The organism is Virgibacillus profundi, from assembly GCF_002287375.1.
Taxonomy (GTDB): Bacteria; Bacillota; Bacilli; order Bacillales; family Amphibacillaceae; genus Virgibacillus_K; species Virgibacillus_K profundi.
Window position 1 is genome coordinate 1 of sequence record NZ_NPOA01000002.1, and the last position, 230,686, is coordinate 230,686.

The window sequence follows — 230,686 nt, forward strand, 5'->3', positions numbered from 1 at the left end:
ATATTGGGTAATATTACAGAAATCCATAGAAAATCAAACAATTAATAATTGAACTCATTTTTTTTACTCCATTTTCACTCCTCTTTATATATACGTAACAAAAACCCCTACTTTTTCACTGGTCTCGAACCGTCCCCATGTTTCTTGTAAAGTTGTCCTTGTGTCAGTATAATTAAAATAGTTAGAAAAATATATGTTCCAGCAGATCACTTTTAAAAAGGAGATGACCCAAATGAAAATTCTTGTGACGGAATTAATGTGGGAAGACGGGATGGAGGAGTTAAAAAGAAAAGGATATACGGTTGATTATGATATGGAGCTGAGCCGGAAGCGGAAGGAATTGCTTGAACTGGTGCCGGGCTATGATGCACTTATCGTCCGGAATGAAACACGGGTTGATACCGAGTTACTTGATGCAGCGAAGAATACCAGGGTTATCGGCCGTCTTGGTGTCGGGCTTGATAACATCGATCTGAATGCATGCAAAGCACGCGGCATACCTGTTATCCCCGCTAGAAATGCAAATGCGACTTCCGTTGCGGAATATGTGATGGCAGCCATGCTTGACGCTTCCCGGCCTTTGTCTGCCGCTGATGCGGATGTGCGCCGGGGAAATTGGGATCGCAAATTTTTCACAGGTTCTGAGTTGAATAATCGGACACTTGGACTTATCGGGATGGGTGAGATTGCAAACCGTGTTGCAAGAAGGGCAAATGTTTTCGGGATGAATGTGATCGGCTATGACCCATTTGTTGCTCCATTTGATCATGTGATTCAGGAAACGCATGTCCGCCCTGTTGAGACGCTTGATGAACTGCTAAGCGAGTCGGATTTCGTTTCCATTCATGTACCACTAACCAATGCGACAAGGTATTTGCTTAACCACGAAAATTTCCCGCTGATGAAGCCGCATGCCCATGTGATCAACTCAGCCAGGGGCGGTATCATCCATGAAGAGGACCTAATTGAGGCAGTTCAATTAAAACAAATCGCTGGTGCGTATCTTGATGTGCTCGAAAAGGAACCTGTTCAGAAAGATTCACTGCTTACAAAGGTTGAATCGATCCGGCTGTCCCCGCATATTGCTGGCCTGACGGTTGAAGCCCAGTCACGTACTGCAATGCTGATTGCGCGTGAAGTTGACAAGGTGCTGGGTGGCGGGGAGTCTATTTGTGCGGTAGTGTGATGAGGATGTGTGGCTGGGCGATTTCTTTGGAGCCTGAGTGAATTGTTGGAAGTTGTGAGGCTCCGGCCAGAAGACGTGCATCCCTCCGGAAAAGTTGTGCGCCCCCTGGCCAGAAGCTGTGCACCTCTGGTCAGAAGTCGTACACCCCCGGCTGGAAGACGTGCACCCCTCCGGAAAAATCGTGCGCCTCTGGCCAGAAGCTGTGCACCTCTGGTCAGAAGTCGTGCATCCCCTGCCACAAGTCGCGCACCTCCTGGCCGGAAACATAAAAGTTTGTCATGATATACATCATATTCTCCGCTTTACCCACTCAACCTATCAACAACCCTATCCCCCCGAAAATACACAACTTTAATATCCTTCACATCTGTAATCTCCAACCCCGGAACCCCAGTCGTCACTACAAAGTTCGCATCCATTCCTTGTTGCAATTTACCAAACTGATCTTCTTTTCCTAAAATAGCGGCTGGATTTGCGGTTAGCAAAGCAAGTGTCTCGTTTTCATCAAACCCATTTTCTTGTAAAAGCATCATTCCAGGATGAGCGATTTTCATGAAAACATCCGGTCCCTGTAAGGATTGTTCTTTAAACGGTAGCCAATCCACATTCGGATATGGTGGTAAATAGGCATCGGTTGCTATGGAGACATCAATTTTATTTTCAACCAATTCCAGGATGTTCTCAGGAGAATTTGGTTCCAAATGGGTCCCGCCCATCGGTGTTGCAACTATCCTTGCTCCTTGCAGATTTGCTTTTTTAATCTGTTCATCCGTGATTCCATGTGCATGATGAAGAACATCAAAACCAGCCTCCAATGTCATTTCAATCGCTTCCTCACCGGCAACGTGTAGGCCAATTTGTTTGCCGTATTGGTGGTAGATTTTTACAATGCTTTTTAATTCCTCAAGTGTATAAATGATTTCCCCAGCACATGGGACTTCTTCAGGTGTAAAGTTTGCTGGTGTAGCATTAATAAATAGGTTTTCACCTGGGTAATCATTTTGTCCAGCAATCTCTTTCACTATTCCTGGGTCAGAAAGGTCCGCTTGTCGAACTGCTTTCGATTTCGTTACCGCCGTAAAATGTACCAATTCACTAAATCCAATCGAGATACTTGTGGCAGCGAATGAAATATCAAGTGGAAGATCTTTCACGGCTTGACGATAATCAGTGATAGAAAAGTCACTATTTGGGTGACCGCACACCTGTTCGCCAAGTGCTGTGATACCTGATCTTAATGCATGTAGTAGGATTGATTTTCCTGTCAGTAGATGGGTTGTTGGTGTAACTGGATATAAGGATGACGGAGCGAATTCCAACAGGTGCGTATGACAGTCTACCAAAGAAGGTGTAATGACATAATTGGAATAATCGGTGACAGATAGGGATGGGAACTGGCTTCGTAACGTATTCCAATTCCCAACTTTAGCTATTTTACCATCTTTAATAATCATTGCTCCGTCGTAAATGGTACCTAAACTGCTTACAGTAACTATTTTTCCAGCATGAACTATATAATTGTTAGTCATTTACGTCACCAAAAACGGTGTTAAGACATATGCAAGAATGCACGCTGTTGCAATCCGGATAATCATGCCAATTAAAGCCGCAGTAATGACTTCTTTTTCGCGTAAGTCAGTTGATTCAGCCCAGATGGCTGGAATCTGACCGACAATAACATATATAGGAAGACCTGAGTTTGCTAGTACAAAGGATCCAACAATTAAACGTGGATCAATGGTAGCGGCTACATCAGCAAGTTGCGCTACAGCGAGGGTAGGTGCAACGAGAAAAGAAACGATTCCGGTGCCAGGTTCAATGCTGATTAATGTAAGGATAGAAGCCATACTTGCTTCAATTGAATCCCATATACCAGCGAATTTTAATATCCCTATTAAAATAAATACAACTGTTACAGCTGGAATTATGACTAAAAGTAGTAATTCCGTACCTTCTTTAGCAGAAGAAAAAATCGTTTTTAATAATGTTGTTTTAGGTGTGAATCGTGGTAATTCATCAAGGGTAACTTTTTTGGTATCACGATAAATTGTCTTAGATAAGATGAAAGGGACAACGATTAATGGTGCAAATATCGATAACAGAATAAGTGGAAATGCATTTATACCAAAGATTGTTAAGGCAATTAGACCAAGAACAAATGTGGCGAAAGACTGTGGTGATTGAATCATGGTAGCCACTGCTATCTTTTGTTCCGCCTTTGTTGCTTTTGCTTTTACAAGGATGGGACCTGCAATTTTCCCGGCAGCATTAATATCCCCCAGTATGTTGTATGCACTAGGAATAATGACAGATGGATTGATTTTAAACCAACGCATGATTGGGACAAAAAGACGGATTAAGCCATCCGTAAACCCGAAGCGCTCCAGAATCCGACCAACGATTACACTGACAATGACAGCAATACCAACTTCGCTTGTTAAAAAGGTGTCAACAACTACTGGTTTTACTTCTTTGATAATGGTATCAAATAGTTGTGATAAAGAATCAGGGGCAAGAAAAAGTACGGTGAGTGAAACAATAACAATCAAGACACCAATGACTTCAAACAAGTTCCATTTAGATCGGTTACGTGGAACTTGTGAACCTGGTTTTTTTTCTTTATCCATAAGCTCCCCTCCAGACATTTTATATAGAATATGACGGAAATTAAAAATGTGTGTATGCCTAGGTTTTGATTTGTGCAGGGGGAGATAAAGATGGTATTAGACCTGGATTGTTCTCCTGTTTATTAAAAAAAGTATAAGTTTTTAAAAAATGGTTAACTTCACCGGCAACGTATGGATGGTTTGAAGTCGATCCAGTGAATAAGAAAATTTATTACTGGGATATTCCCGAGGATGTATAAATTGAGAGGGAGAGACCTATTAAAGGTGGGATAGATGAGTTGAATGCATTGTACCCTATAGTGATGACGACTTAATTTCCAAGATACTATGGTGCTAGGGAACTTTGGTGAAATAGATTGTTAGAATTTTAGAGTCTGCTGGAATTAATGCATTGGGTACTAATCCAATGTTAATTCCAGCAGTTTTTTATAAAAACAGATATCCTAAATATAGTGGGTTGAGTCATTACTATTCTCATGGAATCTTGCAAGAAAAATCTAAAATACACAAGTAACAAAACTGGCATTAAAGCAAAACACAAGAAGCATGAAACTCCTCCCCATGCTCCTAAAAAGACCCTAACATCTCCCCAAGCGGTCCATCTTCATCAATAATGTCACTAATCGCATAGACACTTATTGGAAAATAGGAGATTCCAAAATAATATGGAGCCAGATCATAAAGCTGATAATAGAGTACAAGGCTTTTGTCTGCAATGTAAAAATTTTCATTGCCAGGTAAAACAATTGGCTCATTGATGACAGGAATATCTCTTTCCTTCACCTGTGATTTAATCATGTCCAGTAATACTTGCTGGTAATTGGAATCAGGCTTGAAAAGCTCATCTAATGTATAACGTTTTCCTGTAGTTACATCAAAGGTAAGTGTGTCAATGACTGTCATACCATGCGCTCCACCTGAGAATGAATAAACGTACAGCGCAAGGCTTAAAATGCCGCGTTCATTCGTTTTTATCTCAAACCAGCTCTGCATTTCTACAAGTGTTGGTTCATAAAAATTCCACTCTGTCAGCAGTTGATTTAAGTGTGCCATAATGGTTTGGTTAATATGATGTTGAATGCTTGGGTTATTCAATCCTGTCACTACTGGATAATAAACCTGGATGTTTCGCTGGTTGTCGATATAGGAGCGTGGTTGTATAATGGCAGGCTGTTGTAACATGTAAATCCCCCCTTTAGACGAATATCATTATAGGTTATGCAGAATTATGTAATGGGTGAAGGGGGAAGGGTGTTGGAGAGTTGCAGATGCAAAGTATTTTCATAGATTACCTGAGCGTATGTCCTTTCAGGAAGGGGCACTATGTAGAACCAACAGCAGTTGCTTTCCATGCAGTAAGAAAAAGTAAAAGAACTGGGTGCGACGCATACTATTAATCCAATGGAAGAGGACGCAGTAGAAAAAATTATGGCTGTAACAGGAAAAGGTGTTGAGGTAGCCTTTGAATCCGCTGGAGCACAAACTGCAGTTACAAGTGCATTGACAGCTCTTAAAAAGAAAGGCACGCTTTTAGTAGTTGCTGGATTTTCACAGGAAGTTTCTATTGATCCAAATGCAATGTTGTTTAAAGAAGCAAATATCCAATTCAGCCCTGCATATGCAAATGATTTTCCATCAGTTATCATATCAATTGCTGAGGGCTAGCTTGATGTAAAAAATGTAATTACTAAAACGTGAAAATGTGTATATTAAATACAGATAAATATTAATAGTATTTATTTTATAATTGAAGTCTAAAAGAGAAGTGTTTGCAGCATTTCTCTTTTCATATTTGGGATGTCAGCCCGCAACCAAGGTTTTATTTCGTGTAGTTAATTCAGATTGAAGGAATTACTTTGTTAAGACTTGTAACATATTTTAAAGCATCGCACCCGGGGAAATTTAGAGTGTGCTGCGGTTATGCAATGGGTTCCCCCTTGGAGTAGTCTGTAATACGGTTCAGTTGTCACTTTCCAATCAATCCTCATAAAAATCAGTTCTGGTTTATTCTACCTTTATTTGGATAGAATAAACACCTACAACCGGAAACTGAGGAAGTGACAGTGTGGATTTTTTTATTGGACAAGAAACGCTTACTGCAGTGCAGTGGATATTGAGAGCAATTGTAGCTTTTTTCTTTTTACTTTTTGCAGCTAAAATAATGGGACAACGATCTATCTCCCAATTAAGGTTGCTTGACTTTACAATGGCAATATTAATCGGAAACATCATTGCGCATCCATTATCTGATGAGCAATTAGGAATGAAAGGCTCCATGATTACGATAATAGTATTGGTTATTTTATATGTTCTAAGTCTTTTTCTAGGTTTAAAGTGGAATGGGGTAAAACGATTTCTTGAGCCGGGACCATATCCGCTTGTGAAAAACGGGGAAATTATATACAAAGGATTAACGAAGGCTAGAATATCTCTCGATCATCTGTTAACAGAATTAAGAAAAGAAAAAGTTTATGATGTTGAAAAGGTATCCTTGGCATTATGGGAACCGGGCGGATCTCTTTCTGTTTTTCTAAAATCGGAACATCAAACAGTAACTCCATCAGATTTACAAATGCTAACAAAACCATTCTCATTTCCTTTACCAATCATTAAAGAAGGAAACATTGATTTTAACGTACTGAAGCAAGCTGGAAAAGATGAAACCTGGCTTAGGGAAAGAATTGGTATAATATCTGCTGCAGATATTACTGATATCTTGTTAGCAACAATTGATGATAATGATAATTTGAAAATTTATTTATAGGGGGGTCACTTCCTGGGTTTTGTCGAATAAAAATATTAGAAAAAAATAAGGTTGTTAGTTCTCATGATTCAATGCATGGAAACTGGCAGCTTTTTATTTTGAGCAAAAAACACAGCGCCTATCAAAAAAACATGGCAGATACTATTGCTAAATAAGTTTCACAAGTCAAAGCCGGATCCATCGCCTGATGATCGTGGCTTTATTAGTAGCTATTCCTCAATATCAATATACTTCCTATTGGAATTCTTTTTCGGTATGAAAATTTTCAATATACCATCTTGAAATGAAGCGCTTGTTTCTTCTTCCGGGATTATAAATGGTACGGTTACAACCTTTTCTTTTTGTTCAAAGGATTGCCTTTTACTGTTAGAATATTTCTCATTATCCATTCCCTTCACACTAATCCGTAATCTGTTTCCAATGATTTCTATATGAATCTGATCACGTTTATATCCAGGCAATTCTGCTTTAACAATGATATCTGAATCCGTTTCCTCTACATCAACCCAAATAGATTTTAAATGGAATTGAGAATTCATCTGCTTAAATGATTCATTGAAAAAAGAATCCATTTTTTTCACAAAATCATGAAGCGGCCGCATATCAATATCAAATCCATCAGGAAATTTCCCTTTATTTTTGCTCAAAATGCTCACTCCTTCATAGTCATCTATAATGATAAAATATGCATGGAAGCGGAAAAAGTTTGGGTGCTTTCATGGACTTGTTAGAGAATACCTGCCACTTTACTAAGGAAAATCGCATTAGTTGTTGCCTGGACATACAATTACAGGGTCTTTTGAGTCGCTACTAATCTCTTGTTTTTAATTACATATCTTTCATTTACTATTAACATTCATTTAATAGACTTCCTCTATAATTATAGATAAATACGATAGAGGGAGAGATGAAGATGATGAAACGCAAATTTACTATCATGTCACTAGCAACAATTTTCTTTATGTCCATGTTTTCCGCACCTGTATTCGCAGCCGATGGTGAAAGTCAGACAATGCAGCAACAACAAAAGATGGTTAACATTGCACACCGTGGTGCTTCAGGGCATGCTCCTGAAAACACAATGTCTGCTTTTGAAAAGGCGCTTGAAATGAAAGCTGATTTTATTGAGATTGATGTACAAATGACACGAGATGGAAAATTAGTTGCTATCCATGATACAACCGTTGATCGTACAACAAATGGAACGGGATCTGTTGGGGACTACACACTTGAGGAACTTCAGCAATTGGATGCCGGAAGCTGGTTCGGTGAAGAATTTGCGGGTGAACAAATTCCAACTTTTGAGGAAATCATCGATAGATATCGTGGAAAGATAGGGATATTAATAGAATTAAAATCACCTGGATTGTATCCGGGTGTTGAAGAGAACGCTGCTGAAGCCTTAATTCAGCGTAATATGCATCAGCCTAATAACGGTAAAATTATTATCCAGTCATTTAATCATGAATCTGTTCAATTATCAAAGGGATTTCTGCCAAATATTCCCCATGGTGTCCTTGCCGGATTAACTTGGGCAGATGTTACAGATGAAGAACTGGAACAATTTGCAGCATATGCTGATTTCTTCAATCCGAATATGAATATAGTTACAGATGAGCTTGTTGATCGTACGCATACTGCTGGGATGCAGATGTACCCTTATACTGTACGAACGCAGGAGCAAGCAGATAACTTATTCGAACTTGGTGTTGATGGTATAATTACTGATTTTCCTGAGTATGTTTATGGACATCCTGTGAAAAATTGAGGACCTTAGAAAAGGTTGGTAGTCTAGTAATTGGATTTACAAGAATTCCAGTACTGTATTATTACCGCTATAAAATAGGAGGATATTAAATTGCTTGACCAATGTTATGCAAATGAGCATTGGTCAAGCAACTTATTTCATGTCATGGGAAACTGTGAAAATATAGCAATCCATTAGCCGGATTTTCCTTAACTAACCCTACCAGCCTCTCACCGGTATCCTCTGGCAAATTAATACCAAGGGTAATAAGGATAGTAAGGGTAATAATATGGAAAAAGGAATAATCTTCTAAATAAACGGAATGGGAAACGGCGCCGACGGAAACGACGAAACCTCCTTCTGCGGGGGCGACCGTATTCATCATAATCATCAAAATCAAAGTCAAATTGTCTGGCTGCCCCTTCTTCATTAGCCGGTCTCATTTGATCTGCATCAATCTCTTCAGGAATATACATGGTTACACCATCATCGTCCATACTTTCGATAATACCATTAAATTCTGATCCATCATTCATTTGTGCTACCACATGATAGTTCATATACCGCTGACAAAATGCTTTTACATCGTCATCCATAGGTTGATGTTGATGAGTTCCTGGAAATTGCTGATGCATTGGATTGTTATTATTCATTAGAACATCTCTCCTTTCTTTACATCATTAGGGTATTCACCTAGCTTGGGCTATGGGTGGGCTATGTTGTTAGGCACTAATTTGAATACGTAATCATACCTATAAGGATGAAAGTTTTTAAGAAAGGAGATGATTTCTTGTATCCGTATGATTACTACAGAGTCAACAACTGGTCGCATGTTTTAAATTTGTTACAACAGAGCTTGTATGCGGAAGAAATGGTTTGTGCTATGAGCAGTGAACTTTTCCATATACCAGAAACCGAGGATTTAGAAGGAAACATTGCAATGCATAGCCATCTAGTACCTGCTTCATATCATCGTGTAACCGCAGTGGGTTCAGCCCGGAGATTGAAAAATGGTGAAGAGCGGCAAACCGTTATAGAAACGATGGTAGCCTGTATAATAAATGCTGAAACCCAAGATATAAAAGTGCGTGAAGGATTAGATACGATGGTGGAAAATGCAAGTCCTGAATATAAATCGCTTATTAATGTAATTATCACTTGGCAAGAACAAACTGAATTGAATTTAAATCAAGCAAAAGAAGCTTTACAATCTATGGGGGTTTTGGCCGAATGAAATGATTTTTAAAACCATTAGAATCAACTTCGAAACACACTAGAACCTAACTGATACTTATAACATAAACTAAAATTATCACAACCCACTTGGCTAAAATTATCATGAATAGTCGATGAACAAAGTTTCGAGGTCAGATTAAAAAAGTATAGTGCTTATAAGAGAAGGTCTATGTAACGAAATGTCTGAAAAGGAAAAAAGAACTCTTATACAAAAAAGAGTTCTAATTACCTGGAGGCGTCAAATACGGGGATTTCTAAATAGTAACGGTTTTAGTAGCTATCTTTGACGAAAGAAACACCTACAATAATTAACAAGATAAACAGAACAACGATTAAGGCAAAATTGTTGTCTTTTTTCCTGTCGAAACCGCCTTGATAGTCATTATAATTACTCATTTAGTATACCTCCCTTCATGATAGTAAGTTATGTGGAAGTGCGTGAGGTTGTTTGTACATATATCCCAGGACATTACATAAAAAGGTTATTGTTAGTAATCATTCACCTTCTGCTTTTAGTGCTTGCAATTTTAGCTTTCTTCAATACATGAGAACAATAGCTTTACTCTTTTATAAGGCACTCGTCCATATTTAAAAAAAGAATAAAGATGATAACAAGACAAAGGAAACGATCGCAAAGAAAGGAATGAAGAATCCAGAATTCCCTGTATCAAGGTAAACTCCTCTGGGTGTAACGTCGGTTATAACGCCTCTGTGCCGTTTTCCATAATAATCTACTACCTCAACAGGCTTTCTATAACATTCACAGGCTTTATGATATAAATTTTTAGAAGACATCCTTACCCTCCTTCTATTAAAAATAGTAGTCAGAAAAGATATTCGTCATTGTTTGCATTATTTGTTTAAGCGTTGACGAATGCGATTCCAATAATAATTAACAATACAAAGATTAATGAAATACCTTTAGTGCTGTACCCACCGCGAGAAATAGCTCTTTCCTTTCTTAAGGAGCTTAATAGTAAACTATGTATGAACTATTGAATTTGACTGGGACATTGGTAAGAATAGGTGAAAGTTTAACTGAAAATTGCGTGGTCTAACTCCAGCTCCTTTAGAAGGTGTCAGCTTTTAGACTTTCCTTACGATGTCCATATTAAATGTGAGGTATACACGGTTATAGAAAAAGTAGTTATGCAGCTTATGATATAAAGTATCATGTGATACGGGTGACTAATATAGATATATGGATTGAGAGGGCAAATTGCACGCATAACAGGAGAATTGATTAGGTGAGGTTGTGAAACAAGAAACATAACAATTCTTCAAGGAAGGAAAATACAGGCACTGACGCCCGACACGTTGGAATGTTCTAAAAGCCACAAGCAATTAAAAAAACGGCATGGCGTTGAAGCAAAACACTGGAAGTATGAGAACCCCCCCATGCTCCTAAAAAGACCCTAACATCTCCCCAAGCGGTCCATCTTCATCAATAATGTCACTAATCGCATATACATTGATTGGAAAATAGGAGATTCCAAAATAATATGGAGCCAGATCATAAAGCTGATAATAGAGTACAAGGCTCTTGTCTGCAATGTAAAAATTTTCATTGCCAGGTAAAACAATTGGCTCATTGATGACAGGAATATCTCTTTCCTTCACCTGCGATTTGATCATGTCCAGTAATACTTGCTGGTAATTGGAATCGGGCTTAAACAGCTCATTTAATGTATAACATTTTCCTGTAGTTACATCAAAGGTTAGTGTATCAATGACTGTCATGCCATGCGCTCCGCCCGAGAAAGAATAAACGTACAGCGCAAGGCTTAAAATTGCACGTTCATTCGTTTTTACCTCAAACCAGCTCTGCATTTCCACAAGTGTTGGTTCATAAAAATTCCACTCTGTCAGCAGTTGATTCAGGTGTGCCATAATGGTTTGGTTAATATGCTGTTGAACATTTGGATTGTCCAGCCCTGTCACTACTGGATAATAAATCTGGATGTTTCGCTGATTGTCAATATAGGAGCGTGGTTGAATAATAGCAGGCTGTTGTAACATGTAAATCCCTCCTTTAGACAAATGTCATTATAGGTTATGCAGAATTAGTTAATGGGTGAAGGGGGAGGGATGTTGGATTTTGGGGTTGGATACCATATGTTCTTGCGAGAAGTTCTGAAGGAGATTGTACGTGAAGCAAGTGCTTTTCTTTCGGAAAAACATACTGGAAAATAAGAAAACCTCATCAACGCCGTCACAAGCAAAAGGGTGGTTCTTATAAAAAATAATAAATATGACAACCACTGTGTGAATGACAAGAATCTTGGAGGCATTTCGTTACTGGTGTAAAATGTCCATTCACTATGGTCCGATAGAGATACCTGTAGTGGGAATGAGAACGAGCTTCGTAATACTCTGGAATTAGCAATTGCCTTTAATCAAGAGGAACAAGCCTTATCGATGGAGCATTATATGACGAAATAGGTATAATCCTTTTCCGATCTTTACCACTAAATTTTCCGTAAATTAACTGTTTTTGTATTTGAGAGAATGGTTAATTGCTCCATCATATAGTCTTTAGAGTATATAAATTTGCTCTTTATCCAATAAATAATTAATCCCAGGGTTGCATTTGTTTGATAATGAATAAACATCTCATAATTAACTTCACCTAACTTTGATGTCGTTTCAATATAAATATTCTTAGTGAAAATATGATGAAAAAGTTTTTCTAAATGCTTAGCAAAATCAGAATGACTAAGAGATAGTGCATGAAATATATTCTTATTCTCTTCAATATACTTGAAAATACTTTCGGTTGTTGGCGTTAATTTATTGATAGTGATCTTACTTTTATTTTCAAATGGTTGCATTATTGCATCTTCAAATCCAGCTAAAAGTTCGTAAAGCATTTCATCTATAAAATCCTGTTTATTTGAGAAATGAGCATAAAAAGTTGCCCGATTCACATCAGCAACTTGAGTAATCATTGATACGGTAATATCGGATTCGGATTATTCCTCCATTAATTTTATATATGCATCCCTTAAGGCAATCCTTGTTTTCTTAATCCTTCTATCCATATTCGTCATCTTCATAAGCACTCCTTAATAATACTAAACAATTCTATTATAACTGTTGCTTAAGCTACATAGAAACTTTTTGTGTTTACCGTTTTTTCGAAGCGTCATGTTATGGTAGAAATGTGAACTTAGAAATAGATTTCTCAATAATGTAATTACAGGAGGGGCTATATATGACAGAAAAAATGAAAGCAGCAGTCTGGTATGGTAATAAGGATGTAAGAGTAGAAGATAGAGAGATTAAATCGGTAAAAGATAATGACGTAAAAGTAAAAGTTAGTTGGTCTGGAATTTGCGGTACTGACTTACATGAATATGAAATTGGACCGTTATTAGTCCAAGTTGATACACCGAATAAATTAACTGGTGAAAAAGCTCCACTCGTATTAGGTCATGAGTTCTCTGGAGTTGTTGAACAAACTGGTAAGAATGTAACGGAATTGAAAAAAGGCGATCGCGTTGTTGTAAACCCAGTTGTTACTTCAGGACAGCATTCACCTGAAACAGACAGATATTATGAATTCTATTCAGCTGGATTGCATACAGATGGGTCATTTGCAGAATATGTCGTTTCAAATGAAGCAAATGTTGTTCCAATACCTAATGAATTACCGCTCGATAAAGCAGCACTTGTAGAACCTTTATCAGTAGCTGCTCAAGCAGTGAAAGAAGCGGAAGTCAAAGAAGGAGATGCTGTAGCAGTCTTTGGAGCTGGTCCAATCGGATTGTTTACTATTGTAGCAGCAAAAGCAGCTGGGGCAAAAGAAATTTTTTCATTCGATTTATCTGATGAACGTCTTGCAAAAGCGAAAGAAGTTGGAGCAACAGTTACACTTAACACAAAGGATAATGATGCGGTTGCACGTATTAAGGAAAAATATCCTGAAGGCATAGATGCAAGCCTTGAAGTGGCTGGGGTGAAACCAACGTTTGATTCTGCTATTCAAGCTACGAAGCCAAAAGGGAATGTAGTTGTTGTTGCAATCCATGCCAGAGATTTTGAATTTAATCCAATTGCCTTAATGACTTCAGGAGTTAAATTATCTTCATCTCTTGGCTATGAGCATGAAACATTTAAAAAATCCATCGATATTTTAATGGATGAAACTATTAATGTTGACCCAATCATGACGAAGAAAATAAAACTGGATGATATTGTTGAAGAAGGATTTCATTCTTTGTCGAGTGATTTATCTCAGGCGAAGGTTTTGGTTGAGTTGAGTGGGGATATGTAGTAGTAATGAGTGATGAGACAGGTGGTTTGCCTGTCTTGTTTTTTGTTTGAATAGGGGAGTGTTGCGTGGTTAATAATTTAGAGGCAAAGGTAATAGGCACTATACATTTAATTCTCCATCCGGAAAGTCAACAGTTAAACCTACTCTTAGATATACACCTGATTTGATTGAATAATTTTAAAAGTTCTCCAGTGAAACACCCCAAATTACTTCTTTTCAATTACGACACTTCTGTAACTGTTAAAGTAAATAGTTTGAGCTTAATATAAGGTAATTTAATTCATCACAAAATAGTACTAAAAAATCTTTTCAAAAAGACTTAAACATTTTTTAATTCTGCCGATATAAAGAATACATCATCATGATGAATAAATGTTATGGCCAAACATTAGTAAGACCAAGTTTTTGTAATAACTCCGAATAAAAGTTGTTACACATGCGGGACATAAGGATGTGACTCGCATAAAATAAAATACACTTACATGGAGGTAAGGAAAAATGATTATTAATCACAATATTGCGGCGCTAAATACGCATCGCCAACTATCAAATAACACTGGTGCAGTACAAAACTCATTGGAGAAACTTTCTTCAGGACTTGGAATCAACAAAGCTGGGGATGATGCTGCAGGTCTAGCGATTTCTGAAAAAATGCGTGGGCAAATTCGTGGTTTGGAACAAGCATCTACAAATGCTCAAGACGGTAGACTAGAAATGCCGCTCTAAGTAGTAATACTTAGATGAAAACTCCGTGAATTCGGTGGAACCCCAAACCAAACATGCAGTTGTGGATGGTGGGCAATACCGAGCCAAGCCTAGTGAACTGTAAGGGAAATTGTAGCTAGGAAGGTGTAACGATCAGGTAGTGAGGAAGCAGACCAATAAACTACCCACGAGCGCGGGGCATCCTAAAGGGATGAAGATATGATCTGAACTTTATGGAAACATAAAGAAGTAATGGATTAAATGCCATTGCGATAACAAATTTGATTTCTCTAATCCAAACTGCAGAAGGCGCTTTGAGCGAAACACATGCTATTTTACAAAGACAAAGAGAATTAGTAGTACAAGCTGGTAACGAAGGAACACTTGGTGCTGATGAATTAGCTGCTATAAACGATGAAATTGGAGAATTAAATAAGGAATTAACGGCAATTGCAGACCGAACAGAATTTAACGGTAAAAAGTTACTAGATGGTAATTTTGATGCTCAATTCCAAATTGGTGCAAATGAAGGACAGAATTTGGAACTTCAAATCGAAACTGAAGCAGGTACTGGTTTCAGCGCTGACGATTTAGGTGTAAGTGGAATCACAGCCACTGGGGAATCTTTTGATGCTGATGTGAAATTAGTCGATGATGCTATTAAAACTGTATCTGCTGCTCGTTCACATCTTGGTGCCAATCAAAACCGTCTTGATCATACAATTAACAACCTAGACAATGCCCAAGAAAACCTAACTGCTGCAGAATCTCGTATTAGGGACGTTGATTATTCCGAAGCTGCTTAAAGCAGAATGAGGTACAGTCGTCCTAACTGGTAACGGTTAGCGATAACGACCGGGTGAATTGCTGGAAAACCCTTAGAGCTTGTCTTACTACAACGCAACTGGAAACAGTAAACGTGAAGGTTTGAAAAAAGACAAGATTGGGCAATCAGCAGCCGAGCTCCTGTGAGGAAACTCTGGAGAAGGTTCAACGACTAGAATAAACCACCTAATGCAAAAGCAATGGTGATGAGATTCGTAGGTGAATGATAGAGCCGCTAAATCTATCAGAATCCGAAGTTCCCGGCCCCTACTAGTAACTAGAGGGTGAAGATATAGTCTAGTCATTTATGAAAGTAAATGTTCGCACGATGGCGAAAGAAATGATGGAATTCACTAAGAACAATATCCTTTCACAAGCGGCACAAGCAATGTTAGCTCAAGCAAATCAACAACCGCAGGGAGTATTACAACTATTACGTTAAAAGTGAAATAAATTGAGACTCTAGTCGTAAAGATTAGAGTCTTTTTTAAAGTAAAAGGAGTGTGTGGTATGAATAATAAGTATGCTATGGAATTTAAACAGAAAATTGACAGAGTTGAAGGATTAACAGCTTCTAATGTTTATCTTCTAGAAATTGAGTCTGGTAAAGGTAGAAATAGAGTTATAAATAGAATTGACCTAGGTGTTGCATTTACCGAAGAAGAAGCTAATAAAAAAGTTGATGATTATTTACAAAGCAAAAAGTAGTAGCTGATTCTCATTGAAATCACAACAAGTTGGATAATCAGTAGCCAAGTGCTTGTCATGAAAGATGGCGAATGTCCTGAAAATAGAATGTACTGTCTACAACTTCATATCAACTATGGCAATAAGATTCGTAGGGTCATGATAATATAATTCGAACTGCTAGCCTCTATTAGAATAAATAAGGTGGATACTTAGTCTTTTCTATTATCGAAAGAAATAGCAGCAAAGCAAGTTAACCAACAACTACAGAGGGTATTGCAGTTACTTGGTTAATTTGTAGAAGCAATACAATTTAAAAATCCTCTCTGACTTCAGAGAGGATTTTTAAATCAATAATTTTATTTAACTCATTTATTATTTTTTTGATATTAGGAGACTTTTAATATACCTAAATACTATTTTATATCATAGACGTTTTGGCCTAAACTCATCTTTATTATTATATTTCTAGGGGCTATGATTACTGATTACTCCCACTCCAATAATTGATCATGTGAATTAAGGTAATTTCCATCCCCCAGTTTTTTTCTTAGAAGGGCTTCAATCTCGGCAAAAACAACAATTTGAGGTTCTATAGACTGATAAACATTAGGGCTCCATGGGTATGTGTTAATGTTATTAAGAACAGTAGAATTTGCAATTGCTTCTCTTACTATTTCAGCATTATTAAAAGTGATATCAGTTGTGTTACCTTCAGTAGTAAAAATGCTACTAATTTTAATGAAATTTCCCATGTGTTTCTCCTCCTTTCTAATTGGATTTCTTATTAACAACTTTAGAGTAGTAATGCATTACATTCAACTGGAATTTAGATTAAAATTATGTATATTGGATTTTACGTAGAATATAATTTTCTGCAATAGTCATAAATATCATTAAAGTTAAGAAAATGACTCCTGTATAATACAGAATTCATCTTCTAAATGTTGTATGGTTCTTTTTTGCCAGATATTTTTATAACTATCCTCTACCATTTGTCTACTTTAATTTAGTCATTTTGGGATTTTTACTTTTTTCAAAGAATACAATGAATCGGTAAATCCCATCACATTTTCTGCATATTTAATGCCATTATACACTGTACTAGGACCATTCGGATTTACTTCAATTAAACTAAATTGCTGATTTCCGTCTATCCCTAACTCAACAGCCGCCTCAGAAATTACATCACCAAAAATACCTTGAAGTGCCAATGCAATCTCTTTAGATACATCTTTTATTTTGCTCTCCAGATAAGCAACTTCTTTTTCACCATAGATACCTAGAAGAAATTCAGCAAATTCTTCAGTATGATTTTTAGCAGCATTCTCACCTAATGTAGCCTCGATATCTGCATACAGGCTTACAAATTCCCATTTCCCTTCTTTGTCGAGCATAAGGTGGGTACAAATGGAAAAAGGTTGTCCATTTCCATCCAATAATCTGGAATCCTTCTGAACAATAAAGCTGTTCTCTTTTATCAATTCCTTTAACTTATTTAGCAATGGAAATTCATTATACCCTTTTACCAATTTGCCATTTGCGAATGCATATTTCCCATCTACAAGTCTTTCAATGTACTGATTTCCAAAATCATTTCCGATTTCCGGTTTTATCACAACCTTATCGTATTTCTCAATAAACCGAAATATATCACGTGTTTTAGTAACTTTTTGATAAGGTGCAAGAATATCATTCATTTCTTTACTGACTTGTAGCTTCTCATAAATTTCGGAACGTTTATATTGTCTGCCTGGCCATTCATTTGTAAATGGAATTTCCCCCAGTTCTTCATAAATCCATTCTGCATCTTTATCGCCCCGAAGCTTTAGACGATCGAATATTACATCAGGATATTCCACTACTTTTGTCACCCATTCATCATTTTCGTAAAAGTGCCCTTTTATAAGCATTTCATCATAGTCCACATCTTTCGGCGTAAAGGAGAAAAGATGCATATTTTCCTTTTCAGCTGTTTCTTCAAGAGCAATTGCTAATGGATCACTTACCACTTTCCCAATTAGTACACCTAAAGTTGTGCTGTTATCCAATTCTGCAAACGCAAGTTTAGTTGTTCTTGCTTGGAACATTCCACTCCCGGATTTTCGCATACTATCAGAATGGACAATGCCATTTTTGGCAATATATTTGGCATAGGCAATGGTATTAACCGCTCTTTTTTCTTCGTGATAAGCTGTTTGTGGACCATTGTTAGCTTCGTGCATCCAGTACCTACCATTTTCATCAATTGCAAAATCAATTCCTAGCTCATCAAGGGAAAGACCGTATAGTTTATCTAAATGGTGGGCTATTTCTAAGGAAAGGCTCAGAATATCCGCTTCGTATTTTTCACCTTTTTCACCATATTCCCTTATAAGGAAATCATGGAAATTATCGACACGACCATCAGTAGCAACGTTACTCAAGTTACTTTTTTTGCTGCCAACACGTGGATAGATATGGGTTAATCCCCACTTGCCATCTCCATCTTTTTGTACATGAGCTCTGAAGTGATAAGGTTCATCTTCTTTTGTTCGGGTATGTATATATCGTTGAACGATAAAACTTCCCTTTTCTCTTAAAATAACTGTCTGCATCCAATTATCAAAAGCATCTTGACTTAAAATCCGTTCTTTCTTATGTTCCTGTAGTACAAAACGAGTTCCTTTTTTCGTAACAAAGTAGATGTTTTCCCCACGGTTACTTAGAAGATATTTAAATACAACTTTATTATTCTTTTCAAGGAAATCATGAATTCCAGCATCTTCACGGCATAAACGAAAAGGAACAAGCAGTTCTGCATATTTTCTATACTTAACCATTTGCATTGGCAATGAAAGCTTATTTCCAACATGGAAGCTGGTAAACGGGATGACTCTGCGAAGTTTTCTTTCAACATGCGAACGTTTTCCGCCACCAACATTGTTTATTACATCAGGAAAAGGTGCTTTAACGCGTTTCCACTTTCCGCCTGTACATACATCTGCCGTAACTATTTCATTTTCAAAATCAGCATCCGCTGAAGTAAAGAAAAGCAGCTTAGTGTTTTGTCTTTCGCTTTCCTGGACTAAGGCATTTACTCGTGCTTCTGGGTAAAATGCACGCGGATTATTAAATGAATGAAATACTCCAATCGTATACATTTTATTCTGAGCTTGCTCGTCAGTATTTGTTGCAATATTATTAGTAATCTTTTTTAGAAGGGGCAGAAGGGAAAATTGCAAAATCTCACTAATTTTGATGAACTTACCCTTTTCCAGTAGCTGTGCAATCTCTAAAAAATATTTTTCTGTTTTACTTTTTTGTACAGCCCATTCTTCTATTTTCGATATAGCATTAATTTGGCTCACTGCATTAAACCCATCAACAATGGAGCTAAAGATAAAGATGCTTTGGTTTAATTCTTTCTCTTTCATAAGCTTATGAAAATGCTCTGTGGCTTCAATTAATGTTTGAAATATATTATTGACTTGTTGAAGTTGCTTATCCGTTGATGTTGACATATATGACACTCCTAAATAAAATAACTATATTTGTTAATGTGTTCATAACTATTATCGGTACAAAAGGTTGCTGATTAAAGTGGAAAGATAAAATACATTATGTGGAATATGATCTATTAAGAGTTTCATGCAAACAAGAAGGTCATATTTCATATTATTGATCTCCCTGTTTATTACCTAAAAGAAGATAACTTAATTTTTCTTCCGGAATATTGTTATATTCCTTCCGTTTAAACAGATAAAAAACAATACCAATCAGAGACCATGTTAGTAATGCAATTTTGGATTCTATCCCTAGAAAGGCAGGTGAACCCGGAATCAAAAGTAATAAAATAAAAACAAGACTCGAAACTACTCCGAATAATGCGATTATCTTTTTAACAGGTGCAAAGACATTTTTACTATCATTCACGCTATCCTGACGCCATTTAAAAAGTCTAAAGGCAGTAAAGCATGTGTAAAAGTATGCAATGGATACACCGATGGAAGACATATCAACAATCCATAGTAAGACCTCTCGACCAAACCAGGGTGCCAGCATGGCGATAATCACTGTAAAAATAATTCCAGCGTATGGAGTATGATACTTAGGATGCAATTTTGAAAAAAGTCCAGGCAAAACTTTAGCTCGTGACATGGCAAATAGTAAACGACTTGATGATACGATAAATCCATTAATACCAGTAAAAATACCCATACTTAGAGTAATTACCAGTAGACCAAGTCCAAAGTTACCTAATACGTTTTGGATAGCAGCACCTGTACCCCATAGGTGGTTCTGTTTAACTAATCCAGTCCACGGTTCAGCCATAGCAGTTGCCATAATCATTAAACTATATAGTAAAGCACTCGCAATAAGGGCGAAAATAATCAGACTAAACGCTTTCTTTGAAGAAAAGTTAAATTCTTCAGCAGCCTGTGGAACATTATCGAATCCAACATATGCCCATGGAGCGATTGCAACAATTGCTATGATAGATGCAAAGGTTGTAGATTCCGGATTGAACAAAGGTTTCATATTTTCAAGTCCTGATCCAGGAGACATTCCTACCAAAAAGGTTAGAATTATTATGCTAGCGATCATTACCATACAAAATATAAATTGGATGCTTCCAGAAAAGCCAGTACCCTTAATATTGAAATATGTAAATAAAATAAGAACAAATGAAGCAATAAGTATTTCGGTAAAATAAATGTCCCAGCCCGCTAATTGATAAATATGTATGTTTTCTACAAATCTTGGATACACAAATTTAATCATTAAAGCAAATGCAGATGCATTCAATGCAACGATACAAATATACCCAAGTGTCAAGAACCACCCACAAATGAAAGCATGCGTCCTACCCAAGCCAATAAACGCATAAGCGAATTCTCCGCCAGAAACTGGGAACTTTTTAATCAGGAAACCGTAGCTAACAGCTATGACCATCATTAGAATAGCACCTATTGAAAATCCTATGATAACTCCCATCGGACCAGCTGTCTCCATCCAGTTGGTTGGTTGTACAAAAGCTCCCCAGCCGATAGAAGACCCTAAAGCAATCGCCCAGACCCAGTGGGGTTTCAATGTCTTTTTTAAACTTGCTCTTTCTTCCATAGTTTACCTCCGAATATGAACTTGATTATCTACTGTTTAATAGTAACAGAATATATTGATTTTGGAATGGAATAGTTTAGATATACGAAGGTATTTTTATAGATTAATAGTATGACTATACTATCTTATTCTAGGAAGAGAAGGTAGAGCTAGGGGATTATAGGGTGGGCCGGAAGAACCTTCATTTATCAGCCCTATTAGAAACTCAATACGTTACGGTATGGTTTTGACAATAGAATCTCAAGAGGGTTAGTCCGAGCTTTTTAACTAATTCTGGAGATCAGAATATATAAAAACGGAGATATACAGTGGTGTGCTTTTAGAATTTATTCAGTATTTAATATAAATTAAACCTATTTCACTTTAATAATAGTAATTAATACCGATATAATATATAGGCAATAATAACTATTTTAAGAAATGGGGTAAAATAATGAGTTTTTTAAAAGGATTAGGTTCCGTTATAGGGGAAGTTACAGGTACTGTAATAGGTGGAACAATAAAAGCAACAGGACAAATTACTAATATTGAATTTGTTGAAGAAATAGGTGATGGAGTGAAAAAGGCTTCCTCATTCGCGGGCGATAAATTAGGCGAAGTTGCAAGTGGTACTTGGGACGCCGCTTCTGGTATTGTTACTCAAAATGAAGACAAGTTGGACACAGGATTAAATGATATGGGAAAAGCAATTGGTGACACTGCTAAAGCGGCTGGTCATACAATTTGCCATGTTGTTGATAATGGAAAAGATGTTGTAGAAGGGTTAAAGGATGGAGATGATCACCAGCTAAAAAATGGGGCTAAAGGTTTAATAAAAGTCGGCGCCTTTGGAGCATTGTCCCTTGGAATTATCGATCTTGTTGATGGGGCAGATGCCACCGATCATAATGTTGCTTCGAGTGCATCTACTGATTCAGTGAATATTACAAGTGAAACGACTTTACCAGCAGCTGAAGAAAATGTGAATCTTGTGGAGAATCCAAATCATCATCATGTTGAACCACACTTCCGAACTTTGGCGGATGGAACTACAATTTGGGTGGATGGCGATGGTGATACATCTACAGATACTTATGAGGGATGGACACAATCCAATCCGGATTATCGTGTAAAGGGGTAGACGAGAATTGATTATATTAAAATTGGAACCGCAAAAACCTAGGGTCAGGCCCATAGTTTAAAGTGCTTAATTACTCATATTTTGGGACAGTGTTCCTGTCCCTTGTTCGTCCCGTGCGAATGAAGTTGATTTGAACCACGATCATACTGACTAAATAAAACGCTGGCATTGCATAATAATATACTAGGAAAATATAATATTGATTATATGATTGATTTACATCATCAAGGTGCCCAAAGAGGAAGGGAACTTGTGTCCTGATCGATTTTTATTCTTCGACTGGAAATGTGTTTGAAGAACTTAAAAGAAGTGCCAGTCCTCCCTGAACCACTTTAAAGCGGTAAAGTGATATCTAGAAGGAGCAAGAATAGATGAAAGTTAATCCCATTGATTCTTACAGCTTTTTTTAAAAAAATTGTTGTTTATGTGATCGCTTGCCGCATCTTCTGCAAGGTTACACATTGTTTAGAGTTTTTCTTCCAGGACATCAAGATATTTGATTCTTTCTTTTGTCCATTGGAGCTGGTGGAGTTCGTCGTGTGAATTATTCATTTAGTCTCTCTAACTTCTATTTATACATTCGATACATCAGGGTTTTTTTGGCAACCCCTTACTGCTTTTATCGATACAGAAACTCAAAGAAGACAACTAAACAAGGAATTCCAACTAGTCCAAGAAGAAGTAAATAACATGGTGCAAGAATGGAAATATAAAGGGAATTAATCGTATGCATAATTTATTGCAGAGGGAGAACGTAATAGAAAAACAAATCCACTTAATGAAGTAAGCGAGTGAATGGCTGGAAACAGTAGAAGAAGATTTAATACATACAAAACAATTATTGAATGAACAATCAACATCCTTATATAGTGATGTTAAAAAGGAAATAAATGACCCACATTTTAGAGAATACACCAAGTCAGGAGATGAAGAAATTGAATTCTGGTCCGGTTGAATTATCTTGGTTTACCATTGCAAAAATTATTCTTGGAAGTAGTTTATTAAGTAGCTTTTTTAGTATAGTTGTTACAAGATTGTTTGATAAGAATCGGTTAAGCAAGGAGAAAGATCATAAACTATTCTGTAACCTTGACTATTTAACAAGGACTTTTATAAATGATTTAAAAGAGGGCTATTCAGGAAGACTGGATAGTGTAGGTAGATATCAAGCAAGACTGCAGTTACTAACTTCTCACTATAATGAAATGACAGATTTTATTAACCAAGAGGGGCGGTTGCTTGCTATAAAACTTGTTGATTCACTTTTTGCTTATGCTAATGAGGTTGACCAATACTATGATTCTCACCATCCACGTACAAAAGAACTAGTATCACCGAAAGAAGTAATCAATAATTATGATAATTTCAGAAAATATATGTTAAGGCGAGCTCCCACAACAGATTACCGGGTAGAACAATCACTCAGCAAGTACGTCAATGATTGGGCTGAGCCATTAGACTTAGAAACATAAAATCACTTGCACACCAACGGATTAAAAAATAGAGTATCCCATGGATGGAGTAATTATCCATAAAATGTAGACTTGTTGATTACTGGATGATAATAATTTCCTGCAAAATAAGTACAATGTTATCATCACAATTCGGGGAGATCGGGTGCTGTCCCCCACCGCTTTATATTTTATGTTATATTATAATAAATATGAATGGAGGTTTTATTTTGATTAAAGCTACCGCAATTAAAATGAAAGCAGGTAAAGAGAAATCTGATTTATTAACTGAAATCGATTCAATCTTTTTAAAAGGTGTAAAAGAAGACAATTTCTATAAAAAAGAAAACGTTCATGATTTTATAATAGACTATCCTGAAAGTCCAATCGAAGTAGACATTCACCCCTATCCGAAACTAATCCCAGTAGTTAGTAACGGTCAAAAATATGTTCGTTCCGAGGCAAATGAAACACCAAATGATAATTTACTCAAATTACCACGCCAATAATTGAAAAGTTGCTAGTGAATCATTGGGATTAATCCTCTACTAAATTAAAACTTTAATGTAGCAGGGGACTGAACCTATTATTCCAGAGTAACAACAATCCACGAAAAATATTTCAAAAGAATAATTTGTGTAGCGGGTTCTCTAGATGAACCCGTTATTTTCATGGGATAAAATCAATCCCTTACTTTACTTGAAATAATGAGACTAAAGCAAAGACCTTAACAAATTGTAACTGCTATAATAAAATGAACAAAGAATGGACAGATGAAGCTAGAAGGACTATACTCAGAATAAAAAAATCAGTTTATTAAACAAAGTTAATGTGGATTCATTTCCTTTAGCTTGGTTAATATCATTATTCTAAACTAATGACCGAGTTGGAAACATATGATTAAGAAAGGAATCAATCAGGCTTCGGTATGAAATTAAGGAATGAGAGCAAATTAAAAAGAAGCAGTCAATACCGCTTCTCCGCATGTAAGACTTTATTTTGCATCATTGCTCGCATAGCCCTTTGTGTATAAGTGTATTCTTCCTGACGATGATTTTGGTGGAAACTTACAAGATTTTTTTCGAATTCTGTTTGTTTACGTTCATATTTACTTGTAGAATTCTCAATATTTCTCATTAATTGGCTTCCAATAGGCATAAAAATCATCTCCCTTTGCTTATATTATACCCGAAACCTGGGGAAAAATCACTTTTTTCTTTGTTTAGCTAAGAATTCATGGTACAACTCTTCCTCAAAAACCTTCTCACCTTTATCCTGTGTCTTTTGAGCAACCAATAAGGTATACCATTTCTAGTATCATACAAAAAATACTCGTCCACCAAATCCTTTAGCTTGAGAAATGAGTGGGGAATAGCTCGGTGTGTCTCATCAACAATATTCTCTAGAACCGCTCTTCCTGTGGCTACAAATCTAGCTTTATTCCTCTTATGGGCTATATTCAATGGTACATCAACAATAACAATCGTGATAAAATAATTTTTATCCCGTAGCACTTCAATAATCTCTTTATATTTAGGCACAGTTTTCATTGTTCCGTCATAGATAAAAGGATATTCAAGATCAATAGACTCAGTAAGTATAGTGTCACCAATATCTGAACTTTCATCATGAACATAAAACGCAGCGAATTTTGGATATTTTTCTTTGTAATCATTATATTCGGGTATTTTTTATTTAATCTCATCGGAGTCAATAGTTAGGGGTGCCTGTCACTTCACGAATTTTGCCGAAAAGTAAACCAGAAAAAAGCCCCTGCATTGGGTAGACTATGATTAATTAGATTAATTCGGAAAATAAAATTTACGTTTGAACATACAAATTATTATTACCACCATCTAATGTTCCATCAATAATAAATGGTGTTTCTAATGCTTTAGATATTTTCAGTAATGTTTCTACTTTAGGACTGGTTAATCCCGCTTCAATTCTGCCAATCGTAGACTTGGGTACACCGGCTAAATCAGCCAACTTTTGCTGAGACATTTTTAATGTTTGCCGCTTTGTCTTGATTTGTGCAGCTATTTGTCCCTCGAGCTGAAGACTTTGAACATGGTCAGCCCCACGGATTTTGGAGTATCTCTTTAAAAAATCACTCATCATTATCATCTCCTTCTATCTTAATAAAGATTAGGATTATTACTACAATAATCTTCATAATTCAACTCAGCTGGGATTAGATCATCACGTTTAATTAAACCATTGTATCCTTTATCAAAATGGTATAGCAAAATTACTTTATAAAAGTTATGGATTGCGTAAATGATACGATGATTTCCAGTTCTGCCACCCTGAAAACCCCACCTATAAAAGTTTTTATGAGACGTGTTCTTATCTATATGCTTTATAGATGGTGGGGTTTCATCAACTACCCATTTGTCACCCTCAATTTCTTCAGGGTAAGGATTGATGCTTATGATAGTAAGTTGCCGAGCATATTCATCTGCTAATTTACACCATTTTCCCGGTTTTCCACTCCTGACTTCCTGATGAGATTTTTTTAAAATTTGCTCTTCAAATTCTTCAACATTTCCTTGATATATTATTTTAAATTTATTTGATTCGGACATTTTCTTTATCCTTTTCTATATATAGTATTACCAATATGGTAGCATTTATGCTACCGAAGTTCAATGTGAAAACCGGTATCTGCTAATTCAATTTGGTAATTTGTTGGTTATAACGTTAACAGTGGTTGTAACCATCATTACAGTAGTCATCAAAAGAAAAAAGAAGTAAAGTCTCCAGGAGAATCCATCGTTGGAAAGGTTTATAGAGATAAAAAGCCATTCCAAAACACGATAGGCACTCCAAACTGAAAAACAAAAGCGCCAGACACCGCTTCTATTCATCAATTTTCCAATGAATTAGGATGTCTAGCACCTTTTAAGTCTTTACTTATTGAACCTCATACTGCCCCATCATACCTGCATCCTCATGTTCGAGAATATGGCAGTGGTACATGAAAACTCCTTTGTTTTTAAAAGTAGTGATGAGTCTGATTGTTTCTCCTGGCTGAAGCAATACCGTATCTTTCCAACCCGATTCATTGGCAGGTGGTGGATTTCCGTCTCGATCAAGTACTTGGAATTGTACACCATGTATATGGAATGGATGTGCCATACCACCATTTTTTCCAGCACCCTGGTTGGAAACTTCCCATATTTCAGTGGCATTCAAATCTACCTCTTCATCGATACGGCTCATATCCATTGTTTTATCATTGATGGTAAGGGACGTCCCCATACCTTCCATAATAAATTTTCTCGTTTTTACTGCACTACTGGGATCAATCGGTTCAATTTCAGTTAATTGTTTTGGTATCTCATTCACACCTGATTCTTTATCAGTAACAACGAACTCCATTAATTCTTTTATTTCCGCATCATCATCAGAATCAGAAGCAGAATCCACAAGATTTGAAGCCGTATTGATTAGTGATATTTTTTCACCAGTCTCCAGCTGAGAGAAATCAACCAAAATTTCTGCACGTTCGGCTGGACTAAGTCGAATCGTGGCCATTTCTATTGGTTGTTCCGAAAATCCACCATCACTTGCAATCTGGTAAAACTTTTGGCTATTATCTAAAGAGAAATTATACGTCCTACCGTTCGATCCATTTAAAATACGCAAACGAACCATACCTTTAGGAACTTCAAGATAAGGCGAAATGGCTCCATTTACGAGAAATGCATTGCCATAAAGTCCCCTCATCATGTCCGTCATGTTAGGGCTATATTCCATATTGCCGCTAGCATCCATTTTTCGATCTTGAATAACTAAAGGAAAATCATTCACACCATATTCTTTAGGTATCGCAAGACTTTCGGATACTTCATCTTCAATATAAAATAAGCCAGCAAGTCCTTCATACACTTGTTTTGCTGTCTTTTCCATCATGTGCGGGTGATACCAAAGTGTTGCAGCTGGCTGCTCAATCGTAAACTCAGGCTCCCAAGTTTCGCCAGGCATAATTCCTGAGTGTGGTCCACCATCATTCTCACCATCTACACGGAGTCCGTGCCAATGGAGCGTAGTCGCTTCTTCAAGGTTGTTTTTCATTTTCACCTTAACCTTTTCACCCTCATGAACCCGAATAACTGGACCAAGTATATTCCCGTTATAACCCAATGTCTCCGATTCAACTCCATCTAAAATTTCACTTGTCCCTTGCTGTGCAGTCAAATGAAATTCTGACTTGTTTGGATCTGGATCCAAGTCCTCTAATAAAGGAGGAATTGGCAAAGGTTTTGATTCTACTAATTCGGATAAATCACCGGATTCAGCTGATGATTCATCATCTGAAAATACATATTTTATTAGCAGGAAAACAGAGGCTAATACAATTGCAATTATGGATAAATAAATGTAGCGTTTTTTCATAAGTAGGATTCTCCAATCTAAAGGTATCTATTATTATTTTACCTTTAAATGAGGAATTTTTAGTGGATAAATTCCAAACACTTTTTAACAATTTACTATCAATCAATTTTTCACAAGTAATGTTAGTTCAATTTGTAGTATGCGAAGGTAGGGTAGTAATTTAAAGATAATCATTTTTTGTAAGGGTTTACAAAATGGGATTATTAGACTACTATTCTTACTAAGACCATTAGAGAAAGTAACTACGGAAATTCAAAGACTTTAAATGCTCAACGGTAATACTATCTATAAAACTGCCTATTTGCGCAGAATAAAGTCGAATTCCCTGCACCTGAGGCATTTTTGGTTAAACTTAATAAAGTCGTTGGAGAAAGAAAGCAAAAGAATAGTGAGGCCAGCATTATGCGAAAACAAAGAACCGGAGATTTAAAGCTAATCCAGGAATTAAATCGTTCAATCATTCTGGATGCTATACGAAAGAAGGGGCCTATTTCCAGAAGCGGAATAGCAAAATCAATAAATATCAGCCCTACCACAGTTACTTCAGCTGTTTCCGATTTAATCAACGAAGGACTTGTTTACGAGGATGGTGTAGGAACCTCTAGTGGTGGGAGGAAACCGGTGTTGATCCGGTTCAATCCAGATTCCCATTCTATTATCGGAGTATCCCTTTCAAACTCTTACATCAGAATTGCCGACATGAATCTGGAAGGAAAGATTTTGCGTAAAGAAATTCATCAAACCAATCAATTAAAAGGGCAAGAGATTATTCAATTTATTCTTGAAGTGGTTGATCGGTTCCTAGTACAAAAACAGGATATAGAATATTGCCAAGGGATTTCTATCATTTCCCCAGGTATTGTGAATGCAGAAAAAGGAATAATCTCATATAATAGCAAACTCAATTTATATGGTGTGCCTTTAAAGGAATTAATAGAGGAAAGAACGAATCTTCCTGCATTCCTAGACAATGATGCAAATGCATTTGTTTTGGCAGAAAATTACTTCGGCTTATTCAGTAAATATAAAGATCTCCTTTATATAACTATTGGTGATGGTGTGGGCTCCGGGATGATGGTAAATGGTTCTATTTACAGAGGATACCTTGGCAGTTCCGGGGAGGTGGGCCATACGACTGTGGTCGAATGCGGAATAAAATGCAGTTGCGGGAACAGGGGCTGTCTGGAGAATTACGTAAACTGGCCTGCCATTTACTCCAAGATTGTAACCGCTATCGTTACGCGGAGCAGGGATACGATTATAAAAGAAATGGTATTAGGTGATTTGAACAGGATAAACCCGGATATCTTTGTGGAGGCAATCAATGAGGGGGATAAATTAGCTCAGGAAATCATGGAAGATACTATGAATTATTTATCTATTGCAATTACAAATACAATTCACTTTTTTAATCCAGAAGTAATTATTTTAAGTGGAGGGATTATAAAGAATAATCCCTTATTTTTGGAAGGCATTAATAAACAAGTGGAGGCTAAAGTGATACCTACACTCAAGGAAGAAGTCAATATCCAGGGTACATCGCTTGGATCTGAATTTGAACCGCTTGGTGCTGCGGCAGTAATACTTCATGGGAATTTCAAATTTCAAATGATATAGCACGCTGTAAAAATAATTAGGAATGCTGGGAGTTTTTCTGGTGGATGAACTGGCTGGTGAGGACTTGGACTTATTTTCTGCCTCCGTAAAATGCTTGATGCTAGTGAAAATGCAATTATTGCTTTGATGAGCTCATCTTTGTAAAACAGTTCCCGCTGTTCTCGTCTTAAGCAATTTGAAGGGGATGGTTGTTTTGAATATAGATACATTCAAGATTTATTGTCTTGTGGTTGATGTAGGTAGTATTAATCAGGCAGCAAAATTATCATTTGTCTCCCAGCCTGCTGTGAGTAAGCAAATTCAGCAGCTTGAATCAACATATGACACATTGTTATTTGAAAGGAAAAATGGTAGATTGTCCTTGACGAAAAGCGGAGAAATTCTTTATCCGTATGCCAAATCAATCGTTGAAGAGTTTAAAAGATCAAAAGAATCAATCCGGGAAAGTCTTCAAGGCGAAAACACAACGCTTACTGTTGGCGCAAGTTTCACAATCGGCGAATATCTCTTGCCAAGTTTACTGGGAAGATTTAAGAAAAACAATCCTGAAACAAAATTATCTCTCAGTATAAACAACACGCCCAGAATACTCGATGAGCTGTCAAATGAAGTTTTAGATCTTGCATTGGTTGAAGGGGTCATTCAAAATGATGATTTTCTTGTGGAAAGTTTTGCAGATGATGAACTGGTTCTTATTCATCCTGTGAATCATCCTTGGAGTGAACGCGAGGAAATTGCCATTGAGGAAATAACCAAGGAAAGAATGCTTTGGAGAGAAACGACATCTGGCACAAGACTGATTATTGAAAATTTCCTCAGGGAAAACAATGTTCTTGACAAGATAGAAAATTATATGGAATTGGGAACAACCCAGGCAATAAAAAGTGCTGTGGCAGCAGGACTTGGGGTCAGTATTGTTTCAAGGCTTACGGTGGCCCAGGAACTTAAACAAGGGACACTAAGTGAAATCAAAATCAGAAATTCCGAATTGAAACGGGAATTGTGGCTTGTTAAGAATGACTACCGGTTCCATAAAAAAATTGCGGAATCCTTTGTTGACTTCATCAGGCATTAAATAAGTTCTATTACCTATTTTTGCATACCATCAGAACAGCCTATATTCTGTTTGGTTATAACCTATGATTTTATTTGAATGTACTCTTCCTGTCTACTCTGTTAAATTAATTACTAGAATTCAACAGGAGTGGAGAGAGGTATATGGATTTAGTTACGGGAATAAGCCTCTTTATTGCAGGTCTATTGGCTGGAGGCTATGGAACAATCGTCGGAGCAGGAGGAGGTTTTATATTTGTTCCTGCTCTTTTGATTCTTTTTAATGTAGATCCTGTTCTTGCTGCAGGTTCAGGTCTGGTAATTGTACTTATCAATTCATTATCAGGCGTGACTGGATATGCAAGGCAAAAAAGAATTGATTATAAAGCGGGAATCCGGATTGGATCTGGTGCGATTCCGGGTTCATTTGCTGGTGTTTGGCTTCTCCAGTTCCAATCTGATTCTCGTGTCTTCTTTTGGGTGTTTGCTACTGTTCTTGTAGGATTAGGGATTTTTCTTTTTATTAAGAATTTCTCATCGAAATACAACCAGGAAACTGCGGCCGTGCATGAAGGAGAAATTGAAAATTCACCATTGGAATACAAATGGTTTCTGCCAATCGGACTTTTTATGGGGATCCTTTCCAGTTTTCTAGGAATAGGAGGAGGCTGGCTGCTTGTTCCGATCCTGATCTATTTATTCCGGTTTCCGGTACATACTGCCACAGCAACATCAATTTTTTCACTTTGTCTTTATACCTCAACAGGAGTGCTGATGCAAGTCTTTTACCAAAATATTGACTGGGCTATCGTTTTATGGGGTGGATTTGGGATAGTTTTTGGTGCCCAGTTAGGGGTTATGCTTTCTAAGAAAGTATCAAGCCGGATGATAGTCCAGATGCTGTCCGTTGTATTGATTGTCATGGGAGTGAGGATGTATTTCGGGTGATCCGCAAAAAACTATCTGATAGTCCTATAATTATTAGTTATAACCTATAAGATTTAAGAACTTCTAAATATATGCAAGTCTTGATATACTCACGTATAAGAGAAAAGGCTTACAAGTACTAAACACTACTGCGAGCTGAATATTTCCAAAATTGGCATTAATTAAATATATTCTTTATCTATTATTGTGAATGGAAAAACCAGTTCAATTAGAATAGAAAACGCTTGCACATTTGTAGTGACATCTTAGTGCAACTGTAGATAATGATGCTGATTAGCTGTTGAAATAAGGAATGAAGTGTCTACTTATCTATCAAAAGGCTTGATTGCCTAATTCATTTATTTAAAGCTTCAAATACTTATTAAAGGTGGTGAGAAGATCTATCAGAATCAGTATTTTATAGATTTGAATAATAAAAAGGTACAAGAGGGGGACTTAGATGTTCTTAAATAAAGGGATTTAAATGCAGCCCAATTCCTTGTCGTTGAGTATAAAATGATTGGTGCATCACTGTTTTTTATAAAATTCACTTTAATTTTTATATTTGGTACGTAGTGGGATGCAGAGAGAAAGTTGTTGACTTATTAAAATAATTTATTGCAATTAGCCGATAAAATTCAAAAACAAAGAGGAGGAACATGTAATGAAATCTGTAAGAAATTTTACCTTATTACTGATAGCTGTGCTTGGACTATTTATAGTTACAGCATGTGGTGGATCAGATGGCGATAGCTCAAGTGAAGGCGAAAAAGATAAATTGACTTATGCGTATTATTCTTCAGATATCAATCAGGATCCGGCATTTGAAAAAGCGAAAGAAATCTTTGAAGAAAAATATCCGAATACAACATTGGAACGGCAGGTTATTCCAAATGAGAATTATTGGACCAAACTAAAGACCAGTGTGGGTGGCGGTTCCGGTCCAGACGTATTCTTGATGAATGGAGTTAACTTCGAACAATTCAGAACCCTGGGCTTAATCAAAAATATCCAGCCTTTTATAGACGAAAGCGGTTTTGATATGAATGTTTATCCTAAAGGTACGCGAGATCTTTATAAGGCTGATGATGAACTATATGGTATTCCATATAACGAGGGACTGCTTGCTCTTTACTATAACAAGGAAATGTTTGATGAAGCAGGAATTGACTATCCAGATGAGACATGGACATGGGAAGATGTTAAAGAAGCAGGAAAAAAGTTAACTGATGAAGAAAATGATATTTACGGAGTTACCTACCAACCATTCCTGGGTCAAGAAGGACTATACCCATTGATTAAGCAGGCAGGCGGAGAAGTAATCAGTGAGGATAAATCAAAATCAGGATTTGGAACAGCTGAAACCACTGCAGCTATTCAATTTATGCAGGACTTAATCGAAGAAAATATTATGCCTTCTGCGGAAGTTTTGCTTGAAACTGAACCGCAGCAATTATTCACATCAAGCCGTTCAGCAATGTTTCCTAGTGGTTCCTGGAATGTTAATCTGTTCAGTGAGTCCCTCGGAGATAAAGTTGGTGTTGCAGTATTGCCACATAATGAAGAGAGAGGATATTTAATGCATGGCTCAGCCTATGTAATTAATTCTGAAACTGACAATGAAGAAAAAGCATTTGAATTATTGAAAATCTTAGGCGGTACTGAAGTGCAGAAAGAAATGGCAGTGGGTGGAGCCAATGTACCGTCCCATGTAGATGCAGTTGATACATGGATGGATTCATTTGAAGGTATAGATTTGACTGCATTTAAAAAAGGTCTTGAACATACGGAGCCCTACCCTGTATCTCTAAAAACAGCAGAATGGCAGGAAGTGATGGATAGAGAGGTAACAAGGGCATTAATGATGGAAATAAGTGCAGAAGAAGCATCTAAAAATATAGAAGAGGGTATGAACAAAATACTGGAAAGTGAAGATAAATAATAGTTTCAGTTAAGTGATGACAAGAAATATGCAGTGTGCATATTTGATTGAAGTATGTACACTGCAATTAACAATAGCAAGAAAGCTTTCTTATCTGTACATATCTAAGAAATTGAGGTGATTTTATGAAAGCAGGATATAATAATCAAAAAAAACCCTTAAAATTGAATGATAAAAAAAGTGAAATAATATGGGGCTATATCCTTATTGCTCCCGCATTTGCTATTTTGCTGATCTTCCATATCCTGCCGGCATTATCTTCCTTCTGGTTTGCATTGACAGAATGGAATGGGATGACAGCACCAAGCTTTATTGGCTTGGAAAATTATATAAATATGTTTAAAGATGAGCAGTTTATGCAATCTGTTGTGAACACAACTATTTTCACAGCTGGTTCAGTGTCTCTATCTGTTATTGTGGCTGTGTTTTTTGCTGTCCAACTGAATAAAAAGATCCGGGCAAGAGCCTTTTACAGATCAGTATATTTTCTCCCATTTGTCATAATGCTGGTCGCAGTTGGTACTACATTTAGCTGGGTCTTTAATTCACAGTTTGGACTTGTCAATCAGATACTCGGTTTTTTTGGCTTGCCAACACCTTCCTGGATAACGAATCCGGAATTGCTGATGACAACCATGATCTTAGCGGATGTATGGCATAAACTGGGTTATAACCTGGTTATTTTACTTGCAGGTCTGCAATCGATTCCGAGAACCTTCTATGAGGCTGCCGATATTGATGGGGCGAACAGTTTCCAGAAGTTTTGGACGGTGACATTGCCGTTGCTTTCTCCAAGTCTTTTCTTTGTCATTATCATTTCATTAATAAATTCATTCAAAATGTTTGATTTAGTATTTATTATGACGGGTGGTAACCCAATATTATTAGAAGGTACATCGACAATGGTATACAACATTTATGAACAAGCATTCACATATTCCTATATGGGTTATGCATCTGCACAATCAATTCTGTTATTCTTTATCATCATGATTGCAACATTGATTCAATTTTATCTGCAGAAAAAATGGGTACATTATTAAGAAAGGGAGGAGAACAATGAAGAAAAAAATACAATGGAACAAGATAGCTGTGCACATTACATTGATCATTGGCGCATTGATTGTCATCCTTCCTTTTTACTGGATGGTAGTTACATCATTAAAAACGAATGCTGAAACCATGATGATCCCTCCGACATTAATACCGGAGAATTGGCAATTTAGCAATTATATTGATGTAATGAAGCAATTTGATTTTGGGACTGCCTACTTAAATACTGCTATTGTTACGGTGGCACGGACATTGGGGCAGCTGCTGTTCTGTTCGATGGCAGCCTTTGCGATTGCGACAATGCGTTTCCCTGGGAGGAACGTCATCTTTATCATGATGATTTCAGTCCTGATGTTTCCGCCTGAAATGTTTATGATTCCTGTCTATAATTTAATGAATACCATTAACTGGCTAGATACGTATTATGTGCTGACTGTGCCGATTATGGCAAGCGGATTTGGTATCTTTCTTCTACGGCAGTTCTTTATGTCCCTGCCAAGGGATTTATTTGAAGCAGCAAGAATGGATGGATGCTCTTATTTCAGAATCTATTGGAGCATCTATATGCCATTGACAATACCTGGTCTGGTTTCACTGGGAATTTTCGTGGCAGTTGCATCCTGGAATGACTTCCTGTGGCCATTGATCATGACCAGTTCACAGGACTTGCAGGTTGTTTCCATCGCGATCGCAAGCTTTGTCGGGGAACATAATACAAATTACGCACTAATGATGGCAGGATCAGTAATTTCTATATTGCCTTTAGTTTTATTGTACTTATTCCTGCAGCGTTACTTTATCGAAGGAATCGCGTTGACAGGTGTGAAAGGTTAATCGAAAGGAGAAATGATGGTGGAACAAATGAATGTTATGTTAATCATGACAGACCAGCAAAGATGGGATGCGCTGGGCTGTTATGGCAATGATGTAATCGAAACACCAAATCTGGATTACTTGGCTTCTCGGGGAACTGTTTTTGAAAATGCTTATACACCTAGCCCCTCCTGCGTTCCAGCCAGGGCTTCCCTATTAACCGGGATGGATCCATGGAGTACAGGGATACTTGGTATGGGAAGTGCACAAGGTCCGATGGGTATTGGCTTCGACAATACATTGCCTGGTGAATTGGCTGAAGCAGGCTATCACACACAGGGGATTGGAAAAATGCATTTTTATCCGCAGCAGGCTTTAAATGGATATCATAACACAGTTCTTGATGAATCTGGCAGGGAATATGATCCTGGTTTCAAGTCGGATTATAAACAATGGTTCGAAAAAAATAAAAGTGGTGATTATGGTATTACCGATCATGGAATCGGCTGGAATTCGTGGATGGCTCGGCCTTATCATGCACCCGAATTTCTTCATCCAAGCAACTGGACAATAAATGAATCGATTGATTTTCTGGAGCAGCGCCGGGATCCAAGCAAGCCGTTTTTCCTGAAAACATCTTTTGCAAGGCCACATTCGCCATATGATGCACCAGAGTTTTATTTTAATTTGTATTTAAATGATCCTGAAATCCCTAAAGCAGAGATTGGTGAATGGGCACATATTCATGATGTAGAAGTGGACGCAAAGGCACCGGATGCCTGGAGAGGTGTCCGAAGCAAGAAAGAGATACATCGTGCTAGGGCTGGATATTATGGTTCTATTCATCATATCGATCAGCAGATTGGCAGACTAATAAACTATCTGCAGCTAAATGGTCTCTTTGATAATACGATGATCGTATTTCTATCAGATCATGGAGATATGCTAGGCGATCATAATTTATGGCGAAAAACATATGCCTATGAAGGTTCTGCTCATATACCATTATTGATCAAAATGCCAGATGCTTTTGGAACAGTCAAAGGGTTTGTCGAGGAACCTGTTCTGATTCAGGACATCATGCCAACCATACTTGAAGCGATGTCGCTGGATGTGCCGGAAAGTGTTGATGGAACAAGTCTCCTTCCTTTAATAAGAGGTGAAGACGCAGCTTGGCGCGAATATTTGCATGGTGAGCATAGCACTTGTTATGCAGAAGAACAGGAAATGCAGTATCTGACAGATGGGAAATTCAAGTATATCTGGTTTCCGCGCACTGGAATGGAACAGCTTTTTCATCTTACAGAGGATCCATATGAAAATAAGGAGTTATCTGGAGAGGAAGCATATCAGGATACACTTCTAAAATGGCGTACAAGAATGGTGGAAGTTCTTGAAAAGCGGGATGCCGGTCTGACGGAAAAAGGGCAGCTTATATGCCAAAAAGATAAACCTTTTTTAACGTCACCACATTATAACGAACGATTGGAAAAAGTAACCTTATACAGAAACAAAAAGTAATCAGAATTACCAATTAATAAAGGTGGCTGAACGATATGATTATCGAAGGCTGGGCAGGAATTGTCTATCGAATTACTGAAAAGATAATGAAAATCGCTTATTTAAACTTGCTCTGGTTCCTGTTTTTATTCCCAGGTCTTGTTTTGTTAGGCCTTTTTCCTTCAACAATCGCTTTGTTCACGACAGTCAGAAAAATGATTTTAGAACCAGATGTCAAGATATTTCCATTATTCTGGAGTACCTATAAATCTGAATTCATAAAAGGGAACTTGATTGGCTATATTCTTCTGATGATAGGTATTGTCATTGCACTTGATGTAAGGTTCATGAGCTATCAGACAAGTCCACTGTTTGTAGTGTTATTCTATGTTTTGGCAGCTTTTATGCTCATTTACCTTATTCTTTTGATTAATTTCTTTCCAGTATACGTTCATTATGATTTGAACATGTTTAAACAATTGAAGCAATCTTTATTTATTGGCATACTGCGGCCATTGGCTTCTGTAATCATGGCAGTTTCTTTACTGGCAATCTGGGTAATTATGTATTTTTCTCCAGGTTTGATTGTCTTTTTTGGGGCAAGTGGTTCAGCATATATTTTAATGTTTATAGCAACCCGGAATTTTGTAGCACTTGAACAAAAGGTGAGTAAAGGCACTTAATATAAAAACATGCTCTTACACGGATTGAAACAGTTTACTGAATGAGTTCAGAAATCAGATAAGAATAGATTAGGATTTCATGGAGCAGGGGGGAATCGTTTTGCTTAAATAATAGCTGCGATTTTCTGAAATACCGCGAACAGACAAATAGTTTTTAAGGAAAGTGATATTTAAATGAAACCGAATATTTTATTGATTACAAGCGACCAGCAGCATTGGGATACTATAGGTGCATTCAATGATGAAATCTCTACCCCAAATATTGACCGATTGGTAAAAGAAGGAACTACATTCAAAAGAGCATATTGTCCAAATCCCACTTGTACACCAACAAGGGCCTCCATTATTACAGGGATGTACCCGAGCCAACATGGGGCATGGACGCTGGGAACCAAGCTTTCAGAAGATATCCGAACAGTGGGTGACGAAATGCAGGAAACGGGATATAGAACCGCTTTGATAGGAAAGGCACATTTTCAGCCAACTGCGTCTACGGATGAATATGAATCAATTGAATCGATGCCATTGCTGCAGGATCAGGAATACTGGAAAAAGTTTACCGGACCATATTACGGCTTTGAACGTGTGGAAATGCTTAGGAATCATGCACATGAACACCTTGTTGGCCAGCATTACGTGAATTGGCTGGAGGAAAAAAAATGCACGAACTGGCGTGATTATTTTGCAGCTCCAACTGGAAAAATGACATATGAGGATAAATATAAATGGAAGCTGCCTGAAAAATACCATTACAATTCATGGATTGCTGAGCGGACCAACTCACTAATGGAAACCTATCAGCAAAATGGAGAACCATTTTTCATATGGGCAAGTTTTCCAGATCCCCACCCGCCATACCTGGTTTCTGAACCATGGGATGAGATGTATGATCCAGAAAGGCTGAAGTATCTTGAAGGCGAAAGAGGAGAGCATGAACATAATCCTGAGCACTTTCAGTTGACACAGGATGAGGATCCGGATTTTTCTAAATATAAAGAATCGGGATATGCAGTTCATGGCCTGCACTCACATAAACTAGATGTGGCTAAGATCAGGAAAAATAAAGCCGTCTATTATGGAATGATCAGTTTCATGGATAAGTATGTTGGTAGAATACTGGACCAGCTGGAAAAGATTGGAATAGCAGAAAATACGATAGTGATCTTCACATCGGACCATGGTCATTTGTTCGGGCAGCATGACATGCATTATAAAGGGCCGTTCCATTATGAGGACTTGCTGAAGGTTCCATTTGTTATTAGATATCCAGGGGAGGTTCCGGCAGGATCATCTTCTGATGCGATGCAATCACTTGTTGACCTGGCACCGACTTTATTAGAGCTGATCGGGGAAGAGATACCTGACAGAATGACTGGTGAAAGTCAGACAAAAGTATGGCTTAATCAGGTAGAAAGTGCAAGGGATCACGTGATTTGTGAGAATCATCATGAGCCTTCAAGTGTTCATTTAAAAACATATGTGAACGAGAGATATAAAATTACCGTTTACTATAATCAGATATATGGAGAACTGTTTGACCTGAAAAAGGATCCGGGAGAATATTATAATTTGTGGAATGTTCAGGAGTACGCAGAACTCAAACAGGAACTGCTTTTAAAATTAGTTTGGGCAGAATTGGGAAAAGAGCCGATGTGGATGCCGCGGATCAGTGGGGCATAGCATGCATGAGCTGATTTAGTGAGCGGCTCTCTTTTTTGAGTTAAAACTTGTATTCTCGATCGAAATACTTAGTAATGGTTATGTTTCAGATTAAATTCCTAGGATTTTCAAAATAAAATGGGGGAAAAGCATGGAAATAAATGATTTGTTAAATCGGAATTATTTTAAGGGATGCTTGGATGAAGTAAAGACGGAAAGAGGAATTATGCCAGTACGATTTACAGAGCAGCAATTTACGGAGTTTGAAAAAGTGGATTTTTATCATCCAAGGATTCGCTGTTTAGCCGGGGTTACCTTGGAATGCAATACTTCTTCTGAGTTTATCAAATTTATTTTCATTGTAAATGGCCGTATACGTGATTGGTTTAATTTTGATATTTACCTCAATGGTTCATTTTTTAAAAGCATGAAATACGATCCGATCATTGGAGAAGAACATGAATTTTTCTTAGAAATGCCTGCAGAAGCTGGAAAGTTGAAAAATGTTAAAGTTTATTTCCCGCAAAACCTTGAAATGGTTATAAACCAATTTGAAGTTTCAGACCAGGCTATATGCAATCCAGTAGAAAGTTCCCTCAGAAGTCTTCTGTGCTATGGTGATTCGATAACACAAGGAATGGATGCATTGCACCCATCGTTAACATATCCTGCTATTCTTGCGCGGTCTCTTGGAATGAATTTATTAAATCAAGGTGTAGGAAGGCATTTGTTTGATGCAAAAGTTCTTGATGATGCTTTGCCATACAAACCTGACGTGATAACAGTTGCTTATGGAACGAATGACTGGGGCAGGTGCGGCAATATAGAACAGCTTCGTAAAAATTGTGATGAATTTTACAAAAATCTGTCAAGTTATTTCCCTGAAGCACAGATCTTTGCGCTTACGCCTTTGTGGCGAAAGAATTGGAAAGAAATGAAAGCAACTGGTTCGTTTCAGGATGTAGCGGAAGTTATTAAAGACGTTTGCAGTAATTTTCAGGGAATAACAGTTATTGACGGTCTGGATCTTATACCACATCAGCTGCATTACTTTAATGATGGAGTACATCCAAATGATGAAGGTTTTTCGAAGATGGCTGAAAATCTTAGTGAAAGAATATTAAAAGCGGATTGATAACGGCAAAGCTAAAATGGAGCGGTTGGCACTCCCTGCAAGAAAAGGGTGTTTCATATGGTGACTTACGAAGCAATGAACATGCTATTTCAATTTGGCATTTTGTTAGTTACAACATTAACAGCAGTTGTAACTATTATCGCTGTTGTCACCAACAGAAAAAAGAAGTAATCGCCCACCGCTCCGATCAAAGTGTTGGGTAATTACTTCTTTTTAAGGAACATCAGATTCACTTGGTCAGCCGCTCATCATGCGGCATGTATGTTGCCAGGCCGAGTGTTAACATCACTCGGTCATTTTTATTATACGGATATCTTAATGTAAGTATACCTTTATTTGAAGTTAATTTCAAGAAAGTAATATGACATGCGTACTATCTCCCACTAACCCTCAAAGGCTCTAAAACAAGTTCCTCAATCGCATACGCCACGCCGCCTTCATTATTACTTCGGGTTTGGAAATCAGCAGCTGCTTTGATTTCCGGAATGGCGTTACTCATTGCCACGCCACATCCTGCGTACTTGATCATGGATAAATCATTTCCATTATCACCAATACTCATTACTTCCTCTTGCTTAATCCCAAGATGCTCTGCCAGCATTTTCACTGCGTTTCCTTTGCTCGCATCAGGATGAACAAATTCGAGGAAATATGGTGAACTTTGCACAATTGTGTACTGTTTATTTAGGTTCTCCGGAAGTGCTTGAACTGTTTGGTTTAAGTTGACAGGCTCATCAATAAACATGATTTTGGGTATTGATTGATTTGTTGGTACATCAACCACCTGGCGATAGCTTAATGGAATTTTATTTAAATAAGATTCTAATACCGTATATTCACTAATATCGGCGTTCGGTGTATAAAGGCCGTCCACATCAAAGAAATGCATTGGCGTTTTCAATTCGATACTAAGATCGTACAGTTTTACTAAATCATCATGTCCAAGTGATAATTCAGCCACGACCTCATTTGTGTTTGTGTTTTGCACAAATGCACCGTTATATGCAATGACATAATCGCCATCTTCATCTAGGTTAAGGGCCTCAATGTAGCTCCGCATGCCACCAATCGGGCGCCCGGAACAGAGGACAATTTTAATTCCCTGCCGTTTCGCTTCTTCTAACGTATTTTTCACATCTTCAGGTACTTCATGACGGTCGTTCAAAAGCGTTCCGTCCATGTCAATCGCAATTAATTTATACAAATTTCATTCTCCATTCTTCTGTCTGATAAGTCTATTATACGACAATAAGGGTTATTTGGCATGTGATGATGACTACATTTCATTTCCTAGTTATTTAATAGAATTTTTTCGGTTAATGCTAGGACATAATAGCATCTACCTAAAGTGGATAGGCGGTTTTGCACTCCCTGTAAGAAAAGGGGGGTCCATATAGTGACTTAAGGAGCAATGAACATGCTATTTGTGGAGATGGAATTTATTCTATTTTTGAAATCGAAGGATTTTAAAAAAATGGTTTTTTATTCATCTCTGTCCACATTTATTGTATACTATTAATATAGTATGAGGTGATTATGATGAATGAAGAATTCGAACAAAATCTATTAACATTCAAACGGAAAACTATTACAATCGATGAGCTGGAAAAACTTATCCCAGCGACCATAACTTATGAGGAATTTTCCGCACTAATACTACAACTCGAACAGGAATATGTCCTCCAAATAATCAAATCGAAAGGACGTAACCAGCGTACACCTTCCCTCGCGTATCACTACAGAATAAATAAACATCAATTGAATCGTGCCTACCACCAACAACTACAAGCTTATCGTTTAAAATTTAATGATGCGATTGATCTAGATGCTTATTTTCATCTGAATCATACAACATGGGTGGCAGATCTGCCATATTTGGAAAAGGTCAATACATATATTGAGAAAAATGGATTTCCAATAGAAAATATCCCAGCACCTGAACGAAGTTATGAACTCGTTTATGATGAAAAATGGATCGAACAAAAGGGGAGCGAAGTTTTAAAGCGTATAAACCTCTGGAATACGATGAAGATTTTACCTGTCTCAGATCCGCTTATGCTTGCAATTAATCCAAATACAATAACTGAGGAAAACCATCTCCATATTATTGTTGAAAATAAAACGACATACCAGGCACTTCTCCCTGTACTTCCAAGCTCGTCATTTTCGACATTAATTTACGGATCAGGAAATAAAATACCAAAAAGTATTGAAAATTTCTCAAATCAATATCCAGTCGAAGGTAATCATCGCTTTTTCTACTTTGGAGATATTGATCAATCAGGAATTACCATTTGGCATTCGTTACATCGTCGTGAACCTGCAACGCCCGCACTCCCATTTTACCAGGCCTGTTTACATAAAACCGGAGCACACGGAAAAACGAATCAGCGTCCGAACGATAAAGCGCTCACAGCATTTCTCGATCACTTTCCAAAAAAGCAACGGCATATAATTCTCGATTTACTCGACAGAGGAGCATATTACCCGCAAGAAGTGCTCAAGACAAAAGAGCTTCAGACAATTTGTCTCGAGACAGACTGGAGACATGTGAAGGCATGAAAAAATGTCTTCAAGCAGCCTGGAAATGATGTGCTTTTTATTTCAATTATAAAACCAAATTCAACATATAACGACCAATAATAATCAACAGGAGGTGCATAACTCAACATGGAATCCATTAACTTAGAAGATTTAACCAGTGGGTATAAGGACAGGATGAGACGGCTTGCACTTCTCGATCCACTCGTTGAACTGGAAAGAAAGCGCTTGACGGATGGAGGTGGAAAGCTGATTGACATGCGTGGAATTGGGATGCTCACACTGCTATTCTTTTTTGAACGCAGACTTACTAGAAAATACAAAACTGGTGTCATTCATCTCACTAAGTTTCTCCAAGAAATTACCCGTGATACATACAAAATTGAACGTCCTGCGATGGAGAGAATTGCCCGTACGATGATTACAACTTTTCGCCCGTCAACAGGAAAAAAACGGCAGTTTACCTTCTTTAATTGGGAAACGAAACAAGAAGGCAAAATAGAATATTCGATTTTAAAAGATAATGATTTTGATGCAAAAACACAAACCCAGTACTACGCATTAGATGAAGATGGACTTGAACTACTTTTCGCAACAAAGGAATTTTATAGTGAATTTCAAATTTCCATCAATCAATTGCTGCTCAAACAACAAATAAAAAAAGGTGAATTTCATGGTGCACTCAGGCAGATTCGGGAAATGGAACTTGATGTAGACACATTACGAGAAAATATGGAGAAAATGAAGCTCGAAATCTTACGAAGTATTGTCTCGGAAGAAACATTCGAACGATATAAAAAGTTACTGGCAGACACGTATCTAAGATTTGAACGGGAAGATGAAGAATTTAAAGCGTTAAATCAATTCATAAAAGAAACACGTGATACCCTGTACACGAAAGATATAAAACAGAAAGAACAAACATCGTATCAGTTAATTATTAAAATTGCCAAAGAACTAGAATCTGTCCATTATGAACATGCGAGATTACTGGAATTGACAGCAGAACTGCAGAGGACAGCTCTTGCAACGGCGCAAGAATCACTCTATTACACAGGAATCCAGTCATTCAACTTCGACCAAGATATTGTTTCAATGATTTTGTCAAAGCCGCTCCCTCCAGGTAAAATGAAAGGGATCATTCATCCGTTTCTAAGGGTTGAAGAAAACAGAATGTGGTCACCGCTTTCCGTGTTTGCTGAACAGAATATAGTCGAGGAACGCCCCGAACGAGAAGCAGAAACGTTTGCAGAAATTAGTGAAGACAATGAAGAAGCGACGTATCGTAAATGGATTGCTGTAAAATATGCTGAACTTATGAAGAAATTTATCTACTCCTATGAAAATAATCAAGCAAATACATTGAAACAGTGGATGGATCTTTTGGAAAAAACAGATCCCGAAATACTAAAAATGCGTTATTTTTATAGTTTTTGGCTGATGATGCATCAATATTCACCGTTAACCTATAGCGAGCTTGAAGAACATGACGGTCAAACAATTTTAAAAAATGCACTCCACCAAATTGGCAGTAAACAAATTATTATTGAAGAAACAGCCGAAATTTTAGACTATGACCCAAAGTATTCTATTCAAAATATGAAAATTACATTAGAGGAGCATATCAATGAATTATCCTGAGGAAAAAGTGATGCAAGCTTTTTCTAAATATACGATACTTGCCCGTGATGGTGTAGCAGATAAAGAAGTGGTACAACTTTATACAGCAGATGATGATATTCGTAGTTTACTGGATCGTTTTGCAAATGAAGTAAATTGTGTCCTTATTCGAACGACTGATAATCTGTACATGGTTCCGGAAACAAGACTTAGTCCTTTTCACGTTAGCAATGACTGGATAAAACGTAATTATCTACGGTCTGACGCTGTTAATGCCGATATCTATTTGCTGTATTTTGCAACAATCGTTTTATTTGGTTCCTTTTTTGATCGCTATAACAGTCAGGAACAGACATTACAATTTATAACGCTCGCTGATTGGGTGACAGCAATGAATGAACGTATTCATCATTTACAGTCTCATGATGAGGAAGTATTAGTCGACCTTGAGAAAGAATTCTCTTACAATTGGCGTGCGATAATTGATAAATGGGAAGATATGGATGACATAAAGGAAACAGCTAAACGCCAATCAGGAAATACAATAAGCAGGTTAAGCTTCATCGATACTGCGAAACGATTTTTAATCATGGAAGGACTCTTAAAGGAAATTGGAAACCATGAAGTGACAATTACGGAAAAGGCGAAAATAATTATTCAACGATTTTTCATGGATGCAAGCTATAACAATAATATCTTTGAATTTATTTATGCGGAAGAGGAAGGTGAGCAGAATGCCAGCGATTAGTAAAATCCGCCTAACAAATATCGTTTATGAAGGGGGAGAAAAGCGCTTCAATGATGAAACATTTTTGCTTGATGGGAATAATGGGGCAATCTTATTGGAAAATGGCGGTGGGAAAACCGTCTTTATCCATACATTATTACAAGCTATTTTACCACATACTCCCCTAGGGGACAGAAAAATTAAAGAAACATTGCAACTTGAAAATGCTCCAGCCCATATCGGAATCGAATGGATCATAAATGAACGCCCACGCCGGTATATGACTACAGCTGTCTCTCTCTTTTTATATAATAATAAGCTCGATTCCTACAGATATGTGTTTGAATATGAAGCGAATAACCCCAACAGTCTAGAGCAAATGCCGTTTGTTAAAGACACGACTGATGGCAACAAACGCCCTGCTTATAAAGAGGAAGTTGTTGAATATTATAGTGCTATGAAAAGTAAAACCCATAATGCACGCACATTTGACACGATTGGGACTTTTAATACTTACATTGAGGAGCAATATCAGATCATTACGAATGAATGGGAAAGTATCGTGAAAATAAACCGTGATGAAGGTGGGATTGAGAAGTTTTTTGAAAATTGCCGGACGACGACAGATTTATATGACCGTCTTCTGATCCCGACAGTAGAAGATTCAATAGCAGGACATGAACAAGGGATGTTTGCCGACATGTTTGAAAAACAGCGGGAAGGATTTCAAACATACCGGAATTTACAAAAGAGCATGAAAGAGCATAAAGCGATTCAAACTGAACTTGAAAAGTATGTTGCTGAATTTGAGGAGTTTTCCAATAAACAAATAGTATATGAAACCACAAAACAACGTGCAAAAGGGTTAGCGCAGGAGATTAATAATCAGCGATCCGAAATGGACAAAGCGTATGCTGAAAACGAGATGGATTGGAAGCGATGGCGTGATGAGGATCTTGAGTACAATATAAAAACAGCCTCTTATGAAATTTCACAAGAACAAGAGAAAGCACGTACACTGGAAGCAGAGCATATGAAAAAGCTAGCCGCTTATGAGGAGGAAACTGAACATTTACGTGAAAACCAGCGATTATCTAATTCATTAGAACATGCCAAATATAAACAGGAACTACAATCATATGAACAATTACTAGCCCAGTACAAAGCTGAACTGGAACAACATGATCAACAAGGCGAGGTGCTTGACTATGAAACAGAATTAGAAATTGAAAATGCAAAATTACATGGTTACTTTAGCAGTATGCTTGAACAAATTGAGGGAGTAATCGAACAACTTGAAACCGAGCGACGACCAACAATAGAAGCAATCGAAGAACTTAACATAAGTGCAGCTAAGCAATCTAAACAGCTTGAGGAAGTGAAGCAAGAAGACAACCATACACAGGGCCAACTGTCGACAAAACAGGATCAACTTGAAAAGTTAAAGCAACAAATTTTAGCAAATCCTGATCAAGAAAGTGTGCAAGCTGAATATGAAAATTGGAACGAACGCCACCAATGGTTAGATGAAGAAATTATCCGTTTAAAGCAATTTAAAAAAGCATCCGAGCAAAAAGTAACGGAACTTGATCAACAGCGTGAAGCACTTAATGAACAACTGAATGATAAGAAAATGAGTCTGCGGGATAAAAAGTATGATGAACAAACGATGCAGAAAGCACATGATGCGTTAATCGACAAGTTAGGTGAAATAAGACCAAGCTGGAAGGCAATCACCAATCTTCATTTAAAAGAAAATAGTGTATATAGCCCGCTCATTGATTTGCAGGGTAAATTAACACGTGAAAGAGAAGACATTATGTACAAAGAGCGTCTTGCACGTTATTTTGTTGATAACTATGATGAGCAAAAGACTTTCTTTACAGATACCTTTTTAGCAGAGAAGTTAGCTGAATGGCAAAATCAATTTTACGTTGTAACAGGGCCAGAGTTTTTTGCAGATCTAAATGATGATCAAAAGACTGCATTTGCAGAGTATCCTTTATGGCCGCTCACACTCATTTCGACAGAAGCAGATCAGGAAAAAGTGATTACAAAATTAACTGAAATAAAAGCACGCCTTCAATATCCAATTTCCGTACTAACATTAGAAGAGGTAAAGCGAATTGGAATTGGAAATAGCTCGGTTAAAGAGAAGTGGGTTGCACCAACACATTGGCAGACAAATTTAGATGAAGAATATTTTATGACATGGAAAAAGGATGTCCGTAAAGTTGCGGAAGAGCTAACTGCATTAAGAGAACAAAAGGAAGCAGAACTGAACAACTGCCAAGCAATTATTGGTGAATTCGAAAGTTTTTTTCATACATATCCAGTTTCGTTCAAGGAACTGTTAATGGAGAACATCCGCAACATAGAAGCAGAAATAGAATCAAATGGGCGAGAAATTAATAAATTGCGAATCTTATTAAATCAAGTCAAGGATGAAATAAAAGTATCAGAAACACATGTAAATAAGTATACCGATGAAAAAGATGGATTAGGAAGACGACTGGAAAAGGCAGTAGAACTTTTCCAAGTAGAAAGAGAAATAACAGAATTAAAGGAAGCACTTCGACGAACCAGAGAAAAGATTGCTCAGCTTGAAAAAGAAGAACGTCAATTAAAACGTGAACTTTCCAGCTATGAAGCTGATAAGCGAACAATAAATGAGCTGATTTCAGGAAATCAGGATGAAATTCGGATTACGAAAGCAGATAGTGTATATAACGAAGTGAAGGGTTTTCAGCCACAATATACTGATGACGCAAAATCAGTCATCATGGAACGAAGGAAATCACTCCAGTTAAAAATACACGGCATTCAGCAATCGTATGGGGAGATTGTCGAGAAACATAAGCAAACTGAAAAAGATATTGTCAGAGTGAAAGCGGAGATAAAAGACATTTTAAATGAGCATGAAGAGATAGATGCAGGAATGGTATTTCCAGCAGATGGAAAAAGGCTTCTGGAGCGAATCCGTACCAATGTAAAAACGGGGGAAGCAAAAACAAAAGAACTCTCCGAAATTTTAACGAAAGCGAAAGAATCAGTTGCTGGCCAAAATTCACGTGTCGATACGAAGCTTGAACAGTTCCAGGTTACATTTTCAAATATACCCTTATTTAAATTCGACATGGAGCTTGAAACAATCGCAGCCTATTTAGAAAAGACGCAGCAAAATTTAATGGAGCGGAAAATATACTTACAAGCAGAGAAAGAACGAATTGAAAAACAGCTCAGTAACATTGAAAAAGCACATCATAATTTAGACCGTTTTGCTGAAGCGCACCATTTTAATCGTACAAACATAACTGCTTTTGCTTTAACAGCAAAGGAAATTACTGAATTTTCGTATGAGCGGTTGAAATTTGTAACAGAAATTACGAACGTGCTGCGAAGCGCAAATGAGACGTTGGAGGTAGCAAAGGATAAAATTGATAGAGCAAAAGGTCATTTCAGAAGGTTCTGCCGTGACAACATTACAGAAAGGAAACTTCGTGAAATGGCAACTGAAGGCATAGAAATCAAAAAGACGTTGGAAGACGTGTTGGGATTCCAGCAAAATATGCTCACTACCGTTGAACGTGCGGATCAATATGCACGCAATTATATTAGCGAAAAAGATAAAGAGGTCCAAGCATTTATTAATAGTATTCATAATCATCTATTGAATGTGACAGAACAACTCCGTGTCATTCCGAAAAAAACGAAAGTGAAAATCGGTGAAAAATGGAGGGAGATCTTCCAATTTTCGATTCCTGAGTGGGTGGAAGAAGACGGGAAAAGTCGTATTCGTGATCATATGGACTGGATCTTAGAACAGCTTGAATCTGATCATTTTAAAAATGACCAAGGTATAGAGGATAACGGGAAAGTGCGTAAAGAAGTTGAAACATGGCTTCATACAAAGCAGTTACTTCAAGTCGTCATGGATCACAAAGGGATGAAAGTGGCGTGCAGAAAAGTCACGAATGATAACCAAGTGACACAGAAGCTTACCTCCTGGGAACAGAGCAATAAATGGTCAGGCGGGGAAAAATGGAGTAAAAATATGACATTGTTTCTCGGTATATTAAATTTCGTCGCTGAGAAAAAACAGCATATTGAAACGAAAATGAAGCGGCATCGTGCTGTTATTTTAGATAACCCATTTGGAAAAGCATCGAGTGATCATGTATTAAGTCCAGTATTTTTTGTAGCAGAACAACTTGGCTTTCAAATTATCGCGTTAACTGCTCATGCAGATGGAAAGTATTTACAAGATTATTTTCCGATTATTTATAGTTTGAAATTAAGAGCTACGGCAAATAAAACAAAGCAAATTATGACAAAAGAAAAATCACTCCATCATGCGTACTTCCAAGATCATGAACCAGAGGAAATGAAGCGGTTGGAAGAGCGGGAGCAGTTGGAATTATTTTAAAATTATATATGCACTAAAATATGTAGTTTATTATCAAACCTGACGAAACCGATATACCCCAAACCAATTAAAATAAAGCTGTTTTTTCCTCATTGGAGAGGAGAAAACAGCTTTCCTATTTTCCTTAAAACTCATGTCCTGCCAAAGCCGTTGCTATTGCATCCTCTATTGCCTGCATATTAGACCTTGAACCAAGGAAATTGTTAATCATTACAGAGAAAATTAAGTCCTCTCCATCTGCTGTTTTAACATAGCCTGAAAGTGCGGATACTCCTGTAAGCGAGCCTGTTTTTGCTGTGACATTGCTTTTGGCGGGTCCTGAAGTCATACGATATCGCAATGTTCCACCGACAAGTCGTTCTGATTCACCTGCAACAGGCAAGGAGTGTTCAAATGCAGGAAACCAGCTCTTTTCCTGGGCTTCATATAGCAGCTGTGCAAGATCGTTTGCTGGAATCATATTTTTATGGGACATTCCGGAACCATCCCGAAGCAAGATTGTATCTGGATTTACCCCAAGTTCGGTTATTGCTTCTTCCATAACTTCAAGCCCTTTATCCCAGCTTCCTTCATTGTGAACGACTTTTCCCATTTCCTTGGTCAAAACTTCACCATGGCCATTGTTGCTTAATTTCATAAATGGGATTAGCAATTCCTGTAGTGGCATGGATTCTTTGGAAGTGAGTATTCTTGTGTCATCAGGGGTTTCAGAAAACTTCACCTTAGAATTCCCGATGAAATTAATCCCATGTTCATTCAGTGATTTGCGAAATACATCCACAGCATATCCGGTTGGTTCCCATACGGATACCCAGGAGCGTGAATTGGAGCCATCAACTGGCATGGTTCCTTCTACTACAATTTTGTTGGATCCATGTTCCCGCTCGATAGAAATGCTTTTACTTTCACCTGAAGCGACCATTTCTGTTTTATTTTCAATTGTGACATAGTCCGTTTCCGGAGTTAATGTCACCTCTGCTTCTCCATCAGCTTCCTCAGCAGGGGTAACCTGGACAATGACTGTTCCCGCATCGTAATCTTCATTTGGTGAAAGATTCAGTGCTGAAATTTGCGCACCAGTGTAGAATGGTTCATCTGACCAATTTAGATCCTGGGAAAGTCGCACATCATCATACCAGGTGTCATCCCCGACGAGGTCGCCTTTAATTTTGTTTATGCCCTGGGCTTTCAAGTGTTTTGCAAATTGATCCAAGTCTTTTTTCAATAATGTTGGATCACCTTTCCCTTTTAAGTAAAGATCCCCATGTAGAACTTTCCCTCTTAATGTACCGTCTGTTAAAACCTCTGTACTAAAACGATAATCCGTTCCCAGTGTTTCAAGTGCTGCTGTAGCTGTAAGTAATTTCATGTTGGATGCCGGGTGCAGGCGAATGTCTCCATCCTGTGAAAAGAGTAATTCACCAGTATCCTTATTTTTTACACTGACGCCTGTCACTGTACCTTCCAGATGTTCATTATCAAGAATGGCTGCCAGTTTTTCTTCTAATGCCGCATTTTCCTCGAATTCGGTTTCTGCAACTTCTTCAGATGCCTTTACAAATAGCGATTCATTCTGACCCATGATAGGGATTGCTGCAAGTACTGCAATTACAATTAACAGCAAACCCTGCTTCAAGTAACTCTTCCATTTCATAAATATCCACACCCCTTATAGTTTGAATATTTTAAGTATAATGTATAATGCGAATAAATCTAGCGCTTTTACTAGAAAGGCATCCATGGACCCATGTAAATTTATAGATGCGGTACTTTTACCTTGGTTAGGTTTGATTCCTTTTAACCAGATGCGGAGGGGGAGGGGAGTTGAGAGAAGGCTTATGAAAGTTGAGAAATAAACCTGTAAGTTGAGAGATAACTTAATAAAGTTGAGAGATAATTGTATAAATCCCTATTCTCTCTCAACTCTGCAACGGTGTCTCTCAACTGCTCTCTCTCAACTTCAGCCGACACTCTCTCAACTCCCGGTACAAGTAGTTCAGGGCCTCTCACTTTCCAAATTTAAGAGGAGTGTTACTGGTCATTCTCATAAAAAACAAAAAAGTCCTGATCAATTGTGATTTCCATTACGTCTTTAAGAAGGTATTACCTTCTTAAAGCACTGGTTCATATAGAAGGTTTTATCTACCATTTACATATTCCTCCATATTCACACAAAATGTTCGGTAATTTTTAACATTTACCAACAAAAAGAAATCGAATTTTGTAAAATACTGTTTGACTGTAAGTGAAAAGTAAATTATAATACCATAAAGTGTTCAGATAATTTCCAATTGACTTCTATTTCTAGAAAGCAAAAAGATCTTCTGAATTACATATTTAAATTACTAAAATAGTAGTTGGTGGTTAAAAAGGAGGAGTTATATAAATGAGGAAAAAGAGAATGCGTTTGGTCGTTGGGTTTCTTTTGATTACTTCTATAGTAATGGTGCTTGCAGCCTGTGGGGCGGAAGAAGAATCTGCTGAAAATTATCCTGATCGTGAGATAGAGATGGTAATTCCGTGGGATCCGGGTGGTGGCAGTGATATCGAAGGAAGAGTAGTTGTCGATCATGTATCTGAAGCTATGGATGAATCTATGGTTGTTGTGAACATACCTGGTGTTGGTGGTACGATTGGAGCAGAAGAGTTATTGCAAGAAGAAGCGAATGGATATCATCTTGGTCAAATCCATGAAGGGCATCTTGTAGCCCATCATTCTGGAATTACCGATGTAAATTATGATGACTTTGTGCCGATTGCTTCGATGTCTTCATCTGATCAAATTCTTACAGTGTCGAGTGAACTAGGTGTTGATTCATTGGAAGAGTTTGTCGAATATGGGCAAGAGAATCAAATTAATTTTGGGGGAACAGTTAGTGGTATACCACGTGTCTGGGTAGAACAGATTGGTAAGGCATTGGATATCAATTATAACCTCGTTGGTTATGAGGGACTTGGCGAAGCAGTTCAGGCACTAGCTGGCGGGCATGTGGATGCTGTCATTGCAGATTACCCATCAGCTGCAGAATTTGTTGAAGCAGGTCATATGAAGTTCTTGGCCATCGGGACAAAAGAACGAACTGATTCATTACCAGATATTCCGACTTTTGTTGAATCAGGATATGACATAACAATGGGGATAAATCGTGGTTATGTGGCTCCGGCTGGTACTGACCAGAAAATTATTGATCTTTTAAGTGAAAAATTTGAAGAGGTTGCTAAAAGTGATGCATTTATTGAAGAAATTGAAGTACTTGGTGCAGGTGTAAACTTTATGGATCATGAGGAATATTCAGCATATCTGGATGAACAGAATAAAATAATAGAGGAAACTATTGCTGAGATAGAAGAATAGATATACGAAGGAAGTTAAATACGGAGGGCGAACAGTTAGCCCTCCAGTTCATCATATATTATACGAATCTAGGAGGTTAACATGGGTGAGATAGTGATTGGAATTCTATTAATTCTTTTAAGTGCATTAATATATTTTAACTCAGGGGATTTCCCGCAGCTAAATGAAACCCATTTGGATCCGGGTTCCTATCCAAAATTGCTTGCCTTGCTATTATTTTTATTATCACTGATCCTAGTAATAAAATCGTCAGTAAATTTATTGAAATCGAAGACTAGCCTTTTTGATTCGGGGATCAAGGACTTTCTGAAAAAACAATGGAAAGAATACAAGTTGGTTGTTTATAGTTTGGTTATATTGGGTTTATATATCCTTTTACTAAATGTGCTTGGATTCATTATTTCCAGTATTGCTTTTATTATTGCGGCAGGTTTATTAATTGGTCCAAAGAAGAAAAAAGACTTGATTACCATCAGTATTGTTTCTTTTGTAGTTACATTTGGGGTATATTTCTTTTTTGAGAATGTATTGTACGTCAGATTTCCTAATGGCATATTCTTTTAATTACTAGGGAAGGGATGGTGTAAAATGCTTGATTTAATGTTACTTGGAATAAGCGAGATTTTCCAAATACATATTTTAATAGTCATCTTTTTGGGGGTCATCGCTGGTATTCTAGCTGGGTTAATCCCGGGTTTTACTGTGACAATGGCAATCGTATTAACATTGCCTTTAACATTTGGGATGGAGCCAGTTACTGGTGTGGCAACAATGATTGGCGTTCTTGTTGGTGGTATGTCAGGTGGGCTTATTACAGCGACTTTGCTTGGAATTCCAGGTACACCATCTGCGGTAGCAACCACTTTTGATGCTTTTCCTATGGCTCGTAAAGGAAAGGCAGGGAAGGCATTATCTATTGGTATTTGGGCATCTTTTTTAAGCTCAATTATCAGTTTTTTTATACTTATTTCTATTGCGCCCCAAATTGCAAATCTGGCTCTTGAGTTTGGACCATGGGAGATGTTTTCCTTAATTGTAGCTGCGCTGACAATCATCGCGAGTGTGACAGGGGAATCCATTCTTAAAGGGTTGATCGGTGGAGTGTTTGGCTTGTTGATCGCAACAGTCGGCGCAGACCCGATTTCTGGAATCACTCGCTTTACTTTTGATTTAGATGTACTTCGGGCTGGGATTCCATTCTTGGTGGTGTTAATAGGTATGTTTGCAATCTCAAGACTGTTTGATTCAGTGGAACGCACAGAGTTGGATAGGGATATCAAACAAAAACAAGAAGATAAAATTCAAGGTATAAAATTTGTGTTAAAGCCGAAAGAGACACTCATTTCAGTTATACGAAAACCAGTCAATCTTATTCGCTCTTCTGTTATTGGAGCCATTATAGGTGCCATACCGGGTGCTGGAGGCAGTATTGCAAATTTAATTGCATACGACCAAGCAAAGAAATGGTCGAAGGAGTCGGATAAATTTGGTACTGGTCATGAAGAAGGGGTAGTCGCTTCAGAAGCTGGAAACAACTCTACTGTCGGTGGAGATTTAATTCCAACAATTGCTCTAGGTATTCCTGGTTCAGCTGTAACAGCAGTATTATTATCTGCTTTGATGGTACATGGATTAAACCCTGGACCATTGCTAATTACAAATGAGCCAAATATCGTTGGGGGTATTTTTATAGCATTTTTAGTTGCATCATTTTTTATGCTAATTTCACAATTTTTGGGTATTCGATACTTTGTTAAAGTCACGGAAATACAAACCCATATATTGTTCCCACTGATTATGTTGTTATGTGTAGTAGGTACGTTTGTATTAAATAATCGTATAACAGACATCTATTTATTGTTTATCATAGGAATTGTTGGTTACTTGTTCACAAAATATAAAATCGCACTGGCTCCAATCATTATTGGGGTTATCCTTGGGCCGATTGCTGAAGTGAACCTGCGCCGGGCATTTATGTCAGATCCTGAATGGACGCTATTTCTAACACGCCCAATTTCAGTGACTTTCCTGATACTTGCAGTAGTATCCATTCTCTTTACCATATGGCAAAGCAGAAAGTCCAGTTCAAGATAGAAGGGTGTTCTAATTAAAATCGCTGTCCGTTTTGAGAAGCATAGATAAATTATGCAGACAAAACAGGCAGCTTTTATTGCAACAAGATTAGTTGGGGGAGAATTATGAGTCAGACTAAACTTTCAAAAAAGAATAAAAAGAAGCGTGAGTTTCCGCATGTTTTTGTTCTTTTATTTATTATTGTTTTAATTGCTGTGGCATTAACCTATATTATTCCTGCTGGGGAATTTGAACGAATAGAAGATCCTGAGACTGGTAGAATGATTGCTAAAGATAATTCATATCATCTTGTGGAACAACAGCCGGTTAGTATTGTGGAGATACCGGGTTTATTTATAACGGGGTTAAATGAAGCAAGTGATATCATTTTATTCATATTTGTTGTAGGTGGGGCTTTTCAAATTATTACGGCAACAGGAATCTTTGATTTGGTTGTCAGAAAAGTTGCTCACTTTTTAGGAAATAGACAGATACTTATTATTCCAATTTTCTTAACGCTCTTTTCAGTCGGTGGTTTTACTATTGGTATGACTGTGGAAGGATTGGCATTAATTCCGCTTGCCATAGCCCTTGCAAGGTCTCTAGGCTATGATGCCATAACTGGCTTGTCAATGGTTTTTATAGGAATGTATTCCGGATTTATATCTGGATTGATGAATCCTTTCAATGTTGGAGTTGCGCAACAGATATCTGAAGTTCCTATATATTCGGGGATGTGGCTACGAGCCATTCTTCTTGTTGTATTGTTGATTACGGCAAGTATATATATCATTCGATATGCAATTAAAGTTAAGAAAGATCCAACAAAAAGTATCGTTTTTGATATGGAACAGCGTGCTAAAAAAGAAGATAAAGTCATTGAGAATTTGCGTTTTCAAACAAAACATTATTTCGTTTTTCTAACAATTCTCTTAGGACTTGGATTATTAGTATGGGGAGTAATCAATAAAGGCTGGTATATTAATGATATCGCAGCACTCTTCTTAGCGATGGGGATTATTGCAGGGCTTTGTGCGAAATTCACCCCAAGCCATATTGCGGAAGAGTTCATTGTTGGAGTAAAAGCATTTGCTTTAGGGGCACTAATTGTAGGTGTTGCCAGGGCAATTCCTGTAGCATTAGAAGAAGCTCTGATTATAGATACGGTTATTAATGGATTGGCTAACTTGGTTGTTGTTTTACCCGATGCCATTCAAGTTTTAGGTATATATTTTGTTCAATCTATTATTAATTTCTTTATAAATTCCGGTTCCGGACAAGCTGCTGCAACAATGCCAATAATCGCTCCATTAGGTGATTTGATAGGTATCACGAGACAAACAGGTGTATTAACTTTTCAGTTAGGAGATGGATTTACCAACTTGATTTTTCCAACTGGAACTACACTAATGGCTTATTTAGCAGCTTCTGGAGTGCCGTATGAAAAATGGGTGAAATTCATTTGGCCCTTAGTTCTTATATTCATTGCAATAGGCGGTATTTTTATTGTTGTTGCTAATGTGATTGGATATTAGGTATCGGCTCTGGGTTCTAATTTGTAAGTGAATTTTAGCTGTTAGTTTTGATATTTAATGCAGATAAATTAGAGAGGAGAAAACAGCTTTCCTATTACCCTTAAAACTCATGTCCTGCTATCCCAAGAGTTGAGAGAGAATCGGCCGAAGTTGAGAGACAGCACCGCAGAGTTGAGAGAGGATAGGGAATTATACAGTTATCTCTCAACTTTCAGGAATTGTTTCTCAACTATTTATAAGGATCTCTCAACTACCCTCCTCCTCCTCATTCTGTACTCCAAAGAATCAGATTAAACTAATAGAATCCTTTAAAAGCCTTAATCCAAATTTACACATTTAACCATATTTGCACAAAATATTCGGTCATTTATAATAATTACCTACAAAAAGAAACATAATTTCGTTAAAACCTGCTTAAATGTAAGTGAAGATTAAATTATAACACCATAAAGTGTTCAGATGATTTTTGATTGGCCTCTAACTCGGAATAGGTAAAATTGTATTTCTATATACTACGAACCTAGCTACCCTCTTATTGTTAAATACAAAATGAATGCAAATTTATATTAATAGTGCAATAAATGAAAGCTATTTAATAAAAAACCTTATTTTTGAATGGAATTACTGTTGACAAATGTATATTTAGATAGTACTATAAAACATAATTTAAAAAATTAGAAAATTACATATAAAGGGGGGGCGAAAAATGATTGGGTTAATTGTTAGAAGGTTTATTCAGTTGCTATTATTGTTATTGGGTATTTCATTTTTAGTATTTATGAGCATGCATCTTGCCCCTGGGGATCCAGCTACTGTTATTGGTGGTCCTACTGCTACTGCTTCTGATTTGGAAGCTATTAGAAAAGACTTAGGTTTAGATAGACCGGTACTAGTGCAGTATGTGGATTATTTAGGAGGAATTCTTCATGGTGACTTTGGATATTCTTTTCAAACAAATCAATCAGTCAGCGATGCAATAATAACTCGATTTCCCAATACGCTAAAACTAGCAACTGCAAGTATGGTTGTTGCTGTGATTATTGGAATAATAGCTGGAATATTGTCGGCAATGAAACAAAATTCATGGATCGACATATCGAGTACAACATTTGCGTTAGCGGGAGTATCAATCCCTAACTTTTGGTTGGGTACCATGTTAATCCTTATCTTTGCTGTGAATTTGCAATGGTTGCCTGTTGGGGGATTAAGTTCACCAATATATACTATAGAAGGAATGAAGCAGTTGATTTTACCCGCTATTACGCTGGGGACTGCCTCCGCTGCGTTAATTGCCAGAATGTGTCGATCTGCAATGTTAGAGGTTATTAAGTCAGATTATATTCGTACAGCTCGTGCAAAAGGAGTCAAACAAAAATCTGTAATATGGATACATGCACTTAGAAATGCAATGATCCCTGTTGTAACAGTTATAGGTATCAATTTTGGTGGTTTACTGGGAGGTACCATCATTACGGAACAGGTATTTGCTATTAATGGTGTTGGTAGACTGATGATTGACGCTATTGCAGCAAGAGACTTTCCAGTTGTACAAGGTACAGTTCTTCTAGTTGCTGCTATCTTTGTTATAGTCAATTTAATTGTAGATATAATATATGCATTTATTGATCCTAGAATAAGTTATGACTGATAGCAGAAGGGAGGTTAACTTTAGTGTCAGCAGATATTGCTTTAAATGAAAATAAAACAAAACCGCCTAAAAAGGAAAAATATTATGTTCAAACAATTAGACGGGTTCTCAAGAATAAGTTGGCGGTATTCGGTATTATCATCATATTTATTCAAGTTATTTTGGCTATTTTTGCTCCTTTGCTTGTAAATTATGGTCCGTATGTTCAGGATTTGTCTCAAACAAAGCTCGGTATTGGTGCAGAAGGACACTTTCTTGGAACTGACAACTATGGAAGGGACATGTGGTCGAGGCTGGTATATGGTGCCAGAATTTCACTCATAGTAGGTTTGGCTGCAGTTGGTATTGGTTTGATTGGTGGTATAGCATTAGGACTTATCAGTGGTTATTATAAAAAATTAGATGGAATAATCATGCGTATTGTCGATCTTCTATTTGCATTTCCTGGTATTTTACTTGCAATGTTAATTATTGCAATGCTGGGAACCAGTTTAGTGAATGTTGTTATTGCAATCAGTATCTGGTCCATTCCTGGATGCGCCAGAATAGTGCGTGGCAGTGTGTTATCCGTGAAAAAGCAAGAATATATCTTAGCCATGAAGTCAGTAGGGGCAAGTGATATCAGAATTATTTTTAAACATATTTTACCTAATTGCACCGCTCCTATAATTGTATTTGCAACAATGAGAATGGCAACAGCAATACTATCTACAGCAGCATTAAGTTTCCTGGGATTGGGAGCCCAACCTCCAACACCTGAATGGGGAGCCATGATTGCTGCAGGACAGGATTTTATGTGGGATGCCCCGCATATGTCAATTATTCCAGGAATAGCAATTATGTTGACTGTTTTTGCATTTAATGTAGTCGGTGATGGATTAAGGGATGCCTTAGATCCGAATATGAATTTAGATATGTAAAAGAGGGGGAAAGGTCAATGAAAAATAATAAAGTTCTATTTCTTGCATCGTTTTTATTGATAATAATCGTATTTGTAGCTGGATGTAGTGAAGAAAGTAGCGGTGGTGATGCTGAAAGTAATACCACACAGGAGATTACTTATGCCTCTACTTCGGATGTGGTTGGTTTATCGCCGATAGATACGAATGATTCAGTTTCTTCTAATGCGACATTCCAAATATATGAAACTTTATTTATAAAAGACCCGGAGACAATGGAAATTCAACCATTGCTAGCAGAATCCTATGAGACTCCTGATGATAATACATGGGAAATAAAATTAAAGGAAGATATTACCTTCCATGATGGTACTCCATTTAATGCGGAAGCTGTAAAGTATACGTTTGAACAAATTAAAGATCCAGAAAGAGCTGCACCAAGAGCATCCTTACTGGCACCTATAGATACAATCGAAGTAAAAGATGAATATACTGTAGTTCTTAAAACAAAAGAGCCGTATGGCCCGATGTTGTCAGCTTTAAGTCATACAAATGCTGCAATTGTCAGTCCTACTGCTGATAAAGAAGGCGATATTAATAAAGAACCTGTTGGTACTGGACCATTTACTTTTGTGGAATGGGCAGAAGGAGCTCATGTAACGTTAGAAAAAAATGAGGATTATTGGCGCGAACCAGCCCAATTAGATAAAGTAACTTTCAAAGTAGTGCCAGAGAGTTCTACAGCTATTTCAATGCTAGAAACAGGAGAAGTTCAGTTTTTAGATGCATTACCTTCTGATCAACTTCCCAGAATTGAATCTCTAAATGATGTGGAAGTACAAAAATCTGAAGGTACTCGTGTTTCCTATTTAGGATTTAATATGGAGAAGGAACCTTTTAACGAATTAGAATTCAGACAAGCTATCGCTTATGGTGTTAATCAGGAAGCCTATGTCGAGCAGTTAAATGGGTTGGGAATTTTTAATGAAAGTATTATTGGCCCGAAAGTGTTCGGTTATAATGAGGAAGCTAGTGAAGCTACTTATTCATATGATAAAGAGAAAGCTGAACAAATGATCGAAGAAAATGGATATAGTGGTCAATCGATTACACTTTTGGCTGCAAATCGCGATAATTATATGAAAATGGCTGAAATCGTCCAATCCCAATTAACAGAAATTGGACTTGATGTACAAATTGAAACGATGGAATGGGGAACTTTCCTGGATACTACAAGAAAAGGTAACTATGAAATGACTTTCTTAGGATGGTCAAATAGTACCGCTGATGGAAGTGAATTACTATATCCTAACTTGCATACAGACAATATAAATGCTTCAAATTACAGTCGTTACAATAATGAGGAATTTGATAAGCTGGTTGAAGAATCTAGAATGTCAGTGGATCAGGATTACAGAAAAGAAAAACTGCATGAAGCAAATTTAATGGCGATAGAAGATGCACCTTGGATTGTAATGGAACATGGTATGGTAACAGCTGCTTATCATACGTCAGTTGAAGGCCTGATTGTAGATCCAACCGGTTCTTGGTCGCTTTATAATGTTAGTAGAAAGTAGGGATTTAATGGAACAGTTACTTCAAGTCGATAATCTTGTTACCCAATTTCGAACAGCCAAAGGTAAGTTAAAGGCTGTTCGGGGTATCTCCTTTTCTGTGAAAGCAGAGGAAACATTATGTATTGTAGGTGAATCTGGATGTGGGAAAAGTATAACATCCTTATCTATAATGGGTCTGTTACCATCGAATGGGGAAATTTCACAGGGTTCTATCCGTTTGGGAAATGAAGAACTGGTTGGGAAGTCAGATGAGAGATTACGAGAATTTAGAGGTAATAAAATGTCGATGATCTTTCAGGAACCGATGACTGCATTAAATCCAGTGTTTACTATCGGCTTTCAGTTGCGTGAGCCATTAAGAATTCATAAAAACATGACAAAAAAGGAAGCTACTGCTAAAAGTATAGATATCCTTACGAAAGTAGGAATATCAAGTCCAGAAAAAATGCTTAATCAGTATCCGCATGAGCTTAGTGGTGGTATGAGACAAAGAGTCATGATCGGAATGGCTCTGGCTTGTGAACCATCACTATTAATTGCGGATGAGCCAACAACGGCTTTAGACGTGACAATCCAGGCTCAGATTCTTGATTTGATTGATACATTGAAAAGTGAGATGGGAATGGGAGTTGTGTTTGTAACCCATGATATGGGAGTTGTTGCAGAAGTAGCTGATCGTGTAATGGTTATGTATGCTGGAGAAGTCGTTGAAGTAGGTACAGTAGATGAGCTTTTCTCTAATCCCGGGCATCCATATACGAAAGGGTTATTAGCCGCAGTGCCGAATGTTGATGATGTAGATCAGGATTTATCGATCATTCCCGGTTCTATGCCGAGCTTGGATGATCAAATAACAGGATGTCGTTTTCATTCTCGATGTCCATATGCTATGGATGTTTGTAAGGAAAAAACACCTCCATCATTCAAGGTATCAGGTACACAAGAAGTAAAATGCTGGCTTCAGGAGGTCGACAATAATGGTAAATCAACCACCTCTTCTGGAAGTGGAGAAATTAAAGAAATATTATCCAATTAAGGGCGGGATTATCCAACGGACGATATCAAATGTAAAAGCAGTTCATGATGTTAGTTTAGAAGTTCATGAAGGCGAAACTCTTGGTATTGTGGGTGAATCCGGATGTGGTAAGTCAACATTAGGTAGAACAGTTCTTGGATTAGAAAATCTAACAGAAGGTTCGATTCGTTTTCGTGGAGATAATATTGGTGGTCTATCAGATCGAAAACTTAAAAAGTATAAAAAAGACATGCAAATGATATTTCAAGATCCATATGCTTCATTGAACCCGCGACAAAGAATTGGTGATGCATTAGAAGAAATATTAATCATTCATACCAAATTATCAAAAAAGGAAAGAAGAAATCGTGTTCAGGAGCTTTTAGTAGAGGTTGGATTAAAAGATGAACATTTTGATAGATATCCCCATGAATTTAGTGGGGGACAACGGCAAAGAGTAGGAATTGCGCGAGCGCTTGCAGTAAATCCCTCATTAATAGTATGTGATGAAGCCGTTTCTGCATTGGACGTTTCCGTTCAAGCACAAATCATAAAGCTTTTAAAAGAGTTGCAATCAACTCACAATTTGACTTACATGTTTATTTCGCATGATTTAGCTGTTGTTCGACACATGAGCGATAGGGTCTTAGTTATGTATCTTGGAGCAACGGCAGAATTAGGAAATTCAGACCAAATTTATAACAATCCGCTACATCCTTATACAAAAGCTTTACTGTCTTCTATTCCACGTCCAATCCCGGGCAAAAAGAAAGAACGGATTCAGTTAGTAGGGGATCTGCCAAGTGCATCTGATTATCCAAGTGGATGCCCATTTCATACCAGGTGTCCCATTGCAAAGTCGCATTGTGCAGAAGTTCGGCCAGAATGGCGTGAAGTGGAAGAAGGGCATTTTGTGGCTTGTCATGAGGTTTAGTACGGATCAGGTGCCTCGAAAAGACCATACAACAATTATAGATGTTGAAAAAAAGCTGTTTTTTCCTCAAAGGGAGAGGAGAAAACAGCTGTATTATTTTTTTTAAAACTCATGTTCTGCCATAGCTGTTGCTACTGCATCCTCTATTGCCTGCATATTAGATATTGAACCAGCATTCTACCCATTGCCATTTTCAGTTATAATGATACGAAAAGTTGAGAGATCCTCGTGGATAGTTGAGAGACATCTTATGAAAGTTGAGAGATAACTGTATAAATACTGATTTTCTCTCAACATTGCGACGCTTTCTCTCAACTTTGACCCATTCTCTCTCAACTCTGCGACATCGTCTCTCAACTCCGGCCGTCTATCTCTCAACTTCTGAAGATACCCCACGTTCCTTAGGGGGTTGTTCAAAGTCACTTTCAGAGTAAGAATAAAACAGTAAACCTGTCCCTGTATCCCAAATAACATTATTTTATGAAAAAACTAAAAATTCTATATTGACAAATAAGTCATTACCTTTTACAATATATTGTAATCGATTACAAAGTAAAAAATGAAAGTAGGAATCATCATGGCAAATATTCAGCAGATTGCTCAAGAAGCAGGTGTTTCCGTTGCAACGGTATCGAGAGTATTAAATAACGCTACCTCTGTAACACAAAAGACGAGGCTTAAAGTAAAAAGGGCGATAAATGAGCTGAATTATGAACCAAGCATGCTTGGGCGAAATTTACGAAAGTCAGAAAGTCGTCTTATTCTTGTACTACTTCCTAGCATTTCCAATCCTTTTTACAATGAAATTATCAATGGGATCCAAAATTCTTCAATTGCGAATAACTACAATATCCTTCTTTGCGAGACAGACTCCAAACCTGAGAGAGAAAATATTTATTTCAACATGGTCAAGAACAAACTGGCTGACGGTGTTATTTCGATGGATCCAACCGTCAATATGCAAAAACTGAACGAACTAGCCAAAAATCATCCGGTTATTCTCTGCAGTGAGTATGAGGAGGGGGGGACTATTCCATATGTCACCATTGATAGTGAGCTGGCTGCGTACCAGGCGGTTAAGCATTTGATTAGACTGGGGAATGAAAAAATTGCACTTATTAGTTCTGATGAAAAATTCCTTTATGCGAGGCTTCGCAGGGCTGGATATGAACGAGCATTGAAAGAGTTCCAACTGCCCATTCGAGATGAGTGGATTTATCATACAAAGGAATTGGAATTTCAGAATGGTGTTCAAGCAATGAGAATGTTGCTTCAGTTAGAGGAAAAGCCTACAGCGGTGTTTGCCGTCTCTGATACGTTAGCAATAGGTGCATTAAAGGCATTGAAGGCAGAATCAGAGCTTCCTAATCCGATTGCGGTTGTAGGCTTTGATAATATTAGCTTTTCCAATATGACATACCCTACTCTTACGACCATTTCGCAGCCGATGTACAAAATGGGTTATCTTGCAGTCGATATGCTGATGAATAGTATGAAGGATGAAAAAGTAGAAAGCATTGTCTTAGATCATGAACTGATTATTCGAGACTCTACCATGTGGTAGGAAGGGTGAATGATTTATATACCGAGGAGAAGTATAATTTTTTGACAGTAAAGCATTTCATATTTCTTTCTGTATAAGTAAGCAATACTTCGAAGTCTTTACATCGCAGACAAAAAGTATTTTTCGTTGAATTAAGGCTTGGCGATAAGTCAGGTTTTCTAAGAGGGGGAGGTTTTTATTATGAGGTTTAATGTAGGAATTATTGGTTGTGGATCGATTGCTCGATTCCGTCATGCGCCTGAGTACAAAGCCAATCCTTTTGTCGGTGAAATCATCTTTTATGATCGGAATATGGAGAGGGCAGAAAGCTTAGCTAAAAGATTTGGCGGGCGAGTCGCTGGGACGCTTGAAGACTTATTAGCGGATCCGACCATTGTTGCAATTAGTGATTGTTCCTCAAATGAAGCTCATCATATCCATACATCGAAAGCGCTATTAAGCGGCAAGCATGTTTTATGTGAAAAGCCATTAGCGATCAGTGTGAAACATGCGGAGGAAATTATCGAGGCAGAACGTAAATCGGGGAAAAAATTAATGGTTGACCATAATCAACGATTTACAAAAGCACACCAAAAAGCTAAGGAAATTTTGGAAAAGAAAGAACTGGGAGATGTGCTCACTTTTAGGACAACATTTGGTCATCAAGGCCCGGAAAGCTGGGGAGTTACGAAATCAAATGCTACCTGGTTTTTTAAAAAGGGGCGCTCACACTCGGGTGTTGCCGGTGATTTAGGAATTCATAAAATTGATTTAATCCATTACTTATTGGATGACGAAATTGAGGAGGTGCATGCCTTTTATGGTGCTCTTGATAAGATAAATGAACAAGGACAACCGATTGAAGTTTGCGATAATATCGTTTCTGCATTAAAAACGAGGAAAGGTCGATTGGGAACAGCATCCTTCTCCTGGACCTATTACGGAAGAGAAGATAACACTACGACAATTTACTGTCAAAAGGGTGTTATGAAAATCTATCATCATGATGATGCGCAGCTTATCATTGAACAAAACGATGGATCTGTAATCAAATACGAGCTGGAGCCAATCCAAACGAATGATAATCAAACAAGTACAGGTGTTATCGATGCTTTTATTGATTGCATAGTAAACGACAAGGTTCCTCCTGTAACAAGTCGTGAAGCCTTAGCTTCTCTGAAAGTGATCGAAAAGATGCTTGGATCTGAATAAATGGGAATAAACTGGCGGAAAAATATTCAAAATAGTCTAATTTAATTTTAGATACTTGTAACGGATTACATCTATCTATAACCGTAGACAATTATTGAAGAATCTTTAAAAACGGGACATGAGGTTCAGGTGGTGAAATTACTTTTAAATAATTGAAAGCGCATTCACATATTGACTGTAGAGATTTCTTACTATTGGTTTCACAAACTATTAATATATATTTTAAAAATAAGGAGGTTTTTTAATTGAAAAAGCTAGTTAGGCTGTTTGTTCTACTTGTATTGGTTATGGTACCAGTGTTGACTGCCTGTGGTTCAAATGACGCATCTGGAACGGGGGATGAAGGTGGAGACAGTGATTCGGCTGAGAAGTACAAAGTAGGTATTCTAGCGCCAGCTGTTACACATGGTTGGGTTGCTGCGGTTGCATATCATGCGGAATCACGTGCCGAAGAATTATCCGATGAAATTGATTACCAAATTCATACAAGCAGCAATGCTTCTGAAATGACTTCACAGCTGGATGATTTGATAACCTGGGGTGCAGAAGCGATTGTAGCATTCCCGCAATGGGAAGGGATGGAAGTTCCTATTCAACGTGCGTTGGATGAAGGGATTGAAGTTGTCAACTTTGATATCGCTATTGATGTAGAGGGCGTGCATCGAGTTGCAGGTGACAACTACGATATGGGTGTCCAAGGAGCTAATTATGTGGTAGATAAGATTGGTACGGAAGGTGAGGTAGTTATCTTAGAGGTGCCTTCAGCTGGTTCGGTTTCTGAATTAAGAAATGCTGGATTTGTTGAAAAAATGGAAGAAATTGCTCCTGATATGAATCTTCACACATATGCGACACAGTTTACGAGAGAAGATGGATTGAAGGATTTTGCTGATATTTTAACAAGTATGGATCATATTGACGCTGTGTACTCCATGGATGATGAAACGTCAATTGGTGTTTTGCAAGCAATCAGTGAAACGGGAAGAACGGACATTCAAGTCGTAACCGGCGGTGGTGGTATGCAGGAATACTTCGAAATGATGCCAGAAAATGAAGATATCTGGATACAATCTGCACTATACAGCCCGGCTATGGTTAAAGATGCTGTTGATATCGCAGTTGATTTACTGGATGGCGAAACAGTTGAAGCGGAAACTGTCATCCCAACAACAGTAGTAGACCGGGACAACTATGAAGAATTCCTTGACGAAGGATCCCCGTACTAAACTGGAACGTTTGGTGACGGCTTCCTCGTCCTTGAAAGAAAATTAAGGGGGGTTATGGCTTGGCTATAGCCTTTCTTTTCTTTCTTACATACAAGCATGGAGGTGATTATGTGAAAATTGAGATGAAAAACATTCAGAAGTCTTTTGGGAATAACGATGTCATCAAGGATGTGTCCTTTTCTGTGCAAGGTGGTGAGATCTGTGCATTGCTCGGAGAAAATGGGGCGGGTAAATCCACTTTAATGAATATTCTTGGTGGCGTTCTTCAAATGGATTCCGGTTCAATTTTAGTAGATGGAAAAAAAATAAACTTTGAAACACCCGGGGACTCACTAGAAGCGGGAATCGCCTTTATTCATCAAGAGCTGAATTTAATCAATGATCTGCCTATTTATGAAAATATGTTTATGGGGCGGGAGATTAAAACGAAACGAGGAAGCCTTAATTTAAAGGAAATGTATGATAAAACGGCAAAAATGTTTGAACGAATGAATGTGGATTTGGATCCTGGAAAAATGGTTCGTGACCTGGATGCATCTTATAAACAAATTGTTGAAATCTGTCGTGCGATGATGACGAATGCATCAATTATTATCATGGATGAGCCAACCACATCTCTAACCGATTCCGAAATTAAACGGGTTTTTAAGATGATGGAAACGATGAAGGAGCAAAACGTTGGTCTCATTTTTATATCCCATAAATTAAATGAAGTTATGCAGATTTGTAATCGATATCTCGTGCTTCGGGATGGAAATTTGGCGGCAGAAGGTAGTGTGAGCGATGTAACGACAAAGGATTTGGCCAGTTACATGGTAGGCTATGATGTGAGAACGGAGTCATTGCGTAGAGAAAAAGAGAATGATGAAAAATTAGGTGATGAGGTTTTAAGAGTGGAAGGGCTGACAGATCACCAGTTTTTTCGAGATATCAGCTTTTCTATTAATGTTGGGGAAATTGTTGGTGTGACAGGCCTTCTCGGAGATGGCCGAAGTGAGCTTTTTCAAGCAATCTTTGGTGCAGAGAAATTTTTATCAGGAAAAATTTACTTAAATGCTACAGAAGTCAAAATCAAAAGTACGTACCAGGCCATTAAAGAAGGAATTGCGTATCTTCCTCGTAACCGTAAAGAGAATGGAATTATTAAGGATATGAATATTATCGAAAATGCCTCGATTGCCACATGGCCGATGTTTTCAAGGCATGGTGTTATTAACACTGATAAGCATTGGCAGAACTTCCAGAAGCAGCGTGAAACATTAAGGTTGAAGATGGGTGAGCATTCAGACAGCATTAACAGTCTTTCCGGTGGAAACCAGCAAAAGGTTGTTCTGTCGAAATGGTTGGCGGCGAATCCAAGAATACTGATTTTGGATAATCCTACACAGGGTGTCGATGTAGGTGCAAAAGAAGATATTTACGATATTATTTTAAAGCTTGCGGAAGAGAACATTGCCATTATTGTACTTTCCAGTGAAGCGCAAGAAATTATCCGCGTATGTGATCGGGCATTTGTCATGTATCACGGCGTTATCCAGGGTGAAGTTCGTGATGAAATGATGAACGAGCATACGATTATGAGACTAGCAACTGGTGGGGAGCTAGAATTAGAGAGGAGCGAACAGCCATTATGATGCCGGAGTTGAAAAACACGCCCCCTGAAAAAAAGAAAAGGACTTTTTTTGATTGGTTTAAATATAAATGGTCGAATGATCCATTGTTCAGTATTTTAATTGCCCTTATTATTATGGTTATTCTACAAACCTTAACATTGGGGTTTGATTATAATTCAGTTGGCGAATGGTTCCAGACCTGGATAAATAACTGGATTAATATTCTACGTAATAACGCTGGTATAGGAATTGTTGCGCTTGGGATGACCTTTGTCATTATGACAGGAGGAATTGACCTGGCTGTCGGTTCCACTTTAGTAATTACTGGCGCATTTTCGATGTATCTCCTGGATACGGGAAGTCAGGGAATCCTGGGTGCAATTGGTGTAACAGGACTGCCCGCTATCATTCTTACTATTATTATGGTGTTGGGTTTTGGATATCTATTAGGTGCTCTTATTGGTGTGACCGTCACAAAGGGGATGGTTCCCCCATTTATCGCGACTTTAGGAGCGATGATGATTTTCAGAAGTGTAACCCAGCATTTTGCACAAGGGTACAACACAACTGTACCAATGGAATTTTTACAGATATCAAGCTTTAAAATGGGAAATTTAATGATTATGCCAATCATTTATTGGGCTGTCATTGCTGCAATTCTCTATTATGTGTCGAAGCGAACCACCTTTGGCAGACAAATTATTGCGGTTGGATCGAATGAGAGGGCCGCAATGCTCTCCGGGATTAATGTAAATAAAGTTAAGCTTCGTGTATATGCATTGATGGGGCTTCTTGTTTCGATTGCGGCGATTATTCAAGTATCACGTATCGGCTCCATGGACTTTTCCAACGCTGGACGCGGAATGGAAATGGATGCCATTGCAGCAGCGGTTGTCGGTGGAACCAATATGCTTGGAGGACGCGGGTTTATCCTCGGTACCGTATATGGAATGCTCATCATTGCAGTAATGAATAACCTGCTAAATCTATTTGGAGTACCACCATTCTTAAGAGAAGCATTTAAAGGGCTTATTGTAATTGTAGCGGTATTATTGCAGAGGAAGGAGAAGGGGGCCTAACCCATCGGAGGGAGTGTGGTGGAACATGGGGAACACTCCACCACTACGTTCATTCCTTAATTCTTTTTTATCAGCAGTAGAGGATAAAGGGACAAAAAAATGAACTGCGCCTCCAACTGTTATGTTTGTCTAACAATTAGGTGCAGTTCAAATCTGTCCACTTTATTTTGTCACTTTTTTCGTTTAAATGGCTTTGAATCAAAATAAAAGCAACGCCTACCGCAAGATTTTATTAAGTTATTCCTCAATATCAATATACTTCCTATTGGAATTCTTTTTCGGAATGGTAATTTTCAGTATACCGTCTTGAAAAGAAGCACTTGTTTCTTCTTCAGGGATTATAAATGGAACGGTTACAATCTTTTCCTTCCCCTCCACACTAATCCGTAATCTGTTTCCGATGATTTCGATATGAATCTGATCACGTTTATAGCCAGGCAATTCTGCTTTTACAATTATATCCGAATCCGTTTCCTGTACATCAACCCAAATAGATTTTAAATGTAATTGAGAATTAATTTGCTTAAATGATTCATTGAAAAAAGAATCCATTTTTTTCATAAAATCATGAAGCGGCCTCATATCAATATCAAATCCATCAGGAAATTTCCCTTTATTTGCGCCCAAAATGTCCACTCCTTCATAGTCATCTGTAATGATAAAATATGCATAGGAGGGGAAAAAGTTTGGGTGTTTTCGTAATCTTGCATTCAATATAGGTTCTATTAAAAACAAAAGTTGAATGTAATCAAAAGGTGCTGATCCCATTGCGATCAGCACCTTCATTACTCTGTCTGTTCTTCCTACTAGTAAAATCACTACAATAAGACAGGAAACTTTTACATTCCCCCCACACTCACTATTTCAATTTCATTGTTTCTGCAATCATTTTTGGCAGATCCGTATTATCATGGAAACCTGCAAATTTATCAGATTGTGGCCCATAAACATAAAGTGGGATATCTGCACCAGTGTGATTTGTACTTGTCCAGCCAACACTTGCACGTTCACTTATCACTGTATTTATTGCAAGAGACGCATTGTCAGCTGCTTGGATGACTTGAACTTCTTTTTCTGTCAAAGTAAGTCCAGTAGATGCTTCAACAACTTCTCCAATATTGGAGCGGTCATCATTTAACTGTGCTGCCATATGGTCTCCGGTTGCTGTCACATTTTTTAATACATCAGCATTTAATTCCATTGAGCCGTATCCACCCGTAGTCATACCACCAGTATCATGATCACCTGCAACAACTACTAATGTCTTCCCATCTTCTTTGGCAAATTCAATTGCTTCCTCTACTGCTTTTTCAAAAGCTGCTGTATCTGACATTGCCCAAGCAGCATCATTATCATGTCCTGCCCAGTCAATCTGGCTGCCTTCTACAACAAGAAAAAATCCATCTTTATCTTCTTCCAACACGTCAATTGCAGTCTTAGTCATCTCAGCAATACTTGGTTCCGCTGTGTCACCTCTGTGCAGTTCAGGAGAAAGTGCATCATCTGCGAATAGACCAAGCAATCTATCTCCATTTTCAACATCCAATTCTTCGATATCTGTTAATTCATCACGCGTTTCTACAAATTCGAATCCTTGATCTTCGGCTTGTTTAATTAAATTTAGTTCTTCTTGATTTCCATCTTGAGAGGCCGATAGAAAGTTATTTTTTCCCCCACCAAGCATGACATCTACGTCACTCGTAACGAGTTGTCTCGCAATTTCTGTTTCATTGTTTCTGTCAACCACATGTGCAGCGAAAGAAGCAGGTGTAGCATGTGTAATGGTTGAAGTGGCTACAAGTCCTGAAGATCTGCCATCTTTTTCAGCTGCTTCAAGAATTGTTTCCAGCTCATTTCCCTCTGGATCGAGTCCGATCACACCATTATTAGTTTTATTACCAGTGGCCATTGCCGTTCCAGCAGCGGCAGAATCGGTTATGTCAGAGTTTGCTGAATGCGTTGTGTACATGCCTTTTAAATGTTTATCCCAAATAGCTTCTTCCCCTTTATATACACGGTAATTCGCAGCATAATCGGGACTAAATCCATCAGGAATCATATAAATGACATTTTCCACTTTTCCATTATTTCCATTCCCTTTTCCTTTACCAGGATTGTCCGGCTTTGCAGCATCCGCCGCACCTAAACTTAATCCGGAAAATACAAGAGCTCCACTTAATGCAACCACACCTAGTTTTTTAAACATCAAAACGCTCCTCTCAATTTTTACTACACTGCTAGTTTAATAGATAGATATTGAAAGGGTGTTAATTGCCAGTAAACATTCAGTAAAGAAAATACGGTCAAACTTACCATTACTTTTGACGTGGGAAGTTGAGAGATCCTTGTGAATAGTTGAGAGATATTTAAAAAAGTTGAGAGATAGCTTAAAAAAGTTGAGAGGTTCTGGTGAAAAGTTGAGAGATAACTTAAGAAGTTGAGAGATAACTGTAAAATACTGATTCTCTCTCAACTTTGCGACACTGTCTCTCAACTTCGGTCGCTTTTCTCTCAACTCTACGCCGCCGTCTCTCAACTCCGGCTGATTCTCTCTCAACTCTACTACGCTGTCTCTCAACTTCGGCCTACTCTCTCTCTCAAATTCCGACGACGCTCCACCTGTCCCCACATCTCAGAAAACACAACTAAAGTCGGTTATGATAGTTTGGTGCTTCTATATAATATTTTATATATAGAGAGAGGAGAATGAAGTTGGAAAGTAAAAAAAATTATCGTTTCATTTACATAATCAGTCTTATTCTATTACTTTTTATGGCAGCATTTTTAATTATGATCTGCACTTTTAATTAATAACTGTCAGCAGAAGTTTGAAACTTCTGGTGGCGTTTTTTTTTAGTTGATTCTAAATGATCAGCCCCTGCTGCCTAAGGAAAGCATGAACTCATCAGAAACTTAAATATGTCTTGCGACTATAGGTAATGTGATGTATACTAATATTTATATAATTCCAAATTCCCATTTTAATACATAAATGTAAGCGATTACATAAAACCGGAGTACTACCAACCTTCCATAAACCTGAAAGGGGTGGACGGGCTTTCACTAACCACACAAACACTTCTGCTATATTACTTCGTTGTACCAATTTAGATTAAACCAATCATTACGGAAAAATTGAAGGATTTAAGCAAGGTATTCTTAATTATCCCGAAAGATTCTGCTTTGCTTATCAATTAAATAAAACACTTTCATCCCATAATTTTTTTATGAAGTGAGAGGTTTTTGTAAATGAAAAAATGTTGAAAAGGAGGCTGTCCGAATATTATTATCGAATCCGCTTATTAAAAATAAGTGGAAAATAATAAAATAGGGGAGGAAAACAAATGATTCCAGAAAGCAATTCAACAATCGAATCAGAAAGCAGGTTTAAGGTACCGCATGTTTATGTTATTATCTTCAGTTTAATTGTCATTGCTACCATTGCTACATACCTTGTTCCTGCAGGGGAATACGAGCGCATTATAGACGGTGATGGGAGAGAAGTCGTTGTTGAAGGTACATTTACACAGATTGAATCAAGTCCAGTTGGTTTTTTAGGTATTTTTCAATCCCTTCACCAGGGAATGGTTGATGGTGCAAGTATTATCTTCTTTATTTTTATCATCGGCGGTGCTTTCGGGGTTTTCCGGGCCACAGGGGCCTTGGATGGTGCCATTAACAGTATCTCTACTAAAATGAATGGGAAGGAAATATATCTGATTCCCGTATTAATGATATTTTTTGCTTTAGGTGGAGCCGTATTCGGATTGGCTGAAGAAACGATTCCATACATCATGATTATCACGCCACTCGCGCTAATGCTTGGGTATGATTCCATTACTGGTGCGGCGATTGTATTAGGTGGTGCATCCGCCGGTTTTTCTGCAGCATTTATGAACCCTTTTACCGTTGGTGTAGCACAGGGAATTGCTGAGCTGCCTATATACTCCGGTTTTGTGCCCCGGGTTGTTTTCTGGTTAATATTTGTCAGTGTAAGTATTACGTACGTCATGTTGTATGCGAGAAAGATTAAAAAAGATCCGACAAAGAGTATTATGTACGAAGAAGATCAAAAAAGAAATGATAACTTTAATCAGGATGGGCAAAAGATAACTGCGCGTCAAGGTATAATATTAGGAATTCTAATATTGACCGTTGTTGTTTTGGCGTTTGGGGTAATGGAATATGGATGGTATATTACAGAAATTGCCGGATTATTTTTTCTCATGGGTATCATTATGGGGATAGTTGCAAAAATGCATGTAAATGAAATAGCCGAAGCATTTGTTAAAGGCTGTGAGGTACTGGTGCTTGGGGCCTTGGTTGTTGGATTCGCTTATGCTATTTTGGTTGTGCTGCAAGACGGGAAAATCATGGACACCATATTGCATGGATTAGCTAGTGCTGTTAGCTCATTACCAGCTGGGTTAACTGCAGTGGGAATGTATATTTCCCAGGCGATTTTAAACTTTATCGTCCCATCTGGAAGCGGACAGGCAGCACTAACTATGCCGATTATGGCTCCACTATCAGACTTAGTAGGGGTAAGCAGACAAACAGCGGTATTGGCTTTCCAGTTTGGTGACGGTATCTCCAATATTTTTACGCCAACATCCGGCTACTTTATGGCTGGACTGGCTGCGGCAGGGATAACCTGGACAAAGTGGGTACGCTGGGTATGGCCATTAATTTTAATTCAGTACGTACTGGGGGCAATTTTTATAACAATTGCACATTTATTTATTTTTTAAGCGGCACTGAGTTGTGAAGGGTGGAGACTTTTTGAGTGAAAAAACAATGCATCAATTGGTGGAACAGGCAATAAATGATAGAAGATATTTACATCAGCATCCTGAATTGTCTGGGAAAGAATTCGAAACGTCGAAATTTATCCAGAAGCGGCTGGATGACTTGGGGATAGAAACGTTGAATTATGAGCCCCCAAGTGTCATTGGATTCTTAAAAGGCACAAAAGGGGATAAAACGATAGCATTAAGAGCTGATATTGATGCACTTCCAATAACGGAAGAGGGGGATAAAAGTTATATTTCGCAAATTTCTGGTGTAGCACATGCATGTGGACATGATGGTCACACGGCAATTTTACTTGCTGTTGCAAAATGGATGTCAGAAAACCAAAACGAAATGGAACCCAATGTTATGTTTATTTTTCAAACATCAGAAGAAGTAATTCCAAGTGGTGCTGAACACTTAGTTAAACTTGGTGTTATAGACCAGGTAGACGCGGTGTTCGGGCTTCATCTATGGCAGGGGATGGAAAAAGGTAAAATTGGTTTGGCACATGGCCCGATGATGGCATCAACTGATGACTTTGAGATTATTATTGAAGGTGCGGGTGGACATGGGTCTATGCCGCATGAAACCGTTGATCCCATTTATGTTGCATCACATATTGTCCAAGGACTGCAATCCATTGTCAGCCGTAAAACGGATCCGATGCAGGCCAAAGTAATTACGGTTAGTCAAATTGAATCCGGATCGGGCTATAATATTATTCCAAGCTCAGCAAAACTGCAGGGGACGGTAAGAGCATTTAATTTAGAGACAACGGAATTGATACGTTCTAAAATGCAGCAGATTGTAGAAGGAATCTGCGGAAGCTTTGATGCAATAGGAAAGCTTAATTATATGAAAGGCACTCCTCCATTGATCAATGATTCTGAGCAAAGTCATTTTGTGGAAAATGTTATTCGGACTTCATTTGGTGACGATGTTTTCGAACTTGTTGATCCTGTAATGAGCGGTGAAGACTTTTCAAATTATTTACTAAAAAAACCGGGTGCCTTTATTTTTGTTGGTATGAATGGAGAAAAAAGTTCCTACCCACATCATCATCCACGATTTGATATTGATGAGGATGTTTTTGCATCATCCATTGAGTTGTTTATAAACGTTATAAGGAATTTTAATTAATATAAAATACTTTCAAAGCAGAAAAATTGGTTGATGCGGAATTAGGCAAGGTGATGTAGACCTTGTACGAAATATTGTTATAAAGAAGAGGGAAAAATTCTTGCTTCTCTCTTCCATAGTGGGAGGTTTTTCTATGAATATTAAAAGAGTGGAAGTCTTTGGAATACGGCTAGCTTTAAAAAAGCCGTTTATCGTTTCGTATGACCGCTATGATGATATGCCTACAATCATAACGAGACTGGAAACAGAAAATGGTACGGTTGGCTGGGGAGAGGCAGTGCCAGATCAGCATGTTACTGGTGAGACGTGGGAAAGTACATTTCAAATTATCAAACATGAGTTGGCTCCCCTAGTGATTAATGAAAATCCATTCAATATTAATCTTATTCATAAGAAAATGAATGATAAAATAAAAGATGTACCGTCAGCAAAGGCTGCAATTGATATTGCGTTCTACGACCTTATGGGGAAATTGTCAAATCAGCCTGTATATCGGCTAATCGGTGGACGAGCTCATAAGAAATTAGATATTCCGCAGGTTATTAGTATCTTGCCACCTGAAGAAATGGCATTACAAGCTAAACAAATTGTTGAGGAAGGGTTCAACAATATTAAAATTAAAGTTGGCACAGATCCCAGGACAGACATCGGACGAATTCGTGCAGTACGAGATGCTATTCCTAATAGTATGAAGCTCCGGGTGGATGCCAATCAGGGTTGGAACACAAGTGGTGCTATTCATGTAATTGAAAATACGAAGGACTGTAATGTGGAATGGTATGAGCAGCCTATAAAAGCTGGAAATCACGAGTCCATGGCAGAAATCAGAATGGCAACACATGTAAATATTATGGCGGATGAAAGTATTCACTCTGCACAAGATTTGTTAAGTCTCATTCAGCTTAGAGGAGCGGATTTGGTAAACATTAAGCTGATGAAAGCTGGTGGAATCTATCCAGCTATTGCGCTCGCAAATTTAGCTGAAACTGCCGGAATGCAGTGCCAGGTTGGTTCCATGGTTGAATCCGCCATAGCTACAATGGCAGGTGCCCATTTATCATTGTCGCAATCCATTATTAAGTCAAATGAGATGGTTGGTCCATTAATGTTTAAAGAAGATTTAGCAGAAACTCATTACCATAATGGATTAATTGAGGTCAGTGATTCTCCTGGTCTGGGAGTGAACGTGAATGAGGATTTAGTGAGAGAAAAAGCTGTACTTTATTGTTCTGTTTGATTGGATATATTTGGTTAGCTATTAGGTGTGAAAAATCATAAATTATGCCTTTTAAATCAAGGAGATTCCACTGCAATCATGGATGCCTTCCACTTTGATTTTTCATTCTTCTTGAAATTCTGGTTTTTTGAAAGCTAGGATTAGGATATTTGTAGAACCCTCTCTAACTGAAGTTTCACTTTAAATCAAAACACCCAAGAATAAGCGCCCGGACTACTAATCCAGGCGCTTATAAACTTATCTCCATCTCAACCCCAAACCTGCTTCACCTTCCAAATATCTGTCGCATATTCGCGGATTGTTCGGTCACTGGAAAATTTCCCGGAATGGGCAATGTTTGTTACGCTCATATTAAGCCATGTTAATCGATCACGGTAGGTTCGTTCGACAATTTCATGTGTTTCAATATAAGGTTCGAAGTCCTTTAACACAAAATAGGGATCGTTATGGTAAAGGATATTGTAATAAATATCTTTAAACTCAATATCATGTGAGCCGAATTCACCTTGATTTAATTGATCCAAAATCCTTTTCACCCGATCATCCGTGTTATAAATGGCTGTTGCATCAAAACCTCCATGCTGATAATAATCCATTACTTCGTCTGCTGTCAGGCCAAATATAAACATATTCTGATTACCTACTAGATCATTTATTTCAATATTGGCACCATCCAATGTACCAACTGTCAACGCACCGTTCATCATCAATTTCATATTTCCTGTCCCCGACGCTTCCTTGCTGGCGGTCGAAATTTGTTCACTGATATCTGCTGCGGGAATAATTTTTTCGGCAAGACTGACATTGTAGTTCTCTAAAAAGATAACCTTCAGTTTGCCACGAATATCCGGATCGTAATTTACAATGGATGCCACGGTATTGATCAGTTTAATGACTTCCTTTGCCAAATGATAGCTTGGCGCTGCCTTTGCTCCAAAAATAAATGTCCGTGGTGTGATATCCTGATTCGGATTTACCTTTAACTCATTGTACAGATAAATGATATGAAAAATGTTGAGCAGCTGCCGTTTGTATTCATGAAGCCGTTTAATCTGCACATCAAAAATCGATTGATCATCGACTAGAATTCCCGTCCGTTCATAGATATGATTTGCCAGGATCTTTTTATTTTCATGTTTTACCTGATCAAATTTTTCCAAAAGGGAACTGTCTTTTGAATACTTCAATAAACTGATCAACTGTTTTGGGCGCTTGATCCACTGCGGACCGATTACATCTGTAATGAGTGATGCCAAGTTGGGATTTGCCTGCAGCAGCCAGCGCCGGTGCGTAATTCCGTTTGTTTTATTATTAAAACGGTCAGGGAAAAGATTGTAGAAATGCTTCATTTCCTGTTTCTTTAATATTTCAGTATGGATGCGGGCGACGCCATTTACACTAAAACTGCCGACGATTGCCAGCCGCGCCATATGGACTTGGTCATCAGCAATAATCGCTAGGCTTGGAATAGTATCTCTAAGAGCTTCATGGTCATACCAAATACCTTTGCAAAAGCGTTCATTAATCTCGTCAATAATCATATAAATACGTGGCAGCAGGTGCTCGAGCATCCCTTTCGGCCATGTTTCAAGTGCTTCACTAAGTGTCGTGTGATTCGTGTAGGCGATGACTTTCGTTGTCACTTCCCAGGCAGCATTCCAGCTGAAATTCTCTTCATCCATTAATATCCGCATTAATTCCGGGATTGCCAGGCTTGGATGGGTATCGTTTATTTGAATGACTACTTTTTCAGGTAATCTTCGTAATGATGTGTGATTGTTTTTCTTAAAATTTTTAATGATATGTTGAATGCTGGATGAGACAAGGAAATATTGCTGTTTTAGGCGCAGTTCCTTTCCTTCATGGTTTGAATCATCTGGATACAAAAATCCGGAAATCTGTTCAATGGAATGCTTGTGGTCAAGATCATGATAAAATTCATTGTTCTCGGTTGCCAGGGTTTCCTGTTCATCATACACCGCTTCAGCACTCCAAAGACGCAGGGTATTAATCACTTTATTCTCATAGCCGATAATGGGGATATCATAAGGAATCGCCATCACTTTATCGGTATTTTCATAGTTGAATTCGAGGGTTCCATCGTTCTTTTTAAACATATGTACATCTCCGTGAAAATGAATGCAAACAGCTTCATCTTCCTTCTTTGTTTCCCATGGATAATCATTCTTCAGCCAATAATCAGGCAGTTCCACCTGGTTGCCGTTGATAATCCGCTGTTCAAATAATCCATAGCGATATCTAATCCCATACCCATGTCCTGCGTAGTTTAGGGATGCCAAGGAATCCAGGAAGCATGCAGCTAACCGGCCCAGGCCGCCATTCCCCAGAGCTGCATCATGTTCCTTGGCGTATATATTTTCCGGATCTAAACCAAGCTCCTTCAGTGCCTGATTGGAAACGTCCAGCATGCCACAATTAAGCAGGTTGCTTTGTAGCAGGTTTCCAACGAGAAATTCCATCGATAAATAGAAAATCTGTTTATTATTCTTTTCTTCGTATTTTTTTTGGGTGTCATACCACTGGGGCATAATTTCTTCATTAACAATGGCGGCAATTACATAATAAATGTCTTTATCGGATGCATCGCCTATTTCGATTCCTCTATCTGTTTTTAGCTTATTGGTAATCTTTTCTTTGAAAGCTTCTGCAGTTAATTCGAGCAAGGGAAATCCCCCCTAACGATATATTGGTGTTAATTGTTTTATTAAGGCTCTTTTTCTTAAGTTTTGGGACTGCATTTCGTTTGCACCGCCAAAATACTGGGGCTACGCACTGCACGCCCCATCGTAACCATTTGTTGCTTTTTAATCCTCGCATTAGATATAAACTGTGAAGTATGCGCTTGGTTATTTTCCGCTGCGGACCGTTGCTTTCCGCGGGCACGGCTTCAGTCTCCTCGAGAAAACCACTCTGCGGGGTCTTCAGACACGTGCTTTTCCCGCATTTTTAAAAAACTTTAAAGCACAATTCTAGCGGAGGAAACACATTGAAGACTCCTGCGGGAGGAAAGGCATAGGTGAGACCCCGGAGTGCGTAGCACGAGGAGGCTCACCAGCCGCCCGCGGAAAGCGAAATGTGTTTCCGTAGCGAATCTCTGCTCTCAACCGGCGTTTGTAAAAATGAATTTTCACTACGTCGCCTTTTCTATCGACTACGTAGCAGATACAACATTTTTTACGATGGGACGATCCTATATAAGACCTTGTCAAACAAGTGCTTCCGCTTTAATTTGTCCATACAATTTTGCATATTCACCAGCTGATTCTTTCCAGCTGAATTGGCTTTTGTTCACATTTTTCATTAGTTTCGCCCAGTTTTCCGGATGATGATAGGTTGCTAGAGCGAGATGCAGGACGGATAAAAGGTCATGTGCATTATAGCTTTGGAAGCTGAATCCATTTCCTTCGCTGGTAAATTCATTATAGGACTGGACGGTATCTTTTAGTCCGCCGGTTTCCCTGACGATTGGTACGGTTTTATATTGCAGGGAAATTAATTGGGCCAGTCCACATGGTTCGAACTTGGAAGGCATTACAAAGAAATCAGCGCTTGCATATAATTGCCTTGCAAGCCCCTCATCAAATGTTAATAAGGTGACTAATTTGTCCGGATAGCGATGGGCAGCATCAGCAAAATAAGCTTCGAATTCCGGATCACCGGTTCCGAGTACAACAAATTGTACTTCCGCCTCCATAAATTCATCTAAAATATGCTGAACGAGATGGAGTCCTTTTTGCTCCACCAGACGGGTAATAATTGTGAACATTGGTATATCTCCGTCTTTTGGCAGGCCAAGCTTTTCCTGAAGCAGAACTTTATTTTCTTTCTTCCTTGCCCTTGATGAACGATATCGAATCGGCACCTGAGGATCTGTTAATGGATTGTATTCTTTCATATCAATGCCATTCAGTATGCCGATTAAATCGTTTGACTTTTCTTCAAGAATTGGATGAAGTCCTTCACTATAGTAGGGATCTTTTATTTCTTCTGCATAGGTTGGGCTGACCGTGGTAATTTTATCGGCATGGAATAGCCCGCTCTTCAGGCAATTCAGCATGCCATTCCATTCCATCCCGCCGATATGCTCCCTGGAAAATTGAAAGAAATCATCAAAGGTTTCAAGTGGCATGATCCCTTGGTATTTAATATTATGAATCGTAAATATTGTTTTCATATTTTCAATCGGTTGTTTGATATTGGCAAGTGCTACAGCCATTCCGGCCTGCCAATCATGTGCATGGAGGATTTCCGGTTTAAAATCAAGATGTGCCAATGCCTCAATCACAGCCTGGCTAAAGAACACAAAACGCTCACCATCGTCATAATATCCATAGATCCCTTTACGGGTAAAATAATACGTATTTGCAATGAAATAATACATAATCCGGTTATATTTTAAAGTATAAATGCTTGCTTCCTGACTGCGCCAACCGACTTGAACGTCAAATGACATGTGGTATTCCATTTGATTTTTCCATGCTTCATCTATTTCGTCATAAAGCGGCAGGATAACTCGTGCGTCTATTTTTTCATTTTGTTTCAGTGCTTGAGGAAGAGATCCAATTACATCCGCTAATCCGCCTGTTTTAATAAAGGGGGTACATTCTGAAGCAACAAATAACACGTTTTTCATCAAGATCTCTCCTTTTCATTAGTTTGTGACAACTTGCCTCTTTGCAACGACATATGGTTTCTTTTTGGATCCGATTAGCTTCTGATTTGCCGTCACATGAACATCTTTATCTAAAATTACATTCTCCAGATGTACCCCGGCTTCAATCGTGCATCGCTGCATAATGATGGAATCCTTAATTGTAGCGCCTTCTTCCACTGTTACACCCCGAAACAATATACTGCTGTCCACATCGCCATTAATCACACCACCATCTGCGATAATCGAATTGCTGACAAATGCTTTATCCCGATATTTCACTGGCGGATGATTGGAGACCTTTGTTCGAATAAAAGGTTTTTTATAAAATAACTGCCGATAGTTTTCTTCCGTCAATAGATTCATATTATGTCGATAGAAGCTTTCAATCGAATTAATGAATGCACTATAGCCATCGTTTTGGTATGTCTGGACATTTAGCTTCGAAAGATTTCCGATAATCCCATCGGCAAAAAAATTGCCTTTATAATGGGCGATACAGTGATCAACTATATCCATGAGTACATCTTTGTTAATGATATAAACACCGGTAAATAATTGGGGATTGCTTTTATCATTCGTTATCCCTTGTACCCAACCTGCGTCATCCGATGCAATCCGGTAATACGACCCATGCTCCGGAAGAGGTGTTTCAGCAGTTGTAGAAATAAGCGTGACGTCAGCACCACGATCAAGATGAAAATCAAAAGCTTTTTTATAATCTGTATTGCTTATAAATTGGCTGCCACTAATGAGTACATAGGAAGATTTCCCCCGCTTGAAATAATCACGATTGTTATGGAAAAACTGTAAATCCCCTTTTGAAATATCAGATGGATCATTCCAATCAGGTGGCAGGATAAATAGCCCGCCATTTCGACGATCCAGTTCCCAGTGCTCACCTGTGCCAAGATGGTCCATTAACGAACGGTATTTATTTCGGGCAAAAACAGCTACCTCTTTTATATTGGAATTCGTCATATTGGAAAGTGTAAAGTCGATCATCCGATAACGTCCCGCAAAGGGGATGGAGGCTCCATTACGAAAATAGGTTAATTCATGTAAATAATGATGCTCATGTTCCAGGTTTATCAGGCCCATTAGTGTTTTCATACAACCTCTCCTCCAGTTACCGATAACTTTTCCTCTAATACCTTTTGATCAATCACAAGCGGATCCTCATCTTTGTTAGTTCGAATTATAGTTCCTGCCGGTATTACGGTGTTCTCCATAACGATGACACGTTCCAGGATACAATTTTTTCCGACCCCAACTCCAGGATGCAGGATGGACTTGATAACCATACTGTCTCGCTCAATCAATACATTTTTAAAAATGACAGAACTATAAACCTTCCCACTGATCCAGCACCCGGACTTAACGAGTGAATGTTTAACAATGGCATCCTCACCAAAATATTGTGGAGGGAAGTTCGAGTCATTCGTTGATATATGCCACTTTTTATTATTTAAGGAAAGGCTCCAATCCTCATCCAAAAGATCCATATTGGCCTCCCAATAGCTTTGAACCGTTCCGACATCTTTCCAATAGCCTTCGAATTGATAGGCAAATAAACGACGATTATCCTGTAACATCGCCGGGATAATATCTTTACCAAAATCATGGCTCGATGCATTCAGTTTCCTATCTTCCATAAGATAAGCTTTCAATATGTCCCAAGAAAAGATATAAATCCCCATCGATGCCAGATTACTTTTAGGGTTTTCAGGCTTTTCATCGAATTCATAGATTCTTAATTCATCCGTCGCATTCAGAATGCCGAAGCGAGATGCCTCTTCCCATGGCACGGGAATAACTGAAATCGTTGCATCTGCCTTACTTTCTTTGTGCTGGTTCAATAGATTCTGATAATCCATTTGATAAATATGATCACCGGAAATCACCAGGACATAATCAGGATCATACTGGTCGATAAAATTAATATTTTGATAGATAGCATCTGCTGTACCGGAATACCAGTCAGCCCCATGTTTTGCTGTATATGGTGGCAGTGTGGTTACCCCGCCATATTGCTGATCCATATCCCAGGGCTTCCCACTGCCAACATGCTTATTAAGTTCGAGTGGGGAGTACTGGGTAAGGACACCCAATGTATCAATGCCGGAATTGGCGCAATTACTTAATGTGAAATCAATAATCCGATATTTACCTCCAAATGGTACTGCCGGTTTTGCCAAATGGTGTGTCAAAGCTCCCAAACGCTTTCCTTCTCCACCAGCGAGCAGCATACCTACACATTCTTTCATTTTGCATCCTCCTTGTGATTTTTATTGAGATTGACTGTTTTGTAAACTTTGGGACTGCACTTTGTTCCAACATCAAAATACTGGGACTACGCACTGCTCGCCCCATCGAAACCATTTGTTGCTTTTTTAACTTTCATAGTTTCTATAAAATGCGACGTAACTTTAGTGTGATTTCCTCTCACCCTTTAGAAGATGAGTGCTAATTCAGCGCTGCGGAAATACACTACGCTTTCCGCGGGCGGCTGATGAGCCTCCTCGAGCTGTCGCTCTCCGGGGTCTCATCTAGGCCTCTGCTCCCGCAGGAGTCTCCGTGTATTTTCTCCGCTGGTATTTCGTTTACCGCCGATGAACTGAATTAGTAATCAATAAACGAAACATCGAACCACCTCACCAGTTCTCACCAGTTCGGGTGAGCGAAGGGCGGTGACTCCTGCGGGAATAGCACGTGTCCGAAGACCCCGCAGAGTGGTTTTCTCGAGGAGGCTAAGGCCGTGCCCTAAGGTCCGCATCCGCCCGGAGCGATCCCGAACGGCGATTATAGAAGTTCTATAGCAAACAGTAATTACGTCATCTTTTAGATCAACTTTGGTGCAGATACAATAAATCACTTCGGTGGGACAAGCCGTGCGCAGTCCCAATCTATGCGAAAACAGCCTTGAGTTTAAAAACTGTAACAGCCAATGGCGGTACTTTTATCTTTATATGCTGTGGCAATGTATGCCAATTTTCGGGAAAACTAAAATGTTCTGCATCAGTTACTTGCCCCGATCCGCCGTATTCTTTTGCATCGGAATTAAAGATTTCCATATAGGTTCCAGGGGCAGGGACTCCAATTTTATAGTCAAAATAGACGTTTGGTGTGAAATTACAAACAACTATCAGTTCACTGTCAGGGCATGTACTTTTTCTCCTAAAAGCAATGACACTTTGCGCAATATTATGGGGATCAATCCATTCGAATCCCTCAGGATTATGATCCAATTCATATAATTCCGGGTTCTCTTTGTATAGGTGGTTTAATGCTTTCACATACTGGAACATTGCGCGATGTAGCGGGTACTCCAGCAAATGCCAATCCAATTCCTCTTTATCTTTCCATTCTGCATATTGGCCTAATTCACTACCCATGAATAATAGTTTTTTCCCGGGATGACCCATCATATAGCCGTATAATAATCGCAAATTCGCAAATTGCTGCCATTGATCTCCAGGCATTTTATCAAGCAAGGATTTTTTCCCATGAACCACTTCATCATGTGAAAGCGGAAGTAGGAAGTTTTCCGTATGGGTGTACATGAATGAAAATGTAAGTAAATTGTGATGCCATTTCCGGTGGACCGGATCTTTCTCCATATATTTCAGCATGTCATTCATCCAGCCCATGTTCCATTTAAAGTTAAAACCGAGACCGCCAGAATAGGTAGGTGCAGTAACGAGCGGCAAATCAGAACTGTCTTCAGCCATCATCAATGTGTTAGGCTCGTATGAAAAAACAACCTTGTTAAGTTTACGTATAAATGCAAACGCCTCAAGGTTTTCCTCACCACCAAATGAATTGTAAATTTTTGATTCCCCATCACTTCTCTCAAAGTTGAGGTAGAGCATACTTGCCACTGCATCGACACGAATTCCGTCCAGATGGTATTCCTGCAGCCAGAAAAGTGCATTAGAAATTAAAAAACTTTGTACTTCAGGTCGTCCAAAGTCAAAGGTTAACGTTCCCCATGTATGCTTTTCAGCTTTAAGCGGGTTGGCGTATTCATATAAAGGCTCTCCATCAAACATGCGAAGTGCAAAGTCATCCTTGCAAAAATGCCCTGGCACCCAGTCCATAATCACACCAATATTATGTCTATGACACTCGTTCACAAAATATTTGAAGTCCTCACGAGAACCATACCTTGATGTAACAGCATAATAGCCGGTTATTTGGTATCCCCAGGAAAGGTCGAAGGGATGTTCGGCGAGTGGAAGCAACTCGATATGGGTATAGCCTAACGATTGAACATATGGAATTAAGCGACCCGCAAGCTCGCGGTATGTATAAAACTCACCAGATTCCTTTGTATTCCATGACCCCAGATGTACTTCATAGATAGAAATAGGGGAAGCATGTGAATCAAAGGATTGCTTCTTTTCCTGCCAGTCTTGATCTGTCCACATAAAGGTTGAAGGGTCCGGTGTTAATGATGCAGTGGCCGGGCGCAGTTCTGCCTGAAGTGCATAAGGATCTGCTTTCATCAGCACTTCACCATTTAAAGCGACAATTTCATATTTATACGGAATGCCTGCGGGGATATCGGTAAAGAAAGCGATCCATAGTCCCTCGTCCGTAACTTTTTCCAACGGGTAGTCAACGCCACTCCATTGATTAAAATCACCAACAACCGAAATTCTTTCAGCATGGGGAGCCCAAACTGAAAAACGGTAGCCGGATTCACCCTTCCACCGGGTGGTATGACATCCCAGCAGCTGATGGCTATGATAATTTGTACCTTGATGAAATAAATAAATATCCTGTTCTGAAATGTTGTAGTACACTAGGTTGACCCCCTTCATAAGCTGTATTTATCAAGGAAATGAGCAATTACTACTAGTCTTATTGTAATTAATTATAGAAGCTATAGTAAGCTAATTCAAGAGATATACGCTCATTTTTCTGAAAATTCTTTCGACATTAAATTTACAATAATGCGTATTTAGTCGATATTAGTCAGAGGTTGTATGAACATTTGCCGAAGGGAGTTCTAGTACTCAAGCCCTATTGGAATGTAAGGAAGTGTCACGTGAGAGAAGTGATTTTTTGGCAGCTAAGGCATTCACCCAACCTAAAGAGAATGCCAAGTTTTCTAAAATATGGACTAAAGGTTCTTTGTTTAAATTAATGAAAAATTGGCTATCATCTTTTGTTAAGCAGAACTTTCCATCAATTGTAAAACTGACTAGGTAAACTTGTTTCAAAAATAAAAATAGGAACATATACTAAATAACAGGTAAGCAGATAGAGAGGGAGTTGCATTCGTGGTGGCTCAAGTGGCATGGATTGATGATGTACATGTGTTAACTGCTTTTATAAACAATCATTCGTTATTGCAGGCTAAAGAAAATGATCCCGTCATTTATTGGAAATCAAAAGAGAAGTATTTCGAGGCAAAAGTGGAAAAGGTTATAAATGATGCGACTGTTACAATTACTTTTACTGAAGACCTTCCGATGGGGGAGGAGCTTACTCTTCTTTGGGGTGAGGAAAGGATACCGGTGTATCCGGGGGCAGTCGTTCGTACGAGTTGGTTTGATAATCACTATGCTGCTTTACATACTACTTTTGGAGCGAGTTACGAAAAGAAAGCAACAACCTTTACCATCTGGGCACCAACGGCTAATTCTGTAAAGGTATCAATAGGTAAGAATTTACTTTTACTCGATAAACAAAAAAATGGTGTCTGGAAATTAAAGGTAAACGGTGATTGGCATGGGTGTGCCTATGAATACGAAGTTACTATTAACGGCAAAACGGAACGTGTTAATGATCCGTATGCAAAATCAATGCTTGCCAACAGTGAGAAAAGTGTGGTCATTGACTTTTCCAGAACAGACCAGTCAGGTGAAGCTTCAGCGAGGCCAAGGCTCACTAATTTGCAGGATGCAATCATTTATGAACTGCATGTAAGAGATGCTACGATCAAAAAAGATAGCGGGGTCAAAAATAGGGGGAAGTTTTTAGGCTTGACTGAAACAGGAACGACCACTCCAAATGGATTTTCGACAGCCCTTTCCTATATAAAGGAACTAGGCTGTACGCATGTACAACTTTTGCCGATCAATGATTTTGCTAGGGTAAACGAGCTCCATCCAGAAAATGATTATAATTGGGGGTATGATCCATTATATTTTCAGGTTCCAGAGGGCAGTTATTCTACTGCAGCTGAAGATCCATTAGCACGAATAAACGAATGCAAGCAGATGATCGGAAATTTTCACCGGGAAGGGATCTCCGTCATACTCGACGTTGTTTATAATCACGTGTTTATCATGGAAGAATCCCCATTTGAAAAAATTGTCCCCGGCTATTATTTCCGCTACCATACAGACGGCAATCTCAGCAATGGTACAGGAGTGGGAAATGATCTGGCAACAGAACGAAAGATGGTGCGGAAATTCATCTTGGATACGATTGATCTTTGGCTGAAAGAGTACAACGTAGATGGGTTTCGCTTTGACCTAATGGGAATCATGGATGTCCGTACAATGCAGGAAATTCAAGAACGGTGTAAAAAAGAAGCGGTTCCAATCATGCTGCTTGGTGAAGGATGGGATCTCCCTACAGCATTAGCATCAGATAAGAAGGCCACTTCCAGCCAGTCCCATCAACTGCCGGGCATTCGATTTTTCAATGATTATTTCCGTAATTCACTAAAGGGGGATCAATTCGCTAATGGTGTCGGGTATGTAAATGGGAAAGGGCATTTTATTGAAAGACTTCCAAGCCTTGTGTCTGGATCCGCGCTCGAAGAATATGGTGAACCTTTTGTCTCAGATGTGAATCAAACGATAAATTATGTAGAGTGTCATGATAACCACACACTCTGGGATCGACTTCTTCTTACAAACCGGGAGGAAAAAGAAACGAACAGAAAAAAGATGCATCAGCTTGCTACAGGAATAACGTTATTAAGCCAGGGCGTTCCATTTATCCATGCAGGCCAGGAATGGTTTAGAAGCAAACAAGGTGATGAAAACAGCTATCTATCCGGTGATCAAATCAATCAATTGGATTGGCAAAAGCGGGAACTGGAAAATGATCCTATCGAATTTATCAAAGAACTCATCGCATTGAGAAAAAAATACGACGTTTTTCGACTTTCATCCAAACAGGAAATCAGAAAAAGACTTCACATTTTGGACACAATCGACCCTGTGTTTGGATTTGTGTTGTTAGGAGATAAGGTAGATTTCGCGATTTATACGAATCCAACCCACAAACAAGTTTCACTGCAATTACCATCTACAGGCAAATGGCAGGTTATTGCAAGAAATACGGTTGTTTCAGGGAATACAGTTCAGCAGGAAGTAAATGGGGAATTTACTTTAATTGAAGGGTATGAGTTGGTTGTATTTCGGAAAAATCGTTGGTGAAGGTATTGTTGTGGATCAATGGTCAGCGCCCTGCTATGTTAAACACTTTTGATACCCGAATAAATTCCCATTCATGACTTATTTTGGGATTTATGACAGCACGCTGAATTATAAAAACTACCAAAAAAGAGGTCTATCACCATCCAACCCTGTGAATACTGGAGTTGGGAGGTGATGGAAGTGATTTTGGATTACCAACTGATTTTTGGTGTGGACAAGCAAATGCATGTGTTATTATTTACGATAATATCCGTTGTAGCAGGTACCGTAATTATTCTTTTGTCAGCCAGGGGAGTAGCCCTCCGGAACTTAAGTTATCTTTGGATTACTTTGGTGACTAGTGGGATTGCAGAAGAGTATCGACAATATATGCTTCCCACAAGAAGTGCTGAGTTTTTGGATGCGATTGCCAATATGATTGGGGTAACTATAGGAATCTTTATTCCATGGCTGATTGCGTATGGTATGAAACACAAAACCCATTCCTTTTTCAAGCATTTTCGTTTATATACACTTTTCTTATTCCCACTATTTCTTGTACTCATCTATTTTAATGAAATTCCCTTTGTCACTTTCGAAAAGCCGCTTCAGCAAAAAGTTGATAATATATTCGTCAGCATCGGGTTGATGAAGGAATGAGGTGTTATAGAAAAATGAAAAATGGCAGGAGTCAGCAAATAGCCGTTTTGACCAATTGGATGATGGTCTGGAGGAGCTGAAAGGTATTATTAGACACAATACTACATTAATGACAGAAAACTTTACTGATATCCAAAAAGACATGCGCATAACGAATCAAGATACCCGATCAGACATTGACCTTCTATTTAAAGAAGTAGAAGTTGTAAAAAGGAAGACAAATAAGATCGAGCAAAGTATAAAAAAATAGAGGGAGCAGTTTGAGCCTTATTAGCCTGATGCTGCCGTTTCTAAATTGTGTCGAAACACAATATTGTTGGTGGAACAGCATGAAATTCAACCGTTCCACCAAATAATTATATGATTTTTTCGTCTATTATTATTCGATACTCAACATTTACCTCTGCAGAACCAACTTCTCCTCAGGCTCTTTACTCAATTCCTTCGACCTTAAAGCTGCACTTTTCACAGCTTCTTTAATTGCTATTCCGCCTCCATGCGCATTTAATGCGGCCAATCCGGCTGCGGTGGTCCCATTGGGAGACGTAATATTTTTCCTAAGCTCTGTTGGTGTTTCTTCTTGTTTTATGATCATTTTTGCAGCACCAAGCAGTGTTTGTGCGCCAATCTCACGTACCAGTTCCCGGCCAAGTCCAGCTTGTTGGCCAACTTCTTCAATATGCTCCATTAAGTTGTAAAAATATGCCGGACCACTACCTGCAATGCCGGTGTAAATATCCATCATATCTTCGTCAATGATATACGCTTCGCCAATGCATTTCATCAGTTCCTTCGTAAGCATTACCTGATCCATTGTTACATGCTTACCAGGCGAAACGGCGGTTGCTGATTCCTGAATCATGCTGGAAGTGTTAGGCATTACCCGGATTACTTGCTGACGATCGCTTGAATTTTCTTCCATATAAGAAGTAGAAATACCAGCCAACACAGAAATGAGTAATTGATCTGCAGTGATTTTCTCGCATAGGTCTTCCAAAATACCATCAATATCTTTCGGTTTCATTGCTAAAATAAAAATATCAATCGTTCTATAATCCAACTGATCTTTCGTTACAGTTTCAATGCCATATTTTCTATTTAATTCGTTCAAACGCTCTTGATTGCTTCGGTTTGTAACGATGATTTGCTCTTTTTCTAATTTCCCGGAATTTATAAATCCCGAAATAATTGCTTCAGCCATATTACCTGCACCTATAAATGCAATTCGTTTATTCCTCAAAATTAATACGCTCCCGTTGACTTATTCTTTAACGTTTAATAGCGTAACATATACAATTCATACTTCAAGGGTTTCAGCGCAAGTCGGGTGTATATTGACGATAAAGTGATAGTAAGCGGTAACATTTGGAGCTATATTAGCTATAGCCTTTATGAAGCGGTTAAATTCCTGTTGTTGCTTTATTTTGGGGTGGAAAGGGTTCGCATTTTTAAATGAAAAAGCTGTATTGTCCTTTGATGAATGTCTATTTCATCAGAACAAACAGCTCTCCAATTGTATATATTACAACAGTATCCCGCAAAGGCAATCCCAATTAATGACAGCCTCACATCACTATAGTAGAGTGATAGAATAAGAACTTTGGGGCTGGGAGAGTAAATGAATGGTTAAAATTTATATTCTGTTGCTGCTTGTCATGGTAATGTGGGGGTTAAATTTATCTGCGTTAAAGGTGTTGGTTGATGCCATTGATCCTGTGCTGCTTACGTCATTTCGAATCATGTTGGCAGGCATTACCGTTTTAATCATTTGCTATGTGATGGGGATATTGAGGCTGCCCTATAAGCATGAGTGGCTCGTTATTTTTTACATAGCTGTGTTTAACGTGATTTTACACCATTCGTTTGTCGCGGTTGGTCTGGAAATGACAACAGGTATAAATGGCGGATTAATACTGGGAATGATGCCGCTGGTCACAGTAATGATGGCATTAATCATTTTACGTGAGCGCGTTTCATGGATAAAAATTTCCGGCTTTGTATTAGGGTTTATCGGTATTGTCGTGACGACATTGACAGGTGAGGATGGAATAGCGGCCGTTTCGTTAGGGGACTTCATCGTATTTTTAGCCGTTGTTGTACAAGGATTTAGCTTTGTATTGATAAGTAAATTAAAACCGACATTTGATCCGAGGCTGGCAACTGGTTATATGCTGGTGATTGGTGCTATTTTTATCTTTTTGTTTAGCCAAATATTCAATCCGGGGATTCAGGAGATCACCAATTTGATAGACTGGAAATTGGGATCGGTTTTCTTATTCAGTGCAGTATTAGCAACAGGATTTGGGCATTTGACTTATAATTATGCGATTAAAAAAGTAGGTCCGGCGGAAGCAGCAATTTTCATAAACTTGAACACACTTTTTGCGATCATCGGCGCATCAGTATTTTTAAATGAAGTTATTACGAAAAATCATGTCGCCGGATTTGTATTGATTTTGAGTGGTGTTTTTATAGGGACGGGTGCGTTGGAGCATTTGTTTTTGAGGAAGAGGGAGAGGGGATAGGTGGGATGCCTGGCTACTCCTCGAAATTTCCTAAAGCCTGCACTGCTCGCGTGACTAGTCATCGTAAACCAATGAAAAAAATAAGCAACAAGGTCAAAAGTCAAAAAGAGTCAGCCAAACTGTGGCCGACTCTCTCATCTATGCATATCTTTATATAACTTTATCCGGAACCGGAATGGCCAGTAACTCATTAAGATGCTTGTCGATTTGGTCATGGTAGTAGGAACCTTCCCCACCAAATAAACCAAAGTGTCCGGCAATACTATGGACGACCTTGAGCTCACTGCCTGGAATCATTTTTTGTTCCGCTTCACAGTCTCTTGGTGGGAAGAACATATCTTCATCAATCGGCATGATAAACATTTTAGCTTTGATTCTTCCAAGTGCCTCTTCAAGATTACCATTTGTATTCCTGCTGACATCCCCTCTTTGCCATTTCCAAGCCATTGTCAGTAAAGCATTTGGATCCATCATTTGGAAGAAAGGTTGGAGAAAACCGGTAATGAATTCATCTAAGGTATCTACTCCAAATAGCTCCCATTTTTCCTGCTTGTAAAATTCGGTGCTAAGCCCCATGACAGCCCAAATATTGGCATGTCTTTTTAAGCCTTCTGCTATCTCGGTATTTGATTGGTAGTTGCCACTTTTCCACCCAGGGTCAGAAGTAATTGCTTCTATTAAAGTTTCCGTAAATAAAAAATCATGTTGTGTATTTTTTGCAGTCCCGGCAATCGGTGCTGCCCGTTTAACCATATCAGGATATCTCACTGCCCATTCGAATGTCTGCTGTGCCCCCATGGAACCGCCAACAACTAATGCAATTTCCTTTATTCCATATTTGTCAGTAATCAATTGATGCTGTGCACGTACATCATCGCCAATTCTTACATTTGGAAAGTCACTCATGGACATAAGGTCCGGGCTGTTATGCGGGGAACTAGACAGTCCATTTCCGATCTGATTGATAATAATAATGAAGTATTTATTTGGATTCAAAGCTCTATCTTCCCCAATATAAGCTTCATAGTCCTTGCTTGTCCCGGAAAACCATGTAGGAATAATAATTGCATTATCCTTTGCTTTGTTCAACTCTCCAAAAGTGTTATAAGCCAATTTACAATCCGGAATTTCTCCACCATCTTCCAGCTCGAAGTCACCTAAACTGTAAAGCTCATACGGCCCATGGTTTTCCTGTGAGTAAAATTCATTACTAATCATCACGTATCCACCTTTCGAAATTTTTATAAGGTGTTGTTTAAATATGAAAGTCTATATTCATAATAATTTTATTATTATGATAAGTCAATAAAAAGGTGTTGATAAACGTACAGCTTTCGCCTAATGTGGAAATCCAAAATCATTTAACCAATAAAATTATTTTTACTAGAAAAAAGCAACCACATTTGTTATGGTTGCTTTAAAATGGATGAAATTCTCTTTGGAAATCTGAGAATTGTTTTCAACTTAATGAAGATAAGGCGCAAGTTCTACAAGTTTATCTTCCGGCAAAACTTTTTCTATCATTGGAAAAATGACACGTTCTTCTTTTCGAATATGCGACTCTAACAAACTGCCAACCTCATGCATTAGCTCAATGTTAATCTCTTTAGATTTTAAAACTCCCTCGATTTTGGAACGGATCTTCACATGTTCCAGAAGCATTTCTATAATTTCCGGCTGCTCGATTTCTGCGTATTGGGCATATGCTGGTAGCAAGATTTCCTCTTCTTCCCGAAAATGATTTTGACCATCCGGATTCCAAAAATCCATTGTATCTTGTATTATTTCTTCTATTGTTAATCGACTTTCTTCTTTTCCAGCTCTTTTTAATTTAAGCGCTACATGCAGACCAATCATATGGTGACGCGACAACGGCTGCAGTGACTCATGCCGTTTGATACCTTTACGTTTAGTCATTTAAGTACCTCCTTTTTCGTATGCCATTTTTTAGTATTGTAATAATTTATATTAGATTAGCTAGACGCCTATCACGAAACGGTTTATATTTCTAATATAAACTAAATAATATCTAAAATAAAGATTATAGCTGTAACCGCAGTAGGTTGGATTTTTTAAAAAGGCCTGTGACAAAAGGATTTTCGAAATGGCACACGACAGCTTGAACTACTTGCTAGCCGCCGAGCAGAAAAAATAAACTGCACCTAACTTACGGTGCAGTTCAAAACTCTTCATTCTATTTTGTTAAAAAATTCTCTGTGAAAAATGGCTGTGAATCAGAATTAAAAGCAACTCCGACAGCAAGGGCCTCGTATTCTTCCTTCAATATATTTTCCCTGTGTCCCAGTGAGTTCATGAGACCTTCGTGAGCAAAAATACTGCTTGGTTGTCCTGCGGCGAGATTTTCCCCTGCCATTCGAAAGACAATATCATCTTCTTTCATCCGGTCGAATGGAGACTCTCCTTCCTGATTTGTATGACCGAAATAGTTGTTTTCAGCCATGTCTGCACTATGGTCTCGAACTGTTTGCCTTACTGATTCATCCCAGGATAAAGCGGAAAGGCCATGTTCGACTCTGGCTGCATTCGTCAGGTCGAATAATTGATATTCAAACCCCTCTTTTAATTCCTTGCTAGGATCAGAAAAGTATTCTTCTTTTCCCTGTTCCAATTCGCCACTGATAATTTGTATTGCTGTAACTGTATTGTTTTCATGCTTATCATAGAAAATTGTCACATAATTATTATCGATCAGAAACATATCATATTCCTGATTACTTTGAATTTGGTAATTTACAAAACCTTTTCGTATTGCTTTAAGTGGTTCATTTAACGCAGACAAAACGGATTCCCTTGTATCTGCAAAGGTAATACCTTCTGTAGACGAGAGCAGATCCTGATTGGTGTACAACCCAACAACTTGATCTTGCTCATTGAATGCAGCCATGAAGAAGTTTTGATAATTTTCATGATACGTTACCCAATCTACCCCGTATTCATTTAAAGTGGAGCGCTCAGGTTCGCCGACTTGGTTTTCTACATCTGAACGTTTATCACCCATTTCCACATTATGAATGGAAAAGGATTGTTCTGGCGCATCCAGTTGCGGTTTCTCTACGTCAAGCTGATCTGACTCCTCACTATCGGGTAGAGATTCTTTTAATTTTCCAATTAATAATTGGATTTCCTGATTTAATGTATCTATTGTTGCAGCTACTTTAGGATTTTCTTTGATATCATTCACAGTGGAGCTCATTTCCTGTACAACACCCTGAACACCGGAACGTTGGAATGCTTCTCCATAAAAATGCCAAAGTGTCAAAGCAATAAGCAGTAAAACGATGATGTTCCTTAACTTTCGCATTTGTCCCACATCCAGTCATGTATGTTTATATTAATTATTTTATCAACTATATACAGTATGAACAAATGATAGGGAGAAGAGACAGGGAGTTTCTTTGTTGGGAGAGGATGCTGCAAAGTTGAGAGACAATCCGGTAAAGTTGAGAGATAGGACAGTGATGTTGAGAGAAACATGGCTATTTTATAGTTATGTCTCACAAATGACAGATGTCTCTCAACTATCCGCCGCTATCTCTCAACTTTTAAGTAACGCTCTTTCCATTTGTTATAAGAAATAAATAAAAGTCTTGTAAATAAAAAGTTATTGTTTTTTAATTTACAGGGATTTTTAAGTTTACCAAGATACTTATATTCTTGGCAGATGTTTATTACTTGTTAACTGATAGTAAGAATCCAACTGGATGAAGTTTGACTTTGATGGAATGAATTGAAATCCAGTTTAAAATGGTGATTTAAGCATTTATATTTTCTAAATGATTGGGGCTGCACATTGCTTGCCCCACCAAAATAAGCAAGATAAATATTACACTTCCTTCGACGACAAAGGCAGGAACAGCTTAATTCCCCGTTTATTAAAGGGCAAAAGCTTACTATCACCGACGAGATGGCTGATGTACCCAATGAGGCATGTGTAATAAATTCCATCCTGGCCAAAAGATGTTTCCAGCTTGGAGGCAATTAAGGCGAAAAAAATTACTCCAATGATTGAATGGGTATAACTCCGGTGGGAAACGACAGATGCGATTAAAATATAAATTCCAAACAGGATCAGCCAGCTTTCCTGGAGTGAAGATCCACCTGCAAGTACGCCAATCCCGGTAAGGCTCAGCATATGCTTTTGTTTAAGCTTTGATGCGATAATGATGATACCCAGTCCAACCCCAGCGCCCAGAAACTTACCAGCATCTGTACCTTCATAAAAACTATAAATGATCATTAATACACCGATAAGCTGGGCAACTGTCTGAAGCATTTTATGGGATAATGTAATTTTCCCTCGAAGCTTTCCATCAATATCGAGGTCGGGAACCAGTGCGGAGATGGCACCAAGCCCTACAAGACATATTGTTATGGAAGGACTGGTTTGAAGCGTGTTTGCAACAATAAATCCTGCTGCTCCTCCAACTGCTGCATGTGCTGTACCATTCATGAATGTAACTCCTTTGCAAAAAATATATTTTGTCACACTTCAATAGTTTACTACAAAATATATGTTCTGTTTAGCAGAAAAATGGTTGGATGGTTTAGTTGAGAGATAGTGCTGCAAAATTGAGAGACAATCCAGAAAGTTGAGAGAAGAGCATAGGAAGTTGAGAGATAACCCAGTGAAGTTGAGAGAAGAACATAGAATGTTGAGAGAAAGCCCAGCGAAGTTGAGAGAAACATGACTATTTTATAATTATGTCTCAACTAGTGACAGTTATCTCTCAACTAATCGCAGCTATCTCTCAACAAAACGCCACTATCTCTCAACCTTCAAGTTATACACACTTCCTAACAACCGAAAGGAGCAATACGCTGCTCCTTTCAGTTTTACTTCTCTTTCAAATGTCTAAGATATCCCATGGAAGAGGCGTATGCTGCTGTTTTTGCTGGAACACCTTTTCTTATTAAGCTTTCTGCGGTTTCCTCGATTTTTTCTCCTGTACCTTTAATTTTCAATCCATAACCTCCTTTCCATTCTTATTATTTACATGAAAAGAGAATATATTTACCACCCTTCAACTGAAAAAATTAAGCAATTCCATTAAAAAATCTGCACATGCCGTAGCAAAATGCAGATTTAATAACAGATACTTTTTAATTTCCTGGTGGGCGGTTCGTTCTATATTTATTTTCACTCTTCATATCGTTTAATTCCTTTTTGCTTTTGTTTTTCGTTTTTGTCTTATCCTTTGCCACAAAATAACCTCCTTTTTTATCAGTATGTGTTATTTTGCCCAAAAAGATGTGCTAAAGTAAGATAAACAGGACCAAGGGAGAGGGATAATTTATGCTTATTTTGTCAGAATCGGATATACAGAAAAATTATTTGATGAAGGATGCAATTTCAGACTTGAAGCAGGGGCTTATTTCAAAAAAGAACGGATTAATAACTAGTCCACATCGAACTGTGATTGATGTGCCGAAACACGAAGCGTCCGCATTATACATGCCAAGTGCTGATTTATCACAGGAAATTGCTTCGGTGAAGGTTGTGTCCATTTTTCCTGAAAATCCGAAAAAAGGAAAGCCTACCACACAGGGTGTATTAATGTTAACAGATGCAACAACCGGTGAACATTTATGCATGATGAATGCGTCCTATTTAACAAGGCTGAGGACCGGGGCTCTAAGTGGAATTGCTACGGAAAAACTTGCAAAAGAAAACTCTAGAGTGCTTGGTGTGATTGGAACCGGTGCAATGGCTTTTGAACAGGTAATCGGGGTGCTTGAGGTTCGGAATATGGACGAAATAAAATTATTTAACAGAACGAAGGAAAAAGCAGTAAAATTTAAAGAAAAGCTGATTGATTTTGGTGTCAGTCAGGATATTGAAATTTTGGAAAATGTAGATGAAGTCCTAGAGAAGGCGGATATTATCTGTTGTGCAACCCGTTCCAATGAACCTGTATTTAATGGTGAACTGCTAAAAGCTGGTACCCATATCAATGGCGTGGGTTCTTATTTGCCTACAATGAGGGAAGTTGACCTAACTACGATACAAAAGGCATCAAAAATTGTGGTTGATGATTTGGCTGGGATTAAGGAAGAGGCCGGTGAGCTTATACATGCGGATCGTGAAAGTGAATGGAGTTTTTCAGACATTTACGCTGAGTTAAGCGAATTGAGTGAGAGTGATCATTTGCTTCGGAAAAGTGATGAAGAAATCACGTTTTTCAAATCAGTTGGAGCAGCTTATTTTGATTTAGTTGTAGCAAAGGGAATTTATTTCAAGTTAAAGGAATTAGGAATAGGAAATGAAATGGAAGTTTAAATCAAATGGCCTGCCTCTGAGGACAGGCCATTTATTTTAGGATATTTCCGAATAAAACTCCAAGTAGCTTTCATAGACCTACACAACAACTACATCTTCACTATCCTGCTTTTTATGTTGTTTTATAATGGCACTTTTTAAGAAAGGCAGGATCCATCTGTCTAATCCAAGTCTTCCAGCATTATTTCCAGCTATGACGAGGAATACTGCGGCTGTAGCCATTTGTGCGTCTATCATCCCTGACCCACTGAAGAGAAATGATAGGTTCATGACAATTCCCATCAATGCGGCGAAGTTTGTGAAGATCCCTAAAATCAATGCGATTCCTACTAAAAGTTCACCCCACATCACCATTAAGGAAAATATACCTTGATATGGCAATGCAACAGTCTCAAGAAATGCAGCCCACCATCCTGGAACTGCTGAATTTTCGGTAGCCATTTGAATAAATCCTCCTGCTTCAAAGCCACCACTGGTCATCTTCCCAAATCCTGCTGTAACCCAGCGATAACCAATATATATTCTTAAAAGAGCTAAAACAGCTGCTACAATCTTATTGCTTCGTATAAAACTCATAATCAATTTAACCAGCTCCTATATGTAATTTGTTGTGTAATAATTCACAATGTATGATACGTTTGTTTCTGGTACGATTAAATAATACCATGATAAAAAAGCTATAAAGTGATATTAATCACGTATATTGAAATTAGTCACATAGATATGACAGAATTTCGAATCCTGGAATAAATGTGGGGACAAACGCTGGAACAATGGAACAGGGAATGAACTGTTTCCTGTGTCACCCGATGACACAAGCTAATGTTTCCTTTATACTTATAATAGAAATGAAAAAGGAGAGAATCCGATGAGCAGTGAAAATAACTCACTACCGCCAAAGGCAAATACAATTGATAAACTTGTTACCAAACCAGCGGATATAGAAAAAGTAATCAAAGGGCAAAAAACAGCAACTCGTCGTAGCGGCCGTTATGCAGATATTGGTGAAATTCTGGTGCTAAAAGACAAGAAATTTATAGTGAAAAATGTTTATATACAAAAGTTGGACGAGGTTACTGATGAAGATGCGAAACAGGAAGGCTATCATAATGTGGAGGAATATAAACAGTCCATCCTGTCCCTGCATCCCGGTATGAAATGGGCACCCAAAATGAAAGTTTGGGTTCATGAATATGAAGCAGCAGAAAATGATTAATTGAGAGGTGACATTCATGGCGGTTGTTACGGTCGACTTTGATGGGACGCTTTTTCGAGGAAACTCTTTTAACGTGATGTTCCAGGTGGCGAAAAAGGATTTCAGTATAAAGGAATGGACTGTTGTTTTCGCTGGAATGGTAAAGGCCGTGTGTAAAGGCTTGCTTAAGGGAAAGCAAGCCTTTCGCCAGCAATTTTTTAAGGCTTTTGCAAAGTCATTCAAGGGAAAAACTAAGCAGGAGTTAGAGTCATTTTTTCAGCAACTGGTGAATACTGGCAGGGAAGAAGTACATAGGGATTTGGTTGCGAGAATACGTGAACATCAGCAGCAGGGCGACTTTGTCATTCTATTATCCGGGGCGCTATTACCATTTCTTCACGCATTTATTAAAGAATTGCAGCTTGATGTCCATGTTATCGGTACAGAGTTGTTATATGATGAACAGGGAAACTGTACCGGTGAAATTAATACGATGATCAATGGGGACGAAAAGGTGAGGAAAGTAAAGGAGTGGATGGAAAATAGTGAAACCTCAGCTAAGAGCGAGCAGGAAATCTGGGCCTATGCTGACAGTGACAGTGATATTCCGTTATTTCGGTTTGCAGACCATCCCATTGTGGTAAATCCAAATCCAGCAATGAAAAAAATTGCAGAACAAAATAATTGGCCGATATTTGCTTGAATTTATTAGTTCATGGTAGAGATGTCTTCCCATCACTTATTAGAAAACTTGGCTTATCGCCAAGCCTTAATGGCGAAAGCCTTAGTTGCACTTATACTGATTTCCTGAAAAAAGTTATACTTTCCTATCAGTGTAAAAAAGGGACGGGAAGCCCGTCCCTTGAGAACCATTACTTTTGGGAAGTATCAGTAAATCGGGCAATATACTGTTTAATGTCGCCTGTATTATTTTTAATGGTACTTATTGTAATCCATCCGGGATAGACTTCTCCGTTTTTTCGTTTATTCCAGATTTCTCCTTCCCAAAAACCGTTTTCTTCTATTGCCCACCACATCTTTTCGTAAAAAGCAGAATCATGTTTCCCGGACTTCAGAAAATTTGTTTTTTCCCCAATTGCTTCTTCTTTTGCATATCCCGTAAGGCGTGTGAAGGCCGGGTTAACATTTTGAATGTCCAAATGTTTATTTGTAACCATAATTCCTTCTGTAGCACCTTCGATTATTTGTCTCTCAATATTCATCCGATCCTGATAATACATGAAGATAACAATAACAAAGCTGACTAGCGCAAATTCAGAAAGCAGCATAAATGCGATTGAATGATGGCCTGTAATATTGTCAACGGTTGTTAATAGTAGTGGCGGGAAAAATCCACCCAGTCCACCCATGGCAGAAACAATACCGTTTACAATCCCTGCCTGATTTGAGAAATATAGTGGAACAAGTTTAAATATTGTACCGTTTCCAATACCGACTGTAACACCCACAGCAAGCGCCCCGACAGTATACCATCCGATACTCGGTGAAAAAGACAGTAAAATTCCGGAGAAAGTAACCCCTGCAAATACAAACATTAAAATGATAAACGGATCAAATTTATCTGCCAGCAATCCACCAATAGGTCTTAGTAATGTTGCAATTGCGATGAAAATAGCAGTTCGTATACCTGCATCAACAGGATTCAATCCAAAATTATCGACTAAAAAGCTTGGAAGAAACATCGTAAATGCAACAAAGGCACCAAATGTAATGAAATAAAACAGGCTGAGGAACCATAATGTCGTATTTCGGTATACCCCTTTTATCTGTTCCGACATTGACTTTTTGGCTGTTACTTCATTTCTGTCACCGAAAATAAAAATCAGTGCAGCAAATATAAGCAGTAAAATGATAAATAAGCGAACGGTGCTTTCCCAGCCGATATTTTGAGCGATAATTGGAGCAGTAAAAGTCGTTATGGCTGTACCAATATTACCAACACCATAGATCCCGTTAACAAATCCATGTTTTTCTTTTGGAAAATATTTTGGCAGGGAGGTTACACCAATGGAGAAAGTCGCACCCCCTACACCAAGGATTAATCCACCAATAACCAGATCCGCAAATGAATCGGCAATACTAATAAAAAATACCGGAAATAAAAGAATGAGCGTACTTATCAGAAAAAGAACTCTTGAACCTAATCGGTCTGTGTAAAAACCGATTGGAATCCTTAGCAATGACCCTAAAATAACTGGGATTGCTGTAACCAATGAGGCCTGTCCGCTGGTTAAGGCAATGTCTTCCTGAATAAATGGCATTAAGGAAGAAATTAAAACCCAGACCATAAATCCAATAAAAAGACTTGAAGTTTGCAGTGTCAATTGAACATTTGGCTTTTTCATAAGTAAGTTTAATTCCTTTCTACATCGTATTTAATAATATTTACCCTATTATAGTTAATTTTATTCTATATTAATGTGAAAAAAATCACAAATAGTATATAGAATATTTTAATTATGACTAATTCGTGAAGAAGTTAATTTTGTGACATTTTTCACAAACATACACTGATGCAGATGCTTAAATATAGATACATCATTCAAATGTATTTTTTGGAGGGAAAACAATGAAGAAACGATCTCCACTTTGGCAAAGATTAAATTACTTGAAACCAAAAGAAACGTATTCGAATAATCATAGTCAGTTGCAGGAAGGAAACCGTGACTGGGAAAATGTTTACCGCAGAAGATGGCAGCATGATAAAGTAATTCGTTCAACACATGGTGTTAACTGTACCGGCTCATGCAGCTGGAATATCTATGTAAAAGATGGGATTGTCACATGGGAAGGGCAGCAATTAAACTACCCGACGACAGGCCCTGATATGCCGGAATTTGAGCCGAGGGGATGTCCAAGGGGTGCCAGTTTTTCATGGTACATCTACAGCCCGCTGCGTGTGAAGTACCCCTATGTACGGAAAAAATTATTGAACTTGTGGCGCGAAGCATTACAAACACATGCCAGTCCACTTGAGGCCTGGGCAAGTATTGTAGAGGATAGGGAAAAAGCTAATCTTTATAAACGAGCAAGAGGGAAGGGTGGATTAGTTCGTGCAGAGTGGGAGGAGGTTAAGAAACTTGTTGCTGCCTCTGTGCTTTATACAACTTTGAAATATGGCCCGGACCGCAATATTGGATTTTCTCCAATTCCTGCAATGTCCATGATCAGTCACGCTGCTGGAAGCCGGTTCATGTCACTCATCGGGGGACCGATGCTCAGTTTTTATGATTGGTATGCAGACTTACCACCAGCTTCCCCACAGATTTGGGGAGATCAGACGGACGTGCCAGAAAGTTCGGATTGGTTTAATTCTGGTTATATTATGACATGGGGCTCGAATGTTCCACTTACACGAACACCGGATGCGCATTTTCTCGTGGAAGCACGCTATAAGGGAACAAAGGTGATCTCTGTCAGCCCAGACTACGCTGAATCTACAAAATTCGCCGATGAATGGATGTCTGTCAAACAAGGGACAGATGGGGCTGTGGCCATGGCGATGGGACATGTCATTTTAAATGAATTTTATCATAAGGAAATGACTCCTTATTTTGAAGAATATGCAAAAACCTATACAGATTTTCCATTCTCCGTACGACTGAAAAAAGAGAATGGGGCATTTACAGCAGATCGATTTCTGCACGCGAAAGATCTCGGTATCGATTCAGAAAATAATGAATGGAAACCAGCGATGTTTAATAAGGCAACAAATGATTTTTCCATTCCACAGGGGACGATGGGTTCCCGCTGGGACAGCAGTGGTAAATGGAATTTGCGTTTAATTGATGAGAACACCAATGAAACGATTGAACCAACGTTAAGCTTTTTAGGTGCGGAAGATGAAATCGTAACAGTGGATATGCCTTATTTTGATGAAGAAACGAAAAAAATGCTTGCCCGTGCTGTACCTGTGAAAAAAGTAGCGTTAAATGGGAAAACAGAATATATTGCAACGGTTTATGATTTAATGCTGGCAAACTACGGAATTGACCGTGGAATCGGCGGGGAAGCTGCAAGCTCCTATGATGAGATTGCACCGTTTTCTCCAGCCTGGCAGGAGCAGATCAGTGGTGTGGATCGCAATCTGGTCATTAAAATTGCCCGTGAGTTTGCACAGAATTCCATTGATACAAAAGGCCGCTCCATGATTATTATGGGTGCTGGAATTAATCATTGGTTCAACTCAGATACGATTTACCGTGCAGTTGTCAATCTTGTGCTCCTGGTTGGGGCGCAAGGTGTGAATGGCGGTGGCTGGGCACATTATGTCGGACAGGAAAAACTCAGACCTGCGGAAGGCTGGAATACAATTGCAACAGCAAAAGACTGGGGCTCACCAAAGCTGCAAAACGGGACATCATTCTTCTACTTTGCGACAGGCCAGTGGCGTTTTGAGGAATCACCTGTAAGCAATCTGGTCGCAGCAAATGTGGAAAAAGCGAGATATGATCACCATGGAGATTACAATGTACTTGCTGCTCGACTGGGATGGCTGCCATCCTATCCAACTTTTAATAAAAATGGAATTGATGTTTATAACGAAGCCATCAATAGCGGCCATGAAACAACAGAGGAAATCGGAAAGTATGTAGCGGAACAATTAAAGAATAAAGAGCTGCAGTTTGCAATCGAGGATCCGGATGATTCCGTTAACTTCCCAAGAAACTTATTTGTCTGGCGTGCTAATTTAATTTCCAGTTCAGGAAAAGGGCATGAATACTTTTTAAAATATTTACTTGGAACATCGCACGGGCTGCTGAATTCAGATGAAGACAGCATTCGTCCGGAAGAAATTAAGTGGCGCGATGAGGCACCTGAAGGAAAGCTCGATCTGTTGATTAATCTCGATTTCCGGATGGCGGGAACGGCATTGTATTCGGATGTAATTTTACCCGCTGCTACCTGGTATGAGAAACATGATTTGTCCAGCACGGATATGCACCCATTCGTACATCCATTTAATCCGGCAATAGCATCACCATGGGAGGCAAAATCAGATTGGGATATTTTTAAGGAATTGGCAAAAGGAGTATCTGATTTGGCAGAGGAACTGGATATGGAGCCGATCAAAGAGGTCGTTGCATCCCCAATCCTGCATGATACACCAGGCGAAATGGCGCAAAGCTTTGGAGAGATAAAAGACTGGTCCAAAGGTGAATGTGAGCCTGTTCCAGGTAAAACGATGCCACATATTAATGTTGTTGAATACGATTATAAGCAAATTTATACGAAAATGACGTCACTTGGACAAGGTGTCGTAACGAAAGCCTACGGTGGGAAAGGCATTAACTGGAATATGGAGAAAGAGTATGACTTGGTGAAGCGAACGATTGGGACCATTCAAGATGGCAGTATTGCAGATGGCTGTCCGGATATAACAAGTGCAAGGGATGCATGTGAAGCTATTCTGATGCTTTCATCAACAACCAATGGAAAAGTAGCAGTGAAGGCATGGGAGGAACTGGAGAAGAAGACAGATCTGGAGCTGAAAGATTTAGCCAGTGAGAGAGAAGAAGAATTATTTACCTTTGATCAAATCACGGCACAGCCAAAAACAGTCATAACATCACCTGCATTCAGTGGTTCGGAAAAAGGTGGCAGAAGGTATTCGCCTTTTACAACAAATATTGAACGAATGATTCCATTCCGTACCATTACGGGAAGACAATCGTATTTTCTTGATCATGAAATGATAAAGGAATTTGGAGAAAGCCTGGCCGTGTTTAAGCCGATATTAAATGATTCGCCATTTAAAGCAAACCGGCCTGAAGTGGAAGGAAAAGAGATTACGCTGAACTATTTAACACCACATAATAAATGGTCCATTCACAGTATGTACTTTGATTCACAGCCAATGCTGACACTTTTCAGAGGTGGTCCAACAGTTTGGATGAATAAAGATGACGCAGCAGAAGTGGATGTTGAAGATAATGACTGGATTGAATGCTTTAACCGGAATGGTGTTGTTGTGGCTCGGGCTGTTGTATCGCACCGGATCCCAAGAACGATGGCATTCATGCACCATGCTCAGGACAGACATATTCATGTTCCCGGGACGAAATTAACGAAGAATCGCGGCGGAACACATAATAGCCCAACACGAATCCATGTGAAACCAACACATATGATTGGTGGCTATGCGCAATTGAGTTATGGATTTAACTATTATGGTCCTACAGGAAATCAACGGGACTTAAATGTTGTCATAAGAAAACTTGAGGAGGTTGACTGGCTTGAAGATTAAAGCACAAGTTGGAATGGTAATGAATCTTGATAAATGTATTGGTTGCCATACATGCAGTGTTACCTGTAAAAATACCTGGACAAATCGTCCGGGCGCGGAATATATGTATTTTAATAATGTGGAAACAAAGCCCGGAATCGGTTATCCGAAACAATGGGAGGATCAGGAAAAATATAAAGGTGGCTGGGAGCTGGATAATGGTGAATTAAAGCTGAAATCAGGCTCAAGAGTGAAGCGTCTGATGAATCTGTTTTATAATCCAAATCAGCCGGAGCTCGATGATTACTATGAACCATGGAACTATGATTATGAAACATTGACAAATAGCCCGGAAAGAAAGCATCAGCCAGTCGCACGTGCGAAATCGGCAATCACCGGTGAATTTATGGATCTGGAATGGGGACCAAACTGGGAGGATGATCTGGCAGGGGCGCACATTACCGGCCTTCGCGATCCAAACGTCGTGAAGATGGAAGAAACGATAAAAACGGAATTTGAAGATGTATTTATGATGTACCTTCCCCGAATTTGTGAACATTGCATCAATGCACCGTGTGTATCTTCATGTCCATCCGGTGCGATGTATAAGCGGGATGAAGACGGAATTGTGCTAGTTGATCAAAATGCATGCCGTGCATGGCGCCATTGTGTAACATCATGCCCATACAAAAAAGTGTATTTCAACTGGCAAACAAATAAAGCGGAGAAATGTAATATGTGTTATCCAAGGATTGAAAATGGCCAGCCAACAATCTGTTCAGAGACCTGTGTAGGAAGAATCCGTTATATCGGAATCATGCTTTATGACGCAGACAAAGTATTGGAAGCAGCATCCGTAACCGATGAAAAAGAACTTTACAACGCACAGCTGGGAATCTTTTTAGACCCAAATGACCCGGAGGTAATTAAAGAGGCGAAAAAAGCAGGAATTCCAATGGACTGGATTGAAGCTGCACAGAAATCTCCTATTTATAAAATGATTATCGATTGGAAGATTGCATTACCGCTTCATCCGGAATATCGCACAATGCCAATGGTATGGTATATTCCTCCGCTTTCTCCGATTATGAATATGATTGAAGGAAAAGGAAGCAATGCAGATACAGAAGATATTTTCCCGGCAATTGACAATATGCGAATTCCGATTGAATACCTAGCAAATCTCCTAACAGCAGGGGATAAGGAGCAAATTCGAATTGTCCTGAAAAAAATGGCTGTTATGCGCAGTTACATGCGTGCAGCTACTTCCGGTAAAGCCTATGATACAGACCTTATCACCGAACTTGGTTTAGAGGAAGAGGATATCAAGAAAATGTTCCGCCTACTGGCAATCGCAAAATATGAAGACCGCTTCGTTATTCCAAAAAGTCATAAAGAAGAGGTTGCAGATTTGTATGATGAACAAGGTGCATGTGGACTCGACTTTGCCGGCGGCCCTGGAAGCTGTGGCGTACTTTCCTAAGTAGATCATGAGGGTGGGACATTAGTAAAATAATCATTCTAAGGTACAAACAATAAACTATCTTAGCGTAGGAAATTTACGTAGACTCCTTGAAAATACAAAGCAATTTTCTGCGTGCGATGTAACGCTGTCGCAGCATTCCTTGTTCTGCGGGAGGATAGGCCTAGATGAGACCCCGCAGAACGTAGTTCGAGGAGGCTCATCAGCCGCCCGCGAAAAGCGAAGTATATTTCTGAAGCGGATTATATGCAGTTACTTTTGATTAAAAAACTTTTGTCCCAGCCTCCCAATTTTAAAGGGGGCTAAACGATGAACCAAACAGAAGATTCCCTTGTATATCAAATGATTTCTTATCTTCTGCAATATCCAAATCAATTGCTAATTGAGGTATTGCCTGAATTACAAAACGAGATAAAAACAGTAAATGATCAACAAATCCAAAACGATTTGAAAAAGTTTCTGGATAAATGTGCTGACATGCCTTTAGAATCCTGGGTAGACCATTATATTGCCCATTTTGATTTTGGGAAAACAACGAATCTTTATGTGACGTATTTAAAGCTTGGAGAACAGCGGGAAAGAGGCCTTGAGCTTCTTAAGCTTAAGAAATTTTATGAGTCAGCAGGGTTTGATGTGACAGATAAAGAGTTACCGGATTACTTGCCAATCATTCTTGAATTTTGTGCAAATGTGTCGTATGAAAAAAGCAATGAGCTCTTACAAATGCATGCGCTGGCGATACAGGAAATTCGCGGGAAATTGAAAGAAAGCAAAAGTCATTATGCGTATGTTTTTGATGTTTTAGTTTTGCAAATGGAGAAAAACGGGATAAGTTTCATCAAGAAAGAAGTGCAAAAGAAAAAACCAATTCCAGTCCCACCATTAAATTCAGATAGAGAATCATTAATGAATTCAATCAATTGGAATATCAGGCTGCCAAAAGGGGGAAGCCGGAAATGAGTGCAAATGACTTTTTATGGGGGGTATTGCCATATATTGTTTTAACAATTTTTATTGGCGGTCATATTTATCGGTATCAGAAGGATCAATTTGGCTGGTCAACCAAATCCAGTGAATTTTTGGAGAAGAAGCGGCTGCGGATCGGGTCACAGCTGTTTCATTGGGGGATTATATTTGTTTTTGGTGGACATGTCATGGGCTTGATTATTCCTATAGGGTTTTATAATGCACTTGGGGTTTCGGAGCATTTTTATCATAACATCGCAATTATTTTTGGAGTCCCTGCAGGTATTGCAGCATTGGCCGGGCTTGCTATACTGTCATTCAGAAGGGTAAATGTCAGTAGAATTAAAGCAACTACATCAACGAGTGACTGGATTTCTTTGACTCTTCTATTGCTTGCTGTTCTGACCGGTTTGGCTGCAACTGGATTTAATATCGATTCCAATGGGTTTGATTACCGGACAACCATTGCTCCATGGCTCAGAGGATTGTTTGTTTTAAACATCCAGCCGGAGCTTATGGCAACGATACCGCTTGGCTTTAAAATTCATATTCTATCAACATTTGCTTTGTATGCAGTCTGGCCATTTACTAGATTGGTGCATGTATTTAGTTTTCCGCTCAGATATTTAAAACGAAACTATGTTATTTATAAACGGAGAGTTCCGGAAAAACATGTTTAATTGATAGGTTCTTTTTATAAAGACCAGGATTGCGCACTGCCGTCCGAACTGAAAACCATTGGTACTGCGGTTACCTGTCCCACTGAAAAGATTCGTTATTTTATGCCATAAAGTCTATAAAAGATGATGTAACTAGAGATGGTGGCAGGTGCGTTAATTACCGCTACGGAAACACACTACGCTTTCCGCAGGCGGCTGGTGAGCCTCCTCGTGCTACGCACTCCGGGGTCTCACCTATGCCTTTCCTCCTGCAGGAGTCTACGTGTGTTTCCTCCGCTGGGATGGTGCTTTAAACTTTATAATGATTAAGCATCTGATTGCATCAATTATTGTCCACTTTTGGAATAATTATTTGGAACTGAAGGCGGTCGGATCGAGCAAGAATAAAATATTGCGTTCGCCTTGAAAAGAAAATATTTGTTATAGAATTGCACATCACTTCTTGGAGCTGGAACGAATTATAAATCAAGAAATCCCTGCTAGCGTAGGCAGAACACGAAGACTCCAGCGGGAACAGCACGTGTCCGAAGACCCCGCAGAGTGGTTTTCTCGAGGAGGCTGAGGCCGTGCCCGCGGAAAGCGAAGTGTTCTGCCGAAGCGGTTTTAAAATGTAACCATCTTTAAAATGGGAGAATCCGTCACATGAAATTATTTCTACTGTGTCGCACTTTATATCTACTGCGGCATAATTTAACTTAAATAACACAAGGCTTTTAGGAAAATATCTAATCGATAAGGTTGTGAAATTCATGCCTAATAACAGAAAAGTAAGTCCAGATAAACTATTATCATTAAGAGAAGAAATAAAGAATCATAGCAATGCCCAGGATGAAAAAGCGAAAAACGCAGTTCAGGAATTAGAAGCTCATATGGACATTGTAGAAGAAATGGATACGAATGAGAAATTTTCTCTTTACGCGACACTGGCAAAGTATTTTAGAAATATAAATCATTATGATAAATGTGCAAGCTATAGCAGGCGGGCGATAAATCTGGCGAAAAGACTGGATAAAGCTCATACAGGAATTTTAATAGACACCTATTTGGATTATGCTGGATTGGAGCGCGAATATGGGCAGTCAGCAGATGCTCGAATTCTGCTGGCTAAATTGCTTCAGCTTCTGGAAACAAAGGAATGGGGAGATCCTCTTTCTTTTGGATTGACATTTAGTAATTTAGGCAAAGTGTACTTGGATGAAGAAAACAGCCAATTGGGTATTTTTCAGTTGGAAAATGCCTTGAAATACTTTCGAAAAGTCTGTGGTCATACACATCCAATAATTGCTGAAACCATTCAGGCGATTTCCGAAGCATCCATAGAAATGGAAGATTACTCTCGCGCAATGTCACTTAATCAGGAGTTGCTGGAAGCTTTTCAAAAAGAGAATAACAATGTCCAGGCAGCAAAAACCCTTTTGAGGACAGGGGAAATCTACTATTATATTGATTTGAAAAAAGCTCGGGATTCAATTGTTGAATCACTAAGTCTCTTAAAGGATTTATATAAAACAAGCCATTTGGATATTGCAAAGGCATATTTAATGCTGGCAGAATTGGAGGAAAATGTTGGGGAGCTACCCCGGGCAATCGCTTATTATAAACAATCTCTTAGCCAGCTTGAGGATATTTGTAAAGCGGACCATTACCTGATTGTCTACACCTATTCCAAACTTGGGAGCTTGACTCTTCAGATAAACGATTTGGATTCGGCAAAAGGCTACCTTGAGAAAGGGCTTTCCCTATCTACAAAATTTCCTGAAATCAGACTCCGGTTTTTAATGCAATCGGGAAAAGTATATTCCAATTTGAATATGCATGAACAGGCTGCCACGAAGTATCTGGAATTTTTAAAGGATCTAAAAGGGGAGCGACGGACAAATTCAAGGGGCTATGCAGGAATATTGCAGGACACAGCATTCAGTCTTTTGAAGCTAAATAATCTTGAAGAAGCTGCAGATTATTATGCTAAGGCTTTATCCGTTTACGAAGGATTAAAAGGGAATTACCAGAAAGAGATGGACCAGATCCATAATCGATTGGCATATTGTTTTGAGAATATACAGGATGGTGACATGCAAAAAGCAGCATTGCATATGGAAGAAGGTATCGAACTGCTTGGCGATGAACGAACAGAAGAAACCTTGAAAAATAAGGAACGAATTGAGATGTCCTATACTGGAGGATGATCCTGAAAAGGGGATTCCTCCCAGGCAGTGGCAAATCAAAAAAGTAAAAAGAGACAAATGTCCCTTTTTACTTCAACAAATATTACAAATTTCAATTGGGCAGTTTTCACAGCCATTTTCCTTTTTCAGGTATTCCAGATCTTTAATTAGAATTTTTTTGGAGGGCTGCATCTCGATAATATCCAGCTTTCTAAGATCACCAAGCATTCGGTTTACACTTTCACGCGTACATGAGCAAAACTTGGCCAGCTCTTGATTTGTTAAAGGCATGTCAATTAAAATTCCATTCGTTTGATTTACACCAAAGCTGTTCGAAAAACGTATAAGTGTTGAATACAGTGCACCTTTTTTTCCGTTTAATAAAAGATCTCTAATTTTGGACTGAAATTTTCTCATATGATTACTTGTCCATTTCATCGCTTCGATAGCTAAGGGACCATTATTCATTAATTCCTTTTCCAAGGTTTCCTTATTAATAGCTAAAACTTCACCAGACTTGATTACTCTTGAACTCAGGAAATACTTGGGATTATCTGTAAACAATGTTAATTCACCGATGATGTCATTGCTTGTGCAAATCCGCAGTGATAACTCTTTCCCATCTGATGAGAGCTTGCTAATATGAATGATGCCCGATTTTATGAGGTAAATTTCATGTGCATCCATTCCTTCATGGAAAATGAAACTATCCTTCTCGACTTTTTTCTGATTTCCGATTGTGTAAAGAAGGTCACGAAAGTCTTCAGAAATTGCCTCACCGTTCTGATCGTTACCAATTGAACTCAATTGCATAGCAATCAACCCCTTATTTTTATATCTATATATCCATTGTATCACCTACAATGAGTTGTGAGTGCTGGGGAAATTACAAAAATGTGAATTTATTCACTTTATTTCCGATGTAATCTCGCAGTATCTTTTTTTTACAGAAAGCTGTCCATACATGTGCATCCTAGAGGAGTACATGCAGCAAAACAAGAAAAAACATCGTTAATCCAAGTCTTAAATGGACGATACGTTTCGTTCCGGACGGCTTTATACGACGCATCCAGCCACTAATGACAACACCTGTGAGCAAACTGGCAGCAATTAGCCCACTTATTATTTTTGGATTTTCCAAATGAAGTCCAAAACGGTTTAGTACAAATCCCGCATGAAATAATATGATGATTAAAGCAGTAGTTCCTGTCCAGCGATGAAAGGGCATTGCTTTCTTGGATAAATTCGCAAATTTAATCTTTTTCCTCCGGTCAGGTGTATCACGAATTGTTGAAAATACAGCGTGTCGTGTCCAATTGAATAATATGAAAAAAAGTCCCATAATCCCGAAGAGAATATGTATTTGAATGACAGGAAATCCGTAGCTTGTCATAACTTTCCAAACAGCGATTAGCAGAAGAAACAGGTTAAAGAAAAACCACTTGTTCATAGGAGCCTCCGATATTTAAGTTTTTCGGGTAAATTATATCATAAACATGACAGAGGGAATGTGAGATGGAGCATAATGGCGAAGGTTAAATATATTCAGTTCAGTATAGTACTATTTTTCCATACAAAAAGCACCTTTCTTATTTAGGTGCTGGTTTACAAATTTCTTTAGTTTTAACAAGCTCTGTTATAAGGCGCCGCAATCCATCATTTCAACAACTTCATCGATAGAGAAGTTTTTACCGTTTAAGATATCCAGTTTCGTTTGTTCATATTTTTGCTGAACTTTCGTTGTTTCACTTTTATTTTTTGGCCTCGCTGGTAATTTTGCATCCACCATGGAGACATTATATAGACAGTTGCCCATTTCAAAAATTGCATTATTTTCACATATAATTTCTTTTAATAATTTCGCCTCATGCTCATTTAACTTTTTCAAGGAATGATACCTCCAATTGCTGTTCTCTGCTAGGCTCTCAGTTTCTTATTTATAAATTTTTATACCCATTCATTTATTAAAATAACATTACGCTATATGATTCGAATGCTGTTGCTTTTTGTGGGGGTGATGAGAAAATGATCGAATTTTGTCGAGGCGTGTAATTTATAGCTTAAAGCTGTGCACTTCTAGTTCAAAGCTGTGCACCCCCTGCCTAAAGTCGTGCATGCCTGGCCTAAAGCTGTGCACTCCTGATCCAAAGTCATGCATTAAACCAATCGAATGGGGCGATTAAATGGTTTCCATCGTATTTATGCTGGCAGTTGCCAATGAAAAAGGCAATCCAGCGAGAAAGGTTATTCGTCAAATTGCATCCATCAGTGAAGAGCCTGAACTTGTAAGAGGCCTAACAAAGGTTAAAAATAAATCTGAACTCCTGCATCTTCTTGTTAAATAGTTTTATTCTTCCAAAGCTCCGGTAAAAAGAAAAAATATTTAACAGGGAAGTGGGGTATACAATAAGGTAAGAGATTACTTATTATATATACTCACGGGAGGGAAAGATTATGAAAATATTAGCTGTAACAGCTTGTCCGGTTGGGATTGCACATACGTATATGGCAGCAGAAAATCTGCAAAAGGCCGGTGAGGAGCTTGGTGTTGATATAAAAGTGGAAACACAGGGCTCAATCGGTGTGGAAAATGGCCTGACGGATAAGGATATTGAAGAAGCAGATGGCATTATTATTGCTAGTGACAAAGAGGTTTCAAGAGAACGTTTTATTGGGAAAAAATTACTTGTAACCGGTGTGCAGGACGGGATTCGACGGCCGGAGGAATTAATTAATCGAATACAAAGCGGCGATGTTTCTGTTTATAAAGCAGGATTAAAATCCGCAGATGAAATTAAGAAAAAGCGTAAGGAAAAAGAAAATCCGATTTATAAGCACTTGATGAGCGGTGTATCTTATATGATTCCATTCATCGTTGTTGGTGGGTTATTAATTGCAATTGCACTAACACTTGGTGGAGAGCAGACGCCTGGTGGTATTGTTATTCCGGAAGATTCATTCTGGAAGCAGATTGAAAATATCGGTGCTGCCTCATTCAGCTTTATGGTTCCAATTCTTGCAGGTTTTATTGCGGTAAGTATTGCTGACAGGCCAGGGCTTGCTCCAGGTCTAATTGGTGGTTATATTGCTGCAACTGGAAGTTTTTATGGAAGTGAAGCCGGAGCAGGATTTATTGGTGGGATAATTGCTGGTTTTCTAGCTGGTTATGTGACATTGGCTATTAAGAAAATTAAGGTACCAAAAGCAGTACAGCCAGTCATGCCAATTATTTTCATCCCGATATTAGCTTCATTAATTGTTGGACTCCTATTTATATTAGTTGTAGGTGCACCAGTTGCACAGGTTTTCGAATCGTTAAATACATGGCTTGCAGGAATGCAGGGTGCAAGTTCAATTTTATTAGCACTTATTCTTGGTGCAATGATTGCAGTTGACATGGGTGGACCTTTTAATAAGGTAGCATTTTTATTCGGTGCTGCAATGATTGCTGAAGGTAACTATGAAATTATGGGGCCGATTGCAGTTGCTATTTGTATCCCGCCACTTGGACTTGGTCTTGCAACATTTTTAAACAAAAGAAAGTTTCGTCAAGCTGAACGGGAGACAGGAAAAGCTTCCTTTACAATGGGGCTCTTTGGTATAACGGAAGGAGCAATTCCTTTCGCTGCACAGGATCCACTTCGAGTTATTCCAAGTATTATGGTTGGTTCCATGGTTGGTTCTGTCATCGCAATGATGGCAAATGTTGGGGACAGAGTAGCACACGGTGGCCCGATTGTTGCTGTATTGGGTGCGGTTGATAATGTCTTCATGTTCTTCATTGCTGCAATTATTGGTACAATTGTAACAGCATTACTGGTTAATTTACTGAAAAAAGATGTGGATGCTGTAGAAGAGGAGCCTGTTGATACTGCAACTGAAGATGCTGGCAATGCAGTTGATGAGGAAACCATTGCACAGACGGAGAAAGAACCGGAAAAAGTGGAAATTAATAAATTAACGGATATTACTAATGTTGATTTAATCGAAACAGAACTAGCTGGAAATACAAGGGACGAAGTGATTGAGGAACTAATTAAGAAGATGGACGCATCGGGTGTTTTGGATTCATCTGGAAAGTATAAGGAAGCAATTTTTGCAAGAGAAAATGAAAGTACGACTGGGCTTGGCATGAATATTGCCATTCCTCATGGTAAATCTAATGCTGTAAAACGACCGGCTGTTGCCTTTGGAATGAAGCATGATGGTGTCGACTGGATGAGCGTGGACGGCTCCGATGCCAAACTTATTTTCATGATCGCCGTACCGGAAGAAGCGGCAGGAGATGCGCATTTAAAAATACTGCAAATGCTCTCCCGCAAATTGATGGACGAGACATTTAGAGAGCAATTGTTAAATGTGAAGACAAAGGAAGAAGCATATAAATTATTGGATACGATTCAGTAGGATGGGGTGCTTTTAGCTCGTTGATTTGCTGAAGTTGACCGACCTGTGCTTTGGGTTGAGAGATACTGGAGCGAAGTTGAGGGAACAGGGTAGAAAGTTGAGAGAACAGGGTGGGAAGTTGAGAGAACATGATAAAAAGTTGAGAGATAAGCCAACTTTATAGTTTATCTCTCAACAATCACCTGCTGTCTCTCAACTTTAGGCATTCTCTCTCAACTATTGGCACTTATCTCTCTACTAACAGCACTCATCTCTCAACTAAACCAGCACTATTCCCAAAACCAGTTCAAAATAAAAAAAGGGGAGCATATGATTTGCTTCCCTTTTCAATTATTCATTAATATGTTCCCAGACTTCACGTTCTTCTTCATGGAGAATCACAGGTTTAAAGCCCAATTTTTTATAAATATGTATGGCAGCGCGGCTTGTTATTTGTGTTTTCAAATAAGCATGATTATGATACAGTGCGAGTAGTCTCATTGCTTCAGCAACTAATGGTCTGCCAAGGCGCAAACCTTGAAATTCGGGCAGGATTTCGATCCAATGCAGCCTTCCTATGATCTCACTATTCCATTCACCATACCAGGCTGTTGCTGTTCCTGCAGTTTGGCCGTCCGTTGTTTCAAGAAAAATTATTCTCTTTTTGGCTTCGTTCAAATGGGGTTTGAATTCCTGAGCAAATCGCTCCAAAGCTTGATCTTCAGATGAGAACTCTCCAGTTGCAAGTGCAGATTGCTGCCCATTTTTTATCGTCATCTTCATGGCCAAATAAGCGGAATTGATATCCGGTGGGAATAGAGTAATTTGGGGTTTCCTCTAAGTCGTGCAGCATAAATAAAGGAGTTTTTTCCATATAAATACCTCGATTCGTTTGAGGGATCTAGTCAGTCATACTTTCGAGTGTTAACGTGTAAGTGTAACCAGTTTGGCCCCATATTTTGATATATTATATCATGCCGGGCTAGTATTTGGTATAATCGAAATAACATAGGAAATGCACATTACATAAATTATTGGAGGATAAATAGATGTATAACGAACCAATTTTTCTAAAGCCTGTATTGCAGGAACGTATTTGGGGCGGGAAAAAGCTCCGTACGGAATATGGCTATGATATTCCGTCAGAAAAAACCGGTGAAGCTTGGGTGATTTCGGCACATCCGAATGGCCCTAGTGTCATCAAAAATGGACCGCTTGCTGGAAAAACACTGACAGAAGCATGGGAGCAGCATGGTGACTTATTTAATAAAGCTCCCGATAATAAAGAGGAATACCCGTTGCTTGTAAAAATATTGGATGCAAATGATGATCTGTCTGTACAAGTGCATCCGGATGATCAATTTGCCCGTGAAGTTGAAGGTCAGCCCTATGGGAAAACCGAGTGCTGGTATGTACTAAAAACAGACCCGGATGCGCGTCTTGTGTTAGGCCATCACGCCAATTCACGTGAGGAATTGGAGAAAATGATGGATGATGGGAAGTGGGATAATTTACTTCAGTATAAAAAGGTAGTGGCAGGAGATTTTGTCTATGTGCCAAGTGGTACGATCCATGCCATCGGAAAAGGAATTATAATTTTAGAAACACAGCAAAGCTCTGATATTACATATCGTGTTTATGATTATGACAGAAAAGACGCTGCTGGTCAGAAGCGGGAATTGCATTTAGATCGAGCGAAACAGGTAACTACTGTGCCACATAAGTCAGCAGAAACGGATCAGGTAGAGACGGTTCATGGCGATTTAACGATAAAAAGGCTTGTTAAGGAGCAGTATTTTACGGTTTATCATTGGGAGTTAAATGGTAAGACAGCTCAGAAACAGGAACATGATTTTTTACAGGTCAGTGTGATTGAGGGAGAAGCCCAATTAAATGTCGGAGAAAAATCTTTTCATGTGGAGAAGGGGAGCCATTTTATTTTGCCTTCAGGACTACAGGATTTTGAACTTTCCGGGAAAGCAGAATTTGTGGCATCACACATCTAAAGGGGGAAAATGATAAATGAATATTGGAGCAATTGAAGCCGGTGGAACAAAATTCGTTTGCGGTATTGGGAATGAGCATGGGGAAATTTTTGAAAAGATAAGCATTCCAACAAGAAATCCTGTAGAAACAATCAAGGATGTAATTGCTTTTTTTGATGGAAAAGAGATTGACCGGATGGGAATTGGTTCATTTGGACCGATCCAGGTGAACCGTGATCAGTCCGATTATGGGACGATTTTGGAAACGCCAAAAACTGCATGGAAGTATTTCCCTTTACTACAAACGATAAAAAGTTATTTTCCAAAAGATATGCCATTCGAAGTTGATACAGATGTGAATGCAGCAGCCTTTGGTGAGTTAAAATGGGGAGCAGCAAAAGGGCTTGATTCCTGTGTATATTTTACAGTTGGTACCGGAATTGGTGCAGGTGCAGTTATTGATGGAAAAATAGTACATGGGCTACTGCATCCAGAAGCTGGTCATATGTTTGTGAAACGTCACCCTAAAGATGATTTTGTGGGAAGTTGTCCCTATCATGGTGACTGCCTGGAAGGCTTGGCTGCTGGTACCTCGATGAAGGAAAGATGGGGCAAAGCAGGTGTGGACATACATAATGAAGAGGCCTGGGAGATGGAGGCGTATTATTTGGCGCAGACAGCGATAAATGCCTTGCTCACATACTCACCGGAGAAAATTATTTTTGGGGGAGGAGTTTTAAATCACCCTGGTTTAATTGAAAAGGTGAGAGAGCAATTCTCGAAGCTATTAAATGGCTACATTAAAAAAGATGAGGTAATTAAAAATGTGGAAAACTATATTGTGCTTCCAGGACTTGGTTCAGAAGCTGGACTGAAAGGGAGTTTGGCTTTGGTGTTGTAGGGTCTGGAGATTACACCGCTAAATAAATGACTAGGGAGCATTAATCAAATCAAAGAAAGCTGTTAGCAGTACCAACTACTAACAGCTTTTCCTATTATTCCATCATCCCAACAAATCGTTTCGTAATATCTTTCGGTCTTGTAATGGCTCCTCCAACAACACAGGAATATGCTCCAAGTTCCATGCAACGCTTGTACATCTCCGGTGTGATCACATTTCCTTCAGCAATAACCGGTATATTCACATTTTCCAAAACATCCTTCAAAAACCTAAAGTCTTCATGAAAAAGCTTTTTACCGTTTGTTTCTTCGGTGTAGCCATGTAGGGTAGTGGATATGCAGTCAAACCCCAGCTGCTCAGCCTGAACGGCATCATCCAGTGTAGCTATATCTGCCATCAGCTGAATAGTACTGTTCTTTTCTCGTGTATAGCTCACGAGCTCCGTGAGTTCAATATTATCCGGACGCTTCCTCATGGTAGCATCCATTGCAATCATTTCACAGCCGCTTTCGATCAATTCGTCAATTTCTTGATAGGTTGCGGTAATGAAAACAGAGCTGTCTTCGTAATCACGTTTTACAATACCCACAAGCGGCAGATCCACTTCTTTTTTTATTTCAATAATATCCTCTTTTGAGTTGGCGCGAATACCTTTTGCTCCACCTTCCATAGCTGCCAGAGCCATTTTGGACATAATAAATGAACTATGCAGCGGTTCATCAGGTAATGCCTGACAGGATACAATCAAATTTCCTTTTACTTTTTCGAGCATACATTATTCCTCCTATTTAAAAACAACTTAGTAAAAGACCTATTTTGTTAGTTTGTCTTTATTTCTATAAAATGCGAAGTAACTCCCTTTAGAGGATGAGTGCTAATTCAGCGCTACGGAAATACACTACGCTTTCCGTGGGCTCGCGCTGAGCCTCCTCGATCGCAAAGAACGCTCACTGTGGGGTCTCATCGTCTTCGCTTTCCCACTGGAGTCTCCGTGAATTTCCTTCGCTGGGATTCCGGTTACTGCCGATGAACTTTAATGGTAATTAATATTCAAAACATCGAACACCACCTCACCAGTTCGGGTGAGCGAAGGGCGGTGACTCCTGCGGGAATAGCACGTGTCCGAAGACCCCGCAGAGTGATTTTCTCGAGGAGGCTAAGGCCGTGCCCTAAGGTCCGCATCCGCCCGGAGCGATCCCGAACGGCGGCAATAGCACATGTTATTGGAATCACATCTCGATTTACTTCGCACTTTATATCTACTGAGAATTCATTTCGTTAAAATACAACAATCTACAGTGGGACGAACAGTATGCAGTCCCAATCATTTAAACTACAGCCACATCAAAAAACGGATAGACTGCGCCATATAATGCAGCATCATTAAATAATTCAGCAATTTTTAGCTCCGTTTTCAGAAAGTTATCCGGTAAAAATAGTTCGAGCTGATTTTGAATCTGTTCGAGAAGATAGTCACCCTGAGCTGAAACGCCACCGCCAATTAGAATGCATTTTGGGTCTGTCAGTAAAATAATTTGTGAAAGTCCTTTTGCAACTTCCTTTGTCCAGGACTGAATAATGGAAGAACAGGTTTCATCTCCGTTTTTAGCTCGTTCAAAAACAGCTATTGCTGAAATTTCTTCCCCTAATTCCTTTGCAATCAATTTATTTAATGCTGCTGTTGATGCACGGCCTTCATAGTTTGTCCGTGTCTCGGGCTCATACAATAAATAGCCCACTGAATTTGCCTGATGATGAGATCCATCCATTAGTTGATGATCATAGTAGGCACCGCCAATTCCAGTTCCCAGGGTAATACAAAAAACATTATTCTGATTTCTGGCAGCACCTTTCCAAATTTCGCCAAGCAGAGCTGCATTCACATCATTCTCAACATGAACCGGAAGCTTGTATTTTTCAGTCAGCTCACGTTTAAAAGCTGTATCTTTATAGTCTTTAATAGTCGGTCCAGCGTAGATTATTTCTCCTTTTTCCCTATCCACAATCCCAGCAGTGCTGATCCCAATTCCATCAATATTATGCTTATCAGCCACGGCTTCCACTATTGTATCAATCTGTTTCAAAATGGCTTGATCGATATTTTCCGGAGTTTTGGTTTTCTGATGATGATAAAGTCTATGCCGCTCGTCTATCAAGGCATATTTAATGTATGTACCGCCAATATCAATAGACAGATAATGTCCCATAAAGAAGACCTCCTACACCTTTGTGTTTTGAATATGCCTTGTGAGCAATGATTTTGCTTGTTCGGCATTCCCATTAACCATTGCTTCCACAATTTGTAAATGTTCTTCTGTTGCTTTCCTATATTCTTTTATTGTCATTTCAATATATTCCGTTTCGAAAAAATAGCTTGTGATCATGTTCGTCATTTGAATGAATAGCTCGTTTTTGGTGGCTTTTAAAAGATGCTTATGAAAAGAAACATCCGCTTCTCTGAACGCCTCCAGTGTCTGACTACTTTTAGTTTCCACCACCATCTGCTTCCATTCCGCTAGTTCATTCACTGGATTTTGTCGAATAATTTCATCAATGGCACTTGACTCAAAAATGATTCTTAAGCTTAATACATCCTCTATTTGACCATCATTAACCTGCCAAAGGAAAAAGAAGCTATTCAGGAGAATTTCTATGTTTGATTCATTTATAAATGCGCCTTTTCCTTGAGTTGTTGTAACAACCCCTGTATTTTCGAGATAACTTAAAGCTTCTCTAACTACAGACCTGCTCACACCGAACATCTCGGTAAATTTACGCTCTGTCGGAAGCTTGTCCCCGGCTTTTAATTGCTGATCAATGATATATTTCTTAATTTCCTGAATGGCAGTTTTTTTAAGAGAGTTTCTTTCTGTCACCTGGACTGGTTCCATTTTCACGATTCTTCCTCCATTTGCTTAATAAAAGTAAAAATTGGTTCAAAGTGATCGGTCATGGTTTTCTGTGCATGAACCAGATCATTATCCCTAATGGCATCAACTATTTCATTATGCTGTTCGTACGATCTTATAAGTGCTTCCTGATTTTCTATCAAATCTATTTTTACAAGGGAAAAGTACTCATGGATAATTTCACTAAAGTTGAAAAAGGTAGCATTATCTGTTGCTTTAATAAGGGATTGATGGAATAGGCGGTCGAATTTTTTTGTATCTTCATTGTTTTTAATTGTTTGATGGTAGGACTCATTTATTTCCTTTAGCTGATCTATATCCAAAGGAACCTGCTTTTCAATAATCAGGCGCAATGCTCCAAGTTCAAGAATTTTCCTGATTTCGACTAATTCTCTAATTTTCACACCATATGTTTCATAATGATGTTTTAAAATCGTATGGATCGAGCCAAGTTTTGTATCTGCAATGTAGATTCCACCACCAGGTTTAATCATTAAAATTCCCACAGCCTGAAGGGAAATTAACGCTTCCCTTACCACAGTACGACTCACCTTCAGTTGCTCAGTAAGCATTTTTTCCGTTAGAAATTTATCATTTGGTTTTAAATTATTTTCCGAAATATAATTCTTTATTCTTTCGATGACAATATTCTTAAGCGAAGCCTTTTGAATTCTCATGTTAATCCCTCTGCTTTTCCCTTATCATATCATAAATCTTAATACTGGAATGAAACCCCTTTCGAAAATAGTTGACATTTTGTGAAAACCCTTTTATGATGAAAGTGAAATGAAAATTGGTCTGACAATATTATAACTTTGCAGATACATTTTAGCAATTATTAATAGAAGGAGGAATTTCCATGAAAGGTATATTTTCAGCATTGCTCGTTCCTTTTGATGAAAATGGGAATATAAAAGAACAGGGACTGCGTGAAATCATTCGAAATAATATCGATGAGCAACAGGTCGATGGTTTGTATGTGAACGGTAGCTCAGGAGAAAATTTTATGCTGACAACCGAGCAGAAGAAGGAAATTTTTAAAATAACAAGTGAAGAAAATAATGGTGCAGTTAAATTAATCGCCCAGGTGGGTTCAATTAATCTAGATGAGGCTGTAGAACTTGGGAAATATGCAACAGAGCTTGAATATGACAGTCTTTCTGCAGTTACGCCATTCTATTATAAATTTACATTTGATGAGATTAAAAATTATTATGAAACAATTATTGAAGCAACAGGAAGCAATATGATTATTTATGCAATTCCTGCTTTAACAGGTGTATCCGTGTCAATGGAGCAATTTGATGAGCTTTTCCAAAACGAGAAAATAATTGGTGTTAAATATACGGATGGCAATTTCTTTATGCTTGAGCGTCTGCGAAAGAAATATCCTAATAAACTGATCTATTCCGGTTTTGATGAAATGCTGATATATGGTGCGATTTCAGGTGTGGATGGCGCAATTGGAAGTACTTATAATATTCACGGAAAACTTGCGAAACAAATCGTTGAGCTTGTTCAAAAAGATGAAGTTGCCAAAGCCTATGAGGTACAGCATGTTATGAATGACATCATTGAAAAAGTTCTAGAACTTGGGTTATATCAAACATTGAAGGAAGTTTTGAATGTGAAGGGCATTGATGCAGGAACAGTTAAGCAACCAATGAGTCCATTTGATCCAGCAAAACGGGAAGAAGTGAAAAAGCTGGTAGAAGAATTTAATTTGTAATTTTGTGATCAGAGAAGTTTATTAGGCTTCTCTGATGCAACAATTTTTTTAATAGTATGCTAGTAAGCGGATACACCACAACAAGGGGGAACAACAATGGAAAAAGTAGGTCTTGGAACAATAAACTGGGTTGTACTAATTGTATACTTGATTGCAATGTTAGGTGTCGGCCTTTACTTTACCAAAAAAGCCGGAAAAAACACGGATGCCTTTTTCACAGCGAGTGGTAAGATTCCTGCATGGGCGGCAGGGTTCAGTATCTATGCAACAACATTGAGCGCGATTACATTTATGTCTACACCAGAGCAGGCATTTTTAACGGATTGGTCCTATGCTGCAGGGAACCTTGCAATATTTGCAATCATTCCTATATTAATCTATTTCTATATACCTTTCTTCAAAAAACTGAATGTAACAACAGCGTATGAATATTTGGAAGAAAGATTTGGACCATCACTAAGGGTGATAGGAAGTTTATTATTTGTGTTATTCCATATTGGACGAGTAGCAATCGTTATTTATTTGCCAACATTGGCTATTACCTCAGTATCGGAAATTAACCCTGTACTGATTGCCGCAGCTGTTGGTGGATTATGTATCATCTATACATTCTTAGGTGGTATGGAAGGTGTTATCTGGAGTGACGTGATCCAAGGAATATTACTACTTGGTGGAGCAATTTTAGTTGTTGCTTTAGGTATATTTGCTGTAGATGGAGGATTTTCTACTGTATTAGCAGATGCAGTCAGTGACGATAAGCTGATCACAATGGAAAATTTCCAATTAGGTACAGCAGCTGCAGCAATTCCAATTATTTTTCTGGGATCTATATTTAATAGTTTACATCAATATACTGCTAGTCAGGATGTCGTACAGCGCTATCAGACAACAAGTTCCACCAAGGAAACCAATAAATCCTTGTGGACGAACGGGGTTCTTGCTTTAGTTACTATACCGATATTCTATGGAATGGGAACAGTGCTTTATAGCTATTACAATAATGTGGAAGCACTTCCTGCGGGATTTAATACTTCAGCAGTTGTGCCATATTTTATTGTAACTACATTGCCTGTCGGTGTGGCTGGTTTATTGATTGCTGCAATCTTTGCGGCTTGTCAGTCCACCATTTCTTCGAGTCTAAACAGTATTTCAGCTTGTATTACAGTTGACTTTAAACAAAGGTTTTTCAGTAAAGATAAATCCAATGATGTTGCACTTGCAAGATGGGTGATTATCATTGCGGGTATTCTTGGATTGGCCGCCGCTTTGTATCTTGTTTCAACGAACCGTGATGAAACGTGGAATCTGTTCCTAGCCATTACCGGATTATTCGGTGTGCCGATTGCTGGAATCTTTGCACTAGGAATTTTCACAAGACGTGCGAATGCACCAGGTGTATTGATAGGGTTATTCCTAAGTGCAATTGCTTCATACTTTGTCCAGCAAACGGATTTAACACCATTTGCTGTTAGTGTCATGTCATTCTTTACATCATTTGGATTTGGATATATTGCAAGCTTGTTCTTCCCTAAATTCAATAAAAACACAACCGGTCTAACAATCTTTACAAAGAACGAAGAGTACGTGAGGGAAGAAGTGAAAGCTTAAAAATAGAAACCGGGTAGTCACTATTAGAGGTGATTGCCCGGTTTTTTAATTACCTAATAATTCGATAGACTTTTTTAAAGCTCTTAGTGAAAAAGGTAGTACGGCGGGGATTCCCCTTATTTACTTATGTATTCATTCGATAAGTATTTATCCCGGCATTTTAGAAAACAGTCTATCACAATGTATTTTTACTTAAATATAGATAAGCATCCTCATGAATGAAATCCGTATCAGGAATTTCCTGATTAAGTTTACGTAAAACAGTCATCTTATTCATGAGTCCTGCGAGGCGGTCTTCCTCTATATCGGTTATATCAAATTTAATCCCATAATAAAAAGTGGATCCTTTTCCTTCGTTTTTCCAAACTAGTGAACCATCTATTGCAAATTGTTCATTCATCAAAGTGAAGTGAAATCTGAATTTCATGTTAGAATTAATGGGCAATTTTAAAGTAGAAAGTATTTTCAAACCGCCCAGGCTGATATTCTTAATCAATATTTCTGCAGAGCCTAAATCTACTTTGCGTTTATTTACCTCTAAAATTGCCATTTCAGCACGTAGACTAAATGGAAATTCAAATCGGTAAAATTTCCGTCGTTCCTTGTCAGGTGCCTTATTTAATTTTTGCTTTGTAGGCTTTAAATAACCTGTCCCCAGCATTTGTTCAAACTTTTCTGCCGGAACTGGTTTTGAAAATAAATAGCCCTGGATTAAATCACATTCCTTTTGTTTCAGAAATTCGAGCTGGTCATATTCCTCTACACCCTCTGCTACTATTTTCATATCCAGCCCTTTGGCTAAATGTAAGATGGAAGATACAATAGCTCTATCTTTTTTATTCTGTCCATCACTGCTTTTAATAAAAACCTGATCAATTTTAATGGTATCGGCCTGGAATTCCCGTAAATAGTTCATGGAGGCATGTCCTGTTCCAAAATCGTCAATCGCTATTTTAACGCCTAGTTCCTTTAATGCTGCTATCGTGGAAAGTACACCTTTCTCACTTTTTAATAAGGAGCTTTCCGTGATTTCAAACTCCAAATATTTAGCAGGTATTTGATGGAGCTCCAATTGCTGTTTAACCAACTCCACCAGTCCCTTTTTAAAAAAGCGAATAGGAGAGAGGTTGATCGCGATTGGACGTAATGTAAGGTCTTTATCCCTCCACTCTCTAAGCTGAAGACAAACTTTTTTAATTACCCAATCACTGATGTTATGGATCAGGTGGTTTTCTTCTGCTAATGGAATAAATTCACCTGGAGAGACTAGTCCCCATTCTTCATGATTCCAGCGAATTAATGCTTCAGCACCCTGAATGATTCCAGTGCCCGGTTCGACTTGGGGTTGATAATACATCTCAAAATCTTCATTTACAATCGCTTTTCGCATATCCTTTTCAAGCACATATTTTTTATAGGAAGAAATATCCCTGGAAAAGGAATATAGTTGGTAATTATTTTTTCCTTGTTGTTTTGCGTGATATAAAGCGGAATGCGCATTTTCAAGTAATGTAAGTTTATTATCGCTATCTTCCGGAAAAAAACTGATACCGATGCTTGTTGTTATATGCAATTCATAGTCCATTGCCAGTAAAGGATCTTCAATTCGTTCGATTATTTTTTCAGCTAACGTAAATACAGCATCTTTGCTTGGGTAATTTTCCAGTACCACAATAAAATCATTACTGCCAAGGCGGGCGATATAACCATGATCCGGTATTACAGAAATAAGTCTATTGGCAACATTTTTTAATACTTTATCACCGACTTGATGTCCGAAAGAATCATTGATTACGTTAAAGCGATCCAGATCCAAATATAATATTGCAAATTCATTCGTATGACTATCTATAAGTCTATCCAATTCTTCATACAGGCTGCGTTGATTGGGCAGTGCTGTCAGTGGATCCTGGGTCGCAAAAAATTTAAGCTGATCCTGCATTTCCACTTCCGGAGTGATGTTAACAACCATTCCGAATAAGCCAATAACTTCACCCTTATCATCTATTCTGGGAATGGTTTGTTCAATAACCCATTTTGTTGTTCCATCTCCGGTATTTATCCGATATTTTATGTGAATACTTTTACCTTCGCTTAGTAATTTAAATTCCTCAAACACTTCATTACGGTGTACAGGAAGAATCATTTCTTTCCAGCAGTCCGGATTATCATATAACTTTGAAAGAGGAATTTGCAGAAGCTCTTCCATTCCTTTTGAAGCAAAAGTCAGGTTTCCATCAATCGATTCTCTCATCCAAATACCAACATTCAAATTATCAAAAATATGTTTAAAATTTTTGTTGGCAGTTTCCAGTTTATTTTCCATCACCTTATGTGTCGTAATATCTTTAGTAACCCCAACCATTTTATAAGGTTTATCATCTCGCCAAATAACTTCTGCCTGTACTTTTATGTAATGGATCTCATTTGTTATTCCGTGATTTATTCGATATTCATTGACAAAGCCAACTCCTTTTTTCATGGAGTCATAAATTATTTGATGTGATTCTTGATAATCATCCGGGTGTATAAATTGAAACAGCTTATTCATCGGAATAACATCAGTTTCATCAAAACCAAATATTCCATAAAAGTTGTCGGAACAATACAATCTGTCATCATCAATATAATATTCCCAGCTTCCAATATCAGCTATCTGTTGAGCATGGGTTAAATGTTTTTCATTTAATTCTAGATTCTGTGTTAGCTTCCTGTATTCGGTATTGTTGCGAATAATTAAGTAAACACCATCGACTTTAGCATTTGCCTGTTTAATTGGAACAAAAGTCACAAGAACATAAATGATGTCACCCTGCTTATTTTGTACTGTTACTTCATGCCTTTCTGATTTTCCTTTGAGCGTATTATTAAATGCAAGGCTTAGAGTGTTATAGGAATCCTTGGAAAGAAGGTCTTTATAATGTAATTTCTTGCGAGCTGAATACCCTAAAAACTCATTTATACTTTTATGGTTCTCTGAAACTATCTCGCCCTCGGGTGAGAATACAAGGATTAAATCCGGATGATTCATCGCCAAAGAAGCATAATAGTTTAACAGAATTCGATCATCCGTAATTTTTTGATCGTTATTGCTATCGTTGTGAAGCCCATTGTTTTTCTTAAACATCTGTTTTAAAAAATTTGCCTTTTTTGGAGTGTAATTCGTCATTGCCTAACCCCTTTCCGTGATTATGTTACATTTGTAATGAAAACGTAACATAATTGTAATGCAGATGAATCCATTATAGTTTATAAGTCCTGAATAGGGAATAGTATTTTCGAAATGTTTTCCCTTGGCCCTTATAAACTGGTAGTTTATTACATTGTATAGTTCTTATTACCCATAATTGTTTAGTGTAAACATTTTTTAAGAAGTTCCTTTAAAACACAAACTTAGTAAACGCTATCACTATATAGTAAAATAGTAATATATGAATCTACAAGGAGGAACTGATTATGACGGCAAAGCAAACGGTTTATGTCAATGAATTTACGGATGGGATTCTCGATCCGACAAAGGAAATGAAAAACAGAGTAAAAGATGGTGGATTTATCGTTGCAAATACCACTCCCGGATGCTGGGGTCCGATGATAACACCGGCATTAAAGGGAGGACATGAGGTTACAAGGCCTGTGTATGTGGAAGGTGCAGAAGTTGGGGATGCGATTGCCATCCATATTAAGTCGATTGAAGTTACATCGATTGCTACAGCTTCCGGGAATGACAAGCCTGTTGACGGACGATTTGTTGGTGATCCTTTTGTTGCTGGGAAGTGTCCGGAATGTGGAACATTGAATCCTGAAACAGTCATCGATGGAATTGGTCAGGAAGCTATTCGTTGTATAAATTGTCATGCGGATATAACCCCGTTTACCTTCACAAATGCTTATACAATGGCGTTTAATCAGAATAAAACTGTTGGAATCTCGTTAAACAAAGATGCAGCTGAAAAAGTTGCTCGTGACGGCAAAAAGTATATGAATACACCGGAAAATTCAATTCAAAACCCTGTTGTAACCTTTGCCCCACATGATTTAGTTGGAGCAATTGCCAGAGTCAGGCCATTTTTGGGACAATTAGGTACAACTCCTGCACGTCCATTGCCTGATTCTCATAATGCAGGTGACTTTGGACAATTTCTAATCGATGCTCCACATGATTATGGGCTTACAAAAGAGCAGCTGGAAGATCGAACAGATGGACATATGGATATCAATCGAGTGCGGGATGGTGCAATTTTAATTTGTCCTGTAAAGGTCCCGGGCGGAGGCGTTTATCTGGGAGATATGCACGCGATGCAAGGGGATGGTGAAATTGCCGGCCATACGACAGATGTTTCCGGAATTGTAAATCTTCAGGTGAATGTTTTGAAAGACGTGAAATTGGAGGGACCGGTACTGCTTCCTGTTGTCGAGGATTTACCACATCTGGCAAAACCATTTAGTGAGGAAGAAAAGCAGCAAGCTATTCAATTAAGTAAACAATGGGGAATTCAGGAACTGGAGGATTCTTATCCGATTTCTTTTGTCGGAACAGGCGCAGATTTAAATGAAGCAACAGAAAATGGAATGGAACGTGCTGCTAATTTATTTGGGATAACTGTACCAGAGGTTATGAACCGTGCAACGATTAATGGCGCTATTGAGATAGGACGCCATCCGGGTGTTGTGACAGTTACATTCCTGACCCCGGTTAAATACCTGGAAGAAAAGGGACTTGCCGATTTAGTTCGAAATCAATATGTGTAAAATGGTGGGGAGTACTCCTTGCACTACCACTTTAATGTGGAAATGCAGAGGGTACTCCTTTTTTTTGAATGGTAAGAAAGTATAAAATTTGCCAGTATTTTTGCCGAAATCAGGCAAAATTAAAGTTGAGAGAGAGGCTAATAGAGTTGAGAGAAGTATGCAATAAGTTGAGAGAGAAGCCTATAAAGTTGAGAGATAATTGTGAATTCCCTTGTTTTCTCTCAACTTTTACCCAGTGTCTCTCAACTTTGCCGTTTGATCTCTCAATTGTTATTCTTTATCTCTCAACTTTCATCTCTAATTACTATGGCCATTTCTCCATCACTTCATAATTTGTAGCTTCCGCCCCCAATCCCGTTCTTCACTTATTATTTTTCGTGTATTTAAGTGTATTATTAATATTTTTTCATGAAAGAATTTAGGTTGAGGATGGCGTCTACAAGCCCGAAAGCATCGAAAGGAGTCGCAAATTGTCCGATAGACGGCTACTCTAAGCCCGAACCGCTTATATGTAGCCGTAAAAGTTCAATAGACCACTTCTATCAGCAAAACCGCAACAAAATATTTATTATAAAAATCACTTTCTGCTATTGCAGTCATGTTTTTTTATTTTATCAACCAATAATAACCCCTTCAATTTGGCATGAAACACTGTTCTCCGTTAAAATATAGATAGATGAAACTTTTTTACTGGTTTGATCGTAGAAATAAGTACTGGATGATACAAAAGTAATTCATTTATACTATGAAAATTAAAATAGGAGTTGGAAGACATGAAAGGATTTTTTCAATTGATGTTGAGGTTCGCTGCAGCTTCAAGTGGTGCCGCACTGACATGGCTGTTGAGCTTTTTTATCTTTAGTCAAACATTTCTTTTCTCCAGTCTATATGCCTTAGCCGGTGGAGCGGTTCTATATGTATCTGTAAAGCAAATTGGAAACTTCCGTTATTTACAAAAAGAAGGACTGACGAGAAGGGAATTAAAATATATCCAAAAAAATCTTAAGGAAGCAAAGGGTAAAATATCCCGCTTACAAAAAGCATTAATACAGGTTCGCAGTCTTGATCAGGCCAAGCAGAATTTCGAAATCATTCGTACGGTTCGTAAAATATATTCAAACACAAAGAAGGAACCGAAACGTTTTTATCAGGCTGAGGGATTTTACTATAAAAACCTGGATTCCCTTGTTGAACTAACTGAAAAGTATGCCTATCTATCTTCGCAACCAACAAAATCATGGGAGATGGCAGAATCTTTGCTGGATACCAAAAGAACAGTAAGAAGTTTAAATCAAACCGTAAAGAAAGATTTGCACATCATGTTAAAGGATGATGTGGATACATTGCATTTTGAACTCGATGTGGCCAAGCAATCATTTAAGAAGAATGATAGGAGTGTCTTGAAATGAATGAACAAAATGAAAGCAAGCGATCGGAAAATATAGATGATTTACTGGCAAATCCCTTTGGTAAAAATGATTTCACCGAGCAATCAAGTGAACTGCATGATAGTGAGGACAAGCCTAAGAGAGTAATCGACACATTGCCTGAAGCAAGCAGACAAAAAGCAGTTCAGCTGGTAAATCAAATTGATCCCGGTGATGACGGATCGATTATCAGTTATGGGACGGAAGCTCAGGCCAAGCTTCTGGATTTCTCCCATCATATGCTGGATCATGTTCAAAATAAAGATGTTGGTGAAATTGGGGATATTTTAAAAGATCTGATGAAAAAACTGGAGCAGGTTAATCCGGAGGAATTGCAGCCTGAAAAACGGGGATTATTTTCGCGTATGTTTGGGAAAATTTCGGGCTCTGTTAATGAAATTCTCTCGAAATATCAGAAAACCGGTGCACAAATTGATCGGATTAGTGTGAAGCTTGATCGCAGTAAAAACGCATTACAAAAGGATAACGGTATGCTTAATAAGATGTTCGATAAAAACCGGGATTATTATGAGGCTCTTAATATTTATATTGCTGCCGGTGAAGTAAAGCTTCAGGAGCTGGAAAAAAAGGACGTTCCTAAGCTAAAACAAAAAGCGGAGCTGAGCCAAAACCAAATGGATTTTCAGGAAGTAAATGACTTACTGCAATTTGCCGAAAGACTCGAAAAGCGGACACATGATTTAAAGTTAAGCCGACAGATCACGATGCAAAGTGCACCACAAATCCGTCTTATTCAAAATACGAATCAGGCATTGGTTGAAAAGATTCAAGCGTCTATTCTAACTGCCATTCCACTTTGGAAAAACCAGATAGCCATAGCGTTAACACTTCTTCGTCAGCGCAATGCAGTTGAAGCACAGAAGCAGGTATCGAAAACTACGAATGATTTACTGTTGAAAAATGCGGAGATGCTAAAAGCAAATACTATTGAAACGGCAAAGGAAAATGAACGGGGTCTTGTTGATATTGAAACTTTAAAGAAGACACAGGAAAATTTAGTTTCTACAATCGAAGAAACATTACGTATACAGACAGAGGGGCGTGAAAAACGTCATCAGGCTGAACGGGAATTGATTGGAATGGAAGATGAATTGAAGCAGAAGATGCTGGAGCTGAAGTAAATATTTAATGATGAAACTGCTGGAATGAAAGGGGACTCCAGCAGTTTTTTGATCTTATTTCTTAAACTTACTCCCTTTGCTTTTGGCCCTTAGTTGGTCCATTAACCCGGACGATTTTTGCTGTGCTTTTTGGGATGCTGAATCATCAATCGAGATAATTACAAAGACTCCATTTCTTTTTTCAATAGTAAAATGGGTGTCTACTTCGCTGCCTTCTGGCAATGTGTTCCTGGCGACAATCAATTCTTCATTTATTTCTTCGATAAGTACGACGGCTTTTTCATTGTCTTCAAAACGATCAAGTATGCCTTTCATTTTTTAACCTCCTGTACATGCCAGACCTTGGCTGTTTATATCGGCAATTCTCGCAGGACCTATTCCTTTTATTTTATCCAGATCATCAACTGAATCATAGGGTCTCAGGTCAATCAGGTCCTGTGCTCTTTCCGGTCCGATGTGGATAATTTCCTGTACTTCCTCAAAAGAAGCTTCGTTAATATTTACGCAACTACCATTTGCAGCTTTATTTTCTGTTTCGGTTGTCTCACTTTTAGCTTCGTCTTTTTCCCTGGAGCTATTAGTTGAGCCAGTACTTTTTGGACTGATAGTGCCATCTTTATTTGTCAAAATATCATAGTCTTCACCATCTGTCTTTACAATAATCGTACCATGAACATCTGTCCCGTATAAGTCTATCCCGGAATTTTGAATAAGAGAGATCACTTCCGAGTGAGGATGACCATAGCTATTATTAGCACCTGCACTGTAAATGGCGACAGCTGGATTTACTGCTTTAATGAACGTAGGATCGCTCGACGTATTTGAACCATGGTGACCAAGCTGCAAAATATCTGCCTGTATATCAATGCCACTGCTCAGCATTTGTAATTCGTCACTTTTTCCAGCATCCCCGGTAAACAAGAATTTCGTATTTCCATAAGTAAATTTCAGTGAAACAGATTCTTCATTTGATTTACCGGAAATACTACTTGGGTAAAGTACATCGATATCCATTGGACCAATTTCAAATTCTTCGCCGGTTCTTGGTTCATGAAAGTCAGCCCCACTTGAAAGGATTGCTTCCATTGCATGCTGGAATGTTTGCGAAGAGCTTTCATTTCCGGATAACCAGACCTCACCTGTTTCATATGTATTGACTATTTCTGCCAACTGTCCAATATGATCAGCATCTGGATGGGATACAATAATCAAATCAATATAGGAAATGTCCTGATCCGCCATGTAATTGACGACTTTATTTCGCCTCCAGTCCCCGGTATCATACAAAATCGTATAGGAATTATCCTGGTCCTTGTACCTGAAAAGTGTTGCATCTGCTTGACCTGCATCAATATAGTGCACCTGTAGTTCGGATAAGGCGTCATTTTTTAATGTATCGGCGTTTTCCTTTGTGGGTGCTTTTTCTTCTGTCGTCTCTTTCTCTGTTGCTTCATTTTTGTCCACCGCAGCTGATTCTGGGTCTTCATCAGTCCTTTGTGTTGTTGTGTCCTGACCGGATTCCTGCCCACAAGCAACAAGAGCGATAGCAAGCATCATCGTTAGTAGTAATTTCTTATACACGTAATTTCCCCCAAAACTAATTTTACATCATTAATAGAGTATCAGAATTAGATTGGTAAAGATAGATGGGTTTGTGTGTAATACCGGATGGAAAATTATTTTTAAAAACATGTAATATTGTATTTTCCAATGGGTTTGGAGGCTGAAAATTAAGATTTTCCCTGGGGCAAAATTCAAATTTTCGTAGGTTTCCACTCTGTGTTTTAGGATTTTACTGATGTGCGTTATTTAATGGGCGCTGGCATAATGGGGAAAATGCTGGAGGGCTGCATATGCTAAAAAATATAATTGTCTACTTACAGGTGATCGTATTGCTTTTCCCCCTGGGTGCAGAGTCCACTCAATATAAAGGTATGCTGGATCGCTTTGAACAGCATCAGGCTGTTATTCTTATAGAAGAATTGAATAAAGAGTTGATTCTACCCCGGCATAAACTGCCATCCGGGAGTAAGGAAAATACATGGTTTACAATTGAAAAACAAGGTAAAGCTTTTGAGATTGTTTCTATTGATTCTAAAAAAACTTTGAAAGAGGCTGAAGAGACAAAGGATTTAATGGAGAAAATTAGAAGATAGCATTAAAGTAATTGATATTTCTAAAAACTTTGTTCATACTGGAGATAGTATAGTACAAGGGGGAAAGGTGATGGAATCGTTATTTCAAAAACATGTAGAGACTTTTACTTTTTATGATGGAGAAGGAAATAAAATAGAACGAAATACCGAAGTGCGTTTTGATCCACTTACAGGTGAATCCTCACGCCTTGTTTTTGATACGGCAATGACATTAACAGCTCCGGATTACACCGAAGCTGCAGAGAAATCAGGCGGAGCGAATTGTCCATTTTGTCCAGAAAATGTTCATAAATTAACACCGGTTTTTCCGAATGAAATAGCTTCCGAGGGGCGTATATCACAAGGGGAATCGATTGTTTTTCCGAATCTATTTCCATACAGCAAGCATAACGGAGTAGTTGTTTTTTCCAAGGATCACTATGTTCGCTTACAGGAATTTACAACGACGATGATAAAAGATGCATTCATCGCAGCGCAAACATATATTGAGCGCGTTGTAGCGACAGAGGAAAAGGATGATGTGTATGCATCAATCAACTGGAATTACCTGCCTTACTCAGGTGGAAGTATTCTTCATCCACATCTGCATGTGGTCGTATCTGAGTCTGCAACGAATTATCAAAGCCATTTTGAACGAAAAGCAAGAGCGTTTAAAGAAAATCACGGGCAGGACTATTTAACATACCTCCTGGAAATGGAGAAAGAGAATGAGGAACGCTGGATTGGCGAAAAAGGAAATGTAGCCTGGGTACATGCATTTGCACCAAAAAGCCATAATGATTTTCTGGCTGTTTTCCCGAAAGCCGTGTCTATTGATGACATAGGTGAACAGGATTGGACAGATTTTGCTGAAGGGCTGCAAGCTATATTTTCAACATTGACTGAACAGGGATTTGCCAGTTTTAACATGGTTTTTACCGTTTCAAATGAAGGTTCACCAGTACATGCACGGTTGATTCCAAGGCTTACACTGGGTGGGCTTGACACAAGTGATATAAATTTCTTTCAAGCACTACACCTGGAACCTCTTTCGTACAAGTCACCTGAGGATATAGCTGAAAAAGCGAGAGTACATTTTCTGAAAAAGTAAAGCAGTCATAATTTATGACAAAGAGAAAACCCAACCGTTAGAGGGCGATTGGTTTTTCTTTTTGGCATTCGCTAGTTTTTCCCAGTTCATATAATCAGACCTTGAATTTATTGTCTATCTCATCCATATCATAATTTTTACCGAAAAGTTTTTTCATTCGGGTATGTGCCTGGTATTTCATGGTGTCATCTATACTTGAAGTCACACTGTACAATGCACGGAAGATCACCGCGGCATCATCTGCAAAACCTACTGCAGGAAGGGCGTCTGGTATTAGATCAATTGGCAGAATCAAATAGCCAAGCGCACCGGCAATCGTCAGTTTAGCTGTTTTTGGAGTTTCCGGACTTTTAAAAGCATAAAATAATAGCAAGCTGTAATAGGAAACTTGAATGCCAATCTTCTTTGCATATTTTAATAGTTTTGCCATATATTTTTTCTCGGAAAATTGCTTTTTATTTTCTTTGATTGCTTGATCGGGGTTAAAATTTTCCAGTTCAATTTCATGCTGTTTTTCTTTTCTCATTTTCTATATCCACCTTATAATTGATTAATTATAATTATAGTTGATTTAAGGGAGCCGTACAATTAAAAACCAATCGCCGCTTATAGTAACAGGTTTACTTCAAGTGTGCAAACAAGCCATTAAACTGACAGGTTTGTGGAAGAATAAATAAAAAGAGGCAGGGGTTTAATGGTTTATCAAAGTAATATTATTAACAAAATACTGGAGAGTGTAAAATGGATACGACACCAAAACATATAATTGCAGTTTCTGCTAATGTTACGAACGAGAATGGAGAAACTCTAATAGTCAAGACACACTGGCGGTCAGATACTTGGGAAGCTCCAGGAGGACAGGTGGAAGAAGGAGAACCTCTTGATAAAGCTGTATGTAGAGAAATATTAGAGGAAACTGGAATAGTTATCTCACCTATTGGTATAACAGGATTGTATTACAATGCCACAAAACATCTATTATCCGTGGTGTTTAAGGCGAACTATGTTAGCGGAGACATAAAAGTTCAACCAGAAGAAATTAAAGAGGCTAAATTCATTAAACTTACCGAGGATAATATAGATAATTATATAACTCGCCCGCATATGAAGTCTCGCACAATTGATTGTATGAAAGCTAATAATTTCATCCCTTATGAAACCTGGGAGGTAAATCCTTATAATTTAATAGGTAGATTATTTTAATTCAACTATCGGATGCAAAAGTTAACAAGGCGATCATTTAAACGGTCGTCTTTTTTTCTGGATATATATGTTGAAATAGACGCACAATGGACTGAAAGACCTTGTATATCAAGGCTTGTATCCTTAGCGTGCGAAATGTCAAAATGCTGTTAATACCCCAATATCAGCGCTAATTTGGCAGAGGCTCACGTGGTTTTTCTGAATGAGATAATCAAGGGTATACGAACATTTAAAACTATCTGCTCCTCAAAAAAGGAATTTTGCAAGTTTTTGTAGAAATAAATAAGGTAACAACAAAAATAGGAGGCTTACTTTCATGGGATACATACCAAATGAGAAAAGATATAATTCAATTACTTATAACCGATGTGGGAATTCAGGTATTAAACTACCTGCCATTTCACTTGGTTTATGGAATAACTTTGGCGCGGAAGATGTGTTTGAAAATCAGCGTAAGATGGTTCGAAGGGCTTTTGATTTGGGAATTACGCATTTCGATCTTGCTAATAATTATGGGCCACCTCCAGGGTCGGCAGAGGAAAACCTTGGCAGGATTTTGAAAAAGGATTTTGCTTTCTATCGTGATGAAATGATTATTTCCACCAAAGCAGGATTTGATATGTGGGATGGGCCATATGGTAATTGGGGTTCAAAAAAACATTTGGTGTCAAGTCTTGATCAAAGTCTTAAACGAATGAATTTGGATTATGTGGATATTTTTTATCATCATCGCCCAGATCCGGAAACACCTTTGGAAGAAACGATGGGAGCACTTGATCATCTTGTCCGTCAAGGAAAAGCGCTTTATGTTGGGCTTTCTAATTATAGAGAAAAGGATACGAAAAAGGCAATTGATATTTTGAAGCAACAGGGAACGCCATTTATTATTCACCAGGCAGCCTATTCCATGCTTAATAGATGGATAGAAGAGGATTTAACCGACTTATTGGAAAAAGAGGAGGCGGGATGTATCGCATATGTACCGCTTGCACAAGGGTTATTAACCAATAAATATCTTGACGGGATTCCAAGTGACTCTAGGGTGGCGAAGCAATACATTCAATCATTAAATGAGAAAGATATATCACCTGAAGTTATCGGAAAGGTTCAGAAGCTCAATAAAATAGCTAATGAGCGTGGTCAGTCGCTTGCACAAATGGCGCTTGTATGGGTCTTGCGGAAAAAGTCTGTTGTTTCTGTATTAATTGGAGCAAGTAAAGTGGGGCAAATAGAAGAGAATGTAGAGGCATTAAAAAACACAAATTTTAGCGAAGAAGAATTACAACAGATCGAGAAAATTTTAAAATAAAGCAGTAAAAACAGGATGAAATTTAAACTATTGAAACTATTAAAACGATAAACAATAATGTTAGTATAGGGTTGTGTCAGGAAAGTGCGAATTTACATGGTTAGGCTTTAATAAGTATCGATGAGCGATATGAAATGCTAACTGAAAGTAATAACCTTAATTTTATGTTAATAAAAAGGACAAATCACGTATTAGAATATCAGGAAACAAAGGACAAACTATATTAAAGGATATTTTATTTTATCCACCTCCTATTTTCTTAAAGTACCCTTATAAAAAATGTTATTCATTTTCCAGTTTAAATTCTTATTGCATTAACTGGTGTAGGAGTTAAACAAGGCGACCATTAAATAAATTATTTTTAATTTTTGGTAAATCAATTGGAATATTATTGAAATACCGATTAACATCAAGGTTACTTTGTGAGAAAACAAGCAGTCTATAAAAAATAAAGTTAATAAAAAACTAGTTTTTCCTTCATTGATTATTGATGCTTTGAAACTATAAAACCTCAAAAGTTTGTGAATTAATGAACTTAAACAAATTGGTACTTTAACGAAAGAAGGAGTTGTCGTTTCGGCAATTCCTATCAATTATTGTGAATCATTGATAATACAAAACAAGAATCCATTGATCCAGGGAAAGATGAAAAGGTCGAGGAACTGATTAAAATACTTAATATTAATTAATAAACAAACGAGCGCAAAAATTTTTCAGGGATAAACTTTGAAAACAATTTATTCCTGAATAGGGCGCGATTGTGAAAAAGACGCCTCTTTTCTTATTCAACTACCACCATTTAATAAAAGAAGAAATAATAAAAAGCAGGCTTAGAGAAAAAACCATCTAAGCCTTTTTAATATGAATTACAGTGTGAATTATCGTTTTGCACCTCACAAGTAAACCCGTTATGCTTATAGACGATTGGTTTTTATTAGGTATCGATTACCTAAACCCTTTTATCACTTGCACCTACAATTTCCTTTACCTCTTCTGCTTCCCAGCCTTTACAAACATCCACCCATTTTTTTGCGTATGAATACTCAAACAACTCATCACAGGTCAGTTCAATTGCTGAGTTGGTGCTTCCACATGCCGGGAACAGACTTTCAAAGCGCTTCATGGAAATATCAAGATAGACATCCAGGTCATTTGCCAATCCAAATGGACAGACGCCACCGATAGCATGTCCTGTTTGTTCCAGTACTTCGTCAGGTGAGAGCATACGTGCTTTGAAGTTAAACTGATGACGGAATTTTTTGTTGTCAATTTTAGTGTCACCTGCAGTAACAACCAGGATAGCTTTATCTGATGCTCCTCTGAATGATAAAGTTTTTGCGATACGGGCAGGAACAACTCCAATTGTATCTGCCGCCTGTTGAACCGTAGCACTCGATGAATCAAATTCCATAACATCTTTATCGCGGTTCCACTGCTTGAAATGTGATTTAACTTTTTCCAATGACATTTACATTCATCCTCTGGGTCTAATATTATGTAATATAATACCATTCTTTAATGCGCTAAAGCAAAAGGTGTGATTGATAATGTTGTGGAAGTGTGTGGATGTTCGCGGGGCATGCTTAGTAATCAATGGCTGAACCTTATTATAGAGTAATAGGCTCAGGCTCGTTAAAATGATAGATTAATTCCAGCTATCAGCAGATGATTAGGGTAGGATCCAAATTAAATAGTTAAATTCGAAACCTATAATAAAAATCCCTCTCCGTAGTTAGTTAAAAACAGGAAAGGGGATTAGAGGTTTTCAGGAGGAAGTCTTTTATCATCATCTTTTACTTTCTTTATCATCCAAAACAATGCTCTTTTTGATCTTGCATAATGCAAAATAGGTTTTGTATCGAGAACATTTTCGGGTAAAAATGGGGTCATTGCCTGTGTTTCCAATTTTGCTTTTGCTTCTTGAATTTCCCACCTTCTATGATGAATATCACCCCTAAATAAAGAACCACTTCGATATGTATAAAGAAAATAACGTTCCATTAACCAATGATTAAGACTGTCTTTTTCCGGATAGAAGGGAGCCCCGATTGGCTGATAGCTGCCTTTAAAAGCTACTGATTCGTTCCCTTTTCGAGTAGATGAAAAGTAAAAGCTGCTGTCTTCCTTTTTCATTTCCATTCTCGCATAAAAATATGGCAATGTAGCCATCCTCGCACCTATAACTACATGCAATTTACTGGCATCCAGGCTAAAAAAGTAAATACCTGAAATTCCATTGTGTTTAACGTAAGTTCGTACATTTAATTCCAAAAAAGAACCAAGGTACGGAAGCTGCGGCATTTTTCGAAGTCGCATTGCACTTACCTTAAATGGAATGATGGTAATCCAGGCATCCCCATCATATGTATCCAACTTTAGCCCAGGAGGAAGACGGGCCTCCATTATTTCAGGTGAGACAGGCCAATGCATAAATAATAAATGATCCCATTTCTGCATCATGATCCAAGGTCCTTTAGGAAGCGGGTATTCGCGGTGTTCTATGCTCTTTAATATCTTTTTATACACATTTTCACTCCCACAGAACTTTTGTATTCGTAATTTTATTATGAACAGCATAATTTAGTTTATTCGAAAAAAGTTTTAGGATTAACTAAAACATTTATGAATTATTTATGATAATCGGGACAAAATAGCCTTGTGATACTTTTACCATTAAAAAAGGAGGGTCAGTCATGAATGATAACAATAACAACAATAACCGCAACAACCGTAGGAACAAGAATGATAATAATCAAAATCAGGATGTAAATAATGTTGAGTTCGCCAATGAAAATGAATTTAACGATATAGATTTTGATAACAATGATAATAACAATGAAAATAACAACAACCGCAATAACAACAGAAATAATAACAGAAACGATAATGACAATAACAATCGTAGGTAACTAAAGTAAAGAAAACCTGTATCCGTGGATTTGGATACAGGTTTTCTATTATACTAAAAAATACTGTCTAAATCTTTATATTCTGTTTGAACATCCAAACTCTTAATGGCATTATTAAAATGTTTGGATAAATAATTCTCTACATCTTTGTTCTTTTTTTGTTTTAATAATTGGATGATCTCGAGATGTTCTTTATATCCATAGGCTTGTGGTGCGTTTACTTCAAAAAATACATCAAAGAGAATTAAATAAACGGATGTTCGGCTGATGAGTTTATCAACAAATTCAATTAAAAATCTATTTCCACATTTTTTGGTAATAGCCATGTGGAAGTTTTGGTTTGCCTCAAGGTACTTTATAACATCTTTTTTATGTAAAGCTTCATTCTCCTCTTTTATAAAACCTTCCATCTGTATAAAATCCTCTTTTTGTAAGTTATTGATCGACATTCCAACAGCCATAATTTCTAATTCCTTTCTTAAATGATAAGCTTGTAAAATTTCATCAATACTCGGATTAATTACAAATGCTCCTCGATTTGGAATGATTTCAATTAATCCATCGGAATCCAGCATGTCAATGGCATTTCTTATAGGAGTACGACTTACATTGAGATTCCTGGAAATAGTATGTTCCACTAATTGTTTACCTGGGGGTAGCTTTCTCGTTAATATTGCTTCTTTAATCTTATTGTAGACAAATTGTTTAATTGATTGATTTTCTTTCACTTTAATAAACCTCCCATATGTATAATACTAAATTCAACTTTTTAAATTATTGATAATATATTGACAATTATTAATATTTAAGGGTAAACTACATATAATTGTACTACAATATAGTTCTACATTTATAGACTTATTTATTAAAATTTAAGGGAGGAATGAAACAAGGTAATTGTAAACGCTTGCAAAATAATAGGAGGTTAAAAAGTGAGGAAATTTTTACTGGTTTTCTTAGCATTGATTTCAATAATAGTGATTACAGCCTGTGGTGATAGTGAAGAAGCTAGTGGGAGTGAGGAAGGAAATTTACTAAGTGATATCGAGGAATCCGGGGTGCTGCGAGTAGGGTTTGAAGGTACCTATCCTCCTTTTAACTTTTTAGAGGGTGAGAATTATGATGGATTTGATGTCGATATTGCAAATGAATTAGCTGATAGATTAGGAGTTGAAACAGAATTTTTTGCTACAAAGTGGGATAGCCTGATTGGTGGTCTTGATGCTGATAAATTTGATGTTATCATTGCTCAAATGACTGTAACCGAGGAAAGAAAGAAAAATGTTGATTTTACCGATCCATACGTAGTTACCGGTTCCGTATTAATTACTCGTGAGGATACAGAAGGCATTTCTGTATTAGAAGACATAAAGGGTAAGAAAGTTGGAGTAGGTGGGGGAACAACATTTGAAGAAGTAGCAAATAGTGTTGATGGTGCTGATGTGAAATTATACAAAAGCGTAAACGATTATATTCAGGATTTATTAAATGAACGATTGGATGTCATTATCAATGATCAGTTGTTAATGAGTTACAACATTCAGGAAGAAGAACTTCCGGTTAAAATAGTGAGTGATATTTTAAATAAAGATGAAATTGGTATGGCTGTGAAAAAAGGCAGTGATGAGCTAGTGGAAAGATTAAACCAGGAGTTGGCTGATATGAAGGAAGATGGCACATATGAAGAAATCTATAAAAAGTGGTTTGATTCAGACCCATTGATTAAATAACTACTGGAGGAGGAACAAAAAGTTATGCATGTAGTTGTATTAGGGGCAGGAATGATTGGTACGACAGTTGTAAGAGAAATGGCAGAAGACAGCAATGTAGGAAAAGTAACAGTTGTTGATGGAATGAGACAGAGTATTAATAGATGTCTTAAAGTTGCTGATAATTTAAAAGTTGTAGGTGAAGTTACAAATATACAGAGTGAAAAAGATATATATGAAGTGATCAAAGGGGCAGATGTAGCAATTGCATGTTTACCACATGCCTTAAGTTTACCTGCAACAAAAGCCGCAATCGCAGCAAAATGTAATTTAGTAGATTTAGTTGGGTCACAATTTGAAGAAAAGTTAAAATTGGATAATAAATCCAAAGAGTCAGGAATTGTTATAGTTCCAGGGTGTGGTGTTGCACCAGGGATCACCAACTTCTTAGCAGCACAAGGAATTGAAATGCTTGACGTGGCAGATGAGGCAATAATGGTTTGTGGGGGTATCCCAAGATATCCTGCCCCCCCTCTATCGTATCAGGTGGTGTTTCGTCTGGAGAGCTTAATGGGGCTTTATACACGCCCGGCTGTAGCAGCAGAAAATGGAAGTCTAGTTACGCTTCCACCATTATCCGGACTGGAGAAAATGACATTCCCTGATCCTGTTGGAGAGTGTGAAGCCGTTATTACAGATGCACATAGCACAGCTTATACACTCAAGGGTAAAGTGAAAAAATTATATGAAAAAACATTACGTTATGCAGGGCATTGGGATAAAATGTCCGTTCTTGCAGAGTTGGGCTTTTTTGATGAAGAGAAAATAAATATAGACGGAAAATCATTAAGTCCCAGAAAATTCACTGAAAAAATATTGGAACCAAAGTTACGTGGTAAATCAAATGAAGATATAACAGTAATTCGAGTTACAATAAAAGGAAAAAAAGATGGGAAGAATATTACTTACACCTGGGAAATGGTAGACTTCTATGATCATAAGCGAAGTATCACTTCAATGGCGAAAACGACAGCTGTTCCGGCGATGTTAATGGCGAAATGGATCCTGAATGGAAAGGTAAAAGAAAGAGGGGTTGTACCTATTGAAAAATTGATTGTTGGTGATCGATTTGATTTATTTATAAATGAATTAAGTCAAAAAGGTATTAAAATTAATCATTATGAAAAAGTAGAATAGATTTTTACACTGATAGAAAAGTATAATTTTTTTAGGAAATCAGTATAAGTGCAGGCTTTGTGCCTTCACCATTAAGGCTTGCACTCCAGAGTATAAGGGCTTCTAAGAAAGCAAAATACGCTTTCAAGAATCCCTTTAACGAACGCCTAGTTTTCTAATATAAAGATACAAGTGAGGGGGGAAACAAACGATGGACTTTACAATAATTATTGAAGCCTTGCCACTATTGTTAAAGGCTACATTAGTAACAATCGGACTGGCCCTTGTATCTATAGTAATTGCATTAATACTGGGATTTTTCACAGCCCTGGCCAGGATTTCAAAAATGAAACTTTTAAAAATCATAGGAACAATTTATGTATCAATGTTTCGTGGAACCCCACTATTGGTGCAAATTTTTGTGATTTATTTTGGTTTGCCCCAAATAAATATTTCATTGGATCCAATTCCATCAGGGATATTGGCTTTAAGTTTAAACGCAGGAGCGTACTTATCAGAGTCATTTCGTGCATCTATCCTTGCAGTCGAAAAAGGGCAGATGGAAGCAGCGGTTTCCATGGGCATGACATATGGTGAGGCTATGAGAAGAATTATACTTCCACAAAGTATCAGAATAGCTATACCAACTTTATCAAACACATATATAATTTTAATAAAAGATACCTCATTAGTCTCGGTTATAACCGTAACAGAGTTATTGCAAATGTCTACGTTAATTATTGCTAAAACATTTGAGCCTTTAACTATTTATTTGGTAGCAGCAGTTCTTTATTGGATTGTAATAACATTTTTCACTGTAATATTAGATCGTTTTGAAAAGAGAACATCAAGACATTTAGCTTAAGGGGAGGGGGTAATAGTAGTGGAGGTAATTAAACTTCAAAATATAAAGAAAAGCTTTAATGAAAATATAGTTTTAAAGGATATTAATTTGACAGTAAACAAGAGTGAAGTTGTTGTAATTATGGGGCCAAGTGGCTCCGGTAAATCAACTTTATTACGTTGTGTTACCTTTTTGGAAGAGCCTGATGGTGGAATTATAAAACTTGGAGAACAAGAAGTGACAGCGGGTTCCCAAATGAATAAGCAAAGGAAAAATGATATTCGTAAATTACGGCAAAATACCGGGTTTGTCTTTCAGCAATTCAACTTATTCCCACATAAGACGGCACTTGAAAATGTTATGGAAGGGCCAATGATAATTAAAAAGATAGCCCGTGAAAAGGCAAAACAAAAAGCAATAACGCTACTTAAAAAAGTAGGTCTAGCTGATAGAATGGATCATTATCCCGCTCAATTGTCAGGTGGTCAACAACAAAGGGTTGCAATAGCTCGAGCACTATCCATGGAACCAATGGTGATGCTATATGATGAACCAACATCTGCGCTTGACCCTGAACTTGTTCGGGAAGTGCTTCAGGTTATGAAAGAACTAGCCAAAGAAGGCATGACCATGATTGTAGTAACACATGAAATGGCATTTGCAAAAGATGCTGCTGATAGAGTTATATTTATGGATGATGGATTAATTATCGAAGAGGGAAGTTCCTATGAAATATTTAATAATCCAAAAGAAGATAGAACAAAGCGTTTTCTTCAGGATGTAAGTGAAGAGATTGTATTGGAGTAGCATTATTTTGATATAGTAAATGAAATATTTTCATTTATATACCCATCTATTCTGTGCGAAAATTTCGCATAGGAATAGATGGGTATTTTGTTTTCTTAAATTTATTAAAATGATATAGTTCAATTATTGAAAGCAGTTTACACTAAGATCTTATCATGATAGGTAAGGAGATTTAAGATATCAGGTTAATTCACTTGACAAGTAGGAAAGTATAAAACTTACCTACTTGCATAAGTGCAACTAAGGTATCGCCGAAAAGGCTTGGCGATAGCCAGTTTTCTAAAACCCTTAAAATATTTCTTAATGGGTGTATAATGGAAAGAGAGATTTACTATGAGGAAAAGCTGAATTAGAAAGGTTGGGTTTACATGGGAGAAATAACACCAATTATCATTAAAAACGCAAAAATTTATACTGAAGATACTGTTATTGAAAATGGGTACATATTGCTTGAAAACGGAAAAATAAAGTCTGTTTCTAATGGGGAACCGGTGAATTTACCGGATAATGTGCAGGTGATTGATGGAACAAATTCTAACGTCATCCCTGGTTTTATCGATGGACATATCCATGGAGCAGGTGGTGCGGATGTAATGGATGCGACAGAAGAAACGTTGGATACGATGGCCAGATTCCTGCCAAGTGAAGGGACAACGAGTTTTCTGGCAACAACGATTACCCAGTCACCTGAAAATATTGAAAATGCATTAGTGAATGCAGCGAATTATAAAAACAAGCCAGGTCAGGCTAAAATGATTGGCATTCATCTGGAGGGCCCATTTATTGAAAAAAGTAAAGCTGGCGCTCAACCACTTGAATATATTATGGAACCAAATTTAGAGCAATTTAATAAATGGCAGCTTTTGTCAGGTGGGAAAATAAAAACGATCACCATGGCGCCGGAGCATGATGCAGATGGTTCATTTATTCATGCTTTAAATGAAGCAGGTGTGAACGTGTCTGCAGGACATACGGGTACGAATTTTGCCGGAATGAAGGTAGCGGTTTCTTATGGTGTTCGCCAATTAACGCATCTTTGCAATGCAATGGCAGGGATTCATCATCGGGATGTTGGTGTTGTGGGAGCTGGTTTTCAATTGAAGGAATTGCGGGGAGAACTGATTGCTGATGGAATTCATGTTGCTCCGGAAATGCTCCAAATAATTTATAATGCTATGGGGAGCGAACGAATTATTTTAATAACGGATGCGATGCGTGCTAAAGGATTGTCAGCCGGGGATTATGAACTTGGTGGGCAGCCTGTAAAGGTTTCCGAGACCCGAGCATTACTGGAAAATGGTTCATTGGCTGGGAGTATCCTGAAAATGCATGATGGTGCAAAACAGATGCTCGAATTAGATGGGGTGTCATTGGAAAATATTATCGAAATGGCTTCAATCAATCCAGCAAAACAACTGGGTGTTTTCGCTGAAAAAGGAAGTATTGCACAAGGAAAAGATGCAGATATTTTGGTTGTGGATGATGAGCTGCAAATTAATTACACAGTTTGTGGTGGTGTGATTGGGTTTGTTGGCGAGTAAGGGATAAGGGAAGAGCATTATTGAAGTGGACCTTTCCTTTCCTGATGCCCTATTCACTATAATCTGATAGAAGCTGTTGGTTTTGCAAAGCATGATTTAATGCTTAAGGAGACCAGCAGCTTTTTATTTTATATAAATAATAATTACATTCCTGAACAAATAGAATTATTGTAGCCGCCTAATCCCAACCAAGTTTCCCCAATAAAGTGTCCGCACATGGCAAGAAGATAGAAAAAACAGATCTATTAACAGAAAATACCGCAAATGCAAGAGTGATTTAAAGTAGATGCTGGCATGTACCGAAGAATTTTATTTGATCTTATTTCATTAAATATGCTTGGAAAGTTGCATGAGAAAATATATAATTTCAAATAATTAAAATAATGATTGACAATTGAAAAAGCTTTGAATTATAATGTAATTAAGATAATGTCGACAATCGACAGAAATTATTGATATTCAGTCTGTAGCAGTTTATGCATATAATAAATAAACAGCGCTTAGGATAATGGGAATAGTACCAATTAACCACCAACAAAAAGTATTAATCGCTTCACAGTAGTCCACACACTCATAAAGTCTCACCACAAATTCATGCATATTTGTAAAGTTATATAACGTTGATATAAGATTTATTATTACAAAGCAAAAAGTAAGCGCTGTCATATAAAATTCTTAATGTGAGAGGAGAGATATTAGTGTTAACATTTCCTATTTCAGAATTTCATGAGAGACTAACAAAAACAAAGCAGAGGATGGCTGATGCTGGTATCGATGTTTTGCTGGTTACAGATCCAGCAAACATGAATTATTTAACCGGATATGATGCGTGGTCTTTTTATGTGCATCAAGTGCTTGCCGTTATGATTGATGAGGACCAGCCGATTTGGATTGGCCGTGGTCAGGATGCGAGTGCAGCTATGCATACAACGTGGCTCGATGCGGATCATATTATTCCATATGCAGATCATTATGTTCAATCAACGGTTAGACATCCAATGGATTTTGTAGGTGATTTGTTAAAAGAGAAAAAACGAGATAAACAAACAATAGCTGTAGAGCTTGATGCCTATTATTTTACAGCAATGTGCTATATGAGATTGGTTCGTCGCCTGCCAGATGCTACGTTTGTGGATGGTACCAATATGGTTAACTGGGTACGTATCATTAAATCGGATCAGGAAATTTCCTATATAAAACAAGCTTCGAAAATTGCTGAAAATGCGATGCAGGTGGCTTTTGACACATTGGAAGAGGGGGTCAGACAATGTGATGTTGTTGCAGGAATTGCTCATGCACAGATAAGTGGTACAGAAGAATTTGGCGGGGATTACCCGGCAATTGTTCCATTACTTCCAACAGGTGATAAGACATCTGCAGCCCATTTAACCTGGAGTGATGACAGATTTAATCAAGGTGATCCTGTCATTATCGAGTTGGCCGGCTGTTTCAAGCGGTACCATTCACCACTTGCCCGAACTGCGGTGATCGGTATGCCGTCAGAACAGATGCAATATGTTTCCGATGTTGTGATTGAAGGAATCAATACAACTCTAGATGCTGTTAAGCCAGGTGTTACCTGTGAAGAACTTGAGATGGTCTGGCGTCGTGTCATTGAAAAAAATGGTATTAAAAAAGAGTCGCGAATGGGGTACTCCATGGGTCTCAACTATCCGCCAGACTGGGGGGAGCATACTGCGAGTCTCAGACCGGGAGATCGCACAGTACTGGAGCCTAATATGACGTTTCATTTAATCCCAGGTATTTGGATGGAAAATATGGGTGTGGAAATTAGCGAGTCCTTTCGGGTAACAGAAACCGGTAGTGAAATATTTGCAGACTTTCCGCGGGAGCTTATGGTCAAACCTAACATTCGGCTGGCATAAGCTTTGGCATTTTTTAAGAGGTTCTTGAAAGTGCTTTTGTATTCTTAGAAACTCTTATACTCTGAAGTGCAAGCCTCCTGAGTGTTCGCTTAGTTCAGGAGAAAAACACTTTTCGTCTGTGTTGCTGCTGCTCCAAAGTGTTACTTACGCACTTTTATGCAAATCTTTACGGTGGGGCGAGTAATCGGAGCCAAGAAAGAAATATGGATATATTTTGCTGCCTAGATTAGAAGAAGGGTTATTATTTCCCTTCTTCTATACATATATTTCGAGTACAGGCGATTTCTTAGCACTGATAGAAAAGTATAACTTTTTTAGGAAATTAGTATAAGTGCATAAGTAAACTTCAAAGCACTTGCATCGCAGACGAAAAGTATTTTTCGTTGAACTAAGGCTTTCGCCATTAAGGCTTGGCGATAAGCCAAGTTTTCTAAAACTTGTATCGAAGGGGATAAAAAGTTTTTCAAAATAGAAACAAGCTATTGCAACTAAACCTGTTTGGCATTTGGAAATCTTTTAAAAAAATAGAAGGGGGTTAAAGGTATATGAAAAAATTATTGCTGTTTTTATTGTTTTGCTCTGTATTCATAGTCCTTGCAGCATGTGGTAGTTCAGATGATGATACCGCAAGCGGTGAAGGGGAGGATAGTAGTGAAAGTGGAGAAAGTGGGGAGACTTCTGATAGTGTATTAGCAGAATTACAGGAAGCGGGTACGGTAACGGTAGGTTTTGCCAATGAAAAACCGTACGCATATCAGGAAGACGGTGAGCTAAAAGGAGCCGCGGTTGATATCGCAAAAGCAGTTTTTGCCGAACTGGGAATTGATGGCATGGAATCTCAGCTTGCTGATTTCGGTCAACTTATACCTGGACTAAAAGCAGGGAAATTTGATGTTATAACTGCAGGTATGGCAATTAACCCGGACCGCTGTGAAAACGCAGCATTTGGTGAGCCTGAAATGAAATACGGGGAAGGGCTTATCGTACAAAAAGGAAATCCACTTGGACTGGAAAGCTATACAGATATTGCTGACAATCCAGATGTTACGGTTTCCGTTATGGCTGGAGCAACAGAAAATGAATTCCTTAAAACAGAAGGTGTAAATCCTGACCAAATTCAAAGTGCACCGGACATTCCGGCAACATTCTCAGCAGTAGAATCAGGCAGAGCTGATGCAACAACTGGAACAGAAATGACAATTAAAATGGCACTTGAATCTGCAGATACAGACCAGTTAGAATTTGTTGAAAGCTTTGAACAACCCGACGTAGAAGGTGTGCCAAGCTATGGTGCAGCAGCTTTCCATTTGGATAATGATGAACTGCGTGAAGCTTACAATGAAAAATTAGCTGAACTAAAAGAAGATGGAACAGTAGCTGAGTTATTGGAGAAAAATGGATTTAGTGAAGAAATGAACATGGTGGAAGCTGAAGTTACAACAGAGAAAGTTTGTAACGGCGAATTTTAATATATAGTAATTTTGTATAGTTATAGAGTTTGATTACTCCAAAGGGTCTTACTCCCATGCCCAGGGAGTAGGATCTTTTTTAATTGGCTCTTTTCTTAAGTTTCATTGGTTTTTAATCTTCGTAGTTGATAGAAAGTACGACATAACCACTGTTTACTATAAGTATTTGCAATAATCGCCGTTCGGGATCGCTCCGGGCGGATGCTTTCCGCGGGCACGGCCTTAGCCTCCTCGAGAAAACCACTCTGCGGGGTCTTCGGACACGTGCTGTTCCCGCAGGAGTCACCGCCCTTCACTCACCCGAACTAGTGAGGTGGGGTGATGTTTTGAATATTGATTACTAATGCAATTTATCGACAGTAACAGGAATTCCAGCGAAGTGTGTTTCCGTAGCGGTAGATTTAGCACATATTATCATTAAAAGTTACTTCGCATTCTATATCTTTTGTGTAGAACAATATTCTTTTCGGTGGGGCGAGCAGTGCGCAGGCCCAAACTTTTAGAAGGTAGCCTTTAAAATTATATTGATTACAAGGAGTGATTACAATTAGTGCAATCAGTGATATATTTCCTGTGCTTATGCAGGGTATAAAAATTACGGTAACTGTACTTATTGCTTCAATTATTTGTGGTTATTTGATGGCATTCATCGCAGGGTTTTGCCGTCTGTCGAATAATGTTATCCTTCGCAAATTTACCGGCTTATATGTAGAAGTATTCCGCGGGACTTCATTAATTGTGCAGTTATTCTGGTTATATTATGCATTGCCAATTCTTTTTGGTTTTGATTTGGGCAGTGACTTCTGGGCTGGTGTTCTAGCAATCTCCTTAAACTATGGTGCTTACATGTCCGAGATTGTGCGTGGCTCGATTCTTTCTGTAGCCAAAGGGCAAACTGAAGCTGCAACTGCACTTAACATGTCCAGTTTTCAGCGAATGAGACTCGTTATTTTTCCTCAGGCTGTACGGATGATGCTCCCAGAGTTTGGAAATTATCTCATACAAATGCTTAAGGCAACTTCATTAGTATCGTTAATTGGTATGACAGATATTTTATATTATGGGGATATCCTAAGAAGCTCGAATCTATCTCAGGCTCCGACTGTATACCTATTAGTTCTCGTATTCTACTTTATTCTTGCACTTCCACTAATCTGGCTAACTCGTAGAATGGAAAGTTATTCGAAGAAAGGGGTGGCTAGCCAATGAATGGAAATTGGAGTTGGGATACGTTCTTTGAGGCTCTCCCTATCGTGCTCGAAGGTATTGGTATTACCATAGGCTTAACGATTGCCTGTTACTTATTTGCACTAATCTTTGGTTTTGTCTGGACCATACTGAGGCGCATACCAAATAAACCGATCAATTGGATCGTTACATGGGTGATGGAATTTATTCGTTCGACACCACCACTTGTTCAGCTGTTTTTCATTTTTTATGCATGGCCAATGGTACCGGTAATTGGTATGGCATTGGACCCCTTTACAAGTGCAGTACTCGGACTTGGGATACATTTCAGCACATATATTGGGGAAGTATATCGTTCCGGTATCGAAGCTGTTGAAAAAGGTCAATGGGAGGCTTCCACTGCTCTGAATTTTTCCACGAGGCAAAAATGGATAAAGATTATTTTGCCACAGGCTATACCACCAACGATCCCGATGCTTGGTAACTACCTGATTATTATGTTTAAAGAGGTACCATTAGCATCAACAATCGGTGTTGTGGGAATTCTGCATATGGCTAATAGCTATGGTGCACAGTACTGGGCGTACCTTGAACCGTTAACCATTGTGGCGATTTTATTCCTAATATTAAGCTATCCTTCAGCAATTTTAATCAGTAAATTGGAAAAGAAAATGAACCGGCGCTTTGATAAAAAGGCGATTGTAAATAGCAAAGGAGCTGTTACGTAATGGCCAATCCAATTGTAAAATATGAAAATGTCCACAAATCCTTTGGTGAAGTGAAAGTATTAAAGGGCATTGATCTGGATCTTATGCCTGCAGAGAAGGTTGCAGTAATTGGGCCGAGTGGGTCTGGTAAAACAACGATTATTCGAATGCTGATGACATTGGAGCAGCCTACATTAGGGTCTATCGTAGTTGATGGGAAAAATCTGTGGCAAATGGAGAAAAATGACCAGCTGATGGATGCGAATGAAAAGCATCTAAGGCAGGTACGTGGTGACATCGGTATGGTTTTCCAGCATTTTAATCTATTTCCCCATTTGACAATTCTGGAAAATTGCATGACGGCACCAATCCATGTACAGAAAGAAAGCAAAGCATCAGCAAAAAACAGGTCGATTGAAATGCTGGAAAAAGTTGGGCTTGGTGATAAACTGGAAAATTACCCAAGCCAGCTTTCCGGTGGCCAAAAACAGCGTGTCGCAATGGCCCGCGCCTTGGTAATGAGACCAAAAATCATGTTATTTGATGAAGTGACATCTGCCCTTGACCCAGAGCTTGTTGAAGAGGTATTGACAGTTATTCGCGGGATTGCGAATGAGGGAAAGATGGCAATGGTTTTAGTAACACATGAAATGGAATTTGCCCAAGATATTGCGGATCGAGTTTTATTTTTAGATGGAGGGGTTATTGCAGAACAGGGCTCTCCGGATGAGGTATTTGGGAATTCCGAAAATGAACGTCTGCAAAGCTTTTTACATCGATTTAGGAGATAGTTGGCTTCGTGAAAAAATAAAAAATCAGGTGAGGAATAGTATCCCCGCCTGATTTTTATGTTTTCCAAACACTTTCATCTATCAGATTCGGTGGTTTTCTTCCGTTTAAACCAGCTTCCAGATTATGTGCTGCGAGTTCGGACATTTTTAATTCAGTTTCGTATGTGGATGATCCTATATGTGGTGTTGTCACAACGTTTTTCATTTGTAATAACGGATTAATGGCATTCACTGGTTCTTTTTCAAAAACATCCAGACCTGCTGCAGCAATTTCGCTCGTTTTAAGTGCATCAATTAAATCCTGTTCCACAATAGTTTTCCCCCGTGATCCATTAATGAAGATCCCCGATTTTTTCATTAATTGAAACTCTCTTTTTCCAATCATCCCCTCTGTTTCCGGTGTTAGTGGTGTAATCAGGCAAATAAAATCCGATTCACTAAGCAATTCATCAAGCGTACAATACGTTGCGCTGAATTTTTCCTCTACATCCGGTTTCCTTGTTCGACTATGATATAAAATGTCCATATCAAAACCAAAATGGGCACGCTGGGCTATTGCTTGACCTATTCTGCCCATCCCGATGATTCCTAACTTTTTATGATGAACATCAGTGCCGAAATATTCCGGTTCGATTGCTTCGGTTTTCCATTCACCATTTTTAACCAATTGATCCAATTCAGGAATTCTTCTTGCCGTGGAAATAAGGAGCCCGAATACAGTATCTGCGACTGTATCTGTAAGCACGTCAGGTGTATTTGTTGCCATAATACCACGTTCTGTCAATTGTTCCATGTCAAGATTATTGTGACCAACCGAAACATTGCTGACAATTTCCAGATGAGGCGCATGCTCCAATAACTCTTTATCAACTTCTAATTCTAAGCCAATAATACCTTGTGCTTCACTTAAATGTTCCAGAAAGAGTGGATCTGTTTTTGTGTCAATATTTTTATAAAAATAAACATCATATTTTTTTTGCAGGTCTTCCAACACCGGCGTCTCTACACGATTATAGGCAATAATTTTTTTCTTCATCATATATACCCCCGTTTCTTAACAACTATCTTTAAAATAGCTACAAATTTATAAGATGTCAACCTGAAATGGGATAATTTGAAATTGTTTAAATACTCATTGACAACTAAAATAATCTGAATTATAATGAATTTAATGATGAATGTCGACAATCGACATAAAGTAATTATGCATCTGTTATCAAGTGGCAAGCATAATTTAGAAAGGATGTTCTGCAAATGGATGAAGATACGATTATCCTGCAAAAACCTCTAAGTCAGCTTATTGCGGATCAGATAAAAGCGAGAATTTGGAATAAGGAAATTCAATTTGGTGAACGGTTGCTGGAAACGGAACTTGCGGAAAAGTATGATGTTAGTCGCAGCACGATTCGAGAGGCCTTTAAAATTATGGAAATTGAGGAACTGGTTGTAAGTCAGGCACGAAAAGGCACATATGTAGCTGATTTTACGGATCAGGATGTTGCTGAAATTATTGAACTGAGAACATTGATAGAGGCCAGCGCTTTTATGAAAGCGATACCAAGGTTAAAGAAAAAGGATTTTCAGGAATTGGATAAGATTATGGAGCATATGAAGGTGGGGGCAGATAAAAAGGATTGGAATGAATTGTTTGATCTGGATATGAAATTTCATAGCTATGTTGTTAATTTGTGTGGCAATTCAAGAATTATAAAAATTTACGATTCCTTGCAAGTACAAATCAGAACATTTCTGATGCACCTGGATAAATATTATTCCAGTCACCAGTCGTTTTATGATGAACATAAGGAATTGCTGGAAGCACTGGTTTCAACAGATACGGAGACCGTCAAAGAAAGAGTCAAAAATCACATTGAGTACGTCGAGGAAAAATTATTGGGAGTGAATCAAGAAAACAATAAACTGGAACCTGAGGAGGTTTAACTAATGAATAAACAATTTGCAAATGTGCGAACAGAACTGCCTGGTCCAAAGGCAAAGGAATTACTTGATCGGAGACATGAAATTGTTCCGGATGGTGTCGGCTACGGGATCCCGACATTCGTTGAATCGGCAAAAGGAGCATTGCTCAACGATGTCGATGGCAATCAATTTATCGATTTTGCCGGTGCGATTGGAACGATCAATGTAGGGCATAGTCATGATACGGTTGTAAATGTACTGCATGACCAGGTTGATCGCTACATTCATACAGGTTTTAATGTCATGATGTATGATTCGTATATTGAATTTGCTGAAAAGATTTCATCACTTGCCCCTGGAAATTTTGACAAGAAAGTGATGTTTTTAAACAGTGGCGCAGAAGCTGTGGAAAACGCAGTTAAAATCGCCCGCAAGTATACGAAGCGTCAAGCAATTGTTTCTTTTTCAGGTGGCTTTCATGGCCGTACGCTATTGGGAATGACTTTAACCGGTAAAGTGAAACCATATAAATATGAATATGGCCCATTTGCTCCGGAAGTTTATCATGCGCCGTTCCCTTATAATTACCGCCGTCCTAAATCAATGACGGAAGAAGAATATACAGCTTTTCTTTTAAAACAGGTGGAAGACTTTTTTATCAGTGAAGTTGATCCAAGCCTTGTTGCAGCATTCGTCATGGAGCCGGTACAAGGGGAAAGTGGATTTATCGTTCCGGATAAAGCATTTGTTAAAGGCGTTTATGAATTATGTAAGCAGCATGGCATTTTGTTTATTGCAGATGAAATCCAAACAGGTTTTGGCCGGACGGGGAAATATTTTGCCATGGAGCATTATGGCGTAGAGCCTGATCTGATTACGATTTCAAAATCGATGGCTGCAGGGTTGCCGATCAGTGGTGTCATTGGCAGGAAGGAAATTATGGATAATGCACGGCCTGGAGAGCTTGGCGGAACGTATTGTGGAAGTCCACTTGGATGTCGTGCAGGTCTTGCGGTTTTAGAAATTATGGAAAGGGAAAATATTAATGAGCGCGGAGAAATGATTGGTCAGCGTGTGATGGAAAAATTCAAGGAAATGTATGATCGATTTGATGTCATTGGTGATTACCGGGGACTTGGTGCAATGTGCGCACTGGAATTTGTTACAGATAGAGAAAGTAAGGAACCAGCGAAGGAGTTGAGCAATCAGATTTTACAGGAAGCACATAAACGGGGAGTTATTGCATTAAAAGCTGGTGTATATGACAATGTTATTCGTCTCTTGATGCCACTCGTAATTACTGATGAGCAGCTGGAAGAAGGACTTAATATTTTAGAAGAATCAATGGAAGCTGTTCTGGTTGGAGCTAAGGGTTAGAAAGTTTAATAGATGGGTTTTTGAGTAGATAGGAGTGAAGTGGAAATGAATGAAGTAAAAATGCATAATTATTTAATGAATATTAATGGAGAATGGGTCGGAGGAGAGCTTGATACCAAGGATGTTGTGAATCCGGCAAATGGAAAAACGGTTGGAACGGTTCCAAATGGCGGGGAAGCTGAGGCTGAACAAGCGATTACTGCAGCTCACGAAGCTTTTGGTCCATGGTCTGAGCTGACTGCATATGAGCGGGCAGGTTATTTAAAAAAACTTCATCAGTTGATGCTCGATAATCAGGAAGAATTGGCACAGATCATGACACTTGAAATGGGTAAACCAATCAATGAATCAAGAGGTGAGGTCAATTATGCCGCCTCGTTTATTGAATGGTTTGCTGAGGAAGGAAAGCGAATTTATGGTGAAACGATTCCTGCACATGTCCAGGGCAAGCGACTGCAAGTATGGAAGAAGCCTGTTGGTGTAGTTGCGGCAATTACGCCATGGAATTTCCCTGTTGCAATGCTGACAAGGAAGATGGGACCGGCGCTGGCAGCAGGCTGTACCTTTATGATGAAGCCATCCGGGGATAGTCCATTAACAGCTGTTAAATTAATGGAGCTATGTGAAAAGGCAGGCTTTCCAAAAGGTGTAATTAATCTTGTGACAGGATCTTCATCTAAAATTACCAAGGCGATTATGGAGAATAAAAAGGTACGTAAAATTACATTTACCGGCTCAACTGAGGTTGGGAAACTTTTAATTAAGCAAAGTGCAGACCAGGTGAAGCGTTTGTCATTAGAACTCGGAGGGCATGCACCATTGATTGTATTGGATGATGCCAATCTAGAAACGGCTGTAAAAGGTGTCATGGCTTCGAAATTCAGGAATGCGGGTCAAACATGTATTTGCGCCAATCGAATTTACGTTCAATCAGGTGTTTATGATGCTTTTGTTGAAAAGTTTTCAGAAGCAGTTGAGCAGTTGAAGGTAGGAGACGGGGAGGATGAATCCGTTGATATTGGCCCACTGATTAATCAGGCAGGACTGGATAAAGTAAATAGTCATGTGGAGGACGCCGTAACAAAAGGTGCGGCTGTTGTAACCGGTGGCGAAGCGATTACCGATGACGGTGGGGTATTCTTTCAGCCGACTGTGATTAAAGATGTGGATCCATCCATGGTTATGATGCAGGAAGAAACGTTTGGCCCGGTTGCACCGATCCAAAAAATTGAAACTATTGATGAAGCAGTATCATTTGCAAATGATACGCCTTATGGATTGGCTGCCTATGTATTTACAGAGAATGTTTCAAAAGGCACGCAACTAATCGAACAATTGAATTTCGGAATTGTCGGCTGGAATGATGGCGCCCCATCAGCTGCACAGGTTCCTTTTGGAGGAATGAAGGAAAGCGGAATTGGCAGAGAAGGCGGCCATGAGGGGATTGAAGCTTTTGTGGAATCACAGTATGTTTCAATTGGTATGAATTGATAAAAGGCTCTTTTCGTATAGATTGTTGCTAGTCACCGCAGTTGATATAAAAGATGATGTATGTGCTTGGTAGTTTTCCGCTGCGGACCGTTGCTTTCCGCGGGCACGGCTTCAGCCTCCTCGAGGAAACCACTCTGCGGGGTCTTCAGACACGTGCTGGGACTGCGATTACTCGCCCCACCGAAAACCTTTGTTCCCGCAGGAGTCAACGGTCCTCCGCTCCAAACAACCATCATAAAAGTGGATAATAATTGTTTGATTCAATCAAACGATAAAACATTTTTTGAAGTTGTCAAGCACAATACCAGTGGAGGAAATACACGAAGACTCCTGCGGGAGGAAAGGCATAGGTGAGACCCCACAGTGCGACAGCGCGAGGAGACTCACCAGCCCCCGCGTAAAGCGTAGTGTATTTCCGGAGCGATAGCTACCACTAGTCACCATCTCTAATAACGTCGCACTTTAATTCGACTTTCCTGTGAAAAACAATAATCTTTTAGAAAACAGCCTTAAAAAAGAAGGGGTTGTGGATATTGAAGGAGATGATTCAAACACTTAATGCTCCTCAGCCGAGTGGTCCTTATTCTCAAGGCGTCAAAGCGGGAAACCTCATCTTCGTGTCCGGCCAGGATGGCGTTCATCCAAATGGTGAATCGGCGGGAGAGTCAATCTCTGCACAAGCTACCGCAAGCCTTGAAAACATTAAAAATATTTTAGCCAAACAAAATGCTAAGTTATCCGACATTGTTTATGTAACGTGCCACCTGGCAGAATTAAATCAGGAAAATGTCAGCGAATTTAATGAGATTTATGCATCTTATTTTAAAGATGTTGCAGTTAAACCGGCACGGATTACAGTTGGCAGTAAATTGCTGGGAGTAAAAGTGGAGATAAGTGCGATTGCATCTATTGGTTGATCTTGTATGAGAAGGGAATTGCTTGAATAGACTCCCTTCTTTTAACGGGGGGATTTCATGTGGTTACGAAAAATACAGAAATGATAATAAGGGCTGAAGCAATGTCTCAGCAATTGATTGATTGGCGTCGCAACATTCATATGTATCCTGAATTAAGTTTTCAGGAAGTGTTGACAGCTCAGTTTGTTGCTGAAGTATTAGAAAAAATCCCTGGTATGAAGGTAGAGGTAGGAGTCGGCTATCCTACTGCAGTTGTTGGTACACTTACTTCAGGCTCCGGCCCTACTGTTGCTATTCGTGCAGATATGGATGCACTGCCAATTCATGAGGAAAATGATCATGGATACAGGTCACGTCATGATGGAATTATGCATGCTTGCGGGCACGATGCGCATACGACTATCGGGCTCGGAGTTGCCAGTTTACTAGGTGAAATTTTTCAAAATGGTGAGATGGAAGGAACGGTTAAATTCCTGTTTCAGCCTGCAGAGGAAATGGCAGATGAACACGGGTTAAGCGGTGCACCATATATGATTAAAGCTGGTGCATTGGACGAAGTCGATCATGTGATGGCCCTTCATATGAGCCCTGAAAAAAGATTTGGTGAAGTGCAGATTAACGATGGCTACAGCATGGCCAATGTAGATGTTTTTGAAGCTAAAGTATTTGCCACAGGTGGGCATGGTGCATATCCCCATCTGGGTACAGATCCAATCTGGATGCTTGGACCAGTGCTGCAGGCATTGCATGGAATTGTAGCAAGGCGTGTCTCCCCACTGGATTCAGCTGTGATCAGTATTGGCAGTATTCAAGCTGGTGCTGCCAGTAATGTGATTCCATCTGAAATAAATGTTAAAGGTACAATCCGAAGCTACCATCCGAAAGTTCGAGAGCTCCTGCACGTTGAATTGGATAAAGCATTTTCAATCGTTCGTGCATTGGATGGGGATTACAGCCTAACGGTCACACCAGAGGATCCATCATTAAAAAATGATCCAACTGTTAATCAAAAGATCAAGGAAACAATCAAAGCAATCTATCCTGAATTTACGATACAAGACGGCCCCTTTGGTTTAGGTGGAGAAGACTTTGCCCATATGACAAAGGTTGTTCCCGGAGCAATGTTCTTTCTTGGCTGTGCAGTTGGAGATGAGAAAGTTCGTGATCTTCACACACCACATTTTGATATTGATGAAAAAGTTTTGCCTGTAGGGGTGGCAATACTGGCAGAGACAGTGAGGCGGTATTTAAAGGGGTAATATATGAAGACGTGCAGCGAATAAATGAAAATTGCGGAACACTCGGCCAAAGTTGTGTACCCCTAGCCGAAGTCGCGCATTATCCAGCCACTAAGTAAATTACTTTATCAAGAGGGGGGATTAAATGTCAGCAAACCCAGTAACACTACGAGATATATGGAAAGCGAAAAAGCGCATCTCGTCAGTTGTACAAAAATCCCCTTTCATTTATTCACCTGTATTATCGGAAATTACTGGTTCGTCAGTTCATCTAAAGCTGGAAAACCTCAATGTGAGTGGTTCATTTAAAATCAGGGGAGCTACCAATAAAATTTTAAGTCTGACATCAGAAGAAAAGCAGCGTGGGGTGACGACTTTTTCAACAGGTAATTTTGGGATGAGTGTTGCATATATATCTAGGAAACTTGGAATTAATGCAACCATTTGTATTTCAAAGCGGGTTCCAAAAGCAAAAATGGAAGCGCTTCATAAGTCAGGTGCAAAAATTGAAATTCACGGTAATTCTCAGGATGAAGCCGAGCAGCGCAGCTATGAGCTGGAAAGGGAACAGGGTCTATCCGTTATTCATCCATTTGACGATGCCTATATTATTGCAGGCCAAGGAACGATAGGTTTAGAAATATTGGAAGATTTTCCAGAGGTAGACACGGTAATCGGGGGATTATCCGGAGGAGGTTTGCTTTCGGGAATTGGAGTTGCTTTGAAATCAATCGATCCGGAGATCCGGGTGCTTGGTGTATCACCAATCCATGGTGCCGCCATGTATGAAAGCATCCAATCTGGAAAACCGGTAATAGTAGAAGAAAAGGATACACTGGCTGACAGCTTGCTTGGCGGAATTGGTATGAACAATCAGTACACTTTTGATATGGTTCAGCAATACGTTGATGAGGTTACTCTGCTTGAAGAGGAGGATATTGCTAAAGGAATGGCGTTCATGCTGGATAAGCATCGAATGGTCATTGAAGGAGCGGCTGCATCCGGGATTGGTGCCATTTTAAATGGAAAAGTTCAGCTTGGCTCCCATGTTGTAGTTGTGATCAGTGGCTGCAGTGTGGACACATCCGTCCTATTGGATGTAGCAAATCAGCATGCGGATACGGTGTGGATGAAAAACTAAAGCTGTTTTCTAAAAGATTGAACTGCTTTTTTTGACATAAAATCTATAGAAGACGACGTAATTACTGTTTGCTGTAATCGCCGTACGGGATCGCTCCGGGCGGATGCTTTCCGCGGGCACGGCTTCAGCCTCCTCGAGAAAACCACTCTGCGGGGTCTTCAGACACGTGATATTCCCGCAGGAGTCACCGGCCTTCACTCACCCGAACTGGTGAGGTGGTTCGATACTTTATATATTGATTATTAATGCAGTTCATCGGAAGTAACTGGAATACCAGCGTAGGAAATACACGTAGACTCCTGCGGGAAAGCGAAGACGATGAGACCCCGCAACGAGCGTTCTTTGCGAGTGAGGAGGCTCATCGCGAGCCCGCGGAAAGCGAAGTGTATTTCCGTAGCGTAATCCATGCTCTTAACCAGCATTCGCAAGAGGGAATACACGATGTAAAAGATTTTTCACAGTGCCGCATTTTATATCAACTGTGAAAGTTAAAGGGCAGCATTATATTGGTGGGACGATCGAAGTCTAGTCCCAAAATCTACGAAAACAGTAAAAACTAAAGGAGGATTTATTTTGACTAAGATGCTGTTTAACGACCAAATTATGGAACGGGGAAATTTGATAGATATTGAGGATCGAGGCTATCAATTTGGTGATGGAATCTATGAAGTTATCGGTGTTTATGATGGAAAACCGCTCATGATGGATGAACATTTGGAAAGATTGGAAAGAAGTGCCCGTGAAGTCCAGCTTAAGTTACCGGATTCAATCAGTGTTCTGAAAAGGAATTTAGAAGAATTAGTTGCCGCCAATCAATTAAATGAAGGTATCATTTATATGCAGGTATCCAGAGGGGCAGCCCAAAGATGGCATGAGTTTCCAGGTCTTGATGTTACTCCGGTAACGGTTGCTTACACAAGAGAAGAGGAGCGGATGACAGAAGTCGAAAATCAGGGAGCTAATGCGGTTCTTACAGAAGATATTCGCTGGCTGCGCTGTGACATTAAGACCCTAAATCTGCTTCCAAATGTAATGGCAAAACAAAAAGCAGTTGAAAATAATGCAGTGGAGGCCATCCTTCACCGTGGGGATACAGTTACTGAGGCAAGTGCGTCAAATGTATTTATCGTAAAAGACGGGGAGCTTTACACACATCCAGCAAATAACTTTATTTTAAATGGCATTACAAGACGTAAAATAATTCAACTATGTGACGAACTAAATATTAAGGTAAATGAAGAAACATTTACAGTTAATGAATTGCTGTCTGCAGATGAAGTATTTGTCACAGCAACAAAATCAGATATTATCCCAATTCTAAAAATTGATGACCAAACTATCGGCACGGGCAGCCCTGGAGATATTACGAAAAAAGTTCTGCAGGAGTTTCGCTCACTGTATCAGCATGGTGTAAAGAACAAAGCATGATCACCTGAATGAAAATCAGTTTGGAAATTGGAGGGATCCTGTCTTGATGTATTCCTTAACAATAACATCTCATAGTCCAACCAGGGCAGAAGTTGATCTTTCTGCTTTTAAAGAAAATCTCCAAGCATTAAAAAAAGCTGCAAAAAATAGCATGTTATTAGCTGTAATAAAAACTAATGCATATGGACATGGAATTGTTCCAATCGGCCGCAAAGCTGTTGATAATGGAGCTGAGCGTCTTGGTGTAACCACTGTAGAAGAGGGCGCTTTGCTTCGTGAAAATGGCATCAATGTACCCATTCATATTTTAAGTTCCATTTTTCCAGAGCGAGCAGCAGATATAGTCACATATGACCTGACAGCTTCTGTTTCCAATCCTCAGCTGCTAAATGCAATCAGCCAGGAAGCTGTACATCAGAAAAAAAACGCTTCAGTACATTTGAAAATAGATACAGGTCTTCACAGATTTGGAATCGAGCCTGAAAGAGCAGTTGATTTTTGCAACTCTTGCTACCACCTTCCTGGTCTAATATGGGAAGGGATCTACACCCATTTCTCCAGCGCAGATGAAGCGGACTGGGTGACAACCGAAAAGCAGTATGCATTATTTATGGAAACCGTATCAAAATTAGAGGGGCAGCGCTTTACTTTTCCCATAAGGCACGCGGGGGGTTCAACGATTACTATAGAAAGAAGTGATATGCACCTGGATATGGTAAGACCTGGGATTGCATTATTTGGTTTTCATCCTGCATCCCGCCAGCAAAACTTGATTTCACTTAAGCCTGTGATGAAACTGAAATCAAAGCTTCTTCACGTTAGAGAGCTACCACCGAAAACGGCAGTTGGATATGGGGGCAGTTACGTAACAGATACTACCAAAAAAATAGCTGTTGTTCCAATTGGTTTTGGGGATGGATACCAAAGAGGCTTATCAAATAAGGGGGAAATGCTTGTCAGAGGAAAGCGGGCTCAAATAGTGGGTAACATTTCTCTTGATCAAACTTTGATTGATGTCACACACATTCCGAATGTAACAGTAGGGGATGAGGTTGTGTTGCTGGGCAAACAGAAAGATGAAGAAATTACTGCACGAGACTTAGCAGATTGGATGGATAGTATTGTTGATGAAGTGCTGGCTAGTTTAATGGAAAGGATTAGGAGAGTGTATGTGTAGGGAGTAGTTAATAGGAAAGTTATGAAAAAATAGGAGGATTTTTATGGACTTTTTATCAATTGTTCCGCCGCTCGTTGCGGTAGTCCTGGCGATTTTTACAAAGCGTGTTCTGTTTTCCCTTTTCATCAGTATTTGGGTAGGTGGACTAATTGCAGCTGGAGGTAATCCGTTTGAAGCAGTAGGTTTAACATTCACATGGATGAAGGATGTTATGATAGATCCTTGGAATGCTCGTTTTCTTGTAATGACAGCATTGCTTGGAACAGGTGCAGCGTTTATGTTTAAAACAGGCGGCTCTGATGGGCTGATAAAAGTTTTACAGAAAAAGTTAACCACAGGTAAAAGGGTGCAAATGTTATCATACTTCTTAGGAATTATCATTTTTTTCAATGATTACGTCAACTCCGTTATTGTTGGAAATGCTACAAAAGACATTACCGCAAAACACAAGGTATCGAGGGAGAAGTTATCCTACATAATTGATTCGACAGCCGCCCCGATGGCAACGATAGGTCCAGTATCAGATTGGATCGGCTTTCAAGTATCCTTGATTGCAGCAGCCTTTGTCAGTATTGGGATTGTAGGTTTGGAACCTTATTTCATGTTTTTACAGTCAATTCCATGGAACTTTTATGCAATTCTTTGCCTCTTTGCCGTTCCGATGATTATTCTTGGCAAGGATTTTGGACCAATGGCAAAAGCAGAACACCGAGCAAAAACAACCGGAAAATTAATACCGGATGGCTCGACCCCATTATCTTCTGTTGATCAGGACTTAGGTGAGCCACATAAGAAGGAAGGAAGTATCTGGAATTTTATCCTTCCGCTTGTAACACTCATTACTGTTAGTATTTGGGGATTGTGGTATACAGGAGGTGGAGCTACAGGGATATCCATTATGGATGCGCTTGCAGCTACTGATGTTTCCATTGCTTTAACATGGGGCGCTTTTGCAATGACGTTGGTTGGTATCATTCTTGCACTTATTCAAGGCATGGGACTGAAAAAGTGTGAAGATGCGCTCTTGGGTGGTATTAGAACGATGCTGCCAGCACTTATCATTATCGTATTAGCTTGGTCAATTGGAACAGTTACCTCCGTACTTGGGACTGCAGAATATGTAGTTGCCGCAACAGAAGGATGGATGACGGCAGCACTATTGCCATTCCTGATTTTTGTTATCGGTATGTTTATCTCATTTGCAACCGGTACATCATGGGGGACGATGTCAATTCTTACACCAATTGCAATTCCATTGGCCTATACAATGGGGGGAGAGGATCTTATACCGATTGTAATCGGTGCTATATTCGCTGGTGCTATTTTTGGAGATCATGTCTCACCAATTTCTGATACAACAGTTATGGCCTCGATTTTCGCAGAATCAGATCACATTGCCCATGTTAATACACAAATCCCATATGCAATGGTACCAGCTGGGATAGCCGGGGTGCTTTATCTAACCTCTTCATTTTTAGGGAGCAGTATCGTGCTATTGATTATAGGTATTGTCGCACAGTTTTTCTTGCTACGTTACCTGGGGAATCGAAATGAGAAGAAATATATGAAAGCGGAAAAGAGAATTGGGGCTTAGGGTTTGGGATGATGTGTTAACTTAGCAATTCATTTAAGTTTAGATATTATTAAAAACCATTTGCTCATAAGAGAAGGTTTCATTTTTGAGCGAATGGTTTTTTTATATTCATGTTATAATTTTTATACAAATAAAAAGGAGTGATTCTATGGCCTATTTTAGTAAAAGTACTGAAAATGAAATCGTGAAAGCTTTAGACAGAAATGATGAAGTAATATTCGTTCTGGATGGAAAATTAATATCCATAGAATCACAAGAATACGAATACTCAACTATAGATAAGTTGGAAGCCCCATTGTCTCTTGAAATTGAGAATAACATAGAATTAAAAGATTCCCTATATAGTTATATGGAACATACAGATATGCAAAAGTATTCAAAGGAAGAACTAAAGGATTTACGCTATGCACGAAGAAGGTAATTATTAATCACTTTTTCAGTTATATATTGTAAAGTATATCGCTCTACTAGCTCCTCGAGTCACTGATGTAATGGCATTTTTATTATCTTCCAAAATCATTGAGCTTCGTTTATTTGCGGCTTTGAAATAAGGTGATGCTTAAGTAATAAATATTGATCCTTTCAAGTAAAGTTCAATAATTTATAAAAAGGTTGATACATTTATATTGAAACACTTGATTCTTTCAATTCAGCAATCTGACCCGTTTGCGGTATAACCTTATAATACTTTTATCATAAAAAACCCTTTAGACAATTTACATCCAAAGGGGTAAAACGGTGCAACTTATTTATAAACGGTCGAACTTTATTACAAACGGTTAAACTTTCTTTTAAAGCCACAATCACGGTAATTGGCAATAAACATATTTCGTTACTAATTATTGAAAAATACCATCAATTTTTGCAATCTCGTCCGCTGTTAATTTAACGTCTAGCGTTTTCAGATTGTTAAGCACTTGTTCTGCACGCTTAGCACCAGGAATAACGGCATCAAGCGAATCACGAGTCAAGTACCAAGCTAGAACAATATGTGCTACCTCGGTCTGTTTTGCATTTGCAATCTGACGAAGTTGTTCCACTTTCTCCAGATTATTTTCGAATTCTTCGCCCTGTAGGTGTGGCATATTGGAACGTAAATCATTAAAAGTCATATCTTTATTGTATTTCCCTGCCAGCAATCCGGATGCAAGCGGGAAGAATGGAATAAACGAAATGTTTTGTTCGGATGTATATGGAATTAATTCTTTTTCAGCCGAACGGTTAATTAAATTATATTCTCCTTGATACACATCAACATAACCATCTCTGTTCGCTTCCTTTAATTGATCCAGTGAAAAGTTAGATACGCCAATCGCTCTGATTATTCCTTGGTCTTTTAATTCTTTTAAAGCCCCAACAGCCTCATATCCTGGCGTAACTCCATCTGGATAATGGATATAGTATAAGTCGATATAGTCGGTTTGCATCCGTTTCAAACTATTTTCCACTTCTTGTTTTAGAAAGGATGGCGTATTATCGTTTTGCATTTCCCCGCCAGCAAACTTCACAGACCCTTTCGTTGCAAGAATAATTTCATCTCTTTTTCCAGTTTCTTTAATCGCTTCACCAACTAATTCTTCTGATCTGCCAGGACCATAAAGGTATGCTGTATCAATAAAATTCACACCATTTTCAACTGCTGTACGAACAAGCTCTTTACCCGCTTCTTCATCTAAATTAGGGTAAAGATTGTGCCCTCCAACCGCATTTGTTCCAAGTCCAATTGGGTTAATATATATTCCTGATTTTCCAAGCTGTGTCTGTTTAGTCATTTATTTTCCTCCTTGTGTTTGATTAGCTTAAGCATAATTCCTCAACAAATATTCTACAAATTTCTTCTGTGAAGTTTCAAATAATGAAACTCGCTTGGATTATTTTGTGTTAAAAGACAAAACATCTATACTATCAGGAGATGAGGTGATCAATTGGCACAAAATCAAGTATCCACATTAAAAAAAGGACTTCTCGTATTGGAATTGGTAAAACAATGTCAGGGGATTACTTTAGCAGAGGTAATGAAAGAACTTCAATTAAGTAAGTCTACGGCATTTCGATTATTAACAACGCTGGAAGATATGAATTATATCTATAAAATTCAAACCCAATATTTTTCAGGTCCTAAACTGTTTCAGGAAAGCACTGAAAATCGTTCTGCAAAGGATTGGGCAGCTTTACATTCCATTTATCAAGTAGCTCAAAACCTGCAAATGGGTACCTACTTAGGAAAAGTGGATGGTACCGACCTTGTCATGACCCAAGTATTACATGCCCCATTTCAACACTCAGCAGACGAAGAAATGGGAAATCGCTCAAAACTGCATTTGTCCGCCTTAGGTAAAGTAATTTTGGCTCAGTTAGACGAAGGGAAATTAAATGCTTTACTCGATAAAATGTCCCTTGAACCAGCAACAGCCAATACGTTCCAGGACACACAACTATTTCGTTATCATTTAAAGGCGATTCATCAAGATGGTTATGCTTTTGATGACGAGGAACGAAACGTGGGCATCCGTTGTGTAGCTGTACCAGTATTTCGAAATAAGGAAGTGATCGCTGCATTGGCTATTGCCGCTCCAGCGAAACAAATATCTAAAAGTAATATCAAACAAATTGCCACAAAATTGAATGTTGGCAGCAAAGCAGTTACGAAGGAATTAGAAGTTTTAGACGGTAACTAAAGGAAACATTATATAACGGAGGAATAATATGAAAAGCAAATATCAACATTATTTCAAGATTTCACATTTAAAGGTGGTGTCCATGTATGAAATAGACTGATGATGGCACCGATGACAACTTTTTCTGCAGATAATAATGATTATGTTTCACAAGAAGAGCTTCATTATTACAAAGAACGCTCGAATGGTGTAGGTACACTCATCACTGCTTGTGCTTATGTTTCAAAAAACGGCAAGGGTTTTGATGGCCAGATGGGTATTGATCATGATGGTACAACCCGTGGTCTTTCAAAATTGGCTAACGTTATCCATGAGGGTGGAGCAAAAGGTGTTGTTCAACTGTACCATGGCGGTCGTTTAGCAGTTCCAAGACTTACTCCAAATGGTGAAACTGTCAGTGCAAGTGCCGTTACACCTCTTGGAGACCGGGGATTTTATAGTATTCAGCAAGAACCAAGAGCATTAAAAACAGAAGAAATCTATGAAGTTATTAAGGACTTTGGTGAAGCAACACGCCGGGCGATTGAAGCTGGGTTTGATGGAGTAGAATTACATGGAGCAACAGGTTATTTACTCCAGCAATTTGTTCCACCACATTCCAATCTAAGAACAGACGAGTTTAAGAATCGTAATTTATTTGCATTAAAATTAATTGATGAAGTGAAAAATGTTATCAAAGAAAATGCAACAAAACCGTTTTTAATAGGCTATCGTTTCTCACCGGAAGAACCGGAAACACCTGGGATCACGATGAAGGAAGCCTTTGCTTTATTAGATGATTTAATTAAAGCAGATCTTGATTATCTTCATATTGCAACGACAAATGCGTGGGCAAAACCCCGACGAGGCATTGTAAGTGAAAAATCACGTACCGAATTAATTGCGGAATATGTTAACGGGCGCATCCCGGTAATTGGTGTTGGCAGTATTCATACACCTGATGATGCAGCACTTGTTTTAGAAAAAGGAAAAACGGACTTTGTTGCACTTGGACGGGCTATCATCGTTGATCCACATTGGGTTGAAAAAGTGAAGAATGAAGAGGAAGATAGAGTGATTCATCACTTAACAGAAAACGATCAGCAAAAAGCGGTAATCCCAACACCTTTGTGGAAACTAATTTTAGAGGTGGAAGGTTGGTTTCCTGTTAAAAAAATAGAGGAAGGGATTTTCTGATTTTTCCATTATGCTTATAATGGTTGGGGCTAATGAAAATTGGTTTTAGTTTAAAAATTGAATTAAACCTATCCTTTTTTTTCACTTATGTCCCAGCCTTTTTTTATCCCATTCAATACTGACATCTAGTTGAAATGTTCCCTTTAAGCACCCCTAGTTACTATGCTTGTTTTTTAAAATAAAAAGCTCTTTCTCCATTTTATGTATCTTGTCATCAATAAAATCCATTTCATTAATTCTTAAATCATTCGTTATTTCAAACTGCCCACCTGAACCTTCTAGTTTCGCTTCAATAGTATCAAACCGATGATGCATTTCTGATTTCAAAGAATGAATCTCCGTTTTCATGCTTTTCATTTCATAATTCATTTCTGTAAGTAAGTCAAGAATTTGCTTATCCACCATATCACCCCAAGTATATATGCTAATTAAATAAGCACTACCTTTTTAAACTATCTAGTATATATCACCTATTATACATAATAGTCATAATTTTTTAAAGTCTCATTTTCCATTGAGGTTAAAATGTTACTGATATTCAGAAAATTTATATTTTACTGTTGCTTTAATATAAATTTTCACTTATCATATAAGGTGAGAGTAAATCAGAATGATCATTCCATTATGCGGACTAAGGGTGTTTAACAAAATTAAAATATCAATCTCGTACGCTAACCATTGGAGGGAGTTTATTGGAAAAATTAATCGATAGAAGTGACTTTTTAAAGCTTATTGATAATGGGGATACATTACTTGTTGGTGGATTTGGTCTGTCAGGAACCCCTTTAACGCTAATTGATGAATTGGCTGCTTCAGATAAAAAGGACTTGACGGTTGTGAGCAACAATTTAGGTGAAGAAGGAAGAGGGCTTGGAAAATTATTGCTTACGGGCTGTTTGAAGAAGGCCAAGGGTTCTTATTTCACAACAAACCGGGATGCGGTTCAGGCGTGGAGTGATGGAAAACTGGAAATTGAACTCGTTCCACAGGGTACGCTTGCTGAAGCGATCCGCTGTGGTGGCGCCGGAATTGGGGGTTTTTATACAAAAACAGCTGTAGGTACAAAAGTGGCTGAAGGTAAGGAAGAAAGGGAATTCGATGGGGAAACATATATCCTGGAGAAGGCAATCAAAGGAGATGTTTCATTAGTCAAAGCTTTGAAAGCGGATACACTAGGGAATCTTGTTTACGATCATACGGGGCGAAACTTCAATAAAGTGATCGCAACCGCTGGAAAAATTGTTATTGCTGAGGTTGATGAAATTGTTGAGGTTGGAGAGCTGGAGCCTCTGGAAATCGTTACACCACATGTATATGTCGATTATGTTGTGAAGAATAAATATGAAAAAAAGGGAGGGAAGTACATTGGGTCTTGAGCGGATTAAAATTGCCAAACGTGTTGCCGAGGAGCTGTCAGATGGAGAAGTTATCAACCTGGGTGTGGGAATCCCAACATTAATCCCCGATTACCTTGGTGACAAGAAAGTTTATTTACAATCAGAAAACGGGTTGCTTGGAATGGGACCAACGCCAGACGATGAAGACATTAATATGGATCTGATCAGTGCAAGTAAAAAGCCGATCACGATGGACACTGGTGCTTCCTTGTTTGACAGCTCTGATTCCTTTGTAATGATCCGCGGAGGACATGTGGATCTAGCTGTTATGGGTGCACTCCAGATTGATCAATATGGGGAAATTGCCAATTGGGCCGTTCCGGGAAAAACTATTCTAGGTGTAGGTGGTGCAATGGATCTCGTAGCTGGAGCGAAGCGAATCATAATCGCCTCCAGACATCTTGCGAAAGACAGCAGCCCAAAACTTGTGAAAGAACTGACATTCCCGAGTAGTGGAGTTAGGAAAGCCGACATGCTTGTGACAGAACATGCGGTATTTAAATTTACGGATAATGGTACAGAACTTATTGAAATTTTATCTGATATGAGTGTAGAAGAATTAAGAAAAATTACCGGGGCGGATTTCACCTATGGTGATGAGTAAGGGAGATGTACAAATGAAACAGGTGACAGTTGTTGGTTCAGGAGTAATGGGAAAAGGAATTGCCTATTCTTTCGCAATTGCAGGGTTTAAAGTTTATTTAAATGATTTAAATGAAGAAATCCTTGGTAAAGCAAAAAAATCAATTGATCAGTTGCTTGAGGGAAGCTTTGAAAAAGGATTTTTAAAAGAAGAAGCATATTCAAATGCGAAGGAAAATTTACATTATGAGGTTGATCTTCATACAGCAGCAAAGGATTCAGCGCTTGTGATTGAAGCAGTGCTGGAAAAAATGGATTTGAAAATCGAGATTTTCAAACGGCTGGATAAAATTTGTGCACCGGAAACTATTCTAGCTACAAATACATCAACCATGAGTCCGACTGAAATAGGTGCACAGACTACAAGACCTGAAAAGATAGTTGCCATGCATTTTTTCAATCCCGTTCATAAAATGAAGCTTATCGAGGTTATTCGGGGGCTGGAGACATCGGATGAAACGGTGGAATTTGTTAAAGCGGTTGCGGGACAGATTAACAAACAAGCCGTTGAGGTCAATGAATTTCCGGGGTTTGTAACTTCCAGAATGAATTGTGTAATCGGGAATGAAGCAATGAACATGCTGATGGAAGGGGTTGCGAGTGCAGAGGATATTGATAAGGCTATGAAACTCGGGCTGAATCATCCAATGGGGCCGCTTGAGCTTGCCGATCTTGTAGGTCTGGATACACGTCTGAGAAATATGGAGTATTTATATGAAACATTAGGTGAGAAATACCGGCCCTGTCCGCTTTTAGTTAAATATGTAAAAGCAGGTCGACTTGGAAAGAAAACTGGTAGTGGTTTTTATGAATATACGTAAGGGGGCAAACAATTGAAGGCGTTTGAAAGTCTGAATGTGGAAATAAAAGAAGGTATCTATTGGCTTACATTAAATCGACCGGAAGCGAGAAATGCACTGGATGCTAAAATGCTTGAGGAAATTGATACTGCACTTGTTGAAGCGGAAGCGGATGAGGATGTACGTGTCATTATTATCCAGGGAGCAGGCGGCAAATCATTTGCTGCCGGGGCGGATATCAAACAATTGAACACCAGAAAACCGCTAGAAGCACTGATTCCCGGGATGCAGGGTCTTTATCAAAAATTAGAGAACAGTAAAAAGGTGACGATTGCAGCTGTGAATGGCTATGCACTTGGCGGGGGCTGTGAGCTTGCTTTAGCTTGTGATATACGGATCGCAACTAATAAAGCAAAGCTCGGTTTGCCTGAATTAAATCTTGGAATTATTCCTGGTGCGGGCGGAACGCAGCGGCTTGCAAGGATTGTTGGAAAAGGTCGCGCACTTGATATGATACTGACCGGAAAAATCATCGATGGTGAGGAAGCAGAGCGGATTGGACTTGTTACGTATTTCGTTTCAGAGGATGAGCTCACGTCTAAAGTAGAATCAATTGCCGGGGATATTTTGAAGAAAGGACCTGTTGCAATTCAGTTGGCAAAATTTGCAGTACATAAAGGCTATGATATTGATGAAGGTACTGCAATGTGGATTGAAAAGCTATCACAGGCTGTCGCTTTTGGTACGGAGGATAAAGATGAAGGCACGAAAGCTTTCATTGAAAAAAGAAAAGCAGAATTCAAAAATAGATAAGGGAGAGATGTCATAATGGATTTTAATTTCTCAGAGGATATTGAGTTTTTACGTTCAAATGTCCGGAAATTTGTAAAAGATGTAGTGGAACCACGTGCAATGGAGATCGAGGAAAATGACCAAATTCCTGAAGATATTATTGAACAGTCCAAAGAGATGGGCCTATTCAGTTTAAGTATCCCGGAGGAATATGGTGGTCTGGGTCTTGACATGGTTGGAAAATGTGCAATTTATGAGGAGCTGGGAAAAACCCATAATGGCTATACAACCCTGATTGGTGCACATACAGGAATTGGAACGGTTGGTATCGTAGAGCTGGGAACTGAAGAACAGAAACAGAAATATTTACCGAAAATGGCTACAGGTGAATGGATTGGTGCTTTTGCGCTGACAGAGCCAAGTGCCGGTTCGAATGCTGCAAATCTGAAAACAACTGCTGTAAAAGAAGGAGATAAATACATTTTAAATGGTTCTAAGCATTATATTACAAATGCAGTTGATGGACATGTTTTTACCGTTATGGCCGTTACTGACAGCTCTAAAGGTGCAAAGGGAATCACATCATTTATTGTTGAAAAGGATTTTCCAGGATTTAAGCTCGGCAGTGTGGAGCAGAAGATGGGACTACGAGGCTCTCATTCTGCTGAACTATTTTTCGAAGACATGGAAGTTCCTGTTGAAAACGTACTTGGAGAGGAAGGCAGGGGCTATGTTAATGCATTGAAAATATTGGCAAACGGGCGTGCAGGTCTTGCAGCACGTAACCTTGGATCATCTGTTAAATTACTTGAGCATTCCCTGTCCTATGCAAAGGAACGGGAACAATTTGGAAAACCAATCCTTGAAGTGCAGGCCGTTCAGCATATGCTTGCAGAAATCAGTATGGGAATCGAAACATTACGTTCATTAACATACCGGGTTGCATGGATGTCTGATCAGAAACAACGGGTCGTTAAAGAAGCAGCAATTGCAAAGCTGTATGGATCAGAAGTTTATAATAAAGTTGCCGATCTGGCAGTCCAAATCCATGGCGGAATCGGTTATATGAAGGATTACCCAATCGAGCGCTATTTCCGTGATGCGCGGATAACAAAAATTTATGAAGGTACGTCAGAAATTCAACGAAATATTATTGCGGGTGAATTAATCCGTGAACTAAAGAAATAGGAGTGAGTAGATTGGTAGAATCATATATTGTTGGATCTGTAAGAACAGCTGTTGGTAAAATGGGTGGAGCGTTGAAAAATGTAACGGTTGATTATTTGGCTGAAGCAGTTATCCGGGAAGTTTTAAATCGATCAAAAGCAGATGTTACCGTCGATGAAGTTATTCTAGGGCAGGCGAAGCAAAGTGCGGATACATCCAACCTGGCAAGGGTTGCTGCACTGCGAGCAGATTTGCCAGTTGATGTTACCGGCTATACGGTTCATCGTCAATGTGGCTCAGGACTCCAGGCAATTAATAATGCGGATATGCAGATTAAATTGGGGTTATCGGATGTGATTGTTGCAGGTGGTGCGGAAAGTATGAGTACTACGCCATATTACATCCGAAATGCACGGTATGGCTTACAGGCAGGTAACGGACTGTTGCTTGATCCGAATACAGAAAGCCAGCCATGTTCTCAGCCTACAGAAACCTATGGAGATTTGACCATGGGCTATACTGCAGAGAATCTGGCAGAAAAATATAATATTTCCCGTGAGGAGCAAGATCAATTTGCTAGACAGAGTCAGGAATTAGCAGATCAAGCCATAAAAGAAGGTCGTTTTGCAGATGAGATTGTTCCATTTGAAGTAAAGGAACGCAAAAAAACAACAACTTTTAAAGTAGACGAACATCCACGCCTTTCCACATTGGAGCAACTCAGTAAGCTCCGGACAGTCTTTAAGGAAAATGGTTCGGTGACTGCAGGAAACGCAAGTGGAAGAAATGACGGTGCTGCGGCCGTATTAATGATGAATGAAGAAAAAATGAAACGGTATGGATTAAAGCCAAAGGCAAAAATTATTGCACAGGCTGTGAGTGGGGTGTCTCCAGACATTATGGGAATCGGACCAGTCGAATCAACGGCTAAAGCGTTGAAACAATGCGGATTATCTATCGATGATATTGGATTAATAGAATTAAATGAAGCATTTGCAGCCCAGGCACTTTCGGTTATTCGGGAAGCTAAAATGGATATCAATCGGGTAAATGTAAACGGAGGGGCAATTGCATTAGGACATCCAATCGGTGCAACCGGTGCTGTTTTAATGACAAAACTGCTTCATGAAATGGAAAGAAGAGGAGAAAAATACGGACTTGTAACACTTTGTATTGGTGGAGGGCAAGGTATTTCCACGATCATTGAGTACCTTCAATAGAAAATTAGTCGGTGGAAATCGCCGGCTTTTTCTCTAAAAGCTGTTTTTCGCATAGATTGGGACTGCGCACTACTCGTCCCACCAAATGACTTGTTGTTATCTGCCCCTTATTCGATATAAAGTGCGACGTAAATTAAGATTAAATTCCCATGATATGTGCTATTGCTGCCGTCCGGGATCGCTCCGGGCGGATGCTTTCCGCGGGCACGGCTTCAGCCTCCTCGAGAAAATCACTCTGCGGGGTCTTCAGACACGTGCTATTCCCGCAGGAGTCACCGCCCTTCACTCACCCGAACTGGTGAGGTGGTTTGATGTTTTGAATATTGATTACTAATTCAGTTCATCGGCAGTAAACGGAAATCCAGCGGAGGAAACACATTGAAGACTCCTGCGGGAGGAAAGGCATAGGTGAGACCCCGGAGTGCGTAGCACGAGGAGGCTCACCAGCCGCCCGCGGAAAGCGAAAGTGTTTCCGGAGCGGTAATAAGGACTAGTGATCATCTATTACATCGCAGTCTATATCAACTGTGAAGGCTAAAAGCAATAAAGTTTACGAAAAGAGCCTATCTAAATAATTAGTAAGGGGGAAAGCCAATTGAAGGATCTTCATATTGTACAAATTCTCCCCATGTATCATCCTGATGGGGAGGAAGTCTTGAATGGACATGCAAATGTGACAAAATTTGACACATTTGAAGAACAGGAAATCATTGATTTTTTAACGAATAATAAAGTGGACGGGATAATTCTACGTGCACCTGCAAAAATAACGCCTCCAATTTTAGATGCATGTGAAGAGGTCAAAGCAATTTCAGGTGCTGGAGTTGGTCTTGATAATATTGATGTGGCGTATGCAACCGAAAAAGGTGTCCGTGTGTTGCATGCACCAAAAACCAACAGCCAGGCTACTGCAGAGCATGCGGCCAGCCTAATTCTTGCAGCAATGAAGGATATTCCCCAATTTCATAAAGAAACCCATCTTGGAAACTTTGGATACAGGGATGGAAAATATACGAGAGAGCTTTATGGTAAAAAATTAGGGCTGATCGGATTTGGCTCTATCGCTCAAAAAGTAGCCAAAATCATGAGATTCGGCTTTGATATGGATGTTATTGTATATGTCCGCACGATCCATGAAGAAAGGAAAAAACTTGCAAAATCACTTGATGTGGAACTGACCTTGTCAATGGAGGAGGTTTTCCAGAAAAGTGATGTGGTCAGCTTGCACATTCCATTAAATGATAAGACAAAAGAGTTAATCGATCATGCTTATTTTGAAATGATGAAGCCATCTGCTGTGTTAATAAATACTGCACGTGGTGGGATTATTAATGAAAAAGACCTGGGCAGTGCACTGAAAAACGGGCAAATCCACCGTGCTGGAATCGATGTTTTCAGTACAGAACCACCACCTCCAGATCATCCCTTTTTTGGATTGGATGAAGCGATTCTTACCCCACATATTGGCGGTATTAGTTTGGAAGCTGCAAAAGCTACATCCGTAATTATTGCTGAAAATCTTGTAAAGGCAATAAATGGAGAAGAATTAGAGACTATTGTGAACGGGCGAGAGCTGGCAAAAAAATGAAACACAAGGATGGTATGTATGAAAAAACACAAAATTGCACTGATACCAGGGGATGGAATTGGTCCTGAGGTTGTTGCAGAAGGTGTGAAAGTTTTAAAAGCAATTGAACAGGCGGATGAAAATCTTTCTTTTGAGTTCACCGAATTCCCTTGGGGTTGTGAATATTACCTGGAGAACGGTAAAATGATGGATGAAGATGGACTTGAACAGCTAAAGGATTTTGATGTGATTTATCTTGGTGCTGTAGGCTATCCGGGTGTTCCGGATCATATTTCATTATGGGATCTGCTGCTCAAAATCAGAAAGGGTTTTGATCAATATGTGAATCTCAGACCTGTCACTCTCCTGAATCCTTCCTTAACCCCACTGAAAAATAAAACGGAAAAAGATATCGATTTTTTAGTCATCCGTGAAAATAGTGAAGGGGAATATGCAGGTGCAGGGGATTGGCTGTTTAAAGGAAAACCAGAAGAGGTAGCTCTGCAAACTGGTGTATTTTCACGTAAAGGAACAGAGCGGATTATCCGATATGCCTTTGAGGAAGCGCGAAAACGGAAAAAGACCTTAACGAGCATCAGTAAAGCGAATGCACTGAATTATTCGATGGTGTTTTGGGATGAAGTTTTTGAGGAAGTTAGTAAGGAATACCCGGATGTGGGAACATATTCCTATCTAGTTGATGCTGCAAGTATGTTTTTTGTTATGCAGCCTGAACGGTTTGAAATTGTTGTGACATCAAATCTATTCGGGGATATTCTGACAGATATTGGCGCAGCAATTACTGGTGGAATGGGGCTTGCAACAGGTGCTAATATAAATCCGGATCGGGAATTTCCATCAATGTTTGAGCCTGTACACGGATCAGCTCCTGATATTTCCGGAAAAGGACTGGCTAATCCAATTGCTGCAATTTGGTCTATTGCTCAAATGATGGATTTTTTTGGGGAAGAAGAATGGGGTAAGCAGATTGTTACAACGATCAAAAAACTGATTGATGAAGGTGAGCAGCTCACACCAGATCTTGGTGGGAAAGCGTCAACCGAAGAGCTAGGATCCCATTTTACTAATTTGTTAATAGAAGGTCTGTAAAATAAAGTAAATTATAAAGAATGAAATATGCTTCAGTAGAGGTGCTGTAACGATGAGTCAAAGTTTGTTAAAAGCTATACGTTTATTAGACTGCTTCATGAAGAAACCGGAATTATCTTTAATCGAATTAACAGAGCTTTCCAATTTACCGAAAACTACTGTATTCCGTCTGGTATCCTCACTGGAAGAAGGTGGGCTGCTGGTAAAGGTGAGGAATTCCAGTCATGATGTAAAATATCGGATGGGATTGAAGCTACTGGAACTGGGAAACCATGTCAGCGAACAGTTGGAATATAAAAAAGCAGCATTCCACCATATGAGAAAATTAAATGAGAAAATAGATGAATTGGTTCATATGGTCGTACTGGAGGGCGATGAAGCCGTTTATGTCGAAAAAATGGATAGTACAAAACCAGTTCGCCTGGTTGTTGAGGTCGGCAGAAGGGCACCACTATATGCCGGTTCAGCACCTAAGGTATTATTGGCGGGAATGGATGAGACTTCTTTAGAGTTGTATTTAAGCAATTTGGAAATGAAGAAATTTACGGAGAATACAATTGATAACATAGATGATTTGAAAAAGGAAATTCAGGAAATCAAAGATAAAGGATATGCTTTTAGTAAATCGGAGCATTTTAAAGATACCATCGGATTTTCCTACCCTATCTATAATTATAATGGTAAAACCGTTGCGGCATTAGGTGTAAGTATTCCAATAACTGATTACACAGATGAACGAAAGGGACTTATTTTGGAGGAATTAAAGCAAACGGTGCAAAATATTTGGCGCGATTTGGGGTATCGCGGGTGATATAGTAGGTTTTTAATAGTTCTTCTTAGAACCCAAATAAAAAAGAAACCAGTCTTAAGTGTTATTGAGACTGGTGCTTTTTAAATGTTTACCACGAACGTTTAAAATCTTGATAACGTCCTGGCCGCCGGTCCATAGAAATATGTTTAAAAAGTCAGTTTCCCCAGCTCTTTAATAAAAGACCAATAGCTTCTGCTAACTCGGCTTCCGGTATCCCGGCAAATCCTAAAATAATGATAGGCTGGGATTCATATTGATTTTCCATTACGTAAGAAGATAATGGATAGATTTTAATATCAGATTTTAGCGCCCTGTTAACTAGCTCTTCCTCACACATATTATTTTTCACTTTTAATACAACATGAAACCCGGATAGGTCACCAACCACTTCCGCTATTTGTTGGTATGGCTTCAATAATTCTAATGTTTTTTCCATTTTTCTTCTATATACTTTCCGCATTCGGTTAAGATGCTTTTCAAAATCGCCTGCATTCATGAATTGAGCAAGAATATGCTGATCCATTCGGGAAACAGAGCATTGAAAAAAAGATAATTCATCTTTATAAGACTTCATCAATCGTTTTGGCAGCACCATATAACTTATACGGATTGATGGAATCAGTGATTTAGAGAATGTTCCAAGATAAATGACTTTTTCATTATGATCCATGCTTTGCAAGGAGGGAATAGATTTACCGGTGTATCGGAATTCACTGTCATAATCATCTTCTATGATATAGCGGTCATCTCTGCTGGATGCCCAATTAAGTAGTTTAATTCTTCGATTTGCAGAAAGTACCGATCCATATGGAAAGTGATGTGTTGGTGTTACATAAACCATATCAATTGTTGAACCGTCCAATGAATCTACCTTTACACCCTTCTCGTCGACATTTAATGGATACACCTTATTTGGATAGTTTTTTAGAATCCTTGAAATTACATGATAACCAGGGTCCTCTACACCATAAGTCGCTTTATTGCCCAACAGGAGAATGAGCTGCTGCAGCAGAGTTTCTACTCCGGCTCCGATAATGATGTCATCAGGAGAACAATGGACTCCTCGGGCTTGATATAAATAATTAGCAATTTCCTCCCGTAAGACAAATTCTCCCTGTCGATCTCCCATTAACAGCAAGGATTGATTCTCTTTATCAATGATGTTTTTTGCATATTTCCTCCATTTTGCAAAAGGAAAATTTTCTGTATCTATCTGACTAGGATGGAAATTATACCGGATTTTCTGTTTTTTCTTTTTGGTATCATTTTGCAGGCGATTAGGTTGGACATACTCCAGGTCCTCATTGGCCAAAACAAAATAACCCTTTCTCGCTATTCCTTCTATATAGCCTTCTGCAGCTAATTGGTCATATGATTGTTCTACCGTGTTTTGGCTTATTTTTAGGAATTCGGCAAGCTTGCGTTTCGAAGGCAGCTTTATTCCATAGGAAATCCGCCCTTCCATTATTTCCGTTTTGATGCAGGCATATAATTGCTCATATAGCGGAATCCCATTTTCCCGGTCCAGGTTACAAACGAACATATCCATACAAAAAACCTCCCAATCTGACCCTGTCAAAATGTGTGAAACTGACACTTCCAAAAGCGCCAACTACTATTTATAATAAAGTAATATTCAAATTAATCAACTATAATAATGGATTGGAGTGTTTTGATTGGAAAATTTATCAGGTACAGAAATGGTAAAAACAATGGAACAAATTAAAGCTGGTGGCGTCATTATGGATGTTGTAAATGCGGAACAGGCTAAAATTGCTGAATCCAGCGGGGCAATTGCGGTCATGGCACTGGAACGTGTACCATCGGATATTCGAGCTGCAGGGGGTGTAGCCAGAATGGCTGATCCTCGTATTATTGAAGAAGTAAAGAACGCTGTCACTATTCCGGTAATGGCAAAGGCGCGTATTGGACATATCGTAGAAGCGCGGGTTTTGGAGGGACTAGGTGTTGATTTTATTGATGAAAGTGAGGTACTAACCCCAGCAGATGAAGAATTCCATATGTTAAAAAGTGATTTTACAGTTCCATTCGTATGTGGATGCAGGGATTTAGGAGAAGCTGCCAGACGACTTGGGGAAGGCACCAAAATGCTTCGTACAAAAGGCGAGCCTGGTACTGGAAATATAGTAGAAGCAGTCCGTCATATGCGAAAAGTTCAGGCGCAGGTCCGCAAAGTTACAATGATGAAAGATGATGAACTGATGACAGAAGCGAAAAGACTTGGAGCATCTTATGAAATCTTAAAACAAATAAAAGAAAAGGGCAGATTGCCAGTAGTGAACTATGCTGCAGGTGGCGTTGCAACCCCATCAGATGCTGCATTAATGATGGAATTAGGAGCTGATGGTGTATTTGTAGGCTCTGGAATATTCAAATCGGAAAGCCCGGAGAAATTTGCTAAAGCAATCGTCCAAGCGACAGCCCATTACAAAGACTATGAACTAATTGGGAAATTATCCCGGGAGCTTGGAGCTGCGATGAAAGGGATTGAAATATCCAATTTGAACCAGGAAGAAAGAATGCAGGAACGAGGATGGTAGTTTTAGGGTTATGTAGATATAAATCATAGAGATATTTTTCCCAGTTTAATTAAATACTATGACTTTTCGAGTAGAAGAAATGCCGTACCCCTTTTAAACTTTCAAATATAGGGATTAGTACGGTGTTTTTTTCCTGATTAAAAGTTTTGTGCGATGAAAAAGCAAATATAGGGTATTATGTTAAACTATATATAGAGATTGTGAGCAATTCCCCTTAACGAGTCCCGACAGTATTGTTTAACTCGTGTTCATCAATTGGACCAATTAGTAGCATAATTTCTTTAATTAAATTAACCTAATAACTAGAAGTTCTTATTAAAAAATAAGGTAGATCTTGCATGAGAAAGGAGTGAAAGCAATCGAATTACGACATTTAGAATATTTTTTAATGGTTAGTAAAGAACTACATTTTACTAAAGCAGCAGAAAAATTAGGAATATCACAACCCACTTTAAGTCATCAAATTAAGATGCTTGAAATTGAGTTAGGATACCCACTTTTTAACCGTGTTGGCAAGAAAATTGAGCTTACTAAGGTAGGAGAAATTGTACAGCAAGAAGCATTGAATATTCAAGGTTCCATACAAAATATGTCCTCTCAAATTACAGCATTGACGAAAGTAGAAGTTGGAGAATTAAAAATTGCTGTGTTACCGGGCGAAATAACGGATTTGGTATCTACTTTATGTATTCAATTTAGCCAGTTATATCCGAACATTAAAGTTTTCATTGAAACTACTGATCAGGTGGAAAGGGCCGTTCTGGAAAATCGAGCTGATTTTGGTATTGGTTTTCATCTTAATCCAAATGATATGTTACAGGTGACAAAGTTGTATGATGAAGAATTTTACCTGATTAGTAATCAAAGTAATGGAGAGGATAGGGTTTCATTTTCTTCCATTTTAGATGGTCCTCTGATTTTATTTCCAGGTATACATCAATGTAGAAAAATACTTGATAAAACGAGCTATGAAGTTGGTAGACACATAGAGCCTACTGTTGAAACGTCCAGTATTGAATCTATCTTGAATCTAGTTCGAAGTGGTGTTGGTCGTAGTGTTGTCTCGCGTACATTATACGAATTTTATGATACAGAGGATTTATTTTTCCAGCATATTGAAAAACCATCTTTGACGAGCGCAGTTTCTCTCGTGATGAAAAAGAATTGTTTTATTAATTTTGCGGCACGTAAATATATTAAGTTATTAGTACGTGAAATTGAAAAGCTTCATTTGTACACAGAGAAAGATGCGATTAATTCTTTGAAAAGTTCTATATTATAGTTTTTTTCTATCATTATCATAGAAATGATGTTATAGACAAATGATGATGGCCTCTTTACAATGAAGACAACTCGTGAAGATGAGAAATATACATGGTAAAGGGGTTTTTAATCATGAGGCAAGAAATAGCAGGTATCAAGATTCCTGATTCCAGGTTGGCGAAAGATGCAGCCGATATTTTACGTGAGCATGGGAATGACCTGTTGTGGAATCATTCCAATCGTGTATTTTTATTTGGTGCAGTAAACGGAAAAAAAGCGAAGCAGAATTATGATTTGGAGTTATTATATGTCAGTGCTTTATTCCATGATTTAGGCTTAACAGAAAAATACAGTAGTCCAGATTTAAGGTTTGAAGTAGACGGTGCAAATACAGCAAGAAGTTTCCTGCAGCAGTACCAAATTCCAGATGAGTCGATTCAGCTTGTATGGGATGCTATTGCGCTGCATACAACGCCGGGAGTTGCAGAACATAAACAGTCTGAAGTAGCGCTATTATTTCATGGTGTTGGTTTAGATGTGATGGGAGATGGCTTTGAACAATTCCCTGAAGATTTGCGTGAAGCTATTATAAAAGCGTTCCCTCGTAATAATTTCAAAAAGGAAATTATTCCAGCGTTTTATGAGGGATTTAAGCATAAGCCCGAAACAACTTTCGGCAATATGAAAGAAGATGTTATTAAATATTTTAGACCGGATTATAATAATAAGAATTTCTGTCAGTGCATTTTACATTCATCATGGTCAGAATAAGAAATAGAAATAACAACATTATATTATAAAACGAGTAATACCAATGGATCCACTCCGTTGGTATTTTTATGGTTCTAATTATTTATGAATTAACTAGTTTAAATTATTTAAATTATATTGTAAATGCAACAAAAATAAGTTACATTTAATGTGTGTGATTTTATTGCATTTGCAACAAAAGACATATTGAGGAGTTAATGAACATGGAGATTCTTCGTGAAATTGGAATGATAGCCAGGGCATTAGATTCTATAAGTAATATAGAATTTAAAGGATATAATCTTACAAAAGGGCAGTATTTGTACATTGTAAGAATATGTGAAAACCCGGGAATCATTCAAGAAAAATTAGCTGAGATGATAAAAGTAGATCGAACAACAGCAGCCCGTGCTATAAAAAAACTTGAAATTAATGGCTTTATTGAGAAGAAAGAAGATGAACATAACAAAAAAATTAAGAAACTATTTTTAACAGAAAAAGGAAAAAGTGTTTATCCTTTTATAAAAAGAGAAAATAATTATTCCAATTCCGTTGCATTAGAGGGACTTTCCGAAAAAGAAGCAGAAACCTTTTTCAATCTTGTTCAAAGAGTAAGAAAAAATATAGAAAAGGACTGGGAATTTGTAAAAAAGGGAAACAAGAGAAATTATTGAATATATAAAGGAGTGGTATATTTAAATGACTATAAATTTAAAAAAGTGTACTATTGAAGATTTACACATACTTCATGAAATTAGTTATGAAACATTTGATGAGACATTTAAGGACCAGAATTCACCCGAAAATATGAAAACCTATCTGGAACGGGCATTTAACTTAAAACAAATAAAAAAAGAATTATCCAATATTTCTTCCCAATTCTTTTTTGTTTATTACAACGATGAAGTTGCTGGCTATTTAAAGGTCAATGTCAATGAGGCTCAGTCTGAAAAAATGGGTGATGAATCACTTGAGTTAGAGAGGATTTATATCAAGAACAAATTTCAAAAACATGGACTTGGTAAGTATCTACTTGATAAAGCTATGGAAATTGCAATGAAAAATAATAAAAAGAAAATCTGGCTAGGTGTATGGGAAAAGAATGAAAATGCTATTGCTTTCTATAAGAAAATGGGGTTTGTTCATACTGGATCCCACTCTTTTTATATGGGTGATGAAGAACAAATAGACTTCATCATGATGAAAACACTTAATTAATCTTTTGAAAGGTGGATTTTAATGTATATCCCGAAACATTTTAAAGTCACAGACTTTGATGAAATCAGAGAATTTATTCAGAAGTACTCTTTTGGAACCATTGTATCGACAGAACAAGGCAAACCAATTGCCACTCATTTGCCATTAGAGTTACATAAACAAGGAGATGATTACTATATAACAGGACACTTTGCTTATGCAAACCCTCAGTGGAAAACGTTTGAGGCAGATAATGTGCTTGTTATGTTTCAAGGTCCGCACGCTTACATTTCATCTTCTTGGTATAAGTCTGAAAATGTACCGACATGGAATTATCAATCTGTTCATATATATGGAACAGCTAGTATAATGAGTGAACAGGAATTGCAAGAAGACCTTAAAATCCTATTACAAAAATATGAGCAACATCGTAAGAATCCAGCTTTATGGGAGAATCTTTCTTCCCAAACTAAAAAACAAATCAAAGGTATCGTTGGATTTAAAATTAAAATACAAGAAGTTCAAGCTGCATATAAATTAAGCCAAAACCGAAATGAAGAGGACTATCAGAACATCATTGATAAACTATATGAGGAAAAGGATTTAAATTCTCAAGATTTAGCTGAAGTGATGGAAAACAGAAAGTAATTCACTTATTACCAGAATGTGGAGAAGTATAATTAAGGTAACGGGAGCAAAAGTTGTACAAGTGAGATCATCAAATGATGGTCTTTTTCTTTAATTATTAATTTCAGAAACTTGCAATTTAATCCAAACTATTATGTTATTATTTGTTTATAGATCTGAATTATCGACTAACTAAATCTCATTCTTGTAGAACAAACAGTAGAAGAATTATCTCATAGAAAATTCGGAGGTGTTTCTATTAATATTTCAGTAATTAAAGCAACCTCAGCGCATGCAAAAGGAAGGATTAATAAATGGAAACCACAATTTATATGATAAGGCACGCAAAATCGCCATTTGTTTTTGGGCAGGAGCGAACAAGAAAATTATCGCTACAAGGTGAAACAGACTCAAAAAAAGTTGCGGATTTAATGAGTCAGAAGGAAATCGATGTGATAGTTTCCAGTCCTTACATAAGGGCAATACAAACAATTGAAGATATTGCCGAAGATAAAGATTTAGAAATTAAAATTTTTGAAGAGCTAAAAGAAAGACAGTTAAAAGGAGCTTATAAATTGCCTGAAGAAGAAATACAGCAGGCAATTAAGAAATCCTACGAAGATATTGATTATTATTTATCGGGAGGAGAGTCCATAAGAGATGTGCAAAATCGGTCTTTGCCAGTAATCAAAAATCTCTTAACTAAGTATGAGGGTAAGACGATTATTATAGGTACTCACGGAAATATTATGACAATTATTATGAACTATTTTAATTCGGGGTACGGATATGATTTTTGGAAAAGTACTACTAAACCTGATATATATAAGTTAATATTTTTAAATCAGGAACTTCAGGATGTACAAAGAATATGGGAATAGAGCTACCTGAAAACGCATGCTTTAGTTGAATATTTCTGAAACGATAAAAGGCTTAGTTCTAAAAATAGAACTCATGAAGGAGAGAAGTCCAATGTAAAAAATCCCTTTCTTTTAAAAAACTAAACATAAAATAGGAATGGGGTTATATGGGATTATTTAAGAATAAAAACTTTGTAGTCATGTGGGTTGGGCAACTCGCAACTATATTCGGTAATCGTTTTAGTGAAATAGCTATTCCGTTAATTGTTCTTCAATTAACAGGTTCACCATGGCAAGCTGCATTAGTAGTTGTATGTTCTCAAGTGGCACCGTTAGTATTGTCTCTTCCGGTTGGTGATTGGGTGGAACAAAATCCCAAAAGGCAAATTGCAATGTTTGCTGAGTCTTTAAGCTTTTTAACAATGTCCGGATTAGTAGTATTTGTTTGGCTGGAACTGTTAAATATTTGGATACTAGCTGGAAGTCTACTTATTTTAGGGGCTACTGGTTTATTTTTTAAAGTATCCTTTGGTGCAATGGTTCCAGGTGTTGTTGGAAGAGAACGACTGGTAAGTGCACACAGTTATTTTGAAGGGGCTGATGCAATCAGTACTTTTATAGGCCCCGTATTGGCAGGCTTTGTTTTATCAGGTTTTGGGGTTGCGGCAGTTTTAACGATAGATGCAATGACATACTTTGTCTCATTTCTTGGAATTCTATTTTTAACTTTTAAAGAAAACAAAAGAAGAAATACTAGAAAACAACCAGCAAGAAAAAGCTATATTTCATCCCTTAAAGGTATAAAGTATTTGTTTGCAAATTATTATCAAACATTTATTTCGATCCAGCATGTTATTTTAAATTTTATTACAACAGCCATTACACTTTCTATTATTATCTATACAAGTCATACACTTAATTTTATTGAATGGCAAATTGGGATGGTTTTATCAGCAGCAGGAATAGGTAATCTGGTTGGTGTTTTTTTATTGAATAAGATAAATCACTTTTCATGGAAGTTTTTATATGCAGGATTAATGTTGGTCTCAAGTAGTGGGATATTATTAATTCTATTTGCTAGTGAACTACATTTTATCATGTTTGGGATGTTCGTTTTTGATGGTGCACTCTCTATGGCTTTTGTGGTAATGGATCTGCCAGACAAGCAGTTACACCTGATGGTTATTTAGCTCGTATTGGTGGAGGCGGTATTTTATTAGCTGGATTAGTTGCAATGGGTGGAAATCTTTTTGCAGGTGGTATAGCTGAGTCTATTGATCCGAAAATCTCTCTAGCTTTTTGTGCCTTTTTACTTTTGATTGCAGCAGTTATATCGTTATCATTTAAACTTGGTAACAAACAACTTGATAAACTGATACCGATAGAATTTAAAGAAAATAGAAAGTAAGTTATATCATTTTCAAAAAACATATGGATACTTAACAAAAATAAATGGTAGGAGGGTTAGCTTGCAAAAATGTGAAAGTTGCAGCTCACAATTTAGTTGGAGTAAAATTTATAAATCATTTTGGTGGGCATATAAACCAATTGAATGTGGCAATTGCGGTGTTAAACATAGAATAACCATTTTGGGCAGATTTACATTTGTGGCCCTTACAATGATACCAATGTTGACATTTATGTATTTTCTTACCCCTTTTAATAATATTATTGCAACCATTGGTACAGGATCTATTATATTAATTATCGGTTCTTTGTTCACGCCATACGTTGTTCAGTACGAAAACTCACCGTGAAATGGGAAATTATATAAACAATCAATTGCTTCATTTACAACGTGTATTAGTATACTGGCTTAGGAAGTATAGTTGTATCAACAGACTTAGCTGAATCAATAGGGATTGGCAAGTATATTAGAGGAACATCTATACTTGCCATTTTATATTGTTAATTTTGCTAAATTCAAGGCTAATCATTATACCTACTTCAACACCGTCTCCACTTCCATAACCCGATCTCCTACAGCCACTGTTAAATCTTTCGTTGTTTTTGGGACAAATGATTTAAGGACTGAATTTATCATAGGACCCATCATCCCTTTGGCGGTAATGTTTAAATGGCCTGTCATGTTTGTTATAGAATCGTTTACCGCTGCTGCTTCAAAATAGCCGCTTCCTTTGAAATTATCACTTAATCCAGTCAAATCAAAGGTTACTTTTGTTGTCTCCTGCCATTTTGTAATATTAATTTTCATACTAATGGTTTTTTGCACAATACCAGTATCCCCTTTAAATTTCCAGGTGGACTCTGTATCACTAAGAATTTTATGATCAATATATCCTGGAACCAAAGGCGCCCAATTATCCATGTCACTAACAAAGTTCCAAACCCTCTCAATAGGAATATCTAGTTTTGTATGATGAATTCCACTAGGCATTGCATATCCTCCTTCTATCCCGAATTATCAGGCAACTAAGCCTATGTAGTATCTTTACCCTAAATTCTTCTTAATCTATCATTCATTATACGCTAATAAATTGCTCACCCCAAATATATAGCATCCTGTTTATGTGACAATGCTCCATCTTGAATGTATGCTCGGAGTTCCCAAGGTATGCGTACAAAAAGCTCCAATTCAAGCGAATATTTGTTATTTTATAAAAAAATATGAAATAATGATTATAATCGGTTTTGATTAAAAATATGTAAGCTGGAGGTAGGAAATATATGATCACAACACTAAAAGATACAGTCACACTAAATAATGGTGTTAAGATGCCGGGCTTTGGTTTAGGTGTATATAAAGTTGAAGATGGGAATGTAGTGATCGAATCGGTAAAAACAGCCCTGGAAAATGGCTATCGGAGTATTGATACTGCCTCATTTTATAATAATGAAGAAGGTGTGGGACAGGGAATTAAAGAATCCGGTGTTCCGAGAGAGGAAATTTTTGTTACATCAAAAGTATGGAATGATGAACAAGGCTATGAAAGCACGTTACAGGCATTTGAACAAAGCTTAGAAAAACTGGATTTGGAGTATTTGGATCTGTATCTGATTCATTGGCCTGTAAGGGGGAAGTTTAAAGATACGTGGAGAGCAATGGAAAAGCTTTATACAGATGGAAAAGTACGTGCCATTGGAGTGAGTAATTTTCATATCCAGCATTTGAAGGAGCTGCTTGCAGATTGTAAAGTTAGGCCAGTCATTAACCAGGTTGAATTTCATCCACATCTGACTCAGGTTGAACTAAGGGCTTTTTGTGAAAAAGAAAACATTCAATTTGAAGCATGGTCTCCACTCAAAAAAGGCAGACTCTTAAACGATCCTACAATCGTTAAAATTGCAGATAAGCATCAAAAGTCTTCGGCACAGGTTATTTTGAAATGGGATCTGCAGAATAATGTGATGACAATACCTAAATCAGTTACTAAAAACCGTATCATCGAAAATGCAGACATATTTGACTTTAAGTTAACTGAAGAGGAAATGAATCAGATTGATGCCTTAAACAAAAATGAAAGAACGGGAAAAAATCCGGATATGTTTGATACTGAGTAGTTTTACAGATAACTTTTTTGTTAAGCTAAAGTTGCAACAAAAAAACTGTTCATATTAGTAACAGGTTCCGTTACCTATCGCAAAAATTAAAAATGTAATGTAAAATGACCATCAATTTGTATGCAAAATTTGTGGTCATTTTTGTTGGTGTAATAGTGTTTTCTTTATAATATACATTAAAATTGTAGTGTAATTTTGTACCCCAATTTGTTAGCTAACAATTGCCATTATATTATGTCTATATTTTGATCTCTTTAGTAAAAGAGTTAATAATATAGATAAGGTAGAATACTTTATATTTAACCAGATGGTTGAATGATAACGAGAAAACTGTTATATTTAACTACATGGTTAACCATAATAAAGATCAATTAAATGAAATATTTCATGCTTTAAGTGATCCAACAAGAAGAGAAATCATCCATTCGATGCATCAAAAAGAAAAAACAGTTTCCGAATTAGCCCAACCTTTTGATATGTCTTTGGCTGCTATTTCAAAGCATATAAAAGTCCTTGAGCGGGCAAAATTAATTGAAAGGAGTGTAAATGGAAGAACTCATTTATGCAGTTTAAACACGGAATCACTATCTAAAGCTACTGAATGGCTACAGTTTTATGAAAAATTTTGGAGCAATCGTTTTGATCTTCTTGAGAAAGAGTTATTAGAGGCAAAAAAGAAAGAACATTAAATTACATAAAGGAGTGTGTTTATGAGTGATGTTTCGACTACCACTTTAAAAATGACAAGAAATTTTGATGTAGCGCCTGAAAGGGTTTTTGATGCATGGTTGAACCCGGAAATGATGAGAAAATGGTTTTTTACATTGGAAGGGACGAATAAAGTAACACAAAATAATCCTCAAGTTGGCGGTACTTGGGAAATTATTGACCATCGAGAGGGAAAAGATTACCGTGCAATTGGAGAGTATCTCGAAATTGATCCTCCGAAAAAACTCGTGTTCACTTTTAAAATGCCACAATTCAGCGAATTAGAAGATACGATTACAGTTGAGCTAAAAGAACTCCGGCAAGGTTGTGAGATGACGTTCACACAACTGATCCATGTTGCTCATGAAGAGAATTGGACAGAGTCCGATATCGAAAAAGCTCATGGCGAATGGCGTGATAGCACTGAACATGGCTGGAACTTGATGTTTATGGGGCTTAATGAATTACTTGAGACAGGCGAAATTAGCTATAAAGGTTAAAAAGGGGTGTTGATCCAAGAAGGGTTTACTCTTATCTTTATGGGTTTACACAGTTAGTTGAAAACAGGGAAATAACAATAAAATTTATGTAAAGAAAGGGAGGTTAAATATGAAGAACGTAACACCATTTTTAATGTTTCAAGGCGGTATTGCAGAAGAAGCTATGAAATACTACACATCAATCATTGAAGACTCGGAAATTAAAAGCATTACTCGATATGGAGCTGAAGGCCCCGGTGAAGAAGGTACAGTTATTCAAGCTGTATTCTCGTTAAAGGGGCAGGAGTTCATGTGTATTGACAGCCATGTTGACCATGAGTTTGCGTTTACCCCGTCTTTTTCTATCTATCTCACGTGTGATAACGAAGAGGAAATTGATAGCCTTTATGATAAAATGATGCAAAATGGCACAGCACTCATGCCAATAGATAATTATGGATTCAGCAAAAAATTCGGATGGCTGGTTGATCAGTTCGGCATATCCTGGCAGTTAAACTTACCGGAATAATCCGGTTATGGGGTGTGAGGTATTTTACAATCAGGCGCTTATCCGGAATAAAGATCAGCGTTCTTTTTCATTTGAAGGACTATTTAGCAGAATAATTAAGGGAGGCTGTATCATGGCCAAACATAAGATTTATACAATGAGTTTCGCAAGAGTCTACCCCCTTTATGTTTCGAAAGCAGAGAAAAAAGGGCGTACTAAATCAGAAGTCGATGAAATCATCCGTTGGTTGACAGGATATACCCAGGAAGAGTTAGAAGTACAACTGGAAAAACAGACAAACTTTGAGACTTTCTTAGCGGAAGCTCCTCAATTGAATCCTTCACGGTCTTTCATCAAAGGTGTAGTTTGCGGGGTTCGAGTGGAAGATATCGAAGAACCAACGATGCAGGAAATTCGTTATTTGGATAAGCTGATGGATGAGTTAGCAAAGGGAAAAGCAATGGAGAAAATTTTGCGGAAATAATATTAAAAACGAAGAAACACTATTTCCATATATATAGCTCTATATTTAAGTGATTATTAAACAATCGGGAGCGATCGTTTAATAAAAGTCTCTTTTTCATCTTCAACAATCTGGCCCTTTAGTTGAAGAATCGTTGAAAATAAATATAAGAAAAATCTCAGTTTATTGAACTGAGATTTTTTTAATCTTAATTACAAAAGTCACTACAAAATACGGTGCAATTCATTATGCGAATTTGGGCTCTTTTAATAGTGTAGTTTTAAGTTCTTGCGATAGGTAACGGAACCCATTATTCATATCAGTCTCTCTTTCGTAATTTCTAAAGCTTTTGACCATAATATTTATCCAGTGAGAATCCTCTTCCTAAAATTTCCGATGCATTAATAAATATGACAAAGGTAGAGGGCTCTTCTTTTTGGAGAACCTTTTTTAATTGAACTGCTTCCTGCTGTTCTGTAACACATAATAGCATTGTTTTGTCCTGATTGGAGTAGCCTCCGACAGAGCGAACTTTAGTAAGACCACGATCGATGCTTTCATGTATCAAGGATTGAATTTTTTCTTCTTCCTCTGTAATGATTAAAATTAATTTTGTTGCTGAAGTCCGTAGTTGCACAATATCAATCGTTTTACTGGTAATAAAGATACACATAAGGGCAAATAAGGTAAGCTCCAGATTAAAAACTATAATGGAAGAAACAACGACAAAGCCATCGACAATCAGTTGGGAATACCCACTGGAGAGCCCCGTGAATTTCTTGACAATCTGAGCAATTGCCGCCGTTCCCCCGGTAGAACCATTTCCTTTATAAACAATTCCGAGACCTGCACCGAGAACAATCCCGCCATAGATGGCACCTAATAATGGATTGGTAACCGTGTATGGAATATCTGTACTTAGAAAAATGATAAATGGTACCCAAAAAGTTCCGAGTAATGTTTTCCAACTAAAATCTTTTCCCATTGCGAGCCAGCCAATAACAAAGATTGGGATATTAATCAGGAGTTGTGTAAATGCAGGGCTCGTTCCGTAAATTTGAAATAAAATGGTACTTACCCCTGAAATACCGCCTGCCGCAAGCTGTGAAGGAAGTAAAAATATATTATAGGCTAGGCCGACTAAAGTTGCGCCAATTAAAATTTTTAAGCTATCTTTTGCTGGTATGTTTAGGTTTTGCATTTTTTTATTCATCGTAGAATTATTCCTTTCAAAACAATAATAAGTTATGCCAGTTCTTAATGACTGTTCTATTCTATCATTGGGGATGAAGGTAGTAAATGGTAGTTAATAGTCCAAATTACATTGTAATAGAACTATATTTATAAAAAAATTAGAGGAAATAATCATTTTATTTATCGGATTGAATATATAGAAGAATATTCTTAGTATTTAAGTGTTTATGACTGTGTATTTTTGATTTAAAAGGGCTTTTAAAAAGGGAGTTATTAACTGACGTTCATATACATAACAATTGTAAATCACAATAATGCACAAATGATGTTCAATAGCTTGCGATGAAAACGGATACATATAAATATTTATTAATGGTAAAATAAATATTTATAAGGGTATTATTGGTGTTTTAGAGTTAATTTAATAACAGAAGTTATACTATAAAGTTAAATAACTGAAATAAATGATAACTCACTACAAAAATAGTCCTTATGAACAATTGTAAAGATAGAGCTTTTAAAATTCAGGGGGTGAATAAGTATGAAAAAGAAACAAGTATTAGTAGCATGTGGTGCAGGAATTGCAACTTCAACAGTTGTTAATGGTGCAATTGAAGAAATGGCAAAAGAAAATAATCTTAAAATTGATTTAGTTCAACTCAAGATTGCTGAAGTGGGTGCATATTTAGATACAGCTGATTTATTAGTAACCACTGCAATGACCAAAAAAGAGTATCCATTCGAGGTAATTAATGCAAGGGCATTCTTGACTGGTATTGGCATCAAAGACACAAAAAAGCAAATCTTGGAAGCACTTCAAAAATAAAAAGGTAGAATTTTGATTCTATTATTATGAAAATCAAGGTTTACTATGATAGTATAGGAGGCTATTTAATGGAAGGTTTTGTTGATATTGTACAAGGCTTTTTGGATTTAGGAGCTACAGTAATACTGCCGGTTGCAATATTTTTATTAGGTTTATTTTTCGGCCAGAAGCCAGGTAGAGCTTTTCGTTCTGGTTTAACAATCGGGGTAGCTTTTGTTGGTATTTTCCTAGTAATTGATTTACTAGTCCTTAATCTTGGCCCAGCGGCACAAAGTATGGTTGAACGGTTGGGCGTGAGTTTAAATGTGATTGATGTAGGTTGGCCTGCTGCTGCGTCCATTTCTTGGGCATCATCTATAGCAGCATTTATTATTCCACTTGGTTTAATTGTAAACGTTATTATGCTAGTGACAAAGACAACAAAAACTATGAACGTGGATATTTGGAACTTTTGGCATTATACGTTTATGGGTGCCATTGTATATACATTAACAGGTAGTATGATTCAAGGTCTAATTGCGGCTGTAATATTCCAAATTATTACGCTTCTTCTTGCAGACTGGACAGCTCCTATGATTGGTAAATTCTATGATTTACCTGGAGTATCTCTGACTACCGCCACTACCCTTTCATACGTGCCATTAGGTATCCCTTTGGTAAAATTGGTGCAAAAAATACCTGTAGTGAAAGACTGGGATGCAAATCCTGAAACAATTCAAAAAAGATTTGGTGTTTTTGGAGAATCTATTTTTATCGGATTAATTCTGGGTGCGGCAATTGGTGCGCTAGCAGGGTATAATATCGGGGAAATAATTGAAATTGGTATGGCAATGGCTGCCGTTATGGTTTTAATGCCACGGATGGTTAAGATTCTAATGGAAGGTTTAATGCCGGTTTCAGAATCAGCTCGTGAATGGTTATCTAAGCGATTTGGTGATAGAGAGATTTATATCGGCCTTGATGCTGCAGTAGCTTTAGGACATCCAGCAGTAATTTCAACAGCACTTATCCTTGTTCCAATAACGGTACTATTGGCAGTAATATTGCCAGGTAACGCCTTATTACCATTTGGTGACTTGGCTACAATACCTTTTATTGTGGCATTTATTGTTGGTGCTGCTAGAGGAAATATTGTCCATTCTGTAATAGTTGGGGCTATAGTAATTGCAACTTCCTTATATATGGCAACAGATCTTGCAGTAATTTATACAGAAATGGCAGCAAATGCTGATTTCGAAATGCCAGAAGGCACAGCACAGATATCAAGTATTGACCAAGGTGGTAACCTAATCAACTATGTGATATTTAAAATCTTTGCATTGTTTAATTAGTATTTTTCAATTTTTTGATGTGATACAATTATAATATATTCTTAAGCGCTTTCTTGACATCAAGTCTAGTTAACTTTATGATGTTTACAAAAGTGCAATATAAGAACAAATGTATAGAATAAAAATCAAGAGTTGAAAAGAGCGGATAGTATGTTGAGCTGGGAAGAACGTCGTTTAATGGTGAAAGTAGCCAAATTATATCATTATGAGGGTTGGACACAGGCGGAAATTGCCAGAAAACAAAATGTTTCCCGCCCTGTCATATCTAAGTTATTAAATGCGGCAAAAAAAGAAGGTATTGTTGAAATATATATTAAAGATGAAACGCTTCATACTGTGGAATTGGAACAGCAGCTTGAAAAAAAATATGGATTAAAAGAAGTCATTGTAGTCTCAACAGCTGGTTACACACAGGAAATGGCTAAACGGCAACTTGGTAAAACTGGGGCTTCGTATATAACAAGAAATTCAGCTAAGATTAAAAGTCTCGGTATTTCATGGGGTAGTACGCTTTTGTCTCTCATTGAGGAATATCCTTATGAACGAAGAGAGGATATTCATATTGTGCCAATTATTGGGGGAATGGGGAGCAATTACGTAAAATTGCATTCCAATCAGCTCGCATTTCAGTTAGCACAGAAAATGAATGCATCTTGTTCTTATCTTTATGCTCCAGCAATTGTGGAAAGTGATGATTTAAAAGAACGGCTTGTCAATACGAAAGATGTTGCACATGTTCTGGAGGAAGGTCGTAATGTGGACATGGCTGTTGTGGGGGTAGGTAATCCTTTTAAGGATTCAACATTAGAAAAAATGGGTTATTTAGAGGAAAGTGATCTATCATCCCTCCGAAAAGTCGGGGCTGTAGGAAATATTGGTTCCAGCTTCTTTAATGCAGTTGGTGAAGAAATTGACCATCCATTAAACGATCATTTTATTGGTCTGAATGTAGAGGAGATCAAGGAAATCCCTGAAGTGATAGGAATCGTTGAAGGTTCACATAAGCTGGAAAGTATTGAAGCTGTTCTTAAAGGTGAATATTTAAATGTTTTGATTACTGACGATCGCACCGCCCAAGCATTGGTGAATGAATAATAAATGTTCGTAAAAACCTCCCTCTTTTCAAAAGTGGGAGGTTTTAATTTGAAAAATATTAGAAATTAAAGATTTATGCTTGACGAAAATAGAATAGAGAGGTACGATTATTACAAACGTTCTTACTATGAACAAATGTAAAAAGAGGGAGGGATATCAGATGCTTCAGCTTGATTTACGGGATAAAGTTGTATTTGTTTTTGATGGTGAACATGCAGTTGGAGAAGAAATTATTAAATTATTTTCCGAAGCAGGGGCAAAGGTGTTGTTCTTAGGTAAATCTAATTTAGATGAAGATAGTTTAGTTTTGAAATATAAAGAGGATGCTTCCAGTTTTGAGGTTGGTTCATTCAATTTGAAAGATAATTCTTTTCTTAAAGTAATACAGGATCAAATCCAAGTAGATATCATTATAAATAATATGGAAGCAATGACAGGAAAAGATGTGATGGATATCAGTCCTGAGGAATGGGAAAACGGATTGTTTACTAATTTGCATATACCATTTCAATTATTAAAAATGATTCTGCCACTCATGAAAAATCAAGAGGAGGGTGCAGTTATTAATATTTCATCAACCAGTGCAATTGATGGGGGAGATGGAGATGTTCTCTATGCAGCCTCAAAAAGTGCGCTTGAATCAATGAATAAAGCATTATCCAGGGAACTCGGTCCTTATAATATAAGGGTAAATGGATTAAGTGTTGGAAGCATACCTAATGATAAAGATGTTGAATCTGATCTCCATTCCATACCACTGAACCGATTTGCCACGCCAACAGATATTGCAAATGCAGCATTGTTTTTATCAACACCAATGGCAGGCTATATTAGCGGTCAAACAATTTTAGTAGATGGTGGTAAAACATTATTGTAATGTACAGCTGTGAAAAGAGGTGGGAATATGGGGAAACAAAAGACAGTGCTAGTGATTGGCGGGGCAGCGGGTATTGGAAAAGACGTTGTCATCAACAGGGCTAACAAAGGAGATCAAGTAGTATTTACAGATTTAAACAATAAAGCAGGTAATGCATTAGTTGAAGAAATTGCTTCTTCAGGGAAGAATGTTACTTTCTTACAGCATGATGTAAGCTCATGGGAGAATACAAAGGAAATAGTAGAAAAAACGGTAAACAAGTATGGAAAGATTGATATCCTGATACATTCTGCTGGAATTACAATTCAGAAACCTTTTGATGAAATTACCTATGATACTTGGAAAAAAACATTTTCAGTAAATTTAACAGGATTATTTTACGCTGTTAAGGCAATCATACCCGAAATGCTGGAGAATAAAAGAGGTAATATAGTAATCATAGGATCTGGTTCAGCAATTACCGGAACAGGTGGCGGTGTTCATTATGCAGCATCTAAGGGCGGGGCATTTGGCCTAATGAGAGCAATAGCAAAAAAATACAGTCATTTCGGAATAAGGATCAACATTGTGGCACCCAGAGTGATAGAAACTGAAATGCTTAATCAATTATATCCTACTGAATCAAGCCGTGAGAAATTATTAAGTAAAATTCCTGTAAATAAAATTGGAACACTTTCAGATACAACAAATGCTATTAACTTTTTAGCCTCTGAGGAATCTGATTATATACAAGGTCAGGTATTGCTATTGGATGGTGGAAGGACGTATTTGACGTAAAATCAAATTTAATTTTAGGAGAGATAATAAATGGAAAAACTTAATGTTCCTGAACAGATCAGCAACGACAAACTAAAAGATATATACAAACAAATGTGGCTCATTCGCTACTTCGATGAAAAAGTAGATGAGTTTTTCGCAAAAGGAATGATTCATGGTACAACACACTTGGCTGTTGGACAGGAAGCTAGTGCTGCTGGAGCTTGTGCAGTAATTGAACAAAAGGACAAGATTACAAGTACACACCGGGGCCATGGTCACTGTATTGCAAAAGGTGCAACAGTTGATAAAATGATGGCTGAGTTATTTGGGAGAACAACTGGTTATTGTAAAGGAAAAGGTGGTTCCATGCATATCGCTGATGTTGAAATGGGTAACCTTGGTGCAAACGGAATTGTTGCAGGTGGAATTCCTTTAGCGGTGGGATCTGCTTTGACAGCACATATGAAAAAACTAGATTATGTTACACTCTGCTTTTTCGGTGATGGTGCTACAAATGAAGGAAGCTTTCATGAAGCATTAAACTTGGCATCTGTTTGGAATCTTCCGGTTATTTTTATTTGTGAAAATAACCAATATGGTATGTCCGGTTCTGTAAAAGAGATGGTAAAAGTTGAAGATATTGCTACACGTTCAAAATCTTATGGTTTTCCAGGAGTTGTAGTAGATGGTAATGATGTGGTTGAAATGATGAACGTTACAAATGAAGCAGTAGAACGCGCCCGTAAAGGGGAAGGACCTACACTAATTGAGGCTAAAACGTATCGCTGGAAAGGCCATTCAAAGAGTGATGCGAAGAAATATCGTACACGAGAAGAAGAAAAGGAATGGAAAGCAAAGGATGGAATTAAACGTTTCAAGGAAGTTTTATTAGAAGCTAATATTTTAACAGAAGAACAAGAAGAAGTTTTACGTAAGGAAGCAAAGAAGGAAGTTGAGGACTCTGTTGAATTTGCTAAAAACAGTCCAATGCCAGGTAAAGAAGAATTACTAACGGATGTCTACGCATAGGAGGGGATAATCATGAGAGAGATTACTTATTTAGAAGCAGTAAGAGAAGCAATGAGTCAGGAAATGCGCAAAAATGATGATGTATTTATTTTAGGTGAAGATATCGGTGTATATGGTGGGGCTTTTGGTGTAACAAGAGGAATGATTGAAGAGTTCGGCCCTGAACGAGTGCGTAACACACCGATTAGTGAATCAGGTATTGCTGGTGCGGCAGTTGGTTCAGCTTTAACAGGTATGCGCCCCATTTTGGAATTACAGTTCTCAGATTTCATTACGATTGCACTGGATCAAATCGCAAACCAAGCAGCAAAAGTTCGCTACATGTACGGTGGTAAAGGGAAGGTTCCTATGGTGTTGCGTACACCAAGTGGATCTGGTACTGGTGCTGCGGCACAGCATTCCCAAAGCTTGGAGGCATGGGTAGCGCATGTTCCAGGACTTAAAGTGGTTCAGCCATCAACAGCATATGATGTAAAAGGATTGCTTAAAGCAGCGATGGATGATGATAACCCGGTCATTTTCTATGAGCATAAACTTTTATATAAATCAAAATCAGACGTACCTGAAGAACAGTATAGTATTCCACTCGGACAAGCGGATGTAAAACGTGAGGGTACAGATACAACAATCGTTGCAACAGCGATCATGGTTCAGCGCGCATTAGAAGCGGCTGATGAATTAGAAAAAGAAGGTATCAGCGTAGAAGTAATTGATCCAAGGACACTTGTACCATTAGATGAAGAGACGATTATCAAGTCCGTATCTAAAACTGGTCGACTTGTTGTTGTTCATGAAGCTGTAAAACGTGGTGGATATGGAGGAGAAATTGCTAGTATGATAGCAGAAAGTGCCGCATTTGATTATTTAGACGCACCAATTAAGCGCCTAGGTGGAGCTGAATCACCAATTCCATACAATCCTGAACTTGAAAAAGCTCATGTACCACAAGTACCGGATATTGTAAAAGCTGTTAAAGAAACGCTAAACAGAAAGTAAGGGGGGATTCAAATGGCTAAAGAAGTTTTTATGCCGAAGCTGAGCAGTACAATGGAAGTTGGTACCTTGCTTCAATGGTTAAAAGAAGAAGGGGATTCAGTGGAAGTTGGAGAACCCTTATTCGAGATCATGACGGACAAAATTAATATTGAAGTGGAGTCTTATGAAGATGGTGTGCTTTTAAAAAAATATAATCAGGTAGATGATGAGGTACCTGTAAATGCAGTCATTGCATATATTGGTGAAGAAAATGAAGAAGTGCCTGACGAAGCACCTCAAGGGGAAAATCAGGAAGATTCAGGTGGAGACTCTGACAATGACGAAGAAGTTACACAGGTATCAACAAATAAAGAAGAGACAAGTGAAGAATCAGATGGTAAAGTCCGTGCTACACCTGCCGCAAGAAGAGTAGCTAGAGAGAATGACCTGACACTATCTTCTATTAATGGATCGGGGCCAAAAGGTCGTGTTCATGAAAAAGATGTAACAACTTCCTTAGAAACAAAAGATGGAAGACTCATCACACCACTTGCAGAAAAGGTGGCTGCAGACAATGGTTTGAATTTAGATGAGATTCAAGGAACGGGATCAAGAGGGAAAATTACAAAATCAGATGTTCTAGGACATGTTTCATCTGGAACAGCTGAATCTGAAGAACCGGAAAGAATCAAATTAAAAGGATTGAGAAAAGCAGTAGCGGATAAGATGCTGGCAAGTGCACGCTCTATCCCGCATGTTACGTTAACAACAGATGTGGATATGACAAAAGTAATCGAAGTACGTAAGGCATTACTTCCTGTTATTGAAGAGCAAACAGGTTATCGACTTTCCTATACAGAAATTATCATGAAAGCAACAGCACATGTTTTAGGGAATCATCCAACTGTAAATGCTTCCTTGGTTGATAATGAAATTGTCATGAATAAATCTGTTAATCTTGGACTGGCAGTAGCGATTGACAACGGTTTGATCGTTCCATCGGTTCCTGCAGTGCAATCTCAAGGCCTGGCAGAGCTTACGGTAAATAGTAAAACACTCGGTAAAAAAGCAAGAAATGGCAAATTAACACCGGATGAAATGACAGGAAGTACATTTACAATCAGTAACCTGGGGATGTATGCGATAGATGGATTTACACCAATTATTAATCCTCCTGAGACAGCAATTTTAGGTGTTGGAAGAATTACTGAAAAAGCGGTTGTTGTGGATGGTTCGATTGAAGTGAAACCGATGATGGTTCTAAGTCTGTCATTTGATCACCGTGCAATTGACGGAGCCCCTGCTGCAGCATTTTTAACAGAGCTGAAGGAACGATTGGAAAACCCTTATGGCCTGTTGGTATAGGAGGTTATGATAATGGATAAATTTGATCTGGCAATAATTGGCGGAGGTCCTGGCGGATACGTTGCAGCCATTCGAGCAGCAAAAGAGGGATTGTCTGTAGCATTAGTCGAAGGAAGAGATCTTGGCGGGACATGCCTCAACAGGGGATGTATCCCATCAAAAACTCTGTTGAAGCATGCGGGGATCATTAACCAAATTAATGATGCAAAAAAATACGGTATCACTGTGCCTTCCTACTCCATTTCAATGTCGGAAATGGTTGACAGGAAAAACAAGGTAATTAATCAGCTGAAAAACGGGATAAAAGGGTTGCTTAAACAAAATAAAATTACTGTTTATCAGGGCTATGGCTATGTTGCGAATGATAAAACGGTAACGATAAAGACAGATAACGATATCAAAAAGATAAAAGGAGACAACATCATTTTGGCAAATGGCTCTAAACCATTTGTTCCTGAGCTAAAGGGCTTAAATGAGATAAATTATTATACGAGCGATACCATTTTTGATATTAAAAAAGTCCCTTACCACTTGGTAATTGTAGGTGGGGGAGTAATTGGTCTTGAAATAGCTTGTATTTTTAACAGCTTCGGCACAAAAGTGGAAATTGTCGAAATGGCTGATCGTATCCTGCCAAGTGAGGACGCAGAGGCAAGCAAATTCCTGGCTGGTCAGTTGACAAATAACGGTATAACGATTCATACGGAAACGAAAATAACCGGATTTAGACAAGAAACTTTTAATACCGTTGTAGAGGTTCAGCATAAAGGAAAAGATGATAAGCTTTACGCAGATGCTGTTTTAGTTTCTGTTGGAAGATCTCCGAATCTGACCGGCATTGAAGACCTTTCAATTAAAATGAATGGAAAATTTGTGACTGCAGATAAGAATATGCAAACATCTGCGGCAGGAATTTATGCAATCGGTGATTTAGTTGGCGGATATCAATTAGCCCATGTTGCAAGTGATGAAGGTATTAAAGCGGTAAATCACATGGTAGGAAACCCAAATGTAAATTCGGCGATCCCAAGATGTGTTTATACTTTTCCTGAGATTGCAAGCGTTGGTTTGACTGAGGAACAAGCGAAAAACCAGGGCTATGAGGTTCAAACGAAGAAGGTTGATCTCGCAGGAAATGGTAAAGCAATTGCAGCCGGTGAGAATAGTGGCTTCATGAAGCTGATTGCTGACAAGAAATATGGTGAAGTACTTGGAGTCGTAATGGTTGGTTCCCACGTCACTGAGATGGTCAGTCAGGCAACGTCATTCATGGATTTGGAAGGAACAGTCGATGAAATGGATAGCATGATATTCCCACACCCAACTGTTTCAGAGGCCTTATCTGAGGCGGCCAGTGCATGGCTAGGTAAAGGGATTCACGCAAATTAAAAAAATAAGCAGGAAATGAGGCTAAATGAGTGAACTCTCATTTGGTCTTATTTGCATGCGATGAAAAAGGTATAAAAAAGCCCTAGCTTCAAATCATAAGCCTGAACAGGATTATTCTGTTCAACTACCCCGAGGAGTGATCAGAGATGGCTGAAGACAATAACAGAAATGAATTGTTGGTGCCTGGTGCGGATAATGCGGTGGACAAGATGAAGGAAGAGGTTGCAAGTGAATTCAATGTAGAGCTTGGAGCTGACACGACTGCACGTGAGAACGGATCGGTGGGAGGCGAAATGGTCAAACGAATGATCAAAATTGCCGAAGAAAGTATGGAAAGTCGCAACAAATAGTTAGAAAAAACTTGTCTTTTTCGGAAATTCAGGTTATTAGTAACTGAATTAATAAAAAAGGTGAGTAGGTAAAGAAGATGGTGTCCAAATAGAGACTGATTGGGCACCATCTTTTATTTATACCATTGTCGAACTGTTTCATCAGTTGGCAGAAGAAACGTCAAAAATCCTAATAATGGCAGGGTGGAAGTTGCTATCATGGTTGCCATTAAACCAAAAGTATCTATTAGTGATCCAAGCGCAACAGCTCCGATAGCACCCATACCAAATGCGAGTCCCACGATAAGCCCGGACATTGTGCCAATTTTCCCTGGAACGAGTTCCTGAGCATAGACAACAGATACCGAGAAGCTTGACATAAGCAAAAATCCGATCAATGCCAGCAATAAAATGGAACTGATTGGCCCGACATACGGTAGAAGTAATGCCATTGGTGCAGGTGCAAGTAGAGAAAATAGAATGACTTTTCGTTTGCCAAATCGATCTGCTAAAGGTCCACCAAAAAAAGTTCCTACAGCGCCCATCAATAAAAAAGTGAAAATATAAATCTGAGATTTTGCAATCGTTAATCCATAGCTTTCAATCACATAAAACGCATAGAAATTGGAAATAGCTGCAGCATACCAAGAGCGAGCAAACACAAGAAATATAAGGACAATGAGTGCGCTTTTAAGCTTTCGACACATTTTTATTTGGTTTTCTTTCTGTGAGATTTTTTTTACTATTGCTCGCAAATACCTTCATTTGTCCAGCATACCATTTGGCAATATACATCAGGAAAAACACAGCTAACCCAGCTATTAATGTAAACCAGATAGCTCCAAATTGCCCAAGTGGAACAAGAACCAATGCAGTAATAACAGGAGCTAATGCCTGTCCAGAGTTACCACCCACCTGATAAATCGATTGAGCAAGACCTCTCCTCGTACCAGCAGCAAGATATGCTACCCGTGATCCTTCCGGGTGGAAAATTGCCGAACCTAACCCGATAAATAGAACGCTCAATAGAATCGTCCAAAAATTTGGGGCAAGTGCCAATCCAAGCATGCCGATCATACTGCTGGTCAGACCGATTGGCAGAGCATAGGGCATTGGGCGTTTATCTGTATACATACCGACTAACGGCTGCATCACAGAGGCGACCATATTTAGTGTGAAAGTAATCAATCCCAGCTGTGTGAATGTCAGCCCCAATGACTTTTCCAATATAGGAAACATTGCAGGAATGACAGCCTGCAGGGAATCATTTAACAAGTGGCAAATGCCAATTATGAATAAAATAGAATAGATGGTTTGATTATTTTTAACAGTATTTGATTTTGTAGTAGTATTTTCCATAGTGATCCTTCCTAATATCCGCATAGTGTATGGTAGTATCATAGCTTATTCAGTCCATTTATAAAAGAGGATCCGTGTTCGATATGGGAAACTTTAAGAGCGTGAATAGAGCAAGTGGATGCCGTTTACGCTCTCATGTTCAGGTGGAAAAATAGTTATTTATATCATGGCTGGAGAGCAGATATTTCTGCCGTAGAGTGGATTTATCGTCCGGAGAACAGATTTATCATCTGGAGAGAGAGAATATATCAGCAGGAGAACGGATTTATCATCCGGAGAGCAAATATATCATCTGGAGAACAGATTTATCATCCGGAGAGCAAATATATCATCTGGAGAACAGATTTATCATCCGGAGAGCAAATATATCAGCAGGAGAACAGATTAATCGTCCGGAGAGCAAATATATCACCAGGAGAATAAATATATCCTCCAGATGACAAATATCCAACAACAAAAAATCCCCTAAACACGAAGTCCAGGGGATCCACCTATTCAGTTCAATTTATGCATGTTTAACCTTACTCGGCACACTCACCTTTTCAACCCAGTCAAACGGATCTTCCGTTTTGCCGTATTGAATTTCAGTTAATGTATCATATACTTTTTTCGATATTTCACCGGTTTCTCCGTTATTAATAACGAGGTGTTCTTTTCTCCAAGTTAATTGGCCGATTGGTGAAATAACGGCTGCTGTTCCTGCGCCAAATGCTTCTTCCAGCTGTCCGGCTTTGTATGCTTCATGAAGTTCATCTATACTTATTTTACGTTCAACAACTGGGACATTCCAGTGCTTCAACAATTGGATAACTGAATTTCTTGTTACACCTTCCAGAATACTTCCGTTTAATGCAGGGGTAACAACTTCTCCGTTAATTTTGAAAAATACATTCATGCTGCCAACTTCTTCAATATATTTCTTTTCAACGCCATCCAGCCACAATACCTGTGCATAGCCTTCTTTAGCTACGACTTCCTGTGCTTTAAGGCTGGAAGCGTAGTTGCCACCGGTTTTTGCTTCACCGGTTCCACCTACTACGGCACGGACAAATTGGCTTTCAACCGCAATTTTTACTGGATTGATTCCTTCTTTGTAATAGGCACCTACAGGCGATAGGATGACGATAAATTTATAATGACGAGATGGTGCGACTCCCAGATAAGGTTCAGTCGAAATAATAAATGGGCGTATATATAGAGAGGTTCCTTCAGCACCGGGAATCCAGTCTTTTTCCAAAGCGACAAGTTCTTTAATTGCTTTTAATGCAAGTTTTTCATCAATTTCCGGAATGCAGAGACGCTGATTTGAGCGATTTAAACGCTTTAGGTTTCTTTCCGGACGAAATAATTGAGCATCACCATCGGATGTAAGGTAAGCCTTCAGCCCTTCAAAGACGGATTGACCATAATGAAAAATCATTGCGGATGGATCAATTGTCAGCGGTTGATATGGTACAATGCTCGGATTATGCCACCCTAGAGGTTCTGTATATTCCATGACAAACATATGGTCTGTAAATACTCTTCCAAATTCCAATTGGTCTGTTTTTGGCTTTTCTTTCAATGTTTCACTTAACTCCACACGAATTGTCTGTTCCATGGCACTATCTCCTTGTTGTAAAAAGTTTCTATCAATCATAAGGTATTTTCCGAATTAACGCAAGACTTAATTTTTGCATGTATTCTGTCTACAAGCCACTTTGGTTAAAAACATAAAAAAAGTAGTAAGCGCTTAACACCTTGATAAGACAGATTATATTTTTTTAATAAAATAAATACATTGAACTATAAGATAATTAGTCATATAATTATTCGAAAGAAGGGTGGGATTACATAGTGAAAAAAGATTTACGTATAAAAAGTCATGCATTTGATGGAACGATGAGGGCTCCCAATCGGGCAATGCTTCGTGCTGTTGGTTTAACGGATGAAGATTTTACAAAGCCGATGATCGGGATAGCTGATACAGAGAGTGAAGTAACACCATGTAATGTGCATTTAGGGAGTTTAGCCAAAAGAGCGAAGGATGGTGCTAGAGAAGCTGGAAGTGTACCATTTCTATTTCATACGATTACTGTTTCTGACGGTATTTCGATGGGAACACAAGGAATGCGCTATTCCCTGCCGAGCCGTGATATTATAGCGGATTCGATTGAAGCAGTGGTAGGTGCAGAAAACTTTGATGGACTTGTGGCGTTCGGTGGCTGTGATAAAAATATGCCTGGTTGTATGATTGCGATTGCCAATGCTGAAATTCCATCGGTTTTTGTTTATGGTGGCACCATTGCACCAGGAAGTCTCGACGGAAAAGATATTGATCTTGTATCTGTATTTGAAGGTGTAGGAAAACATAATAATGGTGACATTGATGATGCGGAATTAAATAGAATCGAATGTGCCGCATGTCCAGGTGCAGGAGCCTGTGGTGGTATGTATACCGCAAACACGATGGCGTCTGCGATTGAAGCACTTGGTATGAGTTTACCGGGAAGTTCTTCACACCCGGCGGAATCCAATGAAAAAGCAGTCGATAGTGAAGAAGCAGGAAGAGCAGTGTACAAGCTGCTGGAAGAAGGAATTTATCCAAAAGATATCATGACAAAAGAAGCATTTGAGAATGCGATTATTGTTGTCATGGCACTTGGTGGCTCTACAAATGCGATACTTCACCTGCTTGCAATTGCACATGCGATTGAAGTTGATTTAACAATCGATGACTTTGCCCGTATTCAGAAGGAAGTCCCGCATCTTGCCGACCTGAAACCAAGTGGTAAGTTTGTTATGCAGGATCTATTCCGTGTAGGCGGCGTACAGGCTGTAATGAAGACGCTCCATGAAGAAGGGTATTTGCATGGCGATTGTTTAACAGTTACAGGGAAAACACTTGCTGAGAACCTAAAGGATGCACCAGCACTTGCGGATGGACAGGAGGTAATCACGTCCTTTGATAATCCAAAACGGAAAGACGGACCTTTAATTATTTTAAAAGGTAATTTATCTCCGGAAGGCTCTGTTGCAAAAGTATCCGGTGTTAAAGTAGACCGCCATACCGGGCCTGCCCGTGTATATGACACAGAGGAAGAAGCAACTGCAGCTGTGATGAAAAATGAAATCAACGAGGGAGATGTATTGGTCATTCGCCATGTTGGACCTAAAGGTGGACCTGGAATGCCTGAAATGCTTTCAATCTCCAGTATATTAGTAGGAAAAGGACTAGGCGAGAAAGTTGCTTTATTAACCGATGGCAGATTTTCCGGTGGAACACATGGTTTAGTGGTTGGTCATATTGCACCAGAAGCACAGGTGGGTGGCCCAATTGCATTCCTACAAGAAGGCGATATCGTTACGATTGACTCAAAGGAAAAGGAATTATCCTTTGACGTTTCTGAAGAAGAATTAGAGAAACGCAAGAAGAATTGGGTAGCACCACCATTATATAAAAAAGGTGTACTAGGCAAATATGCACATAATGTATCAAGCGCATCAAAAGGTGCAGTTACTGATTATTTGAATAGATAAAATTAAAGTGTGAAAAGACTTCAGTTCGTTTATGACTGGAGTCTTTTTTTTGCTATTGGACTGAGGTTACTCGTCCCATCGAAAAGAATTGCCTCTATGTGCCCAAACTGACTGAAATCAGAGTCAGCCGGTCGCATAGAACGCTGCTCTACGCCCAGACGAACCAAAATTAGGAGCAACTGGTCGCATAGAAAAGCCCCTCTACGCCCAAACAAACCAAAATCAGAAGCAACCGGTCGCATACAGCATTTTTTTATGAAGATCCAATATATTACCGGTCTACATACAGAAAATAAACTATATTTTAATTTGTAATCAAAATGTAATATTCGCATTATTATTTTACCTTTTCTTGAAGTGGCGTCATTGTAAGCGCAATCAATTTATTTAATAAATCAAAAGTATCAAAATACTTTAAAAATGTTTTAATAAACCTGTTGACCTTTCCATAGAATCGTTATATGATTATCTGCAATATATCAGTTAAATAAATGACGAAAACAATCCAATTTAAATTATCTAAATGTTACTATTAAAGAAAAATTTGAATAGAACGAACGCGATGACGGGAAAAAAGGAATATGTTAGTTGTATTTACAGAGATCTAGGGTTGCTGGAAGCCTAGAAGTACATATTATTCCGACATCATCCCTGAGTGCTAAGTTGAACAGATCACTCTAATTAGACTTGGGCCAGGTGCATTCACACATGTACCTGTTATCAAAGAGGCTGACGATCAGCCTCCGAAGGCAGTATTCGCAAGAGTGCGTGCAAACCTGGGTGGTACCGTGAAAAGAAGATGACGCTTTTCTCCCCAATAATTCTGAATTTATGCAGATTTATGGGGAGAGAAGGGTCATTTTTTTAATACTTAATTCTTAATACTTAAGGGAGGTAAGGTCAATGAAAGTTAAAGAAAAACAAGCGGCATTTGCAACAGATGAAAAGGTTAATGGTGCAGATTTGTTTATTAAAGCTTTAGTGGAAGAAAATGTTGATACTGTATTTGGATATCCGGGTGGTGCTGTCTTACCTATTTATGATGCATTATTCCGGCATGAGTTTCCTTTTGAGCATATCCTCTTCCGCCATGAGCAAGGGATGATCCATGCTGCAGAAGGATATGCAAGGGTCACAGGCAAACCTGGTGTGGTTATCGCAACTTCGGGACCTGGTGCAACCAATCTGATTACTGGTATTACTGATGCAATGATGGATTCACTGCCGCTTGTTGTTTTTACTGGTCAGGTTTCAAAAAGTGTTATTGGAACAGATGCTTTCCAGGAAGCAGATGTGATGGGGATTACAACACCAATAACAAAATACAATTATCAGGTGCAGAATATAGCTGATTTACCGGCAACTGTAAGCAAGGCATTTCATATTGCTACAACAGGCAGGCCAGGGCCAGTACTCATTGATATTCCTAAAAATATATCCCAGGAGATGACGGCGGGAGACTTTGATAACAAATTTACAGTACCAGGCTACCAACCGACAATGAATCCGAACCCATTGCAAATCCGAAAATTAGCAACTGCATTGCGGAATGCGAAGCGACCGGTTCTACTGGCCGGTGCAGGGGTGACCATTGCAGATGGTGCCCACGAATTGAAGGAATTTGCAGAAAAATACAATATCCCTGTAGTAAACACATTGCTTGGACTCGGAAGTTTTCCGGGCAGCAACCCATTGTCACTCGGAATGGGTGGAATGCATGGAACATATGCAGCAAATATGGCAATGTATGAAGCGGATTTACTAATAAATATTGGTGCCAGATTTGATGATCGACTAACAGGAAACACCGAACATTTTGCTCCAAATGCAAAAGTTGCCCATATTGATATAGATCCTGCTGAAATAGGCAAAATCATTTCAACAGACATCCCGGTCGTAGCAGATGCTAAAAAGGCACTAAATGCTTTGTTGAGTGACGAGAATGAACAATCGAATCATAATGCATGGCTTGAAAAGCTGGGAGCAAATAAAAAGGATTACCCACTATGGTATAAGCACTCTGAAGATAAAATTTCACCACAATGGCTAATCAAACAAATCCATCATGCTTCAAATGGTGAAGCTATTGTAGCGACAGATGTCGGGCAGCATCAAATGTGGGCAGCGCAATTTTATCAATTTGATAAACCCCATAATTGGATTACTTCCGGTGGACTTGGAACGATGGGATTCGGCCTTCCAGCCGCAGTCGGTGCTCAAATCGGCAGACCGGATGACACAGTTGTTGCAATCCTTGGGGATGGCGGTGTACAAATGACGATCCAGGAACTTGCGGTTTTGGCTGATAAAAACCTGCCGGTGAAAGTATTCATCGTAAACAATGAAGCATTGGGTATGGTGAGACAATGGCAGGAGAAGTTCCATGGTGAAAGATATTCGGAATCTCTTTTAACGAAAAACCCTGATTTTGTAAAACTGGCAGAAGGCTTTGGTGTACGCGGGTTAAAGGTGGAAAGAGAAGAAGATGTCCCTGAATTGCTTGAAGATATTTTTTCCTATGATGGACCGGTCGTTGTTGATTGCCGGATTGACTGGAAGGAAAAAGTATTTCCGATGATAGCTCCTGGCAAAGGGATTCACGAAATGATCGGAGTGGAGGTGGAGAAATGAGAAGAATTATAACAGCTGTTGTTCAGAATCAAAGTGGTGTGCTTAATCGAATTACCGGAATGCTAAATAAGCGCCAATTCAATATTGAAAGTATTTCCGTTGGTACATCCGAAACAGAGGGAATTTCAAAAATGACCTTTGTTGTCGATGTTAGTGACCAGCAAAAGCTGGAGCAATTAACAAAACAATTGAATAAGCAGATTGAAGTTTTAAAAGTATCTGATATAACGGATAAAGCAATTGTTGCAAGGGAATTAGCATTGATCAAAGTAGGCAGCAATGCTCAATTACGTGCTGAAATTCAAGGAATTATCACACCATTCAGAGCATCCATCATCGATGTAAGCAAAGAAAGCCTTGCTATCCAGGTAACCGGTAAACCGGACAAAATAGATGCTTTAATCTCATTGCTCAAACCATATGGAATTAAAGAATTGACCAGAACAGGTGTAACAGCGTTTTTAAGAGGACAGCAACCGGAACAACAAGTTACAGAAATTCATTCATTTTCAATATAAAAAACATAAAACATGGAGAGGAAGATTAAAATGGCAAAAGTACTTTATGAAAAAGATATCCAAAAAGAGGTTCTACAAGAAAAGAAAATAGCGGTAGTAGGTTATGGATCACAGGGGCATGCTCATGCACAAAATCTTCGTGATAGTGGCTATGATGTTGTGATTGGACTTAGACCAGGGAAATCTCAAGAAAAAGCAGAACAGGATGGCTTCGAAGTATTTTCTGTAGCTGAAGCTGTAAGTGTAGCAGATGTTGTTATGGTGCTTTTACCGGATGAACAGCAGCAGAAAGTATATTACGAAAGCATTCAGGCTAATCTGAAATCCGGTAGCGCAATCGCGTTTGCACATGGCTTTAATATTCACTTTTCACAAGTAGTACCACCACTTGATGTAGATGTATTCCTGGTAGCACCAAAAGGACCTGGACATTTAGTACGCCGGACATATGAAGAGGGTGCTGGAGTTCCTGCACTTTATGGCGTATTTCAGGATGTTACAGGAAATGCGAAGGAATTAGCACTTGCCTATTCTCAGGGAATTGGCGCAGCAAGAGCGGGTGTACTTGAAACAAGTTTCCAGGAAGAAACGGAAACCGATTTGTTTGGCGAGCAGGCAGTACTATGTGGTGGAGTTACCAGCCTAATCAAAGCAGGCTTTGAAACACTAACAGAAGCCGGTTACCAGCCGGAAGTTGCTTACTTTGAGTGTATGCATGAAATGAAATTAATTGTAGATCTACTGTACGAAGGTGGACTTGAAAACATGCGCTATTCCATTTCCGATACAGCACAATGGGGTGACTTTGTTTCCGGACCTCGCGTCGTTAATGATGAAACAAAAGCTAGAATGAAAGATGTTCTTACAGACATTCAAAAAGGGGAATTTGCGAAAGGCTGGATCCTTGAAAACCAAGCTGGCCGTCCACAATTTAACGCAATCAATGCACAGGAAAATAAACACCAAATCGAAACTGTTGGAAGGGAGTTACGTGATTTAATGCCTTTTGTAAAAAACCCATTGCATGGAAAACAAAACAAGCAAAAGGATGTGAAGGAACATGTCAAAAATTAAGATTTTCGATACAACATTGAGAGATGGCGAACAATCACCAGGCGTTAATCTTAACCAACTGGAAAAACTGGAGATTGCCAAACAGCTGGAGCGTTTTGGAGTAGATAGAATGGAGGCAGGTTTTCCTGCTTCCTCCAAAGGAGATTTTAATGCAGTAAAAGCGATCGCTGATACGATAAAAGGTACATCTGTCATCGGTTTGGCAAGAACAGTGAAATCGGATGTTGATATTGCCTGGGAAGCATTAAAAGGTGCCGAAAGCCCGAGCTTACATCTATTTTTGGCAACTTCACCCATTCATATGACATATAAGCTGAAAAAAACACCTGAAGAAGTTATTGATACAGCAGTTGAAATGGTCAGCTATGCAAAACAAAAATTTCCGACAGTTGAATGGTCTGCAGAAGATGCAACAAGATCTGATTGGAATTTTCTGGCCCAAATTATTGAGCGTGTTATAGATGCCGGTGCAACTGTGATCAATTTACCTGATACGGTTGGCTATACAACACCGGAGGAATATGGGAAACTGTTTCGTTTTATCAGTGAGACTGTACCAAACATTGATCGTGTCAATCTTTCTTGCCATTGCCATAATGATTTAGGAATGGCTGTTGCTAATTCAATTGCTGCAGTGGAAAATGGTGCAACACAGGTGGAAGGAACGATTAATGGAATTGGTGAACGTGCTGGAAATGCAGCATTGGAAGAAATAGCTGTAGCACTGAAAATACGTTCTGACTTTTACCCATATGAAACGAATCTTAAATTAAATGAAATTAAACGAACCAGTGATCTTGTGGCAAAATTAACCGGGATGCACGTACAGGCAAACAAAGCGATTACCGGTCGCAACGCATTTGCACATGAAGCAGGAATTCATCAGGATGGGGTACTGAAAAATGCTTCCACCTATGAAATTATTACACCAGAAATGGTTGGTGTAAATTCAAATACGTTATTCCTTGGAAAGCATTCAGGGAGACACGCATTTAAAGATAAAGTTAATGAGCTGGGAATTGAACTCTCAGAGGATAAACTGAAGGAAGCATTTAACCTGTTCAAACAGCTGACAGACCATAAAAAAGAAGTGACAGATGATGATCTATTCACAATTTTAATGGAAATTCAAACAGATACATCAGCTGTTGAGAAATACAAATTGGAAATGTTCCAGGTGCAATATGGATCTGCAAATATACCAACGGCAACTGTTTCACTGAAAACACCTGCCGGAAAACCGGTACAGACAGCTTGCACCGGCCAGGGTAGTGTTGAAGCACTTTATAAAACATTGGACTCCTTAATTGAAGAGGATCTTAAATTAATAGATTACCAGATTAATTCAGTTGGCGGTGGAAAAGATGCACTGGCAGAATCACGTGTACAGCTTGTTGTTAATGGCGAAACGGTCAATGGAAGAGGTTCCGCACAGGATGTTATTGAAGCATCAGCAAATGCATTTTTAAATGCAGTCAATCGCTATCTTGTACAGAAGAACTCTTCGGCTTTGAAGCAAGTAGTTAAATCGTAACGGCTGGTTGCCTGGGAGAAGCTGCTGGAAGTTGAGAGACAGCGGCTGAAACTTGAGAGAGATTTACTGAAAGTTGAGAGAACAGCATTAAAAGTTGAGAGAAACCGTTGATAAATGGGATAATCTCTCAACTCCATAACAATATCTCTCAACTACGAAGGACTGTCTCTCAACTTCAAAACATCATCTCTCAACTACAAAGAGCCATCTCTCAACTTCAACCGGCTCGAACCAATATTACAAACTAAATGAGGAGGGGAGATTATGAATAAGCAAATTATTCTACTTCCAGGTGATGGTGTTGGAAAAGAAATTATGGAATCTGCGAAGCTTGTTTTAAATGTTATTGCAAGTGAATATGGTCATAACTTTACGTTTCATCAGCATGCGATCGGTGGCGATGCTATTGATCACTATGGTACACCTTTACCGGAAGATACCATTAATGCATGCCAGCATGCCGATGCAGTATTACTCGGTGCTGTAGGAGGGGGAAAGTGGGACTCCCTTCCAGGACATATGCGACCTGAAAAAGGACTCTTAGGAATCCGGAAAAAATTAGGGCTGTTTGCTAACTTACGTCCGGTAAAAGGATTTGCTCCTTTATTGCATGCTTCCCCGCTTAAAGAGGAGATTGTTAAAAACAGTGATATTTTAATTATTCGTGAATTGACTGGCGGGCTTTATTTTGGTCAGCCAAGCGAGCGACGTGAAAACGGAAATGCGGTAGTAGATACACTTTATTACCACCGAAGCGAGATGGAACGGATCATTGATAAAGCTTTTCAGAGTGCGAGACTAAGAAACAAACAGCTGACATCTGTTGATAAGGCCAATGTTTTGGAATCCAGCCGCATGTGGCGTGAAATTGTTAATGAAAAAAGCAAGGATTATCCTGATGTAACGGTAGAGCATCTGCTTGTAGATGCTGCAGCCATGAAACTGATCACTCGTCCAAATCATTTTGATGTCATTGTTACGGAAAACTTATTTGGTGATATTTTAAGTGATGAAGCATCCGTCCTGACAGGGTCATTAGGTATGTTGCCATCAGCAAGTGTGAGATCAGATGGTGTTGGTCTGTATGAACCTGTTCATGGTTCAGCTCCTGATATCGCAGGCAAAGGGATTGCAAACCCGCTTGGAATGATCCTTTCCGCAGCTATGATGCTTAAGTATTCATTTGGTATGGAAGAGGAAGCAGAAGAAATTGAAGAAGCTGTACAGGAAAGTCTTGAACAAGGCTACCATACCCCAGACCTGCAAATTAAGGGCGGGAAACAGGTAGGGACAAAGGAACTAACAGAAATAGTCGTGGATAATTTAACGACAAAGAGTGTTTCTAACAGTATTTGCAATATGTATGCATAAAGGTGGAGGTGCATGGACTTGAATAAACCTAAAACGATTGTTGATAAAATTTGGAAAAAACATCTGGTACATCAGGAAGAAGGAAAGCCGGATTTGCTTTATATCGATCTTCATTTAGTTCATGAAGTAACCTCTCCACAGGCTTTTGAGGGGTTACGTCTGAACGATCGGAAGGTACGTCGCCCGGATTTAACCTATGCGACAATGGATCACAATGTCCCAACAAAAAATCGGGATGTTATTAAAGATCAAATTGCCCAAACGCAAATGGAAACGCTGAGGAAAAATTGCGAGGAAAACGGGATAAAATTAGCGGATATGCATCATCCTGATCAGGGAATTGTGCATGTTATTGGGCCACAGCTTGGACTAACCCAGCCGGGAAAAACAATCGTTTGCGGGGATAGCCATACATCTACACATGGGGCGTTTGGTGCACTCGCATTTGGGATTGGCACAAGTGAAGTGGAGCATGTATTGGCAACACAATCGATCTGGCAGGAACGGCCTAAAACGATGAATGTACAGGTGGAAGGTGACCTGGGACCAGGGGTGACGGCAAAGGATTTAATCCTTGCGATCATTGCTAAATTCGGTGTTCGTTTTGGAACTGGCTATGTACTTGAATATACCGGTGCTGCTGTCAGAAAACTTTCCATGGAAGGTCGTATGACAGTCTGTAACATGTCGATCGAGGCAGGTGCAAGAGCCGGATTAATCAGTCCTGATGAGACAACGGTTGATTTTTTAAGGGGAAAAGAATATGTACCTGATGGAAAAGCATTTGATGAAGTTGCTGAAGAGTGGTTGGAGCTGGCTACTGATGATGGAGCCCTTTACGATGAAACAGTAACAATTAACGCAGCAGAAATTGAACCACAGGTATCATGGGGAACAAATCCTGGTATGTGTGTGCCTGTAAGTGGTGCCACGCCAAATTTAAATAATGTGGAACATAGGGAAGATGTAGAACGTGCACTGGACTATATGGGACTTAAAGAAAATCAGCCAATTACTTCAATTGAGATTGATCATGTATTTATCGGTTCCTGCACGAACTCCAGGTTAAGCGATTTACAAAAAGCAGCTTCCATCGTAAAAGGAAAACAAGTGAAAACAGGTGTCAGAGCAATTGTTGTACCTGGATCATTTAGTATTAAATTGCAGGCTGAAAAAGAAGGCCTGGATACAGTTTTCAAACAGGCTGGCTTTGAATGGCGTGAAGCAGGTTGCAGTATGTGTCTGGCAATGAATGATGATATTGTGCCACCTGGTGGCAGATGTGCATCAACATCCAACCGGAATTTCGAAGGAAGACAGGGAAATGGTTCCCGTACCCATTTAGTGAGTCCGGAAATGGCGGCAGCTGCAGCAATAGAAGGACATTTTGTAGATGTTCGTAACTATTCGGAACTGGTGAGTTAGGAGGAGCGGCACATATGGAAGCAATTCAGGAGCATAAAGGATTGGTTTTTCCGTTAAATAGAACAAATATTGATACAGACCAAATTATACCGAAGCAGTTTTTAAAACGAATCGAAAGAACAGGGTTTGGCCAATTTTTATTTTATCATTGGCGATTTGATGACGATGGTCAAAAGCGTACTGATTTTGAATTGAATCAATCTAAATACAATGGTGCCTCTGTCCTGTTGGCCGGTGAAAATTTTGGCTGTGGTTCTTCCAGAGAACACGCACCTTGGGCATTGTTGGATTATGGGTTTCAAGTAGTGATCGCACCAAGCTTTGCGGATATTTTTTATAATAATGCATTAAAAAATGGAATCATCCCGATTATAATGGATGAAACACAACTAAATCAGTGGATGAAGCAAGCGGAGAATTCCGAGTTTATTTTGGATATTGATTTGGAAAAACAACGGATCATTGCTGAAAGTGGAACAGAAGTATCATTCGATATTCCAGCATATCACAAGGAAAAATTGTTAAATGGCTGGGATGAAATTGCGCTGACATTACAGCATGAGGATAAAATAACTGCATATGAAAAATAATTTAAAATTTGGCATGTAAAAACAAGGAGAGTGGATCCATTGGGGATTGTGGCTTAACAGGTGAAAAAGTTCATACAGCGATGAAACGATTATCTTCCATCGTTCATCAGACACCATTACTTACATCAGAAACAACCAATAAATTAGTCGGTAAAAATGTTTATTTTAAAATGGAAAACCAACAAAAAACAGGTGCATTTAAGTTTAGAGGCGCAAGTTTTAAATTGATGCAACTATCTGAGGAAGAACTGAGCAGAGGTGTCATTACAGCATCTGCTGGGAACCATGCACAAGGGGTTGCCCACGCCGCAGCTAAACTGGGCGCACGTGCAACGATATTTATGGCAGAAAAAACCCCGTTGGCAAAAGTAAATGCAACCAGAAATTATGGAGCAGAGGTTGTTTTGACAGGGGAGTCTTTCCAGGAAGCGTATGAAGCCTCATTGAAAAGACAGCTGCAAACAGGCGCTGTTTATATTCATCCATTTGATGACTTTGACATTATGGCAGGCCAGGGCTCGATGGCGATGGAAATGCTCAGACAGGAAGATCGAATGGATACGATACTTGTACCAATCGGTGGTGGCGGTCTGATTAGTGGAATTGCTGTTGCCGCGAAACATGTAAACCGCAACATAAAGGTAATTGGAGTACAGGCGGAAGGTGCTTCTGCGATGTATGATAGCTACCATTCCAGCAGAGTGAAGAATACGAAAACTGTAGCTACTATTGCGGAGGGGATAGCAGTTAAGCAACCGGGAAAGAAAACCTTACCGATTATCCGTGAATATGTAGATAATATTGTAACCGTTACGGATGAAGAAATTGCATCTGCCATCGTTTATATGCTTGAGCGTAATAAAACATTAATCGAGGGTGCAGGCGCCGCCGCAATTGCAGCATTATTTACCCATAGTAATCAAATTAAATCAAGGCATTGTGGAGTCGTTGTCAGCGGAGGAAATATGGATATAGGAATGATGTCCAAAATCCAGAGAATGGCCGAGAGGCTGCATCATCCGGCGTAAGTCTATTGCCAGTTACTTACTTCTGAAGATAATAGAGGAAAGTAACTGGCTTTCATTTTTGTATGGGAATTTTTCTAAGAAGAATTAATTATTGTTTGAGCGTGATTGCAACTGGATGGATCAGGAATTAGACCGGAAACGTAGCTGAAATCAAGTGATCTTGGTGCGGATACTGAATATATCCTGAATAAGTTGTGATTCCTGCCGATAAATCTGTTCTCCGGCAGATAAATTCTCTCTCTTGCCGATAAATCTGTTCTCCGGCCGATATATTCTCTCTCCTGCCGATAAATCAGCTCTCCGGCCGATATATTCTCTCTCCTGCCGATAAATCAGCTCTCCGGCCGATATATTCTCTCTCCGGCCGATAAATCCATTCTCCGGCCGATAAAATACCTCTCCTACCGATAAAACTGTTCTCCGGCCGATATAATTCCCCCCAGACGATAAATCCACGCTACTCCACCCGATAAACCCATATCTCCCAAGGCAGTCCTTCTTTCTCAAAACTCTCCTCAAAATCCAGCCCATTGTCATCATAATTTTCAATAGGCAATGCGGAAAATATGTAGTCTCCGCCTAGATCCTGTAATGCTTCTGTATTAATATCCAGCGCTTCAATCACTTCATCGCTGTTTTTCGTAAATAGGTAATTTTTCCCAAGCTGCCCAACATACATATATAACCGGCCGCCCCATGTGTCAAAGTAGCTTTTTAGTTCAGGATTTTTTTCCAGCTCTGGTGCGATAATTTCCCTAAACTGGTGCTTATATTCCAATGGAAAGCTGTTGTTATACGTGTCCAGTGTATAAAATCCATTATATTGTGCGATCGTTGGATGTATACCGATGCTGACAACACGGTAGTCGGATTGCTCCATACCGATATAGTCTTCTATTTCTGAGAAAAGCTCTTCTGAGTAAAATTCTTTGAATGTCGGTGTGCCGATCTCGCTATATTTACTTTCCTCATTCAATACAAAGAGCATCCCGTATTGCAACAGAATCAAACAAGCAACCAGCACTTTTCCGAACCGGAGATGCTTCCATAAAACAGCTAATGCCAAGGCAAAACAAATGTACCAAATTGCCGGGTCGAAGAAGTGTATGCGACTGAAATTAAAGGTGTTGGCAATCATGAAATTATCTTTGACGACACGCCAGCCTTCCCAATACCAGAATGCATACCATAAAGAAAGCAGCACATTAAAAATAAATAAACTAAGCAGCAGCTTCGGCCTTATATTCCGATATGCAGCAACTAAGAATGCCATCCCAATAACAGGAATAATAATCATAGAGTGAACCGCCAAATCATGTGTATGCCCATTAAAAAAATTATGTATAAATAATTCAATTGTTCCAGGCAGGTCTTTATGTCCAAGGCTGTTTTCACTGCGGTGTGAAGTGAATCCTTCATCGAAAAACATCGAGAAAATGAGCAGATAATTTTTAATCAGATAAATAACTGTCATCGAAGCAATTGCTATAAAAAATGGCCAGTTCACACGCTTTAGGCGGATCCAATCAACGAGCCAGAAAATACCCATTACACCAAGGAAGAAAACCATTGTTAAAATGAAATTTGAAAGAAATGGGAAAACAAATAACAGCACCCAATACCGCTTCGGTGTTTTCCGCCCATCTTTTCGGATCGTCAAAAAGATATACAACGCAAGCGGCAAACCTGCAATCGACAGCATACCGGAAGGCCAGAATGGAAGCATGGCAAATCCGAGCGCAACCCCAACAGAGACCCAATCAGGCACCCTTACACGAATAATAAACCTCTTCAACAATAAATACATACCGAAAAAAGCGGTAAATCGCATGACTGTTTGACCAATTGTATAGGCAGTCATCGGCTCAAATAATAAATACAGCCAAACCATGGCGTCGAGCCCTGAAGCAAGTGCGCTTCTTGGCAGTCCATTAATGACATTAGGAAGGGCCGCATCTGTCAGGCTGAAAATCTGTCCACTTTCCACGAGTAATTTATACCAGACAATATTGGAATCCAGATTATCATGGACACGAATATGTGTGTCCTCACCCAAAATATAATAGGGAAGCAGGTAACCGATAAGAATCAGGCACCCGATCAGGATAAATTTACTTTTCATAAAATTTGTGTACAGTGTTAACCACATGTGTGACAGCCTCTTCCCCTATTTCATAATAAATTGGCAGGCGAAGGATTTTCTCACTCCCGCTTGTCGTATAGTTATCCTGCCCGATAAATTTTCCAAACTTTTTCCCTGCATAAGCGGAGTGTAATGGTACATAATGTGTGACAGCAGTGATATGATTTTCTTCAAGGAAATCGATCAAATCAGTTCGCTCTGCTTCGTCCTTTGTTTTTATATAAAACATATGCCCATTATGCTCGCAAGCCTCCGGAACAAGAGGACCTGATATTTTCCCATCATCTATTAATGGCTGCAACCCTTCTTTGTATCGCTCCCAAGAACGGATGCGATCTTCATTTATTTGTTCCGCATGATCTAGCTGAACGGACAGAAAAGCAGCATTTATATCACTTAATAAAAAGGAGGATCCAATATCACGCCATGTGTATTTGTCGACCCTACCTCTAATAAACTGTGATCGATTTGTCCCTTTTTCCTGTAAAATTTCCGCACGTTCAATCGTGGAAGCATCATTTATAAGGAGGGCACCACCTTCCCCACAATTATAATTTTTCGTCTCATGAAAGCTGATGGTTCCAAAATGGCCGATTGTGCCAAGTGGCTGGTCATTATAGGAACTCATCAAGCCCTGGGCAGCATCTTCAATAACCCATAGTCCATAGCGCTCCGCAATTTTCATAATTTCATTCATATCACAACCTATTCCGGCATAATGAACAACGACAATTGCACGTGTTTGCTCTGTAATCGCTGCTTTTATTTTCCGGGGATCAATGTTCATTGTGAGTGGATCCACATCGATAAAACGAATGGAAGCCCCGCGAAGTGCAAATGCATTGGCGGTTGAAACAAAGGTATAAGACGGCATAATCACCTCATCCCCTTCACCAACCTCTGTTAACAATGCAGTCATTTCAAGCGCAGCAGTACATGAAGGAGTAAGAATTGCTTTTTCACAACCTAAGCGCCCTTCAAGCCAGTTCGTACATTTTTTACTGAATGGGCCATTGCCGGTAATTTTCTCATTGGCAAGTGCCTGCTGGATTGCGATTGTTTCCTTTCCTATGACACACGGTTTATTAAATGGAATCATCCTCATCACCTCATCACAATAATGCCTAACACAATTAATGCAAAGCCGATTACTTTTTGCATCGAAACGGGTTCCCCGAATAAAAATGCCGAAAGTATAAAGACAAGTACAAATGATAGACTCATAAATGGGTAGGCATAGCTAATATCGAATTTCGTCATGGCAGCCATCCAGGATAGTGCTGCCAGAAAAGCAGCGAAAAATCCGGATAATATCCATGGGTTAAGTAACAGCTGCAAAAGAAATATAAATTTATCCAGCCAAGCATCAGGCAAACTTCCATACTGATCAATTTTCCATTTTAGAATCAATTGACCGTACACGGTAAAACATACTGTTCCAAAAATATAAAAATAGCCCATATATTACACTCCAACCGGGAGGGACCCATTTAATTTATGGTAAACATCGATCGTACTCCTCAAACGAAATCCGAGTGAGATAAATAAATTCAGTGATGCAATATTTGATGGAGAAATCGATGTTTTCAATGTGTCGTATCCCAAATCGAATTGTTCCTGTACACAATGACTGGTGAATGCTTTTGCCAGGCCTTTGCTGCGGAATTCCTTTTTCATGCCAAGCAGTAGAATTTTGTCATCCTCATATGCGAAAAAACCAGCAAGCTCACCTTCGTAATGAAGCGCAACAATTAAATCCATTTCAATCAGGTCATTGACCCAGTTCATATAGCGTCTGTCAGCCATAAAAGCGGGGATGTTAAAATCACGGTGAAAACGGCCGCTCGTGAATGCTTCTTCAGCAATTTCGATAATTTCAGTTGCATTAAAATCCCGCTCAAGACTTATTCCAGCCTGCTCATAGACCTGTAGGTTTTCCCTTTTGCAGACAGGCTCCGTTAATGTATCGACATAATAAAATCCGTATTTTTTAAGTAATTCTGTATTAGCCAAGGGATCTATTTTCAGTGTGAAATGTCCTTCCACCTCATTCGTTTGCTTTAATGCTTCTTCAGTTGCTGTGGTGAGTTCGTACGTTTCTACATGAAAATTACGTTTATCCCATGGGGTTGGCTGTAAATAGTTTTCCATGAAATCAGCTCCGTTCATCTGTTTCTTCTGTCGTTTCCCGTATGAGGTAGAGTGGTCTTTGTTTCGTTTCATTGAAGATTTTTCCAATATATAATCCGAGGATACCGAAATTACAAAAGATAAGTCCCCCGATAAAATAAATGGAAACCATCACACTGGTCCAGCCCTCTACAGGTTCATCCAGGAAAAAGAATCTAGCGAATAAATACATTCCATAAATAAAGGAAATGGAAGCGATCAGAAATCCGAATTGAATCGATAAGCGAAGCGGCTTATTTGATTGGGAGATGACCCCATCCGTTGCCAGTGTGATTAGCTTCTTTAAATTATAGGAAGATTTTCCTTCCCTGCGTGAATTATGTTCAATCGGCACATTGGCTGTTTTATATCCCATCCACTGAATAAATAATGGAAAAAATCGATTCTGCTCCCGCATTTGCCTGAAACCCTGCACAACTTTTTGTGAGTTTATACTGAAATTGGCGACAGTATGATCAGACTTATGTCCGGTAAAATAATCATAAACACGGTAAAAAATTTGAGATGATTTTCGTTTAAGCCATTTATCCTGGCGTTCCACACGATTGCCGAAAACCACTTCATATCCTTCCAATGCTTTTTCATATAATGTAATAATTTCCTCCGGGCGATCCTGGAGATCACAATCCATGACGACAACCCAGTCTCCAAAAGCATGATCAAGTCCTGCGGTAATCGCATGATGCTGGCCGAAGTTTCGGGCGAGATCAAGTCCTTTTATCCGTCTGTCACGAGAGCTCAATAGCAAAATTTCCTCCCATGCATTGTCAGGACTTGCATCATTTACCAAAATAATTTCCAATTGCGCCGGGATTTTTTCCACTGTTGCTGTTATTCGGCTGCAAAGCTCCTGTAAACAGGTTTTGCAGCCATATACTGGTATAACTACAGAAATTAAAGGGTAGGAATTTTCCATTGATTTACATACCATTCCACAGTTTTTTTTAGTCCTGATTCCAATTGTTCCACCGGTTTCCAGCCCAATTCATTTTTTAGTTTTGTATCATCTACTGCATATCTTCTGTCATGACCGAGACGGTCTTCGGTAAAAGTAATTAAATCCTTAAAACTGTCCAATGAAGACCTTTTTCTTAAATCCGGTTCAAGCTGATCAAGGATCTCACAAATTTCAGTTGCTATTTCGATATTCGCTTTTTCATTTCCACCACCGATATTGTATGTCTCAAGCGGATTCGCCTGATGATAGATGAGATCAATTGCCCTGCAATGATCCTCAACATAAAGCCAATCCCGTATATTTTTCCCGTCTCCGTAAATGGGGATGCTTTCCCGAGACAGTGCTTTTGAAATGATCGTCGGAATCAGTTTTTCCTCATGCTGACGGGGGCCATAATTGTTCGAGCTGCTGGAAATAACGATGTTCATTCCATACGTGGAACCAAAGCTTTTAGCAAGCATGTTTGCACCTGCCTTGGAAGCACTGTACGGATTGCGCGGGTCATATGGTGTATTCTCATTAAATTTACCAGTTTCCTCTAGTGAACCGTACACTTCATCTGTAGAAATTTGATGGAAGCGTCTTTCAGAAAGTACATCTTTTTCCTCCCAATGCGCTTTTGCTGTTTGCAGGAGGATCATTGTACCGAGAACATTGGATTGAATAAATTCCCTCGCATCTATAATGGAACGGTCTACATGTGATTCTGCAGCGAAATGGATAATTCCTTCGATGTCATATTCATTAAAAATATTATTTATTAAAATCTCATCCGTAATATCGCCTTGGATAAAATGATAGTTATTTAAACTTTCTATTTCCCTTAAATTCTCCATTGTGCCTGCATAGGTGAGTTTGTCGATATTGAGTAACTGACTATCCGGATAATTTTTCAGGAAATAATGAATGAAATTTGATCCGATAAACCCTGCTCCACCTGTGATGAGCATTGTTGGTTTTTGTTTATTCATTTGCAGCCAGCCCCAATATTGGATTTCGATCGATTGACTCCCAGTACTGCTGGGAATGTTCCCGTTCGGCTATCTCCATTAAATACTTCCCATAGTCATTTTTTTCCATGGTTTTTCCTTTTTTGTATATGGTGTTCCGTGATATATATCCTAAATAGAAGGCGATTTCCTCCAGGCATGCAAGCTTGAAGCCCTGTCTCTGCTGTGTGATTTTTACAAACTCTGATGCTTCGAATAATGATTCATGTGTCCCAGCATCCATCCAGGCAAATCCTCTTCCTAATAGTTCCACGTCCAGCTGACCGATTTTTAAATATTCTCTGTTCAAATCCGTTATTTCCAACTCACCTCTGGCTGAAGGTTTAAGTTTCTTAGCCATTTTGACAGCTTTATGATCGTAAATATAAAGCCCTGTCACGGCAAAATCAGATCTTGGCTGTTCCGGTTTTTCCTCAAGTGAAATTACTTTTTGATTATGATCGAATTCCACCACACCAAATCTGCTGGCATCTTTTACCCGATACCCGAAGACAGTTGCATGTTTATGATTTTTAATGGCATTACGGAATAATGTTGTAAAGCCCTGACCGTAAAAAATATTATCACCAAGCATTAATGTAACATCATCATTTCCAATAAAATCCTCTGATAAAGTTAATGCTTCAGGTATACCATTTGGATTGCTTTGTTCACGGTATTCAAGTGTGATGCCAAGCGATTGTCCATCGCCCAGCAGGCCTTCAAAACGTGGTTTATCCTCTGGTGTACTAATAATCATGATCTCTTTGATCCCACCAAGCATCAAGACTGAAAGCGGATAATAAATCATTGGCTTATCAAAAACCGCAAGCAAATGCTTATTTATACTATCCGTGCTTGGAGAAAGCCTGGTACCACTGCCCCCAGCTAGAATAATCCCTTTCATGTTTATCCACTCCTTAAGGGTAGTATGCTTTCACCACCCGAATTTTGTAACTGGATATATACAGTTTTGAACATTGTAAAGCTTATTAACTATTACCTTTTTTATGTGAAAGCTAATCTTACATTTGTATTTCAATTATGTTTCGGTGTTGGGATTTGTATGTAAAAGGGGAGGGGACAGTCTGAAGTTTTCGCTTTCAAGCTGAAGTTTCTGTTCACGGGCTGATGTTTTCGAAACACAAAAAAACCCGAACCACTCATCAGGTTCGGGGTAAAGCATCAATCTATCAGACCCTATCACCAATACTCTTCTGTGCCAATTGCATTACCGTCATGTCATCCATCGGTGGGTTATGCAAGCCTGCGCGGACATCCCGGTAATAGCGCTGTAGTGGATTTTTTAATGATAAGCTGCGCGCGCCTGCAACTCGCATTGCCAGATCAACTACTTGAACGGCTTTGTTAACGACAGATAATTTGACTGCACCGAGCTCTGTCTTCATTGTTTGACGAACAGCTTCATTACTTTCATCCCATTTTTGTGCAACTGAATACAGGAAATGCTCACTTTCTATGATAAGGAGTTCCATCTCACCCAACTTTTGCTTCACATTGGGCAGTTCCGAAATAGTGCCTTTTATACTATTTGGTGAATAGCTTGTTGCGAAACCTACGGCATATTCTTGAGCAGCTTTGGCTATTCCCAGATAACAGGCAGGAATATGCAAAAGCCATCCAGCAGCTGGTTTGTTTCCAGGAGTAAGATACTCTACCAGGTCATCCTTATCTACATGTACATTTTTCAGAACAAGATCATGGCTGCCTGTTGCTCGCATAGCAATCGAGTCCCAGGTTTCATCGATTTCCACACCAGCTCGTTCCCGTTTAACAAGAAAATTCCCCACCTGTTCTGGTTCTGTTCCATCAATAGAAGCACTTACCACAAAGTAATTAAGAATTGGTGCAAGTGTGGTAAACGTCTTTTTGCCATTGATTACCCACCCGGAACCATCCTGCTTTGCGTATGTTTCAGGTTTTCCGCCACGTGTCGGGCTTCCCGTCGCCGGTTCAGATGCAGCATTATTTAATAATGCCCCATTGTCAACAACATCCTCCGTATACGCTTTATATTTTTCTTCAGACCATATATTGTTTTCACCAAGATGCATCGTAATCCCCATATGCCAGCCAATTGCTAGTGCAGTGGAACCGTCTGCCTTTGCAATCGTTTCCTGTAATTTTAGCATTTCATATAAAGAGATACCGATACCGCCATTTTCTGCCGGTACAGTTAATGAAGGGTAGCCAATTGAAATTAAATCCCTAAAATTATCAAATGGAAACGAAGCTTCTTCATCGTGTTTTTCTGCTCGCTCGGTAAATGGTTTTACTGTTTCTTTAACTAATTTAAGTCGTTCTTCTGTATGATTAAGTTCTTTAAGTTTCATTGTAATATCTCCTTTCGTTAATTCTTATCATAATAGTCGGATTTATATCTCTTATTATTTCATTACTAAAGGGAAAATTCAATTTTCAGGAAAAAAATCTATAATGTTTTGTAAAAAAAACAAAATAGTGATGAGCCAAAATACCTGAGGGAATCTATCAAATAATATGCAAAGAATCCAATTAATTCGGGATATTTGAAAAAAACTTAGTGGTTTGATTAGGCTAAAAAAACCAGTTAACGACAATTACTAGAAAATAGTACCTATGAAATATCTAAAAACATATTGCTTTTTTAAAATTATTCACTTATAATCACTTATAATATGTTAAGTTTTATTTACGAATAGATTTCGGAAAATTAAATACTGTAATAATACAAAAACTCCGAAATATAGTCAGCGTAAATAGAAAGCAACAGCCCTGAAATGAGTGAGCAAATAGTGTAACTAACAGGACAACTTCAACGGCGTTCACTGCATTTTAAATTTTCTGAAGAATAGCAATTACGCATATTCTAAAATTAATAGATTAGAAAAACTATTAAACTAAATTTAGATGTTGAATACATAATAGAGTTGATTATATTTTAAACTTAATTATCTGAACGTTCGGTCGAAACCTTAAATTGTAATGACAATTCGGTTTTCTTAGAAAACTTGGCTTATCGCCAAGCCTTAATGGCGAAAGCCTTAGTTGCTCTTATACTGATTTCCGAAAAAAGTTATACTTTCCTATCAGTGTAAAAAAAGTTACCCTAATGGCCCGCTTTGCTTAAGGTAATAGTAACAATTGGAACGATTATGAATGTATTGCAGTTTAAGTATCTGTTCCCTGCATTCAATCTCAGGTGAATGGCTTATAATTAATGCCATATCATAATCCTACAGAAAAAATTTATGCTAGGGGGATTAAGTTGAGCAAAGAGATGTTGGAAATCAAAAACCTGAAAACATCATTTAGGATTAAAGATAATTATTATGCGGCAGTTGATGATGTAACACTGACGCTTAATAAAAATGAAATTTTAGGAATTGTCGGTGAATCAGGATCGGGAAAAAGTGCATTGGCCTTTTCTGTTATGGGACTGCATAATCGTGCAAAAATAGAAGGTAATATTTTATTTAAAGAACATGATATTGCGAATATTTCACCCTCCAAGTTAAATAAGCTGCGTGGTGAAGCTATGGCAATGATTTTCCAGGATCCATTAACAGCACTAAATCCATTAATGATTGTTGGAGAACAAATTAGTGAAACACTTATATTGCATAAAAAGGAAATGTCGCAAAAACAACGTAAAGAAAAAGTGATTGATTTATTGAACAAGGTAGGAATTCCAATGCCGGAACATGTTTATGGTCAGTATCCGCATGAGTTATCCGGTGGGATGAGACAGCGGATAATTATCGCAATTGCAATTGCCAATAAGCCTGAATTATTAATTGCTGATGAACCTACTACTGCACTTGACGTTACCATTCAAGCACAAATTTTGGATTTGATTAAAACCCTGAAAGACGATATTGATGCAGGAATTATTCTGATTACACATGATCTTGGTGTAGTAGCTGAAATGGCGGATAGAGTTGCAGTAATGTATGCAGGGCAGATCGTTGAAATTGCAGATGTGCACACATTATTTGATAATCCACTGCATCCATACACAAGATCGCTTTTAAACTCCGTCCCAAACACGCAGGAGGGACAGGAAGAGCTGCATGTTATACAGGGGATTGTACCATCACTTTCAAAGCTGCCGCGTGAAGGCTGTCGCTTTGCTGCAAGAATTCCTTGGATAGATGATTCTGCTCATGAGGAAAATCCCGTAATGCATGAAGTAGCACCGGGTCATTTTGTGCGCTGCACATGTCATAATCATTTTCACTTCCCGGATGAAAGCAAGGAGGATTCTACACATGGGATTTCTTGATGTTGAAGATTTAAAAGTATATTTTCCAATTAAAGGTGGTTTGTTTAATCGAACGTTAGGCAATGTTAAAGCAGTTGATGGCGTCTCTTTCTCAATTGAAGAAGGAAAAACCTATGGCCTTGTTGGTGAATCCGGTTCCGGAAAAACAACTACTGGAAGAGCAATTATCGGTTTAAATGATATTACTGCAGGTAAGGTTTCGTTTGAAGGAAAGGATCTTACGTCAAAGAAAAGTAAAACATCTGCTGTTCGAAAAGATATTCAAATGATTTTCCAGGATCCTTATTCATCCTTGAATCCAAGGAAACGTGTGCTCGATATTGTAGCAGAGCCACTTCGTAACTATGAAAAGCTCTCCAAACAGGCAGAGAAACAACGCGTTGGGGAATTATTGGAAATGGTTGGATTAAGTCCTGAGAGTATTTTGAAATATCCACATGAATTCTCTGGTGGGCAGCGTCAGCGGATTGGGGTAGCCCGTACCATCGCATTAAAACCTAAATTAATTATTGCAGATGAGCCAGTATCTGCACTTGATGTTTCCGTGCAGGCTCAAGTATTGAACTTTATGCAAGACATACAAAAGGAATTGAATTTAACATATTTATTTATCAGCCATGATCTTGGTGTTGTTAAACATATGTGTGATGACATCGGAATTATGTATAAAGGGCGTTATGTGGAACAAGGAACAAAGCAGGATATTTTTGAAAACCCACAGCATATTTATACAAAACGACTCGTTGCGGCAATTCCTGACATTGATCCTAAAAATCGGGAAGCGCAAAAACAATTCCGGGAAGAAGTTCAGAGGGAATATGAACATTCCTACAACGATTACTTTGATAACGATGGCTTGGCTTATGGCTTGCAATCCGTATCTGATACACATCTAGTAGCTCTGCCAGAGAAAGGTTGAATAAATAATGTGGAAATTTATTGTAAGACGACTTGTTATAACATTCCCTCAAATAATTTTACTAAGTTTATTAGTATTTCTTATGGCAGAAATGATGCCGGGAGATGCGCTCTCGGGTCTGCTTGATCCGAATATTGATCCGGCTGCTATTGAAGAACAACGTATAAAACTAGGGTTAAATGACCCGTGGCATATAAAATATGCAGATTGGGTAGCTGGTCTAGTACAAGGAGACCTTGGACAGTCATTCAAATTTAAAATGCCGGTTACTGAACTGATTGAACAACGGCTGGTAAACTCATTTTGGCTTGGTGTAGCAACATTAATATTTACATACTTAATTGCAATACCACTTGGAATTACGAGTGGTCGCTATAATGATACATGGGCTGACCAGATGATTACAGGTTATACCTATATCGGATTCGCAACACCATTATTTATATTTGCATTGGTTGTTCTCTGGATATTTGGTTTCCAACTGCAATGGTTCCCAACCAGCGGAAGTGTTGAACCGGGAATGGTGCCAGGTACCTTCGAGTATGTACTAAGTAAAATTCAGCATTTACTATTGCCTTCACTATCGCTGGCTTTGATTACAACTGTAAATACGGTTCAATATTTGCGAAGTGAAATAATTGATACAAAACAAAAGGACTTTATTATTACTGCTAGAGCTAAAGGGGCTTCAGAATCCAGAGTCTATAACCGTCATATTTTAAGGAATTCGTTGTTGCCTATTGCTGCATTTTTTGGATTTGAAATTACAGGTTTAATCGGAGGAACGGTTTTCGTAGAACAAATCTTTGGTTATCCGGGCATGGGGCAACTGTTTCTGGAATCAGTTGTGGGACGTGATTATTCCGTTGTAACTTCTGTTGTTCTGTTATTTGGTATAGCTTCCATTTTGGGGGCACTAATTTCAGACATTATATTAAGTCTTGTTGACCCGCGAATTCGTATTAAATAGAAATAAGGCAGACTCTGAGGTGATTTATAATGGAAACTAATAACGTAAATGGACAGGATCAAGTTCAAGATACTACAAAAAGCCCATCTGGGGCAAGTATCTTTTGGCGTGAAATTACCAGAGATAAAATGGCCTTAATTTCACTAATATTTTTAGTGCTGATAACGGCATTTGTATATGGTATTTCATTATTTTTAAACAAGGAAGAAATTGTAAGGGTAGATTTATTTTCAATCCATCAAGCCCCTTCTGAGGAATTTTGGTTAGGTACAGATTATGGTGGGCGAGATGTTTTCGGGCAATTGATTATCGGTACACGTAATTCACTATCCATTGGGATTCTGGTTACTTTGATGACTGGAATTATCGGAATTGTATATGGATTAGTCTCCGGTTATTTTGGTGGACAGGTTGATAATATGATGATGCGTATTCTTGACTTTTTCTTAATTTTACCATTTTTGATGGTTGTTATTGCATTTGTTGCAATTGTACCAACATACAGTGTATGGACATTCTCGTTAATTATGACTGCATTTCTGTGGATGGGGATAGCCAGGCTAATCAGATCAAAAGTATTACAGGAAAAGGAACTGGATTATGCTCAGGCATCAAAGACGCTTGGCTCATCAAACTTTAAAATTATGTTTTTACAGGTTTTGCCAAACGTAACATCACTAATTGTTGTAACGATGACATTAAACCTTGCTGCAAATATTGGTTTGGAATCAGGACTCTCATTCCTGGGCTTCGGTTTTCCGGAGTCTACACCAAGTCTTGGAACACTTTTAAGTTATGCAACCAACCCGCAAACATTGGAGTATAGATGGTGGAT

The 230,686-nt window shown here is 38.5% G+C and carries 201 protein-coding genes and 4 pseudogenes (1 of these 205 cut by a window edge); 140 read left to right on the forward strand and 65 right to left on the reverse strand.

What is annotated here, in order from left to right:
- Positions 1-232: 232 nt before the first annotated feature.
- The gene (locus CIL05_RS03140) at positions 233-1,186 is read left to right on the forward strand and encodes a hydroxyacid dehydrogenase (RefSeq protein WP_095654067.1); all 954 of its coding nucleotides are present in this window, start codon (positions 233-235) and stop codon (positions 1,184-1,186) included.
- Positions 1,187-1,488: 302 nt separating this feature from the next.
- Here the strand turns inward: CIL05_RS03140 and CIL05_RS03145 are convergent, their stop codons facing one another.
- From CIL05_RS03145 to CIL05_RS03155, 3 genes are all read right to left on the reverse strand, one after another.
- Positions 1,489-2,715, reverse strand: a complete 1,227-nt coding sequence (locus tag CIL05_RS03145) for an amidohydrolase family protein (protein WP_095654068.1) — start codon at positions 2,713-2,715, stop codon at positions 1,489-1,491.
- Positions 2,716-3,813 (reverse strand): hypothetical protein, encoded by a 1,098-nt coding sequence (locus CIL05_RS03150; protein ID WP_240510091.1) that lies wholly within the window; start codon positions 3,811-3,813, stop codon positions 2,716-2,718. It lies immediately after the preceding gene.
- 567 nt (positions 3,814-4,380) lie between these two features.
- Entirely contained in the window at positions 4,381-4,995 is a 615-nt protein-coding gene (locus tag CIL05_RS03155) for a DUF3298 and DUF4163 domain-containing protein (protein WP_095654069.1), read from the reverse strand.
- Positions 4,996-5,184: 189 nt separating this feature from the next.
- Here CIL05_RS03155 and CIL05_RS03160 point away from each other — a divergent pair.
- Together CIL05_RS03160 and CIL05_RS03165 are read left to right on the forward strand one after the other, a co-directional pair.
- A pseudogene (locus tag CIL05_RS03160) lies at positions 5,185-5,478 on the forward strand (zinc-binding dehydrogenase); the annotation flags it as partial.
- A gap of 400 nt (positions 5,479-5,878) precedes the next feature.
- Positions 5,879-6,577 (forward strand): DUF421 domain-containing protein, encoded by a 699-nt coding sequence (locus tag CIL05_RS03165; protein WP_095654071.1) that lies wholly within the window; start codon positions 5,879-5,881, stop codon positions 6,575-6,577.
- A gap of 209 nt (positions 6,578-6,786) precedes the next feature.
- On the opposite strand, the gene CIL05_RS03170 is transcribed toward CIL05_RS03165, so the two are convergent.
- Positions 6,787-7,224 (reverse strand): Hsp20/alpha crystallin family protein, encoded by a 438-nt coding sequence (locus CIL05_RS03170; RefSeq protein ID WP_240510092.1) that lies wholly within the window; start codon positions 7,222-7,224, stop codon positions 6,787-6,789.
- Positions 7,225-7,493: 269 nt separating this feature from the next.
- Between CIL05_RS03170 and CIL05_RS03175 the strand changes: the two genes are divergently transcribed.
- Complete coding sequence (locus tag CIL05_RS03175; protein WP_095654376.1) at positions 7,494-8,345, forward strand: glycerophosphodiester phosphodiesterase; 852 nt, start codon at positions 7,494-7,496, stop codon at positions 8,343-8,345.
- 230 nt (positions 8,346-8,575) lie between these two features.
- On the opposite strand, the gene CIL05_RS03180 is transcribed toward CIL05_RS03175, so the two are convergent.
- A complete protein-coding gene (locus CIL05_RS03180) occupies positions 8,576-8,977 on the reverse strand; it encodes a hypothetical protein (RefSeq protein WP_240510093.1) in 402 nt (133 codons plus the stop codon).
- 137 nt (positions 8,978-9,114) lie between these two features.
- Between CIL05_RS03180 and CIL05_RS03185 the strand changes: the two genes are divergently transcribed.
- Positions 9,115-9,558: a hypothetical protein gene (locus CIL05_RS03185; protein WP_240510094.1), complete on the forward strand. Its 444-nt coding sequence runs from the start codon at positions 9,115-9,117 to the stop codon at positions 9,556-9,558.
- Positions 9,559-9,830: 272 nt separating this feature from the next.
- On the opposite strand, the gene CIL05_RS03190 is transcribed toward CIL05_RS03185, so the two are convergent.
- The 3 genes from CIL05_RS03190 to CIL05_RS03205 all read right to left on the reverse strand — a co-directional run bounded on the left by CIL05_RS03190 (position 9,831) and on the right by CIL05_RS03205 (position 12,508).
- On the reverse strand, positions 9,831-9,956 hold the full coding sequence (locus CIL05_RS03190) for a YjcZ family sporulation protein (RefSeq protein WP_095654073.1): 126 nt from the start codon (positions 9,954-9,956) through the stop codon (positions 9,831-9,833).
- Between the two features lie 1,008 nt (positions 9,957-10,964).
- Complete coding sequence (locus CIL05_RS03200) at positions 10,965-11,579, reverse strand: DUF3298 and DUF4163 domain-containing protein (RefSeq protein WP_095654075.1); 615 nt, start codon at positions 11,577-11,579, stop codon at positions 10,965-10,967.
- A gap of 449 nt (positions 11,580-12,028) precedes the next feature.
- Entirely contained in the window at positions 12,029-12,508 is a 480-nt protein-coding gene (locus tag CIL05_RS03205) for a TetR/AcrR family transcriptional regulator (protein ID WP_095654076.1), read from the reverse strand.
- Between the two features lie 278 nt (positions 12,509-12,786).
- Here CIL05_RS03205 and CIL05_RS03210 point away from each other — a divergent pair, with 278 nt between their 5' ends.
- From CIL05_RS03210 to CIL05_RS03230, 5 genes and pseudogenes are all read left to right on the forward strand, one after another.
- Positions 12,787-13,836 carry a 2,3-butanediol dehydrogenase gene (locus CIL05_RS03210; protein WP_095654378.1) on the forward strand — a complete coding sequence of 350 codons (1,050 nt, stop codon included), beginning with the start codon at positions 12,787-12,789 and terminating at the stop codon, positions 13,834-13,836.
- 498 nt (positions 13,837-14,334) lie between these two features.
- Positions 14,335-14,541 (forward strand): annotated as a pseudogene (locus tag CIL05_RS03215) (flagellin N-terminal helical domain-containing protein); the annotation flags it as partial.
- Between the two features lie 314 nt (positions 14,542-14,855).
- Positions 14,856-15,347 (forward strand): flagellin, encoded by a 492-nt coding sequence (locus CIL05_RS03220; protein ID WP_439144820.1) that lies wholly within the window; start codon positions 14,856-14,858, stop codon positions 15,345-15,347.
- Between the two features lie 347 nt (positions 15,348-15,694).
- Positions 15,695-15,808, forward strand: a pseudogene (locus CIL05_RS03225) (flagellin); the annotation flags it as partial.
- A gap of 68 nt (positions 15,809-15,876) precedes the next feature.
- Positions 15,877-16,074: a hypothetical protein gene (locus CIL05_RS03230; protein WP_095654079.1), complete on the forward strand. Its 198-nt coding sequence runs from the start codon at positions 15,877-15,879 to the stop codon at positions 16,072-16,074.
- A gap of 467 nt (positions 16,075-16,541) precedes the next feature.
- Here the strand turns inward: CIL05_RS03230 and CIL05_RS03235 are convergent, their stop codons facing one another.
- The 3 genes from CIL05_RS03235 to CIL05_RS03245 all read right to left on the reverse strand — a co-directional run bounded on the left by CIL05_RS03235 (position 16,542) and on the right by CIL05_RS03245 (position 21,156).
- Positions 16,542-16,808 (reverse strand): hypothetical protein, encoded by a 267-nt coding sequence (locus CIL05_RS03235; RefSeq protein ID WP_095654080.1) that lies wholly within the window; start codon positions 16,806-16,808, stop codon positions 16,542-16,544.
- A gap of 258 nt (positions 16,809-17,066) precedes the next feature.
- Positions 17,067-19,556, reverse strand: coding sequence for a YheC/YheD family protein (locus tag CIL05_RS03240; RefSeq protein WP_095654081.1), 2,490 nt, complete (start codon positions 19,554-19,556; stop codon positions 17,067-17,069).
- A 154-nt stretch (positions 19,557-19,710) separates the two neighbouring features.
- A complete protein-coding gene (locus tag CIL05_RS03245; RefSeq protein ID WP_095654082.1) occupies positions 19,711-21,156 on the reverse strand; it encodes an APC family permease in 1,446 nt (481 codons plus the stop codon).
- 433 nt (positions 21,157-21,589) lie between these two features.
- On the opposite strand from CIL05_RS03245, the gene CIL05_RS03250 reads away from it, so the two are divergent.
- From CIL05_RS03250 to CIL05_RS03265, 3 genes are all read left to right on the forward strand, one after another.
- The gene (locus tag CIL05_RS03250; RefSeq protein ID WP_095654083.1) at positions 21,590-22,276 is read left to right on the forward strand and encodes a hypothetical protein; all 687 of its coding nucleotides are present in this window, start codon (positions 21,590-21,592) and stop codon (positions 22,274-22,276) included.
- A 935-nt stretch (positions 22,277-23,211) separates the two neighbouring features.
- A complete protein-coding gene (locus tag CIL05_RS03260) occupies positions 23,212-23,748 on the forward strand; it encodes a hypothetical protein (protein ID WP_095654084.1) in 537 nt (178 codons plus the stop codon).
- A gap of 209 nt (positions 23,749-23,957) precedes the next feature.
- A complete protein-coding gene (locus tag CIL05_RS03265; protein ID WP_206207740.1) occupies positions 23,958-24,236 on the forward strand; it encodes a DUF3892 domain-containing protein in 279 nt (92 codons plus the stop codon).
- Positions 24,237-24,693: 457 nt separating this feature from the next.
- Here CIL05_RS03265 and CIL05_RS03270 read toward each other — a convergent pair whose 3' ends face one another.
- From CIL05_RS03270 to CIL05_RS03290, 5 genes are all read right to left on the reverse strand, one after another.
- Positions 24,694-24,885 carry a hypothetical protein gene (locus CIL05_RS03270; protein WP_095654085.1) on the reverse strand — a complete coding sequence of 64 codons (192 nt, stop codon included), beginning with the start codon at positions 24,883-24,885 and terminating at the stop codon, positions 24,694-24,696.
- A gap of 68 nt (positions 24,886-24,953) precedes the next feature.
- Positions 24,954-25,415 (reverse strand): zeta toxin family protein, encoded by a 462-nt coding sequence (locus CIL05_RS22895; protein WP_095654086.1) that lies wholly within the window; start codon positions 25,413-25,415, stop codon positions 24,954-24,956.
- A gap of 133 nt (positions 25,416-25,548) precedes the next feature.
- A complete protein-coding gene (locus CIL05_RS03280) occupies positions 25,549-25,845 on the reverse strand; it encodes a helix-turn-helix domain-containing protein (RefSeq protein WP_095654087.1) in 297 nt (98 codons plus the stop codon).
- Positions 25,846-25,865: 20 nt separating this feature from the next.
- The gene (locus tag CIL05_RS03285) at positions 25,866-26,315 is read right to left on the reverse strand and encodes a hypothetical protein (RefSeq protein WP_095654088.1); all 450 of its coding nucleotides are present in this window, start codon (positions 26,313-26,315) and stop codon (positions 25,866-25,868) included.
- A 328-nt stretch (positions 26,316-26,643) separates the two neighbouring features.
- The gene (locus CIL05_RS03290; RefSeq protein ID WP_095654089.1) at positions 26,644-28,128 is read right to left on the reverse strand and encodes a multicopper oxidase family protein; all 1,485 of its coding nucleotides are present in this window, start codon (positions 28,126-28,128) and stop codon (positions 26,644-26,646) included.
- Between the two features lie 402 nt (positions 28,129-28,530).
- On the opposite strand from CIL05_RS03290, the gene CIL05_RS03295 reads away from it, so the two are divergent.
- From CIL05_RS03295 to CIL05_RS22555, 11 genes are all read left to right on the forward strand, one after another.
- Complete coding sequence (locus CIL05_RS03295) at positions 28,531-29,745, forward strand: ROK family transcriptional regulator (protein ID WP_095654090.1); 1,215 nt, start codon at positions 28,531-28,533, stop codon at positions 29,743-29,745.
- A 193-nt stretch (positions 29,746-29,938) separates the two neighbouring features.
- Positions 29,939-30,820, forward strand: coding sequence for a LysR family transcriptional regulator (locus tag CIL05_RS03300; RefSeq protein ID WP_095654091.1), 882 nt, complete (start codon positions 29,939-29,941; stop codon positions 30,818-30,820).
- 143 nt (positions 30,821-30,963) lie between these two features.
- Positions 30,964-31,746, forward strand: a complete 783-nt coding sequence (locus CIL05_RS03305; protein ID WP_095654092.1) for a sulfite exporter TauE/SafE family protein — start codon at positions 30,964-30,966, stop codon at positions 31,744-31,746.
- Between the two features lie 643 nt (positions 31,747-32,389).
- Positions 32,390-33,667 (forward strand): ABC transporter substrate-binding protein, encoded by a 1,278-nt coding sequence (locus CIL05_RS03310; RefSeq protein ID WP_095654093.1) that lies wholly within the window; start codon positions 32,390-32,392, stop codon positions 33,665-33,667.
- A gap of 125 nt (positions 33,668-33,792) precedes the next feature.
- A complete protein-coding gene (locus CIL05_RS03315; protein WP_095654094.1) occupies positions 33,793-34,710 on the forward strand; it encodes a carbohydrate ABC transporter permease in 918 nt (305 codons plus the stop codon).
- A gap of 16 nt (positions 34,711-34,726) precedes the next feature.
- Complete coding sequence (locus CIL05_RS03320) at positions 34,727-35,554, forward strand: carbohydrate ABC transporter permease (RefSeq protein ID WP_095654095.1); 828 nt, start codon at positions 34,727-34,729, stop codon at positions 35,552-35,554.
- 12 nt (positions 35,555-35,566) lie between these two features.
- The gene (locus CIL05_RS03325) at positions 35,567-37,054 is read left to right on the forward strand and encodes an arylsulfatase (protein ID WP_240510095.1); all 1,488 of its coding nucleotides are present in this window, start codon (positions 35,567-35,569) and stop codon (positions 37,052-37,054) included.
- A gap of 35 nt (positions 37,055-37,089) precedes the next feature.
- Positions 37,090-37,716, forward strand: coding sequence for a YesL family protein (locus tag CIL05_RS03330; protein WP_095654097.1), 627 nt, complete (start codon positions 37,090-37,092; stop codon positions 37,714-37,716).
- 174 nt (positions 37,717-37,890) lie between these two features.
- The gene (locus tag CIL05_RS03335) at positions 37,891-39,396 is read left to right on the forward strand and encodes a sulfatase family protein (protein ID WP_095654098.1); all 1,506 of its coding nucleotides are present in this window, start codon (positions 37,891-37,893) and stop codon (positions 39,394-39,396) included.
- A 130-nt stretch (positions 39,397-39,526) separates the two neighbouring features.
- Complete coding sequence (locus tag CIL05_RS03340; RefSeq protein WP_095654099.1) at positions 39,527-40,510, forward strand: SGNH/GDSL hydrolase family protein; 984 nt, start codon at positions 39,527-39,529, stop codon at positions 40,508-40,510.
- A gap of 57 nt (positions 40,511-40,567) precedes the next feature.
- The gene (locus tag CIL05_RS22555) at positions 40,568-40,681 is read left to right on the forward strand and encodes a putative holin-like toxin (RefSeq protein WP_240510096.1); all 114 of its coding nucleotides are present in this window, start codon (positions 40,568-40,570) and stop codon (positions 40,679-40,681) included.
- A gap of 202 nt (positions 40,682-40,883) precedes the next feature.
- Here CIL05_RS22555 and yidA read toward each other — a convergent pair whose 3' ends face one another.
- On the reverse strand, positions 40,884-41,714 hold the full coding sequence (gene yidA / locus CIL05_RS03345) for a sugar-phosphatase (RefSeq protein ID WP_095654100.1): 831 nt from the start codon (positions 41,712-41,714) through the stop codon (positions 40,884-40,886).
- Between the two features lie 332 nt (positions 41,715-42,046).
- On the opposite strand from yidA, the gene CIL05_RS03350 reads away from it, so the two are divergent.
- The 4 genes from CIL05_RS03350 (at position 42,047) to CIL05_RS03365 (ending at position 49,824) form a co-directional block, all read left to right on the forward strand.
- On the forward strand, positions 42,047-43,072 hold the full coding sequence (locus CIL05_RS03350) for a Wadjet anti-phage system protein JetD domain-containing protein (protein WP_240510097.1): 1,026 nt from the start codon (positions 42,047-42,049) through the stop codon (positions 43,070-43,072).
- A gap of 108 nt (positions 43,073-43,180) precedes the next feature.
- Entirely contained in the window at positions 43,181-44,692 is a 1,512-nt protein-coding gene (locus CIL05_RS03355; RefSeq protein ID WP_095654102.1) for a replicative DNA helicase, read from the forward strand.
- On the forward strand, positions 44,679-45,419 hold the full coding sequence (locus CIL05_RS03360) for a DUF6063 family protein (RefSeq protein WP_095654103.1): 741 nt from the start codon (positions 44,679-44,681) through the stop codon (positions 45,417-45,419). Before CIL05_RS03355 ends, CIL05_RS03360 begins: the two co-directional genes overlap by 14 nt.
- Positions 45,406-49,824 (forward strand): coiled-coil domain-containing protein, encoded by a 4,419-nt coding sequence (locus CIL05_RS03365; protein WP_095654104.1) that lies wholly within the window; start codon positions 45,406-45,408, stop codon positions 49,822-49,824. Before CIL05_RS03360 ends, CIL05_RS03365 begins: the two co-directional genes overlap by 14 nt.
- 124 nt (positions 49,825-49,948) lie before the next feature.
- Here CIL05_RS03365 and dacB read toward each other — a convergent pair whose 3' ends face one another.
- A complete protein-coding gene (dacB, locus tag CIL05_RS03370) occupies positions 49,949-51,478 on the reverse strand; it encodes a D-alanyl-D-alanine carboxypeptidase/D-alanyl-D-alanine endopeptidase (RefSeq protein ID WP_095654105.1) in 1,530 nt (509 codons plus the stop codon).
- A 732-nt stretch (positions 51,479-52,210) separates the two neighbouring features.
- Between dacB and CIL05_RS03375 the strand changes: the two genes are divergently transcribed.
- The 14 genes from CIL05_RS03375 to CIL05_RS03440 all read left to right on the forward strand — a co-directional run bounded on the left by CIL05_RS03375 (position 52,211) and on the right by CIL05_RS03440 (position 69,533).
- Entirely contained in the window at positions 52,211-53,179 is a 969-nt protein-coding gene (locus CIL05_RS03375; RefSeq protein WP_095654106.1) for a Bug family tripartite tricarboxylate transporter substrate binding protein, read from the forward strand.
- An 81-nt stretch (positions 53,180-53,260) separates the two neighbouring features.
- Positions 53,261-53,743: a tripartite tricarboxylate transporter TctB family protein gene (locus tag CIL05_RS03380; RefSeq protein WP_095654107.1), complete on the forward strand. Its 483-nt coding sequence runs from the start codon at positions 53,261-53,263 to the stop codon at positions 53,741-53,743.
- 24 nt (positions 53,744-53,767) lie between these two features.
- Entirely contained in the window at positions 53,768-55,273 is a 1,506-nt protein-coding gene (locus CIL05_RS03385; RefSeq protein WP_095654108.1) for a tripartite tricarboxylate transporter permease, read from the forward strand.
- Between the two features lie 104 nt (positions 55,274-55,377).
- Positions 55,378-56,787, forward strand: coding sequence for a YfcC family protein (locus CIL05_RS03390; protein ID WP_095654109.1), 1,410 nt, complete (start codon positions 55,378-55,380; stop codon positions 56,785-56,787).
- Between the two features lie 706 nt (positions 56,788-57,493).
- Positions 57,494-58,435 (forward strand): nickel ABC transporter permease, encoded by a 942-nt coding sequence (gene nikB, locus CIL05_RS03395; RefSeq protein WP_095654110.1) that lies wholly within the window; start codon positions 57,494-57,496, stop codon positions 58,433-58,435.
- Positions 58,436-58,458: 23 nt separating this feature from the next.
- Positions 58,459-59,355, forward strand: a complete 897-nt coding sequence (locus tag CIL05_RS03400; RefSeq protein WP_095654111.1) for an ABC transporter permease — start codon at positions 58,459-58,461, stop codon at positions 59,353-59,355.
- 17 nt (positions 59,356-59,372) lie between these two features.
- Positions 59,373-60,911: a glutathione ABC transporter substrate-binding protein gene (locus CIL05_RS03405; protein WP_095654112.1), complete on the forward strand. Its 1,539-nt coding sequence runs from the start codon at positions 59,373-59,375 to the stop codon at positions 60,909-60,911.
- Positions 60,912-60,918: 7 nt separating this feature from the next.
- Positions 60,919-61,947 carry an ABC transporter ATP-binding protein gene (locus tag CIL05_RS03410; RefSeq protein ID WP_095654380.1) on the forward strand — a complete coding sequence of 343 codons (1,029 nt, stop codon included), beginning with the start codon at positions 60,919-60,921 and terminating at the stop codon, positions 61,945-61,947.
- A complete protein-coding gene (locus tag CIL05_RS03415) occupies positions 61,889-62,860 on the forward strand; it encodes an ABC transporter ATP-binding protein (RefSeq protein ID WP_095654113.1) in 972 nt (323 codons plus the stop codon). The genes CIL05_RS03410 and CIL05_RS03415 overlap by 59 nt, the downstream gene beginning before the upstream one ends.
- A 577-nt stretch (positions 62,861-63,437) precedes the next feature.
- On the forward strand, positions 63,438-64,424 hold the full coding sequence (locus CIL05_RS03420; RefSeq protein ID WP_095654114.1) for a LacI family DNA-binding transcriptional regulator: 987 nt from the start codon (positions 63,438-63,440) through the stop codon (positions 64,422-64,424).
- A gap of 180 nt (positions 64,425-64,604) precedes the next feature.
- Positions 64,605-65,615 carry a Gfo/Idh/MocA family protein gene (locus CIL05_RS03425; RefSeq protein ID WP_095654115.1) on the forward strand — a complete coding sequence of 337 codons (1,011 nt, stop codon included), beginning with the start codon at positions 64,605-64,607 and terminating at the stop codon, positions 65,613-65,615.
- Positions 65,616-65,860: 245 nt separating this feature from the next.
- The gene (locus tag CIL05_RS03430) at positions 65,861-66,841 is read left to right on the forward strand and encodes an ABC transporter substrate-binding protein (protein ID WP_095654116.1); all 981 of its coding nucleotides are present in this window, start codon (positions 65,861-65,863) and stop codon (positions 66,839-66,841) included.
- A 59-nt stretch (positions 66,842-66,900) separates the two neighbouring features.
- Complete coding sequence (locus tag CIL05_RS03435) at positions 66,901-68,475, forward strand: sugar ABC transporter ATP-binding protein (protein ID WP_338066915.1); 1,575 nt, start codon at positions 66,901-66,903, stop codon at positions 68,473-68,475.
- Positions 68,472-69,533, forward strand: coding sequence for an ABC transporter permease (locus CIL05_RS03440; RefSeq protein ID WP_095654117.1), 1,062 nt, complete (start codon positions 68,472-68,474; stop codon positions 69,531-69,533). Before CIL05_RS03435 ends, CIL05_RS03440 begins: the two co-directional genes overlap by 4 nt.
- Positions 69,534-69,770: 237 nt before the next feature.
- Here the strand turns inward: CIL05_RS03440 and CIL05_RS03445 are convergent, their stop codons facing one another.
- Positions 69,771-70,319 (reverse strand): Hsp20/alpha crystallin family protein, encoded by a 549-nt coding sequence (locus CIL05_RS03445; RefSeq protein WP_240510098.1) that lies wholly within the window; start codon positions 70,317-70,319, stop codon positions 69,771-69,773.
- Between the two features lie 73 nt (positions 70,320-70,392).
- Positions 70,393-71,739: an alkaline phosphatase gene (locus tag CIL05_RS03450; RefSeq protein ID WP_095654118.1), complete on the reverse strand. Its 1,347-nt coding sequence runs from the start codon at positions 71,737-71,739 to the stop codon at positions 70,393-70,395.
- Positions 71,740-72,877: 1,138 nt separating this feature from the next.
- Here CIL05_RS03450 and CIL05_RS03455 point away from each other — a divergent pair.
- From CIL05_RS03455 to CIL05_RS03465, 3 genes are all read left to right on the forward strand, one after another.
- Positions 72,878-74,284, forward strand: coding sequence for a YfcC family protein (locus tag CIL05_RS03455; RefSeq protein ID WP_095654119.1), 1,407 nt, complete (start codon positions 72,878-72,880; stop codon positions 74,282-74,284).
- A gap of 31 nt (positions 74,285-74,315) precedes the next feature.
- Positions 74,316-75,467: a M20 metallopeptidase family protein gene (locus CIL05_RS03460; protein WP_338066916.1), complete on the forward strand. Its 1,152-nt coding sequence runs from the start codon at positions 74,316-74,318 to the stop codon at positions 75,465-75,467.
- A gap of 133 nt (positions 75,468-75,600) precedes the next feature.
- Complete coding sequence (locus CIL05_RS03465; protein WP_095654120.1) at positions 75,601-76,704, forward strand: mandelate racemase/muconate lactonizing enzyme family protein; 1,104 nt, start codon at positions 75,601-75,603, stop codon at positions 76,702-76,704.
- 248 nt (positions 76,705-76,952) lie between these two features.
- Here the strand turns inward: CIL05_RS03465 and CIL05_RS03470 are convergent, their stop codons facing one another.
- The 5 genes from CIL05_RS03470 to glgB all read right to left on the reverse strand — a co-directional run bounded on the left by CIL05_RS03470 (position 76,953) and on the right by glgB (position 86,184).
- Complete coding sequence (locus CIL05_RS03470; RefSeq protein WP_095654121.1) at positions 76,953-79,388, reverse strand: glycogen/starch/alpha-glucan phosphorylase; 2,436 nt, start codon at positions 79,386-79,388, stop codon at positions 76,953-76,955.
- A gap of 542 nt (positions 79,389-79,930) precedes the next feature.
- Positions 79,931-81,358: a glycogen synthase GlgA gene (gene glgA, locus CIL05_RS03475; RefSeq protein WP_095654122.1), complete on the reverse strand. Its 1,428-nt coding sequence runs from the start codon at positions 81,356-81,358 to the stop codon at positions 79,931-79,933.
- A gap of 18 nt (positions 81,359-81,376) precedes the next feature.
- Complete coding sequence (glgD, locus tag CIL05_RS03480; protein ID WP_095654123.1) at positions 81,377-82,489, reverse strand: glucose-1-phosphate adenylyltransferase subunit GlgD; 1,113 nt, start codon at positions 82,487-82,489, stop codon at positions 81,377-81,379.
- A complete protein-coding gene (locus CIL05_RS03485) occupies positions 82,486-83,643 on the reverse strand; it encodes a glucose-1-phosphate adenylyltransferase (RefSeq protein ID WP_095654124.1) in 1,158 nt (385 codons plus the stop codon). The genes glgD and CIL05_RS03485 overlap by 4 nt, the downstream gene beginning before the upstream one ends.
- 639 nt (positions 83,644-84,282) lie before the next feature.
- The gene (gene glgB, locus CIL05_RS03490) at positions 84,283-86,184 is read right to left on the reverse strand and encodes a 1,4-alpha-glucan branching protein GlgB (protein ID WP_439144821.1); all 1,902 of its coding nucleotides are present in this window, start codon (positions 86,182-86,184) and stop codon (positions 84,283-84,285) included.
- A 480-nt stretch (positions 86,185-86,664) separates the two neighbouring features.
- On the opposite strand from glgB, the gene pulA reads away from it, so the two are divergent.
- A complete protein-coding gene (gene pulA, locus CIL05_RS03495; RefSeq protein ID WP_095654126.1) occupies positions 86,665-88,779 on the forward strand; it encodes a type I pullulanase in 2,115 nt (704 codons plus the stop codon).
- A 180-nt stretch (positions 88,780-88,959) separates the two neighbouring features.
- Positions 88,960-89,418, forward strand: a complete 459-nt coding sequence (locus CIL05_RS03500) for a VanZ family protein (RefSeq protein WP_100662722.1) — start codon at positions 88,960-88,962, stop codon at positions 89,416-89,418.
- A 397-nt stretch (positions 89,419-89,815) separates the two neighbouring features.
- Here the strand turns inward: CIL05_RS03500 and proC are convergent, their stop codons facing one another.
- Positions 89,816-90,661 carry a pyrroline-5-carboxylate reductase gene (proC, locus tag CIL05_RS03510; protein WP_095654129.1) on the reverse strand — a complete coding sequence of 282 codons (846 nt, stop codon included), beginning with the start codon at positions 90,659-90,661 and terminating at the stop codon, positions 89,816-89,818.
- A 379-nt stretch (positions 90,662-91,040) separates the two neighbouring features.
- On the opposite strand from proC, the gene CIL05_RS03515 reads away from it, so the two are divergent.
- Positions 91,041-91,943 (forward strand): DMT family transporter, encoded by a 903-nt coding sequence (locus CIL05_RS03515; RefSeq protein WP_095654130.1) that lies wholly within the window; start codon positions 91,041-91,043, stop codon positions 91,941-91,943.
- 150 nt (positions 91,944-92,093) lie between these two features.
- Here the strand turns inward: CIL05_RS03515 and CIL05_RS03520 are convergent, their stop codons facing one another.
- From CIL05_RS03520 to CIL05_RS22760, 5 genes are all read right to left on the reverse strand, one after another.
- Positions 92,094-93,161, reverse strand: a complete 1,068-nt coding sequence (locus tag CIL05_RS03520) for an alpha/beta fold hydrolase (protein WP_095654131.1) — start codon at positions 93,159-93,161, stop codon at positions 92,094-92,096.
- A 246-nt stretch (positions 93,162-93,407) separates the two neighbouring features.
- Entirely contained in the window at positions 93,408-93,860 is a 453-nt protein-coding gene (locus tag CIL05_RS03525; protein WP_240510099.1) for a hemerythrin domain-containing protein, read from the reverse strand.
- A gap of 277 nt (positions 93,861-94,137) precedes the next feature.
- Complete coding sequence (locus tag CIL05_RS03530; protein ID WP_095654132.1) at positions 94,138-95,265, reverse strand: CAP domain-containing protein; 1,128 nt, start codon at positions 95,263-95,265, stop codon at positions 94,138-94,140.
- A 522-nt stretch (positions 95,266-95,787) separates the two neighbouring features.
- Positions 95,788-96,414 (reverse strand): metal-dependent hydrolase, encoded by a 627-nt coding sequence (locus CIL05_RS03540; RefSeq protein WP_095654134.1) that lies wholly within the window; start codon positions 96,412-96,414, stop codon positions 95,788-95,790.
- Positions 96,415-96,797: 383 nt separating this feature from the next.
- On the reverse strand, positions 96,798-96,926 hold the full coding sequence (locus CIL05_RS22760) for a hypothetical protein (protein ID WP_276245327.1): 129 nt from the start codon (positions 96,924-96,926) through the stop codon (positions 96,798-96,800).
- Between the two features lie 331 nt (positions 96,927-97,257).
- Here CIL05_RS22760 and CIL05_RS03545 point away from each other — a divergent pair, with 331 nt between their 5' ends.
- Complete coding sequence (locus CIL05_RS03545) at positions 97,258-98,241, forward strand: ornithine cyclodeaminase family protein (RefSeq protein ID WP_095654135.1); 984 nt, start codon at positions 97,258-97,260, stop codon at positions 98,239-98,241.
- Between the two features lie 78 nt (positions 98,242-98,319).
- Here the strand turns inward: CIL05_RS03545 and CIL05_RS03550 are convergent, their stop codons facing one another.
- Positions 98,320-98,817, reverse strand: a complete 498-nt coding sequence (locus CIL05_RS03550) for a DoxX family protein (RefSeq protein WP_338066921.1) — start codon at positions 98,815-98,817, stop codon at positions 98,320-98,322.
- 292 nt (positions 98,818-99,109) lie between these two features.
- Here CIL05_RS03550 and CIL05_RS03555 point away from each other — a divergent pair, with 292 nt between their 5' ends.
- Positions 99,110-99,457, forward strand: a complete 348-nt coding sequence (locus CIL05_RS03555; RefSeq protein ID WP_095654137.1) for an ASCH domain-containing protein — start codon at positions 99,110-99,112, stop codon at positions 99,455-99,457.
- Positions 99,458-99,473: 16 nt separating this feature from the next.
- A complete protein-coding gene (locus CIL05_RS03560; protein ID WP_095654138.1) occupies positions 99,474-100,139 on the forward strand; it encodes an HAD family hydrolase in 666 nt (221 codons plus the stop codon).
- A gap of 169 nt (positions 100,140-100,308) precedes the next feature.
- On the opposite strand, the gene CIL05_RS03565 is transcribed toward CIL05_RS03560, so the two are convergent.
- The gene (locus CIL05_RS03565; protein ID WP_095654139.1) at positions 100,309-101,802 is read right to left on the reverse strand and encodes a nitrate/nitrite transporter; all 1,494 of its coding nucleotides are present in this window, start codon (positions 101,800-101,802) and stop codon (positions 100,309-100,311) included.
- A 224-nt stretch (positions 101,803-102,026) separates the two neighbouring features.
- On the opposite strand from CIL05_RS03565, the gene CIL05_RS03570 reads away from it, so the two are divergent.
- The 5 genes from CIL05_RS03570 (at position 102,027) to CIL05_RS03590 (ending at position 110,998) form a co-directional block, all read left to right on the forward strand.
- Positions 102,027-105,704 (forward strand): nitrate reductase subunit alpha, encoded by a 3,678-nt coding sequence (locus CIL05_RS03570; RefSeq protein WP_095654140.1) that lies wholly within the window; start codon positions 102,027-102,029, stop codon positions 105,702-105,704.
- Positions 105,694-107,166 (forward strand): nitrate reductase subunit beta, encoded by a 1,473-nt coding sequence (gene narH, locus CIL05_RS03575; RefSeq protein WP_095654141.1) that lies wholly within the window; start codon positions 105,694-105,696, stop codon positions 107,164-107,166. The genes CIL05_RS03570 and narH overlap by 11 nt, the downstream gene beginning before the upstream one ends.
- Before the next feature lie 309 nt (positions 107,167-107,475).
- Positions 107,476-108,126 (forward strand): nitrate reductase molybdenum cofactor assembly chaperone, encoded by a 651-nt coding sequence (gene narJ / locus CIL05_RS03580; RefSeq protein WP_095654142.1) that lies wholly within the window; start codon positions 107,476-107,478, stop codon positions 108,124-108,126.
- Entirely contained in the window at positions 108,123-108,812 is a 690-nt protein-coding gene (gene narI, locus CIL05_RS03585; protein ID WP_095654143.1) for a respiratory nitrate reductase subunit gamma, read from the forward strand. The genes narJ and narI overlap by 4 nt, the downstream gene beginning before the upstream one ends.
- A 749-nt stretch (positions 108,813-109,561) precedes the next feature.
- A complete protein-coding gene (locus tag CIL05_RS03590) occupies positions 109,562-110,998 on the forward strand; it encodes a tetratricopeptide repeat protein (RefSeq protein WP_095654144.1) in 1,437 nt (478 codons plus the stop codon).
- Positions 110,999-111,070: 72 nt separating this feature from the next.
- Here the strand turns inward: CIL05_RS03590 and CIL05_RS03595 are convergent, their stop codons facing one another.
- From CIL05_RS03595 to CIL05_RS03605, 3 genes are all read right to left on the reverse strand, one after another.
- Positions 111,071-111,790, reverse strand: a complete 720-nt coding sequence (locus CIL05_RS03595; RefSeq protein WP_095654145.1) for a Crp/Fnr family transcriptional regulator — start codon at positions 111,788-111,790, stop codon at positions 111,071-111,073.
- A gap of 160 nt (positions 111,791-111,950) precedes the next feature.
- On the reverse strand, positions 111,951-112,427 hold the full coding sequence (locus CIL05_RS03600; RefSeq protein ID WP_095654146.1) for a hypothetical protein: 477 nt from the start codon (positions 112,425-112,427) through the stop codon (positions 111,951-111,953).
- A gap of 186 nt (positions 112,428-112,613) precedes the next feature.
- The gene (locus CIL05_RS03605; protein WP_095654147.1) at positions 112,614-112,865 is read right to left on the reverse strand and encodes a hypothetical protein; all 252 of its coding nucleotides are present in this window, start codon (positions 112,863-112,865) and stop codon (positions 112,614-112,616) included.
- Between the two features lie 295 nt (positions 112,866-113,160).
- On the opposite strand from CIL05_RS03605, the gene CIL05_RS21805 reads away from it, so the two are divergent.
- Together CIL05_RS21805 and CIL05_RS03610 are read left to right on the forward strand one after the other, a co-directional pair.
- Positions 113,161-113,322: a PTS sugar transporter subunit IIA gene (locus CIL05_RS21805; protein ID WP_107505444.1), complete on the forward strand. Its 162-nt coding sequence runs from the start codon at positions 113,161-113,163 to the stop codon at positions 113,320-113,322.
- Positions 113,323-113,431: 109 nt separating this feature from the next.
- On the forward strand, positions 113,432-115,384 hold the full coding sequence (locus CIL05_RS03610) for a PTS fructose transporter subunit IIABC (RefSeq protein ID WP_095654148.1): 1,953 nt from the start codon (positions 113,432-113,434) through the stop codon (positions 115,382-115,384).
- 330 nt (positions 115,385-115,714) lie between these two features.
- On the opposite strand, the gene CIL05_RS03615 is transcribed toward CIL05_RS03610, so the two are convergent.
- Positions 115,715-116,140, reverse strand: coding sequence for a GNAT family N-acetyltransferase (locus CIL05_RS03615; protein WP_165769031.1), 426 nt, complete (start codon positions 116,138-116,140; stop codon positions 115,715-115,717).
- A 272-nt stretch (positions 116,141-116,412) separates the two neighbouring features.
- On the opposite strand from CIL05_RS03615, the gene manA reads away from it, so the two are divergent.
- Positions 116,413-117,369 (forward strand): mannose-6-phosphate isomerase, class I, encoded by a 957-nt coding sequence (gene manA, locus CIL05_RS03620; protein ID WP_095654150.1) that lies wholly within the window; start codon positions 116,413-116,415, stop codon positions 117,367-117,369.
- 16 nt (positions 117,370-117,385) lie between these two features.
- Positions 117,386-118,249, forward strand: a complete 864-nt coding sequence (locus tag CIL05_RS03625) for an ROK family protein (protein WP_095654151.1) — start codon at positions 117,386-117,388, stop codon at positions 118,247-118,249.
- Between the two features lie 94 nt (positions 118,250-118,343).
- Here the strand turns inward: CIL05_RS03625 and CIL05_RS03630 are convergent, their stop codons facing one another.
- The 4 genes from CIL05_RS03630 to CIL05_RS03645 form a co-directional block, all read right to left on the reverse strand.
- Positions 118,344-119,021: an N-acetylmannosamine-6-phosphate 2-epimerase gene (locus CIL05_RS03630; RefSeq protein ID WP_095654152.1), complete on the reverse strand. Its 678-nt coding sequence runs from the start codon at positions 119,019-119,021 to the stop codon at positions 118,344-118,346.
- Between the two features lie 556 nt (positions 119,022-119,577).
- A complete protein-coding gene (locus CIL05_RS03635) occupies positions 119,578-120,456 on the reverse strand; it encodes an ROK family protein (RefSeq protein WP_095654153.1) in 879 nt (292 codons plus the stop codon).
- Positions 120,457-120,468: 12 nt separating this feature from the next.
- Positions 120,469-121,140, reverse strand: a complete 672-nt coding sequence (locus tag CIL05_RS03640) for a FadR/GntR family transcriptional regulator (protein WP_095654385.1) — start codon at positions 121,138-121,140, stop codon at positions 120,469-120,471.
- 2 nt (positions 121,141-121,142) lie between these two features.
- On the reverse strand, positions 121,143-121,835 hold the full coding sequence (locus CIL05_RS03645) for a FadR/GntR family transcriptional regulator (protein ID WP_095654154.1): 693 nt from the start codon (positions 121,833-121,835) through the stop codon (positions 121,143-121,145).
- Positions 121,836-122,017: 182 nt separating this feature from the next.
- Between CIL05_RS03645 and CIL05_RS03650 the strand changes: the two genes are divergently transcribed.
- Positions 122,018-122,887 (forward strand): N-acetylneuraminate lyase, encoded by an 870-nt coding sequence (locus CIL05_RS03650; RefSeq protein WP_095654155.1) that lies wholly within the window; start codon positions 122,018-122,020, stop codon positions 122,885-122,887.
- Positions 122,888-122,983: 96 nt separating this feature from the next.
- Positions 122,984-124,495, forward strand: a complete 1,512-nt coding sequence (locus CIL05_RS03655) for a sodium:solute symporter family protein (protein WP_095654156.1) — start codon at positions 122,984-122,986, stop codon at positions 124,493-124,495.
- 175 nt (positions 124,496-124,670) lie between these two features.
- On the opposite strand, the gene CIL05_RS03660 is transcribed toward CIL05_RS03655, so the two are convergent.
- Positions 124,671-127,664: an EAL domain-containing protein gene (locus tag CIL05_RS03660; protein WP_095654157.1), complete on the reverse strand. Its 2,994-nt coding sequence runs from the start codon at positions 127,662-127,664 to the stop codon at positions 124,671-124,673.
- Between the two features lie 287 nt (positions 127,665-127,951).
- Here CIL05_RS03660 and CIL05_RS03665 point away from each other — a divergent pair, with 287 nt between their 5' ends.
- The 3 genes from CIL05_RS03665 (at position 127,952) to CIL05_RS03675 (ending at position 131,813) form a co-directional block, all read left to right on the forward strand.
- Positions 127,952-129,244: an acetamidase/formamidase family protein gene (locus CIL05_RS03665; RefSeq protein ID WP_095654158.1), complete on the forward strand. Its 1,293-nt coding sequence runs from the start codon at positions 127,952-127,954 to the stop codon at positions 129,242-129,244.
- 773 nt (positions 129,245-130,017) lie between these two features.
- Positions 130,018-130,653: a 5-bromo-4-chloroindolyl phosphate hydrolysis family protein gene (locus CIL05_RS03670; RefSeq protein ID WP_095654159.1), complete on the forward strand. Its 636-nt coding sequence runs from the start codon at positions 130,018-130,020 to the stop codon at positions 130,651-130,653.
- Entirely contained in the window at positions 130,650-131,813 is a 1,164-nt protein-coding gene (locus CIL05_RS03675; RefSeq protein ID WP_095654160.1) for a toxic anion resistance protein, read from the forward strand. Before CIL05_RS03670 ends, CIL05_RS03675 begins: the two co-directional genes overlap by 4 nt.
- A gap of 54 nt (positions 131,814-131,867) precedes the next feature.
- Here the strand turns inward: CIL05_RS03675 and CIL05_RS03680 are convergent, their stop codons facing one another.
- Complete coding sequence (locus tag CIL05_RS03680) at positions 131,868-132,128, reverse strand: DUF3006 domain-containing protein (RefSeq protein ID WP_095654161.1); 261 nt, start codon at positions 132,126-132,128, stop codon at positions 131,868-131,870.
- A 3-nt stretch (positions 132,129-132,131) separates the two neighbouring features.
- Positions 132,132-133,394 (reverse strand): MBL fold metallo-hydrolase, encoded by a 1,263-nt coding sequence (locus tag CIL05_RS03685; RefSeq protein ID WP_095654162.1) that lies wholly within the window; start codon positions 133,392-133,394, stop codon positions 132,132-132,134.
- Positions 133,395-133,666: 272 nt separating this feature from the next.
- Here CIL05_RS03685 and CIL05_RS03690 point away from each other — a divergent pair, with 272 nt between their 5' ends.
- Positions 133,667-133,969 (forward strand): DUF3006 domain-containing protein, encoded by a 303-nt coding sequence (locus tag CIL05_RS03690; protein ID WP_095654163.1) that lies wholly within the window; start codon positions 133,667-133,669, stop codon positions 133,967-133,969.
- A 70-nt stretch (positions 133,970-134,039) separates the two neighbouring features.
- The gene (locus tag CIL05_RS03695; protein ID WP_095654164.1) at positions 134,040-135,059 is read left to right on the forward strand and encodes a hypothetical protein; all 1,020 of its coding nucleotides are present in this window, start codon (positions 134,040-134,042) and stop codon (positions 135,057-135,059) included.
- A 94-nt stretch (positions 135,060-135,153) separates the two neighbouring features.
- Here CIL05_RS03695 and CIL05_RS03700 read toward each other — a convergent pair whose 3' ends face one another.
- Positions 135,154-135,585 (reverse strand): YkvA family protein, encoded by a 432-nt coding sequence (locus tag CIL05_RS03700; RefSeq protein ID WP_095654165.1) that lies wholly within the window; start codon positions 135,583-135,585, stop codon positions 135,154-135,156.
- Between the two features lie 215 nt (positions 135,586-135,800).
- Here CIL05_RS03700 and CIL05_RS03705 point away from each other — a divergent pair, with 215 nt between their 5' ends.
- Positions 135,801-136,262 (forward strand): NUDIX domain-containing protein, encoded by a 462-nt coding sequence (locus CIL05_RS03705; protein ID WP_095654166.1) that lies wholly within the window; start codon positions 135,801-135,803, stop codon positions 136,260-136,262.
- Positions 136,263-136,578: 316 nt separating this feature from the next.
- Positions 136,579-137,571 (forward strand): L-glyceraldehyde 3-phosphate reductase, encoded by a 993-nt coding sequence (gene mgrA, locus CIL05_RS03710; protein WP_095654167.1) that lies wholly within the window; start codon positions 136,579-136,581, stop codon positions 137,569-137,571.
- A 949-nt stretch (positions 137,572-138,520) separates the two neighbouring features.
- Here the strand turns inward: mgrA and CIL05_RS03715 are convergent.
- Positions 138,521-139,039 (reverse strand): YbaK/EbsC family protein, encoded by a 519-nt coding sequence (locus CIL05_RS03715; RefSeq protein ID WP_095654168.1) that lies wholly within the window; start codon positions 139,037-139,039, stop codon positions 138,521-138,523.
- Positions 139,040-139,326: 287 nt separating this feature from the next.
- The gene (locus CIL05_RS03720; protein ID WP_165769032.1) at positions 139,327-140,097 is read right to left on the reverse strand and encodes a YqjF family protein; all 771 of its coding nucleotides are present in this window, start codon (positions 140,095-140,097) and stop codon (positions 139,327-139,329) included.
- A gap of 167 nt (positions 140,098-140,264) precedes the next feature.
- Here CIL05_RS03720 and CIL05_RS03725 point away from each other — a divergent pair, with 167 nt between their 5' ends.
- Positions 140,265-140,480 (forward strand): hypothetical protein, encoded by a 216-nt coding sequence (locus tag CIL05_RS03725; protein ID WP_095654170.1) that lies wholly within the window; start codon positions 140,265-140,267, stop codon positions 140,478-140,480.
- 53 nt (positions 140,481-140,533) lie between these two features.
- On the opposite strand, the gene CIL05_RS03730 is transcribed toward CIL05_RS03725, so the two are convergent.
- Positions 140,534-141,208 carry a GntR family transcriptional regulator gene (locus CIL05_RS03730; protein ID WP_095654171.1) on the reverse strand — a complete coding sequence of 225 codons (675 nt, stop codon included), beginning with the start codon at positions 141,206-141,208 and terminating at the stop codon, positions 140,534-140,536.
- Between the two features lie 204 nt (positions 141,209-141,412).
- Between CIL05_RS03730 and CIL05_RS03735 the strand changes: the two genes are divergently transcribed.
- The 10 genes from CIL05_RS03735 to ehuA all read left to right on the forward strand — a co-directional run bounded on the left by CIL05_RS03735 (position 141,413) and on the right by ehuA (position 152,598).
- Positions 141,413-142,210, forward strand: coding sequence for an ABC transporter substrate-binding protein (locus CIL05_RS03735; protein WP_095654172.1), 798 nt, complete (start codon positions 141,413-141,415; stop codon positions 142,208-142,210).
- Positions 142,211-142,234: 24 nt separating this feature from the next.
- The gene (locus tag CIL05_RS03740; protein ID WP_095654173.1) at positions 142,235-143,386 is read left to right on the forward strand and encodes a saccharopine dehydrogenase family protein; all 1,152 of its coding nucleotides are present in this window, start codon (positions 142,235-142,237) and stop codon (positions 143,384-143,386) included.
- Between the two features lie 190 nt (positions 143,387-143,576).
- Entirely contained in the window at positions 143,577-144,230 is a 654-nt protein-coding gene (locus CIL05_RS03745; RefSeq protein ID WP_095654174.1) for an amino acid ABC transporter permease, read from the forward strand.
- Between the two features lie 18 nt (positions 144,231-144,248).
- On the forward strand, positions 144,249-145,016 hold the full coding sequence (locus tag CIL05_RS03750) for an amino acid ABC transporter ATP-binding protein (protein WP_095654175.1): 768 nt from the start codon (positions 144,249-144,251) through the stop codon (positions 145,014-145,016).
- A 368-nt stretch (positions 145,017-145,384) separates the two neighbouring features.
- Positions 145,385-146,557, forward strand: coding sequence for an N-acetylglucosamine-6-phosphate deacetylase (gene nagA, locus CIL05_RS03755; RefSeq protein ID WP_095654176.1), 1,173 nt, complete (start codon positions 145,385-145,387; stop codon positions 146,555-146,557).
- A 698-nt stretch (positions 146,558-147,255) separates the two neighbouring features.
- Positions 147,256-148,443 (forward strand): M24 family metallopeptidase, encoded by a 1,188-nt coding sequence (locus CIL05_RS03760; protein ID WP_095654177.1) that lies wholly within the window; start codon positions 147,256-147,258, stop codon positions 148,441-148,443.
- A gap of 545 nt (positions 148,444-148,988) precedes the next feature.
- Entirely contained in the window at positions 148,989-149,912 is a 924-nt protein-coding gene (gene ehuB, locus CIL05_RS03765) for an ectoine/hydroxyectoine ABC transporter substrate-binding protein EhuB (RefSeq protein WP_095654178.1), read from the forward strand.
- 546 nt (positions 149,913-150,458) lie between these two features.
- Positions 150,459-151,121: an ectoine/hydroxyectoine ABC transporter permease subunit EhuC gene (gene ehuC, locus CIL05_RS03770; protein WP_095654386.1), complete on the forward strand. Its 663-nt coding sequence runs from the start codon at positions 150,459-150,461 to the stop codon at positions 151,119-151,121.
- Positions 151,118-151,828, forward strand: coding sequence for an ectoine/hydroxyectoine ABC transporter permease subunit EhuD (ehuD, locus tag CIL05_RS03775; RefSeq protein ID WP_095654179.1), 711 nt, complete (start codon positions 151,118-151,120; stop codon positions 151,826-151,828). Before ehuC ends, ehuD begins: the two co-directional genes overlap by 4 nt.
- Positions 151,828-152,598 (forward strand): ectoine/hydroxyectoine ABC transporter ATP-binding protein EhuA, encoded by a 771-nt coding sequence (gene ehuA / locus CIL05_RS03780; RefSeq protein WP_095654180.1) that lies wholly within the window; start codon positions 151,828-151,830, stop codon positions 152,596-152,598. Before ehuD ends, ehuA begins: the two co-directional genes overlap by 1 nt.
- Positions 152,599-152,653: 55 nt before the next feature.
- Here ehuA and CIL05_RS03785 read toward each other — a convergent pair whose 3' ends face one another.
- Positions 152,654-153,634: a 2-hydroxyacid dehydrogenase gene (locus CIL05_RS03785; protein ID WP_095654181.1), complete on the reverse strand. Its 981-nt coding sequence runs from the start codon at positions 153,632-153,634 to the stop codon at positions 152,654-152,656.
- A 218-nt stretch (positions 153,635-153,852) separates the two neighbouring features.
- Here CIL05_RS03785 and CIL05_RS03790 point away from each other — a divergent pair, with 218 nt between their 5' ends.
- The 10 genes from CIL05_RS03790 to CIL05_RS03840 all read left to right on the forward strand — a co-directional run bounded on the left by CIL05_RS03790 (position 153,853) and on the right by CIL05_RS03840 (position 165,302).
- Complete coding sequence (locus CIL05_RS03790; RefSeq protein WP_095654182.1) at positions 153,853-154,539, forward strand: GntR family transcriptional regulator; 687 nt, start codon at positions 153,853-153,855, stop codon at positions 154,537-154,539.
- 3 nt (positions 154,540-154,542) lie between these two features.
- Positions 154,543-155,895, forward strand: coding sequence for a 4-aminobutyrate--2-oxoglutarate transaminase (gene gabT / locus CIL05_RS03795; RefSeq protein ID WP_095654183.1), 1,353 nt, complete (start codon positions 154,543-154,545; stop codon positions 155,893-155,895).
- Between the two features lie 45 nt (positions 155,896-155,940).
- Positions 155,941-157,386 (forward strand): NAD-dependent succinate-semialdehyde dehydrogenase, encoded by a 1,446-nt coding sequence (locus tag CIL05_RS03800; RefSeq protein WP_276245328.1) that lies wholly within the window; start codon positions 155,941-155,943, stop codon positions 157,384-157,386.
- 542 nt (positions 157,387-157,928) lie between these two features.
- Complete coding sequence (locus CIL05_RS03805) at positions 157,929-158,303, forward strand: Rid family hydrolase (RefSeq protein WP_240510115.1); 375 nt, start codon at positions 157,929-157,931, stop codon at positions 158,301-158,303.
- An 80-nt stretch (positions 158,304-158,383) separates the two neighbouring features.
- Positions 158,384-159,562, forward strand: a complete 1,179-nt coding sequence (locus tag CIL05_RS03810; protein ID WP_095654388.1) for a M20 metallopeptidase family protein — start codon at positions 158,384-158,386, stop codon at positions 159,560-159,562.
- 124 nt (positions 159,563-159,686) lie between these two features.
- Positions 159,687-160,682: a hydroxyectoine utilization dehydratase EutB gene (gene eutB, locus CIL05_RS03815; protein ID WP_095654185.1), complete on the forward strand. Its 996-nt coding sequence runs from the start codon at positions 159,687-159,689 to the stop codon at positions 160,680-160,682.
- Between the two features lie 573 nt (positions 160,683-161,255).
- The gene (gene dat, locus CIL05_RS03825) at positions 161,256-162,110 is read left to right on the forward strand and encodes a D-amino-acid transaminase (RefSeq protein WP_095654187.1); all 855 of its coding nucleotides are present in this window, start codon (positions 161,256-161,258) and stop codon (positions 162,108-162,110) included.
- 46 nt (positions 162,111-162,156) lie between these two features.
- Complete coding sequence (gene alr / locus CIL05_RS03830; RefSeq protein ID WP_240510100.1) at positions 162,157-163,287, forward strand: alanine racemase; 1,131 nt, start codon at positions 162,157-162,159, stop codon at positions 163,285-163,287.
- 43 nt (positions 163,288-163,330) lie between these two features.
- Positions 163,331-164,881, forward strand: a complete 1,551-nt coding sequence (locus CIL05_RS03835) for a Na+/H+ antiporter NhaC family protein (protein WP_095654189.1) — start codon at positions 163,331-163,333, stop codon at positions 164,879-164,881.
- A 148-nt stretch (positions 164,882-165,029) separates the two neighbouring features.
- Positions 165,030-165,302 (forward strand): hypothetical protein, encoded by a 273-nt coding sequence (locus CIL05_RS03840; RefSeq protein WP_095654190.1) that lies wholly within the window; start codon positions 165,030-165,032, stop codon positions 165,300-165,302.
- 418 nt (positions 165,303-165,720) lie between these two features.
- Here CIL05_RS03840 and CIL05_RS03845 read toward each other — a convergent pair whose 3' ends face one another.
- Positions 165,721-166,653, reverse strand: coding sequence for an aldo/keto reductase (locus tag CIL05_RS03845; protein ID WP_095654191.1), 933 nt, complete (start codon positions 166,651-166,653; stop codon positions 165,721-165,723).
- 153 nt (positions 166,654-166,806) lie between these two features.
- Between CIL05_RS03845 and CIL05_RS03850 the strand changes: the two genes are divergently transcribed.
- Positions 166,807-167,559, forward strand: coding sequence for an IclR family transcriptional regulator (locus CIL05_RS03850; RefSeq protein ID WP_095654192.1), 753 nt, complete (start codon positions 166,807-166,809; stop codon positions 167,557-167,559).
- 111 nt (positions 167,560-167,670) lie between these two features.
- Positions 167,671-168,735, forward strand: coding sequence for an NADH-dependent flavin oxidoreductase (locus tag CIL05_RS03855; RefSeq protein ID WP_439144822.1), 1,065 nt, complete (start codon positions 167,671-167,673; stop codon positions 168,733-168,735).
- Between the two features lie 153 nt (positions 168,736-168,888).
- Here CIL05_RS03855 and CIL05_RS03860 read toward each other — a convergent pair whose 3' ends face one another.
- On the reverse strand, positions 168,889-169,137 hold the full coding sequence (locus CIL05_RS03860) for a hypothetical protein (RefSeq protein WP_095654194.1): 249 nt from the start codon (positions 169,135-169,137) through the stop codon (positions 168,889-168,891).
- A 290-nt stretch (positions 169,138-169,427) separates the two neighbouring features.
- Here CIL05_RS03860 and CIL05_RS03865 point away from each other — a divergent pair, with 290 nt between their 5' ends.
- The 9 genes from CIL05_RS03865 (at position 169,428) to CIL05_RS03905 (ending at position 178,241) form a co-directional block, all read left to right on the forward strand.
- Positions 169,428-170,111 (forward strand): CoA transferase subunit A, encoded by a 684-nt coding sequence (locus tag CIL05_RS03865; protein WP_095654195.1) that lies wholly within the window; start codon positions 169,428-169,430, stop codon positions 170,109-170,111.
- Complete coding sequence (locus CIL05_RS03870) at positions 170,077-170,736, forward strand: 3-oxoacid CoA-transferase subunit B (protein ID WP_095654196.1); 660 nt, start codon at positions 170,077-170,079, stop codon at positions 170,734-170,736. The genes CIL05_RS03865 and CIL05_RS03870 overlap by 35 nt, the downstream gene beginning before the upstream one ends.
- A gap of 13 nt (positions 170,737-170,749) precedes the next feature.
- Positions 170,750-171,595 (forward strand): 3-hydroxyacyl-CoA dehydrogenase, encoded by an 846-nt coding sequence (locus CIL05_RS03875; protein ID WP_095654389.1) that lies wholly within the window; start codon positions 170,750-170,752, stop codon positions 171,593-171,595.
- A gap of 12 nt (positions 171,596-171,607) precedes the next feature.
- Positions 171,608-172,387: an enoyl-CoA hydratase/isomerase family protein gene (locus CIL05_RS03880; RefSeq protein WP_095654197.1), complete on the forward strand. Its 780-nt coding sequence runs from the start codon at positions 171,608-171,610 to the stop codon at positions 172,385-172,387.
- Positions 172,388-172,402: 15 nt separating this feature from the next.
- Positions 172,403-173,554, forward strand: coding sequence for an acyl-CoA dehydrogenase family protein (locus CIL05_RS03885; RefSeq protein ID WP_095654198.1), 1,152 nt, complete (start codon positions 172,403-172,405; stop codon positions 173,552-173,554).
- A gap of 11 nt (positions 173,555-173,565) precedes the next feature.
- Complete coding sequence (locus tag CIL05_RS03890) at positions 173,566-174,753, forward strand: thiolase family protein (RefSeq protein ID WP_095654199.1); 1,188 nt, start codon at positions 173,566-173,568, stop codon at positions 174,751-174,753.
- A gap of 595 nt (positions 174,754-175,348) precedes the next feature.
- Positions 175,349-176,341 carry a hydroxyacid dehydrogenase gene (locus CIL05_RS03895; protein ID WP_240510102.1) on the forward strand — a complete coding sequence of 331 codons (993 nt, stop codon included), beginning with the start codon at positions 175,349-175,351 and terminating at the stop codon, positions 176,339-176,341.
- Positions 176,342-176,359: 18 nt separating this feature from the next.
- Entirely contained in the window at positions 176,360-177,430 is a 1,071-nt protein-coding gene (locus CIL05_RS03900) for a tartrate dehydrogenase (RefSeq protein ID WP_095654200.1), read from the forward strand.
- Between the two features lie 52 nt (positions 177,431-177,482).
- Positions 177,483-178,241 (forward strand): IclR family transcriptional regulator, encoded by a 759-nt coding sequence (locus CIL05_RS03905; RefSeq protein WP_095654201.1) that lies wholly within the window; start codon positions 177,483-177,485, stop codon positions 178,239-178,241.
- 154 nt (positions 178,242-178,395) lie between these two features.
- Here CIL05_RS03905 and pdxR read toward each other — a convergent pair whose 3' ends face one another.
- A complete protein-coding gene (pdxR, locus tag CIL05_RS03910; protein ID WP_095654202.1) occupies positions 178,396-179,790 on the reverse strand; it encodes a MocR-like pyridoxine biosynthesis transcription factor PdxR in 1,395 nt (464 codons plus the stop codon).
- A gap of 151 nt (positions 179,791-179,941) precedes the next feature.
- Here pdxR and pdxS point away from each other — a divergent pair, with 151 nt between their 5' ends.
- The 10 genes from pdxS (at position 179,942) to CIL05_RS03955 (ending at position 187,256) form a co-directional block, all read left to right on the forward strand.
- Positions 179,942-180,802 (forward strand): pyridoxal 5'-phosphate synthase lyase subunit PdxS, encoded by an 861-nt coding sequence (pdxS, locus tag CIL05_RS03915; protein ID WP_095654391.1) that lies wholly within the window; start codon positions 179,942-179,944, stop codon positions 180,800-180,802.
- 349 nt (positions 180,803-181,151) lie between these two features.
- Entirely contained in the window at positions 181,152-182,084 is a 933-nt protein-coding gene (locus CIL05_RS03920; protein WP_240510103.1) for a LysR family transcriptional regulator, read from the forward strand.
- Between the two features lie 113 nt (positions 182,085-182,197).
- Positions 182,198-182,836 (forward strand): HD domain-containing protein, encoded by a 639-nt coding sequence (locus tag CIL05_RS03925; RefSeq protein ID WP_095654203.1) that lies wholly within the window; start codon positions 182,198-182,200, stop codon positions 182,834-182,836.
- Positions 182,837-183,039: 203 nt separating this feature from the next.
- Complete coding sequence (locus CIL05_RS03930) at positions 183,040-183,489, forward strand: MarR family winged helix-turn-helix transcriptional regulator (RefSeq protein WP_095654204.1); 450 nt, start codon at positions 183,040-183,042, stop codon at positions 183,487-183,489.
- Between the two features lie 25 nt (positions 183,490-183,514).
- Positions 183,515-184,033 carry a spermidine/spermine N(1)-acetyltransferase gene (gene paiA, locus CIL05_RS03935; protein ID WP_095654205.1) on the forward strand — a complete coding sequence of 173 codons (519 nt, stop codon included), beginning with the start codon at positions 183,515-183,517 and terminating at the stop codon, positions 184,031-184,033.
- Between the two features lie 21 nt (positions 184,034-184,054).
- Positions 184,055-184,660 (forward strand): FMN-binding negative transcriptional regulator, encoded by a 606-nt coding sequence (locus tag CIL05_RS03940; protein ID WP_095654206.1) that lies wholly within the window; start codon positions 184,055-184,057, stop codon positions 184,658-184,660.
- A 293-nt stretch (positions 184,661-184,953) separates the two neighbouring features.
- A complete protein-coding gene (locus CIL05_RS03945; RefSeq protein ID WP_095654207.1) occupies positions 184,954-185,520 on the forward strand; it encodes a histidine phosphatase family protein in 567 nt (188 codons plus the stop codon).
- Positions 185,521-185,666: 146 nt separating this feature from the next.
- Positions 185,667-186,689 carry an MFS transporter gene (locus tag CIL05_RS03950; protein ID WP_095654208.1) on the forward strand — a complete coding sequence of 341 codons (1,023 nt, stop codon included), beginning with the start codon at positions 185,667-185,669 and terminating at the stop codon, positions 186,687-186,689.
- 44 nt (positions 186,690-186,733) lie between these two features.
- Positions 186,734-186,907 carry a hypothetical protein gene (locus tag CIL05_RS22030; protein WP_165769033.1) on the forward strand — a complete coding sequence of 58 codons (174 nt, stop codon included), beginning with the start codon at positions 186,734-186,736 and terminating at the stop codon, positions 186,905-186,907.
- Between the two features lie 61 nt (positions 186,908-186,968).
- Complete coding sequence (locus CIL05_RS03955; RefSeq protein WP_165769034.1) at positions 186,969-187,256, forward strand: TIGR04104 family putative zinc finger protein; 288 nt, start codon at positions 186,969-186,971, stop codon at positions 187,254-187,256.
- Positions 187,257-187,441: 185 nt separating this feature from the next.
- Here the strand turns inward: CIL05_RS03955 and CIL05_RS03960 are convergent, their stop codons facing one another.
- Positions 187,442-187,897 (reverse strand): SRPBCC family protein, encoded by a 456-nt coding sequence (locus CIL05_RS03960; protein WP_095654210.1) that lies wholly within the window; start codon positions 187,895-187,897, stop codon positions 187,442-187,444.
- A gap of 290 nt (positions 187,898-188,187) precedes the next feature.
- Between CIL05_RS03960 and CIL05_RS03965 the strand changes: the two genes are divergently transcribed.
- From CIL05_RS03965 to CIL05_RS03985, 5 genes are all read left to right on the forward strand, one after another.
- The gene (locus tag CIL05_RS03965; protein WP_095654211.1) at positions 188,188-189,021 is read left to right on the forward strand and encodes an aldo/keto reductase; all 834 of its coding nucleotides are present in this window, start codon (positions 188,188-188,190) and stop codon (positions 189,019-189,021) included.
- 311 nt (positions 189,022-189,332) lie between these two features.
- Positions 189,333-189,710 carry an ArsR/SmtB family transcription factor gene (locus tag CIL05_RS03970; RefSeq protein ID WP_240510104.1) on the forward strand — a complete coding sequence of 126 codons (378 nt, stop codon included), beginning with the start codon at positions 189,333-189,335 and terminating at the stop codon, positions 189,708-189,710.
- A gap of 21 nt (positions 189,711-189,731) precedes the next feature.
- Positions 189,732-190,229, forward strand: coding sequence for an SRPBCC family protein (locus CIL05_RS03975; protein ID WP_095654213.1), 498 nt, complete (start codon positions 189,732-189,734; stop codon positions 190,227-190,229).
- Between the two features lie 109 nt (positions 190,230-190,338).
- Positions 190,339-190,737: a VOC family protein gene (locus tag CIL05_RS03980; RefSeq protein ID WP_095654214.1), complete on the forward strand. Its 399-nt coding sequence runs from the start codon at positions 190,339-190,341 to the stop codon at positions 190,735-190,737.
- 112 nt (positions 190,738-190,849) lie between these two features.
- The gene (locus tag CIL05_RS03985) at positions 190,850-191,200 is read left to right on the forward strand and encodes a DUF2200 domain-containing protein (protein ID WP_095654215.1); all 351 of its coding nucleotides are present in this window, start codon (positions 190,850-190,852) and stop codon (positions 191,198-191,200) included.
- A 319-nt stretch (positions 191,201-191,519) separates the two neighbouring features.
- On the opposite strand, the gene CIL05_RS03990 is transcribed toward CIL05_RS03985, so the two are convergent.
- Complete coding sequence (locus tag CIL05_RS03990; RefSeq protein WP_095654216.1) at positions 191,520-192,392, reverse strand: YitT family protein; 873 nt, start codon at positions 192,390-192,392, stop codon at positions 191,520-191,522.
- A gap of 522 nt (positions 192,393-192,914) precedes the next feature.
- On the opposite strand from CIL05_RS03990, the gene CIL05_RS03995 reads away from it, so the two are divergent.
- The 10 genes from CIL05_RS03995 to CIL05_RS04040 all read left to right on the forward strand — a co-directional run bounded on the left by CIL05_RS03995 (position 192,915) and on the right by CIL05_RS04040 (position 202,369).
- A complete protein-coding gene (locus tag CIL05_RS03995; RefSeq protein ID WP_095654217.1) occupies positions 192,915-193,199 on the forward strand; it encodes a PTS sugar transporter subunit IIB in 285 nt (94 codons plus the stop codon).
- Positions 193,200-193,267: 68 nt separating this feature from the next.
- A complete protein-coding gene (locus tag CIL05_RS04000; RefSeq protein WP_095654218.1) occupies positions 193,268-194,530 on the forward strand; it encodes a galactitol-specific PTS transporter subunit IIC in 1,263 nt (420 codons plus the stop codon).
- Between the two features lie 150 nt (positions 194,531-194,680).
- The gene (locus tag CIL05_RS04005; protein WP_095654219.1) at positions 194,681-195,625 is read left to right on the forward strand and encodes a sugar-binding transcriptional regulator; all 945 of its coding nucleotides are present in this window, start codon (positions 194,681-194,683) and stop codon (positions 195,623-195,625) included.
- A 160-nt stretch (positions 195,626-195,785) separates the two neighbouring features.
- Positions 195,786-196,502: an SDR family NAD(P)-dependent oxidoreductase gene (locus tag CIL05_RS04010; RefSeq protein ID WP_165769035.1), complete on the forward strand. Its 717-nt coding sequence runs from the start codon at positions 195,786-195,788 to the stop codon at positions 196,500-196,502.
- Positions 196,503-196,529: 27 nt separating this feature from the next.
- A complete protein-coding gene (locus CIL05_RS04015) occupies positions 196,530-197,279 on the forward strand; it encodes an SDR family NAD(P)-dependent oxidoreductase (protein WP_095654221.1) in 750 nt (249 codons plus the stop codon).
- A gap of 30 nt (positions 197,280-197,309) precedes the next feature.
- Positions 197,310-198,290: a thiamine pyrophosphate-dependent dehydrogenase E1 component subunit alpha gene (locus tag CIL05_RS04020; protein WP_095654222.1), complete on the forward strand. Its 981-nt coding sequence runs from the start codon at positions 197,310-197,312 to the stop codon at positions 198,288-198,290.
- A 12-nt stretch (positions 198,291-198,302) separates the two neighbouring features.
- Positions 198,303-199,286: an alpha-ketoacid dehydrogenase subunit beta gene (locus tag CIL05_RS04025; protein ID WP_095654223.1), complete on the forward strand. Its 984-nt coding sequence runs from the start codon at positions 198,303-198,305 to the stop codon at positions 199,284-199,286.
- Positions 199,287-199,298: 12 nt separating this feature from the next.
- Positions 199,299-200,630, forward strand: coding sequence for a dihydrolipoamide acetyltransferase family protein (locus CIL05_RS04030; protein WP_095654224.1), 1,332 nt, complete (start codon positions 199,299-199,301; stop codon positions 200,628-200,630).
- 12 nt (positions 200,631-200,642) lie between these two features.
- Complete coding sequence (gene lpdA, locus CIL05_RS04035) at positions 200,643-202,019, forward strand: dihydrolipoyl dehydrogenase (protein ID WP_206207742.1); 1,377 nt, start codon at positions 200,643-200,645, stop codon at positions 202,017-202,019.
- 146 nt (positions 202,020-202,165) lie between these two features.
- The gene (locus CIL05_RS04040) at positions 202,166-202,369 is read left to right on the forward strand and encodes an alpha/beta-type small acid-soluble spore protein (protein WP_095654225.1); all 204 of its coding nucleotides are present in this window, start codon (positions 202,166-202,168) and stop codon (positions 202,367-202,369) included.
- A 113-nt stretch (positions 202,370-202,482) separates the two neighbouring features.
- Here CIL05_RS04040 and CIL05_RS04045 read toward each other — a convergent pair.
- Positions 202,483-203,707 (reverse strand): annotated as a pseudogene (locus CIL05_RS04045) (MFS transporter).
- Between the two features lie 135 nt (positions 203,708-203,842).
- On the opposite strand from CIL05_RS04045, the gene CIL05_RS04050 reads away from it, so the two are divergent.
- A complete protein-coding gene (locus CIL05_RS04050; protein ID WP_095654226.1) occupies positions 203,843-204,130 on the forward strand; it encodes a hypothetical protein in 288 nt (95 codons plus the stop codon).
- 82 nt (positions 204,131-204,212) lie between these two features.
- On the opposite strand, the gene CIL05_RS04055 is transcribed toward CIL05_RS04050, so the two are convergent.
- Positions 204,213-205,307, reverse strand: coding sequence for a branched-chain amino acid aminotransferase (locus tag CIL05_RS04055; protein ID WP_095654227.1), 1,095 nt, complete (start codon positions 205,305-205,307; stop codon positions 204,213-204,215).
- Between the two features lie 236 nt (positions 205,308-205,543).
- On the opposite strand from CIL05_RS04055, the gene ilvD reads away from it, so the two are divergent.
- The 9 genes from ilvD (at position 205,544) to ilvA (ending at position 217,397) form a co-directional block, all read left to right on the forward strand.
- Complete coding sequence (gene ilvD, locus CIL05_RS04060; RefSeq protein WP_095654228.1) at positions 205,544-207,226, forward strand: dihydroxy-acid dehydratase; 1,683 nt, start codon at positions 205,544-205,546, stop codon at positions 207,224-207,226.
- Positions 207,227-208,129: 903 nt separating this feature from the next.
- Positions 208,130-209,857 (forward strand): biosynthetic-type acetolactate synthase large subunit, encoded by a 1,728-nt coding sequence (ilvB, locus tag CIL05_RS04065; protein WP_095654229.1) that lies wholly within the window; start codon positions 208,130-208,132, stop codon positions 209,855-209,857.
- A complete protein-coding gene (gene ilvN / locus CIL05_RS04070; protein ID WP_095654230.1) occupies positions 209,854-210,375 on the forward strand; it encodes an acetolactate synthase small subunit in 522 nt (173 codons plus the stop codon). The genes ilvB and ilvN overlap by 4 nt, the downstream gene beginning before the upstream one ends.
- A 30-nt stretch (positions 210,376-210,405) precedes the next feature.
- Positions 210,406-211,449, forward strand: a complete 1,044-nt coding sequence (gene ilvC, locus CIL05_RS04075) for a ketol-acid reductoisomerase (protein ID WP_095654231.1) — start codon at positions 210,406-210,408, stop codon at positions 211,447-211,449.
- A complete protein-coding gene (locus CIL05_RS04080; RefSeq protein WP_095654232.1) occupies positions 211,436-212,983 on the forward strand; it encodes a 2-isopropylmalate synthase in 1,548 nt (515 codons plus the stop codon). The genes ilvC and CIL05_RS04080 overlap by 14 nt, the downstream gene beginning before the upstream one ends.
- A gap of 264 nt (positions 212,984-213,247) precedes the next feature.
- A complete protein-coding gene (gene leuB / locus CIL05_RS04085; RefSeq protein WP_095654233.1) occupies positions 213,248-214,354 on the forward strand; it encodes a 3-isopropylmalate dehydrogenase in 1,107 nt (368 codons plus the stop codon).
- Positions 214,355-214,372: 18 nt separating this feature from the next.
- Positions 214,373-215,779: a 3-isopropylmalate dehydratase large subunit gene (leuC, locus tag CIL05_RS04090; protein ID WP_095654394.1), complete on the forward strand. Its 1,407-nt coding sequence runs from the start codon at positions 214,373-214,375 to the stop codon at positions 215,777-215,779.
- Positions 215,780-215,793: 14 nt separating this feature from the next.
- Entirely contained in the window at positions 215,794-216,369 is a 576-nt protein-coding gene (gene leuD, locus CIL05_RS04095; RefSeq protein WP_095654234.1) for a 3-isopropylmalate dehydratase small subunit, read from the forward strand.
- An 80-nt stretch (positions 216,370-216,449) separates the two neighbouring features.
- Positions 216,450-217,397 (forward strand): threonine ammonia-lyase, encoded by a 948-nt coding sequence (gene ilvA / locus CIL05_RS04100; protein WP_095654395.1) that lies wholly within the window; start codon positions 216,450-216,452, stop codon positions 217,395-217,397.
- Positions 217,398-217,547: 150 nt separating this feature from the next.
- Here ilvA and CIL05_RS04105 read toward each other — a convergent pair whose 3' ends face one another.
- The 9 genes from CIL05_RS04105 to CIL05_RS04145 form a co-directional block, all read right to left on the reverse strand.
- Positions 217,548-217,853 carry a hypothetical protein gene (locus CIL05_RS04105; RefSeq protein WP_095654235.1) on the reverse strand — a complete coding sequence of 102 codons (306 nt, stop codon included), beginning with the start codon at positions 217,851-217,853 and terminating at the stop codon, positions 217,548-217,550.
- Between the two features lies 1 nt (position 217,854).
- A complete protein-coding gene (locus CIL05_RS04110) occupies positions 217,855-219,546 on the reverse strand; it encodes a DUF6044 family protein (RefSeq protein WP_095654236.1) in 1,692 nt (563 codons plus the stop codon).
- A complete protein-coding gene (rffA, locus tag CIL05_RS04115) occupies positions 219,509-220,639 on the reverse strand; it encodes a dTDP-4-amino-4,6-dideoxygalactose transaminase (RefSeq protein ID WP_095654237.1) in 1,131 nt (376 codons plus the stop codon). Before rffA ends, CIL05_RS04110 begins: the two co-directional genes overlap by 38 nt.
- Positions 220,640-220,644: 5 nt before the next feature.
- Positions 220,645-221,001, reverse strand: a complete 357-nt coding sequence (locus CIL05_RS04120) for an EamA family transporter (RefSeq protein WP_095654238.1) — start codon at positions 220,999-221,001, stop codon at positions 220,645-220,647.
- Between the two features lie 3 nt (positions 221,002-221,004).
- Positions 221,005-221,691, reverse strand: coding sequence for a GNAT family N-acetyltransferase (locus CIL05_RS04125; protein ID WP_095654396.1), 687 nt, complete (start codon positions 221,689-221,691; stop codon positions 221,005-221,007).
- Positions 221,692-221,695: 4 nt separating this feature from the next.
- On the reverse strand, positions 221,696-222,646 hold the full coding sequence (locus CIL05_RS04130) for a glycosyltransferase family 2 protein (protein ID WP_095654239.1): 951 nt from the start codon (positions 222,644-222,646) through the stop codon (positions 221,696-221,698).
- Complete coding sequence (gene rfbB / locus CIL05_RS04135) at positions 222,625-223,659, reverse strand: dTDP-glucose 4,6-dehydratase (protein ID WP_095654240.1); 1,035 nt, start codon at positions 223,657-223,659, stop codon at positions 222,625-222,627. Before rfbB ends, CIL05_RS04130 begins: the two co-directional genes overlap by 22 nt.
- The gene (gene rfbA, locus CIL05_RS04140; protein ID WP_095654241.1) at positions 223,652-224,584 is read right to left on the reverse strand and encodes a glucose-1-phosphate thymidylyltransferase RfbA; all 933 of its coding nucleotides are present in this window, start codon (positions 224,582-224,584) and stop codon (positions 223,652-223,654) included. Before rfbA ends, rfbB begins: the two co-directional genes overlap by 8 nt.
- Positions 224,585-224,870: 286 nt before the next feature.
- Positions 224,871-226,031 carry an acyl-CoA dehydrogenase family protein gene (locus CIL05_RS04145; RefSeq protein ID WP_095654242.1) on the reverse strand — a complete coding sequence of 387 codons (1,161 nt, stop codon included), beginning with the start codon at positions 226,029-226,031 and terminating at the stop codon, positions 224,871-224,873.
- Positions 226,032-226,945: 914 nt separating this feature from the next.
- Here CIL05_RS04145 and CIL05_RS04150 point away from each other — a divergent pair.
- The 4 genes in view from CIL05_RS04150 to CIL05_RS04165 are tightly spaced (at most 29 nt apart) and all read left to right on the forward strand, a layout consistent with a single transcriptional unit that may run on beyond the window.
- Positions 226,946-227,962 (forward strand): ABC transporter ATP-binding protein, encoded by a 1,017-nt coding sequence (locus CIL05_RS04150; RefSeq protein WP_095654243.1) that lies wholly within the window; start codon positions 226,946-226,948, stop codon positions 227,960-227,962.
- Positions 227,949-228,881 carry an ABC transporter ATP-binding protein gene (locus CIL05_RS04155; RefSeq protein ID WP_095654244.1) on the forward strand — a complete coding sequence of 311 codons (933 nt, stop codon included), beginning with the start codon at positions 227,949-227,951 and terminating at the stop codon, positions 228,879-228,881. The genes CIL05_RS04150 and CIL05_RS04155 overlap by 14 nt, the downstream gene beginning before the upstream one ends.
- A 7-nt stretch (positions 228,882-228,888) precedes the next feature.
- Positions 228,889-229,851, forward strand: coding sequence for an oligopeptide ABC transporter permease (opp4B, locus tag CIL05_RS04160; RefSeq protein ID WP_095654245.1), 963 nt, complete (start codon positions 228,889-228,891; stop codon positions 229,849-229,851).
- Between the two features lie 29 nt (positions 229,852-229,880).
- Positions 229,881-230,686 carry the 5' portion of an ABC transporter permease gene (locus CIL05_RS04165; protein WP_095654246.1) on the forward strand. The gene runs 103 nt beyond the window's last position, so 806 of the gene's 909 nt are visible here — the first part of the coding sequence; it begins with the start codon at positions 229,881-229,883; the stop codon falls past the right edge of the window.

What these genes read in the sequence shown, in the direction of transcription:
- CIL05_RS03665 (WP_095654158.1), top strand. Translation starts at nt 127,952, where the DNA reads ATGACGGCAAAGCAAACGGTTTATGTCAATGAATTTACGGATGGGATT.
- CIL05_RS03980 (WP_095654214.1), top strand. Translation starts at nt 190,339, where the DNA reads ATGAAGAACGTAACACCATTTTTAATGTTTCAAGGCGGTATTGCAGAA.
- CIL05_RS03680 (WP_095654161.1), bottom strand. Translation starts at nt 132,128, where the DNA reads ATGAAAGGCATACTTGATCGTTTTGAAGACAATGAAAAAGCCGTCGTA.
- CIL05_RS03390 (WP_095654109.1), top strand. Translation starts at nt 55,378, where the DNA reads ATGAGTCAGACTAAACTTTCAAAAAAGAATAAAAAGAAGCGTGAGTTT.
- pdxR (WP_095654202.1), bottom strand. Translation starts at nt 179,790, where the DNA reads ATGGATATGTTCGTTTGTAACCTGGACCGGGAAAATGGGATTCCGCTA.
- CIL05_RS03705 (WP_095654166.1), top strand. Translation starts at nt 135,801, where the DNA reads ATGGATACGACACCAAAACATATAATTGCAGTTTCTGCTAATGTTACG.
- CIL05_RS04020 (WP_095654222.1), top strand. Translation starts at nt 197,310, where the DNA reads ATGGAAAAACTTAATGTTCCTGAACAGATCAGCAACGACAAACTAAAA.
- CIL05_RS04050 (WP_095654226.1), top strand. Translation starts at nt 203,843, where the DNA reads ATGTTCAGGTGGAAAAATAGTTATTTATATCATGGCTGGAGAGCAGAT.
- CIL05_RS03545 (WP_095654135.1), top strand. Translation starts at nt 97,258, where the DNA reads ATGCTTATTTTGTCAGAATCGGATATACAGAAAAATTATTTGATGAAG.
- CIL05_RS03635 (WP_095654153.1), bottom strand. Translation starts at nt 120,456, where the DNA reads ATGGGACATTATCTGTCTATTGATATTGGCGGTACATACATTAAATAT.
- glgD (WP_095654123.1), bottom strand. Translation starts at nt 82,489, where the DNA reads ATGAAAACACTAATGGGCCTGATAAACCTGGAACATGAGCATCATTAT.
- CIL05_RS03670 (WP_095654159.1), top strand. Translation starts at nt 130,018, where the DNA reads ATGAAAGGATTTTTTCAATTGATGTTGAGGTTCGCTGCAGCTTCAAGT.
- CIL05_RS03715 (WP_095654168.1), bottom strand. Translation starts at nt 139,039, where the DNA reads ATGTCATTGGAAAAAGTTAAATCACATTTCAAGCAGTGGAACCGCGAT.
- CIL05_RS03640 (WP_095654385.1), bottom strand. Translation starts at nt 121,140, where the DNA reads ATGGAACCAGTCCAGGTGACAGAAAGAAACTCTCTTAAAAAAACTGCC.
- CIL05_RS03870 (WP_095654196.1), top strand. Translation starts at nt 170,077, where the DNA reads ATGAAAAAAAGGGAGGGAAGTACATTGGGTCTTGAGCGGATTAAAATT.
- CIL05_RS03150 (WP_240510091.1), bottom strand. Translation starts at nt 3,813, where the DNA reads ATGGATAAAGAAAAAAAACCAGGTTCACAAGTTCCACGTAACCGATCT.
- CIL05_RS04055 (WP_095654227.1), bottom strand. Translation starts at nt 205,307, where the DNA reads ATGGAACAGACAATTCGTGTGGAGTTAAGTGAAACATTGAAAGAAAAG.
- nikB (WP_095654110.1), top strand. Translation starts at nt 57,494, where the DNA reads ATGATTGGGTTAATTGTTAGAAGGTTTATTCAGTTGCTATTATTGTTA.
- CIL05_RS03235 (WP_095654080.1), bottom strand. Translation starts at nt 16,808, where the DNA reads ATGGGAAATTTCATTAAAATTAGTAGCATTTTTACTACTGAAGGTAAC.
- CIL05_RS03645 (WP_095654154.1), bottom strand. Translation starts at nt 121,835, where the DNA reads ATGAGAATTCAAAAGGCTTCGCTTAAGAATATTGTCATCGAAAGAATA.
- CIL05_RS03375 (WP_095654106.1), top strand. Translation starts at nt 52,211, where the DNA reads ATGAGGAAAAAGAGAATGCGTTTGGTCGTTGGGTTTCTTTTGATTACT.
- CIL05_RS04145 (WP_095654242.1), bottom strand. Translation starts at nt 226,031, where the DNA reads ATGAAACTTAAAGAACTTAATCATACAGAAGAACGACTTAAATTAGTT.
- CIL05_RS03210 (WP_095654378.1), top strand. Translation starts at nt 12,787, where the DNA reads ATGAAAGCAGCAGTCTGGTATGGTAATAAGGATGTAAGAGTAGAAGAT.
- ilvC (WP_095654231.1), top strand. Translation starts at nt 210,406, where the DNA reads ATGGCAAAAGTACTTTATGAAAAAGATATCCAAAAAGAGGTTCTACAA.
- CIL05_RS03655 (WP_095654156.1), top strand. Translation starts at nt 122,984, where the DNA reads ATGGAAAAAGTAGGTCTTGGAACAATAAACTGGGTTGTACTAATTGTA.
- CIL05_RS03335 (WP_095654098.1), top strand. Translation starts at nt 37,891, where the DNA reads ATGAAACCGAATATTTTATTGATTACAAGCGACCAGCAGCATTGGGAT.
- CIL05_RS03745 (WP_095654174.1), top strand. Translation starts at nt 143,577, where the DNA reads ATGGACTTTACAATAATTATTGAAGCCTTGCCACTATTGTTAAAGGCT.
- CIL05_RS03515 (WP_095654130.1), top strand. Translation starts at nt 91,041, where the DNA reads ATGGTTAAAATTTATATTCTGTTGCTGCTTGTCATGGTAATGTGGGGG.
- eutB (WP_095654185.1), top strand. Translation starts at nt 159,687, where the DNA reads ATGTCAGCAAACCCAGTAACACTACGAGATATATGGAAAGCGAAAAAG.
- CIL05_RS03355 (WP_095654102.1), top strand. Translation starts at nt 43,181, where the DNA reads ATGGAATCCATTAACTTAGAAGATTTAACCAGTGGGTATAAGGACAGG.
- CIL05_RS03200 (WP_095654075.1), bottom strand. Translation starts at nt 11,579, where the DNA reads ATGTTACAACAGCCTGCTATTATTCAACCACGCTCCTATATTGACAAT.
- CIL05_RS03675 (WP_095654160.1), top strand. Translation starts at nt 130,650, where the DNA reads ATGAATGAACAAAATGAAAGCAAGCGATCGGAAAATATAGATGATTTA.
- CIL05_RS03330 (WP_095654097.1), top strand. Translation starts at nt 37,090, where the DNA reads ATGATTATCGAAGGCTGGGCAGGAATTGTCTATCGAATTACTGAAAAG.
- CIL05_RS03740 (WP_095654173.1), top strand. Translation starts at nt 142,235, where the DNA reads ATGCATGTAGTTGTATTAGGGGCAGGAATGATTGGTACGACAGTTGTA.
- CIL05_RS04155 (WP_095654244.1), top strand. Translation starts at nt 227,949, where the DNA reads ATGGGATTTCTTGATGTTGAAGATTTAAAAGTATATTTTCCAATTAAA.
- CIL05_RS03845 (WP_095654191.1), bottom strand. Translation starts at nt 166,653, where the DNA reads ATGACTAAACAGACACAGCTTGGAAAATCAGGAATATATATTAACCCA.
- CIL05_RS04025 (WP_095654223.1), top strand. Translation starts at nt 198,303, where the DNA reads ATGAGAGAGATTACTTATTTAGAAGCAGTAAGAGAAGCAATGAGTCAG.
- dacB (WP_095654105.1), bottom strand. Translation starts at nt 51,478, where the DNA reads ATGAAATGGAAGAGTTACTTGAAGCAGGGTTTGCTGTTAATTGTAATT.
- CIL05_RS03340 (WP_095654099.1), top strand. Translation starts at nt 39,527, where the DNA reads ATGGAAATAAATGATTTGTTAAATCGGAATTATTTTAAGGGATGCTTG.
- ilvA (WP_095654395.1), top strand. Translation starts at nt 216,450, where the DNA reads ATGAAACGATTATCTTCCATCGTTCATCAGACACCATTACTTACATCA.
- CIL05_RS03835 (WP_095654189.1), top strand. Translation starts at nt 163,331, where the DNA reads ATGGACTTTTTATCAATTGTTCCGCCGCTCGTTGCGGTAGTCCTGGCG.
- CIL05_RS03660 (WP_095654157.1), bottom strand. Translation starts at nt 127,664, where the DNA reads ATGACGAATTACACTCCAAAAAAGGCAAATTTTTTAAAACAGATGTTT.
- CIL05_RS03945 (WP_095654207.1), top strand. Translation starts at nt 184,954, where the DNA reads ATGGAAACCACAATTTATATGATAAGGCACGCAAAATCGCCATTTGTT.
- CIL05_RS03650 (WP_095654155.1), top strand. Translation starts at nt 122,018, where the DNA reads ATGAAAGGTATATTTTCAGCATTGCTCGTTCCTTTTGATGAAAATGGG.
- CIL05_RS03560 (WP_095654138.1), top strand. Translation starts at nt 99,474, where the DNA reads ATGGCGGTTGTTACGGTCGACTTTGATGGGACGCTTTTTCGAGGAAAC.
- CIL05_RS03285 (WP_095654088.1), bottom strand. Translation starts at nt 26,315, where the DNA reads ATGTCCGAATCAAATAAATTTAAAATAATATATCAAGGAAATGTTGAA.
- CIL05_RS03900 (WP_095654200.1), top strand. Translation starts at nt 176,360, where the DNA reads ATGAAAAAACACAAAATTGCACTGATACCAGGGGATGGAATTGGTCCT.
- CIL05_RS03595 (WP_095654145.1), bottom strand. Translation starts at nt 111,790, where the DNA reads ATGCAATTGAGTTCAATTGGTAACGATCAGAACGGTGAGGCAATTTCT.
- CIL05_RS04125 (WP_095654396.1), bottom strand. Translation starts at nt 221,691, where the DNA reads ATGGAAAACTATTTACAGCCAACCCCATGGGATAAACGTAATTTTCAT.
- CIL05_RS03405 (WP_095654112.1), top strand. Translation starts at nt 59,373, where the DNA reads ATGAAAAATAATAAAGTTCTATTTCTTGCATCGTTTTTATTGATAATA.
- CIL05_RS03290 (WP_095654089.1), bottom strand. Translation starts at nt 28,128, where the DNA reads ATGAAAAAACGCTACATTTATTTATCCATAATTGCAATTGTATTAGCC.
- CIL05_RS03250 (WP_095654083.1), top strand. Translation starts at nt 21,590, where the DNA reads ATGAGTTTTTTAAAAGGATTAGGTTCCGTTATAGGGGAAGTTACAGGT.
- CIL05_RS03695 (WP_095654164.1), top strand. Translation starts at nt 134,040, where the DNA reads ATGGAATCGTTATTTCAAAAACATGTAGAGACTTTTACTTTTTATGAT.
- CIL05_RS03485 (WP_095654124.1), bottom strand. Translation starts at nt 83,643, where the DNA reads ATGAAAGAATGTGTAGGTATGCTGCTCGCTGGTGGAGAAGGAAAGCGT.
- ilvB (WP_095654229.1), top strand. Translation starts at nt 208,130, where the DNA reads ATGAAAGTTAAAGAAAAACAAGCGGCATTTGCAACAGATGAAAAGGTT.
- CIL05_RS03280 (WP_095654087.1), bottom strand. Translation starts at nt 25,845, where the DNA reads ATGAGTGATTTTTTAAAGAGATACTCCAAAATCCGTGGGGCTGACCAT.
- CIL05_RS03975 (WP_095654213.1), top strand. Translation starts at nt 189,732, where the DNA reads ATGAGTGATGTTTCGACTACCACTTTAAAAATGACAAGAAATTTTGAT.
- CIL05_RS03455 (WP_095654119.1), top strand. Translation starts at nt 72,878, where the DNA reads ATGATTCCAGAAAGCAATTCAACAATCGAATCAGAAAGCAGGTTTAAG.
- CIL05_RS03590 (WP_095654144.1), top strand. Translation starts at nt 109,562, where the DNA reads ATGCCTAATAACAGAAAAGTAAGTCCAGATAAACTATTATCATTAAGA.
- CIL05_RS03875 (WP_095654389.1), top strand. Translation starts at nt 170,750, where the DNA reads ATGAAACAGGTGACAGTTGTTGGTTCAGGAGTAATGGGAAAAGGAATT.
- nagA (WP_095654176.1), top strand. Translation starts at nt 145,385, where the DNA reads ATGGGAGAAATAACACCAATTATCATTAAAAACGCAAAAATTTATACT.
- CIL05_RS03310 (WP_095654093.1), top strand. Translation starts at nt 32,390, where the DNA reads ATGAAATCTGTAAGAAATTTTACCTTATTACTGATAGCTGTGCTTGGA.
- CIL05_RS04000 (WP_095654218.1), top strand. Translation starts at nt 193,268, where the DNA reads ATGGAAGGTTTTGTTGATATTGTACAAGGCTTTTTGGATTTAGGAGCT.
- narI (WP_095654143.1), top strand. Translation starts at nt 108,123, where the DNA reads ATGAGTGCAAATGACTTTTTATGGGGGGTATTGCCATATATTGTTTTA.
- CIL05_RS04010 (WP_165769035.1), top strand. Translation starts at nt 195,786, where the DNA reads ATGCTTCAGCTTGATTTACGGGATAAAGTTGTATTTGTTTTTGATGGT.
- CIL05_RS03700 (WP_095654165.1), bottom strand. Translation starts at nt 135,585, where the DNA reads ATGAGAAAAGAAAAACAGCATGAAATTGAACTGGAAAATTTTAACCCC.
- CIL05_RS03380 (WP_095654107.1), top strand. Translation starts at nt 53,261, where the DNA reads ATGGGTGAGATAGTGATTGGAATTCTATTAATTCTTTTAAGTGCATTA.
- CIL05_RS03885 (WP_095654198.1), top strand. Translation starts at nt 172,403, where the DNA reads ATGGATTTTAATTTCTCAGAGGATATTGAGTTTTTACGTTCAAATGTC.
- ilvN (WP_095654230.1), top strand. Translation starts at nt 209,854, where the DNA reads ATGAGAAGAATTATAACAGCTGTTGTTCAGAATCAAAGTGGTGTGCTT.
- CIL05_RS03205 (WP_095654076.1), bottom strand. Translation starts at nt 12,508, where the DNA reads ATGATTACTCAAGTTGCTGATGTGAATCGGGCAACTTTTTATGCTCAT.
- CIL05_RS03530 (WP_095654132.1), bottom strand. Translation starts at nt 95,265, where the DNA reads ATGCGAAAGTTAAGGAACATCATCGTTTTACTGCTTATTGCTTTGACA.
- CIL05_RS03630 (WP_095654152.1), bottom strand. Translation starts at nt 119,021, where the DNA reads ATGCTCGAAAAAGTAAAAGGAAATTTGATTGTATCCTGTCAGGCATTA.
- CIL05_RS03410 (WP_095654380.1), top strand. Translation starts at nt 60,919, where the DNA reads ATGGAACAGTTACTTCAAGTCGATAATCTTGTTACCCAATTTCGAACA.
- CIL05_RS03615 (WP_165769031.1), bottom strand. Translation starts at nt 116,140, where the DNA reads ATGACGATAAAAAATGGGCAGCAATCTGCACTTGCAACTGGAGAGTTC.
- mgrA (WP_095654167.1), top strand. Translation starts at nt 136,579, where the DNA reads ATGGGATACATACCAAATGAGAAAAGATATAATTCAATTACTTATAAC.
- CIL05_RS03520 (WP_095654131.1), bottom strand. Translation starts at nt 93,161, where the DNA reads ATGATTAGTAATGAATTTTACTCACAGGAAAACCATGGGCCGTATGAG.
- CIL05_RS04030 (WP_095654224.1), top strand. Translation starts at nt 199,299, where the DNA reads ATGGCTAAAGAAGTTTTTATGCCGAAGCTGAGCAGTACAATGGAAGTT.
- CIL05_RS04015 (WP_095654221.1), top strand. Translation starts at nt 196,530, where the DNA reads ATGGGGAAACAAAAGACAGTGCTAGTGATTGGCGGGGCAGCGGGTATT.
- CIL05_RS03570 (WP_095654140.1), top strand. Translation starts at nt 102,027, where the DNA reads ATGAAGAAACGATCTCCACTTTGGCAAAGATTAAATTACTTGAAACCA.
- CIL05_RS03415 (WP_095654113.1), top strand. Translation starts at nt 61,889, where the DNA reads ATGGTAAATCAACCACCTCTTCTGGAAGTGGAGAAATTAAAGAAATAT.
- glgA (WP_095654122.1), bottom strand. Translation starts at nt 81,358, where the DNA reads ATGAAAAACGTGTTATTTGTTGCTTCAGAATGTACCCCCTTTATTAAA.
- CIL05_RS03985 (WP_095654215.1), top strand. Translation starts at nt 190,850, where the DNA reads ATGGCCAAACATAAGATTTATACAATGAGTTTCGCAAGAGTCTACCCC.
- narJ (WP_095654142.1), top strand. Translation starts at nt 107,476, where the DNA reads ATGAACCAAACAGAAGATTCCCTTGTATATCAAATGATTTCTTATCTT.
- CIL05_RS03565 (WP_095654139.1), bottom strand. Translation starts at nt 101,802, where the DNA reads ATGAAAAAGCCAAATGTTCAATTGACACTGCAAACTTCAAGTCTTTTT.
- CIL05_RS03940 (WP_095654206.1), top strand. Translation starts at nt 184,055, where the DNA reads ATGTATATCCCGAAACATTTTAAAGTCACAGACTTTGATGAAATCAGA.
- CIL05_RS03995 (WP_095654217.1), top strand. Translation starts at nt 192,915, where the DNA reads ATGAAAAAGAAACAAGTATTAGTAGCATGTGGTGCAGGAATTGCAACT.
- CIL05_RS03240 (WP_095654081.1), bottom strand. Translation starts at nt 19,556, where the DNA reads ATGTCAACATCAACGGATAAGCAACTTCAACAAGTCAATAATATATTT.
- CIL05_RS03190 (WP_095654073.1), bottom strand. Translation starts at nt 9,956, where the DNA reads ATGAGTAATTATAATGACTATCAAGGCGGTTTCGACAGGAAAAAAGAC.
- alr (WP_240510100.1), top strand. Translation starts at nt 162,157, where the DNA reads ATGTATTCCTTAACAATAACATCTCATAGTCCAACCAGGGCAGAAGTT.
- CIL05_RS03180 (WP_240510093.1), bottom strand. Translation starts at nt 8,977, where the DNA reads ATGAATAATAACAATCCAATGCATCAGCAATTTCCAGGAACTCATCAA.
- gabT (WP_095654183.1), top strand. Translation starts at nt 154,543, where the DNA reads ATGAATAAACAATTTGCAAATGTGCGAACAGAACTGCCTGGTCCAAAG.
- CIL05_RS03785 (WP_095654181.1), bottom strand. Translation starts at nt 153,634, where the DNA reads ATGAAGAAAAAAATTATTGCCTATAATCGTGTAGAGACGCCGGTGTTG.
- CIL05_RS03840 (WP_095654190.1), top strand. Translation starts at nt 165,030, where the DNA reads ATGGCCTATTTTAGTAAAAGTACTGAAAATGAAATCGTGAAAGCTTTA.
- CIL05_RS03445 (WP_240510098.1), bottom strand. Translation starts at nt 70,319, where the DNA reads ATGAAGGTGCTGATCGCAATGGGATCAGCACCTTTTGATTACATTCAA.
- ehuA (WP_095654180.1), top strand. Translation starts at nt 151,828, where the DNA reads ATGGCCAATCCAATTGTAAAATATGAAAATGTCCACAAATCCTTTGGT.
- CIL05_RS03950 (WP_095654208.1), top strand. Translation starts at nt 185,667, where the DNA reads ATGGGATTATTTAAGAATAAAAACTTTGTAGTCATGTGGGTTGGGCAA.
- CIL05_RS03270 (WP_095654085.1), bottom strand. Translation starts at nt 24,885, where the DNA reads ATGCCTATTGGAAGCCAATTAATGAGAAATATTGAGAATTCTACAAGT.
- leuD (WP_095654234.1), top strand. Translation starts at nt 215,794, where the DNA reads ATGGAAGCAATTCAGGAGCATAAAGGATTGGTTTTTCCGTTAAATAGA.
- CIL05_RS03855 (WP_439144822.1), top strand. Translation starts at nt 167,671, where the DNA reads ATGACAACTTTTTCTGCAGATAATAATGATTATGTTTCACAAGAAGAG.
- CIL05_RS03360 (WP_095654103.1), top strand. Translation starts at nt 44,679, where the DNA reads ATGAATTATCCTGAGGAAAAAGTGATGCAAGCTTTTTCTAAATATACG.
- CIL05_RS03420 (WP_095654114.1), top strand. Translation starts at nt 63,438, where the DNA reads ATGGCAAATATTCAGCAGATTGCTCAAGAAGCAGGTGTTTCCGTTGCA.
- CIL05_RS03140 (WP_095654067.1), top strand. Translation starts at nt 233, where the DNA reads ATGAAAATTCTTGTGACGGAATTAATGTGGGAAGACGGGATGGAGGAG.
- ehuD (WP_095654179.1), top strand. Translation starts at nt 151,118, where the DNA reads ATGAATGGAAATTGGAGTTGGGATACGTTCTTTGAGGCTCTCCCTATC.
- leuB (WP_095654233.1), top strand. Translation starts at nt 213,248, where the DNA reads ATGAATAAGCAAATTATTCTACTTCCAGGTGATGGTGTTGGAAAAGAA.
- CIL05_RS03325 (WP_240510095.1), top strand. Translation starts at nt 35,567, where the DNA reads ATGATGGTGGAACAAATGAATGTTATGTTAATCATGACAGACCAGCAA.
- CIL05_RS03555 (WP_095654137.1), top strand. Translation starts at nt 99,110, where the DNA reads ATGAGCAGTGAAAATAACTCACTACCGCCAAAGGCAAATACAATTGAT.
- manA (WP_095654150.1), top strand. Translation starts at nt 116,413, where the DNA reads ATGTATAACGAACCAATTTTTCTAAAGCCTGTATTGCAGGAACGTATT.
- CIL05_RS03965 (WP_095654211.1), top strand. Translation starts at nt 188,188, where the DNA reads ATGATCACAACACTAAAAGATACAGTCACACTAAATAATGGTGTTAAG.
- CIL05_RS03930 (WP_095654204.1), top strand. Translation starts at nt 183,040, where the DNA reads ATGGAGATTCTTCGTGAAATTGGAATGATAGCCAGGGCATTAGATTCT.
- CIL05_RS03600 (WP_095654146.1), bottom strand. Translation starts at nt 112,427, where the DNA reads ATGAACAAGTGGTTTTTCTTTAACCTGTTTCTTCTGCTAATCGCTGTT.
- CIL05_RS03905 (WP_095654201.1), top strand. Translation starts at nt 177,483, where the DNA reads ATGAGTCAAAGTTTGTTAAAAGCTATACGTTTATTAGACTGCTTCATG.
- CIL05_RS03450 (WP_095654118.1), bottom strand. Translation starts at nt 71,739, where the DNA reads ATGTTTAAAAAACTAGGTGTGGTTGCATTAAGTGGAGCTCTTGTATTT.
- CIL05_RS03610 (WP_095654148.1), top strand. Translation starts at nt 113,432, where the DNA reads ATGAAAATATTAGCTGTAACAGCTTGTCCGGTTGGGATTGCACATACG.
- CIL05_RS03540 (WP_095654134.1), bottom strand. Translation starts at nt 96,414, where the DNA reads ATGAATGGTACAGCACATGCAGCAGTTGGAGGAGCAGCAGGATTTATT.
- CIL05_RS03385 (WP_095654108.1), top strand. Translation starts at nt 53,768, where the DNA reads ATGCTTGATTTAATGTTACTTGGAATAAGCGAGATTTTCCAAATACAT.
- rfbA (WP_095654241.1), bottom strand. Translation starts at nt 224,584, where the DNA reads ATGAAAGGGATTATTCTAGCTGGGGGCAGTGGTACCAGGCTTTCTCCA.
- CIL05_RS03175 (WP_095654376.1), top strand. Translation starts at nt 7,494, where the DNA reads ATGAAACGCAAATTTACTATCATGTCACTAGCAACAATTTTCTTTATG.
- CIL05_RS03245 (WP_095654082.1), bottom strand. Translation starts at nt 21,156, where the DNA reads ATGGAAGAAAGAGCAAGTTTAAAAAAGACATTGAAACCCCACTGGGTC.
- CIL05_RS03425 (WP_095654115.1), top strand. Translation starts at nt 64,605, where the DNA reads ATGAGGTTTAATGTAGGAATTATTGGTTGTGGATCGATTGCTCGATTC.
- CIL05_RS03690 (WP_095654163.1), top strand. Translation starts at nt 133,667, where the DNA reads ATGCTAAAAAATATAATTGTCTACTTACAGGTGATCGTATTGCTTTTC.
- CIL05_RS03315 (WP_095654094.1), top strand. Translation starts at nt 33,793, where the DNA reads ATGAAAGCAGGATATAATAATCAAAAAAAACCCTTAAAATTGAATGAT.
- CIL05_RS03295 (WP_095654090.1), top strand. Translation starts at nt 28,531, where the DNA reads ATGCGAAAACAAAGAACCGGAGATTTAAAGCTAATCCAGGAATTAAAT.
- CIL05_RS03725 (WP_095654170.1), top strand. Translation starts at nt 140,265, where the DNA reads ATGAATGATAACAATAACAACAATAACCGCAACAACCGTAGGAACAAG.
- CIL05_RS03990 (WP_095654216.1), bottom strand. Translation starts at nt 192,392, where the DNA reads ATGAATAAAAAAATGCAAAACCTAAACATACCAGCAAAAGATAGCTTA.
- CIL05_RS03960 (WP_095654210.1), bottom strand. Translation starts at nt 187,897, where the DNA reads ATGCCTAGTGGAATTCATCATACAAAACTAGATATTCCTATTGAGAGG.
- CIL05_RS03790 (WP_095654182.1), top strand. Translation starts at nt 153,853, where the DNA reads ATGGATGAAGATACGATTATCCTGCAAAAACCTCTAAGTCAGCTTATT.
- CIL05_RS03145 (WP_095654068.1), bottom strand. Translation starts at nt 2,715, where the DNA reads ATGACTAACAATTATATAGTTCATGCTGGAAAAATAGTTACTGTAAGC.
- CIL05_RS03925 (WP_095654203.1), top strand. Translation starts at nt 182,198, where the DNA reads ATGAGGCAAGAAATAGCAGGTATCAAGATTCCTGATTCCAGGTTGGCG.
- CIL05_RS03320 (WP_095654095.1), top strand. Translation starts at nt 34,727, where the DNA reads ATGAAGAAAAAAATACAATGGAACAAGATAGCTGTGCACATTACATTG.
- lpdA (WP_206207742.1), top strand. Translation starts at nt 200,643, where the DNA reads ATGGATAAATTTGATCTGGCAATAATTGGCGGAGGTCCTGGCGGATAC.
- rfbB (WP_095654240.1), bottom strand. Translation starts at nt 223,659, where the DNA reads ATGAATAAACAAAAACCAACAATGCTCATCACAGGTGGAGCAGGGTTT.
- CIL05_RS04130 (WP_095654239.1), bottom strand. Translation starts at nt 222,646, where the DNA reads ATGGAAAATTCCTACCCTTTAATTTCTGTAGTTATACCAGTATATGGC.
- CIL05_RS03155 (WP_095654069.1), bottom strand. Translation starts at nt 4,995, where the DNA reads ATGTTACAACAGCCTGCCATTATACAACCACGCTCCTATATCGACAAC.
- CIL05_RS04005 (WP_095654219.1), top strand. Translation starts at nt 194,681, where the DNA reads ATGTTGAGCTGGGAAGAACGTCGTTTAATGGTGAAAGTAGCCAAATTA.
- opp4B (WP_095654245.1), top strand. Translation starts at nt 228,889, where the DNA reads ATGTGGAAATTTATTGTAAGACGACTTGTTATAACATTCCCTCAAATA.
- rffA (WP_095654237.1), bottom strand. Translation starts at nt 220,639, where the DNA reads ATGATTCCATTTAATAAACCGTGTGTCATAGGAAAGGAAACAATCGCA.
- CIL05_RS03805 (WP_240510115.1), top strand. Translation starts at nt 157,929, where the DNA reads ATGATTCAAACACTTAATGCTCCTCAGCCGAGTGGTCCTTATTCTCAA.
- CIL05_RS03230 (WP_095654079.1), top strand. Translation starts at nt 15,877, where the DNA reads ATGAATAATAAGTATGCTATGGAATTTAAACAGAAAATTGACAGAGTT.
- CIL05_RS03550 (WP_338066921.1), bottom strand. Translation starts at nt 98,817, where the DNA reads ATGAGTTTTATACGAAGCAATAAGATTGTAGCAGCTGTTTTAGCTCTT.
- CIL05_RS03350 (WP_240510097.1), top strand. Translation starts at nt 42,047, where the DNA reads ATGATGAATGAAGAATTCGAACAAAATCTATTAACATTCAAACGGAAA.
- CIL05_RS03365 (WP_095654104.1), top strand. Translation starts at nt 45,406, where the DNA reads ATGCCAGCGATTAGTAAAATCCGCCTAACAAATATCGTTTATGAAGGG.
- CIL05_RS03440 (WP_095654117.1), top strand. Translation starts at nt 68,472, where the DNA reads ATGATGCCGGAGTTGAAAAACACGCCCCCTGAAAAAAAGAAAAGGACT.
- CIL05_RS03810 (WP_095654388.1), top strand. Translation starts at nt 158,384, where the DNA reads ATGATAATAAGGGCTGAAGCAATGTCTCAGCAATTGATTGATTGGCGT.
- CIL05_RS03465 (WP_095654120.1), top strand. Translation starts at nt 75,601, where the DNA reads ATGAATATTAAAAGAGTGGAAGTCTTTGGAATACGGCTAGCTTTAAAA.
- CIL05_RS03525 (WP_240510099.1), bottom strand. Translation starts at nt 93,860, where the DNA reads ATGACTAAACGTAAAGGTATCAAACGGCATGAGTCACTGCAGCCGTTG.
- CIL05_RS04080 (WP_095654232.1), top strand. Translation starts at nt 211,436, where the DNA reads ATGTCAAAAATTAAGATTTTCGATACAACATTGAGAGATGGCGAACAA.
- CIL05_RS04040 (WP_095654225.1), top strand. Translation starts at nt 202,166, where the DNA reads ATGGCTGAAGACAATAACAGAAATGAATTGTTGGTGCCTGGTGCGGAT.
- pdxS (WP_095654391.1), top strand. Translation starts at nt 179,942, where the DNA reads ATGGTAAAAACAATGGAACAAATTAAAGCTGGTGGCGTCATTATGGAT.
- ehuB (WP_095654178.1), top strand. Translation starts at nt 148,989, where the DNA reads ATGAAAAAATTATTGCTGTTTTTATTGTTTTGCTCTGTATTCATAGTC.
- CIL05_RS03625 (WP_095654151.1), top strand. Translation starts at nt 117,386, where the DNA reads ATGAATATTGGAGCAATTGAAGCCGGTGGAACAAAATTCGTTTGCGGT.
- paiA (WP_095654205.1), top strand. Translation starts at nt 183,515, where the DNA reads ATGACTATAAATTTAAAAAAGTGTACTATTGAAGATTTACACATACTT.
- CIL05_RS03305 (WP_095654092.1), top strand. Translation starts at nt 30,964, where the DNA reads ATGGATTTAGTTACGGGAATAAGCCTCTTTATTGCAGGTCTATTGGCT.
- CIL05_RS03800 (WP_276245328.1), top strand. Translation starts at nt 155,941, where the DNA reads ATGAATGAAGTAAAAATGCATAATTATTTAATGAATATTAATGGAGAA.
- CIL05_RS22030 (WP_165769033.1), top strand. Translation starts at nt 186,734, where the DNA reads ATGGGTGGAAATCTTTTTGCAGGTGGTATAGCTGAGTCTATTGATCCG.
- CIL05_RS04120 (WP_095654238.1), bottom strand. Translation starts at nt 221,001, where the DNA reads ATGGGCTATTTTTATATTTTTGGAACAGTATGTTTTACCGTGTACGGT.
- CIL05_RS04110 (WP_095654236.1), bottom strand. Translation starts at nt 219,546, where the DNA reads ATGTGGTTAACACTGTACACAAATTTTATGAAAAGTAAATTTATCCTG.
- CIL05_RS21805 (WP_107505444.1), top strand. Translation starts at nt 113,161, where the DNA reads ATGGTTTCCATCGTATTTATGCTGGCAGTTGCCAATGAAAAAGGCAAT.
- CIL05_RS22555 (WP_240510096.1), top strand. Translation starts at nt 40,568, where the DNA reads ATGGTGACTTACGAAGCAATGAACATGCTATTTCAATTTGGCATTTTG.